The sequence below is a fragment of the Burkholderia sp. USMB20 genome (assembly GCF_000949135.2).
In the GTDB taxonomy this organism is placed as follows: Bacteria; Pseudomonadota; Gammaproteobacteria; order Burkholderiales; family Burkholderiaceae; genus Burkholderia.
In genome coordinates this window covers 171,294-401,979 of sequence record NZ_JTAN02000017.1, presented here as the reverse complement: position 1 = coordinate 401,979, position 230,686 = coordinate 171,294, and the positions used below count along the sequence as shown (strand labels likewise).

Below are 230,686 nucleotides of genomic sequence, written 5' to 3'. Positions count from 1 at the left end.
CGGCCTGGGTGCTCGATTGCGCCGAACGATGGGGCGACGATCATCCGCATACGCGCTGGATCGTCCGGCATGCGCTGCGCACGCTCGTGAAGCAGGGCGATGCGTGCGCGCTCGCGATACTCGGCGCCGAAAGCGCGCCGCGCATCGCCGTCGGCCCGTTCGGCGTGATGCCCGCGCAGGTGGCGCTCGGCGAGTCGATCGCGCTCGACTGCGAGCTGCATTCCACGGCCGACGTCGCGCAGCGGCTCGTCGTCGATTACCGGATCGCGTACGTGAAGCAAAATGGCGAGGCCTCGCCGAAGGTGTTCAAGCTGAAGGGGCTGATTCTCGAACCCGGCGAGCGCGTCACGCTGAGGCACAACCGGGCGATCCGCGATTTCACTACGCGCCGGCACTATGCGGGCCGGCACGAGGTCGAGCTGATCGTCAACGGCCAGGTCGTCGCGCAATCGTTCTTCGAGCTTGTCGTGTAAGTGGCCTTGCCCGGAGCGTATCGCGTCTGCTTTTTAGAGCCTATCGAGTGTTCGGGCGGGTGGCGCAAATTCCGGTTTGACGGGGCCGAATTGGAGAACCTTGCGGGTACTGGCTCATGGTGGAGGCACGATTCAAGGTCAAGTGCCTTACCGCGCAGGGTATCGGCGCGGCGCTCAGTCCGGCGCTGGGCGGCGTGCTCGCGCAGCACTTCGGTTATCCGACCGCATTCGTCGTGCCGGACGCCGTGTCGACGGGCTCGCTCGTGCTCTGGCTCGGCCATGCGCGCTCGCTGAGCGGCGTGTGCGGCAAGCCGGGCGATCTGTCGGCTACGTCGTCGTGAAGGTGCTTTCCCTCTTCATGCCATTCCCGGCCTGCCCGTGAATTCCGTTTCGCTTGCCTGGCTGATTGCCGCGTCGCCACGGCGGGTGTCGTCATGCGTCCGGGCGGCTGGCCCGGCGCGCATTCCGATCGATTCCAGGCCTGGCATTCTGTCGATGCGTGCGGTGCGATGGCCTGACGGCGCATCGCACCCGGACACGGGCTAGCAGCGGCATTGCATGGCGCTTCTAGCCCGTGTGCGAGATCGCATCAGAACAAATGCTGGATGCCCGCATAGACACCCGTCTGGCTATGCCCGGGTGTCGGATTGTCGTTGTAGCCGCCGCCGGCGATCGGGCCGCCGGCACCCGCCGCGTTCGACTCCAGACCGAAGTTCGCGTTCTTGCTGTTGCGAACGGTAGCAATCTGCATGTCGAAGAGCGTGCGCTTCGAGATGTTGTACGTGCCGCCAACCGTATAGATGTTGGCGTTGCCGCCGCCATGGTTCGCGTTGACGTGATAGACGGCACCGGTCAAGGCCGCAGCCGGCGTCGCCTGCCACGTGACGCCGCCCCAGACCTGCTGCGTCGACGTAATCCCGTTGTTGGCGGTCGGCGCGCCGTTCGCGTGCGAGGCCTGATAGGCCGCCTGCAGCTTGAACTGGCCGAGGAATACGTTCACGCCCGCGAAGTACTCCCGGGAATAGTTGAACACGTCCGAGAACTTGCCATTGACGTCGCGCGCCTCGTCGTAGATGCCGCGCACCTGGAAGTACGGATTCGTGTAGGTCAGTTGCAGGCCGTCGGCACGACCTTGTGCGGTCGTGCCGTTACCATTCCAGCTGGTGGCGTTCGACAGCGAATACTGGCCGTACACGTCGAAACCGTAGAAGCTCGGCGACTGGTACGAAATGTTGTTGCTCGTCTTGTTCCAGTTGCGCCCGCGCACGAGCGAACCGGACGACCAGGACGTCTGGCCGAGCGGATCGAAGTCCCACAATCCGTTCGAAATCGAGAGCTCGCGGCCGAGCAGCAGCGTGCCGTAAGCGTCGTTGGAAAAACCGACCGTTGCCCAGCGATCCCAAATGGACCCGGTGCCGCCGAGGCTGCCGTTCATCGCATTGAACGAGCCCTCGAGGTGGAAGACCGCCTTGTTTCCACCGCCGAGATCCTCGGAGCCCTTCAAGCCCCACAGGCTGGTGCCCCAGTCGCCGCTTTCGGCACGCCAGCGGCTCGTCGTGCCGCCGTTGCCGTTGGCAATGCCGCTCAGGTACTCGATGCCGGCGTCGAGGCGGCCGTAGAGCGTGACACTGCTTTGTGCGTGGGCGACGATGCCTGCGGACATCAACGTGGCGGCGAGTATTGCTTTTTTCATAATTGGCTCCAAACCTGTCAGAAAGAAAACGTGTGACTGCGGCACAACAGACCCGGTCAGTTTTTTATTGAATAAATTAAGGAAAACGAAATTATCTGTCGTGAAAAACGGATCGCGTATCAACAGGGAAAGTGAAATGTTCTTCGCTTGCGGCATGTCCAGCCAGGCAAACTGGACGAAAAGGTCTCCTTGGTCGGTATTGATGTGGGACGAAACTACGGGAGAGTCACGTAGTACAACTATTCATATATGAAATGCCGGACGGTCTGACGCTCATGAAGCCGGGCTTGCCCGGCGTCCCTTGCCGACGATCTGCAGCGCGATCGGTCCGATCCACGATGCACGCCTAACGTGCGGCGAGCACCTCGAATCGGTAGGCGATTTCAGTTGGCGTGTCAGGATTCAATGCAAGTGCCGTCCGGACCCCGCGGGAATTGATCGGATTGGGCGCGAGCGATGCCGCACGGCCAAGCTCGAATGCGCTCGCGACCGGCTCGATGCCCACGCAGAGGTTGCGGCCGTTCCACGGCGCATACGCACGTCCGCGGTTGCTGATCCACAACAGCAGCGACGGCAGCGCATCGGCATCCCAGGTCAGGCGATAGCGTGCGCCGGCGACGGCGTCGGTCATCGTGACGGAACCGTCGATTCCGCAGAGCTGCAGGATTTCTTCCGTGGGCTGCGCGAGCGGCAGCTGGTCGAATGCACCGAAGCTGCCCTCGCCGAGCGGTACGCGCTCGAGTGATTCGAACGTCGCGCCGGCCAGCGCGCTCGATACGCGCGGTTCTGGACCTGCCGGGTGCACCATGCCGAAACGGTACGTGCCGGGCTCGATTCGAAACGCGCCGGTGAGCGTCGGCAGCGCGAGATTCGGATGCAGACCGATGGGGCAGCGAGCCGACTTGCGTGCTTCGATACGGAGAACGATGTCGAAGGCAGCGCAAGCCGGATCGGCGCGCACGATGCGAGTCAGTCGTGCGATCGACGAGGTCTCGGGGTATTCGATTTCAATTTCGATCTCGTGCGCGGTTTGCCTCACGAGTGACCACACGCCGGTACAGCCGTAACCATGCTGAAGGTCGTCGCTGGTGTCGAGTGCGACGTCATCCGGGACGATCGGCGTTGCGGCGGCCTTCCGCCAGCCGGGGGGCAGTAGGTCGGGAGAGTAGGGAACACCGAATGGCACGCACGGGAATTCGCTTCGCATGACGCCCAGCAGCCCCGCGGGTTGCGGCTCGGCCTGGCCGAGCCACGGCGCTTCGTAAAACGGACGGATCGTGCGGCCGCCTTGCTGTAATGCAACGCCGCCGAGCATACCTCCTGCTGCATGGAGATCGAACGCGCCGTGCGCCCATTTGAGATGCCAGACTGTATCCATTGCTTCGTCAGGTGTAGTCGGAGAAAACGCTTCCACGATAGGAAGAGGCATGCCGGAGCGGATCAGTTCTCTTCCTCGCTCCAGCAGGTGCCGTATCTCGCCAGCAACGCGCTGGCCTGCGCAGGCCCCCAGTTTCCGGCCGAATAGGGTTTGGGCGCCGCTTTCAGGTCGAGAATCGGCGCGACCCAGCGCCATGCGGCTTCCTGTTCGTCGCGACGCACGAACAGCGCGAGCCGGCCGGCGATCACGTCGAGCAACAGGCGCTGATACGCCTCCATCCGGTCTTGCCGAAAGAAGCGGTCGAACGCGAGATCGAGGTAGACACCTTGCAAGGTCATGCCGAGCCCCGGCCGCTTCGCGAGCGTGCTCAGGCGAATCGATTCGTCCGGTTGCAGCTGGATCGTCAACCGGTTCGAGCCTGCCAGCAGCGCCGTCGGACCGAGCGTCGAATGCGGCGGGCGCTTGAACGTGACGACGATTTCAGCCACGCGTCGCGCCAGCCGCTTGCCGGTGCGCAGAAAGAACGGCACGCCGGCCCAGCGCCAGTTTTCGACCTCGGCCTTGAGCGCGACGAACGTCTCGGTCGGACTGTCGGCCCGGATCCCGGATTCGTCGAGGTAACCCGGTACCGACTCTCCGCGGACCACCCCCGCGCGATACTGTCCGCGCACGACGCTCTGATGCAAGGCTTCCTCGGTGAGCGGCTTGAGCGCGCGCAGCACGCGCAGCTTCTCGTCGCGCACGGCGTCGGCTTCCATCGACTGAGGCGGTTCCATGGCGACGATCGCAAGCAACTGCAGCAGATGGTTCTGCACCATGTCGCGCAGCGCGCCGGTCTGGTCGTAAAACCCGCCGCGCCCGCCGACGCCGAGTTCCTCGGCAACCGTGATCTGAATGTTGTCGATCCATTCACGGCGCCACAGAGGCTCGAACATCACGTTGGCGAACCGCAGCGCGAACAAGTTTTGCACGGCTTCCTTGCCGAGGTAATGATCGATCCGGTAGATCTGCTCTTCGGAAAAAATCTGGCCGACCGCATCGTTGATCGCCGTCGACGACGCGAGATCGTAGCCCAACGGTTTTTCGAGCACGATTCGCGAGGTCGGCGGAGCGAGCCCAGCCTGCGCGAGCGCGCGGCAAATCGGCACGAACAGCGATGGCCCGGTCGCCAGATAGAAGATCTGGCGCGACGACGCCGGCGAGAGCGCGTCGGCCAGACGCGAGAAGGCGCCGGCCTGGCTTGCGTCGAGCGCCACGTACGAGAGCCGTTCGCGGAAGCCGCGCCACGCGCTTTCGTCGAACCGGGCCTGCGTCAGATGCGGTCGCACCGACACGTCGACCCAGTCGAGGTAGCCGGCGGTATCGAGTTCGTTCTGCGCAACCGCGATGATGCGTCCCGCGGGGGCGAGCAGGCCATCGCGGTGAGCGGAGTAGAGCGCCGGCAGGATCTTGCGCATCGCGAGATCGCCGGTGCCGCCGAACAGCACGAATTCGAACGGAGCCTGGGTATCGGAGAACGGGAGGTGCGCATTCATGGCGTTTCGCTCGTGGCTGCGTTGGCCGATTCGATCAGCGCATGTACTTCGGCCGCCGTCGGCGCATAGGCGCCGGCGTGCGACGCGACGAGCGCCGCACAGGCGGCGGCGAATCGAAGATGTTCCGTCGCGGGCGCGTCCGGGCGCGTCAGCAGGCTCGCCATCCAGCTGCCGACGCACGCGTCGCCGCAGCCGACCGTGTCGGCGACCGTGACCTTGAAGCCCGGTTGAACGAGCGTTTCGTCACCGGCAAAGAGTTCCATGCCGGCCGCGCCGCGCGTGACGAGCACCGCAGCCTGCGGCGCCCACGCACGGATTTGCGCGAGTGCGGCTGCCTCGTCGAATTCCGGGAACAGGCCGGCGAGATCTTCGTCGGACACCTTGATGTAGTCCGAGAGACCGATCATCGTGCGCAAGGTGTCGCGGTACGACGGGTCGGCCATCGGCGCGCGAAAGTTGGGATCGAACGAAATCCGCTTGCCGGCGGCGCGCGCCGCGAGCGCAATGTCGATCAGACGCGAGGCGAGGGGCTCGCGCACCAGGCCGAGACAGCCGAAATGAATGATTTCGGCGGCGTCGAGCCAGTCCGAAGGCAACGCGGCGGGATCGAACGCGAGGTCGGCGCTATTCTCGCCGATGAAGAAATATTTCGGCGGCCGCGTCTCGACCACCATCGCAAGCAGCGGCGGGCGGTCGACCTGCTGCGTGAAGCGCATGTCGAGGCCGGCTTCGGCGCTCTTTCGCATGAGCTCGTCGCCGAATATGTCGGCGCTCACGGCACCGGCAAAGCCGGTCGGCGTGCCGAGGCGCGCGCCGACGCGCGCGACGTTCCAGCATGCGCCGCCGGCAACGCTGTGCCAGCGGTTCGTGTCGTCTCGAATGAAATCGGTCAGGGCTTCGCCGAAGATGACCAGTCGCGGTAGCTTCATGATGGGATTCGGGAGATCAGGCCGCAGCGTGGCGCCGCGTCTTGAAGCGGTTGATCAGTTGGTTGGTCGAGCCGTCGTGCGAGTGAATCTGCGCGGGGGTGAGTAACTCGCCTTCGATCGCGACCGCGAGCTTTTTGCCGAGTTCGACGCCCCATTGATCGAACGAATTGATCCGCCATACCACGCCTTGCACGAATACCTTGTGTTCGTACAACGCGATCAGCGCGCCGAGGGATGCCGGATCGAGCGTGTCCAGGCAGATCGTGTTCGTGGGCCGGTCGCCTTCGAAATTGCGATGCGGTTCGGTCGTCGAGCGCGATCCGTTCATCAAGGCCTCCGACTGCGCGAAACAGTTTGCGACGAGGACGGCATGGTGATGATCGAACGCGTGATGCGGCCGCATGCACACGATGAAGTCGGTCGGAATGATCGCGGTACCCTGGTGCAGGAGCTGGAAGAACGCGTGTTGCCCGTTCGTACCCGGTTCGCCCCAGATGACCGGGCCGGTCGCGTAATCGACGCGCTCGCCGCCGAGCGTCACCGATTTGCCGTTGCTTTCCATGTCGAGCTGCTGCAGGTACGCGGGCAACCGGTGCAGATAGTTGTCGTATGGCGCGATCAACTGGCTCGTCGTACCGAGGAAGTTCTGATGCCAGATGCCGATCAGGGCGAGCAGGACGGGCAGGTTGCAGGCAAGCGGTGCTTGCGCGAAGTGACGGTCCATCGCGTGCGCGCCGTCGAGCAGTTGCTCGAACGCGTCCATGCCGGCCATGATCGCGATCGGCAACCCGATGGCGGACCACAACGAGTAGCGTCCGCCCACCCAGTCCCAGAACGCGAACATGTTGTCGGTATCGATGCCGAATTCCGCAACGGCCGTGGCATTCGTCGACACGGCGACGAAGTGGCGGGCGATCGCCGCGTCCGGCGCGCCGCTGTCGAGCAGCCAGGCGCGGGCGGTATGGGCGTTCAGGAGCGTCTCACGGGTCGTGAACGTTTTCGACGACACGATGAACAGCGTCGTCTCCGGGTTCACGCGCTTGAGCACTTCGGCGATGTCGGCTGCGTCCACGTTCGACACGAAATGCACCGTCAACCGTTCGTGCGCGTAAGGCTTGAGCGCCTCGCACACCATCTTCGGCCCCAGGTCCGAGCCGCCGATGCCGATGTTGACGACGTCGGTGATCTCGCGACCCGTGTGGCCGCGCCACTCACCCGAGCGAACCGCGTGGGAGAAGCGCCGCATCCGGGCCAGCACGTCGCTGACCTGCCGCGACACGTCGACGTCGTCGACGATACGCGGCGCACCCGAACGGTCGCGCAGCGCGACGTGCAACACCGCGCGGTTCTCCGTGCGATTGATGCGCTCGCCGGCGAACATCGCGTTGCGATGCGCATCGACGCCCGCCTCCTGGGCGAGGGCGACCAGCAGGGCGATGGTTTCGTCGTCGACGGGGTTCTTCGAGTAATCGACGAAAAGCCCGGCCGCCTCGAGGCTGAAGCGCGATGCGCGTGCCGGGTCGCGGTCGAATCGTGCGCGAATCGAGACGCCGGACAACGCGTCCCGATGGCTGGCGAGCGCGCGCCACGCGCGCGTTTGGGTCAGTGAGGTCATGGTCGTGTCAGGCCTGGGATGCGTTGGGACGGGTCAGTGCGAGCTCCAGCCTTTGTAAGCCTTCACGTTGTCGCGCGTGACGAGCGTCGGCTCGATCAGGATCATCGGGTTGGCCGGCTTCTGGCCGTTCATGATCCCGTAGCCGACGTTGACGGCCTGCTGCGCCATCGCCCACGGATCCTGGCTCGACGACGCCTGCACGAGCGTGTTCGACTTCAGCGCGACTTCGATGTCGGGCGCGCCGTCGACCGACGTGATCACGATGTTCGGGCGGTTCAGCTGCTTCGCCGCGAGATCGCTGCCGATCGCCTGCGGGTCGTTGATCGTGAACACGCCGTCGAGCTTCGGAAAGCGCGTCAGGTAGCCCTGCATCGTATTCATCCCGCCTTCGCGCGAGCCCTTGCCGTCCTGGTCGCTCGACAGCAGCTTGATGCCCGGGTTCTTCGCGAGCACGGTCTTGCAGCCGTTCACGCGATCGATCACGGCCGACACCTGCGGGCCGTTCTCGATGATCACGTTACCCTTGCCGTTGAGTTTCTTCGCAAGGTAGTCGCATGCCAGCTCGCCGGCCTTCACGTTGTTGGTCTGCACGGTCGCGTTCGCGCCGGCCGCCGCGACGTCCACCGCGACGACCGTGATGCCCGCCGCCTGCGCCTTCTTTACCGCCGGCTCGATCGCCTTCGGATCGGTCGCGTTCAGCAGGATCATGTCGACGTGCGCGGAGATGAAGTTGTCGATCTGCGTGAACTGCTTGTTCAGGTCGTAGTCGGCCGAGACCGCGGTGACCTTCGCGTTCGGGTTGAGCTGTTTGGCACGCGCCTCGGCGCCTTTCACGATCGTGACGAAGTACGGGTTGCCGAGCGAGCCGACCGTGACGCCGATCGATTTCAGCGGCTTGTCGGCTGCGTGGGCGGCGGCGGCGCCGAAGGCGAGCGCGCAGGCGACGGCGGTCAGGGCGGCTTTTTGCTTGAACATGTCGTTGTGTCTCCGGAAGGTCCGTTGGCAGATGGGTGCAGGAGGACCTGCCTGCGCCCCGATGGTCGAGTGGTGAGGAATACGAATCAGGTGCGGGCCGAGTCGCGCTGGCGATAGCGGTCGAGCGCGACCGCGCCGATGATCACGAGCCCCTTGATGATGTATTGCCAGATGTCGGACACGCCGAGCAGCACGAGGCCGTTGGTCAGCACCGCGATGATTAGCGCGCCGATCAGCGTGCCGACGATCGAGCCGACGCCGCCGACGAAGCTCGTGCCGCCGAGGATCACCGCGGCGATCGCATCGAGTTCGTACGACTGGCCGAGCTGCAGGCCGTTGGCCGCATAGAGCCGCGCGGCCGACATCACCGCGCCGAGGCCGGCGAGCAGGCCCGACGCCGCATACACGAACAGCTGGATCGCGCGCACGTTGATGCCCGACAGCCGTGCGGCTTCCGGGTTGCCGCCGACCGAATAGATCCGCATGCCGAGCACCGTGCGGCGCAGGATGAACCACGACAGCGCGATCACCGCGCACGCGATCACGACGAGCCACGGCACGCCGAGGATCGTGCCGTTGCCGATGAACGCGAACGGCAGTTGCGGGTTGAAGACGGTCGTGTCGTTGCCGATCAGGCGGGCGACGCCGCGCACGGCCGTCATCGCGCCGAGCGTGACGATGAACGGCGGCAGGCGCAGGAACGAGATCAGGCCGCCGTTGATCGCGCCGAACACGAGGCCGACCGCGAGCGCGATCGGCACGCCGAGCCAGCCCCAGCCGGGGATGGTCGACGCGATGAGCGCGGCGACGGCCGATGCGGCGAGCACCGAGCCGACCGACAGGTCGATGCCGCCCGTCAGGATCACGAAGGTCATGCCGGCGGCGAGCACGATGTTGATCGACGCCTGCTGCGTGACGATCGACAGGTTCTGCAGCGTGAAGAAGCCGTCGGTCATGAAGCCGAAGCCGATGCAGAGCACCAGCAGCACCGGCAGCATGCCGGCGGTGCGCAGCAGCGACTGCATGCGCGCGCGATGATCGGCGCCGCGCATCAGCGGCGTACGGTTGGCGACCGGATGGGCCGTCGCGGACGCGAGGTTCCGCTGCTTGGTCGGGTTGATCATGTCGGTACCTTGAAGGAAGAAGGAAATGAAGGGGCCGTGGTCAGTGCGCGTCGGCGAGCTCGGCCTGCGAGCCGGTGGCGAGCGCGATGATCGCTTCCTGCGTGATGGGCGTGTGCGTGTGGCCGCCGAGTTCGCCGGCGATCTCGCCTTCGCGCATCACGAGCACGCGGTCGGCGACGCCGATGATCTCCGGCAGCTCGCTCGAGATCACGATCACGCCGACACCCGCGCGGGCCAGTTCGTTGATGATCCGGTAGATCTCGGATTTCGCGCCGATGTCGACGCCGCGCGTCGGCTCGTCGAGGATCAGCACGCGCGGCTTCGTCTCGAGCAGGCGCGACAGCAGCACTTTCTGCTGGTTGCCGCCCGACAGCGCGCCGACGTTGACGTTCGCGTTCGGCACGCGGATCGACAGCGACGCGATCGCGTCGCGCGCGCGCGTGGCGCCGCGCGCGAGATCGAGCGCGCCGAGCCGCGCATCGCGGTTGCACACCGAGATGTTGATGTTGTCGCGCACGCTCATGTCGAGGAACAGGCCCTGGCGCTTGCGGTCTTCCGTCAGATAGACGAGGCCCGCGTCGATCGCGTCGCGCGGCGAATGCGCGCCGAACGTGCGCTCGCCCAGCTTCACGTCGCCGCGCGTGCGCGGCTCCGCGCCGAAGATCAGCCGCGCGAGCTCGGTGCGGCCCGCGCCCACGAGCCCGGCGATGCCGAGCACCTCGCCCGCATGCAGGTCGAGGCTGCAGCCGCGCACGCGCTCGCCGTCGGCGATGTCGCGCACCGACAGCAGCAGGTGGCCGGGATCGTACGGCGCGTGTTCCTTCTTGTAGAAGCCGGAGATGTCGCGGCCGACCATCATCGCGACGAGCCGCTCGGCCGACAGCGACGCGCGCTCGAGCGTGCCGACGTACGAGCCGTCGCGCAGCACCGACACGCGGTCGGACAGTTCGTAGATTTCGGCCATCCGGTGGCTGATGTAGATGATCGCGAGACCTTCCTCGCGCAGCTGGCGGATCAGGCCGAACAGGTGCTCGGTTTCGCGCGACGACAGCGGCGTCGTCGGTTCGTCCATCACGAGGATGCGTGCGCGGGTATGCACGGCGCGCGCGATCTCGACGAGCTGCTGCTCGGCGATCGACAGCGTGCCGACCAGCGTGTCGGGGCCGAACGGCGCACCGAGGCGCGCGAGCACGTCCTGGCAGCCGCGCGCCATCGCCGCGCGGTCGATGGTGCCCCAGCGGCGGTTGCCGCGGCGCAGTTCGCGGCCGACGTAGATGTTTTCCGCGACGGTGAGGTTCGGCGCGAGGCACAGCTCCTGGTAGATCACGGCGACGCCGGCATCGCGCGCGGCGAGCGGGCCGTCGACGTCGATGCGCGCGCCGTCGATCAGGATCTCGCCGCCGGCGTCGGCGCGGTACGCGCCCGACAGGATCTTCATCAGCGTCGACTTGCCCGCGCCGTTCTCGCCCATCAGCGAATGGATCTCGCCCGGATAGACGGTCAGGCTGACGTTGTCGAGCGCGCGCACGGCCGGGAAGGTCTTGCTGATGCCGCGCATCTCGAGCAGCGGCCGGGGGGACTCAGAACGCGACATGGTTGACCTCCTGCGATTCGGTGCGGGCGCCCTTGAGGATGCCGGCCCGTGGAGAGAAGTTGAAGAACATCGGCAGTGTCGCGGCGCCGATCGCACCGGCGTCGGCGCCGAACGAGCCGCGCACGAGCGTCGGCGTGCCGCGCGCTTCCGGCGCGGTGGCGACGAGCGCCGCGCGCAGGCGGGTCGTCACCGCATCGAGCAGGCCGGCGTCGGTATCGGCGTCGAGCACGACCACTGGCGCATCGACGACGCACAGCACCGCACGCAATGCCGGCGCGAGCGCGTCGACACAGTCGTCGATCCATTCGTCGACCGCCGGCAGGCCACGCGCGATACAGGCCTCGAGATCGGCGCGGTTCTCGACCGTCTCGCCGTGATGGCGCAGATGACGCACGAGCGCGTGCAGCGATGCGCGGGCGAGCAGGATGTCCCACGGGCCGCGGGGCGGCGGCGCGGACGCCAGCCGGCTCGGTGGCACCGGAATCACGGCGATGTCGCCGGCATTGCCGGTCACGCCGCGCAGGCAGTCGCCGTCGATCGCGATGCCGCCGCCGATCGCGGGACCGATGAACAGGTACACGAAATCGTCGCACTGCCGGCCGTACCCGTAGAACAGTTCGGCGATCGCGGCCGCGTTGCCGTCGTTTTCGCCGAACACGGGCAGCGACAGCGTGCGCCCGAGGTCGCTCGCGAAGTCGACGTCTTCCCACGCGCGGAACGTGTCGGGTGCGAGGCCGAGTTCGCGCATCCACGCGCCGAGGTTGTACGGCTGGGCGACGCCGACGCCCGTCAGGCGCGCGCGCTCATGCGTGGGGAGCAGATCCTGCATCGCATCGATGTCGCGCCGCACGATGTCGAGCACGTCGGCGGGCGGTGGGAGCAGGCAGTCGTGGGAGCGGCGGCCGAGCACGTCGCCCGCGAAATTGACGAGCGCCGTCTCGATGCGCATCCGGTCGAGATGGACGCCGATGCCGAACGCGCCGCGCGGATCGAGGCGAATCAGCGACGCCGGCTGGCCGCGCTGGCCCTCGGTGCGGCCGGCGGATTCGATCAGCTTCGCGTCGGCGAGCGACGCGATGATGCCGCCGACCGCCGCGCTCGTCATGTTCGCGAGACGCGCGAGGTCGGCCTTCGACGCGCTGCCCACGCGGCGCAGCGTCTTCAGCAGCAGGCGCTCGTTGTAACGGCGCACGTTGGCCGAATTGCTGCCCTGACCGAAGTGCGGGCTTCGCATGGCGTCTCCTTCCATGTTGCGTCGAACGTCGACGCATTAAATAAATCATGTTGATTTATTTAACCGCATGAGCGCTGGCATGTCAGCCTAGGGAAATCCCGGTTTTGTTCCGGGACGAAGGAGGGGTCTGGGTTGTCGCGGGCGGGTGGCCACCGCGGCGTGCAGCGGGACCGGCGATGTCGAATTCGCGCGATGGATCGCGGCCGGCGCGCGCTCTCGGCGGATCGCCGGCCGGACTGTCTCGTCGCGCAAGCCGGGGGGCGATTTGTCCTGATGCGCAGGTGGCGAAGGAAGGATGGCGCGTCATGCGCGTCACCGGCGACGGTATTGGGCGCTGCGTGAACCTGGTATCGATTCGGCGCCGGAAATGAAAAAAGGCCGGCTAAAAGCCGACCTTTTTAGAAAACAGATGGTGCCCAGGAGAGGACTCGAAAAATATTGTTAAACGATTGATTTATAAGAAAAATGTCTATTAGTAAGTATTGCACCACACTCAATCGTGTACTCAGAATTAGTTTGCTTGAGTAGTTCTCTCTATTTGTTGCGCAAAAGCGACGTCCGATTGCAGAGAGCAGCGGTCGTCGCGGACGGCGGCTCTGTGAAGTGGCGGTCCGAGTGCGTCGTACTCGATCACGCGAGCATGGTCGAGAACTGACGGTGGGACGACTGGGCTATGGGAAGACGGGTCGTTGAAGGTTGTCGGATGACAAGGCCCCGTGACGCTTAGCGGTTACAGCTCAGCATCAGTCACCTACCGCTACCCACTAGTGGATGCGCCTGCATGTACCGCCGGCGCGCGTAAAGGGGCACTGGCCGGAGCTCTCTAATGGGATCCGATCATGGCATCGAGCGGTGGGGCAGGTCGGGGGAAGGTGTGTGGCATCAGCTCACAATCCGTCACTGAATTAAATGCTTCTAGAGAGCCTTTGAAAGGCATGCTGGAGCGGCCACGTTCGCTTTTCGAGGCCGGTAATTTGGAGATCCATAAGTTCTTATAAGACTGAGTGGTTCAACCATATCTCCGAATGTAAAGTTGGGCTTCGTTTATGGGGGCGCCGAACCTCTCCAGTGCTCGGTTTAATCTTCCGAATGTGCAAATTTTCTTAGGCCTTCGAGATCGAGAATTTGCACCGCCCCGTATTCGGCGAGGATTAGGCCGTCATCAGCCAACGTGCGAAGAGCCCGATTTGCGTTCTGACGCGAGAGCCCGGAGAGTCTACCAATCTCTTCCTGTGAGAAGCCCAATGTCATCGCGGTAGCAGGATGTAGCTGCCGATTGAAAAGTTCGGTCAAGCAAAACGCCACGCGGGCGGGCGCCTCGTGTATACGTAAGTTCTGAACCAGACCGATGTAGTAGCCGCATCGGGCGTTGAGTTGGTCAATCACATAACGGCTGAATGTATGGCTGTTCTCCAGGAGCGAGAAAAACGTCGCACGAGGTATGAAGGCGAGCCGGCTGTCACGAACCGCGGTGACGGAGTAGGCGCGAGGTTCGTCCTTCAGGACGCTGCCTTCCCCGAACCACGAGCCTGCCGGGATGCCCGCGAACGTGACGACACGGCCTTTTTTTGACGCGGTATCGACTTTGACGATGCCCTCAATTACGCCCAGCCAATGGTCCACGGCGTCGCCCCGGTGGCAAGCGATCGCACCGGGAGCGTAGGACCTGTCGAAGCAATCGCGCTTGACCATCTCCCTTTGGCCGTCAGTCAGATTGACGTACCAGGAGCAGCGGGCGAGAAATGCGTCGACGGTGATGCCCGCGGGGTTACCGCAACCGTTGTCATGTTTTCGGACGCCGAGATCTTCGCGGTTGCAGGGTCGTGCCATCTCCGCGGTCGGAGGCAGCGCTTCCCGCTTTGCGTCGATGGTTTGCATGCCACAAAGTTGGTTCATCGTTCGGAACAGTAGCGGGCCGTTGCGTGAGGACTCCTAACGTCACGAATCACATGCTGACAGGTCGGTGTGCCGTTCGGAAAATCCCGAGGTGCCAGTCGCTCCGTTAAATAGAATCGAAGTTCGCTTAAGAGTAGGTTCCGGCATACTCACTGTCAAGACGCGGGCGCTAGGTGTTTGTACCGGCGCATTGAGAACCCATGTCTGGATTTTTCGCGTAGGATTATTTTCAACGTACAGGGAGCCAACGGTCAGACGATTCAACGTTTGCGATCGTGGTGGTGCAGGGAGGCCGGCGGGATGCCTGCACGTGCCTCGGATGTGACGGTAAATGAAATGGAAATTCCAGTTAGTCCGGCGCGTGTTCGCGTCCGCTGTAGAGGCGCCGACAAGCATCCGTTAATCGTGAAGGCTGCACGCGATCTGGTTGCTGAAGTGGGGTTTCGCGACGCGCAAATGTCTGCAATCGCTCAAGTTGCCGGAATCGCGATTGGCACGCTGTACCGCTATTTCGCATCGAAGACGGATCTGATGGTCGAGGTGGTCAGGACGACGGCACAGCGTGAAGTCGATGTTGTCGCCGGCATCGCCATGCGTGACGGCACAGCGGCGGAGCGTCTCGGTGCCGCTGTCTGGACGTTCGCCAGCCGCGCGTTGCGGGGGCGGCGCCTGGCGTATTCACTGGTCGCCGAACCTGTCGAGCCCGATGTCGAGGCAATGCGCTTGACCTTTCACAGAGCGCTGGCGAGGGTATTCAAGACGATCATCGAGCAGGGGATGGCGAACGGGGAGTTCCCGACACAGGACGCAATGGCTTCGGCGGACTGCATTGTTGGGTGTCTGTTCGAAGGACTTGTCGTCCCGCTCACCGGCAGCGCCGCGCCCGATGCCGAGCAGGCCAGCGCCCACGTGACGGCTATCATCACGTTTTGTTTGCGTGGAGTGTCCGGCTCTCTGGCATTGCCAGTAACGGTTGCGTGATGGCGACATCGTCTGCAGGGTGGTGCGCGGTGCGTCGGCATCTCGCGCTGGGAGCCCGGTGCGGACTCCGGCTTCGGCTGCCCGCGCGGCACCTCCCGCGCCGGCGATCCTGCAACGTCGGCGCGTGAACGCGAGCCGCAATCTGCTTCGACCGGGCTCAGCGGGAAATGAGCCGCCTAGCTGCTGGCGGACGACGAGGCATCGACGCGCGTGGAGACCGCGTCCATGTCGTGCCGCGATACCGCGCTGCGGCGATGGTCGATCATCGTGACCGCGAGGGTACCCAGCACGCCGGCAATCGAGATCGCCAGGAAATTCTGTTCGAGAGGCAGGCGCATCGAGACCAACAAGCCGATCAGCACGGGCGCGGCAATCGCGCCAAGGCGACCGACACCGGACGCGAACCCGACGCCCGTCGACCGGATCACCGCAGGGTAAAACTCCCCGGCATACGCGTACGCCAGGAGCTGGGTGCCGAGCGTCGAGCCGCCGACCACGAACACGATCAGGAACAGCAGTTCGGTGGACCTGGTGTATCCCATCAACGCTAGCGAGACGGCTCCCGCGGCATAGAATGCCACCAGCACGTACTTGATGTTGTACTTGTCGCCAAGCCACCCTCCGCCGATCGCGCCTACGACCGCTCCGACGTTGAAGACGAGTACGAACGTCAATGCCGACCCGAGGCTGTAGCCCGACATTGCCATGAGTTTCGTCAGCCAGGAGCTCAGCGCGTACACCATGAAGAGACCCATGAAGAACGCAATCCAGATCATGACCGTGCTGAATCCTCGGCCATCGCGGAACAGGCTCGCCACGGGTGTGCTGCTCATTGCCTGCTGCGGCATGACGAAACGGTCGCCAGGTTGAAGCCGCACGTCCAGCGCGATCTTCCGGATAATCGCTTCAATTTTCACGGCACGATTTTTCCGTACCAGGAACGCGAGGGATTCGGGCATCGTCATCACGATGAAGGGGATGAGCAACACCGGTGTTCCCGCGAGAAAGAAGACCGATTGCCAGCCATTGGATTCGATCATCTGCTTGCCCGTTAGCGCGACAAGAATCCCGCCGATCGAATAGCCGGCAAACACGATCGTGACGAGGCGCGCCCGGATGGCTCGCGGTGCGAATTCGCCCATCTGCGCGGTGACGATCGGAAGGACGCCGCCGATTCCAAGGCCCGCCAGAAACCGCGTGATGCTGAATGAGACGGGATCGTGTGTAAGACCGGCCGCAGCGGTAAATGTGCTGAATAACCCGATGCATGCACAGATGGAAACCGGACGACCGATCTTGTCGGCCAGCGTGCCGAGGTATATGGCGCCGAACATCATGCCGAACAGTGCCGAACTCGCCATGAAGCCGGCCTTTGCCGCGTTGACGCCCATATCTTTCATGATCGACGGCAGCGCCGCGCCAACGACGGCGAGATCGTAGCCATCGAGAACGAGGATAAGGACACTCCAGAACAGGATCAAGCCGTGAAAGCGGGTGAATCTTGCACTTTGTACAACCTTTTGGACATCGATTTCGCTGCTCATTGTCTCCTCCATTTCCTTGTGGATATCGTGGTGCTGTAAGCGAGGACCGCTCTGTCGGCGGACTCAGGTGGCGTGATAGACGGTGAACGAGGACGAAGGCGCTCTGTCGGAGACAAGAGCGTTTTCGATACGGCTTTCGTCCGCGTAGCCCACGCTCATTCCGATCAGGAACATTTCGTCGGACTCGAGGCCCAGCTCCTTCTCGATGATCTTGTGATACTTCATGAAGGCGGCCTGCGGGCACGTGCTGATGCCGTAGGTGCGCGCGACGATCATGATGTTCTGCAAGAACATTCCGTAGTCGAGCAGGCTGCCCTGCTGCATCACGCGGTCGATGGTGAAGAACAGCCCGACGGGTGCATCGAAGAATTGGTAGTTGCGCCCGTGCTGTTCGCGCATCCTCGATTGATCTTCCTTCCGGATGCCGAGCAGCCAATATAGCGTCCATCCGAGCGCGCGTCGTCTGTCAATGTACGGGGATACCCACTCGTTTGGGTAGTAGTTCCACTCATCGGCATGCATGTCTGCCAGCGACGGATCGGCGTCGACTTTCTTGATCGCATTGCATACGCGGTCTCGCGCCGCTCCGGTGACGACGTGGACTTTCCACGGTTGAATGTTCACGCCGGTCGCCGCATAGCGTGCCACGTCAAGAATTGCCTTGATGGTTTCCTCGGGCACTGGCGTTGGCAGATAGGCTCTTACGCTGCGTCGCGTCGCGATTGCCCATTCAACGGCCGATCGGATCGACGAGAGTTCCTCCGGCGGTGCTGCAACTCGTTCCATCTACGACCTCGGGATCGAATCGTGCGAACTGCACTTCCACTCGGCCAGAGTAGCCATCTAAGCGGGACGCTAATGTCTTGCACAAGACAATCGGCGTCTTGCTTCGGTGAAATCCGCATGGTCGGCGGGAATGTCTCGGCGGGGACAATTCGAGCGCCGAACCTTCTCTAGACTGCTGTAGCAGATCAAGGACGGATACGTCCAGGGACGAGCATTCATAGACGGATGAGGAGACATGAGCGAAAAAATCTATGGAAAAGGGCTGGATCGCACGCAGGCCAATCACGTACCGCTCACACCGCTTCACTTTCTCGACAGATGCGCGGACCAGTATCCCGATCACACTGCCATAATTCATGGAGAATCGACTCAGTCGTGGCGAGAGACGGGGGCGCGATGTCGTCGTCTTGCCAGCGCGCTGGTCAAGCGCGGGATCACGCGTGGAGACACGGTATCCATCCTTGCGCCGAACACGCCGGCCATGGTCGAAGCGCATCACGGGGTGCCGTTGTCCGGGGCCGTTCTCAACGCGATCAACTGCAGGCTGGATGCAGATGGCGTCCGGTTCATCCTGCGTCATGGCGAATGCAAGGTCCTGCTGGTGGACCGCGAGTTTTCTTCGTTAGCGGCAAGTGCGCTTGAACAGCTCGAGAACAAACCGCTGATCATTGATATTGCCGATATCGAGGCGACGTGGGGAGATCGGATAGGGGAAATCGAGTACGAGGCGTTCCTGGCCGAAGGCGATCCCGATTTTTCCGGCGTCTGGCCATCGGACGAGTGGGATGCAATCGCCCTGAACTACACATCCGGTACGACTTCCGACCCCAAGGGTGTGGTCCCGAGCCACCGCGGCACGTATCTGATGAGCATGCTTCAACTGACGGATTGGGGCATGCCGCGTCGCCCGGTATACCTCTGGACGCTTCCGTTGTTTCACGCGAACGGGTGGTGCTTCGCATGGGCCGTCACGGCGGCGGCGGGCACGCATGTTTGCCTGCGAAAATTGACAGCCTCGAACATCTTCGAGGCCATTCGGCAGCACCGTGTCGACCACTTCTGCGCGGCACCCATCGTGCTCGCATCGTTGGCCAGTTCGTCCGAATCGGAGCGCGTACCGATGTCGCAAACGGTTCGAGTGCGAACGGCCGGTTCGCCTCCACCGGCTGCCGTACTGAAGGCGGTGTCGGAGATGGGCTTTGAAGTTGAGCACGTCTACGGCATCACCGAAGCATCGGGTACGCCCGTGAGTTGCTTCGTCGAGCCAGCCTGGAGCGGCCTGTCGTCGGACGACAAGGCGCGTCTCATGGCGAGACAGGGAAGTCGGGCGGCGGGCCTGGAGGAGCTCCGGGTCGCGGATCAGGGTAGCGGTGTGCCCGTGCCTTGGGACGGCAAGACGCAAGGCGAACTGCTGATTCGCGGCAATGTCGTGATGAAGGGATACCTCAAGAATGAGGCCGCTACGGCGGCTGCGTTCAGCGACGGGTGGTTCCATACGGGCGACGTCGCGGTGGTGCATCCGGATGGCTATATACAGATCACCGACCGCTCCAAAGACGTCATTATCTCGGGTGGAGAGAACATTTCTTCGGTCGAGGTCGAAGATGTTCTTCATCGGCATCCGGCAGTTCTGATCGCGGCTGTAGTCGCTCAGCCCGATGCCAAATGGGGTGAATCGCCGTGCGCCTTCATCGAGTTGAAGCCAGGCGCCTCGGTTCCGGACGAGGCCGAACTCATCCGCTTTTGCCGCGAACGGCTTGCCCATTACAAATGTCCCCTTCGCGTTGTCTACGGGGTACTGCCCAAGACCGGAACGGGAAAGATCCAGAAATTCCGGCTTCGGGAGTTGGTCGGAAGCCGGGAAGCCATTACGGCCTTATCGGGCGTGTAGTCCACGACAGCGTGCATTGCTGCAGCGGGCGGCATCGAGGACGGCTGCTTCCTCTGCGGAGGTTGCAGCGAACATGTTCGACACCATTCTTCGACTTTGACCCACGCCCATGAGAATCGACACCTCGGCGATTGAAATCGGGTACAGGTTTTCGCGCAGCCACGCCTGTAACGCCAGCGAGGCTCGAGCGTTTGCGCTCGCCTCCGGAGACGACAACCCCCTGCACCACCACGCGGCTTACGCGGCCACCACACGTTTTTGAAGACCGATTGCGAGCGCCACCTATACCGTCGCGTTGCTGATGGGACTCGCGGCGTCGCACTTTGCCCGAAGGGGAGAGGTGGTTGGCGTGCGCTTGTAGTTCGAATTATTGCTGCCGGTCTTTCCGGAGGAGCGAATCGATCTCGCGTGGGAAGTATCGGCAATTCGGCCGCACCGCAACGGCCGCTTGCTGGACCTCGACGGCTCCATCAAGAATGCGGCAGGGCAATCGTGCGTGCGCGCGACAGGCTCCGTGCTTGTTTCCCGCGCTGCCAGATGAGCCGGCCGGGCCTAAGTGGCATGCAACGCGCATGACGCGACAACATGGCGTGCGACACATCGGCCCATTTTCTGTTAGGTGTTTCCCCGAAAACGGCATGCGCCGCGTTTGAATGTCACTCGCGAGACAAATGCGCACGCACGAGGCAGGCAGCATGTCATTGCGTCCTCGACCGTGACGCGATGCCATTCCAATTAGGAGGAGACAAAGGTGAGAACGAAGCCAGGAAGTCCGGTGGTGGCAATCACGCTGGCCGCCATTGCATCGATGGGGATATCGGGTTGTGGTGGAAGTGACGACGCTCCTGCGACGCCGGTATCGCTGACAGCACAACAGGCTTGCGACGTGGTGAAGGGAAAGTCTGCTGGCGGCGCATCGGTAACCGATGCATCGATGGTGGCGGCGACAGGTGCTGATCCGGCATACTGCAAGGTATCGGCGCTGATCTCGCCTCAACTCGAGATGCAGGTGCAACTTCCTGACAACTGGAACGGGAAGCTGCTGTATGCGGGTGGTGGCGGTTACGATGGTTCGATTCAGAACTACCTGTGGAGCGGGCCGGAAGTCTTGAAAGCCGGGTACGCGATTGTTCAAAGCAACGGTGGCCACATCGGTACCTCTGCGGTGGATGCTTCGTTCGCTTCGGATCCATTTTTGGCATCCATGTTCGGCTCAGGTTCCGTTCCGACGGCTGCGGCCGCTGCGAAAGACATGCTGCATCTGATCTATGGCAAAGCGCCGGACCAGTCCTATTACGAAGGGTGTTCCAACGGTGGGCGTGAGGGATTGATGGCTATCCAGCGAAATCCTGATCTTTTCGACGGCGTGATCGTCCGCGCACCGGCATACGATTGGCCGGCATTCATGGGGGCGTTCAACCGCAATGCGAAGGCGGTCGCGGCACCAGGGGCGGCATTCACGACAGGGAAGATTTCCCTGCTGGCGAAAGCCATTCGCGACAAATGTGATGCGGCAGATGGGATCGTAGACGGGGTGGTTTCCAATCAATCTGCATGCAATTTCGACCCTTCAGTCCTTCGCTGCCCAAGCGGGACCGACGCCGGTGATTCATGCTTGTCGGACGCGCAGATTGCCGCGGCCAACACCTGGACGAGTACATCTAGTTTCGCCAACGGCACGTATACCTATCCTGGCTGGGCGCTGACGGGCAATGAAGACGACCCGGGCGGATGGTCGCAGTGGTTCACCGGCCCCACGGGCAACGGTAGCGGTTCGCTCCAGTCCCTTCTTCAGGATGCGACGGTGAAGTCGTATCTGACCAATGACGCCAACGCGAATTCACTTGCATACGACTGGAATTCGAACCCGGCAGCACTGTTCACCATGGCTGCGCTCAATAGCGCGACGAATGCCGACTTGAGTCCGTTCGTCAGCCATGGCGGGAAGCTGCTCCTTTGGCACGGCACTGCAGACATGGCTTTGAGTCACCGTGCAACAACAGCGTATTATCAGAAGCTGCAAGCTACGATGGGCGCATCGGCCGTCAGCGCGTTCGCTCGCTACTACCAGGCTCCAGGCGTTAATCACTGCTCGGGCGGCCCGGGTGCGGACTCCGCAAACCTGGTAGCTGCATTGGATCAGTGGGTGACGAAGGGCAAGGCACCCGGGAACCTCGTTGCATCGAAGTTGAACACGGACGGCAGCGTGGCGTTTACGCGACCCTTGTGCCAGTATCCGCAGTACCCGCGCTACACCGGGCCCGCCAATGACGCAAAGGCCGCGATGCTGGATACGAACTATACGTGTACTTCGCCATGAACGTGTCGCGTCAGGAACGTTAGGTCCTGTCCAATCATGGGTCGAGCCGAGAGGCTCGACCTTGATCCTGGATATCGACGCTCGATGTCGTGAATGCGGGACTTAGCGCTTGATCGAGGCAAGCTGCCGATCGAAATCGGTCGGATCGAAATAGTCGCGCCACACGGTGATCATGCCGTCTTCGATCGTGAGCGTTCCCATGACGGGCAGCACGATCGCGCCACCGCTGGTGTGAAAGAAGGTATCAACGCGTTCGCTAAGCACGACGTTGCCGGCCGCCGCAATATTGACTACCTCGAACTCGGCTCTGAAATCCTTGCCGAATCCGAAATCCACATGGAATTGACGCACGCCGTCGCGACCGATAATGGTCGGGAACGGGACGTTATCGTAAAGCACGTCTTCGGTCAGCATGGCCAAGCCGTCTTCCATACGGTCGGCGGTCCAATGTTCAAAGAAGGTTTCGGCGATTTCAATGGGGGTTTGGGTCATCGTTAGTCCATTGGGCGGTTAAAAGTGGTTAAAAGAGCCGAAGCATAGGCTACGGCGCCGTAGTCATTGAACGAAAAATGGTCTGCAGATAATTTGGATTGCAATACATATTGGAGTTGCATTCCGGAATGCTTGGCGTTAAGCGAGCCGGAATTTTTTCCGCAGGCTCGAATCGACGGGGCCCGCTGGCATGAAGCGCCGCAGTTTGCGTAAAAGCGATGCCTCGCCGGCCGGCGTATGCCGCATGCGCCACGCGCCGAGCGCCGCGTCGACGATGGTGGCGCCCACGCCATCAGGTTGCGGAGCGGCTTGGACGCTATTGACGACGGCGCGAGATGCGAGCTCGCGCTCGCGGTCGTAATCGGTGATCCTGCCGCCAGTCTGCGGCGCATTGACGTCCAGGTTGGTCCGTGTAAAGGACGGTTCGACCAATGTTGCGCGAATGCCGAACTGGCGCACCTCGTGATCCAGTGTTTCGGTCAAACCCTCAACCGCATGCTTGGATGCGGCATAGAGTCCCATGTATGGTGCTGGCAAAAAACCGAGCACCGAGCTGACATTGACGATCCGTCCGCTACGTTGTGCCCGCATGTGCGGCAACACAGCCTGCACCGTGCGCAGGATGCTGAACACATTGGTGTCGAACAATGCCGCGGCTTCGGACACCGACGTTTCCTCCACCGCGCCGATCAGGCTCGTGCCCGCATTGTTGACGAGCACGTCGATTCGGCCGGCTCGATCAACGATGGTGCGGATACCAGATTGAATGGAATCGTCGTCGCGAACGTCTATCTCGACCAGTTCGACACCGGCCAACGGTGCCGTTTTGGCAATACTGCGCACAGTACCGAACACCCGGCACCCGCGCTTGGCGAACTTCTCTGCAGTGGCGCGTCCGATACCCGACGACACGCCGGTCACGATGACAACGGTAGATCTCGACATGGTTGTTCCGGTTTGTATAGAGGCTGAGTGATGTTTCAATCGCGCGCGCCGACTGCGTGCTGCCGCGTCGCTTCGGCAAGTGCTGCCGGCTCATTTCGGTGCTGGCGCACACCTGCGGTGCGATCGGGTCGAATCTTGAACCAGATCGAATACATGGCCGGCAGGAATACCAACGTCAACACCGTTCCGGCGAACGTGCCGCCGATCAGGGTATAGGCGAGGGTGCCCCAGAACACCGAATGGGTCAGCGGAATGAACGCGAGAATCGCCGCCATGGCTGTCAGGATCACCGGGCGCGCACGCTGCACGGTCGCTTCGACGACCGCATGGAACGGATCGAGACCGGCCTGCTCGTTCTGATGGATCTGCCCGATCAGGATCAGCGTGTTGCGCATCAGGATCCCCGACAGCGCGATGAGGCCGACCAGCGCATTGATGCCGAACGGCTGCCCGAAAAGAATCAAAGTCGGGACGACGCCGATGAGGCCGAGCGGACTCGTCAGGAACACCATCACCATCGCGGAGATCGAGCGGACCTGAAAGATGATAATGATCAGCGTGACCGCCAGCATGATCGGGAACAGCGGCAACATCGCTTTCGTCGCCTTGCCCGATTCCTCGATGGAGCCGGCTTCCTCGATTCGGTAGCCGCTGGGGAGCTTCGCCATGATGGGCTGGAGCTGCTTCGTAATCGCATTCGAGACGTCCGGCGGCTGCAAACCGTCGGCGATGTCGCCGCGCACCGTGATCGTCGACACGCGATCGCGCCAGCGCATGACCGGCTCCTCCATGCGCACGTCGACCTTACCGACTTGCGACAGCGGAATGCGCTGTCCGTTGGCGCCGGCCAGCGTGAAGTCGCCGAGCCGCGCCGGGTCGAGGCGCGCATCGCCGGCCGAGCGCGCGATGACCTGCACGGTCCGAATGTCCTCGCGCACGGCGGTGATGGGCACGCCGGTGAGCAGGAACTGCAGTTGTTGCGCAACCGCGCTGGACGTCAACCCTACCGCCTGCAGACGGTCCTGTTGCAATGTGAAGTGTAGCGTCGGCACGCGTGTGCCCCAGTCGGCATTGACCGTGCGCATCATCGGGCTGCTCACCATCACGCGCTGAACCTCGGCCGCGATGTCGCGCAGCCTGTCGGGATCCGGCCCGGTGATCCGGTAGGCCACCGGAAACGGTGAATACGGGCCGAACACGAGTTGAGTGACACGCACGCGCGCCTCGGGCGCGAGACCGTCGGCGACGGCCCGTCGCAGTCGCGCCTTCAATGCATCACGTTCCTCCTGACTGTCAGTGCGGATCACGATTTTCGCGAACGACGGATCGGGCAGTTCAGGTCCCATCGCGAGGAAAAAGCGCGGCGCGCCTTGCCCGACGTAGGCGGTGACGACCCTCGCTTCCTTCTGTTTAGCCAGCCATGCCTCCACCTTTTCCGTAGCGGCGCTGGTTTGGGAGATCGACGTGCCGTAGGGCATCTGCACTTCGACAAGGACCTCGGGACGATCGGAGATCGGGAAAAACTGCTTCTTGACGATTGCCATGCCAAGAATGGCGAGCACGAACAGGCCGACGACCGACCCGGCGACCAGCCATTTGCGCGCGATCACGCGCGTCAGCAGCTGGCGGAAGCGGTTGTAGCGCGGCGTGTCGTAGATCGCGTCGTGACCGCCTTCGAACTTCTTGAAGTCCGGCAGCATCTTCACGCCGAGGTAGGGCGTGAAGACCACCGCGACGACCCACGACGCGACCAGCGCGATACCGACGATCCAGAACATGTTGCTGGTGTATTCGCCCGCGGTGGAGCGCGCGAAGCCGTTCGGCATGAAGCCGACAGCCGTCACCAGCGTGCCCGCCAGCATCGGCGCGGCAGTATGGCTCCACGCATACGCGGAGGCGGCCACGCGGCCGTAGCCTTCCTCCATCTTCACAACCATCATCTCGATCGCGATGATCGCGTCGTCGACGAGCAGACCGAGCGCGAGGATCAGCGAGCCGAGTGTGATGCGGTCGAAATTCTTGCCGGTCGCGGCCATCACGACGAACACCACCGCCAGCGTCAGCGGGACGGCCGCGGCAACGACGAGGCCCACGCGCCAGCCCATGCTGACGAAGCTCACCAGCATCACCACGAGCAGTGCGGCGAAGAACTTGACCATGAACTCGTCGACTGCCGAACTGATGTTCACGGCCTGGTCGGTGACCTTGGTCAGACTCATGCCCAGCGGCAACTCGCGATTGATCGCGCCGACTTCGCTGTCCAGCGCGCGGCCGAGATCGAGTCCGTTCCAGCCGTCGCGCATCACGATGCCGAGCAGCAGCGCGGGTTCGCCGTTGCTGCGGATCATGAACGTCGCTGGATCTTCATAGCCGCGCTCGACGGTGGCGATGTCCGACAGTTTCAGGGTTCGGCCCTGCGAAACGATCGGCGTGTCGCGGATCTTCTGCAACTTGTCGAATGCGCCGTCCAGACGAATGAAGATCTCCGGCCCGCGCGTCTCAACGGAACCGGCCGGCGTTAGCGCATTTTGTCCGTTGAGCGCGGCGAATACGTCCTGCGGACTGACGCCGAGCGTGGCGAGCCGATCGTGCGACAGTTGCACGTAGATGCGCTCGGCCTGCTCGCCGATGATGTTGACCTTCTTCACCCCAGGCACATGCAGCAGCCGCTGACGCAGCATTTCGGCATCGCGAACCAGCAGGCGCTGCGGTTCGCCCTTGGCCTTCAACGCGAACAGTGCGAAGGTGACGTCGGCATATTCGTCATTGACCATCGGCCCGATCACGCCTGCCGGTAGGTTGGCGGCCTCGTCGCCGATTTTTTTTCGCGCCTGATAGAACTGCTCCTGCACTTCCGACGGCGGCGTGCTGTCGAGCAGCGTCAGCGTCGTGAAGGCCAGGCCGGGGCGCGTATAGGTCTCGGTGCGGTCGTACCAGCGCAGCTCCTGCATGCGCTTTTCGATCTTTTCGGTTACCTGATCGTGCATTTCCTGAGCGGTGGCGCCCGGCCACGCGGTGATGATGGTCATCACCTTGATCGTGAATGCTGGGTCTTCGGCGCGGCCCAGCTTGAAGAACGAAAGGAGCCCGGCCAGCGAGATCAGGCAGATCAGGAACAGGGTGATGGCGCGCTCGCGTACAGCAAGCGCTGACAGATTGAATCGACCTTCGCTCACGGCCGTGCTCCTTCGCGCGCGACCGCGAGGGCCGGCGCAGACACGCGGACCGCTTCGCCGTCGCGCAGCAGTTGCGCACCGAGCGCAACGACCCGGTCGCCCGGCTTGAGTGCGCCGGACACGCGCGCGCTTTCGTCGTTCAGATGCTCGACCGTTACCGGCCGCCACGCGACTTTGGCGGGTTCGCCGCTGACGATCCATACGCCGGGCCCCTTGCCGGTGTCCAGCAGCGCGCCGATTGGCACCTGCAAGCCGTTTTGCACTGCCGCGCGCGCGTCGGGTATCTCGATCGTGACGGTTGCACCGAGCGGTGCATCGGCCAACGCACCCTGCAGCACATAACGCGCTTCGAAGGTGCGGGTACGGGCGTCTGCCGTATCGGAAAGCTGACGTAGTGTCGCGGCAACGCTCACGCCCTGCCTGCTGAACAGTGCGGCCTGCGCGACCGAGCCAATGGTCGGGCGCAGGGTTTCCGGCAGCTGGATCACAGCCTCCCGGCTGCCGGCGTGCGCGAGGCGCACCACGGGCTGTCCGGCGCTGACGACCTGGCCCGGTTCGGCCAGCGTTTCCATGACCACGCCGTCGCCGTCCGCGACGAGTTCCGCATAGCCGGTTGCATTGCGCGCGACATTCGCGTCGGCTTCGGCTGCGCTGAGCTGCGCCTTCGCGGCATCGGCCGCCGCCTTGACCTGGTCGTAGGCCGATGCCGATATCGCGCCGGTGCCGCGCAGGTCGCGGTAGCGCGTTTCGTCCTCGGCGGTCTGCCGCGCGCGAGCGCGTGCGGCGACCACGGCCTCGTCGCGTGCGCGCGCCGCGAGCTTCAGGTCGACGGGATCGATCCGCATCAGCGGCTGGCCGCGCCGGACGGTTTGTCCGGTATCGACGAGCCGCTCCATCACCTTGCCGGACACACGAAACCCGAGGTCGCTCTGTACGCGCGCGGCGACGGTGCCGGTAAACGTGCGGGACGCGGGAGCTGCCGCCTGCACGACAGCGATACGCACGAGCGGCGCCTCCGTGCGTGGATCGGACGGCGCTTTGCCGCTGCAAGCGACTAGCGCAATTGGCAGTACGGAAGCGACTGCGGAGAGAGCGAGGCGACGCCGAAACATGAGAGTCCCATTGATGAAATGACCGGGACTTTCATTCTGATGCAAGTGACTAGATTCGTCAACAGTCACATTCATGGGGACAAACTACGCAGCACCAGACTCGACAGCTGGGCGGGCGCGGCATCGGTCGTATCGAGGTTGTACTGCAGCAGCAGCGGATTCAGGTACGGCCGCATCACCAGGTAGATCGCCGTCGCGGTTTCGTCCAGCGGTGTCTTGCGCTCGAACTCGCCGCTTTGTCGGCCTTCCTGTAGCACGTCCTGCAGCAGCTTCTGCACGCGCGCCTCGTACGCCTGCACCGACTGCCAGTTGCCGGTGGCGGCCGACGCGGCGATGTCATAGAGCTTGCGGTCGCGGAAGAACAGTCGCAGGCTCGCTTCGGTGAAGACCTTGAACATCCGCCGCAGCTTTTCCGGTGGCAATTCCGCCTCGGCCATGGCCGTCTGAACCTCGGTTTCGATTGCGTATAGGCAGTTCGCGCAGATCATTTCGCCGATCGCCTGTTTCGATTCGAAGAACTTGTAGATATAGGCCTTCGAAAAGCCAATGGCCTTCGCGAGGTCGGATACGGTCGTCTTTTCGTAGCCGTAGAGGCTGAAGTGCTCGGTGGCTGCCGCAACGATCTGATCTCGTACGTCGTGGTCGGCCGGCCCGCGCGCCGGAATCTGGGACAGGGCGGTTTTTTTCATGGATTGCAAGTGGCAGAGGGTGGACAACTAGTGACTATTTGATATTATAGTCACAAATCGTGTTCCGTGGAAACTCATATGCTACTGAAACCTCTCCTTACTGCGGTTGTTGCTGCCACCCTGTCGGCGGGGTGTGCCGTCGGTCCCGACTATGTGCGGCCGGACGTGGCGATGCCACAGCAGTTCCAGGGCCAGCGTGCCATGGACCAGCGCCACGCCGTGGCCGAAGCCGACCTCGCGACGTGGTGGACCGGCTTCGGCGATCCGCGGCTGATGCAATACATCACGCTGGCGCTCGCGCAGAACCTTGATCTCGCGCAGGCCGCGGCGCGCGTCGCGCAAGCGCGCGCGGGGCTCGGTGCGGCGAATGCAGCGCTGCTGCCGTCGGGCAACGTGAGCGGCCAAGCGGCGCGGATCTACCAGTCGGTCGAAACGCCGTTGGGACGTGTGTTGAATTCGACACCCGGTTTTGATCGTCACGGCAACGACTACGAGGCCGACTTCAATGCGAGCTGGGAACTGGATGTGTTCGGCGGCTTGCGCCGTGGCCGCGAAGCGGCGCTTGCCGACTATCAGGCATCAGAAGCGGCGGCGGTTGCGACGCGGCTCGCCGTGGCTGCGCAAACCGCGGATACCTACATCACGATTCGCGGGCTGCAGGGTCGGCTAAAGGTCGCGCGGGACCAGGTGCGAACCGAGCAGGATCTGCTGTCGACCCTCAATCTGCAGTATGGAAAGGGGTTGGCGGCGGAGCTGCAGGTCAGGCAGGCCGAAGGCGCGCTCGCGCAGGTTCGCGCCACGGTGCCGGTGCTCGAAGCGGCGCTGGAAGCGGCGATGAATGCGCTCGACGTGATGCTCGGCTCGCAGCCGGGCACGCATCGCACGGAATTGGTCGCCGGTGGCGACGTGCCGGTTGCGCCCCGGATCGCGGCGACCGGCACCCCGGGCGAACTGCTCCGGCGCCGGCCCGACCTGATCGTCGCCGAGCGGCGTGTTGCGGCGTCGAACGCGCGCATCGGCGTGGCCATCGCCGAGTATTACCCGAAGTTCTCGCTGAGCGGATTGCTCGGCAGCGCGACGACGATGGGCGCGGGCAACCTGTTTGCTGGCGGCGCGAACCAGGCTGCCGGTGTGCTCGGCCTGCGTTGGCGCCTGTTCGACTTCGGCCGGATCAATGCGCAGATCGCGCAGGCGAAAGGGCAGGATGCCGAGATGCTGGCCGCGTACCGGCTCGCGGTGCTGCACGCGACCGAGGACGTCGAAAACGCGTTCTCGGCGCTCGTCAAACGCGACGAACAGGCGGCCGTGCTCGCCGACGGCGTTGTTTCGCTGGGCCGCGCGCGTGCCGCGTCGTTCGCGGCGTACGAGAAAGGGGTGGTCAGCCTGATCGAAGTGTTGCAGGCCGACGAAAGCCTGCTGCGCGCGTCCGACCAACGCGTGCAGGCGCAAACCGAATCCGCACGCGCGGCGGTGGCCGCATTCAAGGCGCTTGGCGGTGGCTGGCAACTTGGCGTGTCCGAAGCGGTCGCCGTTCGATAGCGACCGTACGCACCCAGTTGTCATCGTGACCCTGTTGAACCGTGTTCTTTGCGGAGACGAGTTCTTTGCTGCATGCGACCAAAACGAATGACCCGAACAGAAAGCCGCGAACGGACCCGTCAGCATCTCCTTGACGCAGCGGCGTTGTGTATAGCCGAGCAGGGGCTGATGGCGACGAGCGTGGAGGATATCGTCGCGCGGGTCGGCTACACCCGCGGCGCGTTCTACTCGAACTTCAGCAGCAAGCGCGAGCTATTTGTCGAATTGCTTCATGTCAAGCATCGCGAGATCCAGGAAAACCTGCAGACGCTACTGCAGGATGCCGCGGTGCCTTCCGGATCTATTCGACAGCAATTCGCGCTTCTACATGCGTGCCTCTATCCGAACAATGTCGACTACATCGTTTGGGCCGAGGCACGCCTGCAGGCGATTCGCGATGCGCAACTCCGGCGGCGTGTGAACACTATGTGCGTTGAAAGACACGACATAATCGTGCGCTTCGTCGATCGACTGTATGATTCTTGTAACACAAGAGTGGCGATTTCGGCGGCCGATCGCGCGCTTATCGTGGCTGCAGTCATGGATGTCCTGCCGTACTTTAGTCTGCCGACGGTCGACGAAATGCAGAATCCTTTCGTCGAAGCAATTTTAGGCGCCGTTTTTGGGAGCGCCATTGCCGATGGCCTTGACTGAACAGGCTTCGTCGACACATCGACCGCATGCAACGGACTTCCTCTGCGTCATGCGCCGGAGGAGCCGCACCGGCTCAATAGTTTCCTCGTTTTCCGACGAGGCCTGCGCCTTTTGGCATCTGATCGCGCGGCCTCAATCGCATCACCTTCATCTGACGAGAACACTGGCAAACCATAGACAGCGTTCTCGCGCTTTCTTTCACGATTGATGCAACAGAACGTGAATGATCGCGATGTGGTCGGCAGTATTGATCGGCACGCCTACGAAGAATGGAGCGGTGTCAGCGTGCGGGATCCACCGGGGTATACCCGAAGCCGGTTGATAAGCGTTTATGGTCATGGCAATGTCCCGCGTCGGATTTTGGATACTCCCTCCTGAGGGAAGCCTCCGCTCCTCAACCCGTGGCATGCTGGACCGCCACCGGCTGAACTTCATCTACTCGGTCTGCTGCGAAACAGGTAAACGCTACGCGACGTAGCAGTTTGAACTGCTCTATCGTCAAACCCAATGGTGCGCCAGATTTTCAACGCATGACGCGGACGGGTGGGGCTTGAGGGCGGAAAAGATGTTTCGGGTGGCCACCTTTCCCAGGAAAACACGTGCGCTCGAAGCGGCCGTCAGCCTCTATGCGCAGTGCCAACCGTTCCGGTGGAACGGCGTGCGCGTCCAAGACGCACTGGTCGACGAGGCATGCCCCAATAAGTTAATTGGCGCATGCTGATTAAATAGACGTCCCGGTGGCCTGGCACAACGGCCTTTGGATCCGAGGTGCGCGTCACATACGGGAAAATCCTGGCACCCCAGCATAAGCGCTGTACGGAAGAGCGATTTTTAAGAAGATCGTGCTGTGCGAGCCTGCTTCTCGATGCCATTTCAATACCACTGCAACAGATCACCGAAATAACATTGACGCGTCCCTGCGAACTTGACGCGGGAACGTGAGCGGTTGAATCGGACATCACTGAAGGGGGCAAAGTGCGTGTCTTTCCCCCGATGCATTGACTGGGAGAGGATGGTGGAAATTGTTGGATCGGAGATCGAACAAGTGGCCAAAACGGATCGGCCGGGAACTGGCGCACCGTTGTCGGGCGCACAAATGGTCGTGTCAGCGCTGCGACACGAAGGGGTCGACACCGTTTGGGGCTATCCGGGCGGAGCGGTATTGCCAGTCTACGATGCACTTCAGGAAAGTGACTGCATCACTCATCTGCTGGTGCGCCACGAGCAGGCGGCAGTGCACGCCGCAGACGGTTATGCACGTGCGACCGGGAAGGTAGGTGTCGCTTTGGTGACATCGGGGCCAGGCGTCACGAATGCGGTGACTGGCATTGCGACCGCATATTTCGACTCCATTCCGATTGTGGTGCTTTCCGGCAATGTACCGACGACCTCCATTGGAACAGACGCGTTTCAGGAGTGCGATACCGTCGGTATCACGCGATCCATCGTCAAGCACAACTTCCTCGTGCTGGACGTAGAGGAGTTGGCGGTTACGCTGAAGAAGGCATTCTATATCGCCCGTACCGGACGCCCTGGACCGGTGGTCGTGGATGTTCCAAAGGATGTCCTTCAGGCGAAGAGCAGATTTTCGTATCCCCAAACGGTGTCGCTGCGCTCCTATCGCCATCAAGCAGATGCACATGCAGGGCAGATACGTCGCGCTGCGGAAGCACTCGCGAATGCGCGCCGACCCTGTATATTTGTGGGCGGCGGCGCTGTAGCGTCTGAAGCAAGCGACGAGATCGGCGCGCTCGCGAAATGCCTCGATGCACCTGTCACCAGCACGCTTATGGCGCTTGGAAGCTTTCCTGGATCGGATTCGAGATGCCTTGGGATGCCCGGTATGCATGGCACCTTTGAGGCGAACATGGCGATGCAGCACTGCGACGTATTGATCGCGCTCGGCGCGCGATTCGACGATCGCGTGATTGGGAACCCCGAGGACTTTCAAGCCGATTCCAGAACGATAATCCATGTCGATATCGATCCGGCGACCATTGACAAGCGGGTTAGCGTTGAAATCCCGATCGTCGGCGACGTCAAGGCGGTAGCGCGTGGCATCCTTTCCCTGTTGAATGGTATTCAGATTGACTCGTCGAGCCGCGACAAGTGGTGGCGCGATATCGAAGTGTGGCGGGCCAAGCGCTGCCTTGCGTACTCGTATCACGATAACGTGATCAAGCCGCAGTTCGTAATCCAGAAGCTGTGGGAGGTTACAGCTGGCAACGCGTATGTCTGTTCGGACGTAGGGCAACATCAAATGTGGGCGGCTCAAATGTATGCGTTCAACAAGCCTCGCCATTGGATCAATTCCGGTGGGTTGGGAACGATGGGTGTCGGGCTGCCGTATGCGATGGGAGTGAAGCGGGCGTTTCCGCATGCAGATGTTGTGGCAGTCACGGGCGACGGCTCGATCCAGATGTGCATTCAGGAACTGTCTACGTGTAAGCAATACGACCTCGGGGTGAAGATCGTCTCGCTGAACAATGGTTACCTCGGCATGGTCAGACAGTTACAGCATGTTCACTATCATGACCGCTTTTCGCATTCGTATATGGATGCGCTGCCTGATTTTGTCGCGCTCGCCCGTGCCTACGGACACGTTGGCTTCCGCATTGAGCGACCATCCGACGTCGAACCGGTGCTGCGAGAGGCGATCTCGATGACCGACCGGACCGTTTTCATGGATTTTGCAATCGACGGCACGGAGAATGTCTGGCCGATGGTTCGGGCGGGATCAGGATTGACGGATATGTTGATGAGTTCGAGCGATATCGAGTACTAGTTCGATAGGCCCCGTACCCGAGCGAGGGAAGGGGAGGCCGGGATCCTTCTGGAAAATGCGGTTAATTTCTGGGGTGTATGAAGATGCAACTTGATGCGATCGACATTAGGATATTGAACGAATTGCAGAAGGATGCTCGGCTTTCCAATGTAGAGCTGGCTTCGCGCGTGAACTTATCCCCGTCCCCTTGCCTGGCTCGAGTCAAGGCCATGGAGCGCAGCGGGCTTATTCGTCAGCGGGTGACGTTGCTCTCGCCAGAAACTCTTGGACTCAATGTGAATGTATTTATTCACGTATCTCTCGAGAATCAAAGACGGGAGGGACTCGACGAATTTGAGCGTGCAGTCGTCGTTATACCTGGCGTGATGGAGTGCTATCTCATGACGGGTGATGCGGATTACCTTCTGCGCGTTCTTGTACGCGATACGCCGGCACTCGAGAAACTCATCGTGGACGAGCTTGCCCGTATCCCCAACGTTAAAAGCATTCGTTCAAGCTTCGCTTTGAAGCAAGTGATGTATTCGACCGCGATCCCCTTGGGTAACGGATGAGCAGGTCATCACCCTGGGCTCGCTTCGCACGTGGTCTTGCCCTACTTGAAGGCTGGAACAGCGTGTACCCACGTGTAGCGTGACAGCTTGTAAGCGACGTGTCGACGGTTCGGCAATTTGCCGCGGCGTCACGATCGAAAAGGTCGTGCCCGAGGTTCGTGAAGTACATTGAGCGACCCGACTGCGCCGGCAATTACGCGTGACCCGCGAGGCTTCGTCGAAATTGCGCCGAGCCTCTGCAATCATTCGGTAGCCGTTCGACGGAGTGAACAGAAGCCGGGCTCGATACAAGGCGAATGTCTCTCGATTGTTGCATTGGGGGCGCCGGCGTCGCGACTTCCCATGATCGAAACGCGCCGGACGTGGCGATCCTCTGCTTGTCGAGCAGTTCGCGGAACCATCTTCCGCAAGAAATCCCTAAGTGAGCACGATTCCAAGAGCCTTGCATGGGGCTGCATAGCATCATGCTTTGAAAGAGGTGCTGTGGATCAAGTCGGAATTGGACGTGTCCCGTCGTGCGAATGTGTTAGGTGAATCCAAACCTGATCTTATGTCATCGGCAGCTTGGTCAAACTAATTCACAGTATTGGCGGGGTCCGGGGCCTAACGCGGCGTAAATAACTGCAGAAAATCGCTATTTTGCGATGGATTCGATAAGTCGGGATATCTCCGTATGATGAATCTGTTGAAAATGGTGAGACGTCCTTGCGAGGTTCGCGGCATGTGCGATCCTCGTCAATCGACTGGATAAATGGATTGCATTATTTTGATTGATTCGAATATTAGGTGATTCCCGTTCTACTGCGCGTGTAAGTGAGAGTGCAATTTTGTGAACCGCAGTCACGCTTAAATGTGAAAATTTATAGATTGAAAAGGACTGCTATGTTTATCGGAGTTCCGAAAGAAACTCGCATGCATGAGACGCGCGTTGCCGCAACACCAGAGACTGTCAAGAAGCTCGTATCGCAAGGTCATCGGGTTGCAGTTCAGAGCGGCGCGGGCGAGGCGGCCAGCTACAACGACGAAGCATTTGCATGGGCAGGCGCGGAGCTCGTTGATGCAGACGTCGCACTTTCGGCCGAAATCGTCCTAAAGGTGCAGGCGCCGACCGAGATCGAACTGTCATTCCTCAAGCCGGGCGCTGTGCTCGTCGGCATGCTCGATCCCTTCTACGCGGACCACGCTATTCGTTTGGCTATCGAGGGCATTACAGCGTTCGCGCTCGAAGCCGCTCCTCGCACGACGCAGGCCCAAAGTCTTGACGTGCTGTCGTCCCAGGCCAATGTCGCGGGATACAAGGCGATACTTGTTGCGGCTAACTTGTACCAGCGCTTCATGCCAATGCTGATGACGGCCGCTGGTACGGTGAAAGCATCGCGTGTGTTGGTAGTTGGTGCCGGTGTCGCAGGCTTGCAGGCCATCGCAACGGCAAAGCGGCTCGGGGCAGTAGTGGAGGCGTCTGATGTGCGGCCGGCGGTAAAAGAGCAGGTCGAATCGCTCGGCGCAAAATTCCTGGACGTGCCGTACGAGACTGATGAGGAACGGGACGCCGCGCAAGGCGTTGGCGGATACGCGCAGTCGATGCCTGCATCGTGGCTGAACCGGCAGGCGGCGCTCGTGCACGAGCGTGCGAGGGAGGCCGACATCGTCATTTTGACGGCATTGATTCCCGGTCGACCGGCCCCGACGTTGCTACCCGTTGTCACGGTTGCGCAGATGAAGGCGGGCTCCGTGATTGTCGACTTGGCCGCGGGCCGCGGTCACGAGTTTGGCGGTAACCGCGGTGGTAACTGCCCACTTACCGAAGTGGATCGGATTGTGACCAAACATGGCGTCCATATCGTTGGATATACAAATCTCGCGTCAATGATTTCCGCCGATGCATCCGCTCTTTACGCCCGCAATGTACTCGAATTTCTCAAGCTCATCATCACGGATGAGGGAACCGTCAACATAGATACTTCGAATGAAATCGTCGCCGCAACGCTCCAGTGCCATGACGGAAAAACAACGAAAGCGGCTTAACCGGGAAATGCTTATGGATATCATCAATCCGATGGTTGTCAATGTGATCGTCTTCGTTCTGGCGATTTATGTAGGCTACCACGTTGTGTGGAACGTAACCCCGGCGCTGCATACGCCACTGATGGCGGTCACCAACGCTATCTCGGCGATTGTGATCGTCGGCGCGATGCTCGCCGCCGCATTGACGGTCTGCACGACCGGCAAGGTGTTCGGCGCGCTTGCGGTCGCGCTCGCAGCCATCAACGTGTCCGGTGGCTTCCTGGTAACGCGGCGTATGCTCGAAATGTTCCGTAAGAAAGAACCGAAGCGCGTCGAGGGTGCGAAGGAGGACGCGCGATGAGCATGAACGTCGTTACGCTTCTGTATCTTGTCGCGTCGGTATGCTTCATCCAAGCGCTGAAGGGGCTGTCGAACCCGAAGAGCGCGCGGCGTGGCAACGTGTTCGGGATGGTCGGTATGGCGATCGCGATCCTCACGACGCTCGCGCTGATCGTCAAACAGGCCGCCTCGCTCGGTGCGAACCAGCCGCTTGGGATCGGACTTGTGCTCGGCGCCCTGATGATCGGCGGCGCGATTGGCTTCGCGGTCGCCACACGCGTCGATATGACGAAGATGCCGGAACTCGTCGCGGCGATGCACTCGCTGATCGGGCTCACTGCGGTGTGCATTGCCTATGCGGTCGTGTCCGAGCCGGGCGCGTTCGGACTCGTGCCGCCGGGTGCGGCGTCACCGACCTTTATCCCGTTCGGCAACCGGATCGAGCTGTTTATCGGCACGTTCGTCGGCGCGATTACGTTCTCGGGTTCACTGATCGCATTCGGCAAACTGTCTGGCAAGTACAAGTTCCGGTTGTTCCAGGGAGCACCGTTCGTGTATGCAGGCCAGCATCTGGTGAACCTGCTACTCGCGCTCGTGATGCTCGGTTTCGGGGCGATCTTCTTCCTGACGCAATCGTGGCTGTCGTTCATCATCATGATGACGACCGCGTTCGCGCTCGGGGTTCTGATTATTGTCCCGATCGGCGGCGCGGATATGCCGGTGGTCGTGTCGATGCTGAACTCGTATTCGGGGTGGGCGGCAGCGGGAATCGGCTTCTCGCTGAACAACGCAATGCTGATCATCGCGGGGGCGCTGGTCGGCTCGTCGGGCACGATTCTGTCGTACATCATGTGCCGCGCGATGAATCGCTCGTTCTTCAACGTGATTCTTGGCGGGTTCGGCGGCGATGCGTCGGCCCATGGGCCGGTGGCTGGGAAGGAACAGCGCTCGGTGAAGTCGGGCTCAGCGGAGGACGCGTCGTTCATACTCGGGAACGCCCAGACGGTCGTGATCGTGCCGGGCTACGGGCTTGCGGTGGCACGTGCACAACACGCGCTGAAGGAGCTGACCGACAAGTTGGTCGAGAAGGGGATCGACGTGAAGTACGCGATTCACCCGGTCGCGGGGCGCATGCCGGGTCACATGAACGTGCTGCTCGCGGAGGCGGATGTACCGTACGAGATCGTGCACGAGATGGAAGATATCAACGGCGAGTTCGGACAGGTCGATGTGGTGCTGGTGCTCGGTGCGAACGACGTGGTGAATCCGGCGGCGAAGATCGATCCGCGGTCGCCGATTGCAGGGATGCCGATCATAGAGGCATACAAGGCGCGTACGGTGATCGTGAATAAGCGCTCGATGGCGGCGGGGTATGCGGGCCTCGACAATGACCTGTTCTACATGGACCGGACCATGATGGTCTTCGGGGACGCGAAGAAGGTGGTCGAGGACATGACCAAGGCGGTGGATTGACGATATGCGGAGTTGTGAGAAGGCGAGCCCATTCTCACGGGCGCGTTTTCGGACAAAGTCCACCTGCAATTGGCCAATCTCAGGGCAACGACGCATGGTGACCTGACTGGCCGCGCGAACATGTCGTCATCTTAGTGTGATGCATAGGAAGGGGCAGTATATGAAAACCAATGCGGCAGTAGCATGGAAGGCCGGCGCACCGCTTACGATCGAAGAAGTCGATCTTGAAGGACCGCGCGCGGGCGAAGTACTGATCGAGGTTAAGGCGACGGGCATCTGCCACACCGACTACTACACGCTGTCGGGCGCAGATCCGGAAGGGATCTTCCCGGCGATCCTCGGCCATGAAGGCGCGGGCGTGGTGGTCGACGTCGGCCCCGGCGTCGGCACCGTGCGCAAGGGCGACCACGTGATTCCGCTCTATACGCCCGAATGCCGCGAGTGCAAGTTCTGCCTGTCGCGCAAGACCAACCTGTGCCAGAAGATCCGCGCGACGCAGGGCAAGGGCCTGATGCCTGATGCGACGTCGCGCTTCTCGCTCGACGGCAAGCCGCTGTTCCACTACATGGGGACGTCGACGTTCTCGAACTACATCGTCGTGCCGGAAATCGCGGTGGCGAAAGTGCGCGAGGACGCGCCGTTCGACAAGATCTGCTATATCGGCTGCGGCGTGACAACGGGCGTCGGCGCGGTCGTGTACTCGGCGAAGGTCGAGGCCGGTGCGAACGTGGTCGTGTTCGGCCTCGGCGGGATCGGCCTGAACGTGATCCAGGGCGCGAAGATGGTCGGCGCGGACAAGATCATCGGTGTCGACATCAACCCGAAGCGCGTCGAGCTCGCGAAGAAGTTCGGGATGACGCACTTCATCAACCCGAACGAAGTCGAGAACGTCGTCGACCACATCGCGCAGCTGACCGACGGCGGCGCCGACTACTCGTTCGAGTGCGTCGGCAACGTGAAGCTGATGCGCCAGGCGCTCGAGTGCACGCACAAGGGCTGGGGCCAGTCGTTCATCATCGGCGTGGCCGCTGCGGGCGAGGAAATCAGCACGCGTCCGTTCCAGCTGGTGACGGGCCGCGAGTGGAAGGGCTCGGCGTTCGGCGGCGCACGCGGGCGCACCGACGTGCCGAAGATCGTCGACTGGTACATGGAAGGCAAGCTCAACATCGACGACCTGATCACGCACACGCTGCCGCTCGAGAAGATCAACGACGGTTTCGACCTGATGAAGAAGGGCGAGTCGATCCGCTCTGTCGTGCTGTACTGATCGCGAGACAACGACCATGCTCGAACTCGTTTCATCGCACGCGTGCCACGGCGGCGAGCAGCGCTTCTACCGGCATGAATCGTCGGTAATCGGCCTGCCGATGAAGTTCTCGGTGTACCTGCCGCCGCAGGCCGCGCACGGCCGCGTGCCAGCGCTGTTCTATCTCGCGGGGCTGACCTGCACCGAGGAGACGTTCGCGATCAAGGCCGGCGCGCAGCAATACGCGGCGCAGCATGGCATCGCGCTCGTCGCGCCCGATACGAGCCCGCGCGGCGCGGGCGTGCCGGGCGAGACCGACGCGTGGGATTTCGGCGTCGGCGCGGGCTTTTACGTCGATGCGACCGAAGCGCCGTGGTCGACGCATTACCGGATGGAGTCGTACGTGACGTGCGAACTGCGCGAGCTCGTCGCGGCCGAGCTGCCGATCGACGGCGCGCGGCTCGGCATCTTCGGCCACTCGATGGGCGGGCATGGGGCATTGACGCTCGCGTTGCGCCATCCGGGCCTGTACCGGTCGGTGTCGGCGTTCGCGCCGATCGCCGCGCCGACGCGCTGCCCGTGGGGCGATAAGGCGTTCTCCGGCTATCTCGGCGCCGATCGCGAGGCGTGGAAGGCGCACGACGCGAGCGAGCTGGTTGCGCGCACCGATGCGCCGAAGTTCGCGGACGGCATCCTGGTCGACCAGGGCCTCGCCGACCAATTCCTCGCGGACCAGCTGAACCCCGACGTGTTCGAAGCCGCGTGCGCGAAGGCGGGCCAGCCGCTGACGCTGCGCCGGCATCCGGGGTACGACCACGGCTACTACTTCATCTCAACGTTCATCGCAGATCACATCGCGCACCATGCCAAGGTGTTGATCGGGTGACGAAACGCACGGCGAGCCGCTGCCATATTATGCGGCGGCCGACGAAAGCGGTGGCGGTCGAGTCGCAGCGATAGACCAATTACCGCGTAGATTTCACTTTCAACTCGGAGATATCACAATGGCCGTATTTACTCATGTCACGCTGGGAACCAACGATCTCGAGCAGGCCCGGACTTTCTACGACAAAATTCTCGGCGAGATCGGTCTTAAGCGCCTTACCGACATTGACGACAAAGCGTCGATCTGGGGCGTGGACAAGCCTTCGTTCTTCGTCCTGAGTCCGGCGAACGGTCAACCTGCCACTGTCGGCAATGGCGTAACCGTGTCGTTCGAAGCGCCGAGTCGCGCCGCAATCGATGCGTTCCATCGTACGGCACTGGCTGCCGGTGCGAAGGATGAGGGGGCAGCCGGTCCGCGTGATTGGGCACCCAATGCATACGCCGCGTATGTTCGTGATCTCGATGGTAACAAGCTTGCTGTCTATTGCTTCAAGCCTGCTTGACATGCGAAGCGATTACCAGGCGTGAATCAACGAATCGCGCCTGAACGACTCGAGGGCCGTCGCAGGCCTTCGAGCATGCCGATTTTATGGCCACTTGCTAATGCGCTTGTGGCTCATACCGCATCAATGCCTTCGTAGAGTACCGCCTCATGGTGCTCTCGACGGCCAAATCGCTCGCGATAGGACATTGGCGTGACACCCAGCAATTTCTGGAAAGCTTTTCTCATCGTTTCGTAATTTCCGAACCCCGCATTTGCTGCGATGGTCTTGGCCGGAAAATCCCCATCCTCCAGCATACGCCGCGCGGCTTCGACACGCGCACGTTCGATGAACTGCGTCGGAGTCGTGCCGGTTTCGCGCTGAAAGCAGCGGTTGAAGTTGCGCACACTCATCGAAAGACGGGAGGCCATCTCTTCCGTCCGGACACGTCTTGTCAGATCGCCGAGCAGCCACTCCTGCAAATCCCGAATACCTGGATGAATGGTGATTTGGCTAGCGAGATGCGCGCTAAACTGCGATTGTCCACCCGGTCGTTTGAGATAGACGACCAGATCGCGCGCGACGTCGAGCGCGACGCCGGTGCCGAAGTCTTCCTCGACGAGCGTGAGGGCGAGGTCGATGCCCGCAGTCACGCCAGCGGAGGTCCAGAGCGGGCCTTCGCGAATGAAAATGCAGTCTGGTTCCACCTGAACCGCGGGATACCGCTCCTGAAGACATTGCGCGGACGCCCAGTGCGTCGTCGCCCGCTTACCATCTAGAAGACCGGCAGCGGCGAGAAAAAACGCTCCGGAACACAGCGCGGCAGTACGCTGCATTCGATGCCCCGAGGTTTCCAGCCATTCCACGATCTGTGGTGTGTCATCGACGGCTTGCTCGATCAGCTGTGTGCCTACAACGATCGCAGTATGTGGTAACGCCAGTGTGCTGAGCGCCTTCGAGGCCCGCAGCGATACACCAATGTCCGAGCAGATTTCACCGCACTGGGTCGCAACGATCTTGACGTCATAGCCGCCGCTGATTCCGCGGCGCGCCAAATGAAAATTTGCGTAGTTGAATACGCTCATCGGCCCGGTGACTTCAAGCACTTTGAAACCGGTATAGATGACGATATCGACGGTGATTAACATTCTTTTTCCTGCCGGGTACTGCGTATGGGGTTGCGCTTCATCCATTGGCGAGCGCACGCCATACGACCTTGATTCCCTGACGGATGGCAGAAAGTTGGGGGGCTTCGTCACCACTACGGCGAAGAAATAGGACTAGGCCGTCCGCATGTGCGGTCAGAAGCGCACTGCGGACGGCGCGTTCCTCAGTTGAGAGAAATGGACTCGCTTCATTGACGATCTGGTCGAACATCTGTCGAAACTGACCGTTGGTCGCGCTCACAAGTTCGGCGGCAAACGGTTCGTGTTCGGCGAGTGCCCAGACTTCGAGAACAAAGCCAGCAGCATCGGATTCGCCAAAGTCGTCGACGAAGCTATCGACAATCGCATCGAGACGTTGGTGCGGCGAAAGCAGTTTATTGCTAGCGACCATTCGGTACCGCCCCACATAGCGGCTGACGTACTCACGGATCGTTTCACGAAGGAGATGTTCTCGAGACGGAAAGTAGTGTTGCAGTGTACTTAGCAAGATCCCTGTCTCTGCGGCAACGCGGTTGACGCTGTATTTTGCATAGCCTTCAGACGTCAAAACATGCATTGATGCTTCGAGAATCTCCGGCACGCGACTGGCACGATTGCCGCGCTTCCTCGGTCGGGGTTTTTCGCGCGTGCCGGACATGTCTTCGGACGCGATCGTGATTTTATCCATGTGGTCGGTCCCTTAAAGCAGAGCAGGCTTCCAGTACTTCACAACCTCGCGACCGCAGTAGAGCGCGGCGTTGCAGCAGATGTTGACAGGCCGCGATTCGTTGGTCGGGGATGGCGAAGAAGCTCGACATGCAATGGATTATAGGTTGCTTGACCGTAATTTTATACGCGTTGCTACCTATATTTGCGGACGTGGCATAGGCATTTACCCTGAATTTAGCAATATTTGCATGGCGTTATAGGTTGGGCAACCTATAATCAAGAAACACTAAGCAGCAACGCGTCCCCGTGGCGAGAGTCCGGTAGCTGAACGCACACGCTGCAATGAAATGGCGGAAGCCTCTCGGAGACGATCATGACCCAGTGCATCAGCGAACGAGACTTCGAATTGGTGACGGATGCCTACGACAGTCTCAGGGCAGTCATTCTCGATGACGACGGCAATGAGGTGGCAACGGTGAATCGAGCCACATACACACACGATGAGGGCATGATCATCGCTCATACATTGTGTGCTGCTCCTGCGATGCTTCGCGCGCTGGAGCTGGCTTTGGAGGCATACAGCCCGAACTCACACCTCCTTGGTGTCGACTGCACGCACGCCCAATGCAGTGCTGCACGCGCAATGCGTGCGGCGATCAGTCTGGCTCTCTACGGTGATCGTGAAGAGCACCGGTCGGCACATCAATCGCTGCAACTGCGGCACAGTGCTTACACGTAGCCACACTGCTTCCTCGACATCGGCTCATCTGCGCCTCGGTGGAATATGCGGGCGGCGATCGCGCCAACATGCCCAGCGTCAGCTGCTATTACCGACCGTCCGCCATTCCGCATCGGGCGGTTTCTGTTTAGCAGCGGAAGACATGCATTGCCCTCGATACAACTTTTTAGTCAGGTTAGATGATGGATCACACAATGTTTCCAGTTCGAGTTGCCCGCAAGACGCGAGAAGCAGACGGTATTTTCAGTTTTGAGTTCGTGCACGTTGACGGCGATTGGCTGCCTGAATTTTCGGCCGGAGCTCACATCGACGTTCGAGTCGGTCACGGCCTGACACGCCAGTATTCGCTTTGCAACTGCCCGAGCGAACGGCATCGGTACGTGATTGCCGTGTTGAAGGAGCCGAACTCCCGCGGTGGCTCCGTCGCAATGCATGATCAGATAGCGGAGGGTGACGTAATTCAAATCAGCCAGCCTCGCAATCACTTTCCACTTTGCTCCGAGTCGAAGGACAGTCTCTTGTTGGCTGGCGGTATCGGAGTCACGCCCATTCTGAGCATGGCGGAGCAGCTCGCAAGCACCGGCGCACAATTCGAGATGCACTACTGTGCGAGATCACTGGAACGCACCGCGTTCGTCGACCGAATAAGGGGAAGCGCGTTCGGCGATCATGTCTGCTTCCATTTTGACGATGGCCCGCCAGATCAGAGGCTTGATCTTGCGGTCTTGCTTGGCAAACCAACCGAAGATCGGCACCTTTACGTGTGCGGCCCGAGAGGATTTCTCGATGCGGTGATTGAGACAGCGAAGGAGGCGGGCTGGACCGAATCCAACATCCATTTCGAATACTTCTCTGCCCCGGTGCAGGTAGCGGAGAATGACGGCGCGTTCGAGGTCCGGGTAGCGAGCAGCGGAAAGATCGTGCGAGTTACAGCGGATCAGACCGTCATATCTGCGCTCGCGGGAGCTGGCGTTGACGTGCCTGTTTCATGTGAATTGGGCGTATGTGGTACTTGTCTGACGCGCGTATTGGAGGGTGTGCCGGATCATCGGGATAGTTACTTGACGAACTTCGAAAGAGACTCAAATCATCAGTTCCTGCCATGTTGCTCGAGAGCGAAAACCCCTCTTCTGGTTTTGGACCTTTGATCGCGGCACGTCTCGACTCCCTGGTTGCGTGCGCTGGTCTGGTGCCACTGCAGCCAGCGGAGCAGGGGACTGCACGGCCGGTACATTTTTTTGCTGGGGCACGATAGGTAGTTCGCTGCGGTCGCCTGCCGTACGACAAGGCGAAGGTGCTAGAAAAAGTACTTAACCAGCCAAAGGAAGTTCCGGTTCACGATGGATCACCGGTTCGATGCGACGGCTGTCTCGGATGCCAATGGTGCGAATCGGAATCGCAGCTGCGATTGACATGGAGAATTCAGGCGCTTATAGCCGGGCTTGTGCAATCCACGGTGTTTGAATCATCTATTGGCCGCCCCAGTTGTTTGCACTTATGCAGCGTCGCGAGCCTGTATCGAGCAGTTTTGCCAGTTCCCTCTTTTGTAGACCGTCTGGAGCCGTCGGCGTCGCCCGTCGCAGCGTCGCCGGAAAAGACGTGCTTCCGTGCCGGAACGCAACCATGTCTCAATCCCAATAGTCGCACACCGACTGCTTGTATGAACTCAGTACGACGATGAAGGTGAGGAAAAGAAAAGCGATCCGGGGATGTCCGCGGGGTGACACATCAACCGGATCGCCAGCGAACGCGGCACAAGCCGCGCTAGTGTTAGAGAGCGGGCATGACAGGGTTCGCCGAGTGCTCAACCTCATGGCGATGTGAAATCAATGGGACGTTCTGCGGTTCCGGTTTGGCTTGCTCCTTGATCAGTGCAGCCAATACGCGTCGCGCGCGCATCGAGCCGCCATCGGCCGAAAACATTACCGGATTCATGTCGTCGATGTCACGATCGCCAAGTTGTTTCTGCTGCGCCTCGATCATCGGTTTGTCTTGCCCGTCGAATGCATGCTTGATGATTTCGCGCCATTGAGTGTCGCTCGCCGGATCGCCGACATTGTAGCTGCGCGTCACCCCCCAGAAATAATACGTCGTGGATTCGTCCTTCGGCGTCAGAATATCGGTACCGTATACAAAGATACCGTGCGTGCGCGGTGCTCCCAATTTGGTTACACCGACATCCAAGAGAAGGTGCGCGGGTGCGTCCCAGCGCATGTATGTCCATTGGTCGACATTCTCGCCAGCGACATGGTCCTTCCACAGCATCGCGTGTGCAGGCTGAATCTCGTCGTCGGGCATCCACTTGTTGGCATAGACTGTGGTGCCGCGCTGCACGACTTCCAACTTGGCCGTGTAGAGAGAAGGCATCGACAACAACCCTTCATGGACCGTGCCGGCATGCGAGAGGTCCATCAGGTTGTCGGTGATGAGCTTGTAATTCGCGTCGACTTCGAGCACTCCGCCCACGAATGCAAGCTCGCTATCGTCATGGCAGCTGAAATCAGGAATCGTGGATTCGTCCGCGTTGTCAGGATCGCCCATCCATACCCAGACCAGCTTGTGTCGTTCCACGGCGGGATAGCTGGGTACACCCATCTTGTCCGGCACCTTGCCGTCGCCATGCGGGATATGGACACACCGCCCGGCAGCATTGAATTCCAGTCCATGGTACGGGCACTGAACCTGGTCACCGATGAGCTTGCCCATGTTGAGCGGCGCGAATCGGTGCGGGCACACATTGCCCATCGCCACGGGAGTGCCGTCCTCGCGACGGTATAGCAGCACGGGCTGCTTGATGATCGTGCGAGTCAGCAGTTCACGCTTAACCTCGTCGGCCCAAGCTGCGGCATACCACGCTTCCTTCAAGAATTCCTTTGTCGACATTCCCCAATCTCCTTGATTCAATGCAAAAAGTCGTCATGGACGAAATCATGCTGGCTGGCACTCCACCGGAGTAGCCGGTGGTGGCGTGCTTCCATTGCTTTTCTAGTGTGTCGAGACACACCGTCCATCGTGAGCGCTATCTCAGACGAGCAGTGACACCATCGAAAGAACTTGCCCTCTTTTCTGATGCTGAGGACAGAGGCCGGCGCGTCACGTGTCAATATACGTCTGCACCTGATGTGAAGCTGTGCAATTCTTGCCCGCAACGGAAAAAAGTTGCGGCCGTCTTGGTGATAAACACGGTTCAATTCACCTTGCAGCGCTTACATAAAACGCGACGTTAGAAGTGGTGTTTCCTGCCGGGCGCGATGGTGGTGCGAAAGGGGCTGAGGAACGAAGGCGTTCGGCGGAGACGACGTGTTCCACACTAGTCCACGCCTAAGCAGGTCGAATGAATCGACATGAGTCGGGCGGGCCAATTCGAAAGCGATGTCGGCCTGTCGACAAGCACCATAGGTCTGCTGTGGTGCTACTCGGAGTTGGCTTTCGAGATTGACGGATACGGGGACACTCTAGTGCAGCTGGCGTCACTGCGAAACGCCGCAGTCCTCGCGCTCCGCGACGGCGCATCTGGACGGATAACACCATTCCCAATACCCGGCTATCGCTGGAAAAATCGGAAGGGTACCGGGTCTTTACCGATCCCGGATTCGCGCAATAAAAATCAAGAACAGCATGATTCGTCGAGCGGAGACCTTGCGCTCGATCAACACTGGCCGTGTTGGTTTCCTGTTAGCCATGTGAAGGGGGAGATACGAGAATGAAGAAGCATGTTGCACGGAAAGCAAGAGCAGGCCTGTTGTTTTGCGGTTTGAATCTCGGGGCGTCGGTCGCGCTTGCGAACAACGGCGCAGAACTCTCGGCAAACGGGCCGACGGCCGCCGGTATGGGGGGGGTGTCGATTGCGATCCCACAGGGTACAACGACCGCAGTCGACAACCCTGCTGGCATGTCCGAGGTTGGGAACCAGATTGACTTCTTCGCCGTCGCAGTCGCGGCAGCGGCGAACTCGACTTTCGTCTCACCTGAGAATCATCAGTTCTCCCGTTTTGTTTCGGTTGCTCCACAAATGGGCTTCAACTACCAGGTGGCTCCTAAGTGGACGTTCGGTGTTTCGGTGACAGGTGCGGGGTTGGCATCAAAATACGGCGAGGCTCCGCTTCCGGTTCCGGGGGCGAGTATCGCAAAGGCGAGTCTGCTGATCATTAACGCGGCGCCGACAGTGACCTACAAGCCTTTGCCGAATCTATCCGTCGGTGCGTCGCTTGTATTGGCGGTCATGCAGTTTCGCGCTAGTGGGTTGATCGCGCCGGGGCCGACGGGCCCAATCGCCATTCCGAGCCGTGGAAATTCCTATGCGACTGGTATCGGCGCCGGATTCGGCGTGCTTTGGACTCCGGTTCCGATGGTGAGCGTTGGCGCGTCGTACTATACGAAAACCAGGTTTACGCCTCTGAGCCACTACAAGGACGATATCCTGGCACCGAGTGGCGGCCACCTCGATATGCCTTCAAAGTATGGGGTCGGTATTGCGATCCGGCCGTTGCATGGTCTCACGCTCGGTGTCGACTACCTCAGAATTCTGTGGAGTGGGGCCGCAGGGGTTAATATGCCGGCGAGCTTCAATTGGCACGATCAAAATGTAGTTCGGCTTGGTGTCGCCTACGATATCAACGAGAAGTGGACGGTTCGAGCAGGCTACAGTTTTGCCAATTCATTTATCGACTCTGACCATACGTTGGCCAATTACTATGCGAACGGGATCACTGATCGATCAGTAACGGCTGGAGCTACGTACAACATCGATAAAAAGAACTCGGTAACTTTTGCGGTCGAATACGACATTCCAAGGACGGTTATCGGAACTGGGCCAAGCACCGGGACAAATATTTCCGCGAATTCCCAGTGGTACTCCATCGGGTACACGCATAAATTTTAACTTGATAAGCGGTTAGATCTATATTGGCCGAATAGACACACCAATCACGTGACCCATCTTGCGTGATTGGCGCGCCAATATTCCGTTATTGAGCTGCTCTCTGAGCAGCCTGCCATTTGGCTGTGTCGTAACAAGGCACGAGCATCAGACTTGCGAGTCCGAGCCGTACCGGTCCCCGGCGGGCACTATACGCATTGGCTCGACCGCCGTTCAATGTGCTTGGTCCGGGGCTGTCCAACGAGCGGTCGATTCAAAAATACAGTCGGCCGCCTCCGAAATGGGCAGCTCGAGACATCGACTCGGCAACGGACTACCTTTCCAGACGTCCCGGCGTCACTATGTCGGCTATCCCGCCTCATACATCCTCGGTGCGCTCCAACAAGTGATGCACGCATTGCGCATCTTGATCGGAACTGGAATTGCGCCTGTAACTCATGGTCTTCACGAACGATTCGGCCATGCCATTGCTCTGGGGCGAACGCTCAGGCGTGTTCAGCGGCTCAAGGCCCAGTTCCCGAGCGAAGCTGCGCGTGCGGTGGTCGATGGAGGCCGAGCCGTTGTCCGACAGCCATTCGATGGGCTGCGCTGCCTGCGTGGTGCCGAAGCGCTGCTCGACGGCTGCCAGCATCACGTCGCGCACTACATCACCGCTATGTCCGTCGGTCGTCGCCGCCCAGCTAATCGCTTCCCGGTCGCAGCAGTCCAGCGCGAACGTTACGCGCAACGGCGTGCCATCCTCGCACCGGAACTCAAAGCCATCGGAGCACCAGCGGGTGTTGCTGCGGTCCACCGCAACGCGACCGTCATGGCGCCGCTGTGTCTGCGCCCTCCGCCTCGGCGGGAGAACCTCGACATTGCAATGTGCAGGCGCTGGTAACTTGGCGCCGGTCACTCGTAGAGTTGACTTCGGGATGCTTGAGCCGTATGCAGGGAAACTTGCACGTACGGTTCTTAGGGGAGGCTGCGGCGGCGACGCCGTGGCCTTACCCTGGAGCAGCCCCCTGAATCTCCGGACACAGTCTCCCGCTTAAACTAACGGGTAGGGATAGGACTGTGTTTTTGACTAACACCAGGCAGGAAGTGATGGAAGTGTTGACGGGTCCGGAGCGTCGGCGGCGCTGGACGGCAGAACAAAAGCTGGCGATGGTGCGAGAGAGCTTCGAGCCGGGGAAGTCGGTTTCGATGGTTGCGCGCCAGCATGGCGTGAACCCGAACCAGTTGTTCCACTGGCGCAAGCTGTACCAGGACGGGAGCCTGTCAGCGGTCAAGGCCGGCGAAGAAGTTGTTGCGGCATCGGAATTGGCCGATGCGCTCAAGCAGATTCGCGAGCTGCGACGGATGCTCGGCAAAAAGACCATGGAGAACGAGATTCTTCGCGAAGCAGTCGAGTATGGCCGGGCAAAAAAATGGATAGCGCACTCGCCCTTGCTGCCGGAGGACGGCCAGTGAAGCTGGTCTGTGAAGTTCTCGGCGTGTCGCGCTCGAACGTATCGGCACGACTGTCGCGTCCGGCACATGGCGGGATGGACGTCAATCGAGGCAGACCGACGATGCGAGCGTGGTCGAGGAAATCCGGCGCGTCGTCGGCGATTTGCCCAGCTATGGATATCGTCGGGTCTGGGGCATGTTGCGCAACGAACGTGTTGCGCTTGGGCTGGTCCCGTTCAATGCAAAGCGCGTCTATCGTGGAGCAGCCCCCTGAAACACCGGACATAGCCTCTCACTTAAACTAGCGGGTAGGCATAAGACTGTGTTTTTGACTAACACCAGGCAGGAAGTGATGGAAGTGTTGACGGGCCCGGAGCGTCGGCGGCGCTGGACGGCGGAGCAGAAGCTGGCGATGGTTCGCGAGAGTTTCGAACCGGGGAAGTCGGTTTCGATGGTTGCGCGCCAGCACGGCGTGAACCCGAACCAGCTGTTCCACTGGCGCAAGCTGTACCAGGACGGGAGTCTGTCGGCGGTCAAGGCTGGAGAGGAAGTGGTCCCTGCATCAGAGCTGGCCGATGCCCTCAAGCAGATTCGTGAGCTGCAGCGGATGCTCGGCAAGAAGACCATGGAGAACGAGATTCTCCGCGAAGCAGTCGAGTATGGCCGAGCAAAAAAATGGATAGCGCACTCGCCCTCGCTGCCGGAGGACGACCAGTGAAACTGGTTTGTGAAGTTCTCGGCGTGTCGCGCTCGAACGTATCGGCACGACTGTCGCGTCCGGTGACGTGGCGCGATGGCCGTCAATCGCGGCAGACGGACGATGCGAGCGTGGTCGAGGAAATCCGCCGAGTCGTCGGCGATTTGCCCAGCTATGGCTATCGCCGGGTGTGGGGCTCGCTGCGCAATGAACGCATTGCTGCCGGACAGGTGCCGTTCAATGCGAAGCGCATCTATCGCATCATGCGCACTCACGGTCTGCTGATGCAACGGCGTCCAGCCCCGCCTCGGCCGCAACGTCGGCACGATGGCAAGGTGGCCGTCGCGCGCAGCAATCAGCGATGGTGCTCGGACGGCTTCGAGTTCCGCTGCGACAACGGCGAGCCGCTTCGAGTGACATTCGCGCTTGACTGCTGCGACCGCGAAGCGATGAGCTGGGCGGCTACGACGGCAGGTCACAGCGGCGACATCGTGCGCGACGTCATGCTGGCAGCAGTGGAAAATCGGTTTGGCAACGAGTTGCATACACCGTCCGAAATCGAGTGGCTGAGTGACAACGGTTCGGGCTATACGGCCGACGATACACGCCGGTTTGCAGCGGCCATCGGCCTGAAGCCATTGACCACGCCGGTGTGCAGCCCGCAAAGTAACGGGATGGCCGAGAGCTTCGTGAAGACAATGAAGCGCGACTACGTTGCCTTCATGCCAAAGCCGGACGCAGCGACTGCTGCACGCAACTTGGCCATCGCGTTCGAGCATTACAACGAGAAGCATCCCCATAGCGCGCTGAAGTACCGCTCGCCTCGCGAGTTCCGGCGCTCAATGGATTCAGCAACCTTAGTGTGACGCTGTGTCCGGGATTACAGGGTCAACTCCATATCGCGTCATGCGCACGCACGGGCTGCTGATGCAGCGCCGACCGATAACGCCCAGACCGCAACGCCGGCACGATGGCAAGGTGGCCGTGGCGCGCAGCAATCAGCGATGGTGCTCCGACGGCTTCGAGTTTCGCTGCGACAACGGCGAACCATTGCGCGTGACGTTTGCGCTGGACTGCTGCGACCGTGAGGCGATGAGCTGGGCGGCCACGACGGCCGGCCACAGCGGCGACATCGTGCGCGACGTGATGCTGGCTGCAGTGGAAAACCGGTTTGGCAATGAGCTGCATACGCCGTCCGAAATCGAGTGGCTGAGCGACAACGGTTCGGGCTACACGGCCGACGACACACGCCGGTTCGCACTCGCCATCGGTCTGAAGCCATTGACCACGCCAGTGTGTAGCCCGCAAAGTAACGGCATGGCCGAGAGCTTCGTGAAAACCATGAAGCGCGACTATGTCGCCTTCATGCCGAAGCCGGATGCAGCGACCGCTGCAAGCAACCTGGCCATTGCGTTCGAGCATTACAACGAGAAGCATCCCCATAGCGCGCTGAAATACCGCTCGCCTCGCGAGTTCCGGCGCTCGATGGACTCAGCAACCTTAGTGTGACGCTGTGTCCGGGATTGCAGGGTCAACTCCATACCCGCTCACAAGACTATCCCTTATTTTAAGAGAGTCCTCGTGTCCTCAGATACGTGGGGCCGCTCCAGAAACCTTCGGCAACCCACGTATGTCGACACGAACCGACGCGTCCGCAACATCTTGGCAGGATTGGACAATGGCTTGACTAACCGTAACGATCGACAAGCGTTGCGTTTAGTGATCAGGTGGAAATCCGTATCACGGCTTCAGTGAATCCATAACCGGACAGGCGAATAACCCGCTGGATGACGCGCCTTGGCTGAGGTTTGCGCAGCGATTCGCTCTCGTGACGTACGGGCAAACCAGCAGTTCCGCCAGCGCCGGATAATCGCCGACGCTCCTCGGTGTGTCGAGGAGGAGCCTGAGCTGTGATATCGGAATCCAGCTATGGCCTTGCAAGAGGGATTGGAGAATCTGGTGAAGCTTAGGCCATGAACTTCTCCCGCGTTCTACGCACCAGTTCGCGGGCCTATGAGCTTCACTTATGCCGCTCGTCGCCACCGTTTTGCACAGCAAGGGAGAGGTGGTAGACGTGGCGCTGCGCATCGTATCCGATTGGCGATGAATGAACGGAAGCCGACCGGATACGATACGTCTATCGAGACGATCGAGAGGGCATGCGCGCTGACGCTTTGATACCTTCGAATCAGCTACCATGCCCTCGCGAACGCGATGCACCTCGATACGGATCGAGCCGTCCTCGGTCGGGACTGTCTTGGCGCCCGTGCGATTGCGCTGGTTGGTTGCGGTGCTTGGCCTCGCACCGCCAGGCGGGTAGCCGAGATGGTGACTCATCTCGCCGCCCGGCGCCCGCTCAATCAGCGCCTTCTAAGGGGCAACGTCGCGGCATTGATCGCTTCAGCCGTCGTCGAACCGCTGCCGAATTGCTCAACTAACTAGGTGGGAATCGCCGGCAGGTCAACTGGTTTGGTTTTCGGTTTGCGAGGCATATAGTCTCCTTCGGAGCATCATATGCCTTGAACACGAAATTACAGGCAGGCCCGCAACCATCTCTACTGGAATCCGCGCTTCTAAAATGCGACCCGGTCAATTCCTTTAAGCTGGAGGATCTCACGTGCCTCATCTGGTGTCGCAATATCAAGGCCTAGGCCGTCGAGAATTTCACGCACCTTGAGCACTTGCTCTGCATTCGACTTTGCCAGTTTCCCCTTGCCAATCCACAGATTGTCTTCGAGGCCAACGCGTACATTGGCTCCCATCGAGGCGGCCATCGCCGCGATCTTCATTTGATTGGCTCCTGCACCAAGTACGGACCATCGATAGTCATTCCCGAACAGACGATCGGCCGTGCGCTTCATGTGCATCACGTCATCAGGATGTGTTCCGATACCTCCGAGAATACCAAAGACAGTCTGGATGAAGTACGGCGCTCTCACGAGCCCGCGCTCGGCAAGATGCGCGAGGTTGTACAGATGTGACGTGTCGTAACACTCGAACTCGTACCTCGTCCCGTTCGGCGACAGCTCCGTTAGCACGGTTTCCAAGTCGCCGAATGTATTGCGGAAAATCAAATCCTTGCTGCTTTCGAGATACGATTGTTCCCACTCGTGCTTAAAGGACTTGTAGCGCTTCAGCATGGGGTAAAGTGCGAAGTTCATCGAGCCGACGTTCATCGATGCCACTTCCGGCCTGAGCACCTTCGCGGGCATCATGCGCTCTTGAACTGTCATATACGGAGACCCACCCGTCGTGAGATTCAGCACTACATTGCTGCGCGCTTTGATCGCACGAACAAAGGGGAGAAATGCCTCCGGGCGTTGGTCGGGACGGCCTGTAATCGGATCGCGTGCATGCAAGTGGATGATGGCTGCGCCAGCTTCGGCAGCCGCAATGGACGACTCCGCGATTTCTTCCGCGGTTATCGGAAGATAGGGAGACATGGATGGAGTGTGGATCGCGCCGGTGACAGCGCAACTGATGATGACTTTGTCCTGGCGATACATGGCAGCATTCCCGATAATGACGGCGGTTGTTACAGGTCGAGGACCAGACGCGACGACTTGGACCGTGAGCAGCATGGCGTCATTTGGTCGTTCGCTTCATGTTCGTCGGACAACAGGAAAGTATCGCGATGATCGGGGGTACCAGACAGGACCCTGGTGACGCAGGTGCCGCAGACTCCCTGTTCGCACGACATGGATACATTGAAGCCATGTTCATTGAGCACGGCGGCGATACTCTTTCCTGGTGGGACGACCAGGACCGTCCCGGTGCTGGCAATTTCTACTTCGAATGACGTATCGTCATTATTTTGAATGGCTTCGTGCTTGAAGTACTCGTAGTGGAGCCGACCTTCTTCCCATCCCGTTTCACGAGCCGTATTGAGTACGGAATCCATGAAACCTTGTGGGCCACATACGTAGAGATGCGTATCGCGGCTGGCAGCGCCAAGGACGGCGGCAATATCCAGTTTCTGATCAATTGCGCCATCATCAAAATGATACTGCACCTTATCTGCCCACGCTGAATTCAAAGTCGCGTCGTAAAAGGCCATCCGATCCTTGCTGCGCGTGCAGTAGTGGAGGCTAAAAGGACGATTCTCACGATGCAGTTGATCAGACATGCAAAGCAACGGCGTCACGCCGATACCGCCAGCGAGAAGCAGGCTTTCGCCCGCTTCGGCATGCAATGGAAAGTGGCTTCGCGGCGTCGATATTTGAAGAATGTCACCATCCATCACATCATCGTGCATCGCCACGGAGCCGCCGCGGGAATGTGCATCGCGCAGAATTGCGACTACGTACCGTCCCGTGTCGTTGGCGGCATTGCAAAGCGAGTATTGGCGGATATAACCGCCGGGGATATGGATGTCGATATGTGCGCCTGGGACGAACGGGGGGAGGTCGGCGCCATCGAGAGCTACTAGCTCGAAACTGACGATATCTAGGGCCTCCACATTCTTTCGTGCCACACATACTGAAATCGTATCGTTTAAATCAATCATCGCTGGCTCACTGAACTGAAGCATGGCCGGATAGTCTGCCCACCATCCGCCGATTACTGTCTTGATAAACTTTTAACGAGAGAGTTTGTCCGTCGGTCGCGGATTGGATTCCGGATTCCATTGCACGACCACGTTGCTGGGGCCACGCATCGTGATATTGAGTGGCGCGTAAGTGAAGCGTTGATCCGGTTTAAGCCGAATTTCGGGGAGACGCATCGTCAACTCCTCAAGCATGATCTTCATCTCAAGCCGAGCGAGGGGAGCGCCATAACACGCATGCCATCCGAAGCCGAACGTCACATGGCGATTTGGTCCTTCGCGGTGAATGTTGAAAACCTCCCCGTCGTCGAACGTCGATTCATCGCGATTTGCCGCTGCGAAGTAGATGAGCACTTTGTCGTCGGGTTCGATGTCTGCACCTCCGACCGTAACCTTGTTCACTGCTCTACGTCGGTGCGAAATTACTGCCGGGGCGAAGCGAATACACTCTTCCACTGCATTTGGAATCAAGGAACGATTGCGACACAGATCGTTCCATGCATCGCGATGCTGCATCAACGTCAAGAACATGTTCGCCGCCGCGTTTACGGTGGTGTCATGGCCGGCAAACACAAAGTTCAAGGTCATTCGAGTGAGCTCGTCGTCCGTCCACAAGTTCTTTTCCTGTTGGCCGCGAATAGCTTCACTTACGACGTCATCGCCCAGATTGCCGCGAAGTTTTGCGATATGAGCCTTACAGTAGTGCCAGAATTCACCGAGCATGTCCGCCATATGGTTCTGGTCGCTTTCAGTTGGATGGCCCCAGCTGAAAAGGATCGTTGGTTCCGCCCATGCCTTAACGCGGTCGATGTCTTCTTGAGGGATGCCGAGAAAGTGCATCAGTACTACGGCCGGCACTTTGCTACTAAGCTGCTTGACAAGATCCGCTTCACCGTCTCGTACGAAATCGTCGACGCATTTCTTGACGGCATCGCGTACAAACGGTTCCAGTTCCTTCACCCGTTGGGGCGTCAGCGCTTTGGCCAACCACTTGCGGCGTTCGTCATGCTCGGGATTCACATCGTTGACCAGCGATCCCCCTCCGCCGCTGAACCCCGACCGCATGAAGTTCTCAATGGTTGACTGATAGAGGGGAACAATGGGTTCGAGCACCACGTCGGCGGAAAAATCCTTTGAGTTCCGAAGGATCGCTTTTGCATCGTCAAGCCGCGTCACGATCCAATACCCCAATCTCTCGTCGAAGAAGATTGGCTCGGTTTGACGCAGTTGCTTCAACGCCGAGAACGGATTGTCGAGAAAGTCCTGCTCAAAGGGCATGAAATTTTTCGCGGCCGCGGAAAAAGGGCAACGGGAAGCTGCGTTCGCCGGTGTAGTCATGATGTCTCCTTGTGCTTTGACATATTTGGGCTGAGTCAAGCGGCGCCCCACGGTCATATAGGCCAGCAGTTCAGTTTGGTGGTGATACTCGAGCGCCGATGCTAAGTCGATGCAACGGCATCCCTGCTCTGCCCAGCCACATGCTCGATCAATTCCGCGCATGTGGCCGGCAGGACACTGCCACGCCATGCTACGTGGTGGTCGGGCCGAACAAGCAAAATGGGAACGCCATAGATGCGGGATGCGTTGTCATCCTTGATACGCAGAATCTTGACCGGCACGCCCAGTTGACGTGATGCCGTTTCAATTCCGTTCGTTTCTGCGTCGTTGAGAACCAACAGCGTGAACCAGCGTCCGAGGTGGTCGTAGACTGCTGTTCCGTCCTCGAGGAAGACGTGAGGCAGTCGACTGCCAGGCCAGGTGGACGGTGTGTAGCTAAGCGGATCAAACGTCGGCGGAGTGCCGACTTCATGGCTCGTGATCGCCGATTCATAGCGATAGCCATGCTCTGCACCCCAGCCTTCGTTTTCTGCGTTCCCGAGTTCCAATATCCTCCGGCCCAACTCGGCTCGAAGGTTCGCGGCTTCGGCACCGGTGCCGGACAGATCTCCTGCGGCCGCATAGGCTTCCGCGATCTGTACACGCACGTCCAGATGCCGACGCGACGTCTGCAGTGACATTTCAGCTACAGGCCGACGCTCTTCCTCGTAGGAGTTCAGCAGCGCTTCGCCACCCCAGCCATTCACGGCTGCAGCCAATTTCCAGCCGAGGTTCGCGGCGTCGGCTACACCCGAATTCATGCCGTACCCACCGGTGGGCATCCACTGGTGACATGCATCACCTGCGATAAAGATACGATCTTTACGGTAACTCGTGGCAAGGAGAAAGTGCGCGTGCCAGGGGTTCGCGACCGTGATCTCATAGTCGAAGTCGGTGCCGACCCAGTCCCGCAGCACTGCATGAGGGTCGAGGTCTTCACCCGCAACATCGGGCGGGAGAAAAGCTTGTAAAGTCCACGTATCTGTATCGTTCTGCGCGATCAGGACACCACTTCCGGTTTGGATGTGCCAAGCGATTCCAAATCGTTGCAAGAGGTCGCGGGCGTTCGAGCGAAAGTGCACCATGTAGGCGTGAGCCGCATTGCTTGTGCCTTCCAATTGAATACCAAGATGACGACGGACCGTACTGTTCCCTCCGTCACACCCAACCAGATACTTAGAGCGAACCTTGCGTGTCTGTCCGGTGTCGCGGTTCTTCAGCAAGGAAGTGACGCCCTCGGCATCCTGTTCGAAGGACTCGACATTCCAGCCGAACCATGTTTCGACGTATTCACTATCGTCGGCTGCGGCTTTCAGGGCGGGTTCGATCACGATCTGGCTCACGCGCATCGGCGGCTCCAGCGTCAACGTACCATCATTGTGTTGTCGGCGAATCTCGCGACCTTCGTTGCTTGACGGGTAGGGAAAGCGGCACAGCTCATGATTGGCGAGATTGTCAACCCAGACGATGTCGAACGGGTTGTCCTCCGGTATGCCCACTGTGCGCAGCCGTTGGGCTAAACCGATACGACGGAACAGTTCCATGCTGCGACCGTTTGTCAGATCCATCTTGGGATGACGTGTAGTAGTCGGATTGCGTTCGGCCACAATACTGCGGACCCCCTGATGGGCCAGCTGGAGAGAGAGGGTGAGGCCAACTGGTCCACCGCCAGCAATGAGAACGGGAACTTCGAACATGGGTAGGTATCCTCTGCAACTCAATCAAACAATTTTAATTTCGATGTCGAAACCTCGCGGACCGGTGCGAGGGCGCTTCTTAAGCTCACATTCGGGCTCACCTGCATGGAAGCGACGAGCCAGTTCCGCAGGGTCGACGTCGACACCGATCGGGTTCTCGGCAAACTCGGTCGAATGGAAAAATTCTGTGGACTCCTCCAACGTTCCGAAATTCTCGACTTGCAGTTCAAGCTGATTGCCGTCGGGATCTCGGTAATAGAAGGAGGTGGTGGGCCCGTGGTTGGTGCACCAGACGGGCTCGATTCCCAATTGCTTGGCTCGCTCATAGTTCGCAATCAGATCGCCCAGCGTGGCGTAAGTGAACGCGACATGATGTACGCCGGCTACCCCTGCTCGCTGATCCTGAAGCCCGGAAATGTTCAACACCGCAAGCCGGTGGTGTTCATCGTCATAGGTAAGAAAGCTCAGGACATCGTTGGAAAATGTTGAATGAGCGCAGAGCAAGTCTTTGTAGTAGCTGACGACCTCATGGTAGCGAGATGTACGCAGGACGAAATGCGCGAGCTTGCTCGGAGGCGTTGGTTTTACCGTTTCGTGCATCGTTGTCTCCCTGAGCCGGCTTAACCGGCAGGTTGAGGAAAAGAGCCATACCGTCCAGCTAGCTTCAAGGCTCGAGCCCGGTGCTTGCGGTTCCGGAAACTCGTTCTTACTGGCGTCCGACTATTGGGCCGATCTGGCGTTGATTTTCGAGAAAGCATCTCGTGACCGTTCATTGGCTAGCCGAGCAGACCCGTTCTTGGTTGCCAGTATCGGTAGCGCAGGCCAGATCCACTTTACGAACGTTGCTGTATTGCGGATCGATTGTGGAAATATGTGATCGATAAGCCGTAGGTCGCGCCATTTCGGGTGCTGCGACTGGCTTCCCTGGTGGGCGGTGGCGAATAAGGGCAAGACGCATGCACTAGTGCTATCGATCGATGCAAGAGTCGGCCAAGCTTGCCTTTCAACAGCGCAATTGAGCGTCGCAACGGTCAAAAGGGGTTTTCCCGCATTTCGGCGCGGCATCAGGAGCCGTAAGCTCTAACAGGATGCACCAGTATTTTGGGCACCTGTCCTCGGCATGCGCCTCATACAAAAATCCCATGCGCCGGCGCGCTGACATCTGTATGTCGCGGCACCAAGGCGGCCGTGCGGACGCCTAGCCTGCGTTCAGACAGAATGAGGCGACACCATGTCGCCCGGTGACTGGAGACAAAGATGTTCACAATTTCGTTTGAGGAGAGAGCATCTACCTCCGTCGACGATTTCCGCTGGTGGCGCAGCATAGCGGATGCTGGTTCCACCGGAGCGGACACCATGGATGTACCCGTTTCCCCGTTGTTCGAGGGAAAATGGTGCTCGATCCATCGGGTCTCCATCGGCGAGACACCTCATTCGGCCAAATTTCGTCGTTCGCGGCATACGCTAATGATCTTTGACCGCGGAAGTTTTGTACACGGTGAGCGACGTATCGACAGCCTCCGGGTCGCTGCGACGGGGCCGCTCGACAAGGGTGTTGATTTTGCGCCTGCGAATTCCGAATTCCAGGCAATCGCCGGACCAGGCAGCAACATCGACTGCCTGATGGTGTCGGTCGACGAGGGGGCGTTGGATTCTTTTGTGGGGAGCGATCACGAACAGGTGCGATTGAATCCCTGCGTTAATCTTGGCGGTGATTTATTGCTACCGCTCACTGACAGGTTGCGCCAGCTTTGTCGAAGCGACACGCTATATCTGGACAGCATTTATCTCGAGGCTCTTGTCGGAATGCTTTTCCGAGAAGTCAAGCAAGCACAAAACGACAGCATCAGCCGATCGGTACGCTGTTCGGGCGGGCTTTCATCGCATGCACGCCGCATCATGCGCGATTTCCTCGCCGAAAATCTCGGTCAGAAGATCGATCTCGAGACATTGGCAGAGCAGGTAGGGCTCAGCCGGTTTCACTTTACCCGAGCATTCAAAACGACGTTTGGCATTCCACCGTATAAGTACCTCCTGGATCTCCGGATTCGAAAGGCTGCCGACCTCCTGAGATCTACGCAGACTCCGATTACGGCTATCGCGCTCGAAGTAGGGTTTTCGTGTTCGAGTGAATTCGCAAGAGCGTTTCGCCAAGCCATGAACTGCACTCCGCGGGAATTCCGACTGATCAATCGATAGATTTGCGGGATGCCCAGCCTCGTATATTGTCGACCGAGCCGCAACCTCGTTTTCAGTTGAAGAGGGGTTTTTAGGCGGTCGCCTATCTAAGTCAGCGGGCTCGATCGGCTTGCCGGATCAATCGCTTCGGAGCTCGCAGTACACGTGACGCTGCTAGCTAGGCACTATTGTTCACCCCGCGACGTCTTGCATTACTTGACTTCGAGGCGCGTTTCGTCGTTCTGCGGATTGCGCGCCTCGGATCGTCTAGGTATTGAAGACGATTGCGGACACTCTCTCCTGGATGCGCCAGCCGTCGGCCGTCGCGATATAGATGTCGCGATAGTCTGCGACAGTAATGGAGGGGGCGCCATTCTCGCTTCCTACGCGATGAAACAGCAACATACTCCCCGCTCCGGTGGCTATGCCATTACCGGGGGTGTCGATACGAATATTGGTACAGATATGGCGTGTAATCATATCGTCGGGACGGGCATGCATTGCGCGCAAAATCGCACTCCTGCCCCGCAGAGTCTCGCCTCGGCGCTCGAATGTGCCATCTTCCGTAAATAACGCAACGAATTTTTCATAGTCGCGCGAATCTGCGAAATGTGCAAAGTCCGCACTTAATCGCTTACAGAGCGTCTCACATGCCAGTGGTTCCAGGATGTCAATCATGTCTATTCATTCCTGTGGTGGAAGTTCAATGTGATGGTTTGCCATAGGAGTGCGTTAATTAATATGCTGATTGGTCAGATTGGCATGGGCTGCGTGCCATTGAGTCTGTTCGTCGGTGCGCAATTTATGTCGCCTCGATTCAATTGAATCATTTTTTCTGGGTCGACACATTGTCACTTTCCTTCGGGTACCACTTCGTTTTCGATGGCACCAATTCGATCGATCTCGACGCGCACGATATCCCCCGCTTGTAACCATTTTGGGGGCTTGGCACCTGCACCGACGCCGCCCGGCGTTCCAGTCAGAATGATGTCGCCGGGCTCCAGTGTCATCACCTGGGACAGGTGTTCGATCTGATCGGAGCAGTCGAAGATCAGATGTCCGGTGCTCGACTCCTGTCGCTTTTCCCCATTCACGAAGCAACGAATGCCCAAATTGTGCGGATCGCCCACTTCATCCGGCGTGACGATCCAAGGGCCGAAAGGGGCATGTGTGTCGAATGACTTGCCCAAAATGAACTGCGACGTGCGCAGTTGCCAGTCTCGCACGCTCACATCGTTTGCAGCACAGAATCCGAAGATGACATCGGCGGCCTGATCGCGGCCAACATGACGACATCGCTTCCCAATTACGAACGCTAGTTCGGCCTCGTAGTCGAGTGATGCGGAGCATTTCGGCAGCTCGATGGCGCCAAACGGTGCGGTCACTGCCGTTGGCATCTTTGCAAACCAAAGCTGATGTTTAGGTGTCGCCATGCCGGATTCCGCAACATGGTCCGAATAGTTCAATCCTATGCCCAGAATTTTCCCCGGTCGCTCGATTGGGGCGAGCAAGCGAACCGAGTCCATTGAAACATTGGCCCCGTGACTTTCCGCAAGAGCAGTAAGTTGCGGCTGATATTTGGACCATGCCGCAATTAGGTCGATCATCGTGCGTGGCGCATCAGGCAAGTGCATCGAGATGTCGATAATGCCGGTGTCGACGACTATGCCAAGCCGTGGTGCTTCTAGGGACGTTTGAAACGTTGCAAGCTTCATTGGAACGCAATCTCCATTCAAAGTTTTGAGAATCGCAGGGGGGAACCCAGCGATGCCGACTGCGGTGCCTCATCGTCTGCACGGGATCGCGTGACGATAATCCGAACGCCAAGTGAAACACGCGTATGCCGATGAGGAACATATCGCTCCTGTGAGCTGCGCCATAGCGTGCGATCGGTTATGCGTGCGTGGCCATTTTCCGGACGAACGAACTCTGAACGAGAGCTTGCGGTGTACGCCGGGCGGGAACGATGACCGCAGGCAAAGCGACGAGAGCCCAATTCTTGGGGTGTATGGTAGGTCAATCCGTCTCAAGCGCTTTATGAACTGTGCGGAACTATCGATTTCTTGCCGGAATTTGTCTATCGCGGTGGACGCTCGTTGCTCCTTCTAGCGCGAGCAGCAAACGGCTTTCCTGAGCGCATTCGGCTGCGACGGGTGCGCGTGAGGAGCATGAGTTGATCCACCGAGGGTTTTCGGCAAGAAATCCTCAAGTAAGCACGATTCCGTGAGATTGATGTAGTCGTTCGTAGCATCATGTGGCCACACGTTGGCGGGCGCCTTCGAAACGAAGGCTCGCCCCGACTACAAGCATTCAGCCCCCGCGAAGTTGCAGTCGTGTGCGACTTCATGGTTTCAATGACGCTTGGAACGCGTGGTCATCTATAGCCGATCACGCCGTACGCGAACACTGCAAGGTAAGCAGGAATCCTATGAATGATCATACTTTGAAAGCCGTCCAGTTCGAATCGACAGATGGCTTTGTTGCCGACGCCGATCCTCAGGAAACGCTCGAATGGTGCGACGCGTTACTTTCTCTGGTGAACGTTGAAGGTCCTGAGCGAGCGCGCTTCATTCTCGACAAACTGGCTGCAATTGCGCGCGATTCCGCCCTTGGCTGGCAGCCCGCACACGGGACGCCTTACGTGAATACGGTTTCTGTCGAGGATCAGCCGGCATTCCCCGGTGACTTGGCTATCGAGGATCGGCTCGGCTCGATCATGCGCTGGAATGCTCTTGCGATGGTGGTCCGCGCCAACCAGGCATACGGTGAACTTGGGGGACACATTGCCAGCTACGCAAGCGCGGCCGACCTCTTCGAGGTCGGCTTCAACCACTTCTTTCACGCCCGAACTGGAGCCTTTGGCGGTGATTTGATCTTCTACCAGCCGCACTCTGCTCCCGGAGTTTATGCTCGCGCGTTTATCGAAGGCCGTCTGGAGGAGGGCGATCTGGCGCATTACCGACAGGAGATCAGTGCACGTCGGGTTGGTGCAAAGGGTTTGTCTAGCTATCCGCACCCCTGGTTGATGCCCGACTTTTGGCAATTTCCGACCGGGTCGATGGGAATCGGGCCGATCAGCTCAATTTATCAAGCGCGCTTCATGCGCTATTTGCAGGACCGGGGCGTTCTGGATACGACGGGACGCACCGTATGGGGTGTGTTCGGCGACGGAGAGATGGACGAGCCGGAAAGTATGTCGGCACTTACGCTCGCGGCGCGGGAGGGACTCGATAACCTCGTGTGGGTTGTGAATTGCAATCTTCAGCGTCTCGATGGCCCGGTGCGCGGAAACGGCCGCATCATCGATGAACTGGAAGAACTCTTTCTCGGTGCCGGCTGGAACGTCATCAAACTCGTGTGGGGATCCGACTGGGACGGCCTGTTCGCGCGCGACAAGGACGGTGCGCTCGTGCAGGCGTTTGCGCAGACTGTGGATGGACAGTTGCAGACGTTCGCGGCCAAGAACGGACGCTATAACCGGGACCATTTCTTCGGCCAGAATCCGGACCTCGCCAAGCTCGCTCAAGGGTTGACCGACGAACAGATCGACCGCCTGAAGCGCGGCGGCCACGATCTCGTAAAAATCTACGCGGCCTATCACAAAGCTGTACATCACCGTGGGCAACCGACGGTGATTCTGGCGCACACGAAGAAGGGTTTTGGTATGGGCGATGCGGGGCAGGGCAAGATGACCACCCATCAGCAGAAGAAACTTGATAGGGAAGCCCTCATTGCCTTTCGTAATCGCTTCGAGTTGCCGATGTCCGACGAGCAAATCGAGTCGCTCAGCTTCTACAAGCCAGCGGAAGATAGCCAGGAGATGCAATATCTGCGTGCGAGGCGCGAGGCGCTTGGCGGCTACATGCCGACGCGGGGAACAGCGGCTTCACCACTGGCGGTGCCGGCGCGAGACGCGTATGCCGGTTTTGCCATTCAGGCCGACGGCAAGGAAATGTCCACCACGATGGCGTTTGTGCGGATGTTGAGCAATTTGCTGAAGGACAAATCACTCGGCCCAAGGATCGTGCCGATCGTCGCAGACGAGGCACGTACTTTCGGTATGGCAAACCTCTTCAAGCAGATTGGGATCTATTCTAGTGTCGGGCAGCGATATGAGCCGGAAGATATCGGCTCGATTCTGAGCTATCGCGAAGCACGGGACGGTCAGATCCTCGAGGAGGGCATCAGCGAAGCCGGGGCGGTGAGCTCCTGGGTGGCGGCAGCTACCAGCTATAGCGTGCACGGTACGGCAATGCTGCCGTTCTACATCTACTACTCGATGTTCGGTTTTCAGCGCATCGGTGATCTGATCTGGGCTGCGGCTGATCAGCGCGCACGTGGGTTCTTGCTCGGCGCAACCGCAGGACGGACGACGCTCGGCGGAGAGGGGTTGCAGCATCAGGACGGTAGTAGCCTCGTCGCTGCCTCGATGGTCCCCAACTGCAGGGCCTACGATCCATGCTTCGCGGGCGAGTTCGCCGTGGTTCTCGACTACGGCATGCGTCAGATGCTGGAGCATCAAGAAGATGTCTTCTACTACGTCACGCTCGTGAACGAGAACTACGCTCAACCGTCATTGCCGCCAGGCGTCGAGAATGACGTAATTCGCGGGCTGTACCGTTTCGGCGCCCAGGCGGCAACGCAACCAAGGGGACGGGTGCGCCTGATAGGATCCGGTGCGATCCTGCGCGAGGTCATCGCTGCAGCGGAATTGCTCGCGCAGGACTGGCAAGTGGATGCCGAGATTTGGAGTGCGACGAGCTTCAGCGAACTCGCGCGTGACGCGCGTGAAGTGGAACGCTGGAATCGTCTGCATCCTCAGGCCGAGATGCGGCGCAGTCACGTGGAAACTTGTCTGACTGGCGACGTGCCGGTGATTGCCGCCACCGACTATGTGCGCGCGTGGCCGCAATTGATCGGGACATACGTTGGTGCCCGCTTCACGGTGCTCGGTACGGACGGGTTCGGGCGAAGCGATACGCGATCCGAGCTTCGGAGTTTCTTCGAAGTTGACCGGCATCATATTGTGCTTGCGGCACTGCGATCGCTGATGCAAGAAGGGCGTCTCGACGCTGGATTGTGTGTTCAGGCGATCGAACGCTACGGCATCGCAACGGAAGTTGAGGCGCCTTGGGCGTGCTGATTTTCAGCGTATTTTGCATCTATTCAATACAGTTTCGTCTTGTTGCCCGGGCTCGTCAGCGCACGAATACGGGCAACGATACCGATCTGCTCGGAGTTCGCACATGGCGATGAAGGAAGTTTTCGCCCCAGACATCGGGGATTTCAAAGATGTCGAAATCATCGACCTGTTGATCAAGGCTGGCGACGTGATCGAGGAAGGCCAAAGCTTGGTCACGGTCGAGTCTGACAAGGCGTCGATAGAAATCCCCTCGTCTCACGCGGGTGTTGTTCAGGAGCTTTTCATCCAACTCGGCGACAAGATCAGCCAGGGATCACTGCTTCTATCACTGCGAGAAGCAGGTGCTCACGAAGTAGTGAACGGAACGGCGTCCACAACTATTTTGCCAACTGCTCCGGCGCCCGTTGCAATCTCGTCCGAGACGATTGAGAGTCTGGCACCCTCTGCCGAGCCGAACGCGACGCCCGCCACGCATGCGCGGATGGTCGTGCCTGGCGTCGTAACGCTTGCGTCGCCGAGCATTCGGAAGCTCGCTCGCGAACTCGGTGTGCAGTTGGAGAGCGTCACGGGTAGCGGCCCGAAGGGACGCATTTTGCGCGATGACGTGCATCACTACGTCAAAGGTGCAATGGTCAACCAGCCAAACGTTCCGACGTTGCCGCACGCGGAACCCGCTGGGCGTGGACTGACGGGGCTGCTTCCTTGGCCGGAGGTGGACTTTTCAAAGTTCGGCCCCATCGATCGGCGTGATCTTTCGCGTATCAAGAAAATTTCGGGCGCGAATCTGCATCGCAACTGGGTCATGATTCCGCATGTCACAAATCATGAGGAGGCGGATATCACGGACTTGGAAGCGTTCCGAACTCAAATCAACAAGGAAAACGCGACATCCGGTATCAAGGTTACGATGTTGGCCTTCTTGGTGAAAGCGTGTGTTGCGGCTCTGAGGAAATTTCCGGAGTTCAATGCAAGCTTGGACGGCGAGCAGATCGTTCTCAAACAGTATTATCACGTAGGTTTTGCCGCGGACACACCAAACGGTCTGGTTGTGCCGGTGATCAAGGACGCTGACAAGAAAGGGGTGCTGGCGATTGCCAAGGAAATGGGCGAGCTCGCGGTGAAGGCGCGTGAAGGAAAGCTAACGCCTCATGATATGACAGGTGGTTCCTTCTCGATCAGCTCGCTTGGTGGGATCGGCGGGACCAATTTCACGCCGATCATCAATGCACCAGAGGTTGCCATCCTGGGCCTGTGCCGCTCGAGCACGAAGCCCGTATGGGATGGAACGACGTTCGTACCTCGGTTGATTCTTCCGCTCTCGCTGAGCTGGGATCACCGTGTCATTGATGGCGCCGCGGCCGCCCGCTTCAATGCCTATCTCGCGCAGACCCTCACAGACATCCGGCGCACTATCCTGTAACGCCTTCGAGAGTTCGATGGCGGGCGAGTATTAGCGTGGTGGTAGTCGGTTGATCGTCCCTCTACGCAAGGCTGCCGCAACTGTTGAAATCTTGGGGTGAGACGAAGTCCCGCGTACCACGACGCAAGTTTCGCGTGTCGGCAAGTGAAGCTTGTTGCCCACGGATGGCATCAACAGGTTTCTCCAATCCTTACTATCCATGGCCGCCGTGACGCCTACCCCCATCCAGTCCATCCTGATCGCGAACCGCTCGGAAATCTCGATCCGCGTGATGCGTGCCGCCGCCGAACTGAACATGCGTACGGTGGCGGTGTATTCGAAGGAAGACCGCCTCGCGCTGCACCGCTTCAAGGCGGACGAGAGCTACCTGATCGGCGAAGGCAAGAAGCCGCTCGCCGCGTATCTCGACATCGACGACATCCTGCGCGTCGCGCGACAGGCTAAGGTCGACGCGATTCACCCCGGTTACGGCTTCCTGTGCGAGAACCCCGATTTCGCGCAGGCCGTGATCGACGCCGGCATTCGCTGGATCGGCCCGTCGCCGGACGTGATGCGCACGCTCGGCAACAAGGTGGCCGAGCGCAATGCGGCGATCGCCGCCGGCGTGCCCGTGATGCCCGCGACCGCGCCGCTGCCGGACGATCTCGATGCGTGCCGCGCGCTGGCCGCGGAAGTCGGCTATCCGCTGATGCTGAAGGCGAGCTGGGGCGGCGGCGGACGCGGCATGCGCGTACTGGAAAGTGATCAGGACCTCGAAACACTGCTGCCCGTCGCGCGCCGCGAGGCGTTGGCCGCGTTCGGCAACGACGAGGTGTACGTCGAGAAGCTCGTGCGCAATGCGCGGCACGTCGAGGTGCAGGTGCTCGGCGACCTGCACGGCACGGTCGTGCATCTGTACGAGCGCGATTGCACGGTGCAGCGGCGCAACCAGAAGGTCGTCGAACGCGCGCCGGCGCCGTATCTAGATCACGCCGGCCGGCAGGCGTTGTGCGAATCGGCGCTGCGCCTGATGCGCGCGGTCGGTTACACGCATGCGGGCACCGTCGAATTCCTGATGGACGCCGACACCGGCCAGTTCTACTTCATCGAGGTGAACCCTGTCCAGGTTCGGCCGAACTGATCTGCCGGCGTCCATAAGTGATTGAATTTTGATGACTATGTCGCGTCACTTGGTGCCTCGGCTAACGCATTGGCGCTTGTCTGCGCCTGGCTAAACTTGCAGCATCGGCGTAGGTTTATGTGATGTAGCGCAGAAAACCTACGCCGAGTATGCTTCTCTCGAGAAAACCTACGCCGAGGGAAGAATGCGGTTCGATGCACGTGTTGCGGCTAAACTGCTGAGTGGCGAGCACCTGACCTTTGAGGGGTTTCCGGGGTTACGCCTCCAGGCGTCGACGAGCCGCAAGTCGTGGACGTATCGTTACAAGTCGCCGGTCGACGGCCGCATGCGACAGGTAAAGCTCGGCGAATGACCGGCGATGGCGTTTGCCGCAGCGATCGCTGCGTGGGAAAAGAACCGTGTCGAACGCGATTCTGGTACTGAGCTTTCAGCACTCCGTCGAAAACGAGATAAATCGACTGTTCGTCCATCACCGACCGCCTACACAGTCGGACAGGTGTGCCGCGACTATCTTGAGGGGTATGTAGAAGTAAATCGGAAGACAAAGGGAGCGGTTGAGGTCGCACGTATGTTCAAGGCGATGTTGGGGCCTATTGCGGATGTGAGCGCAGCGGCTATCACACGTGCTCAGGCATTCGACTTATAGGCTGTTGCGAAATTAAGTTTTGGGTCTGTTAACTTTTCCGACTTGGTGTTAACTTTCTGTCTTGTTTTGCCCGACAGGAAGCGATGCCTAAGAGACGGTTTCAAAAATCTATGGTCACGCCCGTTTTTGCAACACTGATCTTTGATGATGTGGTTGGCTTGCCTAAATCTATCCGGCGTCGTTGTGGGGATTGCTCCCCGCGCCACGATGAGAGTCGCGCCTGACGGTCCTGAAAAGGCCCGCGGCCTTGAAGGCCAATTTTGTAGACAGGTTTTCCGTCAGGCCGGTGTGCCGTTCACGTCATCCAATTTCAGCAATCGCAAAACCAGGTGGGTAGACTGCGGTAAAACCCGATTCGGGAAGCGAGTGCTCAGGCTGGCATGGCGCCCGCTCCCGCATCAAAGGTCGTGTGGCGGGTTGCCAGCGCCCAAGCCGTCCGGGCAAACTTGTTTGCCAGGGCGCAGGCGACGACGTTCGAATGTCGTCGTGTCAGCATCGCCCTGACCCACTCGGCAAGTCGGCCAGTTTGTCGCTCAAGCCGTTGCATGTAAGCGCGGGCGCACTGCACCAGCAGGCGCCGGATGTTCTTGTCTCCTCGCTTGCTGATACCGAGCAGGTTGGCTCTGCCACCCGTACTGTACTGTCGCGGAACAAGTCCGACTGAAGCGGCAAAGTCGCGGCTGCAGCCATACTGCTTGCCATCGCCCATTTCTGCCGCCAGTACGCTGGCCGTGATCGGCCCCACACCGGGAATCGATAGCAATCGCTGCCCCAGATTGTCGTCGGCCAGCTGCCGGGAAATTTCCTTGTCGATTTCTGCGATTTGCCCGCTGAGGTACTTGAAGTGAGCGTGCAGCCGCTCAAGAATCGAAACCAAGGCAGGTGGTAGTGAATGTTCAGCGAGTACCGCTGGCAAACGGGTAATGACGGCCTGACCAACTGGCAAGCTGATACCGAATTCCAGCAGAAAGCCGTGTATCTGGTTGACGGTCTTCGTGCGGTCGCGGATCAGTGATTCCCTGACGCGATGCAGGGCGGAGAGCATTTGCTGCGATTCAGTCTTCGGCGTAACAAACCGCATAGACGGCCGTGAAGCCGCCTCGCAGATCGCTTCGGCATCCACGAAGTCGTTCTTGTTGCCTTTCACGAATGGGCGCACAAACTGCGGCGAGATCAGCCTGATCTGATGCCCGAAGCCTGCGAGCTTACGGGCCATGTGATGAGCACCTGCACATGCCTCCATGACGACTGTGCACGGATGGAACGTGGCGAAAAACTCAGCCAGTTGCTTACGGCTCATCTTCTTGCGGAACACGGCCTTGCCTCGTTGATCCTGACCGTGAAGATGAAACGAATGCTTGCCCAGATCAATCCCTACCAGCGTCACGCTCTGCATTGATGGTCTCCAGAAAGAAAAACACCCTACTAGCGTAACCCGCTCGTAGGGTGGGGGTGACCATCTCATTAGGCCCCGTGGGGCTGTTAACTTTCGCGGCGAGCTGTTAACCTCAGGCATCGGAACAACCGAGGCCGCGGAGATGGGCAAGCCGATCATCGACGACGAATTGTGGACACTGATCGAGCCGTTACTGCCGCCACCCAAGCCACGGCGCGAGAAGAACCCGGGCCGCCTGCCTGTTTCGAATCGCGCCGCGCTGACCGGCATCCTGTTCGTTCTCAAGACCGGACTACGCTGGCGCGACCTGCCGGCCGAGATGGGATGCGGCTCGGGCGTGACATGTTGGCGCCGGCTGCGCGATTGGCAAGCAGCCGGTGTCTGGGATCGTTTGCACGAGCTACTGCTCGCAAAGCTGCGCGCAGCGGACCAGATCGACTTCTCACGAGCCGCCGTCGATTCATCATCGATTCGCGCAGTTGGGGCAGGCCAAAAACTGGGCCAAACCCTACCGATCGCGCGCGACCCGGTTCCAAGCACCACATCGTCACCGACGTCAACGGTACGCCGCTCGCCGCGATCCTGACCGGCGCGAACGTCAACGACGTCACGCAATTGCTGCCGCTGATCGACGCGATTCCGCCGATCCGCGGATTGCGTGGCCACCCATTGCAGCGGCCGCGTGTGGTCTACGCGGATCGCGGTTACGACTCCGAGCTACATCGACGCGCGTTGCGCGATCGCGGTATCGAGCCGGTGATCGCCAAGCGCCGTACCGAACACGGCAGCGGCCTTGGCAAATATCGCTGGGTCGTCGAACGCACGCATGCCTGGCTGCATCACTTCCGTCGTCTCCGTATTCGTTTCGAGCGCCGTGCAGACATTCACGGCGCGTTCCTCAAACTCGGTTGCTGCCTGATCTGCTGGAATACCCTCCGGCGGGCCGATCAGTCTTTATGAAACCGTCTCTAAAGAACTGATAGACGACGAATTGTGGTCACTCATCGAACCGCAGCTACCTGCGCGAGCATCGCACAATCGCCAATATGCCGGTCGAAAGCCGACACCCGACCGAGCCGTTCTAACCGGCATCGTGTTCGTGCTGCGCTCGGGCATTGCGTGGAATCTGCTCCCACAAGAAATGGGATGCGGTTCGGGTACCGCCTGCTGGCGCCGACTCGTTGCGTGGCAAGAAGCAGGAGTCTGGCAACGCATCCACGAAACGTTGCTGGCCGAACTGCGTCGTCGTGGCGAAATCGATCTGTCTCGAGCGCTTGTGGACAGTTCGTCGATTCGCGCGATGCTGGCGGGAAAAAAACGGCCCGAATCCAACGGACCGGCGCAAGCTCGGCAGCAAACATCACCTCATCGTCGACGCGAAAGGTATCCCGCTCGCGGTCATCCTGAGCGAGGCGAACCGCCACGACGTCACCCAGCTTGATGCACTCGTCGATGCCATTCCACACATTCGAGGCAAGCGGGGACGCCCACTGCATAAACCTCAAATCGTTCAGGGTGATCGGGGCTACAGTTCGGAAGCACATCGACAGCGCTTGAGAAAGCGCGGCATCACGCCGATGCTTGCAAAGATTGGCTCGCCCCATGGCAGTGGTCTGGGCAAAACGCGTTGGCCCGTCGAGCGTTCGATTGCATGGCTTCACTCGTTTCGACGCCTGAAGATTCGCTACGAACGTTATGCCCATGTCCATGAAGCCTTTCTGTCCCTGGCTTACGCCTTGATTTGCTGGACGCGACTCAAGCCAACGTTTAACTAATTTCGCAACAGCTTCTAAGCGCGCCCCAGCTTTTTCCTACCTGAGCAAGAAGCGTTGAATTTTTTCGCTGGGCGTTTTCGGCAGCTCGGCCTCTGCTAGGCGTATGCCAGCAGCAGACGCGAGAGACGGTCGTCGCCGACGAATCCTGCATCGCTGTCTCCTGCTTCTTCCGCCGACCGAAAAAAAGCGCTTCTGCTACTTGCATCAGGCGTCGAACGTTGAACGCGCGTTATATTGGGTCCGTCTTTGGTGGACCTCCGGCTTGTGCACGAGCGTTCGCTCACTGCAGTGCAGCAGTCCGCCCAGCGTGGATCGACTCGCACTCGAGCTGATTGGTGACGGTAAGGTAGTTCAAGCGCTCTTCACCGAATGTCGCGCCGGAGACAATTCCGGGTTAATCCCTACCGGGTCTATTCACTTATGTCGAACGACTTTGTCGGCGGGTGCGTGTGAGCAGCCGACCCGAGCCACGAACAGCGCGAACCTGCGGCAGGCCGCCCAGATTCGCGATCCCAGCGACTATGTCAGCCACAAGGGCGAAGTGGCCGAGCACTGGCTCGGCGTCAGTGAAGGCATCATCAAGATCACCACCGTGTCGTCCTCCGGCAATTCCGTCACGTTTGCCGGCGTGTTGACCGGCGGCTGATTTGGCGAAGGCGTGGTTCTCAAGCATGAAGATCGCAAATACGAGGTGATGGCGCTGCGCCGCTCACCCATCGCCTTCGTGCCGCGCGAGACGTTCCAGTGACTACTCGCACGGCCTGCCTTGCACGCGCCTTCTGCGGATGCAATTGAACGAAAGTCTCGGCCAGTTCATCGTCGCAGTCGAATACGAGCGGCTGCTCGACATCGATTCGCGCGTCGCGCGCGGTGTCGTCGCTGTTCAACGAACACCCGTATCCCAGGATGGGTAGCACGCTGGAAATATCGCAGGAAGAGATCGCTGCTTGCCGGCATCTCCAGGCAGCGCGCCAACCAGGTGCTGAAGGTGCTCGAGCAGCAGGGGCTGGTGCGCGTGGATTACGGCGTGATCAAGGTGCTGGATCTGGTGGGCTGCGCCAGTACGGAGAATAGCCAGGCAGCCCAACATTCAATTGTCTGACGACGCGCAATGTCGCCCCATATCATCAGGAATACTTATCTGATCAACGAATAGAATTTCTCGGCGGCATGCTGACGATACCATCGTCTTGAATTTACCCCTTGCGGATCATGTGGATCAGTTCGATGCCGGCGAAGATGATGTGGGTACAACGGAAATTTTAACGCCCATCATCGGCCTGATGATACGCTTCATGGCACGGTAGTCTTGCTCGACGAGGTTTTTGAGGACCTTAATCGGTTTTTCTCGGACTATGTTGAGCGCTTCCAACGCGGCGCAGTTGGGTGGTGCGGACACGCTGTAATCCACGCCCACTGCCTCGAATCTTCAGAACGGTTTTCTCCTCGTGGAAATTTATGCGTTCGACTTTTAACTCCACATCGCCAGATTCAGCAGATAGTGGGTCGCCGATGCGTGATAGATGATATCGCCTCCGTTGGCACTGTCGAGATATGGCAACAGCATCGACGTTTGGGTTACACCGCATTGACGAGCGCCGAATTTAACCTGCTTAAGATCTACGGCGCGCGTCGCGATCGTGCGCTCAGCAACTCTATTGGTTGAGCGATAGGCGACGTTAACCATATGCGTTTCGATCGGGTATGCGCCACCAGCGTTTCCACCTGGTGGCGGCACATCCGTGTATCGCTTCCAGAAGGATGCGTTGAGCCCAGCGTCCTGGTCACTCAGTGATCCGCGTGCTCCTTCTTGACCGCGCCGCGATACGCGCGAGCGACGTCGGGTGCCGTCACTTAGAGCCGAGAATGGGTGAAAGAAAGTTAGTTGGCAACGGACTCAATCAGATGCTCGGACTCTCATTGCACAACCTGCCGACCTTCGCGCAAAATCCGCGCAGCCTCTTCGACGACGTCAAAGCTCAGTTCACAGTTATCGACGCCGTGACGCCCGTCGCCGCGAGGTCCGCGGGAGACGCCTCTCCATCCGCGATTTTGGCAACAGCATCGGCGATCACATCGGCATCGTGGGCGCCGTCACGCAGGATTTCCTCGGCCACCACACCAGCGATGCCGACCAGCTCTTTCCAGTTCGCGGAAAGGTCAGGAACGGAAAGCCCGGACGCCACAGCAATCGTTCGCATCAGTTCCGGACAGGTGCGAGGACGAAACTGCCCGAGCCAAGCCACTTCTTCCGGGTTCCCGCTGTGGTTTCTCCACACGACCGCGTCGCCAGCGCCACCAAAACGTTCGTAGACGATTTTGTGAGCTGCTTCATGGTAGGCAGACTTACGGACTTCTCGCGCAGTTATTTGTTCGTTGTTGAATTGAATCATGTCCGTGGGTGCGTCTGGTCCAGATACGCCAGGTATGTGTGAAGCGGCGGGCGATTTCCATCGCGGTCAGGGGGCGACGCGCAATCCATCTGACGCGATGATCGCTTTCTCGCGCGCAGCGAGCTGTGCACGTGCTGATCGCTGGTCATAACGCACAGGCTGCGGCCGACGCTGCGGCGAAGATCGCTGGCGTTTCGAAGGTGCTGCTGGCCGATGCGCCGCAACTTGAAGTGGGCCTTGCCGAGAACATCGAAGCGACGGTTCTGAGCATCGCCAAGAACTACTCGCACATCTTCGCGCCGGCAACGGCATCGGGCAAGAACGTCACGCCGCGTATTGCTGCTAAGCTGGACGTTGCGCAAATCAGCGGCGTCACCGCAGTGGTTTCACCCGACACGTTCGAGCGCCCGATCTATGCAGGCAACGCAATTGCTACGGTGCAGTCGGATGACTCGATCAAGGTCATCACGGTCCGCACGACCGCATTCGACGCAGTTGCGGCCGAAGGCGGCAGCGCAGCGGTCGAGAAGCTCGAAGCAGCGGCGGACAGCGGTCTGTCGCAGTTCGTCGGCCGCGAAGTCACGAAGCTCGACCGTCCGGAACTCACGAGCGCGAAGATCATCGTCTCGGGCGGCCGCGGTCTCGGCAGTGGCGAGAATTACACGAAGGTGCTCGAGCCGTTCGCCGACAAGCTCAACGCCGCACTGGGCGCCTCGCGCGCAGCAGTGGACGCCGGCTACGTGCCGAACAATTACCAGGTTGGCCGGACCGGTAAGATCGTCGCGCCGCAGCTCTACATCGCGGTGGGCATCTCGGGCGCGATCCAGCACCTAGCGGGCATGAAGGACTCGAAGGTGATCGTGGCGATTAACAAGGACGAGGAAGCGCCGATCTTCAGCGTGGCCGACTATGGACTCGTCGGCGATCTGTTCGCGATCGTACCTGACTTCGTTGATGCCGTTTGACTGCGCTCGAGTTGCAACCGGATAGATTGTGAATTCGCTGGAGTAGGCCGATGGTTGCACGGGAAAGATCGCTCCGCGACGTTGTCAATATGTGGCTCGGTGCCGATGTGGTAGGCCGGATTCGGATGACTCGTATTGTCCGCTCACGCCGCAAGCCGTGGCGTTGCGTTTGCGTTGAATCCGAGGGTGATCAACGTTGCTTGAAGATCATGTTCTTCCGCCACGACGACGGTTCTTGGTTCGTCTTTCCACCTGCAACCCGACGCCCCGCAATGGGGGGGCGGTGCGCGCCAAAAATCAGGAAATGACCGGCCAACAATGAACGCATGGGGTGCGGGGCGGTTGGACCGGCGGGCCTGTCCGCGGCGATCCGCCTGAAGCTCTTGCGCAGGAATAGGGCGTCGAGATCGGCGCATGCGTGCTGGAGAAGGACTCGGAGATCGGGGCGAAGGGCCTGTCGATCAGCGGCAGCATCGCCGAGTCCGCGGTGAGCCAGGTTGTTAACGACCGTATGGCACGAAACGACAGATATGCCGGAAAGACGAAGGGGCGCACTCGGGTTGCGGGAAATGCATCGAGCCACCGTCGGCCGGCAGGAAGCCGATGGAAACGACAACCCGTGCAACGATGTCGTACGCTATGAATCACTGATTAACTGTTTCTACCCGAGGTTTTTACGCTCTCGACTACGGCAGTGTCCCGTTGAAACGCGCGCTCGCGGATTGCGGCCAAATCGGCAGGCGGCGGATGCAGATCGAGCCGGCGTCCCGCCTTCACGATCTGGCTCGGCGTGTCGTGGCCGATCAGCGAAGGCAGGCGCTGCGACGCGGCAATGAGCGCGCCGAGATCGACGCCCGTGTCGTAGCCCATCAGTTCCAGCGCATGCACGATTTCCTCGCTGCAGACGTTACCGCTTGCGCCGGGCGCGTATGGACATCCGCCGATTCCGCCGAGAGACGCATCGAACCGGTCCGCGCCCGCATCGATCGCAGCCAGCACGTTCGCCAGGCCCATGCCGCGCGTGTTGTGGAAATGCAGCGTGAGTTCGGTCTTCGGCCAGCGCTCGACGAACTGCGCCGTGAGTCTTGCGACCTGCTGCGGGAACGCCATCCCCGTCGTATCGCACAGCGTGACACCGCGCGCGCCCGCTTCCTCGATGAAGCGTTGCGACCACGCGAGCACGGTCGCTTCGGGCACGTCGCCTTCCATTGGACAGCCGAACGCGCACGACAGCGAGATGTTGACGGGCAGGCCCGCTTCGCGTGCGATCGCGGCCACGTGTTTCAAACCGTTGAACGACTGGTCCTGCGTCATGCGCAGATTCGACAGGTTGTGGCTCTCGCTCGCCGACATCACGAGATTTAGTTCGTCCGCGCGCGCACTGATGGCCCGTTCGGCGCCGCGTACGTTTGGCACCAGCGCGGTATAGACGATGCCCGGCTTGCGCGTGATTTCGCGCAGCACGATTTCCGCGTCGCGCAACGCGGGAACCGCCTGCGGCGAGACGAACGCGGTGACTTCGATCTTCGCCATACCCGTGTTCGAGAGGGCGTCGATCATCGCAATCTTGTCCCGTGTTTCGACGAATGCGCTTTCGGCCTGGAAGCCGTCGCGCATCCCCACCTCTTGCATATGAATGCGCTGTTTTTCACCGTTCCAGATGTTCATGCAATCGCTCCTTTCTCGCGCAGTGCGGCAATCTGCGTATCGGTGAGACCGATTCCACGCAGCACGCTATCGGTGTCGTCCCCGAGCTTCGGCGCCGACGAGCGCACCGAGCCCGGCGTGCCCATCAGTTTCGGCACGATGCCGGGCACGTCGACTTCGTAGCCGTCGCGCGTGGGCTGGCGCAGGATCATGTCGCGAGCGCGGTAATGCGGGTCTTCGGCGATGTCCTTCGCGGTGTAGATCTTGCCGGCGGGCACGCGCGCTTCCGTTAGCATCGCGAGCACGTCTTCCGTCGCGCGCTGCGCGCTCCATGCTTCGATCGCCCGGTCCAGTTCGTCGACACGCGCGACGCGCCCCGCGTTGTTCGCGAGCGCGGGATCGTCAGCGAGGTCTTCGCGGCCGATCGAGGTCATCAGGCGTTTGAAAATGCTGTCGCCGTTGCCCGCGATCAGCACGTAGCCGTCGGCGCAGCGATACGCATTCGACGGCGCAATGCCCGGCAATGCGCTGCCGGCCGCTTCGCGCACCGCACCGAACGCGCTGTACTCAGGGATGAGGCTTTCCATCACGTTGAAGACGGCTTCGTGCAATGCGACGTCGATGACCTGTCCCTTGCCGCCGTTCGCGTCACGGTGATAGAGAGCGGTGAGCACGCCGATCACACCATGCAGCGCCGCGAGCGTATCGCCGATCGAAATGCCGCAGCGCACGGGCACGCGGCCGGGTTCGCCCGTCAGGTGACGCAGCCCGCCCATCGCTTCGCCGATCGAGCCGAACCCCGGCAGATCACGATACGGACCCGTCTGGCCGTATCCGGAGACGCGCAGCATGATGAGACCCGGATTGAGTTCCGCCAGTTGCGCGTAGCTCATGCCCCAGCCTTCGAGCGTGCCGGGACGGAAGTTTTCGATGAGCACATCGGCTTGGGCGATTAGCTTGCGCGCGATGTCCTGACCTTCGGAGCTGCGCAGATCGAGCGCGATTGAGCGCTTGTTGCGCGACTGCACTTGCCACCAGACAGATGTGCCGTCCTTCATCAGACGCCAGTTGCGCAGCGGGTCGCCCGCGCCGGGCGGCTCGATCTTGATGACGTCCGCGCCAAATTCGCCGAGTGTTTTGCCGGCGAACGGACCTGCGATCAGTTGGCCCATTTCGATCACACGCACGCCTTTGAGCGCGGCGGGCGAGGTCGAAAGAAAGGGTTGACCACTCATGATGAAAACTCCTGAAAAATGCGGTCGGCGCTCAAGCCCTGCTTCGGCCGTGCTTTCGCTATGCTTTGGCTGTACCTGGATCGATATTCAGTTGAAGAGCCACGGCTCGTTAGCACGCCGGATGCGTTCATATGCGCGGATCCGATCGGCTTGCTGCAAGGTCAGCGCAACATCGTCGAGTCCGTTGATGAGACGCCGCTTGCGTTCGGGCTCGATGTCGAAGCGGATCGCGTCGCCGCCGGCGGGGCGGAGGGTTTGCGCATCCAGATCGATTGAAAGACGCAGACCCGACGTGCGCTCGACGACATCGAATAGACCCTGCACGATGCTTTCGTCGAGCCGGATCGGCAGTAAGCCGTTCTTGAAACAGTTTCCATAGAAGATGTCGGCGAAGCTCGGCGCAATCAGCGCGCGGATGCCGAAGTCCGACAGCGCCCACGCCGCGTGCTCGCGGCTCGAACCGCAGCCGAAGTTGTCGCGCGTAAGCAGAATCTGCGCGCCTGCGTAGCGGGGTTGATTCAGCGCGAAATCGGGATTGGGCTTGCGCGTCGAGACATCCTGGCCCGGCTCGCCGTGGTCGAGATAGCGCCATTCGTCGAACAGATTCACGCCGAAGCCCGTGCGCTGCACCGACTTCATGAACTGCTTGGGGATGATCGCGTCGGTATCGACATTCAAGCGGTCGAGCGGCACGACGAGGGCTTCGAGTTGGGTGAAAGGCTGCATCAGAAGCCTCCGTGGGAAACGTCGACGAAGTGGCCCGCAATGGCGGCTGCGGCGGCCATCGCGGGACTGACGAGATGGCTGCGTCCGCCGGGCCCCTGGCGGCCCTCGAAATTGCGGTTCGATGTGGACGCGCAGCGCTCGCCCGGATGCAGGTGATCGTCGTTCATGCCGAGGCACATCGAGCAGCCGGGCTCGCGCCATTCGAAACCGGCCGCCATGAAAACGGTGTCGAGCCCTTCCGCCTCTGCTTGCGCTTTGACGAGTCCCGAGCCCGGCACCACGAGCGCCAGCTGTACGTTAGGCGCGACATGCTTGCCCTTCACGATCGCCGCAGCCGCGCGCAAGTCTTCGATGCGCGCGTTCGTGCACGATCCGATAAAAATCTTGTCGAGTGCGATCTGCTTCAACGGCGTGCCGGGCTCGAGTCCCATGTACTGCAGTGCGCGCGTCATGCCGGCGCGACGGACGGGATCGGTTTCATCGGATGGATTCGGAACGGTACCGTCAATCGAGACCACCATTTCGGGCGACGTGCCCCAGGTAACCATCGGGCGCAGGGTAGCGGCGTCGATATCGACGGTCGTGTCGAAGCGGGCGCCTTCGTCACTGACGAGCGTGCGCCAGTACGACACGGCGGCGTCCCAGTGCGATTCGCCGGGTGCAAAGGGGCGGCCTTTGACATAATCGATCGTGACGTCGTCGACGGCGATCAGGCCGACGCGCGCGCCTGCTTCGATCGCCATATTGCACAACGTCATGCGGCCTTCCATCGACAGCGCGCGAATCGTGCTGCCCGCGAATTCCATCGCGTAACCGGTGCCTCCTGCCGTGCCGATCTTGCCGATGATCGCGAGCACGAGGTCTTTGGCAGTCACGCCCGCGGGCAGCGCGCCCTCGACGCGCACCAGCATCGATTTCATCTTCTTCACCGACAGGCACTGCGTCGCCAGCACGTGCTCTACTTCCGACGTGCCTACGCCAAATGCCAGCGCCGCGAACGCGCCATGCGTACTCGTGTGGGAGTCGCCCGCGACCACCGTCATGCCTGGCAACGTCGCGCCCTGTTCAGGGCCGACGACGTGGATGATGCCCTGCTTCGGGCTGCGGATGCCGTATGACGTGATGCCGAATTCGGTGCAGTTCTTGTCGAGTTGCGCGACCTGGATGCGTGACAGCGGGTCCAAGATCGAGTCGATGCTGGCGCGCTCCGATGCGCGTGTGGGCACGTTGTGATCGACGACGGCAAGGACGGTCTCGGCACGCCAGGGTCTGCGTCCGGACAGGCGAATGGCCTCGAACGCCTGCGGGCTCGTCACCTCATAGACGAGATGACGGTCGACGTAGAGCAGCGTCGGGCCGTCCGGGGTCTCCGCCACGACGTGGCTTTGCCATAGCTTGTCGAACAGCGTGCACGGTGCACTGGATGACTGCATCGGGGTGTCTCCATCTGATTTGTGGCCGCTGGTGCCGCGAGTGACCGGCATGCGGCTGGTGGAGATCATTGTCCGCGCGACGGGGCGCGCTGAGAATGACATAGTGGGGAAGCGACCTTTCGCGAAACGCGAAAGCGGCGGGGAGGGTGACCAGCCCGCAAACCGAGCGTCAGCGGGTGGATACCTTGTTCGGTTTTGCATCTTCAGGCGCGGCATCGGCGCCAGCAGTGGGCGAAGACCCGATCAGATGATTGACGAGTCGGCGCGCGGGTTTCGGCAGCGCGTTGAGATCGCGCGCGCAGATCAGCAGTTCGCGGTGCGCCCATTCGTCGGACAGGCCAATCTTGTGTAGGCCCATCGAGCGCAGATGCGGGCGCACTGCCGCGTCGGGCAGCACGGCGATACCGAGCCCGGCAGCCACCATCAGGCACATCGCGTCGAAGCTGCGGACCTGGATGCGCAGTTTCAGCCTGCCGCCCGACAGACTTGTCGCGAGCTGGAGGCGCTTGGCCAGCGACGTGTTCTGCGCGAGGCTGACAAAATCGAACTCGAGCGCATTATCGAAAGAAGCCGACTTGCGTTGGGCGAGCGGATGCCCATTCGGCACGACAAGCACTAGCCTATCGCGGCGATAGAGCGTGGTCTGCAGACCGAGCGTCGGCATCTGGTCGGCCATGATGCCGAAGTCTGCGTGTCCGTCGATCACGGCGAGCGCGATCTGTTCGCTGTTCTGCTCTTCGAGTTCAATGCGAATTTCCGGGTTGGCGGCCGTGAACGCCGCGATATCCGATGGCAGGAACTGAGTGATCGCCGAGGTATTGGCCCACAGCCTGACAGCACCAACGACACCCGCTGCATAGTCGGAGAGATCGGCCGTCATCAGGTCAACGTCGTTGAGAATGCGCTGAGCGTGATGCTTAAGCGCTTCTCCCGCTGCCGTCAGCGTGATGCCGCGCGAGTGGCGCTCGAACAGTTCAGTACCGATTGACGATTCGAGGTCCGCAATGCGCTTGCTCGCGGCGCCGATCGCGAGATGGGCAAGCTCGGCGCCTTTGCTGATGCTCCCGCTGCGAACGACAAGCGCAAAGAGCGAAAGTGAAACAAGATCGAGACGATGCAGATTCATGCTGATGCTCCGACTGCGGTAGTGTATAGATTATGACGTAGTGGGGGCAGGGATAACATTGTCGGCAGGCGATGCTGAAGCTCGAGGGGGATGCTGATGACTTAAGCCCAACTCGCTGACATCTATAGGGACTACATCGATTGTCTGAACGGGCAGGACTGACCGGACCTCGATCAATTCATCTAAGATGACGTGATGTACGACGGTCATTGGATCGGGCAGCCGGGGCCGGTGGTCACTGGACAGTCGCGCCGCCCGATCGTTACGTCAGGGCGCGAAGGTTTCAAATATGGTTTTCCTTAACCACTCGTTGCCCGGATCACGGTGGTTTCTGGCATGCCAGAGAACGGTGATGGTGATATCGGGAATCTTGATCGGGCAGGGGGCGCTGACGAGGCCGAAAGGAGCGAGCGTACTCATGGCGTATGCATTGGGCACCACGGCGATCAGATCGGTCGTCTGCAGAATGTGTCCGACCGCAACGAAATGCGGTACCCGCAAGCGTACGTTCCGGCGTATCCCGGCCCGCTGAATAACGGTATCGACAATACCGTGTCCGGTGCCCTCGGCGACGATCGACACGTGCTCCGCGTCTGAAAACGTCTTGCTTGTCATGCCCGCACCTGCCAGCGGGTGCCCTTCGCGGAAAAGACAGACATATCTTTGACGGAACAGGCGGCGCTGATAAAAGCCACCCTTGAGGTCGGGTAGAAAGCCGATTGCGAGGTCTACCTGTCCATGCTCCATATCCGCGCGAAGCGTGTCGGACTGGTTCCGGACCGTGCTGATCGACACGCCTGGCGCGATCAGCGCGAGCTTTCGCATCAGGACCGGCAGGAACGAGATTTCACCGATGTCGGTCATTGCAACCGTGAATGCCCTTGTGCTCGATTTCGGATCGAAGATCGACGTCAGATTCAACGTATCGTGAATCGTCGCCAGTGCGTTGGCAATCGGTTCGGCGAGCGTCTCCGCGAAAGGCGTCGGCACCATTCCTTTCGATGTCCGCAGAAACAGTTCGTCGCCGAGGACTCTTCTCAGCCTCGCCAGAGCGTTGCTGATTGCCGGCTGAGACGTGCCGAGCGCGGTTGCTACGGAAGAGACGCGTCTCTGCCGCAATAACTCTTGAAAGACGACAAGCAGGTTGAGGTCTATGTCATGAAGTTCCATGCGGCCTCCGGGTCGTTGAAAGCATTATCAATTTCAGTGATTTTACGTATCAAGGAAATTCTATTGTATCGATAACGTGGGTCCATGCATCATGCGTCAAACACAGAACAGCATGGAGACACGGAAGTCATGAAAATTTCTGTCCTGCCGCTTGAGCGAGACATCGAGGTGACGAGTGGCGATAACCTGCTCGACGCGCTTCGGGCTCACGAGATTCCTATCTCGTACAGCTGCATGGCGGGCCGTTGCGGCACGTGTCGTTGTACCGTCGTCTCTGGCTCTGCTGTAACGCTCGGAGCAGATGCAACGGGCTCGAGGGTGAGCGGTGGCCAGTCTGTGCTCGCGTGTCAGGCGACGCTCGTAGAAGATTGCGTGATCGAAATTCCCGAGGTCGGTGAGATCGTGGTTTATCCGTCGAAGATCCTCAAGGCGACGGTCGTTGGGATAGAAGATCTGACGCACGACATCAAACGGGTTCGACTGGCGCTGTCAAAGCCGTTCGACTTTGCTCCTGGTCAATACGCGACGCTGCAGTTCACGCCGGAACACATCCGGCCTTATTCGATGGCGAACACGGCGAACGGCCAGGAAGTCGAATTTCACATCCGGCTGGTTCCTGGCGGTCGCGTGACGTCCTACGTCGCGGCTGATCTCAAGCCGGGCGATTCGGTGCGCCTTAGTGGGCCTCTGGGTACCGCATACCTGCGAAGAAAGTCCGAGGCCCCTGTTCTGTGCATCGCCGGAGGCACCGGATTGGCACCGATCCTGTCGATTCTTCGCGGCATGGCTGAGTCGCCGACGAACCGGCTAGTACATGTGTATTTCGGCGTTCGTTCCGAAGCGGACGTTTATGGAACGCATTGGCTGGAAGAGTTGCGCGAATGCTTGCCCGGCCTCCGTGTGCATGTCGTTCTGGCTTCCGCCGCGGGGCAGGTTCCGTATCGCACGGGCATGGTGACCGATGCCGTCGATGCGGACTGGAACGCGCTCGACGGGTGGCGCGCCTATGTTGCAGGCGCGCCGGCGTTGGTCGATGCCTCGTACGTGCTACTGCGGAGGAAGGGCGTCAATCCCGACCGGATACACGCCGACGCGTTCTACGCAAGTGAGCTTTGATCACGGATTTTCCCCAGTTTGCGGTACCAGAGGAGAGGTCATCATGAATGAGAGCCCTATCGACTTTATCCGGCCTGCCTGGAAAGGCGGCGATACAAGTCAGATTCCGTTTTGGGCTTATAGCCACGAAGAGGTCTACCGGAAGGAGCTCGAGCGTTTCTTCTACTCCGGTCACTGGTGCTACGTGGGTTTAGAAGCTGAAATTCCCAACGCTGGCGACTTCAAGCGCACGTCGATCGGCGAACGCTCGGTTATCGTGACGCGCTCGCAAGACGGCGAAGTTGCCGTGGTGGAAAACGTGTGTGCGCATCGTGGTGTGCGCTTCTGCCGCGACAAATTCGGCAATCGAAAAGATCTCACCTGCCCGTACCACCAGTGGAACTATGACCTCAAAGGCAATCTGATCGGTGTTCCGTTTCGGCGAGGTGTCAAGGCGGATGGAAAAGTCAACGGTGGTATGCCCGCTGACTTCGATCCGAAACGGCATGGTCTGACTAAGTTGAAAGTCGCGATTCGAAACGGCGTGATCTTCGCGTGCTTCGACGACGACGTTTCGCCACTCGAAGAATTCCTGGGGCCGTCCATCCTTGGCTTGTTCGACCGGGTATTCGACGGGCGGAAGCTGAAGATTCTCGGTTATAACCGGCAGCGGATCCCGGCCAACTGGAAGTTCATGCAGGAGAACATCAAGGATCCCTATCACGCCGGCCTCCTGCACACCTGGTTTCTTACGTTCGGCCTCTGGCGCGCAGACAGCAAGGCCGCGCTGAAGATGGACGAGAAATTCCGCCACGCGGCGATGATCGGCGTGCGCGGCGCAGCGGGAAAGAGTGAAGTGACAAACGGCGTGTCCAGCTTCAAGGAAGAGATGACGCTGAACGACGACCGCTTTCTCGACATCGTTCAAGAGCCGTGGTGGGGCGACCTGACCGTAGCCATGCTGACGATTTTTCCCAGCCTGATCATCCAGCAGCAAATCAACTCGGTGTCCACGCGTCAGATCGTGCCAAATGGCGTTGGGTCGTTTGACTTCGTGTGGACCCATTTCGGATTCGAGGAAGACAGCGAGGAAATGACGCGCCGGCGTTTGCGTCAGGCGAACCTCTTCGGACCAGCCGGGTTCGTGTCGGCCGACGATGGAGAGGTCATCGAGTTCTCTCAGGAAGGCGTGGAACAGAAGCCGTCCCATCGTGCCATCGCACAACTCGGCGGGCGCGAAATCGCCGACGCCGATCACAACGTCAGCGAGACACTGATTCGTGGAATGTATGAATATTGGCGCAAGGTGATGGAGATCTGAGATGCTCGACTTCGAGACCTATCAGCAACTTATTGGGCTTTACGCCGAGTATACAGCCGCCCTTGACAGTGGCGACTGGAACAGATGGCCGGAATTCTTTACCGATGAGTGCGTGTACAGGGTGCAGCCTCGCGAGAACTTTGACCGTGGTTTTCCTCTCGCGACGATGTCTTTCGAAAGCAAGGGAATGTTGAAAGACCGTGTGTATGGAATGACTGAAACGATCTTCCATGACCCGTACTACCAGCGGCATATTGTCGGAGCGCCGATCATTCGGGAGATCAACAGCCATTGTATCAAGACGGAAGCGAATTACGCAGTGTTTCGTACGAAGCAGGATGATTTGAGCAGCGTGTTCAGTGTGGGACGTTATATCGATATCATTCAACGAACCCCCGAAGGCCTGAAGTTTGAAAGCAAGATTTGCATTTTCGATAGCGAGATGGTCGCCAATTCGCTCATTTATCCGATTTGAGGTGCGTGATGGCAGGGACTTGGACGAAGGTGATCGAGTTGAAGGCAGTGTCTGCAGATGATGTAACCGCAGTCAATGCGGCAGGCCGTGAGATCGCAATCTACAGCGTCGATGGCGCGGTCTATGCGACTGACAACATCTGCACACACGGCCATGCAAGGCTATGCGATGGATTTCTCGATGGCCACGAGATCGAATGTCCATTGCATCAGGGCAAATTCGATGTGCGTAGTGGCAAGGCCATGTGCGCGCCGCTCACGGTGGATATTCAGACGTACCCCGTACGGGTCGAGGCAGGCGATGTCTATATCCAGTTGGAGGACGTTTGAGATTGCCGTAACTGACAATGGAAGTCGGGGAAAGAAGCGGATCCGTTAATTCGGATGACTATGTAAGTAATTCGGATGGAAACGGATACGGCGATCCATCCATCGTCGAGTGTGAGCAACTTCGCATATATCGCCGCCTCACGTAGCACAAGGAGCACGCCATGAGCGCACAGGCAGACAGCGCTATAAAGAATCTTGATGCAAACAACACGGTCACATACCGCGAACAACTCGCGGCACTCAACGTCGCCCCGCTGTGGGACGTCTTAAAGGGCCTGGTTCCGAATGAACCGCGTCCGAAAGCTCGGCCGCACGCCTGGCAATGGGCCGTGATGCGTGACCGGCTGATCGAGTCCGGCATGGTGGTGAGCGCGGAGGAAGCAGAGCGGCGCGTACTGATGCTGATGAATCCTGGTCTGGAAGGGCTGCCGAATGCGACCGATACGATTTATGCCGGCCTGCAGCTGATTCTTCCTGGTGAAATCGCGCGCGCGCACCGCCATACCCAGTCCGCCCTGCGCTTCGTGCTCGAGGGCGCGGGCGGTTACACGTCCGTCGATGGCGTTCGCACCGAAATGGTTAGAGGTGATTTCATCGTGACCCCCGCCTGGACGTGGCACGACCATGGCAATGACGGCGATGGGCCGGTCATGTGGCTCGACGGGCTGGATGTGCCGCTCGTGAGCTTCCTGCGCGCAGGATTCCGGGAGGAATATGAGGAGGCTAATCAGTTTCCCCGCACCGGCGGGTCCGACCAGGTATTTTCGCGTTACTCCGATGCACTGTTGCCGCTGGAGAACAAGCATACGGGGCCGACATCGCCGATCTTCAATTATCCGTATGCCCGCACACGCGAAGTCCTCGATCGGCTGGCGCGCTATTCCGACATTGACACCTGTCACGGCGTCAATGTTCGCTACGCCAATCCGCTGACCGGTGGATGGGCCATTCCGACCATCGCCGCCTCGATGCGCCTCATTCCGCGCGGATACACCACCGAGTTCTTCCAGTCGGTGGAGGGCACGGTCATCGTCGGCGTCGAAGGTTCGCCTTCGGTCGAAATCGAAGATGTCGGCCATTTCGATATCGCAGAGAACGACGTTTTCGTGGTGCCCGGATGGAGCCGCTGGCGCATGAGCGCCGGCACGGGCGGCGATGCCGTGATGTTCACCTATTCCGATCGCCCGGTCTACGAGAAGCTCGGCCTTTACCGCGAGAAGCGCGGTTGACCTCACTTTGACGCAGGATTAAGCCATGAAGATTTGCCGCTTTAACGATAACCGTATCGGAGTTGTACGTGGCGACAAGGTTTACGACATCACCCCTTTGTTCAAGTCCCTTGGTGAACCCGGCTGGCCTTATCCAGCTTACGACTGGATCATCGGGAACTTCGCCCGCATCGAGGACCAGATCAAAGGGTTTCTTGGCCGCGCGGATACTGTCAGTCTTTCGGCAGCGAAGCTGCTGGCACCGGTCGCAAACCCGGGCAAGATCATCGGGGCGCCGATTAATTATCGCGATCACATCGACGAGGCCAATGCGGATCAGCAGATCGCTCACGGCAAGACATTCACGACACTCGAACAATTCGGCTTGTTCATCAAGGCGCCGACTTCGCTGAACGGGCCTGAGGGTATCGTCGAGTTTCCTTTTCCGGAGCGCCGCACGGATCACGAGGTTGAACTCGGGGTGGTCATCGGCAGGCGGGCCAAGCGGGTCTCGCGCGAGAACGCGCTCGATTACGTGTTCGGTTATTGCGTCGCGCTGGACATGACGGTACGCGGCCCCGAGTTCGCGGGATTCCGAAAGTCGGCGGACACTTTCGCGGTCATCGGACCGTGGATCACGACCGCCGACGAGATCGAGGATCCCAATGCCCTGGATCTGGAGCTCACCGTCAATGGCGAGCCGCGTCAGAAATCCAATACCAAGTACCTGATCTACAACGTTCAGCATCTGATCGAATACGCGTCGGCGATGTACACGCTGCAGCCGGGCGACGTCATCATGACCGGGACGCCGGCGGGTGTCGGCCCGGTGACGCCCGGCGACGTTGTCAGAGGTCGCGTGGCAGGCCTCGGCGATCTGACGATCCGGATGGCACAGTCATGAGGCACTACGCACCTTCACAGGCGGACGTCAGCGCAATCGGTTTCGCCATCGCGGATCAAAGCAGTTAATTTGGGGCGACCCTGGTCGAGAAGCTCTGGCGGCGTCGCGTCGTGTATGAATTGGGCGATGGGCCCGCGTTGTGGTTATGTGGACCGACGCCTGATTTATTAGGAACGAGCCGCAGGCGTTCAAAAGCACGAGGCTGAGCGGGAGAAAGCCATGGCCTGCTCGGACGGTGCTTGACACCGCCGACCACCGAGCGTTCCCAGAAGATCGCCGACCCACTCTCGCGGATGCAAGTGGAACTATTGTCAAAGATATATTTATGTTGTCCTAAATATTAAATATTTCGAGGCCGGCCCGCTGGGGGCCATAACACATGGAGCATATGAATGCGTGAGTCTCAGCCTCTTTCGGATCTATCGTGCTTGCAGCCGTCTGGTGAGATCAGTGTGCGCGAGGCCGTGCTCAGACTACTGCGGGCGTTCCGCATGACCACGATCTTCGGCAACCCGGGTTCAACTGAATTGCCGATGCTTGGGGATTTCCCTGCGGACTTCCGCTACGTGCTCGGCCTGCAGGAATCCGTGGTGGTCGGCATGGCCGACGGATACGCGCAGGCCACCCGCAACGCCGCACTGGTCAATCTTCACTCGGCCGCAGGTGTGGGGCACGCGATGGGCAACATTTTTACCGCTTACAAGAACCGCACGCCGCTGGTTATCACCGCAGGCCAGCAGGCCCGTTCGATTCTCCCCTTCGAGCCGTTCCTGTTCTCGGCGCAGGCCACCGAATTGCCAAAGCCCTATGTTAAATGGAGTTGCGAACCGGCGCGGGCGCAAGACGTACCGGCTGCCATTGCGCGCGCATATTACATCGCTATGCAGCCGCCGTGCGGGCCGACCTTCGTGTCGATCCCGGTCGATGACTGGAATCAAATGACGGAACCAGTCGAGCCTCGCTCGGTGAGCTTGGCGTTGCGTCCCGATCCCGTAGCGCTAGACGTCGTAGGCACGGCGCTGGATCGTTGCGCGCGGCCGGTGTTCGTGGTGGGTGCCGCCGTCGATCGCGACGGTGCGTGGGATGAGACCGTTGCGCTTGCGGAGCGCCACAACGCGCTGGTGTGGGTCAGCCCGACGTCAGGACGTTGTAGTTTTCCGGAAAGCCACCCACTGTTCGCCGGTTTCTTGCCCGCCAGCCGCGAAGCGATCGTCGCGCGGCTGACAGGCTATGACCTCGTATTGTCGCTGGGCGCGCCGATTTTCACTTATCACGTCGAGGGCTTCGGTCCGCACATACCGGCCGGCGCGGACCTGTATCAGTTGACCGACGATCCCGACGTCGCCGCGTGGGCACCGGTCGGCACGTCGGTGGTGACCAGTTTGCGGCTCGGTCTGTCGGACCTGCTCACGCGACCCGCATCGAGGCCTCGTGCGGTGCCAGCGGGGCGCGCCTCGCCGCCGGCGGTGCCGGCCACCAGCCCCATTTCTGTTGCGTACCTGATGCAGACGCTGGCTACGGTGCGACCCGGAGACAGCATCGTGGTCGAGGAAGCGCCCAGCAGCCGGCCGTTCATGCAGGCGTATCTGCCGTTCGACCGCAGCGAGAGTTTCTACACCTGCAGCAGCGGCGGGCTGGGCCACGGTCTGCCTGCAGCCGTGGGCGTGGCTCTCGCCAAGGCACCTCGGCGTGTGATCGGATTGCTCGGCGACGGATCCAGCATGTACGCGATCCAGGCGCTGTGGTCGGCGGCGCAATTAAAGCTGCCGATCACCTTCGTGATCGTCAATAACCGGAAGTACGCGGCGCTGGAGGAATTTGCCTCGTTGTTCAAAATTACGCAGGCCGTCGGCACCCGCTTGCCCGGGATCGATTTCAGCGGACTCGCGCACAGCATGGGCTGTGCCGCGATGCAAGTCGAACAAGCGGAGCAACTGGAAGGGGCATTGCGGGCGGCGCTCGAAGCGCGGCTACCAACGCTCGTGGAAGTGTTCGTAGCTTGATCCCCAGCATCGCGGAACAAGCCAGCATCTGGCTGAATAAATGAATACACGAATGGAGACACGTATGGAGACCCGCAAGACATTCGATTTCGCGCGTGAGCTGTCCGAACAGGTCCGCACCCGATTCTTTATCGACGGACGTTGGGTCGATCCGATCGGTTTGCAACGCAACGAGTTGATCTCCTGCGTCACCGAAGAAGTGATGCTGGCGACGCCTGAGGCGTCTGAACGGGACGTCGACGCGGCGGTGAGTGCCGCGCGGCGAGCCTTCGACGAAGGTCCGTGGGCAAGCTTGCAGCCAGCCGAGCGCGGCGCCTATTTGAAACGCATCGCCGCGGAGATGCGCAAACGCCAGTCGTTATTCAGCCGGCTTTGGACGGCGCAGATCGGCGCACCGATCTCGTTTGCGACCTCGCTGACGCCGATGGCGATCGAGTTGTTCGACTATTACGGTGATTTGTCACTCAACTTTCCCTTCGAGGAAACGCGCAGGTCCGCCCGGGGCGCAGTTGCCCGCGTGCTGAATGAGCCGGTCGGCGTAATCGGCCTGATTACGCCGTGGAACGCGCCGTTGGTCCTGCTCGCTTACAAGGTTGCCGCGGCGTTGGCGGCCGGTTGCACGGTCGTCGCGAAGCCTTCCCCCGAAACACCGCTGGACGCGCAAGTGTTGGCTGAATGCATTGAGGCTGCGGGCGTCCCCGCTGGCGTGGTCAATCTAGTTCCCGGCGGGCGCGAGATCGGTGCCTATCTGATCAGCCGGCCAGAAATCGACAAAGTTAGCTTCACCGGCAGCACCGCCGCCGGCAAATCGATTGCCGCCGCCTGTACCCACCGACTGGCACGCGTGGACCTGGAACTTGGCGGCAAATCGGCCGCGATTGTGCTGGATGACGCCGACATCCCAACGGTATTGGATACCCTGATGCCATTTTCCATGCCGTTCAGCGGACAGATCTGTTTTTCCCTTACGCGCGTGCTGGTCTCAAAAAGGAAGCGCGACGCGTTCCTGGATGCCTATGTCGGCGCCGTGAAGGCGCTCAAGGTGGGTGACCCGGCCGATCCGCAGACTCAGATCGGGCCGCTGTCGATGCGACGCCAGATGGAACGCGTGCTTGGCTGTATCGAAAAAGGGCGCGCCGAAGGCGCCCGGATCCTCATCGGCGGAGGGCGCGTGGCCGGGTGCGAGCGGGGTTTCTTCGTGCAGCCCACGGTCTTCAGCGAGGTCTGCAACGACATGACTATCGCTCAGGAAGAAATTTTCGGGCCGGTGGTGTCGGTCATAGCCTACGAGGACGAAGCCGATGCGATTCGCATCGCCAACGATTCGCCTTACGGGCTGAGCGGCGCCGTCTTCAGCGCCGATGCCGAGAAGGCGTTTGACGTGGCGCGCCGCGTGCGCACTGGCAATGTGTCGGTCAACGGCCTGAGCGTAGATGTCGGCATCCCATTCGGGGGCTATAAGCAATCGGGCATCGGACGGCAGGGTGGCGTAGAAGGGTTGAAGGGCTATCTGGAATGCAAGTCCGTTTATCTGCCTTCGTGAGACGGCAATGGGCCGGCATCGGGGCGAGACGTCGATTAAGGCGAGCCCCTGTGCGCGGCCGCGCGTGATTGGGTGGAAATGAGGAGACAAACAAGTGGCAAATCAATCTGAAGCAGTCGCGCCGGCGGACCGCTTGGCAGTGGCATTCCGTGACAGCTCGCCGCACCGGCGCATGCTGCTGTCATGCTTTCTAGGCACTACCATCGAGTGGTACGACTTTCTCGCCTACGGGTTTCTCGCGCCGCTCGTATTCGACCGGCTGTTTTTTCCGAAGTTCGGATCGCTCACCGCCACCATAGCGGTGTTAGGCATCTTCGCGGTCGGCTTTGCGGCTCGTCCGCTCGGTGGCTTGTTCTTCGCCCACTTCGGCGACCGCATCGGACGAAAGCCAGTCATGGTGTCGACATTGATACTGGCCGGCGCGAGTACCACCGCGATCGGGTTCACGCCGACCTACTCACAAATTGGCGTGGCCGCGCCGTTGATCTTGACATGCCTGCGGTTCCTGCAAGGTTTCGCGCTCGGGGGGGAGTCGGCCGCGGGTCCGCTGCTAGCGATGGAAAGTGCCCCACAAGACAAGCGCGGCTTGTTCGCGGCCGTCGTGCAGAGCGGCGGGTCGGCGGGTGCCGTGCTTGGCGCGCTCGTGACCTTCGCTGTGGGATTGTTGCCTGACACGCAGTTGTCGTCGTGGGGATGGCGTGTGCCATTCCTGCTGAGCACGGTGATCTTCCTGGTCGGTTTCTATGTGCGGATGAAAGTCGAAGAATCACCCGTATTCACGTTGGCAATGACGCGCGCGAAACCGGAGCGTGTGCCGTTGCTCGGCGTACTTCGTCGCTGCAAGAAGTCTGCGTTGCTCGTGCTTTGCTGCGCGCTGGCGGAATCGTCGACGTTCTATTTCACATCTGTGTTCAGCCTGTCGTATGCCATCCAAACATTGCATCAAAGCCGTCACTTACTGCTGGCGGGTGTGGTGCTCGGGAACGCGATCGGGATTGCTACCAATCCTCTGTTCGGCGGATTGTCCGACAAGATCGGGCGCCGAGGCCTGATCGGCGGATCGTACACGCTGGCGGCCCTGTATGTACTGTTCCTGTTCTTCCCCTTGCTCCGCTCAACCGATCCCGTCCTGGTGGTGGTCGCACTGGCGATCCCCGGCGCATTGGTGACGCCGATGTCGCTTGGGGTGAGCGGAAGCTTTTACCCAGAGCTGTTCAAAGACGCGCGGCTGCGGCTCAGTGGCGTATCGCTGGGCAGGCAGTTCGGCACGATTCTCGGCGGCGGTTTGATGCCGATGATCGCCGCGTCGCTGTTAGCAATGAGCAGTGGCGACCTGCGCTGGGTCATGGCTTACTTCGTCGCGGTCTGCGTGATTGCGGTTGGCGCCGTGTTGGTGGCCGGGGAGACTGCGCGAAGCGAACTTGCCTAGGCCGGCAGAGCTTGTTGAGCATTCACTGGCCGTGACTGTTCCGACCAGAGCGGGCGCAGATGAAGCGAGCGCAGCCTTGCACGGCGACCGCGCCGCGCTTCAAGCGAATGTGATGAGAATTCGCGATATACCCGCTCACATCCTGGCGGTTGGACAGGCGCGATAGCTGAAAGGCCCGCCGTCACAGGGGGGCGGTCCTTTACTGCATCATGCCCGACGGGCGATTTAATAATTAGGAATGCAAATCAACTATGACGAAGTTAAAATATCTTCTCGTCGCGGTGCTATGCGTGAGCGGGTGCGGAGCCCAAGCCCAGAACGTCCAACTCTACGGCGTTCTTGACACAGGCGTCGAGTACCTGACGAACGTCGGTCCGAACGGCGCCAGCCTCACTCGCATGCCGACGCTCACAGGCGGCCTGCCGTCACGCTGGGGCTTGCGCGGCACGGAGGATCTAGGTGGCGGCCTGAAGGCGATTTTTACGCTCGAAAATGGCTTCTCATTGCCCGCCGGCACATTGGCGCAAAGCGGCCGTGAGTTCGGGCGCCAAGCTTTCGTCGGCCTGAGCAGCAACTGGGGCATGATCACGCTGGGGCGCCAGCAGAACATGACCTTCTATTCGATGCTCGATGCGGATGTCATCGGCCCGGCGGTTTTCTCGATGGTCGATTTCGATCCATACATCGCCAACGCGCGCACCGACAATACGATTTCGTATCGCGGCACTTTTTCCGGGCTAACGATCGGCGCGACCTATTCACTGGGCCGCGACGCGCTTGCCCCAGGCAACTGCAGCGGACAGGTGCCCGGTGACCCTGTAGCGTGCCGCGCCTGGACGGCAATGCTGAAGTACGACGCCTCCGCCTGGGGTACGGCGGTTGTCTATGACGAACAGCGCGGTGGCAGCAGCGGCGCCACCATGACCGTCGTGCCCGGCCGGCCTGGTGTGCCGTTCAGCCACTCGGGCGACAAGGACAAGCGCTACATCGTCGACGGCTATGTGAAAGTCGGCGGCGTGAAGCTCTCGGGCGGCTGGGTTGGGCGCCGTATCAGCGCGCAGGCGGCGTCATTGTCGACTAACCTATATTTCGGCGGCGCGAGCTATGTGTTCACCCCGACGTTCTCCGTCGACGCGCAGTATGTCGCCTTCCGGAACAAGTCCCAGAATGCCGACGGCAATCTGGTGGTGTTGCGCGGTAGCTACAATCTCTCGAAGAGCACCGTGCTGTACGCGATGGTCGCTCACATGAGCAACAAGGGCACTGGCACGTATTCGGTTTCCGATAGCTCGATCACGCCGGCCTCGCCGCCGGCCGGGCAGGGGCAGACCGGCGTGGCCGTAGGCATGCGGCACGGTTTCTAAGCGTCACCGAACGGCGGATCTCGTTCTCTGTAATGGGGTCCGCCAAGGTTACAAGATGAGGCAGTTTTTATTATCGCTTCCTTCTTCTTGACATCCCACAGGCATCTGCCCCGAAGTGCGAGACAGTTGAGTGCGATCCTCGTCCGATTCCTGCGGATTTCCCTCGACGTGATTTACCAATGGCGACTGGCCAATAGCGTTCCGGGCACCGCGCCTGAACCACCGGCAGCCGCCCCGAAAGGCGCTGCGAGGAAAAGCGCCGGAGACGGTTCCGCGTTGGTATGAACTCGTTAGGGAGCAGGCCCGCGATCAGTGCGATCCCGCGCCGCAGTCTGAACATTTGATGCGTCTTCAGCGACATACCCTTCGGACGCGGCGGGACATAGGCGTGGCCGAATTCCAGCTAACGTAGCATGCGCGGAGATTTATCACCCAACCGCGCATGACCTTCATCAGGTTCTTCCGGCCGCGCGGCACTCCGACGTAGAACACCTGCAGCAGTTCGTTCGAGCGCTCGGCGATCTGCTCCTGGTAGATCGCCCGCCGGACGCGTGCGCCCTGGATCCTGACGCGGGCTGTCGCCCTCAACCACATGCTGTAATTGCCTCTCCGGCTAACGGTGGAGGTTGCCATGGAAACGTATGTGGGTCTCGATGTCTCGCAGAAGGCGACAGCGGTATGCGTAGTGGACAGGGACGGCAGCGTGGTCTGGCGTGGAACTGTAGCTTCGAATCCTGATGCCATCGCCGACACTATCAAGCAGCAGGCTCCTGAAACCAAACGCGTTGGTATGGAAACGGGGCCGCTTGCGGTGTGGTTCTATCACGGGTTGCGCGAAAGGAATGTTCCTGTCGATTGCATTCATGCTCGCCATGTCCATGCCGCGCTCGCAACGCAGCTAAACAAGACCGATAGCAACGACGCTCATGGCATCGCACAACTCACGCGTAGTGGCTGGTATCGCGCGGTCGAAATCAAGAGTATTGCCAGCCATGAAGTCCGACTACTCCTCGGCGCGCGTAGCCAACTGATCAGTATGCGCACCAGCTTGTACAACCAGATCCGGGGTGTGCTCAAAACCTTCGGCGTTGTGCTGCCTCCAGGAACACGTAGCACTTTCGAGAGGCTCGTCGAAGAGCGTACGCCATCGACATCACTGATCCGCGGGGTGATCGGTATCCTGCTCGACAGTTGGAGGCATATTGACGGGCAAGTTCGCGAAACCGACCGCGCGCTCCAGCGAATTGCACGCGCAAGTGATGTCTGTCGACGCCTGATGACCGTTCCGGGCGTCGGCGTGACAACGGCAGTCGCATTTGCTGCTGCAGTCGACAATCCGGAACGATTCCGCCGCGTCGGCGACATTGGCCCGTATCTCGGGCTGACGCCAAAGAAGTATCAATCAGGCGAGGTGGACCACAACGGTGGAATATCCAAGACAGGCTGCAGACTCACCAGACACATGCTGTTCGAGGCGGCGTCGGCCTTGATACTGCGTCACAAGCGCGACTGCGCACTCCGACGCTGGGCGCAATCACTAATCCCCAGGATCGGCTTGCGCAAAGCGCTGGTCGCAACCGCGCGCAAACTCGCCACGCTATTACTCTCAATGTGGAGAAGCGGGAAGGAATTCAACCCGGGATAACCGAGTATCTGCGCTCGTAACTCGCTTCGCTTGTGCAAGTGTCGCACTGGTTCATTCAGGCTGATTACGTCGCCGCAACGATTCCTTGACGCGCTTTGCGGAAAAACCGCGGCAATCACATCGGAACGTTGTAGCGACCATCTAACGGCACGTTGTGGCGCGAAAGCGACCACGAAGACGACAAGGAAACGGCTGGTCTGAACCTCATCTAGGAGCAGGACCTATTGACAGTAATTAGACGACAAGCGTGTGTACCAGATTATGCGCGAGTACCAGTTGCTGGCGCACCGCCCCGGCGTGCGGCGAGACAAGCGGCGGCATGACCGTCGCGTTACCGTGGACCGCAGCAACACCGGCTGGTGTTCCGATGGCTTTGAGTTCCGCTGTGACGATGGCACGCCGCTGCGCGTGACGTTCGCACTAGATTGCTGCGACAGGGAAGCGATTAGCTGGGCTGTTACGACCGGCGGGCATAGCGGCGACGTGGTGCGCGACGTGATGCTGGCCGCCGTCGAGCAGCGCTTCGGTGCCACGCAGACGGCGCAACCCATCGAATGGCTGACGGACAACGGCTCAGCCTACATCGACCGTCGCACGCGTAGCTTCGCGCGAACTCGGCCTGGAGCCGCTGACCACGCCCGTACGCCGTTCGTGAAGACCATGAAGCACAATTACGTCGCCTATATGGACAAGACAAGCCCGACGCGCCAACGGCGCTCTCGCGTCTGGCCATTGCGTTTGAACATTACAATGAGCGCCACCCGCACAAAGCCCTGAAATACCGCTCGCCTCGCGAGTTCAGGCGAGCAGCGGCGTCATCAACCTAACGGTGTCCAAGTGTCCTGAGTTACAGGGACAACTCCAGCACGTAGGAGCTATGTTTGCGCATTGATGTCAACATCCCGAGTCTCTTTCATGAAAAGCAAGCCTATAAAGAAAGAGCTGATTCCAACAATGATCGGATATCGCAAGCCCGAATAGATATCACCGTTCGATGCAACGATGGCGAACGCGGTCGCCGGTAAAAATCCGCCGAACCATCCCATGCCGATGTGGTAGGGAAGCGACATGGCAGAATAGCGAATGCGGGTTGGGAACATCTCCACCAACGTTGCTGCTACAGGGGCGTAGGCCATCGCGCCGAGGCCCATCAAGATCGAGAGTAGCAGAATCGCCATCACGACATTGATCTGAGCAGGGTTGGCACGACTCGGATATCCGGCCGCATGGAGACGCGCATGAAGTGCCTGATGAAATGTGGCTCCCTTCGCCTTGGCGTCCGGAAGGGTGCCTTCATACGATTCGATCACCGCATCGCCGACCGTTATCCGCGCCGTCGAACCGGCTGGCAAGGTGACGTTTTTATAACTGATGCCGGCCTGTGACAGTGCGTTTTTCGCGATATCGCATGAGCTCGTGAACTTCGCTGTCCCGGTCGGGTTAAATTGCGTTGAGCATTCGGCTGTGTCGGCGTATACGGTTACCGGGGACCTCACGAGGGCAGCTTCCAGCGACGGATTGATGTAATGTGTTGTTGCCTTGAACAAGGGTATTAGCAGGACTGCGCCAAGCAGGCATCCCGCTAGGATTACTGGCTTCCTACCGATACGGTCGGACAGCTTACCAAAGGCGACATACAGAGGTGCGCTTACGACCAGCGCGCCACCGAAGAGCATGTTCGCCATTGCTCCGTCAACCTTGAGTGTCTGGGTAACGAAGAAGAAGGCATAGAACAGGCTTGTGAACCAAATCATCGCAACCCCGCTCAACATGCCGAAGAGAGAGACCAGCACAATCCGGAGGTTGGCCCGATTTCCGAATGCCTCGTGCAAGGGCATCTTGGAGCGAATCCCTTTGTGCTTCATTAACGCGAAGGCCGGCGACTCCTCCAGACGCAGTCTCATCCATACCGAGAACACAAGGAGAACGATCGAGGCGACAAATGGAATTCGCCATCCCCAGTCACTGAAGACTTGATCGCCAACTGCCCACCGCACAAAAAGTATGCCGAGAGCGCACAGGAGGAAACCAAGCCCAGCGCCCATCTGCATCCACGACGTCCATGCGCCGCGACGGTCCGGGGGAGCGTGTTCTGCAACGTAGGTGGCAGCCCCGCCGTACTCGCCGCCTAGCGCTAGCCCCTGCAACAACCGCATTGCGATGAAGATGAGTGGTGATGCAATGCCGATCGTTGGATAACCCGGGAGAATGCCGATTATGAAGGTAGCCAGTCCCATAACGACAATTGTCATGAGAAATGTGCCTTTTCGTCCGAATACGTCGCCAAGATGACCGAATAATAGCGCCCCAAAAGGACGTGCCACGAATCCTGCAGCAAAGCTCAGCAACGTAAAAAAGAACGCGGCAGTCGAATTGACACCGGCGAAGACACTTTTACTCAGAAAGGCGGCTAGCGTGGCAGCCAGAAAGAAGTCGTATGCCTCGAATATGGTTCCGAGTGTCGACGCCAAGATGATCCGTGAGCAAAATCGATCGGATCGAGTAGATGAAGCGTGTTCAAGGGTTGTTGCCATCGCGTGTCTCCTGGGGGTTGTCCGGCGCGTCGATGATGCAGCGTTTGCGACGGCTTTTTGGCTGCTGCCGGCCACGTCTTCACAATATCGGCGTGGCTTACAAAGCGGTTCGACGGATTATAGGAATGCCCTCGCATCGGAACCGTCCCCCCGGCGGGGGACAAACGGAAACCGGCCGAAGCGCCGGATCTACCTACCCGGAGATCCCTCACCTTCGGTGTCGCCAAGTGCCACAAGTGAGCCAGTAGCCCTGTTGAAAAAGATTTTCTGTGCTTTTTCGTATTCGACAATTGGGATACTGCGTATTGAAGTCGAGGACTGCGACACGATTAAAAGTTGGGTAATCAATACGCCGATCAGATGCTTGCACGTGTCAGGTCACTAGGCCGCGGAGGCGTCCCCTTTGGGGGGACTGCTGGGGTGTTCGCTTCCTCCTAAAGTAGACACATGAACCAAGCCTACGACATTCAGACCGAGTGGGTGCACCTGCAGTACGAGGAGCGCACCGTCTTCACCGAAACCTATGGATTCTCGGGTAACCAGGGGGCAGTAAATCTGGAGGGAATCCGTTTCCGTCCGCAAGGTCACCCCTCGGACACACTAATGGTGTTCATGCATCCGGCTTCGACGCTGCAGCTTTTGCCGGTTCCTCGTGCGATGGCCGCAACGGGCGCGCACGTGCTGTGCGCGGGCAGCCGCTACCAGCGCAATGACACGGCCCTCATCATGGAAAAGGTGCTGTTGGACCTCGGCGCGTACATCCGGCATGCCAAGGTGGTCTGGGGCTATAAGTATGTGGTGCTGGTCGGTTGGAGCGGAGGGGGGGCGCTGGCGGTGAGTTACCAGGCCGAAGCCGAAAACCCCGGCATCACGCACACGCCTGCGGGCGATCCCGTGGATGTGAAAGGTGCCGGGCTGATTCCGGCGGATGCGGTCATCTACCAGGCGGCACACCTGTCGCGAGCGCACCTGCTGGCGGAAGCCATCGATCCTTCGGTGCATGACGAGGCGAACCCGGATGACCGCGAGATTGAACTCGATATCTACGATCCGCGTAATCCCAACCAGCCGCCGTACTCGCAGGAGTACGTCGCACGCTACCGTGGCGCGCAGCTCGCGCGCATGCGGCGCATCACATCCTGGGCCAAGACCAAGCTGCAGGAACTGAAGGAGCGCGGCACGGGGGAGCTGGAGCGGCCGTTCATCGTGCATCGCACCCTGGCTGATCCGCGGTTCCTCGATTCGTCGCTCGATCCAAACGACCGCAAGCCGGGGTGGTGCTACATGGGCAATCCGGAGACGGTGAATACTGGTCCGGTGGGGCTCGCGCGCTTTACGACCTTGCGCTCATGGCTGTCGCAATGGTCGCTCGACGACTCCTGCGGCAATGGACTGGAGAATGCCAGGCGAATGCACGCGCCGCTCCTGGTGATCGAGAACAGTGCCGATGATGCGGTACCCCAGACGCACCCGAAGATGCTGTTTGAAGCCGCCGCGTCATCCGACAAGACGTTCCGGATCATCAAGGGCGCGACACATTACTACGCGGGCCAGCCGGAACTGCTGAAGGAAGCGACGACCTTGATCCGCGGCTGGCTCGTCGAGCGAAAGTTGCTGGAGGCCTGAGCGCTCAGGCCGGTTGGTGTGGGCTGCACAGTAGACTTAATTGCAACGTACTCGCGGTCGCTACGGATTTAAGGGTACTGTGATCTCTCTCTGGTCCGTGCACCGTCGTCGGGTTTGGTAGCGGCGTATTAGCTTCGTAACGCCTGCAGTGGCGTACCTGCGAAGGACGTGCGAGACGAAGGACGGCTGCACTCATTCAATGACATCCATCAATAGGAGGTTCTGACATGGCGGATATGACTGGCGTACTTCCCAAGCCACCCGGTTCATCACTTAGAATGTCAAAGCTTCCCAACCCCGGCCTGACGCCGATGATGCTCAATCATGCTGCGTGGGTCACGCCAGATGCCGCGGCAACAGCAGAATTCTACACGCGAATCATGGGGATGGACTTGGTCAGCACCGTGATCGAGGATACGAGTCCGTCTACCGGTTTGAAAATCCCATATTTTCACCTTTTCTTCCGGATGGCGGACGGCTCGACCCTGGCGTTCTTCGAAGCGCCCGGCGTCCCGCCGCCAGCGAAATCTTCCCATGTCGCCTACGATGTTTTCACCCACGTAGCGCTACAGGCTTCGGATCGCAATGAAGTCATGAGATGGTACGACTGGCTGAAGTCTAACGGCTTGGAGGTGCAGGGCCCCACAGACCACAAGGGTATGATCCTCAGTATCTACTTTACCGACCCAGCGGGTCTTCGTCTGGAAATCACTACGCCGCTTGACGAGAACTGGAACCGACATGACGCCAAGGCAAAGGCCGATCTCGACCTGTGGGTTGAAACGAAAAACAAAGCTTTGCAGGAGGGCCGCGACGTCGTGGCAGCGCTAACTGACCTTTGTATTGAAGTGCGAAAGCGCTATGAGCGTGTGGATGTTGGTCAATAGTGCCAAGACAAAGGAGTGGGTCGATGACTTTTCGAACATTGATTTGTTGTCTGGTCGATCGGCCGTAAACGTAACGTGGACCTCGGGTCACGCGAGGGCTCCGTCGGTGCAGTCTCGCGCGAAGTCGCGTGGCGATTGTCGAGCTCAACCGACGGAATCTGTTGACGGTCGCCGGTCTGAGGGCCGACCTGAAGATGCAGACGAGCGGCCTGCTGGAGGCGGGCGCTGAACACTGCAACGAGCTGTGCACGGCCTCCGTTCGGCGAGAATCGGTGATCGTTTCATCGCGACCGAGCCGATCTCTCACGGCTGCTGGGAAATTCGGCTCATAGTCAGCTCGCTAGAGCAGTGTGCTTCGGGCGACAGCCTCGTCACCTGCTCGTTCATGGCTCGATCCTCTCGAGAATGTGAGCCTCAAAAACGGGGCGGATCAGGCGCCCTCAAAAATGTAGAGGTGCGACTGCGCCGACTTGAACCTATATCCAATGATGGCTTGATAGCGTTCAGAGTGATAGAACTCCTCTGCGCGTTGAAGAGAATCGAATTCCAGAAGCACGACGCGTTTCACGTCCCTGCCACCTTCCTTGATGACCGGGGTGTCGCTCCCGGCCAGAAAGGTCGCGCCATATTGTTCCAAGACGGGATGCACCCGCGACATATACTCGTTGTAGAAATGCGCAGAATCAAACACGTCTAGTTCTGCGAACAGGTAACCTTTCTTCGTCGTCATTAGACACTCCTTCTATCCTAAAAAAATTATTCGCTAAAGCTGACCGAAACCTCGCCGAGCGAGCCGAAATCAGCGAACACGCGGTCTCCGGCATTCACTTCGAGAGGAATGAGGCATGCGCCTGTGGTAACAACCTGATCACGGTGCAATGTGATGCCAAGTGAGGATAGTTCATTGACCAGCCAGACGAGCGCAATCAGTGGATTGCCGAGCACAGAAGCTCCGCTGCCTTCACGAGCATAGCTGCGTTCCAGTCCGAAAACGTTACCGTGAACTGGGTGCTTCGAAAGGTCCGTCGTGCGCCAACTGTGCGGTGCCGCCGCACCGAGAACGAACTCATGCGCGCAAGCGTTATCGGCAATGATTTGCGCCTCGCCGGCCAATGTGAAATCGGCAAAGCGTGAGTCGGGAACTTCGATTGCAGGATGCAGGTCCGCGATCGCCGCCATCACTTCGGCGAGCGAATACGCGATCCGCCTTGGAAAGATGTCGAGAGCCATGCGGAAGGCAAATTCAGGCTCGGCCACAGCCATACGATTCTGTGCGAGCGACAGCTGTGATCCTGAAAGGTGCACACGCTCGCGCAGGAGGCGGCCTGCGATCGGACCATCCACATTAATGTGGCGTTGGCCCGCATGACTCGTGGCGGCGATCTTCCAGCCAAAGAGAGGGGCTGGGGAACGGGCCGCGATGACCGACTGCACATGATACCCCTCAGCACGCGTGAGGGGTCGGCATTCCTCAGGCAAGGATTCAATAACCGTTCCCTGCTGCCATGCGCCCCATAGGACATCTCCCGCTCGGGCAAGCGACTGTGTGCGATCCATCAAAGCGCCAGCACCAGCTTGCCAAAGTGCTCGCTGCGTCGCAACGTATCGAGGGCCCTTGCAGCGTCGTCGAAGGCAAAGCGGTGCGCAATCGGAACTCGTGGACCGCCATCGGCAAGCATTTGGCCAAGGTCCGCCAGCATCCGGGAGTTGATAGACCGTACTTGCTCCACGCTGCGCGTGCGAAACGTCACACCAATGTACTCAAGGCGGCGAAGTGCATGCAAGTTGAAGTCGAATGCTGCTGTCGCACCGCCCAGTCGGCCGACGTTGACAAGGCGCGCTTCGAGTGCGGCCGCGGCCATGCACTGGTTGAAGGCTGATCCGGACACGTTGTCAATGACGATGTCCGCGCCCTTGCCGTTCGTAGCATCGAGTACCTTCCGCGACCAGGCCTCCTGGCTGCTATCGATGGCGACATCGCAGTCGAAGTCCTTCAGATTGCCACGCCGCTCCGGATGACCGGAAGTTCCAAGAACAGGTCCGGCGCCAAGCATTTTGGCGATCTGCATTCCGATCAGACCCATCACCGAAGCAGCGCCTTGCATGAGGACGGCCTCACCAGGACGAAGCCTTCCGCGCGTCACTAGAGCGTCGTGCATCGTCTGGAGCCCGAGCATAGACGATGCTGCTGCAGCCCAATCCACGTCTTGCTTGGGTATCGGCACGGCACGGCCATAGTCGGTGACCACGTACTCGGCGTAAGCGGCTGGGCCGGTACCCATCACCCGATCGCCAACGCGGAACCCTTGGCATTTAGCACCCACTTCGACGACCTCACCAGACCACTCCATGCCGATGATTTGGTCATTCGGGTTGCCAAGCGTGTATAGGTCAATGCGATTTACGCCGATGGCACGCGAGCGAACGAGAATCTCGGTCGGAGTTGGATTGGGACGGGGTCTATCCACTAGCTTGGGCCCCTCTGAGGTTGCAATGATGGCTTTCATTGGCGTGTCCGAAATCGTTGAAAATGGGAACGGATTTTCGCGGCATCAATGGTTCAGGTGCCGATCCGATTAAAGTGTCTCGGTCGGTGCGTCATCACCGGGGAAAAACCTTTTGCTCCCGCGCGTATCGTTGCCGACGAGGGTGGCGGAAACGGCCTTCGGCCGTGTTCCTCCCGGCGAGGAAAGAAGCCTCTCTCCGATTCGATCGCTTCTTGGTTAGTCATTATCCATAGAGCAGCATGCGGTGTCGGTCCCCCGTGTGGGGGACTGACGTCGCATGCCCGATCATCGAGCGGTGCATGGTCCAAGCCTTTGGCGCGAGAAGGATTGTCCTTGTCAGGCACCAGATGTACTTGGGCAGTGTGCAGGCAATGGACGAGACGTTGACCATTTCCCGCTGCGACGATTCGTTGGTGGCGACGTTGATGCGGGTTGAAAACTCTCGCGGCAAACGCAGCCCCGTAGAACTCCTCGTCTTAAGAGCATCGCCTTTAGCCGCCATCGCAAGTTCCGTGAGCCTAAGTCAGTCGGCCCGTGCATGGCGTTGGGGATACGGAATCTACCGAGCCACATGTCTCGGCTGGTGCCGCGGCCCGGTCCCGCGACGGCATGGGCGTAGAAGGTTGGCCGACGAAGAGTGGCCGCTGCTACGTCGACGGACACAAAGGGCCTCGGGCGCCTGTCTCGATCGAGGCCAAGGGTACAAGCGTAGGTATTGCCCCGTGTCCACTTCAAGGGGACGTGACGCATGTCCGAGTGCGGGAGTAAGGTTGGCCCATCGGATTCGAACAGGGAGCGCAAGCATGCCTCGCTACACCGTCTCGCAATGCACAACGCTGCATCCGAATGCCAAGGCTCTGGGCAGCTTCGAGGCGTTCATTTCATGAAGCGTCGAACCTTTGGAGCCGCCCTGTCGGTGAAGATTTTCGCCTTCGAAGAGATTTCATCCAACAAGCAGCAGTTCCACGACTACTTAATTCGAAGATGCCTACGTCCATCGGACGTCATGGAGATGCAAGAATTGACGCCGCCGGCTGGCGAACAGAACGCGATTTGCGGTGGGCAGGCGGCGAGCAGAAGCAATTGCCATCGGTCGCTCCATAGTCCGAAAAGATCGATCGCAAACGAGATGTATGATCCGGCGAACCCTTGGCAGTACCGCATTCAGCCGATGCTCAGTGCTGGCACGCGGTCGCTTCTCGAATCTGACAGCGCTACACTTGGCGGCTTTGTCCGAATATGGGCATTTGCCCAGAGAGCAGTTGCGCGCGGAGGGCGATGCAGGCGGTCTGGCCGGCCTTTTTCCCCGGGTGCTCTTCGAGTGGCCTTATGCGATTGCGCGATATCTTCTGGCGTGAACGAAATCCATCCCAGCGGGCAAACCCCGCATCATTTCACCAATCGCAATTTCGAATACCGCGTGGCGCTAGCGGCTGGATGCTTCCGATGGGCCTCCTTGATGGCGCCAGTCGATGTCTCAAGGCGAGAGAATGGGGTGGTTCAACATCACTACCGGTATAGTGGCGCCACTGCTGCGATGGCGGTCGACGCCGACATCGTAGCGTCCGCTGCAGTTCTCCCCGAGTATCACTCTCCGGCCACTCCGGCAAAGCTGCCGTCTGAGTTGCCCCAGCCCTATGGTTCCTCGTGTGGCCGGGACATTTTCTTCTATCCACAACCGCATTGGCCCATCTTCCCCATTCCCGGCCGAAGCTTTCGTCGAGCTCGAATCACGGATATACCGGTTGCGCATGGTCCGCGAGCCAGCGGCGTGACAGGAAATCGATTGATCCTCGCCCCGTTAGTCCAGTCGATTGTCGACAGTTCGTCAGGGCCGCTCGTTTGGTTGCGAAGTCGACGCAGACCTACCAAAGATTATCTGATTCGAGATATCGAATAGGTTTCACGTTCACTATTCGAGCGCTACATGAGATTGTGAATATCTTCACCATTTTATGCATCCATGGTTTTGATAGGACCGGTGCGGCGAAAATTGTATTCCAGCCCAATACGACGTCGTCCTGATCTGTGTATGTGGAATGAGTCAGACAAACAACGAGGTGGCAAGCAATTTTCTGCATTTCAATCTTATATTGCGGATAAAGATCCACGAGAAGTAACACGTGTGTCGACTAAAAGGAGACGGAGATGAATGTAAAAGGAGATATGAAAAATGTCGGAGCCTCCCGGTGGACGCGTATTGGACTTTTGCTGTTCATTACCTATCTGATTGCCTACGCAGATAGGTCGAACATTGGGGTGGCGGCGCCACAAATGGCACATGATTTGAGCTTGGGTAGTACGGTCACGGGCGCCTTGTTATCCGCGTTTTTCTTGGGATATGTAGTCACCCAAATCCCCGGCGGCTGGCTCGCCAATAGATTCGGTCCAACGAAAGTGATTGCCGGCGCTATGGTGGTAACCGGAATAACTGCATGTCTAACGGGAGTAGTGCACGATTTGCGAGCTCTTATCGCTGTGCGTGTAGTAATGGGATTGGCTGAAGCCGCGATTTGGCCGGCGTTCTCCATCATGTTCGTACACTGGTATCCTGCGCGCGAACGTGCGCGCGGCATCTCCTTCGCGCAATATTCACTACCGCTCTCGTCGGTGATTATGGCGCCTCTGGCCGGCTGGATGATCGACGCGTTTCATTGGAGAGTAATGTTCATTCTGCAGGGCATCCCTGCGATCGTCGTCGGGTTGCTCGTCGTGGTGCTCCTTTCTGATGACCCGGTAAAGGATCGCTGGCTCGGCACAGCTGAACGAGACTACATCTTGAAAAATCGAGTGCGGGGAGTGGGTGCAGACGGTTCATTTTGTGATGTCCTCAAGCGGCCCACCGTTTGGCTGCTTTCGATTGTGGTGTTTTGCTGGATGATGGTGGTGTTCAGCTTCATGATGTGGATGCCAACCTTGATCAGAGAGCATTTCACCTCATCCGGCTTTGGTGTGGTCGGCTGGTTGACGGCACTTCCACCTCTGTTGGGCGCCGTCTCGATGTTCGTCAACTCCTGGTTGTCGGACCAGCCGTCAAACAGGTCGCGTGGCTGGTTCGTGGCAGTGCCGCTTGCCGCCGCAGGAATCGCCTTGATCGCGCAACACTATGTGAACAACTCCCTGATCTTGACAATATGCATGTTCTGTATCGCAGGAGCGGGATTGTACTCGGCAAATGGAACGTGGTGGGCGTGGGTGTTGAGCAATGTGCCGCGCAATCAGGTTGCTCCTTCAGTGGCGCTCATTAGCATGTTCGCAAGTTTCGGTGGTATGGTCGGACCATTCGCTGTCGGTTATTTCGCGCAAAACGGTAATCTGTCACATCATTTCTATATCCTTGGTTACGCGCTTTTCGTTGCGGTAGCGACGATCGGTGGCGTTATACTTACGCCGAGTCATCCACAGTATAGAAGTGCAGTGGAGGACTTCCCAGTACATTGAGCTGAGTCTTGACGTTGCGCAGATGGTTTCACCGTTGACAACCTTCACCCGCCGACTGCCGCATGAGATCTGTACGAGTAGTTGGTTGTCAGCGTCAAACCGTGCCCCGGGTCGGCTTAGTCGACCCGGGTATGAGTCGAAAAGCATGGACAGCTTAAAGCCGAAATGAAAATATGCATTTCAATAGCTGCGAGTATAATCGCAGAGGAACGTCCGAGATGATCAAGCCAGGATATTTATGATTCTCTAGCGGTTGGCCGTGTAGTCAGCCGGTATATACGTATAGGAGCTACCGTTGAATTTGACATGGCCAATGCCAGGAAAAGGAAGATGTGCGGCTGCTATCCAGTAACCTAGTGCGGCGGCTTCATGGAAAAAAGCCGTCCGTGAGGTGCGTCCCTCACATTGGTCAAAGTCGGAATCCATCGAATATTCGGGGTGAGCAAGCTGAAGCTGTGGTACATGCAGGAGGTCACCCCAAAGCATCAGTTTTTGATTTTTACTTTCGATCAGGTAGGCTGTATGGCCAGGTGAATGACCAGGTGCTGGAACTGCGCGAATTCCGGGCATGATCTCGTGCGATCCGACAAATGGTTTGATCTGACCGGTCGCCCTATACGCAGAAAATACCGTCCTAGCGGCCGAGAAATTTATCCGGTGAAGCCCGGTGGCCGCTGACTCGTTGGAAGTGTTCAAAAAGTAATCGAGATCTGCCTTAGCTACATGGACTTTAGCGTTTGGGAACTTCCGCGCTCCATCGATGATGAGACCGCCGAAATGATCGCCGTGGACATGGGTGAGTAAAACCATATCGATCTGTTCCGGCCGGTATCCCGCAGCACTCAGATTTTCGTGCAAGTGGCCCAGCGTCGGTCCATACAGCGTTCCCGCGCCGGCATCCACGATGATTAGCTTCGAACCCGCGTTGATAAGGAAGGCATTGACCGACATCTCCATCGGCAGTTTTGAAAAAACCGCCTCGAACGCTGCAGCGACTTCTCCCGGCTTGGGGCCGCAGAGATGCTGATCAACCGGCATATCGAGTGTGCCGTCGCTTAGTGCCGTGATCTCGAATTCACCCAGCCTCCAGCGGTAAAAGCCCGGCGCCTGGCCGTGCACGTCCAGCGCAGCGAAAACGAAACGTCTTTTGAGCCTTGTCGATATGTCTGCACCGAACGCCAGTAGGATCCGTCGGAGCAGGGAGGCGAGCTTTTTCATGTTTATATTCAGTTCGTTTCGACAAAAAGCGATCGGACCAAGGGAGCAAAACGTCGAACCATCAGTCCGGCGCAGGCGGTCGTCTGTCAGGAACTCTCCGCTCCCGAGTGAGAACGTCAAGTATCAGGCGAGTGTGAAAAATCGTGACGTCGGCCGCGTGCGACCCAGCCGCGTCACATTATCGTGTCGATGACGCCTCCATCAACGCGTACGGCCGCGCCCGTTGTGGCCGTTGCCTGCGGCGACGCAAGATACACGATCATGTTGGCTACTTCGTTGATGGTCGTTGCACGTTGAATGATCGAACTCGACCTATGCTTCTTAACGAAGTCCTTAGCTAGGTCCTCAATAGACCGCTCACTGTTTCCACGTTGACGTTCCAGCATCGACGTCACGCTTTCGGATAGCGTAGGGCCGGGAAGCACGGAATTCACGGTGACGCCAGTGCCAGCCATGCGTTTAGCGAGACCGCGAGCCAACGCGACGTCAGCCGTCTTGCTGACGCCGTAATGGATCATCTCCACGGGTATGTTGAAGGCAGATTCGGAGCCGAGAAAGATGAATCGGCCCCAGCCTTTCTCCTTCATTCCCGGAAGGTATGAACGGGCGAGCCGCACGCCGGCCATGACATTGACATTCCAATGCCTTGCCCAGGTCTCATCGTCGGTAACGAAGAAGTCGGACTGCTCGATGATGCCGAGATTGCTGACCACGATGTCTGCGGCAGGTACCGCGTCGACCAGTGTCTGGTGTCCTTCGATCGTGCCGAGCTCGGCGACGACACCGCGCACGGCCCCGCGGAGCTTGGTGACGGCGGCATCTACTTCGTCCTGGATACGGCCGTTTAAGACTACCGTTGCACCAGCGGCTGCCAATCCCTGAACGACACCGAAGCCGATGCCTGCAGTCGAACCAGTGACGAGGGCAATTTTTCCGGATAAGTTGATGATCATGACGCGCGTGTCTCGTCTAAGAAAGATTTTGCTGAACGGTGGCAGCTGATCGATGGGCGGCTTGCGTCAGTCTGACTTGATGAGGTCTGCCCCTTTTTCTCCAATCATCAGCACCGCTGGATTGATATTCCCCGATGTGATTGCTGGCATCGCCGATGCGTCGACCACGCGCAAACCATCGACTCCGCGCACTCGCAGCTTCTCGTCCAGCACAGCCATATCGTCGTTGCCCATCCGTGCCGTACCGGCATAATGAAAGCTCGTGTTGGCGTTCTCGCGAATAAAGGCAAGCAACCCCTCGTCGCTGGTCCCTAATGGGCCCGGCGCGAGTTCCTCAACGACATATTGGTTGAGCGGTGCAGTTTCACTGAGCCGCTTCGCCAGACGCATACCACGCATCAATGTGTCGACATCGTTCGACATCGATAGATGGTTGAATACGATCGATGGCGCTACTTTCGGGTCCGGAGACGTCAGCCGGACAAAGCCGCGGCTTCTGGGACGTGATGGGAACATTGCGATGCGGAATCCGGATTTCCTATCGAGACCCCAGCCGGTTTTATCGGGCAGGAAGGGCAGGAAGTGGACCAGCAGATCCGCTTCGTTCAGGCCGTCATGTGATCGAACATAGGCGATAGCTGACGAAGGCCCAATGGTGAGTGCTCCATTGCGGGGGCCAATGTAGTAATTGATCCCCGCCATCAATCGAGACAGCCAGTTGTTGACGGTGCGATTGAACGTAAACGGGCTGTTCGTGACGAAGGTGCGACCGGTCTGCACATGATCCATGAGATTTTCGCCAACGCCCTTTAGGTCGTGGACCACTGGCACGCCGTGCGCCTGTAGTAAAGCGGCCGGCCCGATTCCTGACGTCTGCAACAAATGGGGTGTGTGTAGCGTCCCTGCGCTAAGAATGACCTCGCGGGCGGCCCGGACCTGATACGCTTGTCCGTCTCGTTCATACGTCACGCCCGTAGCGCGCCGTCCGTCGAGCACGATCTTAACGACCAGAGCCTCTGTCATGATGTGCAGATTGGAACGTTTGCGATTGGGTTTGATGTACGCTTCCGCGGTCGAGGACCGACTGCCATTGCGTGTATCCAAGGGCGAGTAACCAACGCCGTCCTGCTTTGGACCGTTGAAGTCGTCATTGCGCGGCAGTCCTGAGTTCACGCAAGCTGCGATGAAGGCGTCCGCTAACGGCGTTTTCCATCGTGCCGTTTCAACGCCTGTTGGACCATTATCGCCATGGTACTCGTCGGCGCCAAGCGTCCAGCTTTCCAGCTTCTTGAAGTACTGCAGGACCTCGATATAGCTCCACCCCTTGGCGCCCATTCGGGCCCAATGGTCGTAATCGAAAGGCAATCCGCGGGTGAACACCAATCCGTTCACAGAACTGGAACCGCCGACGACTTTGCCGTGTGGCAACGGAAATCTGCGGCCGTTCAATCCGGGCTCCGGCCACGTCTCGTAATTCCAAATGAAGCGAGCGTCATTCAGAATCTTTGCGAAACCGATCGGCACCTTGGACCAGTAACTCGTGTCCTCGGGGCCAGCTTCGAGCAGCAGCACTTTTGTCGCAGGATCCTCTGTCAACCGCGTCGCTACGATTGCGCCGGCAGATCCAGCGCCGACGACGATATAGTCGTAACAGGCGTTGCCCTCGCTCATGACCGTCTCCTCGCACGGTCGCGTCTGGCGACCGCTTCGTTCCGGTATTGCGATGGAACGAGACTCGCGTTGTGCATAACAATAGGAGCGCGATCGCATGCCGCGTACCCGACGATGAGAGCGAAGGGTTTGGTACGGGCTTGGGCTCGAGCGGATGCCGCAGCTATTTCAGCGTCACCGGTTACGGTCTGCCGCCGTGTGGCCTGCATGATGTCCTCCTGCCGTTACATGGATGCTTCAAGCATTCGGTAAATCGGCGAAAGCCTTTTTCTGTATGTCGGCGGTAAGCCATATACATATGGGATTTATTTTCATGTTCACCATCCCTCCAATTGCTACGCGAAATAAACTGAATCTGCGACGATGCAATTTGCGGAGCAAACCGAGGGCCGCTCGATTCGCTCTACTAGCATGATGTAATTTTCGGTTCCGCCCAGCAGCTTCGATGTGGAACCGATGACAGTGATGTGGATGGTAATCGCCACTATCCGATCATTTGAATCTTGGGACAGCGGGCGCTCTTCTCGACGCGCGCTTCGTTGTGTTACGCGTATGTTCGACGGGGCGCGATTTCCCGCTGTCGATATGGCAGACAAGGTCGGTCAAGTGATCCGGCGAATGCAGAGGTACTCAATAGTTTACCGTTACCATGTCACCAACAAGCGCTGCAAAGCACGGAACGAGGTGTTAGGGGTATATGGAAAAGACTGATCCGGGACTAACTCGAGCTGCGGGATGCGCGAAGCCACGCGCTGCAGCATGACCTCCAGCTCCATGCGTGCCAGCGGTGCGCCCAAGCAAAAGTGGGCGCCGACACCGAATGCGACGTGCTGCATCACGTTGCGCCGTCCGGGCGCGAAGGTGTCTGGCTCGGGGAACTGTTGAGGGTCGTTATTTGCGGCAGCGAATGATAAGAGAAGGCGGTCACCAGCCGGAATGGTCACGCCATCAAGTACGACATCTTCCTTGGCTTGTCGGCGCCACGCCTGAACTGGCGGATCCATTCGAAAAGATTCTTCGATGACTTGGGCGAGCGGCTGTTTGCCCTGGCAGATTGCTTGCCAAAGCTTGCGGTCTTCCAGGACGGCCTTGAACATATTGATCGCAGCACTGGAGGTCGTTTCGTGGCCCGCGAATAACAGATTGAAGGCTATTGCGCCGATCTCGTGCATCGTTGCCTTGTGATCGTCGCCATCTCTCGCGCGCAAAAGGTCGCTGAGGTAATCGTCCTGTGGGGCTAGCGCTTTACGTTGCACCAAGTCATGAGCGTACCGGTAGTAGGCCACGGCTCCATTGGAGAGCTCGACCTGTTCGGCTTCAGTGGGGCGGCCCCAAGTCAGTACCACGCGACTCGAAGCCCATTCCTTGACCCGCCCAACGTCATCAGCTGGCACTCCCAGCAATTGGAACAGCACCAGTGCGGGTACGTCCCAAGTGAGGCCTGCGACAAGATCGGCGGGGGCTGTGCCAGCCAGCAACCGGTCGATATATGCGTCGACGGTCCGTTCCGTGAAAGGCCGCAGTGCTTGCAGCCGCTCACGCGTAAGCGGCGCCCCAAAGAACGTCCGATAGTGGGCATGCGATGGCGGGTCATTGTTGACCAGCATGGGCGGAACGTCGAAGCCGGAATCGGCGATGATGTTCCGTGCATGCGGGCACAAAGGCGTCAGTGGATCGGAGGCGATCTTGGCGGAGAACCGCTCGGTGTCGCGCAGAACGGCTTTGACGGTCTCGAATCGCGTTACCACCCACGAACCGATCGCCGGTGAAAAGAACACAGCCTCACTTGCCCTTAGTTCGGCCAGCGTTGGATACGGATCGCTTACGTAGCGGGGATCAAATGGATCAAAACGCTCGCTGGCAGGCGTGATTGGTCCTTGCGCCTGCGAGGACGCTTCCGTGGAAAGTGGGCGCATGAGATTTCCTTGTCCGACTCCATGTCGGTATGGGAGACAGCGTAGCCCTTCTCAAGTAATTCAGTCAGTCCCCCTCGGGCGGGACGATAGCCTGTCACAGCCCCATTGAGAATCGCCAGAGTCGCATCCAATTTGTAAAGAGCATTTCTCGCGTCCTGGTGAGCCATGCATCGAATCGATTGAGTAGCGATCGTGCACACTCGTGGTTCGGGTGAGCAAAGCAGCGCCTCGATCGTGCGTTGACGCGCTGCTGATAAATGACTTGACCTTCGTGCCGAGTTGCGACCACTGCAGGGAGCCTGCCCTCTTGTTTGGAAACACTCGGCGCTTTGTTAGTTTCCGGTGCGATTGAAGACTCGCTCCTTAGTTGTGTGTAGTTGCCACGAGCTAGGGCTGCGTGCTATTTCGGGTCTTTAGTGCCGGACGCGATCGACAACTCTATTGCACCCGCATCGAACGGCAGCACAAGGCTTCCGCAGTGACGAGATCGGGTGGTTGCTGGTGCCCAGGGGTTCGTTAATCAACAGCGCGGGCGGCGAAGCACCAAATTTCATTTGTAATTCGCCAGACCTCTAGAGGCAGCTTGAAGTTGGTCAGACGCCCGTTTACCGCGTTTACCGCGTTTACCGACGTCGACAAGGAATGACGGAGTATCCCTGTCCCCCTGCAGTGGTACAGCAGGTGAGGCCCGCTTGGCCCAAGATGAAGGGGATGTTCGCCGAAAACAGTGTTCGTTAGGTGGGCTACTGCGAACCTCCACGTTTGATAGAACGTCAGATGAGTTTGAAATTGATTCATAAAAACACAACGGATAAATTTGGAGACAGAAATGAGGAAGAGATTTTTTTGCTTCGGATCCGCGATGGTGATATCGGCCAGTTCATTCGCGCAAAGTGGCATTACTTTGTATGGAATTATATCGAATGGATTTGAGTATGTGAGTAATGAGGCTGGAAGCAGAAATGTAAAGATGTTCAGCGGCGCCCTAAACGACAGTCGGTTTGGCTTTAGGGTCGTCGAAGATCTAGGTAGTGGGCTCTCCGCAGTAGCGACACTCGAAAATGGATTCGATGTGAACAACGGGAAGTTGAAGCAGGGGGGGCTCTTGTTCGGTAGGCAAGCTTGGATAGGGCTGAATTCCAAGCGATTCGGCATGCTCGCTTTCGGACGTCAGTATGATGTGAATTGGGATTTTCTCACCTCACTGGTTCCGGCAGTGGCAGGAATCGGGCTCGGGGTCAATGTTGGCGATAACGATAATACTTTCGGAACGTTCAGGTACAACAACTCGATCAAGTATGTTAGCCCAACGTCAAATGGATTCAAGATAGAAGGCATGTATGCGTTTAGTAACAAAGCAGGAGATTTTTCACAGAATCGAGCTCTGAGCGCTGGCGTGGGATACGAAAATGGCCCTCTAAAAATCGCTGCAACGTTCCTGAACATCGATAAACCAGGGGCCGCTAACGCGAACGGCGCAGTGACGGGGGACTATTCCTTAGCACCATTTCAGCTGTTTCATGTCAGTCCACTGAGCAATACGGTTGGCGTCGACAGGCAGAAAGTTTTTGGTGCTGGAGCGGCGTACGGCTTAGGTCAACTGACATTGAGCGTTATGGCGTCTGACGTTCGCTACCGGTATCTGGACAAAACTTCCCTCCACTTAGATAACTATGATGGCACGCTTAGTTACCTGATTTCCCCGTATTTGATGTTGTCGGGAGGCTACCTGTACACCTGTGGAAAATACGGAGGCGTATCCTCGAATGCCAGCGTTCATTGGAATACGGGTCAGCTTAGCATTTCGTATTTCTTGTCGAAACGAACAACTCTTTTCGCTTATGGTGACATGATTTTAGCAAGTGGCCCCCGTTCCGTGGCAGTGATCTTTGGAAATGCACCGTCTAGCAGCAGTTCGCAGGCGATCGTGCTCGCCGGCATTCGGCATACATTTTAAGGCGTATAGCCCGGCGTTGAGAACAAGCGTGATGCTCAATGCGTTGTGAAGGCAGCGTCGCGTCGAACGGATGGTAGCCTGATCGCCGAGCGAATGAGTTCGCTCGGCAGTCAAGTCCGGTTGACCTGCTCCCCGCGTTTAGTACGGTGACGGTGTAGAGTCCGTTCCAGAGAGGAACGGCAATGAAAAAGCGATTCACCGAAGAGCAAATCATCGGCATCTTGAAGGAAGCCGAGGCTGGCCTGAAGCCGGCGGAGCTGTGCCGCAAGTACGGCATCTCGGAAGCGACCTACTACATATATGGACTGCTCCCAATAGCAAACGGAAGTTGACGGACACGGAAGTCGATTGCGTACATATATCCGGCGTCAGGGCAGAGCCCAGCGCCCAACTGGAATTCCGCGCGTGCAGGCCTCAACAACTGGAAGGCCTCGGGGGCCGTTATAAAAGTCAGGTTCCCTGCTCGCCGGATCGACCGGAGTGCCATTCGTCAATTCGTCAACGCATCGTTGGTGACATTGCTACACTGCTTTCTGATACGACTGGCCGGTTGCGAGCATCGACCAGATGACACGGGCCATCGTGTTCGCGATCGCGACAATGGCTCGGTTGGCGCCTCGTCTGGCTTGCGGAGCAAGAGCCCAGGCGTGCTTCTTGTCATGCTTGGTGGGTGCGGTTCGGAGCACCGCGCGGGCACCGTGTATGAGCAAGGTACGTAGATGTCGGTCGCCTCGCTTGCTGATGCCGAGCAGGTGCGTTCGGTCTCCGCTGGAGCTCTGACGGGGAACAAGGCCGAGCCAGGCCGCAAAGTGACGGCCGTTTCGGAAGCTTTGGGATCCGATACAGCGGCAACAATGGCTGTCGCTGTCCTGGGACCGACTCCTTCAATCTGCGCAATACGCTGGCAGGTCTCACTCGCTTTGAACACCGCATCGATACGCCTGTCGAATCCGGCGATGCGTTTGTCGAGCTCGCGCAACTGATCCATCAGATCGGCCAGCATCTCACGCGCGAGCGGCGTCAAAGCGTTCGACGTGTCGGCGACGACGGCCGGAATCTCCCGACGCGCGCGCGTAATCGATTGCGCGAATACGATGCCGCGTTCGGTGAGAATGCCGCGCATCTGACTCACAAGTCCAGTTCGATTGCTTACGAGGCGACTACGAGCACGGTGAAGGCTTTGCACATCCTGCTGCTCAACTGACTTGATCGGCACAAAGCGCATTGATGGTCGTTGCAACGCCTCACAGATCTACGGTTTTTTTTGCGCGCGATTGCGCGTTCGATGCTGCGGGGGTGGACCGAGATGCCGAGCTCGGATTCCAGTTGCTCGGCTAGCGCCCGGGCGTGAATCGCGCCATCGCCTTCGAGATGTCGTTCGACGAACGCCATCGCCTCGAAATTGAGCTTGTGCGCTCCCTTGGGCCCACGCTGCTTCGGAACGAGTCCTGCCAAGCCATCGCGAGCAAACGCGGCCTCGGCCTGATAGAAGGTTGCCCGAGCACATGCCGGCGGCGCACCGTGCCCACATGGAATGGACGCCAGGCCGGTTGTTGAACTGGGGTGCCTCGGTCGGTCCCGGCGCCGAAGCGATCGTCAAACATCTGTTGACCAACCGGCCCCATCCCGAGATGGGGTACCGCGCCTGTCTCGGACTCCTGTCGCTCTCACGCAAGTACGGCAAGGAACGGCTGGAAGCCGCCTGTCAGCGGGCGCTCGTGATCGGATCACCGACCCGTCGCTCCGTGCTGTCGATCCTCGAATCCGGCCTGGACCGACAGCCGATGCTCCCGATTCCGTCCACCGAATGGCATTCGCCCGATCACGAGAACGTGCGCGGGCCCGGGTATTACCACTGACCCAAGGAGGTCGCGATGTTGATGCAGCAAACCTTAACCCAGCTCAAGTCCCTGAAGCTCGACGGCATGGCCCGCGCGTTCGAGGAACAAGCGGCGTTGACCGCCAGCACCAGCCTATCGTTCGAAGAGCGTTTCGGCATGGTCGTCGAACGCGAGCTCGCCTGGCGCGATACTCGGCGGCTCGAACGGCTGCTGAAGTCTGCGAAACTCAAGAATCCTCAGGCCTGCATCGAGGACATCGAATACCGGCAGAGTCGCGGCATCGACAAGAGCGTCGTCGCCGCACTTGCTGGCTGCGACTGGATCCGTAATGCACAAAACCTCATCCTGACGGGACCGACCGGAGCAGGCAAGACGTGGATTGCGTGCGCGTTCGGTCAGCAGGCCTGCCGACAAGGCTTCTCCGTGATGTACGTTCGCGTTGCCCGGCTGTTCGAGGAATTGAAGATCGCGCACGGCGACGGCAGCTTCACGCGGCGGCTCGCGCAGCTCGCCAAGATGGACGTCCTCCTGCTCGACGACTGGGGCCTGCAGGACCTCGATCAGGGTGCCCGAAACGATCTGCTCGAAGTGCTCGACGATCGCGTTGGCACGCGCTCCACGATCATTACCAGCCAACTGCCATTGGAACACTGGCACGCCTGGCTGCAGGACCCGACGCTCGCCGACGCGATCCTCGACCGGCTCGTCCATCAGGCCCACAAGCTACCGTTGAAGGGCGAATCGATGCGGAAGACCAACGCCAAGCAGTCCTCCGCATCCTGATCGTGATCACCTTCGCTATAATCCATTGACCGCGCAACACCACCTTCCAAACTGATCACGTTCGCCGAAACGGCTGATCACCATCACCGAAATCCGCAGACAAGCGCATCTGGCGCCTGTACAGCAAAGCGGGGCTGAGCGTGCGCAAGCGGCGACGCAAGCGTATTGCGGCTGTCGAGCGCACGCCGCTGCCGTTACCAACAGGCCCGAATCAGAGCTGGTCGATGGGCTTCGTTTCTGACGGGTTGGCCTATGGTCGGCGGTTTCGATGCCTGAACGTGGTCGACGACTAAGCGCGAAATTCGACGCACCTAGTGTTTCTGTCTGAGACGGGTCACGCTTGCGTCCGCAACCACAACTTGCGGACGCAACCATGACTGAAGATGACTTGGCTTTTTTGCCACTGAAGGTGACGCATATAGATCGGGGCGGCAGGCGGGTGTTTGACGCGCAGGATAAGCGACGGCTGATCGAGGCATGCCGGCAGCCGGGAGTATCGATATCCGGCATGCCCTGAAGGCCTGCGTAAACGCGAACCAATTGCGCAAGTGGATTTGCGGACCCACACAGGCGAACGGAGCTGCGCTCGCCGAGCCGTCGGCGTTCGTGCCGGTCGTTTCGGTTGACGCCATGGCACCAGTGTTAGCTCGTATGAGATAGCTTTCTTCGCCGCGGGCAATATTTAATGTACAGCGTCGGACGAGGGAATTTTACAACGATGGTCCCGCCAGCGGCTCCATTGGGCCAAGTACCACGTCAACAGTTCGCGCTCGCTCCCAATCGCGAGGCGCTGGTATGCTCGCTTACGATAAGTCTTCACGGTCTCTTCGCTTACCGCGAGGTCCAGCGCTATTCCTACTGAGGACAAGCCGTACAGGATGCGTGCGCTGACCTCGGCTTCACGCCGGGGTAGGGTGCCGGTGGAGGCAATGCAACTTTCGATTTCCTCGAGGGCTGTTAGCGCTTGCGCTACGTTTGGCACGGGCTGAAACATGCTGGCATGCTTACCCAGCACAGCTAGCAGGAGTTCGGCCCACTGAGCTACCTTTTCGATTACTTCGCTTGCGAACGCCGCATGCGGGTCCGCGCGCACGATGCTCAGGCCAAAATCAGCATTAGCGCAATGGCCGCAGAGCAGAAGACGATCACGGACGTCCCAATAGAGGCCGGAGCGCATCGCGGAATAATCATCGTCGGTCAAATCGATGTGAATAAGGCCCGGTCGCTGAGCACCAAGATGGCGTTGCGCCTCCGTCATTGCGGGGTCGCGCTTCCACCAGCCTTGGTTGATGTAGCGCTCGACACGGTCGCGTACCGTCCGCTCTGGCTCGACGCAGCAGGCCGCAACTTCGCGCAGTTCATTTTTGCCAAAACGGAACGCCGCGAAGTGATCCGCGCCACAAAGTTCGTTGAGTAAGCGAGCGAGGGCAGGGCCGAAGCCATCCTCACCGAGGGCATCGACCAGCGTGGCGAATGCCATGGCCTCCGGGGCAGTACGAGCGGCATTCTCGCGAACGGTCATGATCGTCATCGCTTGCCTCCTGGAATTCGCTCCTGTTACGCCGACGCTCGGTTCCAATAGTCGTGGCGATTATTCGGTACGAAATCAGATTACGCTTATCGTAATCATCGAGACACTGGGAGATACCCTCTGGGGCTATCGCAGCAGTTCCCCGTTACCCGGTGCGGCTTATTTCAGAGCGCGCCCATTCCCTGGGAGATCAGTCGCGCCCGCATCCGGAGTGCCTGCGCAATCGGTCCGTCGAGTTCAACGTCGATGATTCCAGCTGGCCCCATTACCGTGATGACTCCAGCGAGGGCGCCCGCATGGTCTAGCACCGGCGCGGAGAGTCCATGCAGGCCTGGATTGAGATCGCCTCGCACCTGCGCCATGCCTTGTTCGTGCACCTGCTCAAAGAGCGCCTCCATTTGCTGCTTAGTGATTCGGGGCACGCTGGCGAGGCTGGCGCCGGGATGGGGTTTTCCTGCCAATTCCCGGCGAATGAAAGGGTCGGTGATGCTGCGGGGCATGTACGCTCCGAATACCCTACCGGTGGACGACGACAGTATCGGCATGACCGAGCCCGGCCGACAACTAACTATCAACACATCGTTGGTCTCTTCAAATCGGACGAAGGTCGGTCCAGCAGCCCCCCAAACTGCGAGGCCGACGGTATAACCGACCTCGTCGCGCAACTCGCCAAGCGCTTTTGCCGCCACGTTGACCACGTGCAGGTGGCGCAGCGCCGCAAGTCCCAGTCGGATAGCTAGAGGGCCCAGCCGGTATCCGCCGGAAGTGGGGTCGCGCTCGGCCAGGCCGCCTCGGCAGAAACTAACCAAATATCGATGCGCTTTGGGAGGCTGCATCCCGGCCCGCTCAGCCACCGTCTTCAACATGAGCGGCGGACCCATTTCGATCAGTGCGGAGAGCACACGTAACGCCGTGTCGACAGACTGGACGCCGCCGCCAGTTTCCTCGTCAACATTTTCTTCGGCCACCTTCTTACCCATGGGGACTCCATCGCCGCTGTGATTTCCGGGGACGTAGCCTAGCATGCCGCTTCCCCAACGGCTTACGGCGCAAGCAGGTTCCGCATTTCATCTCCCACGGCGCGGTAGGGTGCGACTGCGCGATTTCGGAGCGATATCGGTCGTCGGCGTAGCCAAATCCGTGAAGAGATCTGAGGTTGACCCGTTTCCGTGAACGGTTGGGCAGTTAAATTTTAAGCAGGTGGAACTCCTCCGTTTGACGCAGTGCTGCGAGTTGTCCACGGTCGGCCGGCGGGTCGCTTATCACGACCATGACGCTGGCCGGCGGTGGGCAACTCGCTTGGCGCGCATGTTCGGTTTTGTTCGTGGTGGATATGCTCGTAGACGCTCGGCGAGCGATAACCCAGGCTGCTGTGGCGCCGATGCGGGTTATACCAGCCTTCGATGAATGAGAAGATCGCGCGGCTAGCTTGCTCGCGGGTTTCGAATCGCGTGCGCGCGAGCAATTCACATTCGAGCGTGGCGAAGAACGACTCGCACATCGCGTTATCAAAGCAGTCGCCCACGGAGCCCATGGATGGGCGCACGCCGGCCTCGCGGCAGCGCCGCCCAAACGCGAGGGAGGTGTATTGGGCACCCTTGATCGGAATGGTGAATGACACCCTTGGCGTGACGTTGCGCCAGCGCCATGTCCAAGGCCTTGAGCATCAGCTCCGTGCGCAGGTGCTCACCCATCGCCCAGCCGACGATGCGGCGACTGAACACGTCCAACACCACGGCCTATAAGGACTTTCCTTTTTTGCAAGCTGGGGTTGATTCATCCATCCGTTCGATTCCCATGTCATTGGGACACATTCGGCATTCAGCGGCGAGACAGACTGCACACCTATAAGCGGCCTTGTTGGGCACCATCGTTGCCGGTGCCCGGGCCCGGATAGTAACCGCGCAGCAGGACTCCATCCAGATAACGGCGAATACATGCGATGTAGCGCCTGACTGTGGTTCGAGTTCGCCCGCTGCCGGTCTGACCTGTCGCTATCCTTGCTTTTGCGTCCTGGATTACCAAGTCACCCTTTACGGGTGACGCCCAGATTTACCCGTTCATGCTGTTGCCGTACCTCCTCCGTGGCTGGCCGGTTTTGAGGGAGTGGCGACATGCGAGGGGTCGAAGCGCTCGCCCCTTGCCAGAATCGCCCACAGGATGCGCGCGTGCTTGTTGGCGACGGCCACCAGCGTTCGATACCAGCCCACGCGTGCCTGGATCTGAACGATCCAGCGGGAGAGCCGGTCGGTTCGTCGATGGGCGCTCGTTACCGCGGAGCGCGCGCCCTGGAACAGCAGCGTGCGCAGATACGTGTTGCCCTGCTTCGTGATGCGACCCAGCCGGGTCTTGCCGCCGCTGCTCTTCTGTTTGGGCACCGTGCCAACCCAGGCGGCAAATTGCCGGCCGTTGTGGAACAGGCGAGCGTCGCCAATGGTGGCCACCGCGGCGGATGCGGTGAGCGGCCCGATGCCGATGACCGCCATGACGCGCTGCGCGTTGCTGTCGTGCTTTACGTGCGCGGCGACTTGCACGTCGCACCAGGCGATTTGCTGGTCGAGGGCCTGCAGGTGCTCCCAGCCTTGCAGCAGTGCAGTGCGCGCGACACCGTTCAGTTCAGTAGCCCCGCCCTCCAGTGCCTCGACGAAGTGGGCACGAAATGCGTCGATGCCTTGCGGCAGAAATGCGCCGAACTCGACCAGCTCACCGCGCAGCCGGTTGACGAGCGCGGTACGCTCCTCAACGAAACCGGCCCGCATCCGATGCAGCACCAGCACGTTTTGCTGGTCTGCCGTTTTGACGGCCACGAAGCGCATATGCGGCCGGCCCGCGGCCTCGCAGATGGCCTCAGCATCCAGCCTGTCGTTCTTCACGTGCTTACCGCCCTTGCGGTAGGGGGCGGCGAACTGCGGCGCGATCAGGCGCACTTCGTGGCCGAGTGCGCGCAGCTTGCGCGCCCAGTAGTGGGCTGTGCTGCACGCTTCCATTGCGACCAGGCACGGCGCGAGGTTGGCAAACCACTCGAGAAACTTCTGCCGTGAGATGGCTTTCATGACCACCACGCGTTCCATGCTGTCCACGCCGTGTACCTGAATCAGGTTCTTGGCCAGATCCACGCCGATACGAGTAATCTTGTCCATGACTTTCCCCTTCCCAGATGGGTTGCCTAGCACCAACCATCCTGGCATATCGCTATGCCACGAGATCGGGAAAGTCCTTACTAATTCAGATAGAGAAAGCCTGCGCGGGTCGGCACGAAGGTCGCGTCGGCGACCCACAGGCGATTCGGCTCATCGGCATTGAAATGCCGTTGCACCAAGTCCGGTGCGGCGCGTGCCCCGGCTTGTCGTTGTGTCGTGGTGATCCACTTGCGCCGGCTCACGCCACGCAGACCCGCGAGGCGCATCAGCCGTGCGACCCGTTTGCGCGCGACGTGGATGCCTTGCTCAGCAAGCTCCGCATGAACGCGAGGCATGCCGTAGGTGCCGCGTGAGCCGTCGTAGATGGCGCGGATGCGGGTCGCCAGATCGGCGTCACTACGGGAATGCGCCGATGGCGCTCGTTGGTGCCAAGCGTAGAAGCCGCTGGCAGAGACCCCCAGCAGCCGTGCCATCGTCGCAATAGGCCAGGTGGCCTGATTCGCTTTCATGAACTCGAACCCTTGTCGGGCAGCGTTCCGGTCTCCCTCGCGAACCAGGCCGCGGCTTTTGCCAGGATCTCGCGCTCAAGCTTGAGCTGACGGTTCTCACGGCGCAGGCGCGAGAGCTCTTCGTGTTCGGTCGAGGTCAAGCCGTCGTGTCGTGTACCGGCATCACGATCGGCCTGGGCAACCCAGCCGTAGATGGTCGGCGTGCTCGGGCCAAATTCCTTGGACAACTCTTCCGGGCGACGCCCGGCGTGTACCAAGTCCACGATCTGTTGCCGAAATTCCGGTGCATAGGGCGCTCGGTATTTGGACATGATCCGTACCTCCTCCTTGTCAGGATAGATCGTGTCCACGAAAGCGGGTCATCTCCAATCCTGCGACTTGTCAGGTGTTTGACCGGGCCTGTCGGGAGACCGGGAAGAGGACCATCGTGGCGTGCACGAAACGGGTCAACGTGATTCCGTCACCTACGGGAATTGTCTCTCAAAAGGGGGCTAGATGCGACGCGATGGCGCCGGGGGTGCCGCCCGCGCGCAGTGCTATTGAACCATGCCGGCAAGGAATTGTACCACCCACACGTCACCGCAGTGGGCGGCGGCGCTGACCCGATGAACACCTTGTTGATTTGCAACTCGCTGACGGGCTGGCCAGGCTCCAAACCCATATAAACCAAGGCGCGCTCCATGCCGCTTCGGCGGATCGGGTCGGTTTCACGAGATCCGGCAAGCATCCGTCGAGGGGCACAATCATCTCCGGTGAAGTGCCCCACGTGGCCATAGGCACGACTTGCGCAGCATTGACGGCTTCCGTGATGAGCATTCGCAAGTCCGTCAGTGCGGCGTCCCAAAGATCACCGACAGGCGCATATGGCCGGCCGCGGAGACAATTGATGGTCTTATCGTCAAAGGCGACAAGTCCTTCCGATTGCCGTTCGACGGGCGGTCAAGCCTTTTTTTCGTACCGTTTGCGGACGTCTTTGATCATTTCGATAAGCGCTTGGCCCACATCTCTTCCATCGGCCTTGGCTTTGGCTTTGCAGTCTTCCCACAGCTTGAGGTCGGCGTAGCCCTTCTCGGTGTGGCGATTCCAATGCGTGTCGAGCGGGGTTGTGATTTCCAGTCGAACGCCCGCCGGGTCGTGGAAGTAGATTGACAGGATCAAGCCCTTATGGTCGGTCGGGCCGATCACGTCCACTCCTTGCGACTTCAGCCACTCGTACCAGCGCATCACCTCGGCGCGATCCTTCGCTTGCAGCGCGATGTGATTGAACAGGTCGTAAGCGGGATGGCTTGCCTTTGCCGGGGCGGGCACGCCGGGCGCCTCAAAAAACGCCAGCGTAGAGCCGTCTCCCATGCGAAAGAAAATATGGAAGTAGGGAATGGCATCACCGGTGGACGGGATGCTATCGTCCAGCACCGTGCTCGCCAGCTCCATTCCCATGATGCGCGTGTAGAAATCAGTCGTCGCGGCGGCGTCGGGCGTCACCCATGCCGCGTGGTTCAACATCATCGGCGTCAGGCCCGGATTGGGTGTCAGGGCCGCGTTGGGTTTGGCGCCGCTAACTTCGGGGGCGGTGGTTTGCATGGGTAGATTCTCCTGTCGGTGCGATTTAGAGTTGCGGATCGGCGATGCGTACTGCGAGGCCGTCGAGCAGGTCGCTCATCGAGATCTGGCACGACAGCCTGCTGTTTGCTTCACGCGGCGCGGCGGTGAAGTCCAGCAGCTGGTTTTCGGTGTCGTCAGGCGCAGGCAGCAGGCCGGCGAACGAATCATCCACGATCACGTGGCATGTGGCACAGCTCATCGCGCCGCCGCAGTCGCCGACAATGCCTTTGATATCGTTACTGGTTGCGGCCATCATCAGGTTCTGCCCGATAGGTACTTCGACCTCGTTGCGTTCGCCGTTGGAATGGATGTAGATGACACGGGGCATGGTTTCGATGTCCTTCAGATGATACGGTGCAGGTTTTAATATCCCTCAAGGTCGCGTCGGTGTAAGTCCCCTTCCCGGGGACGTCGTTGGGAGAGAGGGGGGAAGTGCAGAACGCGCGGCTGCGAATGCTCGGCGGGCGAAGGAGTACTTGGCTTGCTAGAGCCGCAGAAAACCAACATGCCGACCAATGGCCGGAGGAACCCGGAGCACTATGGGGAATGGTCCGCTGAGCTCAATGTTCATCTCGCGCGAGATTGATCGTAATGGCCCAGTGCCGAGCCTGGTCGACGAGTGACTTGCGCAGGTCATTAGAACGACAACGCACACGTCCCCGGGAAGGGGACTGACGCCGCCGGAGCGTGTGATTAGATTCGGTTTAATCGAGCATTCCAAGGAACTACCGCATGACTTACGTTGCAGAAAGCCCCCGTGTTACGCGTGGCGCTTGCGACTCTGTCTCGCCCCATGAATCAAACTCCACCGGTCCCCTCGACGGATCCAAGGTCCTAGCAGGTTGCTGAAGTACCGGCGGCTTACGTCATCGCGGAAGGCCCTTGCTGCGTTGATATTGAGACCCTCACTTGCCCACTGGAGATCATGCGCGGCGCTGACACGTTCACCGAGAGCCTGTTTTCCTTGCGAAAGCTGGACGACTTCGTCCCGAAGTCGCATCCGTTGCGATCGATCCGCCTGATGGCGAACGAAGCGCTGGCGAAGATGGATCGACTGTTCGCCGGGATGTACGAAGCGGACATAAAGGGCGGGCGGCCGAGCATCGCGCCAGAGAAGCTATTGCGAGCCATGCTGATCCAGGTTCTCTACAGCATCCGCTCGGAGCGGCAACTGATGGAGCAGGTTCAATATAACCTGCTTTTTCGCTGGTTCATCGGCCTGGCAATGGATGACGAGGTGTGGGTGCCCACGGTCTTCACGAAGAATCGCGAGCGATTGATCAAGCACGATGCGATTATCGAATTCTTCAATGAAGTAGTGGTCATCGCTGGGAAGAAGGGTCTGCTCTCGGGCGAACACTTCAGCGTCGACGGCACGCTGATCCAGGCGTGGGCGGGGCACAAGAGCTTCGTGCGCAAGGACGATGACGATCAGGACAACGACGGCGGCAGCGCGGACGACTTTAAAGGCAGCAAGCGCAGCAACGAGACGCATCAGTCCAGGACCGATCCCGATGCGCGGCTCTATCGCAAAGGCAAGACGGCCAGCGAATTGCGGTACATGGGCCATACGCTGACCGATAACCGGCACGGCCTGGTGGTCAACGCGCGCGTGACGCACGCTGACGGGCATGCCGAGCGTGAAGCGGCCAAGATCCTGATCAACGACGCGCGGCAAGCGGTACAGGATGCGAGCGCGGAGATCACGCTGGGTGCGGACAAGGGTTACGACGCACAGGAGTTCATCGAGGCCTGCCACGAGATGAAGGTGACACCGCATGTAGCACAAAATACCTCGGGGCGGCGTTCGGCGGTGGCCGACACGATTGCCTCGAGCGTGGGCTACGCCATTTCTCAGCAAAAGCGCAAGCTGATCGAACAAGGCTTCGGCTGGGCGACGACCGTAGGGCGCATGCGCCAGGCGATGGTGCGCGGGTTGAAGAAGGTGGATCAGATGTTCGTTTTGAACATGGCCGCGTACAACCTCGTGCGCCTGCGATCCTTGGCACAAGTCCGTCCATCGTGAAAGTAAACACGGAAATGAGACCATGAATTGGCCTCAAAACGCTTACAAGGACGTTGAATTCGCATTGAAATCGCACAATGCGCAAATCTTGCGGCGAGAGCCGCGTAATTGGAGCGAGGCCGCTTCAGCTCGGGCGTATTTCAGCAGCCTGCTAGGTCGTGTTAACAATCAAAGCTTTGGCGCAAATGCGCAAGCGAGTTGCGCAAAGGCCATGAAGTTATTACGGGCGAGTTTGTCATAGCGAGTAGCGAGGCGTCGAAAATGTTTGATGCGACTGAAGAAGCGTTCGATAAGGTTGCGAGAACGATACAGCTCGGGATCGAAAGCGCGCGGATTGCGTCGATTGGCGCGTGGCGGGATCACGGCCTGGGCACCAGAAGCTTCGATCTGCTGGACGAACGCGTTGCTGTCGTAGCCCTTGTCAGCGATGACGGCTTGCGCCGCGAGATCGGCAATCAGTTCCGGGGCGCAGTCGATGTCGGCAACCTGGCCGGCGCTCAGTACGATGCGCAGCGGATTGCCCAGCGCGTCGACCGCGACATGCAGTTTCGTGCTCAATCCTCCCCGCGACCGCCCAAGTGCCTGCGGCCCCGCTTTTTTTGGGCGCCGGCTGAATGCTGGTGCGCCCGCACGATGGTCGAATCGCTGAACAATTGCTGCAAATCGGCTTCGCCTGCCAAGGCATGGGCCACACGTTCCCATACGCCCTTTCTGCTCCAGCGGGAAAAGCGCATGTACGTGCGCTCCCACCGACCGAATTCGCTGGGCAGGTCGCGCCACAGTGCGCCAGTACGAGCGATCCATAGCACCGCTTCGACAAACAGCCGATTGTCTGCCGCTGTGCGTCCCGGATCGCTTGCCTTGCCTGGCAACAGATGCTCGATCTTCGTCCATTGCGCGTTGCTCATCAGCCAGCGAACCATCCTGATCTCCCATAAAAATCAGGATGTAAACACAATTCATTGATTGTTAACAGCCTCTAGAAACGGACCAACTGATTGCTGTACCTTTTGCGGCCACGACGCGGGCTGGTTTTGGAGCCGACGTGATCAAGATTGAGCCTCCAGGTACAGGTGATTCGATTCGCAAGTGGCGCCTTCTAATAAGGCAACGCTGAACAAGTACCTGCTTTTCGAAAATGGCCACGTAGCGAAAGAGCGGCGCCTACGTTTGGCGGCAAGTACAGTTGCGCAACAGGCACTCCGTTGCGCTCGACTTGAAGAATCCGGACGCGGAGAAGATTGTGCGCAAGCTCGTGTGCGAGGACGACCATGACGGACCGGTGCAAGTAAGCAAGGCCGGGCCCGCATGGCAGCGGCGACCGGCGATGTCCGACCTGGAATTCCGCCCCCTGCAGTGCGATTTGCGTCGGATTGGACGCGAGGAAAAATGAATGTCTCATGCGGAGATTGCTTAGCCATGCAGAAAGTTGTCATACTCGGCGCTGGACACGCTGGTTTTCAATGCGCTTCGACCTTGCGCCAGCAAGGCTTTACCGGCGACTTGTGCCTTATCTCCGACGAAGGCAGATTGCCCTATCAGCGACCGCCTCTTTCCAAAAGTTACCTACTCGGAAAGACGTGCGCCGCCGATCTGGCTTTCCGCGGAGAAAGTTTTTTCAAGGAGAACAGACTGACCCTTATCCCGGGTGTTGCCGAAAAAATCGACCGAGAAGCGCAGCGCGTCACACTCAACAGCGGAGAATCTCTGCCATATGACCATCTCGTCATAGCGACCGGCTCGCGGCCACGAACATTGCCGGTGCCGGGGGCGGAACTTGCGGGCGTGCTGTCCCTGCAAACACTGGACGATGCCGATCGGCTCCTTGCAGCGCTTGCAGGCTGCAACAAGGCGGTCGTGATTGGCGCCGGTTTCATCGGACTTGAGTTCGCCGCTTCGGCGCGTCAGCTCGGCCATGCTGTCAGCGTGCTGGATATTGGCGAGCGACCAATGGCCCGGGTCTTGTCGCCCGAATGTGCAGCCGCATTTACTCGGGCGCATCGCTCCTTGGGTACGGAACTACTGTTCCGGACGGGCGTGGAACGGTTGGAAGGACGGGGTGGCAGGGTAGCGTCGGTCATCACGACCAGAGGAGAGCGGATTCCCGCAGACCTCGTAGTGGTCGGCATCGGCGCTGTGCCGAGGGTCGAGCTTGCGCTTCAGGCAGGTTTGCCGGTCGACAATGGGATTGTTGTTGACGCCACATTGCGGACCGCTGATCTGCAAGTATCTGCCATTGGGGATGTCGCATCCTTTCCAATGCGCGCTGATGGTCATCGTGTTCGACTCGAGTCGGTGCAGAACGCTGTCGATCAGGCGCGCGTAGTGGCGGCTCGCCTCGCGGGACGTACGCCAATCGAGTATCAGGCGGTGCCGTGGTTCTGGAGCGACCAAGGCGACTTGAAACTGCAAATCGCTGGGCTACGCGACGACCGTGACGAGCGCGTAGTGATCGGCGACACCACCGCCCGGAACTTCTCCATCCTGTGCATTTCGGACGGCGTGCTGCGAGCCGTGGAATCGGTTAACCGGCCGGCAGACCACATGTTGGCGAGAAGGCTTCTTGCCAAGCAAATCGGTCTTTCCCCAACTCTGGCGCGCGAGCCTGGATTCTCGCTGAAGAACTTGGGGTAGCAGCGCGCGGCGCGTTTACGTCGACGCACCCAGACTGCTGCAGTACTCGAACCCGCTTGAAACTAAGTGTGCCGTGATGATTGCTTGTCGAGCTGATTAAGGACACCCGTGCCGACGATGGCAAGGCTGATGGGCCGCTTTGTCAAGTACTCGGGTGTGGTTGATAGAAAGATGTATGTGCTTCTGCCGCGCGCGAACTCATCATCGCTGATATTTCGATGGGCAATGTCAACGCCGTGTATGAACTAGTCCATTGAACCAATGAAATTGCACCGATCTAAAGGTGCATGGGAAAAATGAATCTGAGTGAAGCCGAGCGCGAAGAATTGCTGTCGATGCAGCGCAGCCGAACGATGGCCGTTGGCCAAGTAAGGGGAGCGCGGTTGATCTTGTTGCTCGACGAAGGGGCCTCGCGCGGGGCGATCATGAACGAATTGCGATGCGATTCGCGTTTCATCACGACATGGCAAACCCGCTTCGGCAATGAACGTCTGGCGGGCTTGTACGGCAGGCACCCGGGTCGTGCGCCGCGCCGTGATCTGGCGCGTCTTGAGGCGCGAGTGCTCGACTACACGCTGCGACGCAAACCGGCCGACGGCTCGACGCACTGGAGTAGCTGCAAGTTGGCCGCGCAGTTGGGCGAGCCCTTCATGACGGTGCAACGTATCTGGCGCAAGCACGACATTCGTCTGCATCGTCTCGATACCCACATGGTGTCCAACGATCCCGACTTTGAGACCGAGGCTGCCGATGTGATCGGCCTGTATCTGAACCCGCCGCTGCACGCAGTGGTGTTCTGCGTGGACGAGAAAACGGCCATTCAGGCGTTTGATCGCAAAGACCGGATGTTGCCGCTCTCGCCCGGGCGCGCCGAAAGTCATGGCTTTGAATACAAGCGCAACGGCACCCTGAGCCTGTTTGCGGCATTGAATGTCGCCGGCCGACGAAGTGTTGGGCAAGACTGCCCCACGCCATACCAGTGCCCAGTTCGTCGCGTTCCTCACCGAGGTGGTAGCGACACAGCCAGCCAGAAAGGAGATTCACGTGATTTGCGACAACGTGAGCAGCCACAAAACCGACGCCGTTCAAACCTTTCTGGCTGACCGACCATTGGACCGAACATCACTCGTGCCCCAGAGTCGTGGCTATCTCCTCGCTAAACCTGTATGAATTGAAGGCCGTCGAGCTCACTAGCTAGTTTCTATAAAACGGAAAAGCATTTCGTGGCGACGGGGCACCAGGATGGATGGCGAGCGGAAATTGGGTTTCGGTTTTGCTATGGCTTTCTCGAACAAGCAATTCTGGTGCGTATTAATCGGTAGAGTCAGGTAGCCGGATAGTGGAAAGATCGATAGCTTGGGTGTTGCTGCCTGGCGGCGGGGTCCGGTGGGTGAAGCATTAGACGCGCTGAATAGTGGCGCTGAAAGAGGTCACGATGTTGAACATGCTGCAGTTAGAAACGTTTGCCGCCGTGGTTGAGCACCGACACTTCACGCGCGCCGCGGCCGCATTGAACATTTCACGCGGCGCGGCTTCGCGGAGGGTGAAGATCCTTGAGGAAAGCTTAGGAGCGCTACTGCTGAGCCGCGAGCCGCCTCTTACCCCAACAAAGGCCGGGGAAGACGTTCTGCGATATTTTATGTCAGTCCGTCTTCTGGAGGACGCGCTGCTTCGGCGCATCATGCCAGGCAGTATGGCGACGACAGCCATTGCCCTCGCTGTTAACGCCGATTCGCTCGCAACATGGTTCGAGCCTGTCGCACGACAACTTGCGCTCCAGCACGTGGCGCTTGAGATCGTCGTTGACGATCAGGATCATACGCTCCAGGCTCTGGCTCGCGGCGACGTTAAGGGATGCCTGTCGACTCAACGCAAGCCTGTTGAAGGTTTTCTTGCTGAACCGGTCGGGCAGATGCGATACCAATGCGTGGCCACTCCCCAGTTTGCTTTTCAGTACTTTCCTGGTGGCATTACTTTACCCGGTGCGCTCAAGGCCACGGCAGTCTTATTCGACAGAAAAGACATGTTGCACGATGCGTTTCTCGACTCGTGCTTCGGCGTGTCTGTGGGGAAGTATCTGAAGCATTATTTTCCGTCTCCAGCGGCGCTGCTCAATGCTATCCGTAGCAACCTGGGATATGGACTCGTGCCCTCGATGCAGGCTGAACCGCTGATTCATTGTGGAGAACTGGTTGCGCTCGCACCCAGACATGACTTGATGATCGACCTCTATTGGCATCACTGGGAGTCGGAGCCTGAGCCACTTGCGAGAATCAGTGCATTGGTTATCGATGCCGCGCGCAAGAGCTTGGTGCAGGCTCTCGGGAAGGAAGGCTACGCGTGAAGCGCCGGGATGACTGGCAGTGATCCGCCCAGGTTCCGTCAGGCGTCGTCGTCTACAGAAGCCCGCATGGCGCGATATCTAGGCGCGTACCCGCCTGATACCAAACATTATCTGCCAGGTAAGCAACATGCAGGAGGATGCAAGAAGGCCGGCCGGCAGCGGAAGCCAACCCGCGACATCGAAGATGCCAGTCCAATGGATGGCGGCAACAAGCAATGATACGCCAGCACCGGCGAGCAACATCATGGTTGCGCAGCGAGGAGGGACCTTCAGCCCGGTCTCGTGAAGGATGAATAGCAACCCGACGGCGGCGACGTAAACGACGTTCAGTGAAACGATGGTAGAGACGATCGCCTGCCCGTCGGCCGCAATCGCAGATCCAATGGCGATAATTAAAATGCGTCGGTAGTGGGCGCGGTGGCCACCGCCCTTCACCACTCCTTCCAGTGCGCATGCCATCGCTCGTGTGAGGGCGCTGCCCGAACCGAGCGCAGCGAGCAGGATGACGCCGATGCACAGCGGACCCAGCGGCCCGCCAGTTTGTAGGATTAGCGAAGGGATCGCGCTCGCACTGTCGTGCAGGCCGGACAGCCTTCCAGCATGTAGCGCTGCGACAACGGCTGCGGCCGGAAGAAATCCCGTGGCAGTGAGAAAGAGGCCCGCGAGCACGCAGCCGAGCCACGCGTCTCGCGGTCGGCGCGCTGCAATGACAAATTGTTGATAGTCCGAGCCGGTAATCACCAGAAACCCGACTGCAGCAATGGTCACCAGGGTCTCCGCTCGTGGAGTTCCGCGCACTTCGCTAGCAAAGGACGGCCATGCGTGCAGATACACGGGGAGGCCGTTCGACGCGACGAGGGCATGTACAAGGGCGATATTCGTCACTAACAGGCTGATTACAAAGACCGTCGCTGCCATGCCGAGTTCAAGAGAAGACATTATGAGCAAGCCGGCCGCAATGACTGCCAGCGCAGGCATTGCTGGGAGTCCCATAGCCACAAGGACCGCGATACCTCCGTGAATCTGGGCGGCAAGGACGCCAGACATCCAAACGAGCGACAGAAGCGCCACGAGCTTGCGGACCACTGTTCCATAGCGGTCGCCGAATACGTCCCAGATGAGTTCCCGTGTCCGCCACAGTGTCGGCGCCGCAAGCGCCAGCATGCCCAGTGCGGTGACGATCGCATAGAGACTACCTGCCATCCCGGCATGGACAGCCATCTCGCCCGAGCCCAGCAGGAACGCGACGCCATAGCTCGCGGAGACAAGTAGTGAACCGACACCAACGGCACCAAGCTTAAGCTGCGTCATTGTTTGCTCCCAAGGGCGTGATCCATTCGCGGACCACCGCATCAGGGCCGCGAAAATACGCGTGGCAGACTCTGGCCGTGCCGGCGAAGGCAGGCAATGCCAGCAGCTTCCTTTGCGCGCGAGCGAGGCGGTGATAGGGAATCGACGGAATCAGATGATGCGTGAGGTGGTAGCCGTTGTTGCGCGGATGAATGATCCAGCGCCATAGGCTGTGGGAAGAGATGTCGCGCGTGTAATGGAAGATCCCGCCCGGATGCAGGCCGAAGTGATCGCACAGCTCGCGAAACGTGGTGATCGCGTGAAAGATGGTGATTTTCGCCAGCATCCAGATGCCGAAGAAGAGTGCCGCCGTATGGATGCCCCATGCAAGCGTCACGGCGCCCAGTATGGCCGCCCACCATCCCACAACGCCGAGACCCTGCAACCAGCCGACTCGATGCAGATGCCCGAACGTTGAGCCGTGCCATGCGGCCGGCGTGAGCAGCACTCTGAGAAATGGTCGCCACCAGCTTTCGCCGGGATAGTGCTGAACGGCGATGTAGTCAGGGTCGCGCGTCGGATCGCCCAGCCACGCATGATGGCGTGCGTGAAGTTCGCGATAGAGAGTGAGGCTGTTAAAGAGCGCGGGCGCAACGAAAAGACGCGTCAGCGTGTCGTTGACGACGTTCGAGTGTGCGAGGTTGCGATGCGCGGCGTCGTGTAGCAGGTCACCGAGCGCACGTTGCCGGTTGCCAATCCATGCAACAGCCGCAGGCGCCGACCACAATCCAAAACGATGCAGGGTCAGCATGGCGGCGGCGATGGTCAACCAGTCGAACATAATGTCGATCACGACCTTGAAGACGTCGGGCGACGTCATGGCCTGGTGTAGTTCGCTCCATTCGGGAAATGACGAGCGGATGAGATCTTGGTCGTTCATTACGGCGCGATGATTCATGGGTGACCTCCCGATCTATGAATGATCGTGTGCCCGAGGCCGGAGGCGCAAAGTGCAGGCCGGCGGCAAAGCACGAAATGAGCTTTGATCTTACGAAACGTTCCGTCGCGCAGTGCCGTGTTCTACAAATTTGCACAACGTTGCGCTCTCGGAAGCAGCATGCACAACGGTCTCTCGACGCATTGAAATCAGACGGCGTTTAGATTGGGCGTGAGATGATCGGCATTTGGGTGCTCGGGGGATCGAATGTGTACGCGCTTGACGGTGGAAAGTGGGCCATGCGTACCGCCGAAAATCTGGCGCTGCGTGACATGGCCTATGCGTCGGGCAATCTCTTCGCGTTTCAGACGCGAGAGCAAGTGATGGTTAGGATGAAACGGATCAAGCGAGGATTGACGATTCCGGTATATTTGGGTCACGCATGTCTTGCTGCGATTCGCGACGATATCTGCTGAGCATGCGACTGTCGAAACTCATGCGATGCGGGTTCTGCGCGGACCGGGGATCGGATGAGACTGTCGGACTGCGGTGAGGAAGAATGGAGCCAAGAACGATGACGCTGTAGGCACGCATATCCGACAGACGAGGAGCGGACCGCGAAGCATCATCACTACACGTCATTGACGGACTGCTCCATCGAGATGCTGATCTGCAGCCGATGTACGTCTCGCGGAATGGTGAGTCGGATATTAACGGGCGTTTCATCCGAGGGCGCCGAAGTGCGCGAACGGTTACCACGCGTGCGCGGGATCTCTTCTTCGATCTCCCTACCCAGCCGTTCGAGTTCTTCCTGCAGGTCTTCCAGTCGTGCCATGACCGATCTCCACGACGAATGCACGATGTTGCCGATATAGACACCTGCGGCAAACCGGTAAGTCCGAAGATTAATCCCTCGTGGGTAGCCGTTGCGCGCTGTTCAACATTTTTATGCGTTGTCGACGTCAGCGAGACAGCCGCGTCAGGCGACCAATGCGCGAATCCTTGAGGATTTCGTCGGCGCTCTCTCCCAGTAGCTGACACTGCTCGTAGAGCAGCCCAATGAGCCGCGCTTTCTTCCTTGCATCGAGGGGCACCGGAAGGCGTTGCTCGACCCGCTCGACGGCTTCCATCACACTGTCCAGTGTTTTCTGATCAAGCCGGTACCGCACATCACGATCGAGAATCATGTGACCGTCGCCCGCCAGCAGCCATATGGGGTCCACCGAAAATCGCTCGTATAGCGCGCGCAGCAGTTCGACGGGGATCGTGCGCTCGCCACGCTCGTAATTCGCATAGGCACGTAGAGACAGCCCGAGCTGACGGGCCATCTTGTCCTGCGAAAGTTCGAGGTGCTCGCGCACCTGCGAAACGCGCTGATGATACGCCTCGGGATCCGCGGTGCTTGACATGTTTCTCTCACCTTCCTAGAGTGATTTCGTACCTTGATTATAGGTACGTTCGAGTAATGGACAAGCTTCGACGTGCCTGGACGAAAAGAGCCGTTGGCGGACAGGCGATGCTTCGACGTGTGGTGGAGGAAAAGTGACGAGCAGGCGCTTCTACACGCTGGAAGAAATCGCGCACGAGCTGCATATCGCACCGGCGACCGCACGTAATCGCCTGACGCTCGGGCTGCCGATGCCACCATCAATTCGTGTGGGGCGCCGTCGTCTTTTCCCGGTCGATGAGTATGAAAGATGGATCGCCTCACAACTGACCCACTCTGGCGGTAGCGAGGCCGCATTGGACACCACTGAGGACGCGGCCCGCGATCAACACGGACCGTCTCACGCCCCGACTTAGCTGCGCAACCTCTGTTTCATTCTCTGAATTTCCACTCAAGCGATGACGCTATACTGGATATCCCATCGTGCCGGTTGTTATCTCCTTCGTCTCCACCAAAGGCGGCGTCGGTAAGACGACCGTCGCCGCTAATCTTGGCGGCCTGCTCGCAGCCTTCGGCCTGAAGGTTCTCGCGATCGATGCAGATGTCCAACCGAGTCTAAGCAAGTTCTTTCCCGTCTATTACCGTTCATCGCAAGGTCTGACTGCCGTCGTGACTTCAGGCGGCAATCCTTCGGCCGACTGTATCAGTCGCACGATTTTCTCGAATCTCGATCTGATCTATTCCGATACGCCGGATGCTGCGCTACAGGCGTGGCTCAATCGCCGTGAGGATCGCCTGATGATCCTGCGCCGGGCGATGCGCAGCCCGCTCATGGAGCCTTATGACGTTGTGTTGATCGACACGCAAGGCGCGATCGGCGAACTGCAGAAGTCCGCGGCGATGGCGGCCGACGTGATGGTGTCGCCCGTCAAGCCAGATGCGCTGAGCGCTGGCGAATTCGCCACGGGCACGATTGCCATGCTCGGCGAACTTAACCGGCTTGCCGACTTCGGCGAATCATTCCGTTCGGGCGACTTGCTTACGCTGATCAATGCGCATGAACGCACCACCAATGCGAGGGCACTTGCAGCTGTATTGCGAGAGCGATTCACTGGTCATCCGAAGGTAAGGGTGCTCAGAACCGTCATTCCGTCTGCCGCCGCGTATGCGGCAGCTGCGACGGCGCGCGTTCCCGTCCACGACTTCGATCGCCGACGGCGGTTCGACAATTCGGCCTGGAACGTCATGCATCGCCTCGCGTGGGAACTGTTCCCGTCGCTTGCGAACGTCTATGCGGGGTCTCCGCGGCCCGCGATCGACTGCGCGGCGCCTGCTGACAGCGGACAGGGAGCAGTCGCATGAGCGCGCCGGGAGAGCCGGTCAGTGCAGCACGTGAGCGTCTCGCCGCGCAGCGCCTGGACGTGCTACCGCCGGGCGCGCGCACGCCAGATCCGCAGCTCACGTCGGTAATCCGACTCAAGATCACGGACGTGATGGCCTATGAACGCAATCCACGTCGCGCGTCGCATGAGCGCATCGTGGAGCTCAAGGAGTCGATCCGCACCAACGGCATCGAGCAGATCGTGACGGTGACCCGCCGTCCGGGCGCAACGCGCTACTTGGTAGCGAAGGGCGGCAATTCGCGCGTGACCGCGGCGACGGCCCTTTACGACGAAACGCGCGACGACCGCTTTCTCTACTATGACTTCTTCTATGTGCCGTATCCTGGCGAGGCGAAGCTGCTGGCCGCTCACCTCCGCGAGAACGACCAGCGCGCCGATCTGTGCTTCTGGGACAAGGCGAACGGTTATCTCGCGCTAAAGGCGGATCTTGAGGCCGAGCGGGGCGGGACGCTGTCGTTGCGCGAGTTCTCGCGGCTGCTCGAACAGGAAGGGGCACCCGTGAGCCACGTGCTGCTCGCGTTGTTCCAGTTCGCGGTCGACCGGCTGTCGGCACTCGGACCGGCCACGGTGTATCTGAGCCGCCGTGCGCTCGTCGATGTAATCCAGCCCGGCATCGGCATATTACTGCGCCTGACGCGCCGCCTGGGTCTTGACGACCGCTGGATGCAGGAGCGGGTGCTCGATCCGCAACTGACCGGCATTGCTGCCCGCTGCAGTCTCGACGATATCGGCATTGTGGCGCAGCACGCGCCGGAAAGGACTGTCCCATTCGACGCTGCACAGTTGGTGGACGGACTGCGACTACGCCTGGCGAGCGAGCTTGGCGTGCCGCGCGGCGCGCTCAACCGGATGTGTCATCTGCTCGAGCGGATGCCAGATGCCGCAGCCGACGACCTGCGTGAAGTAGGTGGCATGCCAGTGGCGCGACGTGAAACGTCATCCGTTGCATCTGCTCCAGAAACGAATAAAGCATCGACAACACGGAGTTCATCGGCCTCGTCGGATCAGGGCGCTGGTGACGATGTGCGAGCCGCGCAGGCCGCGAGCGGGGCTGTGTCAAACCCGACTGCTTTCGAGAAACAGCCTTCCGAAACGGGCACGGCGCCGGATGGCCTGCAACGGGCACCGGATGACGGGTCCATACTGATGGCTGGTGATATTCACGGGATGCGCATTCCGCAAACTGCGCCGCCGACGCAGGAAGGTGAGATCTTCCGGGAGACTGTGTTCGCTTTCGCACGGAACTGTGGTCTCGATGGGTGCGTGCGTGATGCGCCTGGATTGCCGTACGGGTTCTTGATCGAGCCGCCACCACCGGGCAGGGCGCGCTCTTCTCCCGACGCTGACGTGCAGCGTGATGAAGCTGCACTCACACGGTATCTCGGCTGGTGGTGGCTGGTCTGCCTGTCCCGGCAAAACACTGCAACAGGCCTCACACGCGTGCCCACCGATAGTCTCTTTGCGCACATGGCTCGCGATGATGAGGCGTGGAACCATACATGTGACGCGAGCGTCGGCGAGCCGTTACTCGCTGATCGCATGGACGTGATGTTCGACGTCATGCTGAATCCAGATCACCCAATCGGTCAGTGGTGGGGTGAGCTCATTCGCGTGGCGCGCGCCTTCCGCGCGGCCTATCCCGAACGGTTTGCGCTGACACGCTGGCCCGAACCCGGCGCTGACGAGCGGCTTCAGCGAGGGGGGCCATGATGGACAGGGCCTTCCTGCGTCTCGAAAGCGAGGCGCTCGAACGTTTCGTGCTGCTCGAGCTCATTGCCTTCGCTTGCACGACAAATCGGCGCGCCGTTGCAGGTATGGAGGATCGCGAAGTTTCATGTGAAACAGGTTCGATCGATACGACGTCACGGATAGACCGATTGCCAGACGGAGTTCGGCGTGTGCTCGGCGATGCCCGCTCGCCAGCGCTCGCGCGCGATCTACTCAGCGCCGGTGCATTGCGTGTCTTCGTGGACGCCGGCGCGTTGCAGCGTCGCTGCGAACTGATCGAACGGCAGTGGCGCGATCACGATCTGTTGCACGCGTTTGTCGAAAGGCAGGCGAGCATCCCGATGATCCGCGCGTTTTTCCGCACGGCGACGCGCGCAACGATCACGCAAATGCGGTCGGAACTGAATGTCGCCGCGCCGACGAAACCGCGCGCACTCTCGCTGTCCGAATTGGATGCACTGTTCGATGCGTGGGGCACGCTCAACGACATCGTCGATTTGCGCGAACGGTATCTGGCGCTGCATGAGCGATGTGATGGCCAATGGTCGCTCGCCACGCTTTTCGCCGCACTGAACGCGGACACCGGGGCCTACCGCCCAACTTCTTCCCATCAGGAGCCTCACTATGTACGACATGCGACTTGATCCGGAAGGCAATCTGCTTCCCGGCAAGACCTGGGAGGATTCGCCCGGACTGCCGCCTGCGGAGGCCGAAATGGTTCTCTCGATGCTCGATGTTCCGATCACGATCGACCGCTGCTTCGTCGAGATCTGCGGCGACCTCGCTGCGGCCGCAATGCTCACCGAACTGTCGACGCTTGAAAGCGATACGGGGCGCCAGCATGCCTGGCTTCTGGTCGCGCCCGATGAGCTCGAACGAAGACTGGCGCTCACTGAGCTGCAGCAGCGCGCCGCGCGGCGGGTACTCCGATCGAAAGGGCTGATCGCGCATAGACGGCGAAAGACGCTCCAGGCGGACGAGTTCCGCGTCCTATGGCCGGCCGTCGTCGCGCAACTTCAGCGCAAGGCGGAGGAACGAACGGCCCATATCGCCTGGCCGCCCGTACATCCGTGCCATCCGGACCAGCTCGAACGGCTGGAGGAGGTTGAATCATGATGCCTGGATGCCATCCCTATATCACTGAGTTCGAAGCGATGTGGGCGATGCTGAGGCCCTACCGGCCCATTGCTTTCGGAACACGGCTCGCCCGCATCACAGGGCATCCGAAGCAGGCGCTCCTGCTATCGCAGCTCGTGTACTGGACACGCCGCGGGCGTGATGTGGACGCCAACGGCGGGTGGGTCCACAAAACGCGCGAACACTGGCTGCTGGAGACGGGGCTGTCGCGTGAGGAGCAGGAAAATGCGCGGCGACGCCTGCGGAGCATGAAACTGCTGACGGAATGGCGCGGTGGCCAACCCGCGCGTATGCACTACCGGCTGGAGGTGGAAGCAATCTCGAATGCAGTTCAATTCACTTGCCCAATGGTCGCGCAGCTTCCATCGTCCATCGAAGCGATGCGGGTGGATCAGTTCGCGGGCGACGCCTTGCTTGGGCCGACTGTCGCGTACCGGCGCATTTTTGTCGACCTGGTCGGTAACGTGAACGCGGCATTGCTGCTCTCACGCATGGTGCAGCTGCAGCGCCGTGAGGCCGACCGGCAATGTACCTGGTTCACGCTCACGGCCGGCGAATGGCAGCGCACGCTCGGCCTGAACCGGCGCCAGCTCGAGAACGCGAGAGCGCGGCTCGTGCGCCAGGGGCTGATTCGTGAGCTCACGCGCCAGTGCACGGGGCGGCGCGTGTTCACCCAGCTCAACGCGGGCGAACTGAAGCGCCAGCTTGAACGCATTGTGTCGCGCGGTGATATGCGCGAGCGGCTCGCGACGCGCAAGCGCCTGCTCGCGCAGAGTCTGCGCGAAGAAGACGAGCGTGCCCCGGCAGCGACACCGTCGGCTGTTACCCCGGGTAACAGCTATCCGGGCAGCATTGCAGTTCATACTCCGCAGGTAATCGCACCGACGACCGAACGCCCAAAGTCGCCAACCGGAAGTGTCCGACTGGGTCTCGATGTGCCCGCGGCGCCCCTGTGGTCGGCGGGTTTGATCCATTACCGATGGCGGGAAACGTGCGTTGCAGACGCGCGCGTATACGGAAGGATTACATACCGGACTACAACGACCGGCGGCCCAGCGATCTTGCCCGGTGAGCAGCCGAATCCGGTTGTAGTGGGGATCGATTGTCCATTCTCGCAACGGCTCGCCACAGATGACATCGGGGCTCTCGTCTGGCCAGCGATGGTGGTCGAGAATGACCGCGCACTGATCGCCTTGCATCTTGCACGGATCCCTGCTATGGACCGGCAGACGCTGCTGGACGAGATGGCGGCAGGTCACCGCCACCAGCCGGTGCAACTGACCGTCGCGTACATCGCAGGTCTCGTGCGCCGCTATCTCGCGGGAGACTTTATCGCCACCAGGGCGCATCTCGAACGCGCGACGCGGAAGCGGGCAACGCAACGCGAGGGCGCGAGCGCGGATTCGCCAAGCGCGCATGACGCCAGCAACTTGCCAGTATCAACGCGCGAGACCGCCTGCCGGCATCTGGCGGCGATCCGCCATGCACTCCACGCACGCATGGCACATCAGCCGACGCGTCGATCGTCGAGCGAGTTGGTCAGTCAGGCGACCACCCATGTGTGACCGAATCCGTCACGCTTGTCGGGCACACCCGCATGCGAGCTCGTGATTGCCATTGCGCATTGCTGTTACCCGGGGTAACGGCAACCCGGCCAGTCGGCCGCCCATTACGCGCGTGTTACCCCGGGTAACACGACGAGCACGCCGTTAGTTGTCACTGAAAGTCTATCTTTGAGGAGCCTGACATGGAGCCATCGTCCAGCGCTATTGACCCATCTGCCGACGCCTTCGCACGCTCTTCGTCGTCGCCGTTTGCCGATGGCTATGACCTCGACGCAGAGCGAGTGATTCTCGCGCACCTCATTGTCGAGGGCGATCCTGATCCGGCTGATCCGCTGTTCGGGCGTTATCAGTTGCTTCTCGAACGCGAGGAGGCGCTGAATCACATGCGCGAGGCGCACGCATTGCGACAAGGCAGCGATCCGCTGGTACGCCCGCACGAGGCGCAGGCCATCAGCCGAATCGGCCAGCTCGGCAGCGACGGCGTGGACCGCATGCGGTTGCATACTCGGGATGCGATGCGGCTCTTTCTTGGTCGATCGATCGCACCCGGCGAGCAGGGCCATCCGATGGCAGGCGGTCGCCGCGTGGCCGCGTCCCTGCGCGCGCTGTGGGCGCTGTCGGGCAACGACAATCCGTACGCGGACTGGAAGCTCATCGAGATTGCGGATCGCATAAGCGGCATTCGGCACGCGAACGAACTCGAGCAGCAGCATGCGCGCCAGTTGCTACATGCCGCGCGCGAAAAAGGCCTCGAGTATTCGGTGCTGCAATCGCGCGAACCTGCACACGTCTCGCTCGAGTTCGGCTCGCCATACGGTTACATGATCGTCATGCTGCTTGTCGAGCTCGACTATCTGGTGCGACTCGTGCGTTCGGCGGTGTTGCGCGACCTGATGTCGTCGACAGAAGGCTTCCGGCGCATCGGCTCGGCCAAGCACCGGTGCCTGTCCGTGTTCCATTTCGCGGTGCACTGCCAGCGCGTGCTCACGCGCGCCGAACTGCTGCCGCTTTCGCGCGTCGACTTCCTGCCGAATGCAGATGCTGCCGCACGCGAACGTGTTGAAGCGGCGCGCTCGCTGCTCGGTGTCTTGCCCCGGGACGTCTTTACCGGCGCGCATGAGCCACGTCACAGCCGGCGGCGCGTGAGCCGCCTGTCGGATGCGGAACTGCGGCTGCTCGACAGTGTGCCGCTGTCCGGGGACGACGCGGTCGCGGAAGCTGCATCAGAAACGTTGGTGCAGTGATGCGAGGACTGCGGCAATGATCAACCGACCTTCGGATCTGGATCGACGTTCAAAGGCATTTAAGGGTAAGGGAAGCGGCGGCCTTGGGCCCGCGATGGCGTTACCTGTATCACGGATCGCGGGCGACGCCGGGATACGCGTGTTGCTGCGTTCATATGAGCACTGGCTCGAGGAGACGGTGACCGAAATGCAGACGCTGGCGCAAGAGAGCGCGAGCGCTGGGCTCGACGTGTCGATGCGCTGCGTACGGATCGCCCTGGCGAGTGGCGCGACGCGCCATCGCCTCGACTGGTTCGTCCGCGGCAAGCCTCATTCTGTTGCGTGGTCGCGCGCGAAGGGCTGTTTCAATGGTATTCCCGCGCCGCTACGAACCTATCTGACGCAGTGCCAAGTACGTGCGAAGGAGCTCAACGCGCTCGAATCGGTGTTCCGCTATGCCGCGAGTCAGCTCGCGATGTACCTGGAGCACGGCACGGTGAAAATTCGGCGCAGCGATGAGGCGTGAGACAGGTGCGGAGTTTCGTCCGCGTGTGATTGGCGGACATCGGGCTGACGCAGGGCACCCGAATAAAAGAAGCAGGAGTGGACAGCGCGTGCGATAGACAGGGGCAATCCTTGATGAACGGAGTCGGGAATGGGAATCTATGCAGAACTCGTTGGTAACGTGCTGGCATCGCCGACGATGAAACAGGTCAACACCGCCAGCGTCACGCGCCGCATTGTCGAACTACGCGTGATGTCCGCCAGTTACCGACGGCTTGAGGACGGCACGCTGGAGCAGCGCGACGGACGGACGTTCCCGGTCGACGTGACCATCTGGAACGAACGCCTCACCGAGCGAGTGCTTCAGCATATCCGGACCGGGGCAAGTGTCGTCGTGCGCGGCGACTTCTACGTCAGCCCCTGGATCAATCGCGACAACGAGGCGGACGCCGGCGCGCATATCGACGCGGAGTCCATTTCGCTGAACCTCGTGCGCATCGAACAGGTGGTGTATCGGCCGCGCCAGTCGCGCGAAGGTGAAGTTTCCGCCGGCCCATCACGGAGCGAGGGCGGGGGCGAGCAGGAGGGTTCGGCCAATGACGTATCGAATCCGTCTGAGTCGACCTCGGAGGGAGAGTCCCCTGCTGAGGACCCAGTGGATGACACGGCATCCCCAGGGCAAGCCGCGAGCCGGCGTTCGCGCCGGGCGGCGCGGGCGCAAGGCCAATGACTCGCAGCGGTACTCGCGCGCCAACCGACGAGTCGACAATACGTGACGGCGCCTGTCCCACCAGGCCGGACGTCGAAGAAGAGCGCATGTTACGGGCCCTCGTGTTTGAAGGCGCGGCGCTCGCACACCGCGGCCCCTACGTTGCATGCTTTCGTGGATGGCTCGTTCGAGTTTCGCGTGAGAGTTCCTTCGACGCCGGTTACGCAATGCGAGTTACTGCTGAAATTTGTTGCCGTCATGGTGGCCTGCTAGGGCGTATCAGTTTTCTTCTGAACGTTTGCGATGCCCGTGGAGTCACTCAGCGCGGGTGATACAAGGGCGCGGACCGGAGCGGGGGCTTCGAGGGGATCGCCTATCGCCTGGTCCCGCATGTTTCTCGTTTGTCGTGCCAATGACACGGAGTGCACAAAGGCTTGTCGGCGGCAACCGGCATCTTCCGACTGTATCTGCGTCGACGGTGCCCAGCAAGGCTTGCGCGCGTACCGGCTTCGCGATACGGTAACTGGTCTGGCTTTCGACGGCTGCCGTCCACGTACCCGACAGGAAAGCTGTCGGCCAGTCTTGATTACCGAAAGAGGAAGAGGTTAATGAATAAACAGGAACTGATTGATGCGGTGGCATCGGCTACCGGTTCGAGCAAATCCATCACCGGCGAGGCGATTGATGCCGTGATCGGTGCGATTACGAACGCGGTTGTGAAAGGCGACACGGTGCAACTGGTTGGCTTTGGCTCGTTCACTCAGGGCACGCGTGCCGCGCGCACCGGCCGCAATCCTGCGACGGGTGAGGAGATCAGCATCGCTGCGGCGAAGACCGTCAAGTTCACGGCAGGCAAGGCGTTCAAGGACGCGGTCAACGGTGGCCAGCGGTAGGCGCGCTGTCCCATAAGGGGCTACCTGAAACACGGCGGTTGCTTCGCCGCGCGTCGCTACCGGATATATGGCGTGAGCACCTTGCCGACAAATGCGGAAGTGGCGTGCTGCGCGAACTGTTCCTTAAGTCGCGCGTTGAGCGTATCGCTGGACGTGCCGTTCGCATGGGCCGCGTCGGTGAGCGCGGCGTGGGCATCAAGCACATCGGCCGCCTTGATCTCATACCCGGCGCCGGCGTCGATCCAGCGCAGCGCAGCCAAGCCGCAACTCATCGCGAACGCCGGCTGCCGCTGCGCAAACTCACGTGCAGCCCGTATCAGGGTGCGTGGATCGGTCGGGCTGATCTGGATGAGCGATATCGCGAGGTCGAAGAGTCCCGCGTCCTTCGCGGCAGCGAACCATTTGCCTTCCGAACCCGGCTCGCTGTCGATGAGGTCCTGCAGGATCGTAGCCTTTGACAGTCCGGGATACTTTTTCACGATTGCACGGAAGGTCGCGAGGTACGTCCCTGCGCGGTTAGCAGCGATCGCATACCGCTGGTAGGCTTCGACCGTCATGCCGCTGGCGAGCAGGATCGTCTCGCAGGTGAGGGCGATAGCACTTTCTGGTGTATGGGCATCACGCGACTGCTCGGCATAACGTAGCGCGTCTGCGGGCCGGCCGAGCGCCACGAGAGCCTTCACGCCCCATTGCCGGTACGCCCACCATGTCATGCGCGCGGAGTCGACGAGCGCAAGAAGTTCGTCGAACCGCAGCGCGACGTAAAGCGCACTCAGGCACGCGGTTGTGCCGACAAAATATCCACCCTGGCCGTCGGGGCCCATCACACGCGCCGTGATGGGCAGCAGCCTGTCCGCCCATGCGGCTGCCATATCCCGTGTCGCACAAAGTTCACCCCATGCGTCGGCAAGGCGCTCGATATACGGTATCTGGTCTTCCTGCAGTGCTTCGAAGAGACGTTCCAGCCACGCCTGTCTGGTCGGAAAATCCACGTTTGCGGCAGCAATCACGGGCACCAGTGCATCGATGGTCCGGTTGACTGCGGTGCCCATCGCACCGGACGAGCTGTCGACCTGTTCCAGTGCCGGAGACAGTCTCTCCACCAGCAACACCGCGCCGTCGGCGGCAAGGATGGCATCATTGCGCGCCGCTTGCCGGATCTCCGCAGCGGCTTCCTTCAGGCGCTGGATCGGCAACGCGGATTTCCAGCCGAAGGCGTTACGCCGGAAACGGGCGGCGAAGGTCCATCGATGTGGGTTCTTATGTGACATCGCGGGCTTTCAACGTTCAACGGGTTTTCATGTAGAGCCGATAGAGCGGATCGTGGAGCTCAAGCAGGTCGCGGCGGCTATCCATCAACTCGTGATGACGGCCTTCGCGCTCGAGCGCGAGCAGCCGAAGCACCAGTCTTACCGCACGCTCAGGCTCGGTGTCATGACCGGGTTGCGCCTGCTTCAGCAGTGGAGCGAGTCCGGTTTTCTGAATTAGCGCCCACGCGGGAAACCACGCCAGGTCTACGACATCGCCGCTTCCGTCAAACGACGCGTCGAATGCCCTGCGCAGGGTATCCAGCGAACTGTCCTTGAGACGCGAGAACAGGGTATCGAAACGCGTGGGCGCAAGCCAAGCGAGTTCGGCCAGAAGCGGCCAGGCGGCTTCGAGACAGTCGATTCGGTACCGGCATTCGGCCATCCACATCAGCGGCGCAGGAATGCGACGCCAGGATTCGATGCGCATGACGGCGGATTCCGCGGCTTTCCAGTTGCCCGCTTGCAGGTAGAGCGAGGCGGCGTGCGCATCGGGCTGACCCGCACGGAACGACAGACCCGCGGCGCGTTGCGCGAGTTCGTTCCACAAGGGCGCCAGCCATGCGATGGCGCCGCGCTCTCTCATCAGGTCACTCGCCGAGGGGTGGACGCGGGTCAGGAGCGTCTCGCGCTCGTACAGTGCGGCGCCGTGACTCCCGAAGGGTCTGCTGCAACGTGCTTCGAGGGCAGTCACGAGCGTGTCCAGTGCCACGAGCGCAACGTCGTCAGGGTATTCGTGCGCGAGGATCTGCAGCGCGTCGCGGGCGACTGCGGCATTGTGGTGTTGCAATGCTGACAGGACATCGTTGCGCAGCATCACATCACGGCTGTCGTCAAAAATATCGAGTTGCATGGGTGGTGCTCAGAAGAGCTGGTCGCCAGAATGTGCGAGGTTCGCCCACTTCACGACACTCCTTAACGGGCGGCCGTCTTCGAGGATGGACTCAATGACGGCGCGCTGGCCGCTCGCCTCGGCCACCACGCGTACCATCCTGTCCTGGTAGCGCATCAGCGCACCGATTGGTGGGCACACGGATCGCTTTCGTCTTCGGTCGGCTTTCGGCATCAGGACGGCTGGGGCGGAACGATGGACAATTATCCCACGCCTGTCTGCGGCAACAGTAGCTACCGGTTCACCGCACCCAGCAATGGCGTACCGGACAGGCGGGCGACGGCGGCGATGCCTTGGCGCTGGATGTGTGCGAGCGCGAGGTCGGAATCGAACCAGCCGTTGGACAGGTTGACGAGCACATCGGGCGATTGCAGCAGCACGCGCCAGTGCGGCCACCACAGCAGATCCTCATAGCAGATCGAGAAGGCCACGCGTTTGCCGGCGACCGTGATGTATGGTTGCATCAGGCCGCCGCGGATCGCACTAATGGACGCGCCGGGGCGCCATAGCGCCGCGGGCACCGGCTGGCGACTATCGATGCGCCCGTGGCTGGCGCCAACGATGACTGCGCTATCGGTGTACCGGAACGGCGTGGCGGACACGGTCAGGTCCATGCCGATGATCAGCGTTCGCTTCGCCGTAGCCAATGCCTGCATGTCGTCACGCCACCAGTAGTCCATCGCCGGGCGCCACAGCCCCATAATTTCCTCTGGCAGGACGATGACGGTGGCGCCTGCGGTGAACGCGCGTCGTGTGATGGCTTGAACCTGTTGCGTTCGAACGTTGAGCAACGCGTAGCTGGACTGATCGAACCGGCCCAACTGTGTGTCGAGTGCGACCCACCCGGACGGTACAGTTGGCGTGCTCACCACACTGTGCGCGACGGCGGACAGGATCACCAGCAGCGCTGTGACATATCTGACGGGAGATCCGTGTGAGATAGAGGCCACGCACGCGATGGCGGTCACACCGAGCATCAGGCCCGGCGCCTTCCAGCTAGGAAACAGGGTGCTGGCGACGTATGCCGGCGATAGCCAGCCGATGATGCCGAGTGGTGGTACGGTCACCAGCACGGTCGCGACAGCGGCGCACAAGGCGTAGCGTGCGGCGCCCGCATTCGGCTCCGGCTTGAGCACGGCCCACGGTGTCGCGAGCACGCACGCCTGCGCGATCCAGAACAGGAAGCCGAGCATAAGCGCTTCGGCTCGCGTCAGCTCCCCATAGCCGGAAAAGAAGCGCATACACACGAGGGGAATATCGCGCGCGCCAGCGAGGTAATAGCCCATCCAGATCGCGAGCGCCGACGCGCGTCCCCGTGCGCGCGACCATACGGCTGGCAGGAGCAACAGGAGCACCTGCCAGTGCCCCGGGTACCATGCGGATAGCGCCACGATCGCGCCGATGGCGGTCAACGTCGCACATGCAAGGCTGCGTGGGGGAGATCGAACAGGTGCCCGCGTCGGCGGAAGAAGTGGGGGCCGCGAAAACATGGGTCCGCAGGAATGCACAAGTTAGCGGCACGGTCGATGCCGGCCGCGCTTCCCCAGTGTTGCGCACGCTGCACTGTCGAGCATAGGACAACTTTTTCGTTCGCGCGACGTCGAGAGAAAAGGCACCGACACAAAAAAGGGCTCTTTGCGGAATGGCGAGGAACGCAGAGAGAAGCTGTCGGCGTTCGTTTAGGGTTGTTCTTCGTCTAGGGTTCAACGGCCGGGATCCGCCTTTCGATGTGGCGGGTGCGCTGACTCTTTCAAGCCTGGAACCGGTCGTTCGGAGGGCCATGCCGGCCACTGGAGATTAATTCGTTGGTCATCCGGTGGTCCTCGAACTTCGCCTTTTCGAAGCAAAGCGGATAATCGGCGCGAACGAGGTTCGCAGAAAATGCTTTCGAACTTGAAAGGTGGAGCCATGGAGAAACCGCGGGAAGAATCCCAAATTCTTGAGGACTTGGCCGCCCTAGCTGCATCGCCTGGATACGTTCATGCAGTCGCACGCATCTGTCATCGCGACAACGTCATCCCCATCGAGGGCAAGCTGAAGTCGTCCGACATGGACCGGTTGTTCAGTAGGGAGCGGCTGATTCGGACGGAAGTGACAACGCTAATAGGCTTGATGGCCAAGAAGCCGTTAGACCTATCTCCTTTGCCGTTTGATGTGATCGAGGGCTACGTCGAACGCACCGATGTCCTCATGCAGGAGCTTCACAACGCGATGTCCTACCCGATGTTCGCGGCTATGATCGAGGCGGTGAAGGGTGGGACCGAGCCGCCAGACCCGTGGCATGGCCCGGGGATGCGAGAGCCCATCTTCTATGGCACTGAGTCGGCCTACACCTTTCAGTACAGGGACCTTGTGCCCGAGAAGTACGGGGCCGATGACGACTGGATGCTCAAGGCCAAAGGCTTCACCTCCAGCCAAGCGAGGACCATCGCCAAGACGATGTGCGCGTTGATGGACGAAAAGGGGACGCGGCTCTTCGAGGACGCTAGAACTGCCAAGGCCCAGCCGGAGACCTGGCTGTCCGTGTTCGAGTTCTCGTTGGATGAAGTGGCGTTCCGCAGTAGAGTTGCGCAAGACGTCGCTGAAGCGTTCTTCCGCGCTTTCCTCTATACGGGAAACAATGCGGCGTTCGAAGAGGTAGGTGATTTCAATGAGGTCGCCGCCCGGCCGCTGCTTCCGACTGACCGCGGGACAGTGTTGCTTTTCTCGCACTACGCCATTTACGAAGCTCTGTATGAGTCTCCGTTCTTCTGGATGTGGGACGACAAACCCTATCGCCCGGCGGCCGCCAAGCACCGCGGCGCCTTCACCGAGCAGTTCGCTGCGCGCCGGCTAGCCGGGGTCTTCGGCCGCGAGCACGTCCATACGAATGTGAATCTGCATCGTGGCAAGGACATCGTGGGTGAGGTTGACGTTCTGGTCATTTACGCGGACCGACTCATCATCGTGCAGGCGAAGTCGAAGAAGCTGACCATCGCGGCGCGCAAGGGAAATGACAACCAGCTGAAGGCGGACTTCGCTGCCGCCATCCAAGATTCCTACGACCAGGGTTGGACTTGCGCCAACGAGATTCTCGCTGGTGGATGTCGCTTAGTGGACGACAAAGAAAAAGAAATCGACTTGCCCCCGAGCATCAAAGAGGTCTTCCTGTTCAGCCTCGTGTCAGAACACTATCCGGCTCTGGCCTTTCAGGCGAGCCAGTTCCTAAAATTCCAGACCACCGCTGTCATCCGACCTCCGTTCGTAATGGACGTGTTCCTTCTCGACACGCTGACGGAGATGCTGACGACACCGCTGCGACTCCTGAGCTATGTGAAGCTGCGTGTGAGCGTCTCGGACAAACTGATGAGCGGGCATGAGCTGACCGTGCTCGGTTACCACCTGAAGCAAAATCTCTGGCTGGATGAGGAGTACGACAGTGTCATCCTCGAGGACTCCATCGCGCAAGACCTAGACACGGCGATGCTGGTCCGCAGGGATAACCAGCCAGGGGACGCCACGCCGGTTGGCATTCTCACGAAGATGCGCGGAACGCGCTACGAGCGACTCGTCAAGGAGATCGAAACCAAGGCGGACCCGGCAACGCTAGAACTCGGGTTCCATCTGCTTTCGATGGACGAAGATTCGTGTATGAACGTCCATCGCGTGCTCGAGATCATCACGCGGCAGACTCAGCTCGACGGGAAGCGACACGACGTGACGCTTGCATCGAGCACACCACCGTGCGGGGTTAGTTTCCATTGCAATCCAATGCCGTCTCCCGAAGCGATTGCCGTGCTGGAGACCCACTGTGCCAAACGCAAGTACCGGCAACGTGCAGCGCAGTGGTTTGGAGTCTCCGTGGGCCCGAATGGCGAAATCCAGTTCGGCGTTACTTTGGACTTCCCGTGGGAAGCCTCCGATGAGATGGAGCGGCTCACAGCCGACATGAAGTCGGCATCTCAGGTGCGCGATGTTCTTCCCCAAGTAACTCGAAAAGTGCGCTCCACAAAACTCGGTCGGAACGAGCCGTGCCACTGCGGCAGTGGGCGCAAGTACAAGAAGTGCTGCTTAAGCTAATCCGGCGCGCCGGTCCGGCTGAACCAAAAAAAGGCGCCCGGTCCCGGAAGGGATCAGGCGCGTCGCTTTGAACGGGAGCGAAAAGGAAGGAGACCTTCAGGAGCGTGGGGCGACAGCGTTGATGTAGAGGTAACCGGTGTCGGCTTCGATCTGGAGATCGAAGCCTTCGGCGATCACGCGGTCGAAGAACGCATCGTCGCGATCGAGATACTCGACGAAATCATCGCCGCCGAATTCCGCCTGGGCGCGTTCCCACCAGTCGGCGAATGGCACCGTATCGGGATTGCATTCGACAGCCCACGCGATGATCCTGCTACGGCCGTTTTCTATTTCGCCTTTCTCCGACAGCATGTAGACGCCGTGATCCTTGACCAACACGATTCGACATTGCTGTGTGCGGGCTTCGGAGATGACGGGACGCAGATCAGCGGCCAGGAAGTGGATCATGATGAATTCCTCCATGAGGGATGGGGTGGGAGATGAGGTTCCCGGTTATTCCTGACTCACCAGTTGCCGCGCGAGCGCAACTTCGATGCTCTCTCCGCCCTGATTGAGGATGTCGAGACCGGACTCGGGCATGTCGCCGGAGGTGGACTGCGAGACGGCGATCTTCTGTCCCATCAGCTTAAGACACCGCATCTGCGCGGTCCCCTCGTACCCGAGAAAACGCACTGTGACGTCGAGCGTCTGACCAATACGCCAGCTGCGGCGTGCGGCCTGTTGCAACGTATAGACGTTGTAGCCCGACTGAAGAAAAGCAATCGTCGGGAATTCGAGCAGATCTAGCCCGGTCTTGACCAGCTCCGGGTTTGTGATGATGACCTCGGCGCCGCGTTCGAGCTGGTCCGCGATCCAGTCCTCGCGCTTTTCAGCAGGGACACTCGCACGGAGCACGGATGCCCTGACGCCCACTGCATCGAAGAGGTTCTTCAGCCGCACCGACGTATCGCGCGTGCCGGTATAGGTCGTGTAGACCAGCGTGCGCCGGCGATTCAGCCGTTCGCCGCGCACGAGACGCAGCAACGCTTCCTCCTTAGGACCGGGCTGGTCGTCGCGCAGCAATGCAGGCACGCTGGCGAGGATGCGCTTGGTGCGCGGATGACGTACGAGCTCGGGCCGAAAACAGCATTCCGGCCATGCAAGTAAAGCATTGAGCACCACACCGAGCAGGCTCTTGTCGCCGCAGCGTAAGGCAGCGCGCAGTTCCGATGTCAGCGTCGACTCGAGCGCACGATAGGCCGCCGCCATGTCGTCGGTCATTGCGACCGAGAGCAACGATTCGTCGTAGGGCGGCAAGACATTCTGGCCGATCTGCGAGAGCTTCAGGAAGGCGGTATACGGCACGACGTACCGCATGATGCCCTTGGGGCCAAAGCCCGGGCCTTTCACCGTCGAGACGCTCTTGCGGTCGCCCTTCGCGGTGCGGTGTGAACCTTCGTCGACCTGCCTGTGAATGTCGATGAGTACGCCATGCTCGCGCATGAACGCCATCGTTGCGGCCGCCATCGAGCCGTTGCTGTTGTAGTTGAAACCATCCTCGATCAGCATGGACGGATTGAGCCGATAGAGCAGGTGATAGAGGTCGTCGGCGTAGCCGCCCATCAGCGTGCCGGTGAGCAGCAGCGTTTTCGAGGCCTTGCGAGCCAGCACACCCATGGCCTGTCCCTGGGCGGAGTTCTCGTTCTTGTATTCGTGGCCTTCGTCCGCGATCAGCAGACCGAAGTAGCCCTGAGGAAGATAGCGTTTGACAAATTCAGAGGCCTGATAGCCGCCCTGTCCGAACGAGATTTCGGTATGGGCGAGCGCACGCTCCATGCGCTTGGCCTGCCGGTCCGAGAATACAAGCTCGCCGCCGTCGTCCATCAGATTGATGAACTCGTACAGATTATCCTGCAGCATGTCGGCCAGCATCGACTCGCCAAAGCGGGAAAGCAGCCGCTCGGCGGTCTTCTCGCCAACGGTCGGCATCTGCAACAGCGCGCCCTTCACCAATTCGCGCATCGTTCGCGTGCCCTGGCCTTTGGGCGCGAGGGTCCATAGCCGCTCACCGCAACCGCACGCCCGACGCTTTTCGTTGAGTGCGGGGCGGGCCAGAGTGGGCGTCAGTGGATTGCCGTCTTCATCGCAGACGAACTCGCCGCACGAGGGGCAACAGGCAAAGACGCGCGTGACTGCATCGGTCTCCATGTCAAGAGTGGCGACGCGGCGCGCAAAGGCGGGCTTCCAGTCGAAGCCCATGCGCATACGCACGCGACCGAGAATGAAAAATTCCGGCACCGTTGGCTTCGAATGCATGACACGCAGCTGAAGCAGCTTGCGCAGCGTGTCAGGGCCGTTGAGAATCCAGACGCGTGCACCCGGTACCGTCGTTTTGATTTCGCGTCGCCATTTGTAGACGAGATGCGGTGGCGCGATGACGAGCGTGCGCGGATAACCGGCGTGATGCAGCAGGACCGCGACGCCGATACCCATCAGCGTTTTTCCGGTGCCCATTTCTGCATTGATGACACCGCCTGGCACGTGCTGCGTGAGCAGCGTCGTGATCGCATGGATGACCTCGCGTTGCGCCGGAAACGGCTGGCGCGAAAGTGCATCCAGTAGCGCGTCCCAGCGTTGTGGACGCTGGCCATCATAGATTGACGGATTCTGCTGGCGGACAGCCTCCAGCAGTCCGGCACCGAAGTTCGCAATGAAGTCCGGCAGGGCAATCACGTCACGAGACTGATTGCCGCTCACCAGATCGTCACCGGGGGTGTTGCTATCGATGACAGCGAGTTGTAGATCTTCCATGATACGTCTCCATAAGACGCGGGTCGCACGTTCCCCTGGCGGGACGCGTGAGTCCCGCAGGTTGGGGGAAATGTCGGGGGCCGCAGGTGCGGCTCGTGCGGTCTGGATGAGTGCTACTGCGCGTCAGTCGAGCGTGAGCTTTGCTCTGCTGACGAATTCAGAGATCGCCTTCGCGAACGTGTCGGGGAGCGTGACCTGCGAAGCGTGGATGCGCCCGACAGGCGCATAAGGCGCGTCGCCGAGATGGGCGACGAGCTGACTGCCAAGTGCGTCGAGCACCGGCGTACGCCAATGCGGCAGCAGCGGTATTGGACTGAGCTGTTCGATCAGTGACCAGACGCGGGCCTGCAGGGACTCGTCGTCGTGCACCTGCGTTTCGCGATCGACCAATAGCCATGCCGAGCCTGCGGCTCTCGATGGGGTAAGGAGCGACTCGTCGTAAATCCAGGTATGGACGAGGTTGCCGAACAGGTTGTCTTTCGGCAGGCGACCGCTGTACTTGTCCAGCCGCCGAGGGTCACCGACGGGAACGGCCGCAACCGGCTGGCTGTTGTCGGGATCGAGCAGCGTGAGCTGCCGGATGCCGCCTTCCTGAATGCCCAGGTGTAGCGAGGCATACAGCTGCTGAACGGCGCCATCGCGTCCGAAGACGGAGACGAAGACGAGTTCGCCATTGGGTGCGCGCACGCAGGCGTCGACGAAGATGTCCTGCAATTCCTTGATGGGATACAGCATGGGGGTGCTCCAGTCTGAATGTCCGGCGCACCCACCGGGTGCGGACCCGGGCCGGTTGGGGAAAATTCCGAGGCTTCGCGAACGAAGCTGCAGCCGCGCAGACGAAGGCGCCGGAAGAAAGCTGCGGGTGGTGCAAAGGTGCCGCGTGACGGGCGACAACGGATCTGCGGCCGGCAGATCAGCGGAAATGAGGGCTGCGAATCACGCTTTCCCCGAACGCCGTATGGGACGTTCCGGGAAAGCGCCCCATTCGAGGGGCGCACAGGGATGTCCGGCAATGGACTCGCGAGTCAGCAGGCATCCAGCGTGCCCAGCAGTGCGCGGAGATCACGCGCCTGCCGGGCGGTGACCGTCATCGGCACCAGGGCATCGGGATGCCACGCTTCGATTGCCGCTGCGACCGGCAACCGTCTGTCGGCAAGCCGTGCGAACGCGAGCAGCCGATGCGCAGCGGCATGGAGTCTTACTGCGCGTACCGAGACATCGGCTGCTGGCCACGTTGCGACTGACGTGGCATCGAAGTTGAGGACCTGCCCGTCAAGCTCGTCGTAATCGTCGTAGAGCAGCGGCATGTCCGGCGTGTCGTCCCACAATGTCCCGGCGTCGAATGCCGCACGGGCGATGGCGCAAGCTGCGTCGGCGCTGGCAGCCCGAATGCCGACGACGACGCGGTGGGTATGGTCAAGGCTGTAGCCGACCATGAAGGCAGGCAGTGCCTGCCAGGTGAGGCTCATCTCATTCATGACATGGGTGTCCTGGAGGTGCGGTAACCCGTCCCTGCGGGGCGTGGCCCCGCGGGGTTGATGAAGGTGATCCGGGCTAGCGGATCGTGACGATCCGGCCCAGGTTCGGGCCGGGGGTGAAGTCGATGCCCGCGATCGTCGGAACGAACCGGTCCCGCATCAGGATCGTGGTCCGGATATCGCCCTTGTCGGTTTCCTCGATCTGGACTTCCTGTTCCTTCTGCTTGATGGTGTCGCCGCGGATCAGCAGGCGCGTACCGTCAGCACCAGTCACCACACCCGTGATCTGCCCGGCTGCGAGCGCGAGCGCAAGATGCCAGTCGGAAAGATCACGTAGCGGACGCCGCGGCGTGACAGCCTTCGTCGCGAACATCGTGGCGAATTGCGGCCACAGCGTGGCGTGTTGCAGGCGTTTCAGCTCGTGTTCGAGCTGCGGCGCATCGATCCGTGTCGACATGAAGGCGTATTCGCCGACCAGCGAAGGGATGCGGTACGGCACAGCGGTCCAGCTCACCGGCAGTTCGGGCGGCATTTCGCCTTCATGGATGCGCGCCAGGCGCGCGGCCAGTGCGGTGTCGACTCCATCTGCCCGGCGCTTGACGCCGAAAAGCACGAGCTGTTTGAACGTCTGGTCGGGCGCGAGGAACACCTCGACCTTTGTGAAGTTGCGGGCAATCATGGTGGCGAACTCGCGGTCCATCACGTAGTGCGGCACGATCAGGACCAGCACGCCGCCGAATGCGAGCCACGGGACCGTCTTGAGGTAGAAAATCTTCTCGAGACGATCCGGCTGATGCTCGCCCGTCTGCGCCTTGTCGGAGACAACATCGCCGTACGGTGGATTGAGGAACAGCAGTCCCATGCTGCGGGCCGTGATGAACATGTCGTGGACGTCGGTGTGCGCGACCGTATCGAGTACGTCCTTCGCGTGCCATGCACGCTCGCGATCGTACTCGACGCCAAACGCACGGGCCGCATCGGGCATCGTGGAGTGCGCAACAAGCGCAGCCCTAAGTTCCTGCAGCGCGACACCTTCGCCGCAGCAGGGATCGAGCAGCCGCACGGGGCGATCAGGATCGGACAGCGCGAGCGCCGGCATAACGCGCGCGAGCGTAACGGCGTCGGTCGGAAAGTACCCGTTCTTCACATAGTTTCTGGCGAGGCGGGGAAAGATCAGGGCCATACGATTCTCCTTTGCGTCACGGGTGTGCGGTCGCTGTGACGCCTTGGCACACCGTCGATGGATGGGAATCAGGCTTTCAGCCAGGTCTGGCTGGAGGCCTGGAAGGCGTAGCCAAATGCGCGAAGCTGGTCGCGCTGCTGGCGGAATACGCCGCGGTCGACGGTTGGATCGAGCTTCACCGGCTCCCCGGCGACGATCGCATCGGCCAGTTCGGTGCCGAACAGGTCGGGCAGATACAGCTCGCCGGAATCGTCGCCGGTTTGCGCGGACGCCGGCGTTTCGTCGGCATGCGCGGCGGCTGTGGCACCCGGTGTGCGCTCCTCGTCGACGGGGTCCGGCTCTGTCGAGGCGGGCTCGCGCCCGGTCTCGCTGAACGGTTCGTCGTTGTCGAGCTGCACATCGGCGAGCCTCGCGCGGATTTCGACGGTGACCTTGCCGTACCACACGTAGCTGTGCGGATAGATCTTGTCGATCAGAAAAGTGCCGGTGTAGGCGCCGGGCTCGAACTGTTCGAGCACCTTGTCCTTGACCTTGAACTCGCCGACGGACGTCGTGAGTTCCCCGACCTGGAACGGGCCGTTGCTGCCCTTGATGGTGCGCACGTCAAGCGTGCCGGAAAGCGAAATCATGATGCCTCCACGCAGTGAGGCGGGACCCTCCCTGGCGGGCATGGTGTCCCGCGGGTTAGGAAAGATCGTGCGGATAGACTGTCGCTGCGCGGTCGGTACAGGGCACAGCCGACACGCCGAACGAAACATTGCAGGTCTTGCTGGCAGGTTTTGTTGATAGGGCGATGCGCCACCGATACGGCGAGGCAACAGCCATCGCTCAATCCCGGAAGCTCATGAACGGAGGCTTCCGGCATGTCGGCCAGGGAGCGCGATGCGTCACCCGACGGCATGGATGCGTCAGCCCGCGCGTTGCGGACCGCACTCGTCGGCGGTGCGCTGCTCGACGATATGACGGAAGAGGCGAGGGGGAAACCTGAACAGCCGGCCGCCGCTTTCTACGATCCACGTGCGATGGTGTCGACTCACGACCACCGCCTCATTGATCGACAGACCGCTGAGCGTCAGCACATCGCCTGGCGCGAGCGAGCGTGAGCGGGCCGCATGCCAGGCGCGAACCTGCTCGCGCCACGCGGGCGCCGCGGGCGGGACCATGTGGAGATAGGCGAGGGGGCAGGAGTAATAAAGCGGTTCCATCTGCTCGCACATATCCTTGTATCCCCAGCCTGCACAGGTTTTGTCCCATGCGAGCAGGTCGCAGCCGATGAAACGCATCGGCGCTTCGCCGGAGCGACCGATTTCCCAGACGGTCCAGAGTACGTTGCCACTCGTGCAGTGACGAAGGCAGCGACGTGTGAAGCTGTCATGCTCCTCGTCGCGCGTCAGGCGAGCGATGAGTTGCGCGCGCGTCTGCCCATGACCAAACAGCCATCCCATAATGTACCTCGCAAGGTGAGACGAGGCATCGTTCCCGTGGCGGAGCGATGCCCCGCGGGGAAGCACCGTTGATACGGTGCAAGTGATGGAAGGAAGTGAAAACGGCGATCGTGATGCCGGGGTTACACGCGTCGCTGCGCGCGAAGATCGCGACCCATGGCGCTACGAACGGAGCTGATGATGAACACGGTCCAGTCGGCGAAGTACCGGCCATCGAAGACGATGGCCCCCGAGTTGAGCATGAGCTGGATCGGCATCGTGATCTTCCCGGCAGGAACCTCGCCATCCGGTCCGACGACGACGCCCATGTCCGGGAAGAAGCGCCGCCCCTCGGGCGGATCGAGGAATTCCAGCTTGAGGTCGCGGGCCTCGACGGTGTGGCAGTAACGCAGCCGGCCAATCAGTGGTCCGTCAAACCCGGTGACGAGTGGAGATCCAAGTGGATCGTCGCGCCCGTTGAAGAGTCCGAGATAGAGGCCGTCTGGAAGACCGACGCTCTGGCTCATAAAGCGCGGCAATGTGCGCCCGTCACGGCACTGGAAAACCTGCTGCGACGGACCGTCTTCATCGACGGGCCAGTTCGCGGCGTGCACGAGCATCTCTGAAGTTCGCGCATGGTGTTTCGTTTGCACACCTGGCCAGCAACACATTTCGATGTCGCTGGGCTTTCTGACGGACGGCCGGGAGGCGAGGCAGTTACAGCTTGACATGATTGTCTCCGTGAGCGCCGCGGAGACGCGCCCGTGCGGGCTGCGTTCCGCAGGGTGTAAGAGATAGGCAGGACGTCAGTCGATCGCCGCGAAGATCTCGCGGGCTTCCGGGTGAGATGGCACAAAGGCGAGCAGCTCGTGATACAGGTCCGTGAAGCGTGCTTCTTCCGTCGACCACGCCATGGCGTTCAACGCGAACAGCGTGGCAACAATGCCTGCGGCATCGCTGCTCATTTCGCCGTCGTATCCGTTGCCGTCGCAGGTGATGGGCAGCGGATCACTGAGGCGGGGTGCCATATAGAAGGCGCCATTGGACAGCTCGACGTAATCCCAGAATCCACCATGGTACGTTGCGCACAGTGACGACATGGCCGTATAGACCGCCACTTCGGCGCGGATCATGTGTTTGCCGAAGTAGCGCGGCAGGATTTCCATGCGGCGCTCATCAGGCACGATGGTGGCCGTGATGGCGCGTGTTTCGCTGGCTTGAGTCATGACGTTCTCCGAAAAGACGCGGCGAACGGCTACCCGGGCGGGGAAGCGCATCCCCGCGAGGGTTGGACAAGGTGAGGCCCGAAGGCGTGACAGGAGGTGATTCCGGAGCCCGCGTCACGTGACGCGGGAACAGCCGTGCAGACAGTGGCACCGGAAGTGGGCTGTAAAGGTGTCGCCTCGCATGGCGACGGACGGGCCTGCAAGCTGGCAGGCCAGCAGTGATACCGTCATGCGTCATTGGCCTTCATTGGCCGTGGCTGCCCATGAGAGGCGAATGACGCATGACGCCTGGCAGTTGCATCTGCCAGGCGTGTGTCTGGGCCGGAGCAATCGGTCCGGCACAAACGGCACGGCGTGACTGGGCCACCGTGAACCCAGTGTGGATTGGGGCCGGTGCCAGCTTTCCTGAGCGTTTCATGATTCGTCGCTCGGGAAAGCCGGCGGACCGGTCATGCGAGAAGCCCCCCGCGCGGGGCGGGGGACGAGGGATTGCCGTTTACTCGGCGGTGCTGGCGGCTCGACGGGTATTGGCGTTGCCGTGACGGCGCAGTGGCGGATAGCGATTGGTACGCGAGGCAGTGCGCTCAGTCAAAGCCGAAGCTTTGCGTGGTTCCAGTGCGTTGCGACCGCTGCCGGTCTCATCTACGCCGTCCATGTCGTGCTGATCACGACCGTCTGTCGACGGCACTTGTCCGTTGACCCGCTCCGGCGCCTGATCGTTTCCGGCGTCGGCGTCGGCGTCGTCGCGTTCTTCGCTTTCATCTCGATAGACCTCCTGGCCGTCGACCTTGATCCAGAAGAGCTTGAGCAGGCGTCCCTTGAGCACAGCGCCGGTTTCGCCAGCGCGGTTGCCGGTGCGCTCGAACGTCCGGATGTAGTGATCACCCGCGCGGAATGAAACGAGGACTTTCACATCGGGATCGTTCGCGTCGTCCATCACGGAGCGGACCGCTTCCCTGGCCTTTTCGCCGGCGACGATCAGGTCGAGCGGGAGATAGACGATGCCGTTCTCGACGTTCGGATCGCCGTGAAACGCGGAAATGGCGCATGCGAGGAAGGGTTTCGCCTTGCTGCGGCCATTGCCGCTGGCGGTCACATCGCGCACGCGCGACAGATACCCGAGGCCACGCAGATGAAGATCGAAATACTTGCGGGGTTCGACTGACTGATTCATGACGATTCTCCAGAACGAAAAAAGGGAATCGCCAGGGCCCGTGTCGGGGAATGGCAATTCCCCAGACGGGCAAGGAAGGGAGCTTCCGGTCAAACGACCTGCGGTGGTCCAGACAGTGGGACGAAGCGCAACCGCAAAAGGTGTCGCAAAGCGACGGTGCTGCAAAGGATGCTGGATGGGCTCCAGCGGGCAACTTCAATCGCGAATCATAGCCGGCGAAATCAAAAAATCAAGGTGATAACCGCACCATTTTTTTTCGTGCGAGACCGGTATAACGGGATTAATGTTGAGCTCATGACGCATCACGATATCTCACGATCTGTACATTGCCATTGCGGCCGATACTCTGTCATCACGATTGGCCACGGTGGCTTCGTGAACAGCCCCGAAAGAATGTGAGCCGTCACGCAAGCTCATCAAATTCGAGCATTGAAGCGGGTGAAATCCCGAGTGTGGCGGCCAGCACGCAGATGTTATAGAGGGCGATGTTGCGCTGGCCCCGCTCGATGCCGCCGATGTACGACCGGGCGAGGCCACTTTCGAGCGCCAGGCGCTCCTGCGACCAGCCGCGCGCCTTGCGAAGCGCAATCAGGCGTTTTCCAAACAGGGCAAGCGGGTCGTACTGCATCAATATCTCGAGCGGAAGGATATCGAAGCGTACGGATTTGACCTGTTTGAGACCACGCTCTATGATAGGACGCACTATGAGTGACAATTATTGCGTCGGTCACAATGGTGCTGTGAAAGCGACGTGGGCGCCGCTCGCAATCGTAGTTGCCGGTGTCCTGCCCGATTGACTTCTCTCCGACAGGAAACTCAGTGAGCCAACCGGTTTCTGATCTCGCAGAGCTGCTTGCGTCCATGCAGCCAGAACTGAATGAAGGTGCCTATGCCTTCTCGTCCGTGCAGGCGGATAGGGACGTGTCGCAGCTCGCGCCCCTGGCGACGTTTCGTGAGCGCGAAGGGCTGACCGTCATCATCGATGAGCCGACGGCCGTGCGCGAGGATCTGCCGGTGCTTTTCCGGGCAGCGTGGATCACGTTGACCGTGCACTCGGACCTGCAGGCAGTGGGGCTCACTGCTGCGGTGGCTGAGGCGCTGACGAAAGCCAGTATCAGTTGCAACGTCGTTGCTGCAGCCTTTCATGATCACATTTTTGTGCCCGTCGAGCGCGCAACGGATGCGCTTGCTCAATTGATGGATCTCCAGTCGCGGGCAGCACAGGGCGTGGCCGGTTAGCCGTACACGCGCTGGGAGGTCTTCCGTGGTCTCCGGCGGTCATGCGCCGCTGCGGCGCTGAACCGCCGCGAGAAATTCCTGGCGGAACGCGTCAAACAGCTGACCGGTCCGTTCAGCCGAATCGCCTCCGGGAATCCGCATGCGGCTTGCCATCATGTGCGTGAGTATCAGCGGTGACGGGTCGTCCGGCGCGAGAACGGCGAGGATCTGCGCGCTCACTTCCGGCGTAACGATATCTGCCATGTCCCGACCGAGGAGCGCTGCGCCACCGATGTCGGGGTCATGGTCGTGCTGTTCGATCAGATCGAAGCCATCGTCGGCGTACAGCCTTTCCAGGTTTCCCGCCTCGCCGTACCACGCGAGCAGAAAAAGCAGATCGCTCGCGTCCTTGCGATCGACGCCGTGACGGTCCTGCCAGGCAATGACCTTGAGCATCGCTTGGGCTGGTAGTGAAGCGACCGGCACGACGAGGTCGGCATCCATGCGCACCGGCACCGCCGTGCGCAACGCCTCTTCAAAGCCAGCCACGTTCATGCGGATCGCCTGATCCGGTGGCCAGGCGATCTCGCCGCTGTCGTCCGCGATGCGCCCGAATGGGACGACGTCCAGCCATGTCCTGACGCCTGTGGCCGGGACCCGGTAATGGAGGCGGTGCGTCGCGTTACCCCGCTGCTCGAAGTGACCTGACGCAAGCAGTTCCGCTCTGAGCGCCTCATGCCCGGCCCAGCTTTCGATGGAAATACCGATATCGACGTCTGCCGTGGCCCGTGTCGGTTCAATGTCGTGAACATGCGTGAGTAGCATGTCGCGCGCGCTTGCCCCGCCGACGAACCACGGGATGCTCCTGGCCGTGGCCGCGACTGCCACCTCCCGCAGAAGGGCGATCATTTCCAGTGGAAAGGCGCGATTGGGACGCGCATCAAGCGGGGAGATATTGTTCACGCAGTAACCTAGCCGTTTCGAGATTGCGCGAGTCGCCGCTCGCGACGAGATCGGCGTAGACGAGCAGGGGCGGTACAACGTTCGGGGGACTATCCGGCATCGATGCAAACCTGATCGGAGACTTCAGGAATTCGACGTTACCCTTGTGATCCGGCCGTAGTCGGGCCTTGGCGATCCATTCGCGCGGTACTTCGTCCGTGCAGTATACGGTGAAGAAGGCCGGTTTCAGGTATTCCGTGACGATGGCCGCCGCGGGCTCTCCGCCAAACCGGCATCGGTCGGGAAGCGCGGGGACATTTCGCCACCACTCGGGCATGTCCGTGCGGTACTGTCCGAGCTGAAGGGATCCACGCAGTAGCGTCGGATACAGGGTGGTCCATTCGTCGATCATGCGGCTGCAGTCCGTGAACTGCATGCCTTGTCCGCCCGGCAGCTCAATCAGATCGCGACGGGCGAGCATGCCACGTATTGCGTTCTGAACAGTTCCGTGGCTGACGCCAGCGACCTTTGCAATGTCGCGATAGCTCTGTTGCAGTAACGAAGGGACCGAGAGCAATGTGAGCGCCACCCGCAGTGTGGACTTCGTCCAGACCCGGTCGCTGCCCTGCGGGCTTATCTGCGGTCGTGGGCGCCCCGATACGAGGATCACGCTGTCGCCAAGAAGCACGCTCGCATTGCCGGCCAGGTCGAGCGCGTCGATGTCCATCTTCCGGCAGGCGTCGACGATATTTGGGGAGAGGTAAGTCGTCACAAGAAGGGGGCGATCGCTATTGTGGGGCGTGACCTGCGCGCGGATGGCGGCGAGCGTGCCGTAGCGGTCGACTGTCTGCTTGACGAGTGCCGGTCGTTTGAAGCGGTGGGCACCGATCAGGAACTCCAGTACCGCGTCCGCACTGGCCCCGGCGGGAGCACTGCGCGGTCTGACGGAGATGCCGGTCGCGTCGGCAAACGCGATCGCGGCAGCTTCCACGATGGCAGGCAGGTGCGGAGTGGCGGGGCGCATGACGGGGAAAGGTTGTCCAATTATCTCCATTGTACACGGAGCGTGGACGCGGCGAAATTTTGGACAGAGTGTCAGGTCGTCTAAAGATTTCCGGGTGTCCACGTTACGTAGACGCGAGAATTTTTTGGACAAAGCTGCCGGCAGTTGCCCGTTGGCAGCCGCTCGCCCCTGGCCTCTGCGGCTAACAGCATGGCGCACACCACGGCAGCTCACGGAGCTTCGTGCTCTCCAACGAGACCAGCATTGGACGTGATATGCCGTTTCCCACCGTAACACTACAGTATGGTGTAGGCTGCAACGCAATCATCTGATCAATAAACAAGAACTGCAGAAAACGAAACACGGCGCCAGTTAGCGTCGGCATCAACAAGAAATAGAAGGGCGGTTATGACCACATTTACTCCCGGGGTTTGGGGACGACTGTTTGGCGGCGGATCCCGCTGGAAACTGGTTCTCGGATCACCCCGCAGCGAAATTGTCGAAGTATCGGGACAACGACGCCAAGTCGTGACGGCTTCTCTTGAGAGCGCACGCATTGAAGCCCGCTGGTTGTGGGCTACCCTGACGTTTGACCATCAAGGGGAGCATATCCGGCTGGCCGGGTTGACCAGACGCCGGGCAGCAGAGGTCATTCATGTTGCCGCACGCGAGGAAACCGAGCGCAAGCTGGTCGCGGAGCGAGAACAAAAAAAGCGTCTCGAAGAGGATCGGCGGCGCGAGTACGGGGAACTGTTGCCGCATATCAAGGCGCTCGATGCGGCGACCACAAACCTGTTCGAACGAAATCGCTACGTTCGCGGCCACGACATCCGCTGCCTGCTCGATTCGGAAGCAGGGAACATCGCCAGGCTTCCCCGGTTCACGGAGTTGCTCAATATCTGGCCGTTCGATGATGCCCGGTATGACAAGGCGCGCAAGCGGATCGCGGACCTCGGCCGAATCGTCGATCCGCCTCATTCGGCTATCGCCGACTGGAACAGGGCGTTCGTCAAACGGGAAATGGCCGATCCGCAATGGGCGGACTTTTTCAGGCATGTAGAAAAATCCGAGCTGACGTCCGAGCAGCAGGAGGCCGTGGTCGTGTTCGAGGACCGCAATCTGCTGGTGGCGGCAGCCGGGTCGGGCAAGAGCTCTACCCTCGTTGCCAAGGTCGGCTACGCGATCAGGCGAGGCTACGCCGAAGCGGACGCAGTGTTAGCACTTGCCTTCAACGCGAAAGCTGCTGACGAAATCCGTGATCGTCTGGCCCAGCGGCTTCAGATACCAATCGCGGCCCAGACGTTCCACAGTCTAGGCAAGTCAATCGTCAGCGAGGTTCAGGGCAGAACAGCCCGTGTTGAAGTCGGCACCAGGCAGCTTGTCCTGAAAATCGTCGCCGACCTGAGAAACAACGACCGTCAGTTTCTCGGCAACTGGCTATTCTTCAAGGCGGTCCATTGGGAGCCTGGCCCGGAACAGGAGTTCGACAGTATCGAGGCGTACGAGGCCTATATCAAGAGCAAGGGCAGGCGAAGAAAGGACCGCGATCAATGGGGTATTCCGACGCTTCAGGGGGAGCCCGTACGGTCATTCGAAGAACTCGCGATCGCGAACTGGCTTTATGTTCACGGTGTTCGATACCGGTATGAGGCGCCATACGAGCACGATGTGACCTCTCATGGCTGGACGAAGTACGAACCGGATTTCGTCTATGAGCTTGCGGACGGCCGCAGGCTCTATCACGAACACTTTGCATTGCGCCAGGATGGAACGTCCCCTTTTGGTAGCGCCTATGTGAAATCGGCAGCCGGCAAGCGCAAGTTGCATGCTGATTGCGGGACCCGCCTCATTGAGACGACGAGTGCCCAGTTCAGGGATGGATCTGTATTTGCCCACCTGCGCCGTGAGCTGACATCCCACGGCGTGACGTTCGCGATGAAAGCCGAAGCGGAGCTGCAGGGCTGTCTGAAGGAGCGTAAGGACCTGGATCTTGTTACGCTCCTGCATTCGCTGATTTCGCACGCGAAAGAAAGTGGCTACGACGAGAACCATTTCTCAGTCCAGGCGGGCAAGCAGCACAATGTGGTGCGGGCACAGGCGTTTCTCGAGCTCCTGTTTCCCGTGTGGCGGGAATACGAGCGCCGTCTGCACCACGAACTAAGGTCAATTGACTTTGCCGACATGATTGGCCTGGCGGCCACGTACGTCGAAACCGGTCGTTATACCGACTCCCCATTCAAGGTGATTCTCGTCGACGAGTTTCAGGACATTTCTCCGGGGCGCGCGCGGCTGGTCAAGGCGCTTCTCGCGAGGCATCCGGATTCGGTACTTTTTGGGGTGGGCGACGACTGGCAGGCGATCAACCGGTTCGCCGGATCGGACCTTTCCATCATGCGTGAATTCGAGGCGCATTTCGGGAAGACGGAGACCCGTTTCCTCAGTACGACCTTCCGGAGCAACCAGGGTGTCAGCGACGTGGCGGCGCGCTTCGTCCGAAGAAACCCCGCGCAGATTCCCAAAGCGGTACAAGCGAGAAGCAAGGAGGATGTCGGGGTCGTACGGATCGTCGAATATGCCGACAAGGACTCGCTCATTGCCTGCATTGAAAACAAGCTGGCGGAACTTGCGACGCTTGCCGGCTCGCAAATGCGCGTCGTCACGGTACTGATTCTTGGCCGCTATCAGTATGAGACGACGGAAGTGGTCACCGAACAGGATATTGACCGATGGAACGATCAGTACAGCGCGCGGCTGCAGATCAGAAAAGTGGTCGACGAAAAAAAGAAGACGACGAAGCCGCTCGATACCGTGCATAAATCGAAAGGGCTTGAAGCGGATTTCGTGCTCGTGCATAGCTTGCAGGCAGGGTGGTACGCATTCCCATCGGAGATGGAAGATGACCCGCTTCTTGGACTGTCATTTGCAAACCGGGAGGCCTTCGAGTATGCAGAGGAGCGCAGATTGTTCTATGTCGCGCTGACCCGGGCCCGTGAACAGGTCACGCTTTTCCTCTCGTCGACCGAGCCGTCCCGATTTGTACTGGAACTGCTCGGGCCGGAATATGGTAAGGCGGTTGTGTTCGAGGGAAAGGACGAACAACCAGTCCGATGCAACGTCTGCAAGCAGGGATATATGGTACAGCGGCCGGGAAAAAATGGTCCCTTCTACGGATGCACGCGATATCCTTCGTTAAAGTGCCGCAACCAGATGACCCTGGCCCGAAGAGCGAGGATCGGGCAATCAGTGTAGATTCATGCCCGCATTGGCGTACGGTTTTTCTGTCCCGCGAGTGTGTCGGCACGTACGTCGGAGGACAAAACCCAGTTGGCCGTCGTCCGAAACGTCCCGCTTGTTCGGCGAGATACCGACAAGCCGGATTCATTGCGCTGCGGCGCCCGTATGAGTCGTACTGCGCGGTACGGCTGCACCAAAATGGGCACTATGGGGCGGCTCGCCGGACGAATCGCGCACCGCACGCGCCTCGGCAGCGCCGGCGCGAAACACCAGCGCGCGTTCCATCTGGTCGATGATGATGTAGGGTGGATCGGGCCGCCAGTGCAGCAGCACGAGGCCGCCTGGGGTGTCGGCGAGGATGGCTGGCACCCGCTTCGGTTCGGCGAACTGCAGATAGATCTTCTGGCCGTCATCGAACACCTGATACGGCCGGACGTCGGCCGCACCATCCAGACGCCAGTCAAAGTCGTACACCGGCGCTGTCGCGGCCGGCGGCTCGGCGCAGGCCGACTGCAGCACGCAGCCGACAACCAGCAGCGAGGCAGACAGTACGGCAGAGGCGGAATGTTTCATCGATTGCAGCTCCCGTCGGTGACATTGGGCGGCAACATCATGTCGCGTTGCGTGATGAACGTGATGCGCTGACCGGGCTCGAGCCGCAGCGTCGGCTGGATGTTCATGTTGCGTTGAAGGATGGTCTGCGTCGTCTGCGAGAGCGACTGGGCCGTCGCCGACGACAGATCGGCCGACGCACCGCCGTTGATGTTGATCGTGGTGCCGCTCGACTGGTTCTGGTTGTGACCGATCCACGCAGCCACGCCGGCAATCAGGAAAGTCGATCCGAAGATTTTGAAGAAGTGGTTGTTGACGTCGGCGCTCACGCCGGCCTCGCCATCGGGATCGTTGCCTGAGAGACCGTCGAGGCGCATCGAGGCGTGGCGAAAGATCATCCGTGTGGCGGCCATCAGCATCAGGTCCTGACCGATCGCCACGTCGTTGCTGGTCCGGCCGAGAATGCGCGTGCCTTTCGGAATTAGTTTGCAACTGCCATCAATACTGTCGTAGATGTCGCGATCAACCATCGCGCGGAAGGTGCCGGGCATGTCGCTTTTTGCGCCCTGCAGGATGACCGTGGGAATGGGCGTGCCGCCCATGACCATGTAGGGCGAGTCGATCGGTATGGGAACCAGCGGCTTTTCGTCGTCAGCCACGTTCGACTGCTGCTTCAGCCAGTCGGCGTTATGCCGGGCATTGGCGGTTGCGGCGCTTGTCGGCAGCGGCATCGTCGACCCGGTTGCCGGATCGCGTTCGGCATTTGCGTGCGCACTGGCCGTCGATTCGCCAGCGAGCCTCGTGAGGCTTTCCGCCATGCGATCGAGTGCTGGGCCGCTAGCGTTCTCGCCCGATGTCCGGCTGGTACTACTCGCCGTATCTTCATAGGCGACAAGCGACTGGCTCTGCATGGCTTCGATCTGTCGTTGCAGCGCGAGCCGGTCTGCATCAGTGGCAGATGCCGTCCGCCCCGGCGAGCGATACTCACGAGGCAGTGGGCCGGTATCATCACCCGGCGCGCCCTTCGGAATGCCGTCGAGCGGCGTGCCGCCCAGTGGCGCGCTTTCGGCCGATGCAGCACTTGCCGCGCGGGCCAGTGCGAGCGTGTGCTGATCTTCCAGGCGCTTGCGCAGTGCGTCTGCCGACGCCTTCGGCTGCCGCGCAGCGGCCTCGAGCTGTTCACGCTGCCGCCGCTCGGCAGCAGTCTCATGAGGGTGGGACAGCGCGCGCACGAGCACGATCGCGAGCAGCGCGGAGAAGAGGGCGATGACAAGCACTTTCGCGAGGTTGCGCCGGATGCGCGTGAGCCGCGGTGGCTCCGGCGTCAGGGGTGGCGGCCTGCGACCGTTGGGTTGCGGGGCGGCCATGATCAGGGCTTCCCGTAGATGTTCTTCATCTGCGCGGCGTCGCAGCCGAAAATCCCGCAACCTTTGCCCCGACCGTTGAAGATCCGCACTTCCTGCCTGCCGCGCTTGAGCAGCAGCCCGTAGGTCGCCGTCTGCTGCACTTCGTAGAAGTCGTTGCCAAGCGGAATGAAGTTCGCGATTTCGGCTTCGCCCTTTTCATCCATCAACAGGATCGCAGGAAGCTCCGCCTGATGCGGGAACTGGAGATACGTGAACCGTCCGTCGTCGAAAACGATGACAGGCGCGAACGGTGCACTGCCTTCGATGCGGTAATCGAAATTCGCGCGGTCGAGCATGATGTGAGGACTGCCAGGGGGCGAGTGTGACGATGATGATCCGCTGGCCGGCGCAACGTCGTCTTCATTGTGCCCGTCTGCATGCGGCACGTTGCCCGGGTATTCGATGCCGAACGGCGAGGCCTGACCGGACGAGGCTTTGGCATCCGTGTCGAGGTAATGCCAGGAAACCCGCTGATACGTCTTGCCATCATCGGACGAGCGCAAGTCCAGTTCATAGCGCCGGCGTGACGTGATGATGGTCGCGGCATTCTCGAGACCGGGTAAGCGTGCCTCGATGAACACGTCGCGCTTGGTGAGGGCCGTATGTTCCAGCCAGCGCTTGCCGGTGTCGGACAGATAGACCCCGACCACTTCCTCGTCTGGCGCAAAAACCAAATGCGTTTCCTGACTAGTCCGCACGAGGATCGGGTAAAGATAGTCCGGGTCGTAGTCGTAGACAACGAGCGACGTGGCGTCAGGCGACGCATACGGACCGTTGATTGGCTGACTCGGCGCAGAATGTCGCCGATTCCGCAGGGACGATGTCACTGGACCCGAGGTGCCGGTCTTCGTGTGCCTACTCACCACGGATGGCGCACCTGACGGCAGTGGCGACGATGGAACCGGTGAGGGCGCGGGCGATTGCCCGTATGCGGTCGCGATGTTCGCAGCACAGAGCATCGCAAGACACGTTGCGTACGCGATGACGTTCATGGATTCGCTCCGGGATTGACGCCAAGGTACGGCGTGATGCTGAAGTGAGTGATGCGCAGCCCGATCGGGTTGTCCTTTTCTTCGCCGGGCTTCAGCGTCTCGGGGGCAAGCAGGAAACTGATGGTGAGCAGCATCTGGCGGGGCGCCGCGGGCTTGCCGTTCACGCTTTCGATCAGCGTGAAGATCAGGTACGCGACCTGCCCGTCGGGCGAGAACGACGTCGAGTTTTCGACGAATTCGCGAGTGAGACCAGGTGTCTGTACGACGCGCTGGGCGACCGGATCGGTTACCGTGATGTAGGTTTCGAGCTCCCGTGTCGCCGCGCCCGACGTCCAACTGACGGCAGCGGGGATCTGTCGTGTGAGCGTGTCCTGGCTGTCCGCCTCGACTGTGAAAACGCGCGAAGCCCATTTGACGAGGAAATAGCGCTTGTTGGCCGCCGTGGCGGACCAGGTCTCGGCGTAGCGATCGGACACCCAAACGGCACCGGTTTTCTCATCATGTTCGACGAAATAGGGGCGCGGGCCGCTGTGCATGCTCTGGACGATCAGGGCGGCGCATTCGCCGGTGGCGATGAGTGCGAAGCCCAGCGCGACCTTGATCGCGAGCCGCTTTTCCCAGATTGGTTTCTGGAACGCCGCGAACCAGGCGGCGACCGCTTCTCCGGTATGGGGCGGGGCTCGGAGATCGGCGGCAGAGGCAGCACGTGGTGAAATCGATGGAGGCGGTTGCTTTTGCATCGGTCATGCCTCCGCGCGGGCCAGAGCCAGCGGTGCTACACTGGGACCCAGTTCACAAGCTGCGAGGGTGCAGCCATGGCCCGACTCAAAATCATCCTGCTGTATTTCGTATTGCCGGTTCTCGTGTTCGCGGCGTTCGTCCTTTACCAGGTCGGCGTGCAGCATTTCGGCGTCGCGATGATGCTCGCGGGCGCGGTGGTCTTTCTCGCGTGGGCAGCACTTGGTCGGACGCCAAGAGATAGGCAGCAGTCTCGCGAGGCCGACGAGCAACATCTCAAAGATGCCGATGCTTCCTGGAATGCGTACTACGCGAGCCATCAAAACGAAAGTCGGCATCACTAATCTCACTTCAATACGTTAGGCGTCAGCTTGTTCCCCATGACGCCTTTCCCAAAGCCGCGCAAGCCGCCGCCGGCGCCGCCTGAGACAAGCGATTTGGCGATATCCGGCACCTGCCACATCATGAAAGCCCCGACGCCGCAGACGAGTGCGAGCGCCAGCATCGCGAGGTAGTTCGTCGCGTAATACGCGTCGCTTTGCGTGCCGCTCTGTGCAGCAGCCTGTTGCACAAGTCCCTGAATGCCGGGCAACGCGCCACTCTCGACGATCGCCATCATCAGCCAGGCCACGACCTTGAACAGGCCCGCCGAGATCGTGAAGCGCAGCCATCCGTCGAACAGGAATTCGCCTGCCGGCAGTACATACCAGGGAATCAGCACGGGCCCCAGGCAGAACGCGATGTCGAGCAGGAACGAGCCGAACTGCACGACCACCACGAAGATCAGCGTCATCAGCACGATCGCGGCGATCGCGAGCGCCTTCGCAAGGAACGCGAGCAGGATCAATGGCAGGTTCTTTATGAGCGTCCAGATCGAACTCAGGCCGGCCGAGTCGGCGCCGTTATCGCTCGTCGCCCCGCACTCCTGATGTTCGCTGTTGGGAATGACGACGCCTTCGGGGGTGACGTCCGGTACTTCCTGACACACCTGCGCCGCCTGAGTGCGCACGCCCTGCATGATGGTCGACGCGGCATTGACGAGGGCGCGTAGGAGGTCGCCCGGATTGCCTTCGCCGCCCGAGACGCGTGAGGCCATCGTCTGCATGTTGTCGACGAAATAGCTGTGAACGGTGCCGCTCCAGGCCGTGAGCATCACGAGGATGACGGCGCACTTGATCAGATGTCGGAACAGGTTCGCGAAGAAGCCTGGGAAGTCGCCTTCAAGCAGCCACAGAAACACGTGCCACGTCGCCATGACCAGTCCCAGGGCTGCAAGCAGATCCTGGCCATCGGAGACAAACAGCGTCTGCAGGCTTGTTCCCTTTGCCTGCATGGCTGTGAACAGCGCGTTCAGTACCGAGATGACGTCGTTCATGACTCAGATTCCGCACATTGCGCAAGTGATCAACGCAGCACGCCTGCGACGCGCGCCAGTGCCAGCAGGGCAGCGAGCGGCAGGGCAATCCAGCCGGCCGCAAAGACCTGCGGGCTGTCGGTCTGTACGATAAGCAGGCCCGTTAGCAACGACAGACGCACGTTGCGCGTGATCCGCCGGTCGAACTTCCACTGCGCCGCGCGTTTTTCATCAGGTCGTTGGCGGCGCAGCCGGTAAGTACGGATTCCCGTCAGGACGACCCGCAGTTCGGCGGGAGTTCTGCAGAGCGAGCGGATCAGCCAGCGCAGTAGCACGGTCGGTCTCCCGGATCACTGGTCCTGCAGCAGGTCGAAATCCGGTGCGCCCTGCGTTGTCTGCTGTTCCTGCTGGTTGACCTGTCCCATCGCCGCGGCGCGGGCGGCGGCGAGCTGCGCCGCAATGCCCTGGGCCTGCGCCTGAGCGGCGCGGTCCTGCATCTGCTGCGCGACCTGTCGCTGCATGAGCGCGTGCAGGTCGACCATCTCGCCCGCGAGCACGTTGGACTGCTGGTTCAGCATCTGGAGGCCCTGCACGGTGCCCCCAACGTTCGGGATCTGCGACTGGATCTTTTGCAGGTTCTGCGCGCGGGCGGCCAGCGTGTCGAGGTTCTGCATGTCCTGGGTCAGCTGCTGCTGATAGATCCCACCGCGGGTCGAGGCGAGCGAGGTATAGGCGGACAACCATTGCGCGGGCGACATGCCGGTCGTGTTCATTTCCGCGAGGCTGCGTCCGAAAAGCCCATTCGTGGCCGAGGTGGCCTGCTGTAGCTGCGTAATGGCGGTGGACAGCGACTGGAAGCTGGCGATCTGCGTGCGGTACGGCGCAATCGTCTGGTCGATCAGGGACGCAGGTACCTGTTTCAGGTTCTGCACCATCGTCACGTACTGCTGCAGGCGCGTGATCTGCGCCTGGACATTCTGTTCGACCATCTGCGCCTGCTGTGCGACGGACGAGACGAGTTCAGCGTGGTTCATCAATTGCGTGATCTCGGTCGCACCGCCCGTCATCCCGCCTCCTGCCCACGCCGCGCTGGCGAGCAGCAGGCCGGCCGCGAGCGGTGCGCCGGCGCGGACCACGAGGACAACGACGCGGTTACGCATGATCGACCTCCGTTGCGAAATCCGGCGTCGCATCTCCCCGCGCCCGCGCGGCGGCCTCCTCGATGTAACGCGCTTTCCAGTCGGGACGGCCCGAATGCAGATGCCGGTCGAACAGGATCTGGGCGCTCAGCTCGGAGCGCAGGATCGCAATCGAAACCGGATCGAGGGGAATGGAAATCCGGCGTGATGCGCCGCCCTGTTCGGCGATGAAGTAGTCGCGTTTGGCGACGAGCTTCTGGATCGTACGGATCTGGCCGTCCGACAGTCCAAAGTCGCGCTGGTAGGCGGTCTTCGCGGACGGCGTGAAGTTCTCGACAGGCACGAACACGCGCACCAGCACGTTGTCGCGGATCTGCGGCCAGATCGGCGAGGACGATACCTGTTCGGGCGACTGGGCGTCCATCCACACGCAGCCGAGCTTCTTGCGCATCGTAACGATCCAGTTACCGATTTGCCGGGCAAAGCTTGCATCGTCGAGCAGGCTCCAGATCTCCGGGAGCATCACGAGCGTCGGGCCAATGATTCCCTGCGCGCGCCGTTGCTCGAGCGAATCCTGGATGCGATACGTGACGTACGAAAGGAAGGGGCGCGCGATCACGGGGCTCGCGAGAATCCGGTCGGTCGCCATCGACACCCAGTGTGAGTCGTCGAAGCTGTCCGTGACGTTGTCGAAGTAGTGCGCCTGCACGGCGGGTCCGATCCACATGGCCAGTTCGTCGGCGAGTGGCCCCGCGGGCAGCGACGCGTGAATCGTGCGCAGGCGCCAGAGCCTCCGGTCGGTGCGGCTACGCGTGGCGGCGAGTGCCTTTTCGAGCTCGCGACGATCGGCAGCGGTCACGCGATAGGTGCCGCGCTGCTGTACCAGCAGAATGATCCATTCGACGAGGAATTCGAGGTGCCGTGGATCGGCCAGCAGCACGAGCGGATTCATCTGCGCACGCTCGTCGGCGTGAACGCCGCTTGCCTCACTGAAGTCGCTAATCTCGCCCGTCTGGCTGTCGAACTGCATGTAGCGACCACCCTGCAGGATGGTCGGAATGCGCATCGACAGATCCTTGTCGAAGCCGTACAACCACGCGTTCGGATACTTGCGGAAGAGCGTCGCGCACAGCAGCATGAAGATCGTCTTGCCGAAGCCCGTGCGCCCGCACACCAGCATGTGACCGACGTCGCCGAGGAATCCCGTGAACCAGTAAGGCGTGCCAAACTCGGTCGGGAAGGCCGCGAGCGCGGGGCAGCGTACCCCGGTTTCCTTCGTCAGGTGCGCGTTGATGCGGTGGCCGTCCGAAACACCGCGAAGCGGCAGCAGCCGCGCCAGTGCTTCGGTATCAATGAACGACCAGCGTGCGCATTCGCGCCACATGCCGGGAATGGTCGTGGCGAAAGCGGACAGAGCGTGCAGTGTTTCGCGCACCGGCGTGAAATGGGCCGCGCGCAGTGCTTCCTCGACCGCCTGGTGGGTCGCCACGGCCTGGGCCCATGCGGTTTCCGCGACGCGCCCATCGTCGAACGGACTGGTCCCGAACGCCGGCGAGTACGAGAGCACGGACAGGTTGTAGTAGCCGTAGACCTCTTCGGCCATCTCGACCTTGCCTGCGCGGCGGTTCGCGTCGTCGGCCGCGGCCGACCGTGACTGGTTCTGGCGCGCGCCCGACAGGTCACCGCCGCGCAGGGTGGCCGCAAGCAGTGACCGGGTATCGAGCCGGCGTCCCTCGTGATAGCGGCGCACCCCGTCGATGAAGCGCATCGCGGCCGACGGCGTGGTGAGCCGGAAGCAGTGACTGATGGTCAGTTCCCCGGGCACCTTGAGCAGACCGTCGAGGCTGGTCGGCAGCACGCTGTCGGGCCAGAAGTCCCGGCGGGCCGGAATGCCCGCGGCGATCCCGAAGCGCTGCCGGCCGCCCGCATAAAAGTGCAGGTAATCGTGCCCGGGGCGGACCTCCGTGTCACACATCGCAACGTCGAGCGCCGGGATGTCGGGGACAGGGATGGTCTCAAGATGATCGGCGGGCGGCGCGGCGCACGCATGCATGAACGCGCCCAGTCGGTCGCCGGAGAGGCACCGGCAGTTCAGACGCTGATTGCCGGCGACGAAGCCGAACAGCGTGGTCTCGAATGTCTCGACGATTGCGGCGAGCTCCGACGCGGTGTACGCGAACAGGTACTGATCGGAGAACGTGCCGCGCACGGCCTGCAGCAGCGACCGCGTGATGGAAAGCCCGTCGTGCGTCATGCCATGTGTGACCTTGCCCGCGAAGCGGTCAATGCCGACGTCGGGCGCGAGCGTGAACGTCACATAGTGACGGTTCATATAGTTCGCACCCAACTCGAACGTTTCGCGTCGCGCGTCGTCAACCCGCTGTGAGACTGGATCGGGCATCGGTGTGCTGAGATACTGCGCACTGCGACGGCGGTGCACGGTCCACCATAGCGCGATGGGTCGACGCGCCATGTCGCGCAGCGACGTGACGAGGTTGTTCATCAATTCCAGGATGTGGCTGCCCGACAGTGCGTCCGCGTCCGGCCCGGCAAATTCGTAGGTCACCATCAGTGCAGAATCCTTGTTGACGACGAGCGAATTGCTGAACCGGAACAGCCACGGCACCAGCTCCGCGGTCGAGCGGCGATCGCCATCGGTTCGCCGGGCGATACGCGCGAGCGACTCGCTATCAAACGGTGAGCGTGCGAAGGCGGGCATCAGCACGGCAGGCCTCGCGCGAATCCTTTTGGGCGGGCGTTGACCTTCTGTCGCAACACCTGGCGCGGTTCGTAGTAGTCGCCCTGGAGGCTGTATTTCGTGTAGCAGCGGATCTGGTCCGGATCGCGACGCACGGCGAGCCATAGGACGGGGTGCGTGACCAGCACCGCGAGCAGCACCCACGCGTTGCGCATGCCCGCGGCAAACGTGATGACGATGGCCGCCTGCGCGATGCACCAGCGGCGGTCGATGCCAAGCAGCAGGAACTGTTCGAGCATCGTCTTGCGGATGCGGGCGGCGAGCGGATCGTCCGGTTCGCCGGCCAGGTCGCGATGATCGGGATTCCGTTCTTCCATCACATGATGCCCCTGGATGTGCCCGTCAGAGCGTGCCGGTGCAGGCGGCACCGTGGTTGAAGACCTGCGCCCAGAGCAGCGGCATGTTCAGGATCGCGAGTGTGCCGAGCACGCCGCGCAGCACATGGGTCTTGATGTTGCTGCGACCGTCGTCGAGCAGCCACAGCACGATCGAGCCGACCAGTGCCGAGAGCGACACGACCTCGAGCAGTTCGTTGTCGAGCACGTCCTGATAGACGGTGCAGAGCCCCCCGTTCCAGATGCCCGCGTGGGCCAGGACCGGGATCGAGCCGAGCCACAGCGCAACGAGGACACTTCGCATCGTCGGTGCATGCTGGCGGAGAAGGGCGCGCCACGCGCGGCGGACTTCCCCGACATGGCGGCCGATATGTCGACAGATACGGGAGACGATGCTCCGTGCAACGGCAATGCGGAGACGGATGACTTCATGCATGGACCAGCTCCTCTGCAATGGCGTCCGCTGCGGCGTAGCGGGAAAACAGGCACCGCGTGATGTAGCGGTCGTTCTCGACGCCGAGCACTTCACGGATCTCGACGGGGCCGCGCACGGCGCCCTGCCGTTCAGCGTGCACAAAAAAGCGGAAGGTCGAGGCGATCCGGTGGCGCAGATCGGTGATCGTCATGAGGCGTCCTTCATCGCTCATGCGGATGAGCGATTCGAGCCGCGCGGGTGCGGTATCGGCTGAGTCCGCATGAAACGAAACGATGGAGCCGGGGTGACCCGTGTTGAGCGCTTCCATGAGGTCGAAGGCTTCGGCGCCGCGTACCTCGCCGACGATGATCCGGTCGGGACGGATGCGCAGCGAAAAGCGCACGAGCTCGCGGATCATGATGCCGAGATTCGTCTCGAGTCCCACATGATTGGGCGTGTGGACCTGCAGTTCCGCCGTATCCTCGATCGTGACGATGCGCTCGTCCGGCGGCATGGCATCGATCATCGCGTTGAGCAGCGTTGTCTTGCCGGATGAGGTGCCGCCCGAGAAGGCGACATTGATCCGTTCGCGCATCACCCACTGGAAGAACTCGCGTAGCGCGGCACCGCCGCGAGAGAGGCGCGCGAGCAGCGCCGCGTCCCGACGACGGGTAAAAGGTGACCGTGTGGCCGGCAACACGTCGAAGGCGCCGTTGCGTTCATAGTCAGCCAGGCCAATGCGGCGACGCGCATGCCTGCGGATCGACAGCATGTCGCCGTGAATGGCAACCGGATGGCGGGCTGCCGCGATGCGTAGGGCAGGCAGCCGTGCGTCAAGCAGCGGTGTCTGCGCCTTCGCGTTGACGTTGGCGAGGATCGTGATCGCGCGATCGAGCGCGTCCGGGTCCAGGTGGCATCCAGCGACGAACGAGATAACGCCGTTGCGCTCGACGAAGATCGTGTCGGCGCGGTTGACCATGATCTCCTGTACGTCGGCGTCGGCGAGCATGGATTGCAGTGGGCCGAGGTAGTCGTTGAGCACCGCGATCGCGTAATCGTAAGTGAGCCGGCTCATTGCCCGTTCTCCCATCCGATGGGTTCGAAAAGCTGGGCAATGAAGTCCGGTTTCGCTGGTCGAGCCTCCACGACTTCCGGTTGTTCGCTCACGGTCGCTTGGGGCACTTGTAGTTCGCGGTATACGCGCCGCGCATAGGCAATGCGTTTTTCGTGCGCGCCCGCGTTGTATGCGCCGATGGCATCCCACGTGAGTCCGAGACGACGGATGTTTTGCGACAGGATCCACACACCGACATAGGCGTTGGTGCAGCGGTTGTAGAGGCCCGCGCGCGAGACGCCAAAGCGCGAGAGTGCCGTGAGCCAGCGGCTGTTGATCTGCATCAGTCCGATGTCGGTGGTGCCGTCGCCGTTCAGATGGATGACGCCGGCACGCTGACCGGACTCCACGGTGGCAATCGCGCGTACCAGCCGGACATTGACGTGATGAAAACGCGCGGCATCGTCCAGGCAGTCGGCGCGGACCGTTTGGGTCACTACAACGAGCAATGCACACAAAGACATCGTCCAGACACGCTTCACGTCGACCTCATCCGGTTGGGGGTGCCATCAGAAAAAGAACCTGCCGGGAGCGGGGAGCAGCCCGGCAGGTCAACAGCGCGCGTCAGTCCAGGGGGGAGGACTGACGGCTTCACTGTAGGCAGCGCAGGTGCGCAGATGGCTGGAATGCCTGCACGGAAACGATGGCGCTCGTGCGGTCATCTGTGACTGAGCGTGACCGCGCCAGTTGAAGCACGGGTGCTGTCCAGGGCGCGACAAAGGCGTCGGGGAAGGCCGGAAACGCAAGGGGAATAAAGGGCGCCGTAAAGGGAAGGGCCCAATCCAAAGGCCGCGGGTGATGCTGGGATGAGTCGCATCACCCGCTCAAAGGCGCAAACGCCGAAGGGCAAAAAAGGGCGTGGAGCATGGGAGAAGAAACGCAGCGGTGCTTGCCGCAGAAGGCTGGGAAGGATCAGGGAGCGGTCCTCGAATCGCAGCCGTCCGTCAGGCAGCATGACTGCGCGGCGCGGCACGTTCTCGTGCAGCCATTTGCGGCAGGCGCTGCGGGCCAGTGCGTACGGTTGAACCATGCGACGCGTTGAGTCGCGCGCCTCATGACCGAGCCAATCTCGTCTTCCCGCTCTGCCGGAAACCCTACATGGCCTTAGCCAATGCCCTTAACTGGTTGAAGTTGCCACGATCGTCGATGGTGCAGGCGACGCGGCCGATGCCACCGGCTGCGCCGCCCGTCACACGCGGCGTGCCGCCTTCGTCGCAGTATCTGCCGGTACTGGGATACCGCGAGCTGATTCGGCGAACATGCGTCGAGGGGATGGTCCGCCGTATCTCCAGCAGTTTCGGGCTGTCGCCTGAGAGCGAGCAGCGCGACCTCGAACCGTTGCTGCAGCGGCTCGCGGAATTCGTGCAGCTTCTGCCCGCGTCCGAATCGCATCATCACGCGCAACCGGGCGGCCTGCTGATCCATCTGCTTGAAGTGGCGCGCTATGCGCTGCATGTGCGCGAAGGATACCGGTTGCCGCTCGGGGCGAGCCCGGAAGACCAGATGCGGCATGGCGCGCGGTGCAGTTACGCGGTGCTGGTCGCTGCGCTGCTGCATGACATCGGCAAGCCGCTCGCGGATCTGAAGGTCGATCTGGCCACCGGCCACGAGGTGCGGCCCTGGATGCCGATGGCCGGCAGCATGAACGAGCAGGGTGGCGAATGGTATCGCGTGGATTTCCCGGCGCCCGGCGAGCGGGATTACGGCGCCCATTCGCGACTCGCCATCGTGCTGCTGCAGCGCCTCGTGCCGGCAGCTTCGTTGAGCTGGCTGGCGCAGTACCCCCCGGTGCTGCAGGAACTGGCGGCATACCTGTCCGGCGATGGCGGTGGGAAAGACAGCGCGAAAGATGGTGCAAAAAATTGCGCACTGGCGAAGATCGTGGGCGACGCGGATCGCCGCTCCGTCGCGGAAAACCTGCTTGCCGGCCCACGTACGCGGTTTTCAACGGCGCGTGCCGTCCCGCTGATCGAGCGCCTGATGGAAGGACTGCGGCGGCTGCTCGCCGAGGGCGGTGTGCCGCTCAACCGCGCCGGCGCGACGGGCTATTGCGATGGCGAATCGCTCTGGTGCGTGGCCAAAACGCTGGCCGAGGCCGTGCGCCATTACCTTGCTTCGAATGAGGAACAACAGCGCGGCGCGGCAGGCATCCCGACGGACAACAACCGGCTCTTCGATACGTGGCAGGAGTACGGCGCGCTGGTGCCCACGCCAGAAGGTGGTGCGATCTGGACGATCGCGGTCGCGATAGGCACCTGGACGCAGACGTTCACCGTCCTGCGCTTTCCGCTCAGACGGCTCTATGCGGATCCCGCCCGCTATCCGCGTTCGCTTCCGGCAGGCTCCATTCAGGTTATCGAGTCGGGCACTGGGCCGAAGCCGACGGAGGAACCAGCCGGCAACGCTGATGGCGGTGCAACGCCCATGCCAGCAGAGACTGCTCCGCGAGCGCCGTCGCAGGTGGCGGAAGTCGCGACGACGGTGGCGGTTGGACAAAGCGCCGAGGCGCCAGACTCAGCGGCGTCACCCGCGCGCGAAGAGCTGGATCGGCCGGATTGCCGGGATCGTCATGACGCGGACGATAACTCGCCTGGATTGCAGGCGAGGGCCGCGTTCGAAGCCGATTCCATCGACGAGGGCGAGCCCGCATATTTGCCGGACACCGAGAGCGCCGCGGTGCTGGATGACGAAGTGGCCGTCGGTCACGGCCAACCTAGGGATGATGGGCCCGTAGCGGATCAGGTGAGTGCGCCGGTGCGTCCGCGCGAGAAGGCGCGGGTCCCGTCGCGATCCATTGCCACCCGCGCGGGTGCGCGGCAGCCGCGGCCCAATGCGGAACGGTTCATGGCCTGGGTGCAGGAGGGGGTGGCCAATGGCGGATTGCCTTACAACGAATCGATGGCCCGCGTGCATTTCGTGCCGGAGGGCATGCTGCTGGTGACGCCCGCAATCTTCCGCGATTTCGCACAAGCCCATCGGGAGGCGATCGAGCAGACGCCGGCTGAAGATGGCCGCACGCCCGAGCCATGGAAGCAGGTCCAGCGCGATTTCCAGAAATCCGGCTATCCGGTCACAGCGGATGGCGATGGCGCGGGGCGCTCCTATCTGATCCACTACAACATCAAGGGCGCCGGCGGCCGTCAGTTGTCCGTGATGCTCGTGCCCGAGCCGGAGCGGTTCTTCAATCCCGTGCCGCCGCCGAACGCGATGATCCAGTCGAAGCAGAAGGCCGTCGTGGTGGAAGACGCGGCCCCGGTGCAAGACTGAACCGGGAACGCGGACGGCGGAGATGGCGTATCCGGTCGAGAACCTTTTCCGCAAACCGGCCGAGCTGCTGTCCTGCGTTGCTGCGCTCGTTGCGACCGGAATCCTCTGGTCCCATCCGGCGCTCTTCCTCATCACGCCCGCCACGGGCGGCGTCACGACGCTTGCCCTGCTGTCACTCGCCTGGACTCGCGGGCGACAGGCATGGCGGCTGATCCGCTTCCAGCGCAACCTGCGGCGTCTGCCGCAATATGTCATTCCCGCGGCTGACATTCCGTGCTCCGCGAAGGAGGTATTTCTCGGGCGGGGCTTTCGGTGGAGTGTCATTCACACGCAGCGCCTGTATCAGGCCCGGTTTCCCGAAAACCGCCGGCTGCTGGCCCGCAATGACCTGTACGACCGGGCGCGGGATCATGAGCGGCAGCGTCCCGGCAGCCGCATCGCGCGCGTGACGAGTCGCGAAGCATGGTGGAATCCTGTCGCGCCGCTGCCGCCGGTCGGAGGCGACCCTGCGCTGCATGGTGTCGAGCCGGACGAGCGCGATATCTGGTTCGACATTGGCGAGCGTGTGGGGCACATGGCGGTGCTGGGCACGACGCGCGTGGGCAAGACGCGGCTGTGCGAGGTGCTGGTTGCCCAGGACATCCGGCGCGGCGACATCGTGATCGTGTTCGATCCGAAGGGCGACGTTGACCTGTTGCTTCGCATGTACGCCGAAGCGAAACGTTGCGGACGGGAAGGCGAGTTCACGTTCTTCCATCTCGGCTATCCCGACCGGTCGGCGCGCTACAGCCCGATCGGCACCTACTCGCGGATTACGGAGGTCGCCACGCGCATCGCAGGCAACCTGCCGAAGGAGGGCCAGTCAGCCGCATTCCGGGATTTCGTCTGGCGCTTCGTGAACGTGATGGCGCGGGCGATGAGTGCGCTCGGCATCCGTCCCACCTACGAGATGATCTACCAGAACGCGGTGAATATCGACGGGCTCGCGTTGCGGTACTTCCGGTTCTGGCTCGATCGCGATCACGCGGGATGGGAGGAGGGGCTCGAACCCCTGGACAAGGAAGAGGCGAAGCAGGCGATGCGCCTGCAGCGCAATCAGGAAGTCCTGCAGGTGGCCAATCTCATCCGTCAGCAGGGCTGGACGGATCCGATTGCCAACGGCCTGCTGTCGGTGATCAGCAATGAGCGCTCGTACTTCGACAAGCTCGTCTCGTCGCTCTATCCGCTCCTGGAAAAGCTCACCACAGGAAGGACCTCAGAGCTGTTGTCACCCGACTACGACGATCCACACGATCCGCGCCAGGTGTTCGACTGGAACCGGGTCATGGACCGTGGCGGCATCGTGTACGTCGGACTGGATGCGCTGTCCGACTTCGAGGTCGCGGGCGTGGTCGGCAACGCGATGTTCGCCGATCTGACATCGACCGCGGGCCGCATCTACAAGTATGGGCACGGCTACGGACAAAGCACGGCAGGCAGCCACCGGCGCGTGTCGATCCACGCGGACGAGTTCAACGAACTGGTCGGCGACGAATTCGTACCGATGGTGAACAAGGGGGGCGGGGCGGGTTATCAGGTCACGGCCTACACGCAGACGAGCGCCGATCTCGAGGCGAAGATCGGCTCGCGCGCGAAGGCCGAGCAGATCTTCGGCAACTTCAACACGCTCGTGATGCTGCGCGTGAAGTATGTGACGACCGCGAAGATCCTGACCGACCAGCTCCCGATGGTCGACGTGAAATCACTGACGCTTGTGTCGTCGGCGACGGACGCCGTGCGCCGCGGTGAGGGTGTGCATTTCACGGCGCAGACGCACGACCAGGTTTCAGTGCGAGAGGTGCCAATGCTACAGGCGGCCGACCTGACGCAGTTGCCCAAGGGCCAGGCGTTCGCGCTCGTTGAGGGCGGCCAGCTTGTGAAGGTCCGGCTGCCGCTGCTCGATGCGCATGACCCCGTCATGCTGCCCGGGCTCGACGACGTGGTGGCGGACATGCGTTCCCGCTATACGTCTTATGTCCAGGCCGTATCGGCTTTCGATGAATCGGGCGGTGTGGCGCCCGACGCCATCGGTGGCGCGGTGGGCAGTTTCATGCCGGTTGGAGGGAACGTCATCGGTGCTTCGCAATCCACCACCGAACCGTGGGCTGTGGAAGGCAAGGGCGCGGGATTCTGACGCGATGGAGTGAGCATGGCAGCGAAGACGCGTGATGGAAACGCCGATGGCGTGAAGTCGTTTTTCTGGGTCGTCGATCTGGCGATTCACGTTGCGCTCTGGCTGCTGCTGGCAAGCATACTTTCGGTCCTGGCGGATCTGCTGGCCGCACATTTCCTGTGGCGCGACGATCCGGTGGGCGGGGTGCAGGCGCTCCTGCGTTATTACCTGAACGGAACAACCGATCCCGGCCTCGCTGCGAGGGCCGCGGACTTCGCCTACTGGACCTGGTTCGGCTGGACCGGCGTCGACGCGTCGGCGCGGGCATGGCAGGCTGGCGTGCTGCCGGCACAGGGACTCGGATCGTATCTCCAGCCTGCGTTTTCAGGGGGGACGCGCGAGGGGCTTGTTGTCGCGATGTACGGCCTCAAGCTCTTCGGGGTTCGCATGGCGATGCTCGCCATGACGGTGCCGCAGTTCGTCCTCGCGATTGCCGTCGCGCTGGTTGACGGACTGGTCGCGCGAGATGTGAGACGCGCGTTGGGCGGGCATGAATCCGCGACCCGCTATCACCACGTAAAACATCTGCTGATGTTCGGCGTCATCCCGCTGACTGCGATCGTCTGGCTGGTCGCGCCGGTACGGCTGCCGGTCTGGCTGCTTTTCTGGCCGGTGTCGATAATGATCGTGATCGCCGTATGGAACATGGCGAAGTACTTCAAGAAGTACACGTAGACCGCAATTTGTCGTCCTATACTTCCGCCATGAAAAAAGAGAATGGACAGGTCATTCGCCGACGCGTAGTGGTTCGGCGCTCGCCCGTGCATGGGCGTGGTGTCTTCGCATTACGGATACTCGAAGCCGGCGAGCGGATTTTTGAATACAAGGGCGAGCGGATCGCGTGGACGGCGGCCATCAGGGAGCATGGAAGTAATGGCATAGCGGGCCACACGTATTTCTTTGGTCTCTCCGACGGACGCGTAATCGACGGCGGGCGTGGTGGAAACAGCGCGCGCTGGCTCAATCATGCGTGTACGGCCAATTGCGAGGCGGTTGAGATCGAAGACCGCGTATTTATTCACGCGTCGACCGCGATTGGACCCGGCGAGGAACTCTTTCTCGATTACCAGTTGGCCGTCGACGATCCGACGGACGAAGAGACGAGACTAAGCTACGTCTGCCGGTGTGGGACGCGAGGATGCCGCGGCACGATGCTGGGTGTCGGCGCGTCGTGACGCTCGGTGGACGATCAGCGGCCCGATGGTAGCACTGGCGCTGACCGCTCTCGCGTCGCAGTGCGGGCAGCGAGCCATGCTTCCAGTTCCGACTCGCGCCAGCCTGTTGCACGTTCTCCGATGCGGATAGGGCGCGGGAATTCGCCGCGGCTGATCATCGCATAGATGGTGGCACGGCAAAGGCCGATCTTTTTCACGACTTCCTTCATGCGCATTACCTGGTCCATTTTGCACGGCTCCGCATTGCACTGGCCAGGTCCGATTATCCCCGGAGTCTGGTCCGTGGCAATGGATTCGCAAAAGATGCACCGTGACGCGACAAACGGTGCGGTGACATCAGCGCATGTATAGGCTACCAAAAAAGACACGCGACGGTTACACTTGGTTACGCTTTTCTCCGCGAGCCGAGCGGCCCAAGTTCGTGGATGCTCGATAGCGCGCCACTGGGGTGCTGCCGCTATTTTCGCGAGCTAACCGGCGCAAGAGAAGGCCCACGCACAAAGTGACACCGAACGAACCCGAACCAATTGACGACTTGATGACATATGACGCGCGGTGGGACGCAGTCGTTACCTTGTTAGCGGTGGGTGAGATCGTCGAATGAGATTGCCGGACGTCGCAAAGAAGGTGATTGTCCGGTACCAAAGGAAAAACCGCATGAGCTACGGGATATTTGGAGAAAGTCTTCGCGTACAGAAGCCGGTCAAACATAAGGTGTTTCTCAGCTACCACCATAGGCGAGACCAACGGTACTATGACGCATTCTCGCAGGCGTTCCACGACACCTATGACGTAATCTACGACAACTCACTTGAGCGTGAGGTAGATAGCGACGACGTCGATTACGTTATGCGACGGATCCGGGAAAACTATATAACTGGAAGCTCTTGCACGATTGTTCTTGTCGGTGCCGAGACATGGGGCCGCAAGTATGTGGACTGGGAGATCAAGGCGACGCTCGACAAGGAGCACGGCTTGATTGGGGTTCGCCTGCCGACTGCGGCTCGCGATCCCAAGGATAACAAAGTCATTGTTCCCGGCAGGCTGCACGACAACATCCAGTCTGGCTTTGCGGTATGGCGCAGCTGGGAAGACATTACCGCCAGCCCGGGACAACTCGAACGCCTTGTTGCGGATGCGAAGTCTCGTAGCTGTAAGCTGATCGTCAATACGCGCGACCGCAGATTGCGCAACGCCTGAGAAGCACCATGATCGATTCGACTCGGCCGTTCCTCGTGGTCTATGTCGTCTGGCATCCCGGGTTTACTGACGGTCCCGAGATTGCGGAGATGTTGCGGAAGCATTTCCGCCGCAAGCTATATGAGAATGTAGCGGGCGGCACGGGTTTGAGCGTGATTTACCGTTCAACCAACGCTCCCGGGGCCGACGAACCTTTGCCGATTGACCTAGCCGAAGCTGAGGCGACCGCTGTCGTGGTGATGGCCAACTCGACGTTGACAGCAGATGCGGCTTGGTCCAATTACATTCGGGAGCTAGTCGATCGAACTGAGGCTGCAGGCCTTGGCTCCCGTGTTTTCCCTATTTCCTTTGAGCGAGCGGCACTCAACAATCTAGGGCTGGAAGAACAGGCGCTGCGCTGGGATCGTTGGAGCGGCTCCAATGACGATCGTCGGCAGCGACTGATCAGTGAGCTTACCTACGAATTTTGCCGGATGCTGCGCCACTATCTGGAGCATCTAAAACATCCTGCCAAGGAAGACGATGAACTTGAGGCTTACCTTAAGAAAGTGCAAGTTTTCCTCAGCCACTCCAAGCATGACGGCGATGGAGAGAGGATTGCGCACTTAATTCGTGACCGGCTTCACAGTGGTCATGGTCTTTCAAGCTTTTTCGACGTCCACGATATTCCGGCTGGCCTTCGATTTCATAAAGTCTTGCTCCAGCAGGTGCGGGTGAGCGCTATGGTAGCCATCCACACCGACTCGTACTCGTCTCGAGAGTGGTGTCGTCGCGAGATCATAGAAGCAAAGCGTTGGAACGTACCTCTAGTCGTCGCCAACAGTATTACCGATCTCGATGAACGCGGCTTTCCTTACATGGGAAATGTTCCTGTGGTTCGGTTGGAGCCTCACGGTGTGGATCGTATCGACTCCGTCATTGGCCGATTGCTTGACGAGGTTCTAAAGGATTTTTTATGGCGCTGCAAGGTGGAACTCGCTAGTGTTAGAGCCGATTCGTCGGTCGTATTTGTGCCTCGCCCGCCGGAACTCATCACACTCGCCAGCCTACCATCCGCCATTGACGCGCCTGCTCCGGTGATCGTGTACCCGGATCCACCGCTTAGCGCCGAAGAAGAAAGACTGTTCGCGGATGTTGCCCCTCGTGTACAGTTGCGCAGCCTGACCGAGTGGCTCGCGGGAGCGGTCAGATGAACTATCAAGAAGTCCTTCATTGTCACTCAATCGCTATATCGACCTCAGAAAGCCCGGATATGCCGGCGTTAGGGTTGAGCGAAGAGCATTTGCGCGATGCCATGGCCGAGATTGCTCGGCACATGCTTGCGTTGGGCGCAAAGCTCGTTTATGGGGGCGATCTACGTCAGTACGGATTCAGCGAGTTGTTATTCGAGCTTGTGGCTCGGCACCGCCGGGATACGAGTGGTGGGGACGATCAAATCGGTGTTACCAATTATCTGGCTTGGCCAGTGCATATTGCTAAGCCGTTCGGCGATCTGCAAGCATTTGCTGCTGACCTTGAAGGGGCGGCTGAACTCGTTTGCCTCACACTGGACGGTGCCCGGCTGTCGGTGGATGAACGTCAGCACCTTCTGCAGTGTGCGCCAACCGACGTGGAGTGGTCGCAGGGACTTACGTCCATGCGTCGGACAATGCTCTCAGAGACGCACGCCAGAATTGTCTTGGGCGGACGGGTGGATCAGTACAGAGGCGCCATGCCCGGTATCGCCGAAGAAGCATTGCTGTCGATGCAAAAAGGGCAGCCCCTGTTTCTCCTGGGCGGCTTCGGCGGGTGTGCGCGCGACATCGCGGAAAGCGTCGGACTGATTGCGCCTTGGACAGGATCGCGGCCGGCATGGCCTGGTCGGGCCGCCTTCAAGGTCTTCCGAGACGTCGATCTTCACAACGGTCTTACGCAGGAAGAGAACACTATTCTTGCCTGTACGCCACACGTCGATCAAGCCATCCTTCTTATCATTCGCGGGTTGCTCAATGTTGCGACCACCAAGGATGGCTCATAGCTTGTATTGCCATGGCATATCTTACGGAACAGGAAGTTCGAGCGCGTGCGGAACGCGTCACTCGACGTCTTCAGAAATCTGCGGGGCGCATACTCTCGGAAGCGACAGCCGCATTGGCCGATGAACGGTTCGATGTGTTTCTCAGCCATTCTTCGGCAGAGCCGGAGGATATTTTGCTCGGCGTCGTGGCTTTGCTTGAGGATAGAGGACTCTCAGTCTACGTCGACAAGTACAGCGATCCTCATCTTTCTCCCGAAAGGGTAACGCGAGAGACTGCGGAGATCCTGCGATATCGGATGCGATGCTCGAATACGCTTCTTTACGTCCACAGTCAGTACTCGAAGAAATCCCGTTGGATGCCATGGGAGCTTGGTTTCTTTGACGGCCTTAAGGGATCTGTTGGGATCATCCCGATAACTCGGAACCAGGAAGAGGCATTCAAAGGCGAAGAGTATCTCAACCTGTACCCGCACGTGGATATAGAGACAAGCCGGGAGACAAAAAAGCGCGAGCTGTGGATTACCGAGGCCGCCGATACATACGCGAGTCTTGCAAGATGGGCGAAAGGCACGGCGAAAATCCGTAAAAGAGTAAACTAGAAGAGAGCCTGTTGAAGTTGACGATCAATGGCAAATCGATCATGCCGAGGGATCTTGAGAAAGAGATAATGCGGACTGCCGCTGCCAAGATCGCGACTAGCATGCGGGAAAAGTTAGGATCGATTCGGCATCCGGAGACGGGAGAGTTTCCTTCCGTGGTAGTTGAGGGAGATGATCTCCGGGATATGGCGTTTCGGATAGAAGGGTCGCCGGCGCTGCTACAGATAGTTCGGGACAGGATGAGCCCGGAGGAGTTGAACAGCATGACGTTTGTTGATTCAGATGCTGGCACTGGTCCGCGCGCTTTTCTCAGCTATGGATGGGAAGATCGGCATCTGGCCAGCAAAATCGCTGAGTGTTTACAGGCGAACGGGATTGAAACATGGTGGGCGGAGTGGGAGATTCGGGCCGGCGATAGCATCAGACGCAAGATCGATGAAGGCCTGGAGAATTGCACGCATTTCCTTGTTCTCCTGACACCGGCGTCAATAACCCGCCCGTGGGTGAACGAGGAAATCGACGGAGGCTTCATACGCAAGCTCGGTGACAAGAGCCGGTTCATACCGCTGCGACATGGACTGGGAGCGACGGCCCTTCCTCCTTTGATGGCCGGAATGCTTTCGCCCGAAATCGGCGCGGACGGGACGGGAATGCTCCAACTCGTCCACGATATCCACGGAGTGAGCAGGAAACCGGAGCGTGGACCCGCGCCGGCGGCTGTTAGTGCGCCTCGTAGTGGGTACACAAGTGCGGCGACAGCCGTGGCGGGCTTATTCGTTACGGCTAGCAAAAATGGACAATTCGCCGATCCTCAATTGAAGATCGACGAGATCGCAGAACGTACAGGCCTGTCGCCTGAGGATTTGGCTGACGCGCTTTACGAGATCCGACATCGCGTGCAGACCAGATTCGACTTTGTAGTACCCAAAAGCACGCTGTATTCTGAGTTCGATCGCTACTGGCAGCCTTGGGATCCGGCTCTTGATGCTGTGCGGCTAGCCGTCGACCTTGTCAATGATTCGGAGATGCCGACAACGCCTTTGGAGATCGCACAGAGGTACGGCTGGACTGCGCGACGTCTCAATCCCGCGATTGCTTATCTGCAGGAGCGGGATGCGATTCGCGTCTTCCAAGCATTAGCCTCGGGGCCGTTCATTACCCTTCAGGTCAGTAAGACCGATGCGACACGGCGATTTGTGAAGAGTCGATCGTGACAGGGCTAGCGAGAGGGCAGGCATGGTCGAGCTAAAACATCAATCGATGTCATTGATTGGTTTTGCGGTCTCAGTTTCAACGCCTCATTGGAAAATTCGTGTAGCACCTAAAAGCAAAGTGTTTTGAACAGCCCAAACCGTATCTGTGCATAGTGGGTGTGTTAAATCAATTCTGTCATTCTGCTCGACGGTAATGTCGAGATTTAAAATTGCGATGCAGGCGTGAACCAGGAAAATCTTTTAAAGAGAAAATACATCGGGGCAACACAATGAAGATATTTGTTATTGGTGGGCCAGCCGATCGCGGAGTCGATTCATCGGAGCAGGGGAGGAGCAAACTCTGTCGGTCTATAGGACGAAGCTTAGCAAACGCTGGTCATGCCCTGATACTGTGCAGTCCTTTCCCAAATACCGCGGACGTTGAGGTGTTGCATGGTGCTGCATCGGCCGCACGTGGACGTTCAATCGAGGTCGAGTTTCACTTCCCCGACGACGCCAAGGTAAGACAGAGTATAGAAAATGTCGTTGGTCAATTGAAGTTAGAAAACGTGCATAGAATTCCGCACGCACCTTGGCAAAGCGATACAGAAGATGGCCGCCGGTACGCATGGCTTTTGTCTCAGTTGCGAGCGCTTGATTCCAGCAACGTGACGATTGCTATCGGGGGGCACGTTGACGGCTCCGCTAATATGCTGCTCCAGGTCGCCGATGGAAAGCGAAAGCATGTTCTACCCTTTCCCGTGCTCGGAGGTGCTGCAAAATTATCATACGAGCGTCGTCGGTACGAATTGGAAGACAAGCTGGGCCTCAATTTCATAAAGTTGCAAGACCACGACGTCGAGGATTCTCTTGAATCGATGATCAATGCGTTTGCCGTAGGCAGAGACTCCGTGCTCGACGCTCCGAGCAACGAGAAGATTTTCATTAGTTATCCGAGGGCGCGGCAGGCGGAAGCCGATCATGTTGAAACTCTTCTCCGGCGCCGGAATATCACAGTGTTCCGCGATGAAAGCGATTTCGGGGCGGGACACTCGGTCGTTGAACGAATTCGCGAGGCCGTCTTCGAAGCGACGGTTTTCATCGCATTGTGGTCGGCCGAATATGCGTGTAGTCCTTGGTGCTTCGATGAGTTTGAGTTGGCGCTCGATAGGCATAGCCAAGAAAAAATGGATCTTTGGATAATTCGAACAGACGAGACTCGCATTGTGCCTACTAGGGCGCGTGATCTTATTTACCACACCGCATTAACAAGGCAGGATCTGGAAAGTCGAGTTATTGCGCTGATTGATGGGCGCATAAGATGATTCGATGGAAGGGTTGTTATCTAATCAACTTTCGGATCGGATTTGGTCGACGTCTCCGATAAAGAAAATTTACAATCCAAAAGGTGCGCCAAACTGATGAAATCATGAGCATTATTTTCTGGCGAGCGCGAGGAAGTTGAGTGTGCTTGGGCAGGTTGATTGTCGCTGATACCGATATTGACAGTGGAGGGGGTATGGATAAGCCGGCGCAGACGAAGAATGTTTTTATAAGCCATGTACACGAAGACGATGATGGGCTTGGCAAGCTAAAGGCGTTGCTGGCTGAAAATGGGATGAATATTAGAGATTATTCAATAAATTCTAGTAACCCAAATAATGCCAAATCAGAAGATTATATAAAGTCGGAGATCTTGGCGCCACGTATCAGGGACTGCAGTACGCTGATTGTGTATATCACCCCGCAGACCAAGGACAGTCATTACGTAAATTGGGAAATCGAGTATGCTCAGAAGGAAGGGAAAACGATAATTGGCGTCTGGGCACGTGGCGAAAAGGGATGCGAGATTCCACAGGCGCTGGCGGACTACGCGGATTCCATGGTCGTCGGCTGGCACGGCGAAAGTATTATAAAGGCCATAAATGGTCAGGGCGAGAGTTGGGAAGATTTTGAAGGTAAGCCGTCAACTCATCGAGATATCAAGAGATATAGCTGTTAAATAAAATGACTCTATTCTCCTATGTGGTCGCGCGCGACTATGGATTTGCGCCGAATCCTTTTGGCCAATGTTGTACGCTTGCGACTTGTAAACCCGATGTCAGACGCTTTGCGCAAGTTGGGGATTGGGTTGTCGGAACCGGAAGTGCATCAAACAATCGTGCGGGCTACCTTGTGTATGCAATGCAGGTGTCGGAAACGATGACCTTTGACGGGTATTGGAATGATCCCCGGTTTCAGTATAAAAGGCCAAGCCTGGAGGGAAGTGCGAAGGTTGCATTCGGAGACAACATATATCATCGCGTTGATGGTGGTTGGGCACAAGCAGACTCACATCACAGTTACGAGGAGGGCGTCCCGAACATTAGAAACATACGTAATGACACACGCGTCGATCGGGTACTGATCGGTCGGATCTTCGCATACTGGGGTGGAAATGGCCCGCTGATTCCGGCGAACCTGAGAAGCTACGAAGGCCATGATCTATGCATTGGTCGTGGATACAAGCGGTATTTTCCTGCCGGAATGGAAGCGTGCTTTGTGGAGTGGTTTTCGTCGCTCGGCGCTACCGGGTATCTCGGGCGGCCGATTGATTGGTGAGGTTCGATATGAACGGAATCGTTGACGGTTGTAGATCGATACTTCTTCAGGACTATCTTGATGCAATACGGCCAACTGATCGCTTATCAGAGGACGACTTACGCCCGGTTCTCATGGGACTTTTTGGTGAGGTGGGGAGTATCATGGCACCCGCTAAGAAGTTGCACAGGGAACGAGAAGCCTATAAGGGCTATGAAGCGGCGGTCGAAGAGGAATTCGGCGACGCGCTTTGGTATTTTGCTGCGCTAGCTCGCCGCCTCGACGTCAGTTTGCCTATGATTCTGTCAAACGCAACGCGCAACAGTGGATATACGATGACGGTCGCCGCTAGCGACGTTGCAACTAGCCCTATAGTTCATATTTCGTCGGCCTTGGCACTTCGAAATCTCGATGACGCACTCCTTGATCTGGGCCATTCGGCAGCAGCCCTGCTTGCATTGCGCGAAAACGTATCCAATGGAGAGCACCTTCTTCAAAATTTTGCTGGATCGTATCTTCACGCTCTTCAGGCTGCAAACATCACGTTTTCGAGGGTGCTTCACCGCAACCTAACCAAGGCCTCTGGGCGCTTTCTGATGCCCGACATCTCAACTCTTCCGACGTTTGACGATACGTTCGACGAAGAGGAGCGACTGCCCGCTCATTTCGAAATAGTCATCAAACAGCGCAGAAATGGGCAGAGTTGCTTGCAATGGAACGGCGTATTCATCGGTGATCCCCTTACCGACAACATTGAGGACCGGGATGGGTATCGCTTCCACGACGTCTTCCACTTCGCCCACGCAGCAATACTGCACTGGTCGCCCACGTTTCGCGCCTTAATCAAGCACAAGCGCAAAAGCGTTAGCTCGATTGATGAAGCACAGGATGGTGGGAGGGCAATAGTCGTGGAGGAGGGCTTGACTGCGTGGCTCTATTCGAGGGCCAAATCGCTCGACTTTTTCGAAGGTCAAACTGGAGTGTCGTTCGATTTGCTGAAGACTATCGGGGAGTTTGTACGAGGTTACGAGGTCGAGGCATGTCCGCTGAAATTGTGGGAAGATGCCATCCTGCAAGGCTACGCAGTCTTCCGGAAGGTCGTGACTTCCAGCGGTGGGGTTGTTATCGGTGATCGCGCATCGCGGAAGCTTACTTTTCGTCGGCTGGATGAAATCGATTGAATGCAAACCAGTTTATCAAGGGTCTTGAGACCCTGACGTTTCCGGATACTTTCAATCCGTACGCACATCGTTGTCCCGTGCATGACCGAGTAGACGCCCCGATCATGCGGCGTCGGATGCTGCTGGCAATTCTCAAGGCAGCGACTCGCTCCGAGATTGACTCGATATGGATAGGCCGGGACCTCGGATATCGCGGTGGACGGCGAACCGGTCTCGCGTTGACCGATGATGTCTATATGCAGGCGCATACCCAGCGCTGGGGTGTTAATGCACTGCGACCAACATACGGACAACCGGTTGCGGAAAGAACTGCTGCGGTAATTTGGGGATTGCTCTCACAGATCGGAGATCCAATTTTCCTGTGGAACGTATTTCCGCTACATCCGCATGAGCCATCGAAGCCTTTCAGCAATCGTAGCCATAGTGCGGCAGAGCGAAGAGGCGGAGAGGATGTCCTGGCGGAGTTGATAGATCTATTGAAACCCAGACGGCTCGTCGCAATAGGCAATGACGCCGCAGCGACCGCCAGAAAGCTTTCACGTAACTCGAACGTCGAGCAGGTTCGTCATCCGAGTTACGGTGGGCAGTCCCAATTCCTGGAAACAATGCGCTGTCTTTATGGGCTCGCACCTGTAACGGGGCAACTGGGGATGTTCTAACCTGCCGAAGTACTAGCGCGGGCAGGAAGAAGATCGCTCTCAGACAACATCTCTTCGCCGATTCCACCAAACCAAGCTGCCATAGGTACGATCGGGTCATCGAAGTGCTTTCCGGTGATGGCTTCGAGGAAAAGCTTATCACCTACGTGTTCCCCAAGCGATCTGTACGCCTCGAACTGCGCTTCCGTAAAGAACTGATTAGCCGTGGGGTGATGCGGGAATTCGGGTTCGTCCAGTCTATAGCGTCGGATGAACTCTCCCTCGTTTCCGGTCAGCGACAACTTAACATAGAGCAAGTATCCCACCTCGGCCTTTTCTTCGCGCGACGCGGGGTACAGCACTCGGCAAAACTCGAAATGAGATCGGCTTAATCCATCATCTGTTAATCGCAAATTATCGAGATCAATGTCGATCTTGGTATTAAGATCTATCGCGGCCAGTCGCTGTAACGTAGCCAAGGCATTGAACGTCATCGATGGATCGTGCTCGCCGTCTATTGCGACAATATACTTGCAGCGACGCCTCAGGAGCTCATAGACGCCGAGATTTTCGATGTGACCACCATCAGTAATATTGAGAAATCGACTGCGTTCACTGGCGGTAGAAAACATCTCCCTGAATAGATAACCAACCCCCGGCGCGTCGACCGCGGCGACTTTCCGTAATCGATTTGGTCTTCGGAGCCAATAGCCGAGTCGAATGTTGAATAAAGCCATCCAGAACGACATATATGGCTTGGTCGTCAGGCCCATCAGCGGAGACGCCGCAGCCCCGGAGATGGCCATTGCGCTGCTCAGATCGAGGCTTCGATCACACTTTTCCCAATCTGTTGTTGGTTGATATCCTGTTAGTGGGCTGCCGCAGTAACTTTGGCTGAACAGAAAAAAATCGGTGCGGCGTCCTTGCATCGCGCTGCTCTTTGACCCCGGCACGTTCAGCGCTGCATTGATTAAGTGGTAGGGGCCTTTAGCGCTTACGCTCATCGCGGAAAGTTTAAGCTTCACAGCGACCTCAAAGGAATTGTCTGGCCGCGCACGCTGGGTGCCAGTGTCTTCTGCTTTTTCTTGCCCCATCTTTGACCGCCTACCTGCGTAGTCTCGCACCCATTCGCTAAGCTTTTGGAACTGAAGCGCGAGAAAGGAAGAAGATGTGAGATGAGCGGCAGGACGAATGACAAATTCAGTCGCAAGTTTACGCCGATAGAAGTCGTGCAGCGAGGTAAAATTGACGTTTAGGCTTATCAGCGTGATCGCAATTAGCGCGGCGATCCACTCAGGATGACTTTCTCGTTCGGACGACCAGAAGGAGAGCGAGGACGGATCGTGCAGGTGAGCAAATACGAGAAGCTCGATATCTAGCAGCATCACGGGTGCAGCAAGCCCAGCAATTACTCCGAGCAATTTTGTGGCACGTGGAAGCTTTTGTCCGGCCGCAACTATTAGTATTGCTGCAATAATAGGAAGTGCACCGATCGCAGATAATATCGCAGCCCCAAAATAATCGCGAATTCGTGATTGCGTTGCAAAAATGTCAACCCACGTATGCAGGTATCCCAACACGCGCCAAGCCAAGAGAAATACTAGCGTCAGGCCAACGATCGATAAACCATTTCGGGCCATTGGTTTCATTCGAACGCTGACGCGCGCCAAGGCTAGCAAGCTCACGGCTATGCTAATTAAAAGGCTTGGAATTACCAGTCCGTGATTAACCGGGGACAGAAACTTATCAATCCAAGGCCTAAAGTGATTTTCGATGATACCAATGAGCGCTGGCATCGCCATTAATGCCATCCAGTTGACGACTATGCCAAAGAACTGCGCAGCGCCTAGGCCTATACGTTCGAGTAAAGATGCTTGGAGATAGCGGCTGTGGTGCCGAATGTGCCGAAGCGCGGCTGCTTCGCCCCCGTCCCGGCGAAAAGGCAATTGATCTGGCTTTAGTCCAATCTGGTCAATCGGAACGTCTGTAGAAGTGCCAGGAATATGTGATACGAAGGACGTTATGAAAGAGCCGAGATAGCCCCCGCCTGATACGGTGGAGAGATAGTCGAACTGTGGTAGCAAGCCTCGCCGAGCCAACGAAACTAGGACCCCGAGCGAGAACGTAGCCGCCCGAATGCCGCCGCCAGATAAAGCAAGTCCGCTGGCGGACGGGTCGTGAGGTTCAGGAGCATAAGGGGTGCCATAATAATCGCGTCGAGCCACGATTGCTTGGCGTTCCGCGTCGTTCAATCTGGTAGCGTCGTTTTCATCTAGACCACCATGGACGAGGGAAATCTTTGAGAAGACTGGTCGAGACATTTCTTCGCGTACTAGCCGGCGACCGTAGTCCAGAGCAGGTAGCTCTGGCAAGTCGTTGCGGTCACACATCACGAGCAATAGGCTATCGAAGTCCTTCAGAACCACCTGTAGCCGGCGTAGTTCTGAGCGGAATTCGTCAGTGGAGTCTAACGCCATGAGAGCGCCGCTCTCATTTCGAGGATGCCATCTCGCAGTGAAGGGGCGCACGTGATAGTTGAGGACGAACCACGCGACGGTGTGGAAATGCCCAGCCTCTGGATATTTGTCCGAAATCGAGCGTGTCTTGTCGAACAGCTGATGAAGACTATGTAGTGCCGACGCCTCTATCCCGTCTTGGTAAGTCAACGAATGAGTCGCTATTCGAGATATCAGCTGTGTATGGAGTTCTGACGCTGCACCTTTGTCTTCTTCATTCGGGCTCCATTTGAATGCATTCCATTCAGATGAACTTCCGAAGATGTGCTCATACTTCGATAGGTACTGGGACCAGGTCGTAGTGTTCGACATGTTTATTTTCTGTTTTCGATGGGTAGCGCGATGTATCACGTCCAACACTGCTTGTTTCTGTGTGCGACTATTGCTTTTGTTCGAGCTGCCCTTCACTTTGAGGCAAAAGGCTCTCAGCCGGCGGACTGCTAACTGGCGCGGCGGTCACTCGGCGCGAAGACATACTATGGCTTCCAATCCATCGCACTTTCGTAGCATAGCATCTGCGAATTGCCGAACGTCACATCGAATTCCGCCGTAGAACCTTATAGCTTGCAGTGACGTTAGCTATGTCTGTGTTCCGCCGCGGCGCATCCGTAGAAGGCGTCGCCCGGGACGGTCAAGACCGATGCACTAGCCTGGGACGAGCCTTATCGACTGCTCGGTACGTGCACATTCAGCGTTGGATCAAGCTGCTATGCCCGGCTCCAGGCTTTCGACAATCGGTCGCGGAGGGACGACATTGACCCTGCAACAAAGAGCTTCTTGCTGATCACTTTCGATTCCTGTCTTGAGCGCGTCAAGGTAATCGGCGTACCACTGAATCATTGCTTGGCGTTGGACCAGATACCTAGCGTGGTTGTAGTCACCGGCGGTCCCTTCTTCAAGATGGGCTAGCTGCGTTTCGACGTGGTCCTTCACCCAGCCGTGCTCGCGAAGGAGGGTGCTCGCGGTATGGCGTGTGCCGTGCCCTACCATACGGCCCTTATAGCCAATCTTGGAAAATACGAGGTTGATGGTGTTCTCGCTGATGACCTCATGCTTCGTGCCGATACCCGGGAACACGTACCGGTGACGGCCAGTCAGCTTCTTGAGCTCCCTAAGCGCCTTCACGAGTTGCGATGGAAGCGGCGTGACGTGGCTACGCCGCATCTTCATCTTTTCGGCGGAGATCGTCCAGAGCGCCTCGTCGAGATCGACCTCGATCCATTCAGCGTATCGGACCATACCCGGCCGGCTTGCCGTCCAGATGGTCATCCAAGCAGCGACGTAGGCGATGAGGCGGCTCGACGATTTCTCAAGCGCGCGCAGGAAGTCAGGCAGTTCCGGTTCGAGGAGGTGAGGATAGGGTTTTGCCTTCGGAGCGGCTTTCGCAATGACCTTGAGTTCCGAGGCCGGGTTGAATTCGCACTTTCCGCGTGCAATGGCCTGACTGAAAATCTCGCGCAGCCAGCCGCGGGCCTTTTTCGAGACGTTGAGGGCGTCGCGCTTTTCGAAACGTTCCTGGACGCGGGCGCAGTCGGCGCGCGTGATGTTTACTAGCTTGATCGAACCGAGCTCGGGCAGGATGTCCTTGTCGAGGTACGTCCGAATCTTGTCCAGCGTCGAGGCGGCCCGACCCGCATCCTGTTTGCTCTTGTACCAGAGCTCCGCGGCTGCCCTGAACGTGCCGTCGTCGCCGGTATCCGCCCGCTGGCGGTCTATCCGTCGTTTCGCGCGCGGATCGGCGCCATCGGCGACGAGTGCACGGTATGCCGCTGCCTGCTGCCTCGCTTTCTGAAGCGTCACGTCCGGGAAGCGTCCCAGCGAGATGCGCGGTTGCTTGCCGTGCAGGCGATAGCGGAAATGCCAGAACTTGTTGCCCTCTGGTGTCACCCAGAGGACCAGGCCGTCGCCATCGGCGACACCGTAGGGCTTCGGCCGGGGGCGGGCCGCTTCGACTTCGCGAACGGTGAGAGGCATGGTGAGTACATTGCGGGATCTCGAACTTTCAATGTACTCAAAAACGTACTCGTCTGCACGTGGCTTGCCGTGTTCTGGTTTGGACGGCAATAAACAAAAAACCCCGAAAATTCAATGATTTACGGGGTCTTCTGGACTTCTCTGTACTACGCTATACAGCCTTGTGGTGCCCAGGAGAGGACTCGAACCTCCACGATGTTGCCACCGCTAGGACCTGAACCTAGTGCGTCTACCAATTCCGCCACCTGGGCACGTTTCGCTTGCTGCGATGCGAAGACCGCTATTCTAGCGTGTCTGGAGCATCTGTCAACACAATTTTTCGATCGCGATCAAAATTATCGCGCGTTGCAGGTTCCGGGCATCAGGCGCCGATCGGCTCAGCACGCTTTGCCGCGAAATTCCAGCGCAGCGCTTCACCCGTGTCGACGCGGGCGGGCAGCAAACCGGCCGCGAGGAACGTATCGGCGATCTTCTGCTGTTCACCGAAGTTCTGCGTGGCCACGGTGCGCACGAGATAGCTGCGTCGCGCGTTCGCGCGCTCGATCGTCTTCGCGTCGAGTCCCCAGATCGAGGCGAGGGTATTGGCGGCCTCCTGCTGATGTTCGCGGAGCCAGGTGCCGGCTTGCGACAACTGGTCGAACACGATCTGGATGACGTCGGGGCGCGCGGCGGCAAAGCTGCTCGACGCAAGGTAATAGCGTTGGTACGACGCAAGCCCGTCGCCGTCGGCCAGAATCCGCACGTCGGGATTCGCGTCGACCGATGCGACATACGGGTCCCAGGTGATCCATGCATCGACGCTGCCGCGCTCGAACGCCGCGCGGCCGTCGGCCGGCGTCAGGTAGTGGATTGCGGCGTCGGCGGGGGTGAGCTTTGCGCGCGCGAGTGCGGCAAGCAGCAGGTAGTGGCTGCCGGCTGCCTTCGTGACGGCGATGCGCTTGCCCTTGAGATCGGCGAGCGTGCGCAGCGCGCTGTCGCGCTTGACGATGATGGCCTGCGCTTTCGGTGACGGCGCTTCCTGCGCGACGTATACGAAGCGCGCATGCGCGGCCTGCGCGAAGACGGGAACGGTGTCGGCCACGTCGGCACTGAAATCGACCGCGCCGACGTTGAGCGCTTCGGTCAGCGGCAAGCCGCTCGCGAATTCATGCCACGACACGCGCAGGCCGAGCGTCGCAAGCGACTGCTCCAGCGTGCCGCGCGTCTTGAGCAGCGTAATGAGCGTCGACGATTTCTGGTATCCGATGCGCAACGTGGAGGGCGCGTTCTCGGCGTGCGTCCGGATGCCGGCGACGCTCAGGCCGGCGGCCAGCATCGCGCGCGCGAACGCGCGGCGGTTCATCGACGTCATGGGGTGGTTCCTCGTCGGGTTCGTTGAAAGCGAGGCGGCTAACGTACCAACGGGGAGGGCAATCGATAACCGATTAATTCTGCTATCGATCGGAGTGGCGGGCATATGGCGCGGCACAGTACGCGCAATGTGCGGCCGGAAATGAAAAAAGGCCGGCTAGAAGCCGACCTTTTCAAAAAACAGATGGTGCCCAGGAGAGGACTCGGTCACACGAGCGCGACCCCGGCTGCGCTTGCAAGCGCAGCCTTTCGAGTCCTCGCGCAAAGCGCGCAGGCGCTTTGCTTCCTGGGCCTGAAAAAGAAAAAGGCCGGCAGAAGCCGACCTTTTTTAAATAAGTGGTGCCCAGGAGAGGACTCGAACCTCCACGATGTTGCCACCGCTAGGACCTGAACCTAGTGCGTCTACCAATTCCGCCACCTGGGCACGTTTTGCAGTAGCTGCTTGCTGCAAAGAAGCGAAATTATAGCGCCCCAATTAATCGTGTCAACACTTTTTTGCGATGCACCGCAAACCGGTCGCCGCGGCGCCTGCACGCGGCATTCGCGTCATTTGGCGGCACAGGCGGGTGATAGAATGATCCGCCGCCGTCACTATAGAACTGTCTGACGGACACTTCTATGTTGATGCCGTGCACCATCAGTCAACGCAACGAGAACAATCATCGACAAACCCTTGAGCAAATATCCGTACCCCATTCCGAGCCGTGAAGAAATTCTCGGCGTGCTGCGTACGAGCGACGCGCCGCTGGCAGCCAACGACATCGCCGAAGCGCTGTCGATCAAGCGTCAGGAGCGCGAGGGGTTCTTCCGGCGTGTCGCCGCGATGGAACGCGACGGCCAGATCCGCCTCGACAAGCGCGGCCACTACCAGCTCACCCATCCGTCGAACTTCGTTGCCGGCCGCGTGCAGGGCCATCGCGACGGCTACGGGTTCGTGATCCGCGACGACGGCCAGGACGACCTGTTCCTGCCGAACGGCGAAATGCAGAAGGTCATGCACAACGACCGCGTGCTCGCGCGGATCGTCGGCTACGATCGCCGCGGTCGCCCGGAAGGGCACGTCGTCGAAGTCACCGAGCGCGCGAACAAGCGCGTGATCGGCCGCCTGCTCAACGAGAACGGCGCGCTGATCGTCGCCCCCGAAGACAAGCGCATCGGCCACGACATCCTGATCACGCAGAACGTGAAGAAGGCGAAGGTCGGGCAGGTCGTCGTCGTCGAACTGACCGACTTCCCGAGCCGCCATTCGCAGCCGCTCGGCCGCGTCGTCGAAGTGCTCGGCGACATCGACGATCCGGGCATGGAAATCGAGATCGCCGTGCGCAAGTACGGCGTGCCGCACGAATTCAGCCAGCCGGCGCTCGACGAAGCCGCCGCGCTGCCGGACAAGGTACGGCCGACCGACCTGCGCTTCCGCGTCGACCTGCGCGACGTGCCGCTCGTGACGATCGACGGCGAGGATGCCCGCGACTTCGACGATGCCGTCTACTGCGAGCCGACCAAGGTCGGCCGCGGCGACGGCTTCCGCCTGATCGTCGCGATCGCCGACGTGTCGCACTACGTGCAGCCGGGCAGCGGGCTCGATGCCGACGCGCTCGAGCGCAGTACGTCGGTCTACTTCCCGCGCCGCGTGATCCCGATGCTGCCGGAGAAGCTGTCGAACGGCCTCTGTTCGCTGAACCCGCAGGTCGATCGCTGCGTGCTCGCATGCGACATGGTGATTACCGCGCGCGGCGAGATCAAGGCGTACCAGTTCTATCCGGCCGTGATCCATTCGGCCGCGCGCCTCACGTACACCGAAGTCGCGGCCGTGCTGTCGAACACGAAGGGGCCGGAGGCCGCGCGCCGCGCGGACCTGCTGCCGCACCTGCAGGATCTGTACGGCGTCTACAAGGCGCTGTTCGCCGCACGCCAGAAGCGCGGCGCGATCGACTTCGACACGACCGAGACCTACATCGTCTGCAACTCGCAAGGCAAGATCGAGCAGATCGTCCCGCGTCAGCGCAACGATGCGCACAAGCTGATCGAGGAATGCATGCTGGCCGCGAACGTGTGCGCGGCCGATTTCCTGAAGCGCCACAAGCACCCGGGCCTGTACCGCGTGCACGCGGGGCCGACGCCGGAGAAGCTCGAGAACCTGCGCGCGTTCCTGCGCGGGATGGGCCTCTCGCTCGGCGGCGGCGACAAGCCGCATGCGAGCGACTACGCGGCGCTGATGGCGCAGATCCGCGACCGGCCCGACGCGCAGATGCTGCAGCCGATGCTGCTGCGCTCGATGCAGCAGGCCGTCTACAGCCCGGACAACATCGGTCACTTCGGTCTCGCGTACGAGGCGTACGCGCACTTCACGAGCCCGATCCGCCGCTATCCCGACCTGCTCACGCACCGCGCGATCTACGCGATCCTGTCCGGCAAGAAGTACGTGCCGAAGGCGCCGGACGGCTTCGAGCTGAACACCGCGCTGTCGCCGCGCGCCCGCGCGATGCAGCAGGCCGACGACGAAGCGCGCGGCCGTTCGCGCTCGAACACGGCGATCTGGGAAGAACTCGGCCTGCACTGCTCGGCGAACGAGCGCCGTGCCGACGAAGCGTCGCGCGACGTCGAGGCCTGGCTCAAGTGCTACTTCATGCGCGACAAGCTCGGCGAGGAGTACGGCGGGATGGTGAACGGCGTCACGTCGTTCGGCATCTTCGTGCAGCTCGATACGCTGTTCATCGAAGGGCTCGTGCACGTCACGGAACTCGGCTCGGACTACTTCCAGTACGACGAGATCAAGAACGAGCTGCGCGGCGAGCGCACGGGCATCCGTTATCGCCTGTCGGATCGCGTGCGCGTGCAGGTGAGCCGCGTCGATCTCGACGCACGCAAGATCGACTTCCGCCTCGTGCGCGACACGCCGGTGAAGGCGCCGCGTCCGGCACCGGCGCCGGCTGTCGCCGGCAACGGTAACGATCGCGGCGGCCCGCGCGTGCGCGCGTTGCCGCCGGTGGAGGACGCCGCGCCGCGCCGCAAGAAGGCGGCCAGCGCACCGACCGTTGCGGTGAAGGAGGCGCGCGCCGCGCGTGCCGCGAAGAAGAAGGGCGGTGCGGCGGCGAAGACGGCCGCGAAGAAGGTGCACGCCCGCAAGAAGTATTGAGCGTTCGGGGCGGCGCACGCGCACGCCCTTGCAGTATCGAGAGACGCCGCGCTTGACCGGTCACCGGCCGGCAACGCGGCGCTTTCCTTTTCCATGGATCGCGGCTGCGCATGTCGCGCGGCCGCACGTTTGATCGAAGGTTGTTCCAGTCATGTCTCGTCTGAAGGTTCTTTACGGTTTTCATGCGGTGACCGCACGTTTGCGGCACGATGCGTCGACGGTTGCGGAGGTGCTGTACGACCAGACGCGCCGCGACCGCCGCATGCAGGACTTCCTGCACGCCGCGAAGGAAGCGGGCGTGCGGCTGATTGCGGCCGATGAAACCCGCCTGTGGGGCCTCGCGCATACCGAGCGCCACCAGGGCGTCGTGGCGCGCGTCGAGGATGTTCCGCTCGCACAGAACCTGTCCGAGCTGCTCGACGGCATCCAGGGCCCGGCGCTGCTGCTGGTACTCGACGGCGTCACCGATCCGCACAACCTCGGCGCATGCCTGCGTGTCGCCGATTCGGCCGGCGCGCATGCGGTGATCGCGCCGCGCGACCGCGCGGTCGGCCTGAACGCGACCGCGGCGAAGGTCGCGAGCGGCGCGGCCGACACGGTGCCGTACATCACGGTCACGAACCTCGCCCGCGCGCTGCGCGAGCTGAAGGACGCGGGCGTGTGGGTCATCGGTACGTCGGACGAGGCGTCGGGCACGCTGTACGACACGAAGCTCGACGGTCCCGTCGCCATCGTGATGGGTGCGGAAGGCGAAGGCATGCGCCGGCTCACGCGCGACACCTGCGACGAAGTGATGAGCATCCCGATGGCCGGCAGCGTGGAAAGCCTGAACGTGTCGGTCGCGAGCGGCGTGTGCCTGTATGAAGCGGTGCGGCAGCGGCGCGTGAAGGGCTGATACACGGGCTGACGCGCGCGGTCTCGCGCGCTGCGCGGGCCGTCACGACCCGCACGACGCGTGCCGCGACTGCGCGCGGCACGCGCCTCCCGGAACTCGCGAACATGACCCTGTTTCGCCTCGGCGCATCGTGCGCCATCCTCGGCCTGCTGGCCGCCTGCACGTCGCCGTCACTGGTCGGGCGCGGCACTTACTACGCCGACACGAGCTTGCACGCACGCGGCGCCGATTCGCGGATCCGCTTTCTCGTGATGCATTACACCGAAAGCGACGAAGCGAAATCGCTGCGCACGCTGACGGGCGATTCGGTCAGCGCGCACTACGTCGTGCCGCCGCAACCGCGCATCGAACGCGGGATGCCGGTGGTCTACCAGCTCGTGCCCGAATCGGAACGCGCATGGCAGGCGGGCATCAGCGAATGGCAGGGCACGACCGAGCTCAACGCAGCGTCGATCGGCATCGAGAACGTGAATCGCGGCCCGCTCGATCCGCAAAACCGCACGTGGCAGCCGTATCCGCCCGAACAGGTCGATGCGCTGATCCGTCTGTCGAAAGATGTCGTCGCGCGCTACCGGATTCCGCCGACGCGCGTGGTCGGGCACAGCGACATCGCGCCGCAACGCAAGATCGATCCGGGGCCGCTGTTCCCGTGGCATGCGCTCGCGCAAGCCGGTGTCGGCGCGTGGCCGGACGATGCGACCGTGGCCGCCCGGCTCGGCGGCCGCGATCCGCACGCGCTCGTCGACGTGCGCGAACTGCAGCTGAAGCTCGCGCGCTACGGCTACGACGTGCCGGCCGACGGCGTGCTCGACACCCGCACGCGACGCGTATTCGCGGCGTTCCAGATGCATTTCCGGCCGGCCGACTATGCGGGCGATCCGGACGCCGAAACCGATGCGATCGCGCAGGCGCTGCTCGACAAGTATTTCTCCGCCACGCCGCCGGCGGGCGACGCATCCGCCACCGGCGCGCCGTGATCGCCGGCGTGCCCGGCGCTGATCGCAGCGCCGGCACCCCACCGAAAATGCCCGGGTCGTCTCCCGAGTCCGGTAAACTGGCGGTTTTCCGCAATCCCGCTGTATTCCCACCCCCATGACTCAAGACGAACTCAAACGCCTGGTCGGCCAGGCGGCCGCCGATTATGTGATCCAGAACGTGCCGGAAGGCGCCGTGATCGGCGTCGGCACCGGCTCGACCGCCAACTGCTTCATCGACGCGCTCGCGGCCGTCAAGTCGCGCTATCGCGGCGCCGTGTCGAGCTCCATCGCGACGACCGAACGCCTGAAATCGCACGGCATCAAGGTGTTCGACCTGAACGAGGTCGAATCGCTGCAGGTGTACGTCGACGGTGCCGACGAGATCGACGCAAGCGGTGCAATGATCAAGGGCGGCGGCGGCGCATTGACGCGCGAAAAGATCGTCGCGTCGGTGGCCGATACGTTCGTCTGCATCGCGGACGGCAGCAAGCGCGTGCCGGTGCTCGGTGCATTCCCGCTGCCGATCGAGGTCGTGCCGATGGCACGCACGGCGATCGGCCGGCGCGTGACCGCGCTGGGCGGCGTGCCGGTGCTGCGCGTGACGAAGGACGGCGCGCCGTACATCACCGACAACGGCAACGAGATCATCGACGTCAAGGGGTTGCAAATCACCGATCCGCGCGGTTTCGAGGCGCAGGTCAACGCATGGCCGGGCGTCGTGACGGTCGGCCTGTTCGCCGCGCGCGGCGCGAATCTGTGCCTGCTCGGCACGGCAAACGGCGTTGAAACGATCGTTTATCCCGATTAATCGAAACTGAATGAGAAGCAGTCCGTAATGGCATCCGGATGCCGTAATGGATTGCATGTTCAAAGTTCGTGGAAAGCCCGGCCCGGCAAGCGCAGCGCGCTTTCCGGGCTTTTTTTGAAGCCTTATAAATCAACCGCATCAAAAAGAGGGATAACCCTGTCAGGTGTTTACCAGATAGCGAAATATCCCCGAACTCATCAACTTATAGATCATAAGAACAGTCGTAACCAGGGCCGGCGGAACTGCGGAGCAGGTGTTCGCAAATCGACGCACGGGGAGGTGTCATGGAGCAGGGCAAAGACCGGTCACTGGTCGCCAAAGTGATGGATGGGCTTGTCGCAGGTATCGTCGAGGACAAGTACGGCGGCATTCTGCCGCCGCAGGATGTGCTGTCGAAAGAGTTCGACGTGAGTCGCACGGTGATGCGCGAAGCATTGTCGATGTTGCTCGCGCGCGACATGCTCGACGTGCGTCCGAAAGTCGGTACGCGCGTTCGGCCGATGCGCGACTGGCGCATGATCGATGAAGACGTGGTGAGCTGGCGGTTTCGTGCGAAGCCGGATCCGCAGTTCATGCGCGACGTCATCGAATTCCGGATGCTGATCGAACCGCGCGCGACCGCGCAGGCGGCGGTCCGTGCGACGGCGGCCGACATCGCGGGCATCCGCGAGGCGTTCGAAGCGTTCAAGGTGTTGCAACCGGGCGACCCCGGTTACGACACGGCGGACGAACTGCTGCACACGCGAATCGTCCAGGCGAGCGGCAACCAGTTCTTCCAGCAGATGGCGGCGATCGTGCGCGGCGCTGTGCGGCTCGTGAATCCGCGCGTCGCGCAGAAGGACGGTGCGCACGACATTGCGGTGAAGGCGCATGCGCGCGTCGTCGATGCGATCGAACGCCGCGATCCGCGCGAAGCCGAGGCGGCGTCGCTCGCCCTGATCGATTTCAGCGCCGACGAGATCTCGCGCGATTTCTCCGTCGACGTGCCGGTGCGCGCCTGAATCGGCGCGCGTCGCTTATCCCTGTGCCGGCGAGCCGTTTATCATGACGGCCGGCCGGCAGCGTGCCGGCCACCGTCATACGACCGACACGGAAGATCCGGATGAACGAATTCGACAACCGCCCGGTGCGCTTCGGCATCGTCGGCGCAGGCAGCATCGCACGCCGTTTCGCGCAAAGCCTCGCGCACGTGCCGGATGCCACGCTCGCCGGCGTGTGGGCGCGCCGCGCCGATGCGGCAACCGCTTTCTGCGACAGCTGCGGCGGCACGCCTGCCGCCAGCCTCGACGCGCTCCTCGCGAGCGACATCGACGCGATCTATATCGCGACCCTCCACGACAGTCACGCGCACTACGCGCAAGCGGCGCTCGCCGCCGGCAAGGCCGTGCTGTGCGAAAAACCCGCGACGCTGAACGCGACGCAGCTCGATGCCGTGCTGGATGCGGCACGCACGGCCGGCCGGCTCTTCATGGAAGCGATGAAGCCGCCGTTCTTTCCGTTGTATCGTCGGTTGCGCGCGCATCTGCATGACGATCCGATCGGCGAGATTCGGCTCGTGCGCGCGGGCTGCGCGTCGTCGTCGGTGCCGGACGATCATTCCGTCTATCGGCTCGACCGCGCCGGCGGCGCGCTGCTCGACATCGGGATCTACGAAGCGTTTCTCGCGGTCGACTGGCTCGGCGCGGCAGTCGACGTGCAGACGCTCGGCCGCATCGGCGCGACGGGCGTCGACGTGTTCGCGAGCCTGAACAGCCGCCACGCGAACGGCGGCATCGCGCAGCTCTTTTGCGGGCTCGACGTGATGGGGCGCGGCGATGCGCTGATCGCCGCGGCAGGCGGGCACGTGACGATTCACGAGAAGTGGTGGAACCCCGCGCGGGCGACGATCCGCTATGCGGACGGGCGCACGGTCGAACTCGACGCGCCGGTCGACGGCGGCGGCCTGAACTACGAGACCGCGCATTTCTGCGACCTGCTGCGCGCGGGCGAACTCGAGAGCCCGATCATGACGCACGACCATTCGCGGCGCATGATCGCGATGACCGATGCGGCACGCGCGGCGCTCGGCGTGCGCTATTCGGGCGAGTAGGCGGGAAGGACGGGAAGGCGGGAGCCGGGCGCGCATCCGCGGCCCGGCGGGAGAGGCGACGTGCTCAGTGCCGCGCGGGCAGCGACAGGCGCTTTTCGTACCAGCGCTGGACCCATTCGAGGATCTGGCACAGCACCCAGTAGATCGCGGCGGCGGCCAGATACAGCGGCAACGGCTGGTAGGTCGCCGCGATCACTTCCTGCGCGCTGCGCAGCAGTTCGGTCACGGTGATGACGGACACGAGCGACGTGTCCTTGATCAGGCTGATCAGGCTGTTAGACAGGCTCGGCACCGCGATGCGCAGCGCCTGCGGGCCGATCACGTAGCGCAGCGTCTGCCCCCACGACAGCCCGAGGCTGTAGGCGGCCAGCCATTGGCCGCGCGCGATCCCGTTGATCGCGCCGCGCATGCTTTCGGACATGTAAGCGGCGACGTTCGCGGAGAGCGCGATCACGCCGGCCGGCGTCGGGTCGAGCGAGATGCCGAGGCTCGGCAGTCCGTAATAGATGACGAAGATCTGCACGAGCAGCGGCGTGCCGCGCATCAGGCTCACGTAGGCGCGCGCGAGCCCAGCGAGCGCGTTGACCCAGATGCGTTCGAAGCCGTCGAGCGGTTCGCTTTGCCGGATGCCCATCATCGCGAGCACGACGGCGCCGAGCAGGCCGAACACCATCGACAGCACGGCGAACTTGACGGTCAGTACGGCACCCTGGGCGAGCACCGGCAGCGATTGGACGAGCAGGGACGTTGTCGACATGGAATACGAATCGAATGCGTGCGCGAAAGCGCAATCATAAACCGGACCGATAAAACAAAGGGCGGCATCGTTTCGGATGCCGCCCTTTCCGGCCCGCCGTCAGGCGGGAAGCAGAGGCGTGCTTACTTGACCGGCTTCGTCACGTCGATGCCGAACCACTTGTCCGAGATCTTCGTGAACGTGCCGTCGGCCTCGAGTTGCGCCATCGCGTCGTCGATCGCCTTCTGGAACTTCGGGTTGCCCTTCTTGAACGGGATGCCCGACGGATTCGCCGAGCCGACGTTCGCGCCCGGGCGCAGCGGCAGTTGCGAGTTCTTCGTCAGGTACGCGAGCATCAGGCGGTCGTTGAGTGCCGCGTCGAGACGGCCGGCCGCGAGGTCGCGCAGGTACTCGGGCGCGCCCGGGTACGTCTTCACGTCGATGCCGGGCACCGACTTCGCCATGTCCATGTAGTTCGTGCCGAGCGCGACGCCGAGCTTCTTGCCCTTCAGGTCGTCGAGCGACTTGAACTGGCGCGTGTCGTCCTTGCGCTGGATCAGCTGGGCGGACGAATAGGTGTACGCGGGCGAGAAGTCGAGCGTTTCCTTGCGCTTGTCGGTGATGCCGACCTGGTTCGCGATCACGTCGAACTTGCCGGCCTGCAGGCCCGCGATGATGCCGCTCCATTCGGTCGTGACGAACTCGGCCTTTACGCCGAGCTTCGCGGCGACGGCATTCGCGATGTCGACGTCGAAGCCGACGAGTTCGCCTTGCGGGTTCTTCGAGTTGAACGGCGGGAACGTGCCTTCGAGGCCGACGCGCAGCGTGCCGCGTTGTTTCACCTGGTCGAGGAGGTCGGCCGCCTGCGCGGTGGCGGCGGCGAACGACGTACCGATCAGGCCGGCGACCAGCAGCTTCTTCAGCAGCGAAATTTTCATCGTGTGAGCTTCCTTGCCCCAACGGGGCGCTTGATTCTGACTGTGGGGTCGATCATAGCAAAAATACAATCGACCGTTAAATATCGTTTGTTTATGGCTATATTACGCGGCGCGTTCGCGCGCGATCGCCTTCACGCACTCGGCGACGAGCGCGGGGCCGCGATAGATGAAGCCCGTGTACAGCTGGACGAGCGACGCGCCGGCCGCGAGCTTCGCGCGCGCGTCCTCGCCCGAGAAGATGCCGCCGACGCCGATGATCGGCACCGCGCTGCCGACTTCCGCATGCAGCTTGCGGATCACTTCGTTGGACGCATCGAACACCGGACGGCCCGACAGGCCGCCGGCTTCGTCCGCGTGCGGCAGGCCTTGCACGGCCGCACGCGACAGCGTCGTGTTGGTGGCGATGACCGCCTCGATCTTGTGGCGCAGCAGCGTGTCGGCGATTTCCTTGACCTGTTCGTCGTCGAGATCGGGCGCGATCTTCAGCGCGAGCGGCACGAGCTTGCCGTGCAGGTCGGCGAGGCGTTGCTGCTTGTCCTTCAGCGCGGCGAGCAGCGCGTCGAGTTCGCCCGCGCCCTGCAGCTGGCGCAGGTTCTTCGTGTTCGGCGACGAAATGTTGATCGTCACGTAGCTTGCGAACGGATACACGCGCTCGAGGCAGTAGAGATAGTCTTCCGCGGCGCGTTCGATCGGCGTGTCGGCGTTCTTGCCGATGTTCAGGCCGAGGATGCCGCGATAGCGGGCCGCCTGGACGTTCTTCACGAACTGATCGACGCCGTGGTTGTTGAAGCCCATCCGGTTGATCAGCGCTTCCGCCTGCGGCAGGCGGAACATCCGCGGGCGCGGATTGCCCGGCTGCGGGCGCGGCGTGACCGTGCCGACCTCGATGAAGCCGAAGCCGAGCGCCGCGAGGCCGTCGATGGCCGCACCGTCCTTGTCGAGGCCGGCGGCGAGGCCGACCGGGTTGCGGAACGTGAGCCCCATCACGGTGCGCGGCGCATCGGGCACGCGGGCCGACAGCGCGCAGGCGAGGCCCGTGCGGCCGGCCGCGCCGAGCGCGCGCAGCGTGAGGTGGTGAGCGTCTTCCGCATCCATCTTGAACAGGGATGCGCGGGCCAGCGGATAGAGGGAACTGAACACGGGAATTGGGCGGACGGCCGGAATGAATGACAACCCGCTATTTTACCGGGAGTTGCGCGGCAGGGGCGGGCTTCGCTTCGCATGCGCGGCCGGTGGCACCGCTTGTGCCGCGCGGCAACGCGTGCAAGGGCCGCAAGGTGCCCGTTGCAGGCGCGCCGCCGCGCCGCGGGATGGCCCGTCAGCCCGACCCGGAATGTCCGCCCGGCAGCGGCGCGCGGGCGAGTGCCGCGTCGACCGGCGGCAGGTCGATGCGATCCGGATCGAGTATTTTCCAGCGGCCGTCGAGCAACCCTTCGAGCGGATGGAAGTTGGCCTTGTAGGCCATCTTCGGGCTCTCGCGGATCCAGTAGCCGAGATACACGTACGGCAGGCCGAGGCTCTTCGCCTGCTCGATCTGCCACAGGATGTTGTACGTGCCGTAGCTCGTGTGCTGCTCGTCCGGCTCGAAGAACGTATAGACCGACGACAGTCCGTCGCCGAGGATGTCGATCATGCTGACCATGCGCAGCTTGCCGGGCTCGCCGCCCGGCGCGTCGAGGTCGCGGAATTCGACGAGGCGCGAATTGATCCGGCTCTGCAGCAGGAACTGCTCGTACTGGTCGCGGCTGTCGCGATCCATGCCGCCGCCCGCGTGGCGCGCCGACTGGTAGCGCATGTAGAGCGCGTAGTGCTCCTCGTCGTAGTGCAGCGGCGAGACCGTCGCGACGAGCGCGCGGTGCCGCTTCCACATCCGGCGCTGGGTGCGCGACGGCGTGAACGCGCCGACCGGCACGCGCACCGGCACGCAGGCACGGCAGCCGTCGCAGTACGGGCGATAGGTGAACACGCCCGAGCGCCGGAAGCCGGCCTTCACGAGTTCGGTATAGATGTCGGAATTGATCAGGTGGCTCGGCGTCGCGACTTGCGAGCGCGCGACGCGGCCGTCCAGATAGCTGCACGGATAGGGCGCCGTTGCATAGAATTGCAGCGCCGAAAGCGGTGAAAGCGGCAGCTCAGTCGGGTGAGTCATGGGCAGCTCTCGATGCAGGGAGGGAGTGCCGCGCTAGCGCTCGATCCCGGAGGGGGCGGCCGGTTCGGCAGGGCTCGTCAGCATGGCGAGCACACGCTTGTCGAACTGCCACGGAATCGGCGGTTCGGCTACCGCGCGGCGCACGTGAGCGACAAAGGCCTTGCGTGCGATCTCGCGGCCACCGAGCGACGCTAGATGCGACGTATTCTGCTGGCAGTCTATCATCTCCAGCCCCTGCTCGCGAAGGTGGGCGACGAGCGTCGCGAGCGCGATCTTCGACGCATCGGTGACATCCGCATACATCGATTCGCCGAAAAACATCCGCCCGAACGCGACGCCGTAGAGCCCGCCCACGCGTCGCCCGTCGTGCCACGCCTCGATGCTGTGCGCGTTGCCGGAACGGTAGAGCGACGAATACGCGTCGATGATCTCGGCCGTGATCCAGGTACCGCGCTGCCCGCGGCGCGGCGCTTGCGCACATGCGCGCATCACGCCCGGAAAGTCATGGTCGACGCGCACTTCCCACGCGGGGTCGCGCAGCACGCGCTTGAGCGTCTTGCGCAGCGACGGGGACACCTTGAATTCGGCCGGCGCGAGGATCATCCGCGGGTCGGGGCTCCACCACAGCACGGGCTGGCCGTCCGAATACCACGGGAAGATGCCGCGCAGGTAGGCCTCGATCAGGCGGGACGGCAGCAGGTCGGCGCTCGCGGCGAGCAGCCCCGGCGCGCCGGTCGCGGGGCCGAGCGCGCGTTCGACGGGCGGGAACGGATCGTCCGGGCCGAGCCAGGGGACCATGGGGTGCCGGGCTCAGCCGTTGCGCAGCGAGCGGAAGATATCGCCGGTATGGACGCCGTAGTCGCCGGCGGCGCGATCGGCGAAGAAGAAGCGCAGCGTCTGGCTGACGGTCGGGAACGCGATCTCGTCCCACGGGATGTCGGCTTCGTCGAACAGCTTGACCTCGAGGCTTTCCTCGCCGGCCTCGTAAGCCGGATCGACGAGCCGCGCCAGATAGAACAGATGGACCTGGTGCACGTGCGGCACGTTGAGCAGCGTGAACAGGTTCTGAACCTCGACGCGTGCGCCGGCTTCCTCGAGCGTTTCGCGCGCGGCGGCCTCGGCCGTCGTCTCGCCCATTTCCATGAAGCCTGCCGGCAGCGTCCAGAAACCGTAGCGCGGTTCGATCGCGCGGCGGCACAGCAGCACCTGATCGCCCCAGACCGGCACCGTGCCGACCACGTTGCGCGGATTCTGGTAATGGATCGTGCCGCAGTGATCGCAAATGAAGCGCTCGCGGTTGTCGCCCGGAGGAATGCGCGCGATGACTTCGTGACCGCAGACGGAGCAGAATTTCATGTCGAGTGGAAGGGACGAGGTGATGCGAGTGTATCACCGGGGCGGGGCATTCTCGAACGCGAGCGCATGTGCGCGGCGTGCGGCGCGAAGCGCAACGTGCGAGGCGCGCAATCGCGCGCCGGAAAACAAAAAGCCCGGCGTGGAGCCGGGCTTTTTGCATGAATCGGGACGTTGGTTGCGGGGGTAGGATTTGAACCTACGACCTTCGGGTTATGAGCCCGACGAGCTGCCAGACTGCTCCACCCCGCGTCCGTCGAAGAAATGAATTATATGGACTAACCCGAATGCTTGCAAGCACTTTCTGACAATCGCGTTTCAGTCGCCGGCGGGACGCCGGCAGGGCCGGTACGGCAGGCGCGTGCGCTAGAATCGAGCGGTTTGCTTGTGTCGTTCACGCCTGCAGCGGCGTCGCGCGCGATCGCGTCGGTGCCGTTGCAACACTCACTACTGCATCGACGGATTCATGGACATCGCTCACGATCTGCAATCGATCGGCGCGCAGGAACAGGCGCTCGTGTTTCCCCATTTCGACCCGGCTCGCGCCTGGGCGCTCGGCAACCGGATGCATGCGCTCGCGACGTCGCGCGGCCATGCGATCGCGATCGACATCGTCACGTTCGGCCAGCCGCTGTTCTATGCGGCGCTCGCCGGCGCGACGCCCGACAACGCCGACTGGGTACGCCGCAAGCGCAACGTCGTCGCGCACTTCCGCCGCAGTTCGTATGCAATCGGCCTGCGCATGCAGCAGGCCGGCGCCACGCTCGCCGACAAGCACGGGCTGCCGATCTCCGACTATTCGCCGCACGGCGGCGCGTTTCCGCTGACCGTCGCGGGGGCCGGCGTGATCGGCTCGATCACCGCATCGGGGCTGCCGCAGCGCGCGGATCACGAGTTCGTCGTCGAAGCCCTGTGCGCCGAGCTCGGGCAGGACTATGCCGTGCTGGCACTTGCAAGGAGCTGAGCGATGCAGATTCCGGGTTACGCATGGCTCGCGATCGCGATCGTCGCGGAAGTGGTCGGCACGTCCGCGCTGCGCGCGGCGGACGGCTTCACGCGCTTCTGGCCGTCGGCGCTCGTCGTGGCCGGTTACGGCATCGCGTTCTACTGTCTGTCGCTCACGCTGCGCACGATGCCCGTCGGCATCATCTATGCGGTGTGGTCGGGGGCCGGCATCGTGCTGATCACGCTCGTCGCGATGCTGCTCTATCGCCAGGTGCCGGACCTGCCGGCCGTGATCGGCCTCGGGCTGATCGTCTCGGGCGTCGTGGTGCTGAACCTGTTCTCGAAGATGCAGGCGCACTGAGCGTGCGCCCGCGATACGCCGGATGGCTCACATGACCGATTCCACTGTCGCTTCCGCCGAAGCCGCCCAGCCCGACGTGCGCGCGTACGTCGCGAACCGCGTCGGCTATCTCGAACTGAACCGGCCGAAGGCGCTGAATGCGCTGTCGGTGGGGATGATCCGACTGATGCAGCAAGCGCTCGATGCATGGCGCGACGACGCGGAGGTGGCGGCTGTCGTCGTGCACAGCCCGCATCCGCGCGCGTTCTGCGCGGGCGGCGACGTGCGCTTCTTCCACGCTGCGTGGCAGCGCGGCGATCGCGATGCAGTCGACACGTTCTTCATCGAGGAATACACGCTCAACCATACGATCTTCACCTATCCGAAACCGTACATCGCGTTGATGCACGGCGTCGTGATGGGCGGCGGCATGGGCATTTCGCAGGCGGCGCGGCATACGGGCGGCCTGCGTGTGGTCACCGATTCGACGAAGATGGCGATGCCCGAAACGCGCATCGGCCTGTTCCCGGACGTCGGGATGAGCTGGTTCCTCGCGCGCACGCCGGGCGCGCTCGGCCGCTATCTCGCGGTGACCGGCGCGACGCTCGACGCGGCCGGCGCACTGTATGCGCAGCTCGCCGACGTGTACCTGCCCGACGCCGCGCTGCCGGCGCTGCTCGATACGCTGCACGGCGCGCGGATCGACAGCGGCGCGCAGGCCGTCGCGTGCGTGGCCGACGCGGCTGCCGCGCACAAGGTCGTGCCGACGCCCGACACGTCGGCGCTGGCCGACGCGCGCGCCGGGATCGACCGGCATTTCGCGCAGCCCGATATCGGCGCGATCCTGGCGTCGCTCGACGCCGAGCAGGATTGCGCCGCAGTCGACGGATGGGTCGAGAAGGCGACCCACGCGATGCGCAGCCAGCTGTCGCCGCTGTCGATGGCCGTGTCGCTCGAAGTCGTCGAGCGCGCGCGCGGCGCGACGATGGCCGATTGCCTGCGGCGCGATCTCGACCTCACGCGTTCGACGTTCGCGCACGGCGACGTGATCGAAGGCGTGCGCGCGCTGATCGTCGACAAGGATCAACAGCCGGTCTGGCGTTTCAAGTCGACGGCCGATATCGACCGGGCCGACGTGCTCGCGATGTTCGACAGCCCGTGGACGCCCGACACGCATCCGCTGCGCAACCTGAAGGACTGACGCGCGCGGTATCGAAGCGAAAAGCAAAAAGGCCGCTTGCATGTGCAGGCGGCCTTTGCGTTTGCGGATGCCGATCCGGCTCGGCGGCAGGGCCGGGGCCTCGCCGCAAGCCGCGCGTCATTCGTCGCCGGCGTCGTCCGACATGAACGCGCGCATGAACACCAGCGCACCGAAACCCCACACCGCGTTTGCCGCGAAACCGGCGGCGAGCACCGGCATCATGTTGCCCGACGGCCAGATCCCGCGCAGCGGATCGATCGCGAACACGCGGGCGGCCGTCAGCACGATGCCGCCGAACACCAGCGCGCCGATCCACGGCGCTTCGCGCTCCGGCGACACGCGCAGCAGCCACGCCATCGGGATCGCGCAGCACGCGCTGATCAGCGCGTTCGCGACAAATTCAGGAATGCCGAGCGGCGCGAACGGTTGCGTGGAGAACCCGGCTGCGGCGATCAGGTCGGCCGTATGCAGCAGCGCGAGCGTCGCTTCGCGAAAGAAGAGGGCGGCCAGGAAGCCGGACAGGAACGGCAGGATGACTTTCTGCATCGATGAGCGTATTGCAGGCGCGGCCGGCCGGGGCCGGCCGCGCGAAGTTGTTCGGATAGGTGCGTCATTATAGGGCCCGGCCGATACGATATTCGCTGGAGCGTCGTGCTAATCACGAAAGCGGAAAACCTAAGCTCAAAAAAATCGTTCCAAAGCCCTGCACCGATCCATAGACTGATTTCCCAGAAACAGCCGTGCAATCGCGTACTCGTCCGCGGCACGGCCTGACCGGCGAGCCATCCCGATTCGAATGCACACCATGCATGCGTCGCTGATTCGCGACGCGAGCAGGGCTTCGTTTTATCCAGATTCCGGCAAGGACAGTCAAGCAGGAGCAGCAGATGAATGTTTTCTGGTTTATTCCCACGCACGGCGACAGCCGTTATCTCGGCACCGCCGAAGGCGCGCGCGCCGCGGATTACGATTATTTCAAGCAGATCGCCGTCGCGGCCGACACGCTCGGCTACGAAGGCGTGCTGCTGCCGACCGGCCGTTCCTGCGAGGATGCGTGGGTCGTTGCGTCGAGCCTGATTCCGGCGACGCAGCGTCTGAAGTTCCTGGTCGCCGTGCGTCCCGGCATCGCATCGCCCGGTCTCGCGGCGCGGATGGCCGCGACGTTCGACCGCCTGTCGGGCGGCCGCCTGCTGATCAACGTCGTGACGGGCGGCGATGCCGCCGAACTCGAAGGCGACGGGCTGTTCGCGGATCACGATACGCGCTACGAAATCACCGACGACTTCCTGAACATCTGGCGCGGACTGCTGTCCGCCTCGCACGATAACGGCGGCTTCGACTACATCGGCAAGCACCTTCAGTCGAAGGGCGGCAAGGCGCTGTATCCGCCCGTGCAGCGCCCGCATCCGCCGCTGTGGTTCGGCGGATCGTCGCCGGCCGCGCACGCGATCGCCGCGGATCACATCGACACCTACCTGACCTGGGGCGAGCCGCCCGAGGCCGTCGCGAAGAAGATCGCCGACATCCGCGCCCGCGCCGAGGCGCGCGGCCGCAAGATCAAGTTCGGCATCCGCCTGCACGTGATCGTGCGCGAGACCGAGGACGAGGCGTGGCGCGATGCCGACCGCCTGATCAGCCGTCTCGACGACGAGACGATCGCCCGCGCGCAGCAGGCATTCGCGAACATGGATTCGGAAGGCCAGCGCCGGATGGCCGCGCTGCACGGCGGCAAGCGCGGCGGCCGCGAGGCGCTCGAGGTGTATCCGAACCTGTGGGCCGGTGTCGGTCTCGTGCGCGGCGGCGCGGGTACCGCGCTCGTCGGCAACCCCGAGCAGGTCGCGGAACGCATGCGCGAATACGCGGATCTCGGCATCGAGACGTTCATCCTGTCCGGCTATCCGCACCTCGAGGAGTCGTACCGCTTCGCCGAGCTCGTGTTCCCGCTGATCAAGGGCAAGGGCGCGGCGCGTCCGTCCGGCCCGCTGTCGGGGCCGTTCGGCGAGATCGTCGGCAACAACTACCTGCCGAAGGCGAGCCAGAGCTGAACGAAGGAGGCCTGCGATGACAACGAAAACGTCGACGACGGGTGCCGCCGTGGCCGCCCGCGCCTGGCGCGGCATCGCGCCGTGGCTCGTGCCGCTCGCGCTGCTGGCCGCATGGGAGGTCGGCGCGCGCGTCGGCTGGCTGTCGACCCGCGTGCTGCCCGAGCCGCTGGCGGTCGTGCGTGCCGCGTGGTCGCTCGTGACGTCGGGCGAGATGTGGGCGAACGTGAAGGTCAGTACCTGGCGCGCGCTGTTCGGCTTCGCGATCGGCGGCGGCGTGGGTCTCGCGCTCGGGCTCGCGACCGGCCTGTCGAAAGCGGCGGAGGTCGCGCTCGATTCGACGATCCAGATGATCCGCAACATCCCCGCGCTCGCGATGATTCCGCTCGTGATCCTGTGGTTCGGCATCGACGAGAAGGCGAAGCTGTTCCTCGTTTCGCTCGGCGTGTTCTTCCCGGTTTACATCAATACGTATCACGGGATCCGCTCGGTCGACGCGAACCTGATCGAGATGGCGAAGAGCTATGGCGTGCGCGGTTTCGCGCTGTATCGCGACGTGATCCTGCCCGGCGCATTGCCTTCGATTCTCGTCGGCGTGCGCTTCGCGCTCGGGCTGATGTGGGTGATGCTGATCGTCGCGGAAACGATCTCCGCGCAATCGGGCATCGGCTACATGACGATGAACGCGCGCGAATTCCTGCAAACCGATGTGGTGGTGGTCGGCATCCTGCTGTATGCGGTGCTCGGCAAGCTGGCCGATGTGCTGGCGAAATGGATCGAGCGCGTGACGCTGCGCTGGCACCCCGCTTATCAATCAGGAGCAAAGGCATGAATGCGACGACTTCGGCGGCCGCCTACGGCCCGCTCGCCGGCGCAGACCTCGAGGCCGAACTGGTACAGGCACGCGTGACGGACGACGACGCACGCGATGCGGCGATTCTCGATCGTGACGGCGGTGCATCCGTCGTTCCGCTCGCGCGGCGGCGCGCGGGCAGCCCGGCAGCCGACGACGCGGTGACGCTGTCGGGCGTCAGCAAGCGCTTCGGCACGCGCACCGTGCTCGACAACGTCGAACTCGGCATCGCGCGCGGCAGCTTCGTCGCGATCGTCGGCCGCAGCGGCTGCGGAAAATCCACGCTGCTGCGTCTCGTCGCGGGGCTCGAGGCGCCGAGCAGCGGTGCGCTCGTGACGCGCGGCGAGGGTGGCGGCACGCTCGACACCCGGATCATGTACCAGGATGCGCGACTGCTGCCGTGGAAGACCGTGCTGCAGAACGTGATGCTGGGCCTGGGCCGCGGGGCACGCGATCAGGCGCGCGCGGTGCTCGACGAAGTCGGGCTGCTCGAGCGCGCGAATGACTGGCCCGCCCAGTTGTCGGGCGGCCAGCGGCAGCGCGTCGCGCTCGCCCGCGCGCTCGTGCACCGGCCGCAATTGCTGCTGCTCGACGAGCCGCTCGGTGCGCTCGACGCGCTGACCCGCATCGAGATGCATGCGCTGATCGAGCGCTTGTGGCGCGAGCATCGGTTCACCGCGCTGCTCGTCACGCACGACGTGCAGGAAGCCGTCGCGCTCGGCGACCGGATCCTGCTGATCGAGCAAGGGCGCGTCGCCCTCGATCAGTCCGTTCCGCTCGACCGGCCGCGTGCGCGCGCGTCGGCCGCATTCGCGGCGCTGGAAGACCGTGTGCTGCAACGCGTACTCGCCGGCGGGCCGGGCGCGGGCGAGCAGGGTGCGGTGCCTGAGGTGGAGCACGTACGACCGGTCGGGCAGATTCGCTGGGCCGTTTAAATCCGGGCGGCACCGGCCGCCCGTTCTCAGACTTTTTTCTTCGGAGCGATCAACCCGATGAGCATCACTGCAATCAACGTGCGTAACCAGTTCAAAGGCAAGGTGAAGGAGATCATTCGCGGGCCCGTGGTGTCCGAGGTCGACGTCGAGACGCCGTTCGGCATCGTCACGTCGGTGATCACGACGCGTTCGGTCGACGAACTCGAACTGAAGGTCGGCGCGGAAGTCGTCGCGCTCGTGAAATCCACCGAGGTGTCGATCGCGCGCCTTTGAGCGCGTTTCCGGTGCAGGGCGCCGCGGGCGGGCCGTCTGGCCGTTCGCGGCGCCCTTGTTTCATGGTCGAGCGTTTGCCTCGGTATTCGGCGTCAGGACGAAGTGCTAGGATGGAACGACACCGACGCCGGAGGCCAACGCATGACCCCCATCCTTTCTCCCGAAGCCATCGTGGCGCTGAAGTGGATCGACCAGTTCGGCGACAGCCGGCCGGTCCCTGCCGCGTTCGACGACGTCGTCTATGCGTTGCTGAACGAAGGGCTGATCTATCAGGCGGCGGCCGACCGTGTCGACCTGACCGCCGATGGCAAATCCGTTTTGTCCAACGAATACGATTGAGCGCACGGCGCCGGCCGCCGCGGCGGCCTGGCGCCGTGTCGCCACGGAGCGAGCGATGGAACCGAGAGGCAGCGATCTCGGCGATTTCAGCGAGCCGTACCGCGGCTACGAGATCGAGGTGAAGACCGAGCAGGTGTGGGACGGCGAGCATGCGCACTACCGCGTGCTGCAGGGCTCGGCCGTGCGGATCGACTGGCGGCTCGTGAAAGTCGACGGGATGCTGCTGACCGAACGGCGCGTGATCGAGCGCGTACTTGACGAGGCGCGGCGGGCCGTCGACGCCGAACTGGGCGACGGCGGGCCGGTCTAGGCAGGCTGCCGGGCCGGCCTGGTCGCGTTGCGGTAAAATGTCGGGTTGTTTCCCGCGCCGCTTGCTGCCCCGAATTCCATGTCCGTACCGTCCTCGCTTCCTCCCCGCCGCGTTTCCGTGGCGCCCATGCTCGACTGGACCGACCGTCATTGCCGGTCGTTCCATCGCACGCTGACGCGCGACACGTGGCTGTATACGGAAATGATCACGACGGGCGCGCTGCTGTTCGGCGACGCCCAGCGGCATCTCGCGTTCACGCCGAACGAATCGCCGGTCGCGCTGCAACTGGGCGGCAGCGAACGGGACGATCTCGCGCGCGCCGCGAAACTCGGCGAGCAGTGGGGCTACGACGAGATCAACCTGAATTGCGGCTGTCCGTCCGAGCGCGTGCAGCGCGGTGCGTTCGGCGCGTGCCTGATGAACGAGCCGCAACTCGTTGCCGACTGCGTGAAGGCGATGCGCGATGCGGTGTCGGTGCCGGTCACGGTCAAGCACCGGATCGGTGTCGACGCGGTCGAGGATTATGCGTTCGTGCGGGACTTCGTCGGCACGGTGGCGGAGGCCGGCTGCGAAACGTTCGTGGTGCACGCGCGCAATGCGATCCTGAAGGGGCTGTCGCCGAAGGAGAACCGCGAGATCCCGCCGCTCAAGTACGACTATGCGTATCAACTGAAGCGCGATTTCCCGTCGCTGGAGATCGTGATCAACGGCGGGATCAAGACGCTCGACGAAGTCGCGCAGCATCTCGAGCACGTGGACGGCGTGATGCTCGGCCGCGAGGCTTATCACAACCCGTATGTGCTCGCGGGTGTCGATGCGCGCTTCTACGGCTCGACTGCGGCGGTGCCGACGCGCGAAGAGGCCGAGGCGAAACTGATCGAATACTGCGCGGCGGAACTGAAGCGCGGCACGTATCTCGGCGCGATCGTGCGGCATGCTCTCGGGCTCTATCGTGGCGTCGCGGGTGCGCGCGGCTGGCGTCGTGTGCTGTCCGACAACAAGAAGCTCGCGCGCGGCGATCTGGCCGTGTTCGACGAGGCGCGCACGCATCTGAACGACGCCGAAGAAATTTTTGAAAAAAATGCTTTGCAAGACGGAAAAGTCTTCGTATAATCTTGTTCTTCGCTGCTGAACACGAAACGAAACAGCGAAGAAACAAAGCAGTATCAGTGGTGGCTGTAGCTCAGTTGGTAGAGTCCAGGATTGTGATTCCTGTTGTCGTGGGTTCGAGTCCCATCAGCCACCCCAACAAATTCAAGCACTTAGCCCAGTCATTGCGACTGGGCTTTTTGCTTTCTGGCGTCCGTGTAGGCACCATGTAGGCATTTCCGGTCAATTCGGATGAGCGCCCCCCTCGGCCTGGCTCTCCCATCCCTGTCGTTGCGCGTGCACCCATGAGCAGTCGACGTTGTGGAGCAATATGCGGCTCTTTCACATTTCCAGCCATCAATTCAAGGTCGGCAACGTCGGACAGTTTCGCGTGCCCGCATGACTCTTCTCTAACGTCGGAGAGTTCGCCCATGCTATCGACGCAACCCGCTCGCCATCCGCTACCATCCCCGTAAAACACGAATGACGCGAAGGGGCCAACATGGGCGGCTGGACTCGTATTTGGGTGGTCTTGACGGTGGCAGCGGGCGCGTTGGCTGGCTGGGTGTACGTGGACAACGTCCGCTACGCTGAGCAGCGCGCCAATACCGATTACGAGAACGCGCTCAACCTCTACGACAATTGCCGGCGTGAATCAGTCGCTCCAAAGGCCGCACCGGCAGACAGTTCACCGTTTGACGAATACCTCGCGCAGCAACCAGCAGGCGCGAATCAGGTTGACCCGTTTGCAGGACTCTGCGCGGGCACCGATGGGCCTCGGGAGCAGTTTGCTCAGAAACAGGCTCAACAGCGCGCCGATGCGGTAGCAACGGCAAAGCGTGCCGCCTTTGGGGCGTCGGTTTCGATAGTTGGCTGGGTGAGCGGAACAGTCGGCGCGCTCTTCCTCGCGGTCGGATGGGTTCGCCGCGGGTTCCGCAACAAGAAGCAGGGCTGACCGATACGCCCCAGCGTGCGGCATTCATCTGGCGCGCACCGGCCTCATTCTCTCCATCGTCAGCAAGACGCGGATTCACTTGCACGCGAGGCGCGCTCGCGGCAGAGAGGTGGACCCGAAAGCCCACCGCTCCATCGGTCAACTTTTGGCGCCGATGAAAATGAAGCCATTCGTTCTCGACGAATTGACACCTGCCGCGATTAGCTGCGTACCGGAGACCACGGCCTCAAATCCAAGCGACGTGCCCGCGCCTAGCTGACACGAAGCGTCATTGAACGTGACGGTGCCATCGAACACGGCCTTCCCGGTGGCGCGCGGCGCGACCGAGCCGCTGAACGTGCAGGTTCCACTGGTCCCCGTGAAAGAGCCGGACGACGTGACGGTCAAGCTCGTGGCGACGGTTGTGCCACTGGAGTGTCCTGACCAGGTGCCGACGGCCTGTGAGAGCGTGGCGGGCGTGTCATACGCCGTGTTGTAGTTGCCGCTGAACGTCACCGAGTTGTTCGATTCGCTGACCGTGCCGTTGATGGACTGCTTCGTAGTGACGGAGCCGGTAATGGAGGCGGGAATTACACCAACGCCAATCGCAAAGTCCAACGATGACTTATCGGTGATTGTGTTGCCGCTTGTCGAGAAGGTGCCTTCGAACATCCCGTCCACAACGCCGTTGGTCGAATACACTGCGAAATATTGCCCCGTTTCGAGCACGAGAGCGGAGACGTTCCGGCCGTTGCTTGTGGTTCCCTGCCAGAAGCCCTGCGAGTCCTGATTCTGGACCGGCGCGGACGTGCTGCCACTTCCTCCGCCATCGCCACCGCCGCACGCTGCCAAAAAGGTAGTCACGGCCACCCCAATCGCGGTTCTGATTTTCATAGCGTCCCCATTTTTAATTAACTGCCAGAGCGGCAGTAATTCATACTAGGAAAAAACTAGAAAATCAGATGCTGGAATCTGCGGGTTCTGCAAGAAAACACAAGCCTGGGTCTCACGCGCACGCGCGCGTATCGCTTCGCGAATTCGGGTAGCAGCGGGTAGCTTCCCGTAGCGGGCCGTAAGTTCGGCGCCAATTTCAGCCATTTCCTTTTGGCGCTGCCACGGTATCGACCGGTTTTTTACCGATAACTTACCGTGGCCGTCCATGCGCCTCGCGCGCGCACGCGCGTATTGGTCCGAATACTCGAGGCCTTTTTATGGACTCAAGAAATGCATGCCCCTCGCGCGCGCACGTATTGGTCCGAGAATGATTCCGTCCCGTCGTGCCAACCAGATGATTCTGCAAGCATTTTGCAGGCTGACTCTGTCTGGCGTTTGATTTCCTTTGATTGATTTCAAAGCATTCGCTGTTTGGCTGTTTTTTGGCTGTTACCAGCTAAACGCGCCGCCTGTTTTTCGGCTGTTGAAGCAGACAGCGCGCCGCCTGTTTTTGGTCTGTTCTCAGTCAAGGCAATCGGGCCATCTTCCCGCCCTATTAGGCGGAGGGCAATATCGTGAAGCTGTCGGTATGGCCGCTTCGTATCAGGTTCGCGGGTGCCGATGATGCTACCCATTGCGTTGCGCTGAATTTGGGCATGACAACGCTGACGCCCGTCGTGTTGTTGATGGCCATTATGTTCCCGGACCAATATGCCGATGCAGCCGAAGTCGTCAGAACCGTGTGCGGCGTTGCGTCCTGTACCAGCGAAACCAGAGCAATGTCAAAAAACGGTGTCGATGCCGGGAAATTCACGAAGACGAGAGATCCGCTGCCTTGACCCGTCAAGGCTCCATCGAAGCGTCCGGTCTTGCCGAACAAATCGCTGAAGCTGACCGGTGCGCCGCTCTTACCGGCCAGCGCGAGCACCCCTGAATCGAGCAGCGAGAGCGGCAAGGTGCGGCCAAGTTCGGTTGCGATTTGCGACATGGACATCGGGGGCGATGCGGGGAGCGTCATCAGAGTTCTCCTTACTATCGTGTAAGCGCGAAAAGCGCTCGGGTTTTCACTATTTCTCTCTACTTTAGAGGCGGTGTTACAGGTCATCCTGCATGTCGTCAGGCCCGTTGCCATACATCTGCTTCGCCTGGTCGGCGCCGTTCGCCGGTCGGCGGCCGGTACGCTCGGTTCCGTTACCGTCGCCCTGCACGGCGGCGCGCTTGCGCTTCACGTGATAGGCGGTCAGCACCGCGTGCGCCACCATGTCGAGCGCCGGCTTTGCGTTACCGTGCTTGTCGGTCCATACCTTCGGCGTCAGGGAACCGGCCAGTGCCACGGAATCGCCGTCATTGAGCGCGAGTAGGGCAGATTGCGCGTCGTCCGCGAACGCAATCACGTTCACGAACAGCGCTTCGCCGTCGCCCACGGCAGCGCGCACCTTGGCGGTCACAAACTGCGTGCCGCTTTGACCCGTCCGGCTTGCCGCCGTCCCGTACAGCTTCCCACTTACCAGACCGTCAATCATCTTTCACCTCCAGTAGGCAGCTATCGTCGCCCAAGTTATCGATACACGTCCGCGCTAGTGCGGATCCTTCGCGGTTTTGATTCCCGAAATGTCCCGTTTTGTCCCGTTTCGGGAGTTTCTGGGTCCCGTTTTCTCCCGCTCCGTATATATAGATACGGGCGGGAACGGGACGGACTCCGGGATGGGCGGGAAGGTGGGTTACTTGCGCCATAGCCAGCCGTCCTTGGAGCCATAGATTCCGTTCGCTACAAGGCCGGTCACGGCCGCCCTGGCACGCTCGTTTCGCTTTCGTGGCTCGCAGGTCAGGCTTGACGCCACCAACCGGACAGCCGCCTCGATTTCGATGCAAGGGTGCGTCGGTGGCGCGTCGCCTTTACCGAAGTCCTGGGACTGGCGCAGAGGTTCGGCGAGGGCGTCTAATGCGATGCGCTGGTTGCCACCTTGCGGAAGCTTCACGCGCGCTACCTCCTTGGTGCTCTCGTCGGGCTCGACAACGCACGAGGTAACCGGTTCGCCGTGCTCGTCGTCGCCCAGTTCCACCACGCGCAGAGCGAACGCATTGCGCCCACCGTCGGCGTCGTCCTTGCTCTTGGCAACGCTCCATTCCCGGCGCCCGTCATTGCGTGAAACCTCGATGGCGGCGTCGAGCGCGGCATACAGGCTGCTATGACCGCGGAGCCCCTTCGTGCCATCCTTGCCGGTGTGATGGACGAGCAGCACCACGCCGCCGAGCCGGCGCTGCGCTTCCTTGCACGCCTCAATGAGATGACCCATGTCGACGCTGGAGTTCTCGTCAGTGCCTGGCGCTGCACGGTTCAGCGTGTCGATGACGAGCAGCCCGTCGCGGCCACCCGCCGACAGTACCGCCGCGCACAGGTCGGCAACGTCTTCGGACTGCCGCAGGTCGAGCGGCTGAGTGACGAACCGGAGGCGCCCCGGCAGATTGAGTTGCTTGCGGATGCTCCATGCCTTCGCCCGCTTGCCAAGGCCGGCTTCGCCTTCGAGACATACGTAGGTAACGGGAACTGCGCTCGAGCGCCGCCCGAACCAATCAGCGCCCGCCGCGACAGCCGCGCAGAGGTCGAGCACCAGAAATGATTTCCCGGAACCCGACGGGCCATAGACGGCAGCGAACCCAGAGGCGGGCAATACGCCCTGAACCAGCCAGCGAAGCGGCGGCGCGGTGAGCAAGTCGTCGGCCGATTGGAGCCGATACCGCATCGGCGGTGTCTTGGCGGCGCGGAGAAGATCCGCCAGTGCGTCGATGCCGTGCTCGGCCTCGTAGTCGTTCGCGTCATAGTTCGCCGGCTTGTCGGAGGGCATTTCGACCCACGCGCCGGTAAGTTCGCGTGCGATGGCTTCGGCGTCCGCCTCTTTGCCGCGGTCCGGCACGATGACGATGCGCGCCGCCGGAAACCGCTTGTGCAGCACCTTCGCGATGGGGCGAGTGCGGCCAGAGCCGAACGTAACCATCGCGGCGGCGTGGTAGTCGGCCTTGGCGCAAGCCCATGCTTGGCCGATGCCCTCACATACGTATAGCGTTCCATCCGGTGTAATGTCGCCGACCATGAACAAGCCATCGTTGAACGACGCGCCTGGTGCGTTGAGCTTCTTCCCGGCACCCGGCGGCGGAACGAATTGGACCGTGCAGAGCATGCCGTCGAACGAGCGAACCGGCACCGCCAGCCAGCCGGCGACGCGTTGGCCGCCTATGGTGAGCGTGTCGTCTTTCGGTACCACGCGTAGGCCGTCCGGCGTGCCGCGTTTCGCAACGATGTAGGGATGGTCGGCGCTTGCGGCCGGATAGCTGTCGAACGTCGCGGCCAGGTCGGTGCGCGGCTTCCGGGGCGTGTCGACGTTCGTCGGCTTCGCGACCGGTACGCGCGCCGCCGGCGTGACGTTGCGCGGGTGCATATCACGCCAGCCGGCATCCATCGCCATTCTGAACAGCGTTGCCGGACCAATACCGCCATCCTGCTTAAAGCTCTTCCAGGCGGACTTTGCGTCACGTTCGCCAGCGAAATTGGCGCCGGTCGCTGACCACTCGAGGAAATCAGCCTCGGACAGGCCGGCTGCCTTCGCTGCCATGCCGGCGCTCACCCACTCACTGCGCGGGCACCCGGCATCGAGCGAGAACAGGGCGTCACGTGCGCGCGCGGCGTCGTGACCATTCATCATGCGGCACCTCGCATGTCACGCCGTGCATTGATGCGAGCGGCCAGGGCTTTCACCTCGTCGGCATTCGCACGTCGCTTGCTGACGGCGGCTTGCACCCGGTCAATCCATCCACGTGCGCCAGCGGCAAACGCGGCCTCACGGGATTCGTCACTGAGCCAGTAGCGCGTTACCCACGAGATGCGGCCGTCGTTCGTGCCGTCTGCAATTTCACGGCGTTCGATGGTCCAACCGTATTTGCCTTCAAGGTAATGTACCCATGCGGCGGCTCTCGTTGTCGATTGGCGAAACACGGCCTCCATACCTGTCAGTGCATTGCCTTCCAGCAGTTCAGCCAGAAACGACGCTGTGACGGTATTGACGCGTGTAGGCAGGGCTCCGTTAGAATTGCGATGTTCGTTCGCGCTCGATTCGGCTTTGCTGGATTGGGCGTTTTTCTTTTCCATTTACGCCTCCGCGCGCATCAGCCGCTCGACCGCATCCACCGGCCACGCGAGAAAGCGATTCGGCAGTTTGACAGGTCTCACGCCGTGATAGGAGCCGGTCTCCATATAGCGCTTGCGGATGCTCTGCGGGCGCAGAGACAGCGCCGACGCGAGTTCTTCGGTCGTGATGAATTGGCGGGCCGCTGGCGCCGCCGTAACTTGCTGCGTGGTCATGTGTATCACCTTCCCGCCGGGTGGCGTTGAATTGAGGTGATACGGATTTTTTGGCGTGTCTTTGCGTTATCCGATAGGCGCGCGCCTTAGCGCGCCTTGGCGCGCATTAGCGAGTGTTCGCGCGCCTCAGGCGGTCGGTGAGGTTCTTCTTTGTGAAGAATTTGACGGTCCCATTATCGTCCCACTTGACGCCCTCGGCCTCGGCATAGCCCAGCAACGGAGCCGGCCGGTTGTTCTCCTGCGCCAATTTCGAGAGCGCCGCCCAAACCGAATGGGTATCGCTCGGGTTTGCCGCCAAGGACTTTGCCTTATCGATGACTGCCTTAAGCGGATTGCTGCGCGTTCCAAGGGAGTGTTTCGTGGAGTTGACAGCACGCGCGCTGTTAAATCGGCTATCTAGTTCTTCTTGCAATGTCGGTGGCGCCTCAACTGGAAAGCGATAAGTCACCCGCCATTCGGGATGCGCGTCGAGCAGCTTATTGACGTCGGCGACGTTCACACGGTCATAGAACGTGCGGAGATTCTTCGGAACCGCATAGGGCAGGAAGTCCCCGAGGTCGCGAGGGTTCTTCAATGGCAGCGCGCCGCCCCTGATTTCGGTCACGAGCGTGGACTCCCAGCGCGCCGCCTCGGTGCGTGTCTCCTTGGAGAGGATCCCGACCACATCATCAATCAGGCGCCGGCCCGCGGCTTCCATCTCGGCCTGCTCGTGATTTGCCTGCGCGGTTGGGCTCAGGCGCATTGGTATCCTCTCGCGCGCCAACCACTCATCGATGCTGTACTCGTTCAGCAGCATCTCACCATCTTTTCGCCGCTCGTTCGGAACTAACTCGTCTTTCTGCATGGCGTCTTCCATGCGCGCAATCAGCGAGGTCTTCAGCGCGTACTCGGCGATGTAATCGTTCGGGTGAGCCAACTTGGCAAGAATGTCCGCAGCGTCCGCGACCGTATAGCGGCGAACGGAGTGACACAAGGAAGCCAGCACCCTTTGTGCGTCGTCGGCAGAAAGCGACCAGGCAGCCGGGGAAGCTGAAATCTCATGGACTTCTGGCGCTTCGGCTTCGATAGGACCGTGCAAAGCGATTTGTTTGGCTCGAGCCATTTCGGCCATCTGCGGGATAACGCCGGGAATGCCTTCCGGAGGCCATCCCCGTACATGCAAGGCGATTTCGATTGTGCGGCGCAGTCCGTCCCGCTCGTCAAGGCCGTGAGCGTGATTGATGCCTTGGTCGGCACGCTGTACTGCAATCATCCACGCCAGGTCTTCAACAGTGATTCGCTCTGCGGGTAGGCCTACGCCCTCCGCCGCATGGGCGTCCTCGGCTTTACGAACGAGCCATGCGTCATTCGCGAACGCAACGAACGACTCACGCTCAAAGTACAAGTTGCTGAATGGCTCGAACCGCTCGCGCACTGGGATGCCGGATGGCATAGGCAGCATGTCACGCCCGCGCGGTTGCAGTACGCCCTGACGCGCCGCCCCTTCGACGGACTGGCGCAATACTTCGGCGCTTGCCTCGCGGATGGCGTCGTTCTCTTCGGGAGCCAGGTCGGGACCGTCCTGGTATTTCGCGCGGACGAGCGCTTCAATGTATTTCTCACAGTCGATGGCCGGCGCATCACCATCCTCCAGAGAAAAATTCCGCCACCGGTTGTCACGGGTATCAACCCGGTCCGCAGCATGCGGCCCTTGGCGCGGCTCGCCTATCTCTGGAATGGGTAGCTCTGCAATACTCAGCAGTTCAGGCGGCAAGTCCGGCCACTCTTTGCACTGGCTCGCCCAAAACACAAATTCAAATCGCCTGATTTCCCCATTTCGCACCCTCAGGTGTTCGGACTTTGCCTTGATGGCACCTTGCAACTCGCGCAACCATTGCGCGTAGCGCGTGCGCTTATGTTCGGGAACAGGCTGGTCCGGGTCGATGTCCAGCGACAGGCAGATTGCCTGTTCGGGCGTCCAGAACTCCATGTCCGGGTCTGCCCAGTGGGGCCAATTCGGTTTTGCCATCCGCACACCTTCACGTGCGAACCTTCAATTTGGGAGCCCCTGCCAGGCCGGTGAAGGTGTCCGGCTCTTCGCTCCGTCGAGCTAGGCAGGAGCAAACCACGATGCTACAGCCAACGCACCATCAATAGCGGTCGTCGTTCGCCGCAGCTTGCACATCGAACCGTCGCATCTGCCACCCGCGGATCTGCACCAGCGCTCGTGCCCATTGCGCCGGGGAGAGGACGCGCCAGCCTGGTTCGGGGCGGGGCCACAAGCGCTTCACGCGGAAAGCCATGATGTCCGACCAGTTGGGGTTCGCTGGATTTGCCGCGTCGGATGGTGTGTATAGCGCGACATAGGCAGGTACGTCGGCAAGCTGCGCCAGATGCTGTATCACTCCGGCCGGTTTCTCCTGCCCGATGTCGCGAGCCACTTCAACCAATGCCAATGGAATCTTGGCGCCGTTGTCGTACTCCGTGAACAGCACCGAATCGAGGTCAACCATCGTCAGCGATTCGGCTTGGGTCGCCTGCAAATATCGGCGAATCGAAGGAGCGCGGTGCCATGCGCCATATGCACGGTCGCGCGTTTCGTATTGTTCGAGCCTCATGGTCGGCCCCTTGGCAAGTTACTGGGCGCGCGCAATGCACGCGAGAAGCATAGTCAACCGCGTATCACGGCCGCCCCGGCAGTTTTATTTCGCACAGGATGTCCGAGATTTTGATGATGTGCTGCGCTACGGCACAAAGGTCCTCGTAAAGCTTTTGAGGTCCTGCGTTGACTTCGCATTGCGGCTTCCGGTGGTTCTCGTTCGCCACAAGACGTAAAACCGGAGCGAGGGGTTGACCGGCAATCGGACGCGTACGCCGCCGGCCCTTCGCCCGGTGAACGGTTGGAAGCTGAGCGACGTCGGCGGGGCGCGACGTAGAATTGAGCTTAGCCATGATACGGACCTCCCTGATAGGTCGTGTTATGGTCAGGCGGCGCGAAGTGTTCCAGCACCCGCGCCGCCGCTTTGCCTGATACCGTCAGGCCGCGGTAATTGCCTTTAGTCCCGGCCTCTCCGGTTCCGGCGTGAATTCAACGCCGGCTTCATCGAGGATCCACGCCTCCAGCTTGTCGTGCCACATGCGCAGCAGGTCCAGTGGGCGCACGTTGTAGTGACGTTCCGCAATGGCAGACGGCTTGTGACCCATGATTTGCGCTTTGATGCCAGACGGGACTTCCGTCCATTCGGCAAGGCTCGAAAACGACCGCCGCAGTCCGTGCAGAGTCACCGGCGCGATGCCGGCAATCTCGCAAACACGATGCAGCGCGCGATTCGGCGATGCGAGCCGGCCATCACCTGAAGTCTTGCTGGCGAATACCCAGTCTGACGGTTGCCACGTTTCGCCTTTCGCCTCAAGGCTACGCATCTGCCGGACGTTCGGCGGCGTGTCGTTGATGCGCTTCAGCTCGAGCAGCACACTGGCGAAATATGGCGTCAGGGGGATAACCCGACCCGTCTCAGTTTCCACTTTGTCTTTCAGTTGCAGGCTGCGCCACCGGAAATCCACGTCATCCCAGCGCAATTCGGCCAGTTCCTCGCGGCGCGCGCCCGTCAGCAGCAGGCCAATCAAATACGCCTCCATGACTGGGTTGCTGAGCTGGCGGACAGCACCGAACCAAGCGGCCAGTTGCTCGCGCTGAATGGAATCGGTCTTGGCGGCCTGCTTTGGCAGGGCATCTTTCGAAAGGCGAGTGGCAACGGCCTGCGGGTCGATGAGCCCCCGATATTCGGCCCTCGACTCGCACCACGTTGCGAAGATGCGCAGCAGGTTGAAGGCCAGCCTGACACGAGCTGGACGTTGGGTGGCTTCATCCGCCAGCCATTCGCCCATGCGCTCGGCGCTCAGGTCCGATAGCTTCAGTGGCATCAGCGCTGCGAGCGGGCCCGGTTCGGTTAGTCCCTTGCCGCGCTTCTTCGGCTGACCGCCAGCGCTGGCGAGCGTTACATGGTCGCGGTAATGCAACTCGCTCCACTTCGGGCGGCGAGCCTCGATATACACCTTCCAGGCTTCCGCCAACGTTACGTCCTTGCGGCGAGCCTCCACCTTTCGGGCCTCATGGGCGGCGCGCTGCTCGGCTACCTGCTCGCGCGGGTCTTTCCCGTCATCGATTACCGTTTTCAGGCGTGCTGCCTCAGTACGGGCCTTGCCAAGCGTCCATGCACGTGAGTCGCCGATGGTGATGCGAACTGTCTTGCCGAACAGGCGGGATTCGTAGATGTATGAACGCGCGCCCGCGGGCGTCACGCGCAGGCCGAGCCCTGGAGCCTTCGCGTCCCAGTAAATCGTCTGCGTCTTGCCTGGCACTGCTTCGAACGAGGCTACGCGCTCCGCAGTGAAATTGACCTTTGCCATTACCTGTTCCTGTTGGGGCCAAATCTATGTAGGCACCGTGTAGGCAAAGTATAGGTCAATCAATCAACGTAGTTCAACAGGAATATGTAGGCAATTTTCGCTGGATAGCCCGAAAAGTCTAGGATTCAGTGAATCTCGTAAATCTAGGTCAACATCAGGGAATCTCGTCTTAAGAGGATTGTGATTCCTGTTGTCGTGGGTTCGAGTCCCATCAGCCACCCCAAAATTCTCAAACAAAACAGGCGCTTCGGCGCCTGTTTTGTTTTGTGCGGAAAATTCGATGCGAGTGCATCGATTCGAGCCGCGCCATTTCCAGAGCGTTCTGCTCGCCATTCATCCATTTCGCGTCAGCCGACGAAAGCCGTTTCGATATTGAGACTGCGCGCCGAGTCACGTCACTCGCGCGTGGCCGATCCATCAAGCGGCCGCTGCTCATGAGCCCGCGAAGCGAAGCGGCGACCGGCTTCGCTCATCGTCTCGCAGATTGGCGGATTAAACCAATGACTTGGCACGAGCCGCCAATGCTTAATAGTCTTACATTCATGTAATGTATCGATTCCTCGTGCCCTTAGCTTTGCAGGGCCGTTCGGTCCCGACGCCCCGGAAGGCGTCGGGACATTTTTTTTGGCGGCGCTGCTGTCGAGGAACTGGAGAAAGCGGCAGGCGTCACGGTGAACTACGCGATTACCACGGCATGACGCGCACTGCCGCCCGCGATTCCCTATGCAACCCGCCGCTGAAACGTCGCGATTGCTACACTTTCCCTGCCTCCATCGCACAACGAGAGCGACCCTCGCATGCCGGAAAACCGCACCATCACGCTGCGCAACGCGACACCACACGACGCGGAACACATCGCTCGCTTGCACACGCTGAGCTGGCAGAA

The 230,686-nt window shown here is 60.7% G+C and carries 200 protein-coding genes, 4 tRNA genes and 14 pseudogenes (2 of these 218 only partly in view); 104 read left to right on the top strand and 114 right to left on the bottom strand.

The features are described 5' to 3' along the window. Nucleotides 1–473, top strand: the 3' end of a protein-coding gene (locus PL79_RS22045) for a DNA alkylation repair protein (RefSeq protein ID WP_328592068.1). The gene continues 853 nt to the left of window position 1, outside the view; only the last 473 of its 1,326 coding nucleotides appear in the window; the start codon falls outside the window, past its left edge; it ends in the stop codon at nt 471–473. A gap of 146 nt (nt 474–619) precedes the next feature. After that, nucleotides 620–814, top strand: a pseudogene (locus PL79_RS22040) (MFS transporter); the annotation flags it as partial. 248 nt (nt 815–1,062) lie between these two features. Here the strand turns inward: PL79_RS22040 and PL79_RS22035 are convergent. The 10 genes from PL79_RS22035 to PL79_RS21990 form a co-directional block, all read right to left on the bottom strand. Then, nucleotides 1,063–2,166, bottom strand: a complete 1,104-nt coding sequence (locus tag PL79_RS22035) for a porin (protein WP_044848738.1) — start codon at nt 2,164–2,166, stop codon at nt 1,063–1,065. Nucleotides 2,167–2,512: 346 nt separating this feature from the next. After that, the gene (locus tag PL79_RS22030) at nt 2,513–3,544 is read right to left on the bottom strand and encodes a hypothetical protein (protein ID WP_082088751.1); all 1,032 of its coding nucleotides are present in this window, start codon (nt 3,542–3,544) and stop codon (nt 2,513–2,515) included. 62 nt (nt 3,545–3,606) lie between these two features. After that, entirely contained in the window at nt 3,607–5,079 is a 1,473-nt protein-coding gene (zwf, locus tag PL79_RS22025; RefSeq protein ID WP_044848736.1) for a glucose-6-phosphate dehydrogenase, read from the bottom strand. Further along, the gene (locus PL79_RS22020; RefSeq protein ID WP_044848735.1) at nt 5,076–6,008 is read right to left on the bottom strand and encodes a carbohydrate kinase family protein; all 933 of its coding nucleotides are present in this window, start codon (nt 6,006–6,008) and stop codon (nt 5,076–5,078) included. Before PL79_RS22020 ends, zwf begins: the two co-directional genes overlap by 4 nt. Nucleotides 6,009–6,024: 16 nt before the next feature. Beyond that, complete coding sequence (gene pgi / locus PL79_RS22015) at nt 6,025–7,623, bottom strand: glucose-6-phosphate isomerase (protein ID WP_044848734.1); 1,599 nt, start codon at nt 7,621–7,623, stop codon at nt 6,025–6,027. A gap of 33 nt (nt 7,624–7,656) precedes the next feature. After that, on the bottom strand, nt 7,657–8,598 hold the full coding sequence (locus PL79_RS22010; protein ID WP_044848733.1) for an ABC transporter substrate-binding protein: 942 nt from the start codon (nt 8,596–8,598) through the stop codon (nt 7,657–7,659). 86 nt (nt 8,599–8,684) lie between these two features. Further along, nucleotides 8,685–9,722, bottom strand: a complete 1,038-nt coding sequence (locus PL79_RS22005) for an ABC transporter permease subunit (RefSeq protein ID WP_044848732.1) — start codon at nt 9,720–9,722, stop codon at nt 8,685–8,687. A gap of 40 nt (nt 9,723–9,762) precedes the next feature. Beyond that, complete coding sequence (locus tag PL79_RS22000; protein WP_124572231.1) at nt 9,763–11,316, bottom strand: sugar ABC transporter ATP-binding protein; 1,554 nt, start codon at nt 11,314–11,316, stop codon at nt 9,763–9,765. Then, nucleotides 11,303–12,550, bottom strand: a complete 1,248-nt coding sequence (locus tag PL79_RS21995) for an ROK family transcriptional regulator (protein ID WP_044846997.1) — start codon at nt 12,548–12,550, stop codon at nt 11,303–11,305. The genes PL79_RS22000 and PL79_RS21995 overlap by 14 nt, the downstream gene beginning before the upstream one ends. Nucleotides 12,551–13,627: 1,077 nt before the next feature. After that, nucleotides 13,628–14,428 carry a Crp/Fnr family transcriptional regulator gene (locus PL79_RS21990; protein ID WP_235879311.1) on the bottom strand — a complete coding sequence of 267 codons (801 nt, stop codon included), beginning with the start codon at nt 14,426–14,428 and terminating at the stop codon, nt 13,628–13,630. 318 nt (nt 14,429–14,746) lie between these two features. On the opposite strand from PL79_RS21990, the gene PL79_RS21985 reads away from it, so the two are divergent. Beyond that, the gene (locus PL79_RS21985; RefSeq protein ID WP_235879310.1) at nt 14,747–15,427 is read left to right on the top strand and encodes a TetR/AcrR family transcriptional regulator; all 681 of its coding nucleotides are present in this window, start codon (nt 14,747–14,749) and stop codon (nt 15,425–15,427) included. Between the two features lie 176 nt (nt 15,428–15,603). On the opposite strand, the gene PL79_RS21980 is transcribed toward PL79_RS21985, so the two are convergent. Next, the gene (locus tag PL79_RS21980; protein ID WP_044847050.1) at nt 15,604–16,971 is read right to left on the bottom strand and encodes an MFS transporter; all 1,368 of its coding nucleotides are present in this window, start codon (nt 16,969–16,971) and stop codon (nt 15,604–15,606) included. 63 nt (nt 16,972–17,034) lie between these two features. Next, nucleotides 17,035–17,757: a nitroreductase gene (locus PL79_RS21975; protein ID WP_044846999.1), complete on the bottom strand. Its 723-nt coding sequence runs from the start codon at nt 17,755–17,757 to the stop codon at nt 17,035–17,037. Nucleotides 17,758–17,992: 235 nt separating this feature from the next. On the opposite strand from PL79_RS21975, the gene PL79_RS21970 reads away from it, so the two are divergent. Further along, the gene (locus PL79_RS21970; protein ID WP_044847000.1) at nt 17,993–19,648 is read left to right on the top strand and encodes an AMP-binding protein; all 1,656 of its coding nucleotides are present in this window, start codon (nt 17,993–17,995) and stop codon (nt 19,646–19,648) included. 778 nt (nt 19,649–20,426) lie between these two features. Then, a complete protein-coding gene (locus PL79_RS21960; protein ID WP_235879309.1) occupies nt 20,427–21,968 on the top strand; it encodes a tannase/feruloyl esterase family alpha/beta hydrolase in 1,542 nt (513 codons plus the stop codon). A 102-nt stretch (nt 21,969–22,070) separates the two neighbouring features. On the opposite strand, the gene PL79_RS21955 is transcribed toward PL79_RS21960, so the two are convergent. The 5 genes from PL79_RS21955 to PL79_RS21935 all read right to left on the bottom strand — a co-directional run bounded on the left by PL79_RS21955 (nt 22,071) and on the right by PL79_RS21935 (nt 28,382). After that, complete coding sequence (locus tag PL79_RS21955; protein ID WP_044847002.1) at nt 22,071–22,460, bottom strand: limonene-1,2-epoxide hydrolase family protein; 390 nt, start codon at nt 22,458–22,460, stop codon at nt 22,071–22,073. A 138-nt stretch (nt 22,461–22,598) separates the two neighbouring features. Continuing rightward, nucleotides 22,599–23,405 carry an oxidoreductase gene (locus tag PL79_RS21950; RefSeq protein WP_044847003.1) on the bottom strand — a complete coding sequence of 269 codons (807 nt, stop codon included), beginning with the start codon at nt 23,403–23,405 and terminating at the stop codon, nt 22,599–22,601. A gap of 35 nt (nt 23,406–23,440) precedes the next feature. Next, nucleotides 23,441–26,581 carry an efflux RND transporter permease subunit gene (locus tag PL79_RS21945; protein WP_044847004.1) on the bottom strand — a complete coding sequence of 1,047 codons (3,141 nt, stop codon included), beginning with the start codon at nt 26,579–26,581 and terminating at the stop codon, nt 23,441–23,443. After that, a complete protein-coding gene (locus PL79_RS21940; RefSeq protein ID WP_044847005.1) occupies nt 26,578–27,693 on the bottom strand; it encodes an efflux RND transporter periplasmic adaptor subunit in 1,116 nt (371 codons plus the stop codon). The genes PL79_RS21945 and PL79_RS21940 overlap by 4 nt, the downstream gene beginning before the upstream one ends. A 71-nt stretch (nt 27,694–27,764) precedes the next feature. Further along, nucleotides 27,765–28,382, bottom strand: a complete 618-nt coding sequence (locus PL79_RS21935) for a TetR/AcrR family transcriptional regulator (protein WP_044847006.1) — start codon at nt 28,380–28,382, stop codon at nt 27,765–27,767. A gap of 78 nt (nt 28,383–28,460) precedes the next feature. On the opposite strand from PL79_RS21935, the gene PL79_RS21930 reads away from it, so the two are divergent. The 10 genes from PL79_RS21930 to PL79_RS21885 all read left to right on the top strand — a co-directional run bounded on the left by PL79_RS21930 (nt 28,461) and on the right by PL79_RS21885 (nt 40,400). Beyond that, nucleotides 28,461–29,921, top strand: a complete 1,461-nt coding sequence (locus tag PL79_RS21930) for an efflux transporter outer membrane subunit (protein WP_044847007.1) — start codon at nt 28,461–28,463, stop codon at nt 29,919–29,921. Nucleotides 29,922–30,008: 87 nt separating this feature from the next. Continuing rightward, complete coding sequence (locus PL79_RS21925) at nt 30,009–30,614, top strand: TetR/AcrR family transcriptional regulator (protein WP_052664744.1); 606 nt, start codon at nt 30,009–30,011, stop codon at nt 30,612–30,614. A gap of 1,012 nt (nt 30,615–31,626) precedes the next feature. Continuing rightward, nucleotides 31,627–33,399 carry a biosynthetic-type acetolactate synthase large subunit gene (gene ilvB / locus PL79_RS21920; protein WP_044847009.1) on the top strand — a complete coding sequence of 591 codons (1,773 nt, stop codon included), beginning with the start codon at nt 31,627–31,629 and terminating at the stop codon, nt 33,397–33,399. A 77-nt stretch (nt 33,400–33,476) separates the two neighbouring features. After that, a complete protein-coding gene (locus PL79_RS21915) occupies nt 33,477–33,950 on the top strand; it encodes an Lrp/AsnC family transcriptional regulator (protein WP_044847010.1) in 474 nt (157 codons plus the stop codon). Nucleotides 33,951–34,832: 882 nt separating this feature from the next. Next, on the top strand, nt 34,833–35,975 hold the full coding sequence (locus PL79_RS21910) for a Re/Si-specific NAD(P)(+) transhydrogenase subunit alpha (RefSeq protein ID WP_044847011.1): 1,143 nt from the start codon (nt 34,833–34,835) through the stop codon (nt 35,973–35,975). Between the two features lie 13 nt (nt 35,976–35,988). Then, the gene (locus PL79_RS21905; protein WP_044847012.1) at nt 35,989–36,315 is read left to right on the top strand and encodes an NAD(P) transhydrogenase subunit alpha; all 327 of its coding nucleotides are present in this window, start codon (nt 35,989–35,991) and stop codon (nt 36,313–36,315) included. Then, a complete protein-coding gene (locus PL79_RS21900; RefSeq protein WP_044847013.1) occupies nt 36,312–37,766 on the top strand; it encodes an NAD(P)(+) transhydrogenase (Re/Si-specific) subunit beta in 1,455 nt (484 codons plus the stop codon). The genes PL79_RS21905 and PL79_RS21900 overlap by 4 nt, the downstream gene beginning before the upstream one ends. Nucleotides 37,767–37,926: 160 nt before the next feature. Then, nucleotides 37,927–39,033: an S-(hydroxymethyl)glutathione dehydrogenase/class III alcohol dehydrogenase gene (locus tag PL79_RS21895; protein ID WP_044847014.1), complete on the top strand. Its 1,107-nt coding sequence runs from the start codon at nt 37,927–37,929 to the stop codon at nt 39,031–39,033. Nucleotides 39,034–39,049: 16 nt separating this feature from the next. Then, a complete protein-coding gene (gene fghA, locus PL79_RS21890) occupies nt 39,050–39,898 on the top strand; it encodes an S-formylglutathione hydrolase (RefSeq protein ID WP_044847015.1) in 849 nt (282 codons plus the stop codon). A 118-nt stretch (nt 39,899–40,016) separates the two neighbouring features. Continuing rightward, nucleotides 40,017–40,400, top strand: coding sequence for a VOC family protein (locus PL79_RS21885; RefSeq protein ID WP_082088652.1), 384 nt, complete (start codon nt 40,017–40,019; stop codon nt 40,398–40,400). 113 nt (nt 40,401–40,513) lie between these two features. Here PL79_RS21885 and PL79_RS21880 read toward each other — a convergent pair whose 3' ends face one another. After that, on the bottom strand, nt 40,514–41,527 hold the full coding sequence (locus PL79_RS21880) for a GlxA family transcriptional regulator (RefSeq protein WP_044847017.1): 1,014 nt from the start codon (nt 41,525–41,527) through the stop codon (nt 40,514–40,516). 37 nt (nt 41,528–41,564) lie between these two features. Next, nucleotides 41,565–42,212 carry a TetR/AcrR family transcriptional regulator gene (locus PL79_RS21875; protein WP_082088653.1) on the bottom strand — a complete coding sequence of 216 codons (648 nt, stop codon included), beginning with the start codon at nt 42,210–42,212 and terminating at the stop codon, nt 41,565–41,567. Between the two features lie 354 nt (nt 42,213–42,566). Here PL79_RS21875 and PL79_RS21870 point away from each other — a divergent pair, with 354 nt between their 5' ends. After that, complete coding sequence (locus tag PL79_RS21870) at nt 42,567–42,932, top strand: hypothetical protein (protein WP_044847019.1); 366 nt, start codon at nt 42,567–42,569, stop codon at nt 42,930–42,932. A 182-nt stretch (nt 42,933–43,114) separates the two neighbouring features. After that, nucleotides 43,115–44,080 (top strand): PDR/VanB family oxidoreductase, encoded by a 966-nt coding sequence (locus PL79_RS21865; protein ID WP_082088665.1) that lies wholly within the window; start codon nt 43,115–43,117, stop codon nt 44,078–44,080. A 622-nt stretch (nt 44,081–44,702) separates the two neighbouring features. On the opposite strand, the gene PL79_RS21860 is transcribed toward PL79_RS21865, so the two are convergent. Continuing rightward, nucleotides 44,703–45,815, bottom strand: a complete 1,113-nt coding sequence (locus PL79_RS21860) for an aromatic ring-hydroxylating dioxygenase subunit alpha (RefSeq protein WP_044847020.1) — start codon at nt 45,813–45,815, stop codon at nt 44,703–44,705. An 820-nt stretch (nt 45,816–46,635) separates the two neighbouring features. Between PL79_RS21860 and PL79_RS21855 the strand changes: the two genes are divergently transcribed. After that, the gene (locus tag PL79_RS21855) at nt 46,636–47,814 is read left to right on the top strand and encodes an OmpP1/FadL family transporter (RefSeq protein WP_082088654.1); all 1,179 of its coding nucleotides are present in this window, start codon (nt 46,636–46,638) and stop codon (nt 47,812–47,814) included. A 433-nt stretch (nt 47,815–48,247) separates the two neighbouring features. On the opposite strand, the pseudogene PL79_RS21850 reads toward PL79_RS21855, so the two are convergent. After that, nucleotides 48,248–48,652, bottom strand: a pseudogene (locus PL79_RS21850) (DDE-type integrase/transposase/recombinase); the annotation flags it as partial. A gap of 245 nt (nt 48,653–48,897) precedes the next feature. Here PL79_RS21850 and PL79_RS21845 point away from each other — a divergent pair. The 3 genes and pseudogenes from PL79_RS21845 to PL79_RS21835 all read left to right on the top strand — a co-directional run. Then, a pseudogene (locus PL79_RS21845) lies at nt 48,898–49,501 on the top strand (transposase); the annotation flags it as partial. Nucleotides 49,502–49,594: 93 nt separating this feature from the next. After that, nucleotides 49,595–50,805 (top strand): IS3 family transposase gene (locus tag PL79_RS21840; protein ID WP_135801118.1). Its coding sequence is split into 2 segments (ribosomal slippage): nt 49,595–49,910 and nt 49,910–50,805, totalling 1,212 coding nucleotides; the frame shifts between segments, so codons are not numbered across the junction. 31 nt (nt 50,806–50,836) lie between these two features. Further along, nucleotides 50,837–51,448, top strand: a pseudogene (locus tag PL79_RS21835) (DDE-type integrase/transposase/recombinase); the annotation flags it as partial. Nucleotides 51,449–52,102: 654 nt separating this feature from the next. Here PL79_RS21835 and PL79_RS21830 read toward each other — a convergent pair. The 6 genes and pseudogenes from PL79_RS21830 to PL79_RS21805 all read right to left on the bottom strand — a co-directional run. Beyond that, nucleotides 52,103–52,431: pseudogene (locus tag PL79_RS21830) on the bottom strand (transposase); the annotation flags it as partial. A gap of 81 nt (nt 52,432–52,512) precedes the next feature. Continuing rightward, nucleotides 52,513–53,445 carry a 3-keto-5-aminohexanoate cleavage protein gene (locus PL79_RS21825; RefSeq protein ID WP_044847024.1) on the bottom strand — a complete coding sequence of 311 codons (933 nt, stop codon included), beginning with the start codon at nt 53,443–53,445 and terminating at the stop codon, nt 52,513–52,515. A 29-nt stretch (nt 53,446–53,474) separates the two neighbouring features. Continuing rightward, nucleotides 53,475–54,470 (bottom strand): PDR/VanB family oxidoreductase, encoded by a 996-nt coding sequence (locus PL79_RS21820; protein WP_235879308.1) that lies wholly within the window; start codon nt 54,468–54,470, stop codon nt 53,475–53,477. Nucleotides 54,471–54,518: 48 nt separating this feature from the next. Continuing rightward, entirely contained in the window at nt 54,519–55,823 is a 1,305-nt protein-coding gene (locus PL79_RS21815) for a cytochrome P450 (RefSeq protein WP_044847051.1), read from the bottom strand. A gap of 101 nt (nt 55,824–55,924) precedes the next feature. Next, a complete protein-coding gene (locus PL79_RS21810) occupies nt 55,925–57,559 on the bottom strand; it encodes an FAD-dependent monooxygenase (RefSeq protein WP_044847028.1) in 1,635 nt (544 codons plus the stop codon). A 24-nt stretch (nt 57,560–57,583) separates the two neighbouring features. Then, nucleotides 57,584–58,159 (bottom strand): VOC family protein, encoded by a 576-nt coding sequence (locus tag PL79_RS21805; RefSeq protein WP_082088656.1) that lies wholly within the window; start codon nt 58,157–58,159, stop codon nt 57,584–57,586. A 657-nt stretch (nt 58,160–58,816) separates the two neighbouring features. On the opposite strand from PL79_RS21805, the gene PL79_RS21800 reads away from it, so the two are divergent. Continuing rightward, nucleotides 58,817–59,758: a helix-turn-helix transcriptional regulator gene (locus PL79_RS21800; protein ID WP_082088657.1), complete on the top strand. Its 942-nt coding sequence runs from the start codon at nt 58,817–58,819 to the stop codon at nt 59,756–59,758. Between the two features lie 246 nt (nt 59,759–60,004). Here the strand turns inward: PL79_RS21800 and PL79_RS21795 are convergent, their stop codons facing one another. Continuing rightward, a complete protein-coding gene (locus PL79_RS21795) occupies nt 60,005–60,415 on the bottom strand; it encodes a nuclear transport factor 2 family protein (RefSeq protein ID WP_052664750.1) in 411 nt (136 codons plus the stop codon). A 173-nt stretch (nt 60,416–60,588) separates the two neighbouring features. After that, on the bottom strand, nt 60,589–61,452 hold the full coding sequence (locus tag PL79_RS21790; RefSeq protein WP_044847030.1) for a fumarylacetoacetate hydrolase family protein: 864 nt from the start codon (nt 61,450–61,452) through the stop codon (nt 60,589–60,591). 713 nt (nt 61,453–62,165) lie between these two features. On the opposite strand from PL79_RS21790, the gene mdeB reads away from it, so the two are divergent. The 4 genes and pseudogenes from mdeB to PL79_RS37215 form a co-directional block, all read left to right on the top strand. Continuing rightward, nucleotides 62,166–64,880 carry an alpha-ketoglutarate dehydrogenase gene (gene mdeB, locus PL79_RS21785; protein ID WP_082088658.1) on the top strand — a complete coding sequence of 905 codons (2,715 nt, stop codon included), beginning with the start codon at nt 62,166–62,168 and terminating at the stop codon, nt 64,878–64,880. Nucleotides 64,881–64,983: 103 nt separating this feature from the next. Continuing rightward, the gene (gene aceF / locus PL79_RS21780) at nt 64,984–66,300 is read left to right on the top strand and encodes a dihydrolipoyllysine-residue acetyltransferase (protein WP_052664752.1); all 1,317 of its coding nucleotides are present in this window, start codon (nt 64,984–64,986) and stop codon (nt 66,298–66,300) included. Between the two features lie 199 nt (nt 66,301–66,499). After that, nucleotides 66,500–67,399: pseudogene (locus PL79_RS21775) on the top strand (ATP-binding protein); the annotation flags it as partial. Nucleotides 67,400–67,604: 205 nt separating this feature from the next. Continuing rightward, nucleotides 67,605–68,063: pseudogene (locus PL79_RS37215) on the top strand (tyrosine-type recombinase/integrase); the annotation flags it as partial. Between the two features lie 373 nt (nt 68,064–68,436). Here the strand turns inward: PL79_RS37215 and PL79_RS21765 are convergent. Continuing rightward, nucleotides 68,437–69,462, bottom strand: a complete 1,026-nt coding sequence (locus PL79_RS21765; RefSeq protein WP_044847056.1) for an IS110 family transposase — start codon at nt 69,460–69,462, stop codon at nt 68,437–68,439. A 142-nt stretch (nt 69,463–69,604) separates the two neighbouring features. Between PL79_RS21765 and PL79_RS21760 the strand changes: the two genes are divergently transcribed. The 5 genes from PL79_RS21760 to PL79_RS36905 all read left to right on the top strand — a co-directional run bounded on the left by PL79_RS21760 (nt 69,605) and on the right by PL79_RS36905 (nt 72,339). Beyond that, nucleotides 69,605–70,422 (top strand): IS5-like element IS402 family transposase gene (locus PL79_RS21760; protein ID WP_135801117.1). Its coding sequence is split into 2 segments (ribosomal slippage): nt 69,605–69,953 and nt 69,953–70,422, totalling 819 coding nucleotides; the frame shifts between segments, so codons are not numbered across the junction. Continuing rightward, nucleotides 70,409–71,237 (top strand): IS5 family transposase gene (locus tag PL79_RS21755; protein WP_135801116.1). Its coding sequence is split into 2 segments (ribosomal slippage): nt 70,409–70,776 and nt 70,775–71,237, totalling 831 coding nucleotides; the frame shifts between segments, so codons are not numbered across the junction. The genes PL79_RS21760 and PL79_RS21755 overlap by 14 nt, the downstream gene beginning before the upstream one ends. A 307-nt stretch (nt 71,238–71,544) precedes the next feature. After that, nucleotides 71,545–71,883: a hypothetical protein gene (locus tag PL79_RS36695; RefSeq protein ID WP_235879307.1), complete on the top strand. Its 339-nt coding sequence runs from the start codon at nt 71,545–71,547 to the stop codon at nt 71,881–71,883. A 139-nt stretch (nt 71,884–72,022) separates the two neighbouring features. After that, nucleotides 72,023–72,151: a hypothetical protein gene (locus tag PL79_RS36910; protein ID WP_268906933.1), complete on the top strand. Its 129-nt coding sequence runs from the start codon at nt 72,023–72,025 to the stop codon at nt 72,149–72,151. Nucleotides 72,152–72,216: 65 nt separating this feature from the next. Then, on the top strand, nt 72,217–72,339 hold the full coding sequence (locus PL79_RS36905; RefSeq protein WP_268906932.1) for a hypothetical protein: 123 nt from the start codon (nt 72,217–72,219) through the stop codon (nt 72,337–72,339). Nucleotides 72,340–72,433: 94 nt separating this feature from the next. Here the strand turns inward: PL79_RS36905 and PL79_RS21745 are convergent. The 3 genes and pseudogenes from PL79_RS21745 to PL79_RS21735 form a co-directional block, all read right to left on the bottom strand. After that, a pseudogene (locus tag PL79_RS21745) lies at nt 72,434–72,660 on the bottom strand (IS6 family transposase); the annotation flags it as partial. Nucleotides 72,661–72,708: 48 nt separating this feature from the next. Beyond that, nucleotides 72,709–72,924, bottom strand: a complete 216-nt coding sequence (locus PL79_RS21740) for a hypothetical protein (RefSeq protein WP_135801115.1) — start codon at nt 72,922–72,924, stop codon at nt 72,709–72,711. A 292-nt stretch (nt 72,925–73,216) separates the two neighbouring features. Then, a complete protein-coding gene (locus PL79_RS21735; RefSeq protein WP_235879306.1) occupies nt 73,217–73,630 on the bottom strand; it encodes a hypothetical protein in 414 nt (137 codons plus the stop codon). Between the two features lie 125 nt (nt 73,631–73,755). Here PL79_RS21735 and PL79_RS21730 point away from each other — a divergent pair, with 125 nt between their 5' ends. Beyond that, nucleotides 73,756–74,595, top strand: a complete 840-nt coding sequence (locus tag PL79_RS21730) for an electron transfer flavoprotein subunit alpha/FixB family protein (RefSeq protein ID WP_082088659.1) — start codon at nt 73,756–73,758, stop codon at nt 74,593–74,595. A gap of 651 nt (nt 74,596–75,246) precedes the next feature. Here PL79_RS21730 and PL79_RS21720 read toward each other — a convergent pair. The 6 genes from PL79_RS21720 to PL79_RS21695 form a co-directional block, all read right to left on the bottom strand. Beyond that, on the bottom strand, nt 75,247–76,263 hold the full coding sequence (locus tag PL79_RS21720; RefSeq protein WP_044847032.1) for a hydroxymethylglutaryl-CoA lyase: 1,017 nt from the start codon (nt 76,261–76,263) through the stop codon (nt 75,247–75,249). Continuing rightward, the gene (locus PL79_RS21715) at nt 76,260–77,477 is read right to left on the bottom strand and encodes a CaiB/BaiF CoA transferase family protein (protein WP_044847033.1); all 1,218 of its coding nucleotides are present in this window, start codon (nt 77,475–77,477) and stop codon (nt 76,260–76,262) included. Before PL79_RS21715 ends, PL79_RS21720 begins: the two co-directional genes overlap by 4 nt. Nucleotides 77,478–77,564: 87 nt before the next feature. Then, a complete protein-coding gene (gene leuD, locus PL79_RS21710; protein WP_044847034.1) occupies nt 77,565–78,203 on the bottom strand; it encodes a 3-isopropylmalate dehydratase small subunit in 639 nt (212 codons plus the stop codon). Continuing rightward, nucleotides 78,203–79,636, bottom strand: coding sequence for a 3-isopropylmalate dehydratase large subunit (leuC, locus tag PL79_RS21705; protein ID WP_044847035.1), 1,434 nt, complete (start codon nt 79,634–79,636; stop codon nt 78,203–78,205). The genes leuD and leuC overlap by 1 nt, the downstream gene beginning before the upstream one ends. Before the next feature lie 169 nt (nt 79,637–79,805). Beyond that, nucleotides 79,806–80,762: a LysR substrate-binding domain-containing protein gene (locus tag PL79_RS21700; protein WP_044847036.1), complete on the bottom strand. Its 957-nt coding sequence runs from the start codon at nt 80,760–80,762 to the stop codon at nt 79,806–79,808. A gap of 267 nt (nt 80,763–81,029) precedes the next feature. Continuing rightward, on the bottom strand, nt 81,030–81,932 hold the full coding sequence (locus PL79_RS21695; protein WP_044847037.1) for a LysR family transcriptional regulator: 903 nt from the start codon (nt 81,930–81,932) through the stop codon (nt 81,030–81,032). A gap of 129 nt (nt 81,933–82,061) precedes the next feature. Between PL79_RS21695 and PL79_RS21690 the strand changes: the two genes are divergently transcribed. The 12 genes and pseudogenes from PL79_RS21690 to PL79_RS21635 all read left to right on the top strand — a co-directional run. Continuing rightward, nucleotides 82,062–83,048: a 2Fe-2S iron-sulfur cluster-binding protein gene (locus PL79_RS21690; protein ID WP_044847058.1), complete on the top strand. Its 987-nt coding sequence runs from the start codon at nt 82,062–82,064 to the stop codon at nt 83,046–83,048. Nucleotides 83,049–83,091: 43 nt separating this feature from the next. Then, nucleotides 83,092–84,348, top strand: a complete 1,257-nt coding sequence (locus PL79_RS21685) for an aromatic ring-hydroxylating dioxygenase subunit alpha (protein WP_044847038.1) — start codon at nt 83,092–83,094, stop codon at nt 84,346–84,348. A gap of 1 nt (nt 84,349) precedes the next feature. Continuing rightward, nucleotides 84,350–84,823 (top strand): aromatic-ring-hydroxylating dioxygenase subunit beta, encoded by a 474-nt coding sequence (locus tag PL79_RS21680; RefSeq protein WP_044847039.1) that lies wholly within the window; start codon nt 84,350–84,352, stop codon nt 84,821–84,823. Between the two features lie 8 nt (nt 84,824–84,831). Beyond that, nucleotides 84,832–85,152 carry a non-heme iron oxygenase ferredoxin subunit gene (locus tag PL79_RS21675; RefSeq protein WP_044847040.1) on the top strand — a complete coding sequence of 107 codons (321 nt, stop codon included), beginning with the start codon at nt 84,832–84,834 and terminating at the stop codon, nt 85,150–85,152. Nucleotides 85,153–85,313: 161 nt separating this feature from the next. Beyond that, on the top strand, nt 85,314–86,381 hold the full coding sequence (locus PL79_RS21670; protein ID WP_044847041.1) for a cupin domain-containing protein: 1,068 nt from the start codon (nt 85,314–85,316) through the stop codon (nt 86,379–86,381). A 25-nt stretch (nt 86,382–86,406) separates the two neighbouring features. Continuing rightward, the gene (locus PL79_RS21665) at nt 86,407–87,264 is read left to right on the top strand and encodes a fumarylacetoacetate hydrolase family protein (protein ID WP_044847042.1); all 858 of its coding nucleotides are present in this window, start codon (nt 86,407–86,409) and stop codon (nt 87,262–87,264) included. 392 nt (nt 87,265–87,656) lie between these two features. Next, on the top strand, nt 87,657–89,267 hold the full coding sequence (mdlC, locus tag PL79_RS21660) for a benzoylformate decarboxylase (RefSeq protein WP_044847043.1): 1,611 nt from the start codon (nt 87,657–87,659) through the stop codon (nt 89,265–89,267). Between the two features lie 64 nt (nt 89,268–89,331). Next, entirely contained in the window at nt 89,332–90,810 is a 1,479-nt protein-coding gene (locus tag PL79_RS21655; RefSeq protein WP_082088661.1) for an aldehyde dehydrogenase, read from the top strand. 94 nt (nt 90,811–90,904) lie between these two features. Next, nucleotides 90,905–92,239 (top strand): MFS transporter, encoded by a 1,335-nt coding sequence (locus tag PL79_RS21650; RefSeq protein ID WP_135801114.1) that lies wholly within the window; start codon nt 90,905–90,907, stop codon nt 92,237–92,239. Nucleotides 92,240–92,490: 251 nt separating this feature from the next. Continuing rightward, on the top strand, nt 92,491–93,603 hold the full coding sequence (locus PL79_RS21645; RefSeq protein WP_044847045.1) for a porin: 1,113 nt from the start codon (nt 92,491–92,493) through the stop codon (nt 93,601–93,603). Between the two features lie 631 nt (nt 93,604–94,234). Beyond that, on the top strand, nt 94,235–95,248 hold the full coding sequence (locus PL79_RS21640) for an IS110 family transposase (RefSeq protein ID WP_044847047.1): 1,014 nt from the start codon (nt 94,235–94,237) through the stop codon (nt 95,246–95,248). A gap of 243 nt (nt 95,249–95,491) precedes the next feature. After that, nucleotides 95,492–96,075 (top strand): annotated as a pseudogene (locus PL79_RS21635) (DDE-type integrase/transposase/recombinase); the annotation flags it as partial. A 48-nt stretch (nt 96,076–96,123) separates the two neighbouring features. On the opposite strand, the gene PL79_RS21630 reads toward PL79_RS21635, so the two are convergent. Further along, complete coding sequence (locus PL79_RS21630; RefSeq protein ID WP_044847048.1) at nt 96,124–97,782, bottom strand: MFS transporter; 1,659 nt, start codon at nt 97,780–97,782, stop codon at nt 96,124–96,126. A 447-nt stretch (nt 97,783–98,229) separates the two neighbouring features. Here PL79_RS21630 and PL79_RS21625 point away from each other — a divergent pair, with 447 nt between their 5' ends. Together PL79_RS21625 and PL79_RS21620 are read left to right on the top strand one after the other, a co-directional pair. Then, nucleotides 98,230–99,408: an alpha/beta hydrolase family protein gene (locus PL79_RS21625; RefSeq protein WP_044845153.1), complete on the top strand. Its 1,179-nt coding sequence runs from the start codon at nt 98,230–98,232 to the stop codon at nt 99,406–99,408. Between the two features lie 227 nt (nt 99,409–99,635). Then, on the top strand, nt 99,636–100,295 hold the full coding sequence (locus PL79_RS21620; RefSeq protein ID WP_235879304.1) for a VOC family protein: 660 nt from the start codon (nt 99,636–99,638) through the stop codon (nt 100,293–100,295). Nucleotides 100,296–100,725: 430 nt separating this feature from the next. Here PL79_RS21620 and PL79_RS21615 read toward each other — a convergent pair whose 3' ends face one another. From PL79_RS21615 to PL79_RS21605, 3 genes are read right to left on the bottom strand one after another with little or no spacing between them, the layout of a single operon-like run. Then, complete coding sequence (locus tag PL79_RS21615) at nt 100,726–101,025, bottom strand: DUF1330 domain-containing protein (RefSeq protein WP_044845151.1); 300 nt, start codon at nt 101,023–101,025, stop codon at nt 100,726–100,728. Between the two features lie 26 nt (nt 101,026–101,051). Next, complete coding sequence (locus PL79_RS21610; protein WP_135801113.1) at nt 101,052–101,852, bottom strand: 2-keto-4-pentenoate hydratase; 801 nt, start codon at nt 101,850–101,852, stop codon at nt 101,052–101,054. Further along, nucleotides 101,852–102,802 (bottom strand): quinone oxidoreductase family protein, encoded by a 951-nt coding sequence (locus tag PL79_RS21605; RefSeq protein ID WP_044845149.1) that lies wholly within the window; start codon nt 102,800–102,802, stop codon nt 101,852–101,854. The genes PL79_RS21610 and PL79_RS21605 overlap by 1 nt, the downstream gene beginning before the upstream one ends. A gap of 2,148 nt (nt 102,803–104,950) precedes the next feature. Between PL79_RS21605 and PL79_RS21600 the strand changes: the two genes are divergently transcribed. Continuing rightward, nucleotides 104,951–106,243, top strand: coding sequence for an MFS transporter (locus tag PL79_RS21600; protein ID WP_044845148.1), 1,293 nt, complete (start codon nt 104,951–104,953; stop codon nt 106,241–106,243). 246 nt (nt 106,244–106,489) lie between these two features. Here PL79_RS21600 and PL79_RS21595 read toward each other — a convergent pair whose 3' ends face one another. The 4 genes from PL79_RS21595 to PL79_RS21580 all read right to left on the bottom strand — a co-directional run bounded on the left by PL79_RS21595 (nt 106,490) and on the right by PL79_RS21580 (nt 112,001). Then, nucleotides 106,490–107,461, bottom strand: a complete 972-nt coding sequence (locus tag PL79_RS21595) for an MBL fold metallo-hydrolase (protein ID WP_082088519.1) — start codon at nt 107,459–107,461, stop codon at nt 106,490–106,492. A 173-nt stretch (nt 107,462–107,634) separates the two neighbouring features. Next, entirely contained in the window at nt 107,635–108,414 is a 780-nt protein-coding gene (locus PL79_RS21590; protein ID WP_044845147.1) for an SDR family NAD(P)-dependent oxidoreductase, read from the bottom strand. A 66-nt stretch (nt 108,415–108,480) separates the two neighbouring features. After that, complete coding sequence (locus PL79_RS21585) at nt 108,481–110,085, bottom strand: GMC family oxidoreductase (RefSeq protein WP_044845146.1); 1,605 nt, start codon at nt 110,083–110,085, stop codon at nt 108,481–108,483. Nucleotides 110,086–110,729: 644 nt separating this feature from the next. Then, on the bottom strand, nt 110,730–112,001 hold the full coding sequence (locus PL79_RS21580) for a cytochrome P450 (protein ID WP_044845145.1): 1,272 nt from the start codon (nt 111,999–112,001) through the stop codon (nt 110,730–110,732). 829 nt (nt 112,002–112,830) lie between these two features. Between PL79_RS21580 and PL79_RS21575 the strand changes: the two genes are divergently transcribed. Further along, nucleotides 112,831–113,958, top strand: a complete 1,128-nt coding sequence (locus PL79_RS21575) for a porin (RefSeq protein WP_235879303.1) — start codon at nt 112,831–112,833, stop codon at nt 113,956–113,958. Between the two features lie 182 nt (nt 113,959–114,140). Then, nucleotides 114,141–114,254, top strand: a pseudogene (locus tag PL79_RS21570) (transposase); the annotation flags it as partial. 194 nt (nt 114,255–114,448) lie between these two features. Here PL79_RS21570 and PL79_RS37210 read toward each other — a convergent pair. Then, complete coding sequence (locus tag PL79_RS37210; protein WP_442861565.1) at nt 114,449–115,081, bottom strand: hypothetical protein; 633 nt, start codon at nt 115,079–115,081, stop codon at nt 114,449–114,451. 370 nt (nt 115,082–115,451) lie between these two features. On the opposite strand from PL79_RS37210, the pseudogene PL79_RS21555 reads away from it, so the two are divergent. The 3 genes and pseudogenes from PL79_RS21555 to PL79_RS37050 all read left to right on the top strand — a co-directional run. Continuing rightward, nucleotides 115,452–115,817: pseudogene (locus PL79_RS21555) on the top strand (IS21 family transposase); the annotation flags it as partial. Between the two features lie 15 nt (nt 115,818–115,832). Next, the gene (istB, locus tag PL79_RS21550) at nt 115,833–116,582 is read left to right on the top strand and encodes an IS21-like element ISBmu3 family helper ATPase IstB (RefSeq protein ID WP_006400877.1); all 750 of its coding nucleotides are present in this window, start codon (nt 115,833–115,835) and stop codon (nt 116,580–116,582) included. A 373-nt stretch (nt 116,583–116,955) separates the two neighbouring features. Continuing rightward, nucleotides 116,956–117,099: a hypothetical protein gene (locus tag PL79_RS37050; protein ID WP_193759864.1), complete on the top strand. Its 144-nt coding sequence runs from the start codon at nt 116,956–116,958 to the stop codon at nt 117,097–117,099. A gap of 165 nt (nt 117,100–117,264) precedes the next feature. Here the strand turns inward: PL79_RS37050 and PL79_RS21540 are convergent, their stop codons facing one another. The 8 genes and pseudogenes from PL79_RS21540 to PL79_RS21500 form a co-directional block, all read right to left on the bottom strand. Then, nucleotides 117,265–118,113 (bottom strand): helix-turn-helix transcriptional regulator, encoded by an 849-nt coding sequence (locus tag PL79_RS21540; RefSeq protein ID WP_082088518.1) that lies wholly within the window; start codon nt 118,111–118,113, stop codon nt 117,265–117,267. A gap of 164 nt (nt 118,114–118,277) precedes the next feature. Next, nucleotides 118,278–119,093, bottom strand: a complete 816-nt coding sequence (locus PL79_RS21535; protein ID WP_044845140.1) for an IclR family transcriptional regulator — start codon at nt 119,091–119,093, stop codon at nt 118,278–118,280. 356 nt (nt 119,094–119,449) lie between these two features. Continuing rightward, nucleotides 119,450–119,852, bottom strand: a pseudogene (locus tag PL79_RS21530) (IS3 family transposase); the annotation flags it as partial. A 321-nt stretch (nt 119,853–120,173) separates the two neighbouring features. Further along, nucleotides 120,174–121,253 (bottom strand): IS110 family transposase, encoded by a 1,080-nt coding sequence (locus PL79_RS21520; protein ID WP_044845138.1) that lies wholly within the window; start codon nt 121,251–121,253, stop codon nt 120,174–120,176. A gap of 80 nt (nt 121,254–121,333) precedes the next feature. After that, a complete protein-coding gene (locus PL79_RS21515) occupies nt 121,334–121,762 on the bottom strand; it encodes an IS3 family transposase (protein WP_052664655.1) in 429 nt (142 codons plus the stop codon). Next, complete coding sequence (locus tag PL79_RS21510) at nt 121,759–122,112, bottom strand: transposase (protein WP_135801111.1); 354 nt, start codon at nt 122,110–122,112, stop codon at nt 121,759–121,761. Before PL79_RS21510 ends, PL79_RS21515 begins: the two co-directional genes overlap by 4 nt. A 589-nt stretch (nt 122,113–122,701) precedes the next feature. Next, a complete protein-coding gene (locus PL79_RS21505; protein ID WP_235879302.1) occupies nt 122,702–123,343 on the bottom strand; it encodes a VOC family protein in 642 nt (213 codons plus the stop codon). 25 nt (nt 123,344–123,368) lie between these two features. Then, nucleotides 123,369–123,692, bottom strand: a complete 324-nt coding sequence (locus PL79_RS21500; RefSeq protein ID WP_044845137.1) for a 2Fe-2S iron-sulfur cluster-binding protein — start codon at nt 123,690–123,692, stop codon at nt 123,369–123,371. A gap of 597 nt (nt 123,693–124,289) precedes the next feature. Between PL79_RS21500 and PL79_RS21495 the strand changes: the two genes are divergently transcribed. After that, entirely contained in the window at nt 124,290–125,390 is a 1,101-nt protein-coding gene (locus PL79_RS21495) for an IS5 family transposase (protein WP_044845136.1), read from the top strand. A gap of 168 nt (nt 125,391–125,558) precedes the next feature. On the opposite strand, the gene PL79_RS21490 is transcribed toward PL79_RS21495, so the two are convergent. Next, a protein-coding gene (locus PL79_RS21490) for an IS5 family transposase (RefSeq protein WP_135801110.1) occupies nt 125,559–126,313 on the bottom strand; the annotation gives its coding sequence in 2 pieces (ribosomal slippage) (nt 125,559–125,992 and nt 125,992–126,313; 756 coding nt in all). A gap of 68 nt (nt 126,314–126,381) precedes the next feature. Here PL79_RS21490 and PL79_RS37205 point away from each other — a divergent pair. From PL79_RS37205 to PL79_RS21470, 4 genes and pseudogenes are all read left to right on the top strand, one after another. Then, a pseudogene (locus tag PL79_RS37205) lies at nt 126,382–126,507 on the top strand (CoA transferase); the annotation flags it as partial. Nucleotides 126,508–126,809: 302 nt separating this feature from the next. Then, on the top strand, nt 126,810–128,024 hold the full coding sequence (locus PL79_RS21480) for an NAD(P)/FAD-dependent oxidoreductase (protein WP_235879301.1): 1,215 nt from the start codon (nt 126,810–126,812) through the stop codon (nt 128,022–128,024). A 287-nt stretch (nt 128,025–128,311) separates the two neighbouring features. Further along, a pseudogene (locus PL79_RS21475) lies at nt 128,312–129,134 on the top strand (IS630 family transposase); the annotation flags it as partial. 325 nt (nt 129,135–129,459) lie between these two features. Further along, on the top strand, nt 129,460–130,368 hold the full coding sequence (locus PL79_RS21470; RefSeq protein WP_044845164.1) for an HTH-type transcriptional regulator ArgP: 909 nt from the start codon (nt 129,460–129,462) through the stop codon (nt 130,366–130,368). 78 nt (nt 130,369–130,446) lie between these two features. On the opposite strand, the gene PL79_RS21465 is transcribed toward PL79_RS21470, so the two are convergent. Together PL79_RS21465 and PL79_RS21460 are read right to left on the bottom strand one after the other, a co-directional pair. Continuing rightward, the gene (locus PL79_RS21465) at nt 130,447–131,679 is read right to left on the bottom strand and encodes a sodium:solute symporter (protein WP_044845133.1); all 1,233 of its coding nucleotides are present in this window, start codon (nt 131,677–131,679) and stop codon (nt 130,447–130,449) included. Continuing rightward, complete coding sequence (locus PL79_RS21460) at nt 131,666–132,616, bottom strand: fatty acid desaturase family protein (protein ID WP_044845132.1); 951 nt, start codon at nt 132,614–132,616, stop codon at nt 131,666–131,668. Before PL79_RS21460 ends, PL79_RS21465 begins: the two co-directional genes overlap by 14 nt. Before the next feature lie 278 nt (nt 132,617–132,894). Between PL79_RS21460 and PL79_RS36210 the strand changes: the two genes are divergently transcribed. Beyond that, nucleotides 132,895–133,071, top strand: a complete 177-nt coding sequence (locus PL79_RS36210) for a hypothetical protein (RefSeq protein ID WP_193759862.1) — start codon at nt 132,895–132,897, stop codon at nt 133,069–133,071. Nucleotides 133,072–133,226: 155 nt separating this feature from the next. Here the strand turns inward: PL79_RS36210 and PL79_RS21455 are convergent, their stop codons facing one another. Together PL79_RS21455 and PL79_RS21450 are read right to left on the bottom strand one after the other, a co-directional pair. Further along, nucleotides 133,227–133,430 (bottom strand): hypothetical protein, encoded by a 204-nt coding sequence (locus PL79_RS21455; RefSeq protein WP_044845130.1) that lies wholly within the window; start codon nt 133,428–133,430, stop codon nt 133,227–133,229. A gap of 127 nt (nt 133,431–133,557) precedes the next feature. Then, nucleotides 133,558–134,004: a helix-turn-helix domain-containing protein gene (locus tag PL79_RS21450; protein ID WP_044845129.1), complete on the bottom strand. Its 447-nt coding sequence runs from the start codon at nt 134,002–134,004 to the stop codon at nt 133,558–133,560. A gap of 461 nt (nt 134,005–134,465) precedes the next feature. On the opposite strand from PL79_RS21450, the gene PL79_RS21440 reads away from it, so the two are divergent. The 9 genes from PL79_RS21440 (at nt 134,466) to PL79_RS21395 (ending at nt 143,144) form a co-directional block, all read left to right on the top strand. Beyond that, nucleotides 134,466–135,344, top strand: a complete 879-nt coding sequence (locus tag PL79_RS21440; protein WP_044845128.1) for a ParA family protein — start codon at nt 134,466–134,468, stop codon at nt 135,342–135,344. After that, nucleotides 135,341–137,095, top strand: coding sequence for a ParB N-terminal domain-containing protein (locus PL79_RS21435; RefSeq protein WP_044845127.1), 1,755 nt, complete (start codon nt 135,341–135,343; stop codon nt 137,093–137,095). Before PL79_RS21440 ends, PL79_RS21435 begins: the two co-directional genes overlap by 4 nt. After that, nucleotides 137,092–137,757: a hypothetical protein gene (locus PL79_RS21430; protein WP_235879300.1), complete on the top strand. Its 666-nt coding sequence runs from the start codon at nt 137,092–137,094 to the stop codon at nt 137,755–137,757. Before PL79_RS21435 ends, PL79_RS21430 begins: the two co-directional genes overlap by 4 nt. Then, nucleotides 137,738–138,229 (top strand): hypothetical protein, encoded by a 492-nt coding sequence (locus PL79_RS21425; protein WP_044845126.1) that lies wholly within the window; start codon nt 137,738–137,740, stop codon nt 138,227–138,229. The genes PL79_RS21430 and PL79_RS21425 overlap by 20 nt, the downstream gene beginning before the upstream one ends. Further along, nucleotides 138,226–139,815: a hypothetical protein gene (locus PL79_RS21420; protein ID WP_044845125.1), complete on the top strand. Its 1,590-nt coding sequence runs from the start codon at nt 138,226–138,228 to the stop codon at nt 139,813–139,815. Before PL79_RS21425 ends, PL79_RS21420 begins: the two co-directional genes overlap by 4 nt. Nucleotides 139,816–139,997: 182 nt before the next feature. Next, complete coding sequence (locus PL79_RS21415; RefSeq protein ID WP_044845124.1) at nt 139,998–141,059, top strand: PFL_4669 family integrating conjugative element protein; 1,062 nt, start codon at nt 139,998–140,000, stop codon at nt 141,057–141,059. Nucleotides 141,060–141,075: 16 nt separating this feature from the next. After that, a complete protein-coding gene (locus PL79_RS21410; protein ID WP_044845123.1) occupies nt 141,076–141,564 on the top strand; it encodes a hypothetical protein in 489 nt (162 codons plus the stop codon). A gap of 129 nt (nt 141,565–141,693) precedes the next feature. Beyond that, entirely contained in the window at nt 141,694–142,272 is a 579-nt protein-coding gene (locus tag PL79_RS21405; RefSeq protein ID WP_044845122.1) for a single-stranded DNA-binding protein, read from the top strand. Nucleotides 142,273–142,859: 587 nt separating this feature from the next. After that, entirely contained in the window at nt 142,860–143,144 is a 285-nt protein-coding gene (locus PL79_RS21395) for an HU family DNA-binding protein (protein WP_044845121.1), read from the top strand. A gap of 56 nt (nt 143,145–143,200) precedes the next feature. On the opposite strand, the gene PL79_RS21390 is transcribed toward PL79_RS21395, so the two are convergent. The 4 genes from PL79_RS21390 to PL79_RS21380 form a co-directional block, all read right to left on the bottom strand. Beyond that, nucleotides 143,201–144,415 (bottom strand): hypothetical protein, encoded by a 1,215-nt coding sequence (locus tag PL79_RS21390; RefSeq protein WP_044845120.1) that lies wholly within the window; start codon nt 144,413–144,415, stop codon nt 143,201–143,203. Nucleotides 144,416–144,431: 16 nt separating this feature from the next. Further along, nucleotides 144,432–145,304, bottom strand: coding sequence for a hypothetical protein (locus PL79_RS21385; protein ID WP_044845119.1), 873 nt, complete (start codon nt 145,302–145,304; stop codon nt 144,432–144,434). Nucleotides 145,305–145,313: 9 nt separating this feature from the next. Then, nucleotides 145,314–145,460 (bottom strand): hypothetical protein, encoded by a 147-nt coding sequence (locus tag PL79_RS36205; protein ID WP_193759861.1) that lies wholly within the window; start codon nt 145,458–145,460, stop codon nt 145,314–145,316. A gap of 116 nt (nt 145,461–145,576) precedes the next feature. Continuing rightward, on the bottom strand, nt 145,577–146,755 hold the full coding sequence (locus tag PL79_RS21380) for a conjugal transfer protein TraB (RefSeq protein ID WP_235879299.1): 1,179 nt from the start codon (nt 146,753–146,755) through the stop codon (nt 145,577–145,579). Nucleotides 146,756–147,224: 469 nt separating this feature from the next. On the opposite strand from PL79_RS21380, the gene PL79_RS36675 reads away from it, so the two are divergent. Further along, nucleotides 147,225–149,402, top strand: coding sequence for a nuclease-related domain-containing protein (locus PL79_RS36675; RefSeq protein WP_235879298.1), 2,178 nt, complete (start codon nt 147,225–147,227; stop codon nt 149,400–149,402). Between the two features lie 96 nt (nt 149,403–149,498). Here PL79_RS36675 and PL79_RS21370 read toward each other — a convergent pair whose 3' ends face one another. The 11 genes from PL79_RS21370 to PL79_RS21320 all read right to left on the bottom strand — a co-directional run bounded on the left by PL79_RS21370 (nt 149,499) and on the right by PL79_RS21320 (nt 159,305). After that, nucleotides 149,499–149,849 (bottom strand): DUF3085 domain-containing protein, encoded by a 351-nt coding sequence (locus PL79_RS21370; RefSeq protein ID WP_082088521.1) that lies wholly within the window; start codon nt 149,847–149,849, stop codon nt 149,499–149,501. Between the two features lie 45 nt (nt 149,850–149,894). Beyond that, entirely contained in the window at nt 149,895–152,192 is a 2,298-nt protein-coding gene (locus PL79_RS21365; RefSeq protein ID WP_044845116.1) for an SNF2-related protein, read from the bottom strand. A 123-nt stretch (nt 152,193–152,315) separates the two neighbouring features. After that, a complete protein-coding gene (locus tag PL79_RS21360) occupies nt 152,316–152,927 on the bottom strand; it encodes a hypothetical protein (protein ID WP_044845115.1) in 612 nt (203 codons plus the stop codon). 290 nt (nt 152,928–153,217) lie between these two features. Beyond that, nucleotides 153,218–153,670, bottom strand: a complete 453-nt coding sequence (locus PL79_RS21355) for a hypothetical protein (RefSeq protein WP_044845114.1) — start codon at nt 153,668–153,670, stop codon at nt 153,218–153,220. Nucleotides 153,671–153,746: 76 nt separating this feature from the next. Beyond that, entirely contained in the window at nt 153,747–154,853 is a 1,107-nt protein-coding gene (locus tag PL79_RS21350) for a DUF6094 domain-containing protein (protein ID WP_044845113.1), read from the bottom strand. 68 nt (nt 154,854–154,921) lie between these two features. Next, complete coding sequence (locus PL79_RS21345; RefSeq protein ID WP_044845112.1) at nt 154,922–155,482, bottom strand: DUF3275 family protein; 561 nt, start codon at nt 155,480–155,482, stop codon at nt 154,922–154,924. Nucleotides 155,483–155,761: 279 nt separating this feature from the next. Next, a complete protein-coding gene (locus PL79_RS21340; protein WP_044845111.1) occupies nt 155,762–156,298 on the bottom strand; it encodes a hypothetical protein in 537 nt (178 codons plus the stop codon). A gap of 122 nt (nt 156,299–156,420) precedes the next feature. Continuing rightward, nucleotides 156,421–156,897 (bottom strand): hypothetical protein, encoded by a 477-nt coding sequence (locus PL79_RS21335; protein ID WP_235879297.1) that lies wholly within the window; start codon nt 156,895–156,897, stop codon nt 156,421–156,423. 186 nt (nt 156,898–157,083) lie between these two features. Beyond that, nucleotides 157,084–157,503: an antirestriction protein gene (locus PL79_RS21330; protein ID WP_044845161.1), complete on the bottom strand. Its 420-nt coding sequence runs from the start codon at nt 157,501–157,503 to the stop codon at nt 157,084–157,086. A 496-nt stretch (nt 157,504–157,999) separates the two neighbouring features. Then, nucleotides 158,000–158,677, bottom strand: coding sequence for a DUF3577 domain-containing protein (locus PL79_RS21325; protein WP_044845109.1), 678 nt, complete (start codon nt 158,675–158,677; stop codon nt 158,000–158,002). 403 nt (nt 158,678–159,080) lie between these two features. After that, entirely contained in the window at nt 159,081–159,305 is a 225-nt protein-coding gene (locus tag PL79_RS21320; RefSeq protein WP_013588624.1) for a helix-turn-helix domain-containing protein, read from the bottom strand. A gap of 191 nt (nt 159,306–159,496) precedes the next feature. On the opposite strand from PL79_RS21320, the gene PL79_RS21315 reads away from it, so the two are divergent. Continuing rightward, nucleotides 159,497–159,916 (top strand): ACT domain-containing protein, encoded by a 420-nt coding sequence (locus tag PL79_RS21315; RefSeq protein ID WP_044845108.1) that lies wholly within the window; start codon nt 159,497–159,499, stop codon nt 159,914–159,916. Nucleotides 159,917–159,955: 39 nt separating this feature from the next. Here PL79_RS21315 and PL79_RS21310 read toward each other — a convergent pair whose 3' ends face one another. Beyond that, nucleotides 159,956–160,804, bottom strand: coding sequence for a nucleotidyl transferase AbiEii/AbiGii toxin family protein (locus PL79_RS21310; RefSeq protein ID WP_052664654.1), 849 nt, complete (start codon nt 160,802–160,804; stop codon nt 159,956–159,958). A 31-nt stretch (nt 160,805–160,835) separates the two neighbouring features. After that, entirely contained in the window at nt 160,836–161,861 is a 1,026-nt protein-coding gene (locus tag PL79_RS21305) for a type IV toxin-antitoxin system AbiEi family antitoxin (protein WP_044845160.1), read from the bottom strand. A gap of 387 nt (nt 161,862–162,248) precedes the next feature. Between PL79_RS21305 and PL79_RS21300 the strand changes: the two genes are divergently transcribed. Further along, entirely contained in the window at nt 162,249–165,089 is a 2,841-nt protein-coding gene (locus tag PL79_RS21300; RefSeq protein ID WP_082088513.1) for a UvrD-helicase domain-containing protein, read from the top strand. A gap of 129 nt (nt 165,090–165,218) precedes the next feature. On the opposite strand, the gene PL79_RS21295 is transcribed toward PL79_RS21300, so the two are convergent. The 4 genes from PL79_RS21295 to PL79_RS21280 are packed head-to-tail and all read right to left on the bottom strand — an operon-like array spanning nt 165,219 to nt 168,764. Further along, entirely contained in the window at nt 165,219–165,647 is a 429-nt protein-coding gene (locus tag PL79_RS21295; RefSeq protein ID WP_044845105.1) for a TrbG/VirB9 family P-type conjugative transfer protein, read from the bottom strand. Then, the gene (locus PL79_RS21290; RefSeq protein WP_044845104.1) at nt 165,644–166,993 is read right to left on the bottom strand and encodes a TrbI/VirB10 family protein; all 1,350 of its coding nucleotides are present in this window, start codon (nt 166,991–166,993) and stop codon (nt 165,644–165,646) included. The genes PL79_RS21295 and PL79_RS21290 overlap by 4 nt, the downstream gene beginning before the upstream one ends. Nucleotides 166,994–166,995: 2 nt before the next feature. Continuing rightward, complete coding sequence (locus PL79_RS21285; protein WP_044845103.1) at nt 166,996–168,024, bottom strand: TrbG/VirB9 family P-type conjugative transfer protein; 1,029 nt, start codon at nt 168,022–168,024, stop codon at nt 166,996–166,998. Next, nucleotides 168,021–168,764 carry a VirB8/TrbF family protein gene (locus PL79_RS21280; RefSeq protein WP_044845102.1) on the bottom strand — a complete coding sequence of 248 codons (744 nt, stop codon included), beginning with the start codon at nt 168,762–168,764 and terminating at the stop codon, nt 168,021–168,023. The genes PL79_RS21285 and PL79_RS21280 overlap by 4 nt, the downstream gene beginning before the upstream one ends. A gap of 75 nt (nt 168,765–168,839) precedes the next feature. Between PL79_RS21280 and PL79_RS21275 the strand changes: the two genes are divergently transcribed. Next, a complete protein-coding gene (locus PL79_RS21275; protein WP_044845101.1) occupies nt 168,840–169,106 on the top strand; it encodes a hypothetical protein in 267 nt (88 codons plus the stop codon). Nucleotides 169,107–169,108: 2 nt separating this feature from the next. Here PL79_RS21275 and PL79_RS21270 read toward each other — a convergent pair whose 3' ends face one another. The 8 genes from PL79_RS21270 to PL79_RS21235 form a co-directional block, all read right to left on the bottom strand. Further along, nucleotides 169,109–170,137 (bottom strand): type IV secretion system protein, encoded by a 1,029-nt coding sequence (locus PL79_RS21270; protein ID WP_044845100.1) that lies wholly within the window; start codon nt 170,135–170,137, stop codon nt 169,109–169,111. Nucleotides 170,138–170,166: 29 nt separating this feature from the next. Beyond that, complete coding sequence (locus tag PL79_RS21265) at nt 170,167–170,451, bottom strand: hypothetical protein (protein WP_044845099.1); 285 nt, start codon at nt 170,449–170,451, stop codon at nt 170,167–170,169. 15 nt (nt 170,452–170,466) lie between these two features. Then, the gene (locus PL79_RS21260) at nt 170,467–171,276 is read right to left on the bottom strand and encodes a conjugal transfer protein TrbJ (RefSeq protein ID WP_235879296.1); all 810 of its coding nucleotides are present in this window, start codon (nt 171,274–171,276) and stop codon (nt 170,467–170,469) included. After that, nucleotides 171,269–173,974, bottom strand: coding sequence for a VirB4 family type IV secretion system protein (locus PL79_RS21255; protein ID WP_044845158.1), 2,706 nt, complete (start codon nt 173,972–173,974; stop codon nt 171,269–171,271). Before PL79_RS21255 ends, PL79_RS21260 begins: the two co-directional genes overlap by 8 nt. Then, complete coding sequence (locus PL79_RS21250; protein ID WP_235879295.1) at nt 173,974–174,330, bottom strand: VirB3 family type IV secretion system protein; 357 nt, start codon at nt 174,328–174,330, stop codon at nt 173,974–173,976. Before PL79_RS21250 ends, PL79_RS21255 begins: the two co-directional genes overlap by 1 nt. Before the next feature lie 25 nt (nt 174,331–174,355). Continuing rightward, entirely contained in the window at nt 174,356–174,652 is a 297-nt protein-coding gene (locus PL79_RS21245; protein ID WP_135801109.1) for a hypothetical protein, read from the bottom strand. Nucleotides 174,653–174,776: 124 nt separating this feature from the next. After that, nucleotides 174,777–175,838: a CpaF family protein gene (locus PL79_RS21240; RefSeq protein ID WP_044845097.1), complete on the bottom strand. Its 1,062-nt coding sequence runs from the start codon at nt 175,836–175,838 to the stop codon at nt 174,777–174,779. After that, nucleotides 175,835–176,359, bottom strand: a complete 525-nt coding sequence (locus tag PL79_RS21235; RefSeq protein ID WP_052664652.1) for a lytic transglycosylase domain-containing protein — start codon at nt 176,357–176,359, stop codon at nt 175,835–175,837. Before PL79_RS21235 ends, PL79_RS21240 begins: the two co-directional genes overlap by 4 nt. 616 nt (nt 176,360–176,975) lie before the next feature. Between PL79_RS21235 and mobH the strand changes: the two genes are divergently transcribed. Genes mobH through PL79_RS21215 form a run of 4 tightly spaced genes read left to right on the top strand, consistent with a single transcriptional unit; the run spans nt 176,976 to nt 182,531 of the window. Further along, complete coding sequence (gene mobH, locus PL79_RS21230) at nt 176,976–179,144, top strand: MobH family relaxase (protein ID WP_044845095.1); 2,169 nt, start codon at nt 176,976–176,978, stop codon at nt 179,142–179,144. Between the two features lie 22 nt (nt 179,145–179,166). Beyond that, nucleotides 179,167–181,317, top strand: a complete 2,151-nt coding sequence (traD, locus tag PL79_RS21225) for a type IV conjugative transfer system coupling protein TraD (RefSeq protein WP_044845094.1) — start codon at nt 179,167–179,169, stop codon at nt 181,315–181,317. A gap of 15 nt (nt 181,318–181,332) precedes the next feature. Further along, nucleotides 181,333–182,031, top strand: coding sequence for a DUF4400 domain-containing protein (locus PL79_RS21220; RefSeq protein WP_044845093.1), 699 nt, complete (start codon nt 181,333–181,335; stop codon nt 182,029–182,031). Between the two features lie 29 nt (nt 182,032–182,060). Then, nucleotides 182,061–182,531, top strand: coding sequence for an SET domain-containing protein (locus tag PL79_RS21215; RefSeq protein WP_044845092.1), 471 nt, complete (start codon nt 182,061–182,063; stop codon nt 182,529–182,531). A gap of 14 nt (nt 182,532–182,545) precedes the next feature. Here the strand turns inward: PL79_RS21215 and PL79_RS21210 are convergent, their stop codons facing one another. Then, the gene (locus tag PL79_RS21210; RefSeq protein WP_044845091.1) at nt 182,546–182,758 is read right to left on the bottom strand and encodes a helix-turn-helix transcriptional regulator; all 213 of its coding nucleotides are present in this window, start codon (nt 182,756–182,758) and stop codon (nt 182,546–182,548) included. A 430-nt stretch (nt 182,759–183,188) separates the two neighbouring features. Between PL79_RS21210 and PL79_RS21205 the strand changes: the two genes are divergently transcribed. The 10 genes from PL79_RS21205 (at nt 183,189) to PL79_RS37045 (ending at nt 191,960) form a co-directional block, all read left to right on the top strand. Further along, a complete protein-coding gene (locus PL79_RS21205; RefSeq protein WP_044845156.1) occupies nt 183,189–183,731 on the top strand; it encodes a TIR domain-containing protein in 543 nt (180 codons plus the stop codon). 8 nt (nt 183,732–183,739) lie between these two features. Further along, nucleotides 183,740–184,924, top strand: a complete 1,185-nt coding sequence (locus PL79_RS21200; RefSeq protein ID WP_082088511.1) for a toll/interleukin-1 receptor domain-containing protein — start codon at nt 183,740–183,742, stop codon at nt 184,922–184,924. Further along, nucleotides 184,921–185,748 (top strand): hypothetical protein, encoded by an 828-nt coding sequence (locus tag PL79_RS21195; protein WP_044845090.1) that lies wholly within the window; start codon nt 184,921–184,923, stop codon nt 185,746–185,748. The genes PL79_RS21200 and PL79_RS21195 overlap by 4 nt, the downstream gene beginning before the upstream one ends. A gap of 11 nt (nt 185,749–185,759) precedes the next feature. Continuing rightward, on the top strand, nt 185,760–186,347 hold the full coding sequence (locus PL79_RS21190) for a TIR domain-containing protein (RefSeq protein ID WP_044845089.1): 588 nt from the start codon (nt 185,760–185,762) through the stop codon (nt 186,345–186,347). Between the two features lie 11 nt (nt 186,348–186,358). After that, nucleotides 186,359–187,561, top strand: a complete 1,203-nt coding sequence (locus PL79_RS21185) for a toll/interleukin-1 receptor domain-containing protein (RefSeq protein ID WP_207671178.1) — start codon at nt 186,359–186,361, stop codon at nt 187,559–187,561. Nucleotides 187,562–187,986: 425 nt separating this feature from the next. After that, complete coding sequence (locus PL79_RS21180) at nt 187,987–188,865, top strand: toll/interleukin-1 receptor domain-containing protein (protein ID WP_193759860.1); 879 nt, start codon at nt 187,987–187,989, stop codon at nt 188,863–188,865. A gap of 194 nt (nt 188,866–189,059) precedes the next feature. Beyond that, entirely contained in the window at nt 189,060–189,542 is a 483-nt protein-coding gene (locus tag PL79_RS21175) for a TIR domain-containing protein (protein WP_082088509.1), read from the top strand. A 5-nt stretch (nt 189,543–189,547) separates the two neighbouring features. After that, nucleotides 189,548–190,141: a hypothetical protein gene (locus PL79_RS21170; RefSeq protein WP_082088508.1), complete on the top strand. Its 594-nt coding sequence runs from the start codon at nt 189,548–189,550 to the stop codon at nt 190,139–190,141. A gap of 143 nt (nt 190,142–190,284) precedes the next feature. Beyond that, a complete protein-coding gene (locus PL79_RS21165) occupies nt 190,285–191,301 on the top strand; it encodes a pyrophosphatase (RefSeq protein WP_235879294.1) in 1,017 nt (338 codons plus the stop codon). Between the two features lie 104 nt (nt 191,302–191,405). After that, entirely contained in the window at nt 191,406–191,960 is a 555-nt protein-coding gene (locus PL79_RS37045; RefSeq protein WP_328592070.1) for a uracil-DNA glycosylase, read from the top strand. On the opposite strand, the gene PL79_RS36670 is transcribed toward PL79_RS37045, so the two are convergent. The 5 genes from PL79_RS36670 to PL79_RS21135 form a co-directional block, all read right to left on the bottom strand. Beyond that, on the bottom strand, nt 191,957–194,767 hold the full coding sequence (locus tag PL79_RS36670) for a patatin-like phospholipase family protein (RefSeq protein ID WP_135801108.1): 2,811 nt from the start codon (nt 194,765–194,767) through the stop codon (nt 191,957–191,959). The genes PL79_RS37045 and PL79_RS36670 overlap by 4 nt on opposite strands. A 387-nt stretch (nt 194,768–195,154) precedes the next feature. After that, nucleotides 195,155–196,429: a tyrosine-type recombinase/integrase gene (locus PL79_RS21150; RefSeq protein ID WP_044845084.1), complete on the bottom strand. Its 1,275-nt coding sequence runs from the start codon at nt 196,427–196,429 to the stop codon at nt 195,155–195,157. Nucleotides 196,430–196,593: 164 nt separating this feature from the next. After that, a tRNA-Leu gene (locus PL79_RS21145) sits at nt 196,594–196,680 on the bottom strand. 110 nt (nt 196,681–196,790) lie between these two features. Then, the gene (locus tag PL79_RS21140; protein WP_044845083.1) at nt 196,791–197,780 is read right to left on the bottom strand and encodes an aliphatic sulfonate ABC transporter substrate-binding protein; all 990 of its coding nucleotides are present in this window, start codon (nt 197,778–197,780) and stop codon (nt 196,791–196,793) included. 336 nt (nt 197,781–198,116) lie between these two features. Next, nucleotides 198,117–198,203, bottom strand: a tRNA-Leu gene (locus PL79_RS21135). A 249-nt stretch (nt 198,204–198,452) separates the two neighbouring features. Here PL79_RS21135 and rnr point away from each other — a divergent pair. From rnr to PL79_RS21105, 6 genes are all read left to right on the top strand, one after another. Continuing rightward, a complete protein-coding gene (gene rnr / locus PL79_RS21130; RefSeq protein WP_044845082.1) occupies nt 198,453–200,915 on the top strand; it encodes a ribonuclease R in 2,463 nt (820 codons plus the stop codon). A 151-nt stretch (nt 200,916–201,066) separates the two neighbouring features. Then, nucleotides 201,067–201,810: a 23S rRNA (guanosine(2251)-2'-O)-methyltransferase RlmB gene (gene rlmB / locus PL79_RS21125; protein ID WP_044845081.1), complete on the top strand. Its 744-nt coding sequence runs from the start codon at nt 201,067–201,069 to the stop codon at nt 201,808–201,810. Nucleotides 201,811–201,914: 104 nt separating this feature from the next. Continuing rightward, entirely contained in the window at nt 201,915–202,787 is an 873-nt protein-coding gene (locus tag PL79_RS21120; protein WP_044845080.1) for an N-acetylmuramoyl-L-alanine amidase, read from the top strand. Nucleotides 202,788–202,902: 115 nt separating this feature from the next. Continuing rightward, nucleotides 202,903–203,595 carry a ribose-5-phosphate isomerase RpiA gene (rpiA, locus tag PL79_RS21115; protein ID WP_044845079.1) on the top strand — a complete coding sequence of 231 codons (693 nt, stop codon included), beginning with the start codon at nt 202,903–202,905 and terminating at the stop codon, nt 203,593–203,595. A 284-nt stretch (nt 203,596–203,879) separates the two neighbouring features. Then, complete coding sequence (locus PL79_RS21110; RefSeq protein WP_044845078.1) at nt 203,880–204,596, top strand: FadR/GntR family transcriptional regulator; 717 nt, start codon at nt 203,880–203,882, stop codon at nt 204,594–204,596. 101 nt (nt 204,597–204,697) lie between these two features. Beyond that, nucleotides 204,698–205,684, top strand: a complete 987-nt coding sequence (locus PL79_RS21105; protein WP_044845077.1) for a Gfo/Idh/MocA family protein — start codon at nt 204,698–204,700, stop codon at nt 205,682–205,684. Between the two features lie 64 nt (nt 205,685–205,748). On the opposite strand, the gene PL79_RS21100 is transcribed toward PL79_RS21105, so the two are convergent. The 7 genes from PL79_RS21100 to PL79_RS21070 all read right to left on the bottom strand — a co-directional run bounded on the left by PL79_RS21100 (nt 205,749) and on the right by PL79_RS21070 (nt 211,112). Next, nucleotides 205,749–206,441: an amino acid ABC transporter permease gene (locus PL79_RS21100; RefSeq protein ID WP_044845076.1), complete on the bottom strand. Its 693-nt coding sequence runs from the start codon at nt 206,439–206,441 to the stop codon at nt 205,749–205,751. A gap of 122 nt (nt 206,442–206,563) precedes the next feature. Further along, on the bottom strand, nt 206,564–207,358 hold the full coding sequence (locus PL79_RS21095) for a cystine ABC transporter substrate-binding protein (protein WP_044845075.1): 795 nt from the start codon (nt 207,356–207,358) through the stop codon (nt 206,564–206,566). 102 nt (nt 207,359–207,460) lie between these two features. Next, nucleotides 207,461–208,498, bottom strand: coding sequence for a quinone-dependent dihydroorotate dehydrogenase (locus PL79_RS21090; protein ID WP_044845074.1), 1,038 nt, complete (start codon nt 208,496–208,498; stop codon nt 207,461–207,463). A 178-nt stretch (nt 208,499–208,676) separates the two neighbouring features. Then, complete coding sequence (locus PL79_RS21085) at nt 208,677–209,507, bottom strand: arginyltransferase (protein ID WP_044845073.1); 831 nt, start codon at nt 209,505–209,507, stop codon at nt 208,677–208,679. 33 nt (nt 209,508–209,540) lie between these two features. Continuing rightward, nucleotides 209,541–210,305: a leucyl/phenylalanyl-tRNA--protein transferase gene (gene aat, locus PL79_RS21080; protein ID WP_044845072.1), complete on the bottom strand. Its 765-nt coding sequence runs from the start codon at nt 210,303–210,305 to the stop codon at nt 209,541–209,543. Nucleotides 210,306–210,317: 12 nt separating this feature from the next. After that, complete coding sequence (locus tag PL79_RS21075) at nt 210,318–210,863, bottom strand: NUDIX hydrolase (protein WP_040144100.1); 546 nt, start codon at nt 210,861–210,863, stop codon at nt 210,318–210,320. 172 nt (nt 210,864–211,035) lie between these two features. After that, nucleotides 211,036–211,112: transfer RNA gene (locus PL79_RS21070), tRNA-Met, on the bottom strand. A 214-nt stretch (nt 211,113–211,326) separates the two neighbouring features. Between PL79_RS21070 and PL79_RS21065 the strand changes: the two genes are divergently transcribed. The 3 genes from PL79_RS21065 to PL79_RS21055 are packed head-to-tail and all read left to right on the top strand — an operon-like array spanning nt 211,327 to nt 213,346. Then, nucleotides 211,327–211,824, top strand: coding sequence for a heme-degrading domain-containing protein (locus tag PL79_RS21065; protein ID WP_044845071.1), 498 nt, complete (start codon nt 211,327–211,329; stop codon nt 211,822–211,824). Nucleotides 211,825–211,827: 3 nt separating this feature from the next. Next, nucleotides 211,828–212,166: a DMT family transporter gene (locus PL79_RS21060; RefSeq protein ID WP_044845070.1), complete on the top strand. Its 339-nt coding sequence runs from the start codon at nt 211,828–211,830 to the stop codon at nt 212,164–212,166. 31 nt (nt 212,167–212,197) lie between these two features. Beyond that, complete coding sequence (locus PL79_RS21055) at nt 212,198–213,346, top strand: enoyl-CoA hydratase/isomerase family protein (protein ID WP_044845069.1); 1,149 nt, start codon at nt 212,198–212,200, stop codon at nt 213,344–213,346. Nucleotides 213,347–213,463: 117 nt separating this feature from the next. Here the strand turns inward: PL79_RS21055 and PL79_RS21050 are convergent, their stop codons facing one another. Continuing rightward, the gene (locus PL79_RS21050) at nt 213,464–213,892 is read right to left on the bottom strand and encodes a hypothetical protein (RefSeq protein ID WP_044845068.1); all 429 of its coding nucleotides are present in this window, start codon (nt 213,890–213,892) and stop codon (nt 213,464–213,466) included. Between the two features lie 341 nt (nt 213,893–214,233). Between PL79_RS21050 and ssuD the strand changes: the two genes are divergently transcribed. From ssuD to PL79_RS21005, 9 genes are all read left to right on the top strand, one after another. Continuing rightward, complete coding sequence (ssuD, locus tag PL79_RS21045) at nt 214,234–215,391, top strand: FMNH2-dependent alkanesulfonate monooxygenase (RefSeq protein ID WP_044845067.1); 1,158 nt, start codon at nt 214,234–214,236, stop codon at nt 215,389–215,391. Nucleotides 215,392–215,407: 16 nt separating this feature from the next. Next, a complete protein-coding gene (gene ssuC, locus PL79_RS21040; RefSeq protein WP_044845066.1) occupies nt 215,408–216,220 on the top strand; it encodes an aliphatic sulfonate ABC transporter permease SsuC in 813 nt (270 codons plus the stop codon). After that, complete coding sequence (locus PL79_RS21035) at nt 216,217–217,176, top strand: ATP-binding cassette domain-containing protein (RefSeq protein ID WP_044845065.1); 960 nt, start codon at nt 216,217–216,219, stop codon at nt 217,174–217,176. Before ssuC ends, PL79_RS21035 begins: the two co-directional genes overlap by 4 nt. A gap of 57 nt (nt 217,177–217,233) precedes the next feature. Next, a complete protein-coding gene (locus tag PL79_RS21030) occupies nt 217,234–217,449 on the top strand; it encodes a TOBE domain-containing protein (protein ID WP_006400187.1) in 216 nt (71 codons plus the stop codon). Nucleotides 217,450–217,590: 141 nt separating this feature from the next. Next, on the top strand, nt 217,591–217,788 hold the full coding sequence (locus PL79_RS21025; RefSeq protein ID WP_044845064.1) for a hypothetical protein: 198 nt from the start codon (nt 217,591–217,593) through the stop codon (nt 217,786–217,788). Nucleotides 217,789–217,843: 55 nt separating this feature from the next. Further along, nucleotides 217,844–218,098 carry a hypothetical protein gene (locus PL79_RS21020; protein WP_044845063.1) on the top strand — a complete coding sequence of 85 codons (255 nt, stop codon included), beginning with the start codon at nt 217,844–217,846 and terminating at the stop codon, nt 218,096–218,098. 126 nt (nt 218,099–218,224) lie between these two features. Further along, nucleotides 218,225–219,211, top strand: a complete 987-nt coding sequence (dusA, locus tag PL79_RS21015; RefSeq protein ID WP_044845062.1) for a tRNA dihydrouridine(20/20a) synthase DusA — start codon at nt 218,225–218,227, stop codon at nt 219,209–219,211. A gap of 59 nt (nt 219,212–219,270) precedes the next feature. After that, nucleotides 219,271–219,346: transfer RNA gene (locus PL79_RS21010), tRNA-His, on the top strand. Nucleotides 219,347–219,689: 343 nt separating this feature from the next. Beyond that, entirely contained in the window at nt 219,690–220,142 is a 453-nt protein-coding gene (locus PL79_RS21005; RefSeq protein WP_044845061.1) for a hypothetical protein, read from the top strand. Nucleotides 220,143–220,280: 138 nt separating this feature from the next. Here PL79_RS21005 and PL79_RS21000 read toward each other — a convergent pair whose 3' ends face one another. From PL79_RS21000 to PL79_RS20955, 10 genes are all read right to left on the bottom strand, one after another. After that, on the bottom strand, nt 220,281–221,015 hold the full coding sequence (locus PL79_RS21000) for a hypothetical protein (RefSeq protein WP_044845060.1): 735 nt from the start codon (nt 221,013–221,015) through the stop codon (nt 220,281–220,283). A gap of 595 nt (nt 221,016–221,610) precedes the next feature. Then, nucleotides 221,611–222,072 (bottom strand): hypothetical protein, encoded by a 462-nt coding sequence (locus tag PL79_RS20995; RefSeq protein ID WP_135801106.1) that lies wholly within the window; start codon nt 222,070–222,072, stop codon nt 221,611–221,613. Between the two features lie 76 nt (nt 222,073–222,148). Further along, nucleotides 222,149–222,577, bottom strand: a complete 429-nt coding sequence (locus PL79_RS20990) for a single-stranded DNA-binding protein (protein ID WP_044845058.1) — start codon at nt 222,575–222,577, stop codon at nt 222,149–222,151. A 198-nt stretch (nt 222,578–222,775) separates the two neighbouring features. After that, entirely contained in the window at nt 222,776–224,755 is a 1,980-nt protein-coding gene (locus PL79_RS20985; protein ID WP_044845057.1) for an AAA family ATPase, read from the bottom strand. After that, a complete protein-coding gene (locus PL79_RS20980) occupies nt 224,752–225,198 on the bottom strand; it encodes a hypothetical protein (protein WP_082088505.1) in 447 nt (148 codons plus the stop codon). The genes PL79_RS20985 and PL79_RS20980 overlap by 4 nt, the downstream gene beginning before the upstream one ends. Next, entirely contained in the window at nt 225,199–225,411 is a 213-nt protein-coding gene (locus PL79_RS20975; RefSeq protein ID WP_044845056.1) for a hypothetical protein, read from the bottom strand. It lies immediately after the preceding gene. Between the two features lie 106 nt (nt 225,412–225,517). Then, on the bottom strand, nt 225,518–227,380 hold the full coding sequence (locus PL79_RS20970) for a hypothetical protein (protein WP_052664648.1): 1,863 nt from the start codon (nt 227,378–227,380) through the stop codon (nt 225,518–225,520). A gap of 160 nt (nt 227,381–227,540) precedes the next feature. Beyond that, nucleotides 227,541–228,008 (bottom strand): hypothetical protein, encoded by a 468-nt coding sequence (locus tag PL79_RS20965; protein ID WP_044845055.1) that lies wholly within the window; start codon nt 228,006–228,008, stop codon nt 227,541–227,543. 64 nt (nt 228,009–228,072) lie between these two features. Further along, complete coding sequence (locus PL79_RS20960; protein WP_135801105.1) at nt 228,073–228,342, bottom strand: hypothetical protein; 270 nt, start codon at nt 228,340–228,342, stop codon at nt 228,073–228,075. An 84-nt stretch (nt 228,343–228,426) separates the two neighbouring features. Continuing rightward, a complete protein-coding gene (locus tag PL79_RS20955; protein WP_044845053.1) occupies nt 228,427–229,800 on the bottom strand; it encodes a tyrosine-type recombinase/integrase in 1,374 nt (457 codons plus the stop codon). 797 nt (nt 229,801–230,597) lie between these two features. Here PL79_RS20955 and PL79_RS20950 point away from each other — a divergent pair. Continuing rightward, a protein-coding gene (locus PL79_RS20950) for a GNAT family N-acetyltransferase (RefSeq protein ID WP_044845052.1) crosses the window boundary here: on the top strand, nt 230,598–230,686 show its start. It continues 472 nt past the right edge of the window; only the first 89 of its 561 coding nucleotides appear in the window; it begins with the start codon at nt 230,598–230,600; the stop codon falls past the right edge of the window.

What these genes read in the sequence shown, in the direction of transcription:
- PL79_RS21110 (WP_044845078.1), top strand. Translation starts at nt 203,880, where the DNA reads ATGGAGCAGGGCAAAGACCGGTCACTGGTCGCCAAAGTGATGGATGGG.
- mdlC (WP_044847043.1), top strand. Translation starts at nt 87,657, where the DNA reads ATGCGTGAGTCTCAGCCTCTTTCGGATCTATCGTGCTTGCAGCCGTCT.
- PL79_RS21855 (WP_082088654.1), top strand. Translation starts at nt 46,636, where the DNA reads ATGAAGAAGCATGTTGCACGGAAAGCAAGAGCAGGCCTGTTGTTTTGC.
- PL79_RS21150 (WP_044845084.1), bottom strand. Translation starts at nt 196,429, where the DNA reads ATGCCTCTCACCGTTCGCGAAGTCGAAGCGGCCCGCCCCCGGCCGAAG.
- istB (WP_006400877.1), top strand. Translation starts at nt 115,833, where the DNA reads ATGTTGATGCAGCAAACCTTAACCCAGCTCAAGTCCCTGAAGCTCGAC.
- PL79_RS21395 (WP_044845121.1), top strand. Translation starts at nt 142,860, where the DNA reads ATGAATAAACAGGAACTGATTGATGCGGTGGCATCGGCTACCGGTTCG.
- PL79_RS37210 (WP_442861565.1), bottom strand. Translation starts at nt 115,081, where the DNA reads ATGCGCGGCATTCTCACCGAACGCGGCATCGTATTCGCGCAATCGATT.
- PL79_RS21500 (WP_044845137.1), bottom strand. Translation starts at nt 123,692, where the DNA reads ATGCCCCGTGTCATCTACATCCATTCCAACGGCGAACGCAACGAGGTC.
- PL79_RS21690 (WP_044847058.1), top strand. Translation starts at nt 82,062, where the DNA reads ATGAAAATTTCTGTCCTGCCGCTTGAGCGAGACATCGAGGTGACGAGT.
- PL79_RS21495 (WP_044845136.1), top strand. Translation starts at nt 124,290, where the DNA reads ATGCGCGGCGCTGACACGTTCACCGAGAGCCTGTTTTCCTTGCGAAAG.
- PL79_RS21325 (WP_044845109.1), bottom strand. Translation starts at nt 158,677, where the DNA reads ATGAATCAGTCAGTCGAACCCCGCAAGTATTTCGATCTTCATCTGCGT.
- PL79_RS21355 (WP_044845114.1), bottom strand. Translation starts at nt 153,670, where the DNA reads ATGAATGAGATGAGCCTCACCTGGCAGGCACTGCCTGCCTTCATGGTC.
- PL79_RS21975 (WP_044846999.1), bottom strand. Translation starts at nt 17,757, where the DNA reads ATGGAACGAGTTGCAGCACCGCCGGAGGAACTCTCGTCGATCCGATCG.
- PL79_RS21895 (WP_044847014.1), top strand. Translation starts at nt 37,927, where the DNA reads ATGAAAACCAATGCGGCAGTAGCATGGAAGGCCGGCGCACCGCTTACG.
- PL79_RS21455 (WP_044845130.1), bottom strand. Translation starts at nt 133,430, where the DNA reads ATGGCACGACTGGAAGACCTGCAGGAAGAACTCGAACGGCTGGGTAGG.
- PL79_RS21865 (WP_082088665.1), top strand. Translation starts at nt 43,115, where the DNA reads ATGGATCACACAATGTTTCCAGTTCGAGTTGCCCGCAAGACGCGAGAA.
- PL79_RS21005 (WP_044845061.1), top strand. Translation starts at nt 219,690, where the DNA reads ATGGGCGGCTGGACTCGTATTTGGGTGGTCTTGACGGTGGCAGCGGGC.
- PL79_RS20970 (WP_052664648.1), bottom strand. Translation starts at nt 227,380, where the DNA reads ATGGAGTTCTGGACGCCCGAACAGGCAATCTGCCTGTCGCTGGACATC.
- PL79_RS21250 (WP_235879295.1), bottom strand. Translation starts at nt 174,330, where the DNA reads ATGGAAGAACGGAATCCCGATCATCGCGACCTGGCCGGCGAACCGGAC.
- rlmB (WP_044845081.1), top strand. Translation starts at nt 201,067, where the DNA reads ATGTCTCGTCTGAAGGTTCTTTACGGTTTTCATGCGGTGACCGCACGT.
- PL79_RS36670 (WP_135801108.1), bottom strand. Translation starts at nt 194,767, where the DNA reads ATGTCGAACACTACGACCTGGTCCCAGTACCTATCGAAGTATGAGCAC.
- PL79_RS21195 (WP_044845090.1), top strand. Translation starts at nt 184,921, where the DNA reads ATGAACTATCAAGAAGTCCTTCATTGTCACTCAATCGCTATATCGACC.
- PL79_RS21055 (WP_044845069.1), top strand. Translation starts at nt 212,198, where the DNA reads ATGACCGATTCCACTGTCGCTTCCGCCGAAGCCGCCCAGCCCGACGTG.
- PL79_RS21685 (WP_044847038.1), top strand. Translation starts at nt 83,092, where the DNA reads ATGAATGAGAGCCCTATCGACTTTATCCGGCCTGCCTGGAAAGGCGGC.
- PL79_RS21985 (WP_235879310.1), top strand. Translation starts at nt 14,747, where the DNA reads ATGCCTGCACGTGCCTCGGATGTGACGGTAAATGAAATGGAAATTCCA.
- PL79_RS21200 (WP_082088511.1), top strand. Translation starts at nt 183,740, where the DNA reads ATGATCGATTCGACTCGGCCGTTCCTCGTGGTCTATGTCGTCTGGCAT.
- PL79_RS21085 (WP_044845073.1), bottom strand. Translation starts at nt 209,507, where the DNA reads ATGACTCACCCGACTGAGCTGCCGCTTTCACCGCTTTCGGCGCTGCAA.
- rpiA (WP_044845079.1), top strand. Translation starts at nt 202,903, where the DNA reads ATGACTCAAGACGAACTCAAACGCCTGGTCGGCCAGGCGGCCGCCGAT.
- PL79_RS21925 (WP_052664744.1), top strand. Translation starts at nt 30,009, where the DNA reads ATGACCCGAACAGAAAGCCGCGAACGGACCCGTCAGCATCTCCTTGAC.
- PL79_RS21930 (WP_044847007.1), top strand. Translation starts at nt 28,461, where the DNA reads ATGCTACTGAAACCTCTCCTTACTGCGGTTGTTGCTGCCACCCTGTCG.
- PL79_RS21885 (WP_082088652.1), top strand. Translation starts at nt 40,017, where the DNA reads ATGGCCGTATTTACTCATGTCACGCTGGGAACCAACGATCTCGAGCAG.
- PL79_RS21670 (WP_044847041.1), top strand. Translation starts at nt 85,314, where the DNA reads ATGAGCGCACAGGCAGACAGCGCTATAAAGAATCTTGATGCAAACAAC.
- PL79_RS21340 (WP_044845111.1), bottom strand. Translation starts at nt 156,298, where the DNA reads ATGGGATGGCTGTTTGGTCATGGGCAGACGCGCGCGCAACTCATCGCT.
- PL79_RS21645 (WP_044847045.1), top strand. Translation starts at nt 92,491, where the DNA reads ATGACGAAGTTAAAATATCTTCTCGTCGCGGTGCTATGCGTGAGCGGG.
- PL79_RS21540 (WP_082088518.1), bottom strand. Translation starts at nt 118,113, where the DNA reads ATGACGATCATGACCGTTCGCGAGAATGCCGCTCGTACTGCCCCGGAG.
- PL79_RS21285 (WP_044845103.1), bottom strand. Translation starts at nt 168,024, where the DNA reads ATGAACGTCATCGCGTACGCAACGTGTCTTGCGATGCTCTGTGCTGCG.
- PL79_RS21295 (WP_044845105.1), bottom strand. Translation starts at nt 165,647, where the DNA reads ATGAAACATTCCGCCTCTGCCGTACTGTCTGCCTCGCTGCTGGTTGTC.
- ilvB (WP_044847009.1), top strand. Translation starts at nt 31,627, where the DNA reads ATGGTGGAAATTGTTGGATCGGAGATCGAACAAGTGGCCAAAACGGAT.
- PL79_RS21020 (WP_044845063.1), top strand. Translation starts at nt 217,844, where the DNA reads ATGGAACCGAGAGGCAGCGATCTCGGCGATTTCAGCGAGCCGTACCGC.
- PL79_RS21210 (WP_044845091.1), bottom strand. Translation starts at nt 182,758, where the DNA reads ATGGACCAGGTAATGCGCATGAAGGAAGTCGTGAAAAAGATCGGCCTT.
- zwf (WP_044848736.1), bottom strand. Translation starts at nt 5,079, where the DNA reads ATGAATGCGCACCTCCCGTTCTCCGATACCCAGGCTCCGTTCGAATTC.
- PL79_RS21600 (WP_044845148.1), top strand. Translation starts at nt 104,951, where the DNA reads ATGAATGTAAAAGGAGATATGAAAAATGTCGGAGCCTCCCGGTGGACG.
- PL79_RS21275 (WP_044845101.1), top strand. Translation starts at nt 168,840, where the DNA reads ATGGCCCGACTCAAAATCATCCTGCTGTATTTCGTATTGCCGGTTCTC.
- PL79_RS21515 (WP_052664655.1), bottom strand. Translation starts at nt 121,762, where the DNA reads ATGAAAGCGAATCAGGCCACCTGGCCTATTGCGACGATGGCACGGCTG.
- PL79_RS21815 (WP_044847051.1), bottom strand. Translation starts at nt 55,823, where the DNA reads ATGACTACACCGGCGAACGCAGCTTCCCGTTGCCCTTTTTCCGCGGCC.
- PL79_RS21030 (WP_006400187.1), top strand. Translation starts at nt 217,234, where the DNA reads ATGAGCATCACTGCAATCAACGTGCGTAACCAGTTCAAAGGCAAGGTG.
- PL79_RS37050 (WP_193759864.1), top strand. Translation starts at nt 116,956, where the DNA reads ATGACTGAAGATGACTTGGCTTTTTTGCCACTGAAGGTGACGCATATA.
- PL79_RS20960 (WP_135801105.1), bottom strand. Translation starts at nt 228,342, where the DNA reads ATGGCTAAGCTCAATTCTACGTCGCGCCCCGCCGACGTCGCTCAGCTT.
- PL79_RS21940 (WP_044847005.1), bottom strand. Translation starts at nt 27,693, where the DNA reads ATGTTTCGGCGTCGCCTCGCTCTCTCCGCAGTCGCTTCCGTACTGCCA.
- PL79_RS21425 (WP_044845126.1), top strand. Translation starts at nt 137,738, where the DNA reads ATGTACGACATGCGACTTGATCCGGAAGGCAATCTGCTTCCCGGCAAG.
- PL79_RS20995 (WP_135801106.1), bottom strand. Translation starts at nt 222,072, where the DNA reads ATGACGCTCCCCGCATCGCCCCCGATGTCCATGTCGCAAATCGCAACC.
- PL79_RS21095 (WP_044845075.1), bottom strand. Translation starts at nt 207,358, where the DNA reads ATGAAAATTTCGCTGCTGAAGAAGCTGCTGGTCGCCGGCCTGATCGGT.
- PL79_RS21100 (WP_044845076.1), bottom strand. Translation starts at nt 206,441, where the DNA reads ATGTCGACAACGTCCCTGCTCGTCCAATCGCTGCCGGTGCTCGCCCAG.
- PL79_RS21615 (WP_044845151.1), bottom strand. Translation starts at nt 101,025, where the DNA reads ATGACGACGAAGAAAGGTTACCTGTTCGCAGAACTAGACGTGTTTGAT.
- PL79_RS21435 (WP_044845127.1), top strand. Translation starts at nt 135,341, where the DNA reads ATGAGCGCGCCGGGAGAGCCGGTCAGTGCAGCACGTGAGCGTCTCGCC.
- PL79_RS21605 (WP_044845149.1), bottom strand. Translation starts at nt 102,802, where the DNA reads ATGAAAGCCATCATTGCAACCTCAGAGGGGCCCAAGCTAGTGGATAGA.
- PL79_RS21240 (WP_044845097.1), bottom strand. Translation starts at nt 175,838, where the DNA reads ATGAGCCGGCTCACTTACGATTACGCGATCGCGGTGCTCAACGACTAC.
- PL79_RS21880 (WP_044847017.1), bottom strand. Translation starts at nt 41,527, where the DNA reads ATGTTAATCACCGTCGATATCGTCATCTATACCGGTTTCAAAGTGCTT.
- PL79_RS21430 (WP_235879300.1), top strand. Translation starts at nt 137,092, where the DNA reads ATGATGGACAGGGCCTTCCTGCGTCTCGAAAGCGAGGCGCTCGAACGT.
- PL79_RS22035 (WP_044848738.1), bottom strand. Translation starts at nt 2,166, where the DNA reads ATGAAAAAAGCAATACTCGCCGCCACGTTGATGTCCGCAGGCATCGTC.
- PL79_RS21910 (WP_044847011.1), top strand. Translation starts at nt 34,833, where the DNA reads ATGTTTATCGGAGTTCCGAAAGAAACTCGCATGCATGAGACGCGCGTT.
- PL79_RS21630 (WP_044847048.1), bottom strand. Translation starts at nt 97,782, where the DNA reads ATGGCAACAACCCTTGAACACGCTTCATCTACTCGATCCGATCGATTT.
- traD (WP_044845094.1), top strand. Translation starts at nt 179,167, where the DNA reads ATGGCGTATCCGGTCGAGAACCTTTTCCGCAAACCGGCCGAGCTGCTG.
- PL79_RS21165 (WP_235879294.1), top strand. Translation starts at nt 190,285, where the DNA reads ATGGCACCCGCTAAGAAGTTGCACAGGGAACGAGAAGCCTATAAGGGC.
- fghA (WP_044847015.1), top strand. Translation starts at nt 39,050, where the DNA reads ATGCTCGAACTCGTTTCATCGCACGCGTGCCACGGCGGCGAGCAGCGC.
- PL79_RS21800 (WP_082088657.1), top strand. Translation starts at nt 58,817, where the DNA reads ATGTTCACAATTTCGTTTGAGGAGAGAGCATCTACCTCCGTCGACGAT.
- PL79_RS21405 (WP_044845122.1), top strand. Translation starts at nt 141,694, where the DNA reads ATGGGAATCTATGCAGAACTCGTTGGTAACGTGCTGGCATCGCCGACG.
- PL79_RS21065 (WP_044845071.1), top strand. Translation starts at nt 211,327, where the DNA reads ATGGACATCGCTCACGATCTGCAATCGATCGGCGCGCAGGAACAGGCG.
- mdeB (WP_082088658.1), top strand. Translation starts at nt 62,166, where the DNA reads ATGAATGATCATACTTTGAAAGCCGTCCAGTTCGAATCGACAGATGGC.
- PL79_RS21765 (WP_044847056.1), bottom strand. Translation starts at nt 69,462, where the DNA reads ATGCAGAGCGTGACGCTGGTAGGGATTGATCTGGGCAAGCATTCGTTT.
- pgi (WP_044848734.1), bottom strand. Translation starts at nt 7,623, where the DNA reads ATGACCTCACTGACCCAAACGCGCGCGTGGCGCGCGCTCGCCAGCCAT.
- PL79_RS21255 (WP_044845158.1), bottom strand. Translation starts at nt 173,974, where the DNA reads ATGCCCGCCTTCGCACGCTCACCGTTTGATAGCGAGTCGCTCGCGCGT.
- PL79_RS21025 (WP_044845064.1), top strand. Translation starts at nt 217,591, where the DNA reads ATGACCCCCATCCTTTCTCCCGAAGCCATCGTGGCGCTGAAGTGGATC.
- PL79_RS21955 (WP_044847002.1), bottom strand. Translation starts at nt 22,460, where the DNA reads ATGACCCAAACCCCCATTGAAATCGCCGAAACCTTCTTTGAACATTGG.
- PL79_RS21205 (WP_044845156.1), top strand. Translation starts at nt 183,189, where the DNA reads ATGAGCTACGGGATATTTGGAGAAAGTCTTCGCGTACAGAAGCCGGTC.
- PL79_RS22030 (WP_082088751.1), bottom strand. Translation starts at nt 3,544, where the DNA reads ATGGATACAGTCTGGCATCTCAAATGGGCGCACGGCGCGTTCGATCTC.
- PL79_RS20975 (WP_044845056.1), bottom strand. Translation starts at nt 225,411, where the DNA reads ATGACCACGCAGCAAGTTACGGCGGCGCCAGCGGCCCGCCAATTCATC.
- PL79_RS21170 (WP_082088508.1), top strand. Translation starts at nt 189,548, where the DNA reads ATGACTCTATTCTCCTATGTGGTCGCGCGCGACTATGGATTTGCGCCG.
- PL79_RS21360 (WP_044845115.1), bottom strand. Translation starts at nt 152,927, where the DNA reads ATGCTGTATCCCATCAAGGAATTGCAGGACATCTTCGTCGACGCCTGC.
- PL79_RS21410 (WP_044845123.1), top strand. Translation starts at nt 141,076, where the DNA reads ATGATCAACCGACCTTCGGATCTGGATCGACGTTCAAAGGCATTTAAG.
- PL79_RS21575 (WP_235879303.1), top strand. Translation starts at nt 112,831, where the DNA reads ATGAGGAAGAGATTTTTTTGCTTCGGATCCGCGATGGTGATATCGGCC.
- PL79_RS21270 (WP_044845100.1), bottom strand. Translation starts at nt 170,137, where the DNA reads ATGAACGACGTCATCTCGGTACTGAACGCGCTGTTCACAGCCATGCAG.
- leuD (WP_044847034.1), bottom strand. Translation starts at nt 78,203, where the DNA reads ATGCAGCCTTTCACCCAACTCGAAGCCCTCGTCGTGCCGCTCGACCGC.
- PL79_RS21790 (WP_044847030.1), bottom strand. Translation starts at nt 61,452, where the DNA reads ATGAAGCTTGCAACGTTTCAAACGTCCCTAGAAGCACCACGGCTTGGC.
- PL79_RS22020 (WP_044848735.1), bottom strand. Translation starts at nt 6,008, where the DNA reads ATGAAGCTACCGCGACTGGTCATCTTCGGCGAAGCCCTGACCGATTTC.
- PL79_RS21520 (WP_044845138.1), bottom strand. Translation starts at nt 121,253, where the DNA reads ATGGACAAGATTACTCGTATCGGCGTGGATCTGGCCAAGAACCTGATT.
- PL79_RS21900 (WP_044847013.1), top strand. Translation starts at nt 36,312, where the DNA reads ATGAGCATGAACGTCGTTACGCTTCTGTATCTTGTCGCGTCGGTATGC.
- PL79_RS22010 (WP_044848733.1), bottom strand. Translation starts at nt 8,598, where the DNA reads ATGTTCAAGCAAAAAGCCGCCCTGACCGCCGTCGCCTGCGCGCTCGCC.
- PL79_RS21000 (WP_044845060.1), bottom strand. Translation starts at nt 221,015, where the DNA reads ATGAAAATCAGAACCGCGATTGGGGTGGCCGTGACTACCTTTTTGGCA.
- PL79_RS21585 (WP_044845146.1), bottom strand. Translation starts at nt 110,085, where the DNA reads ATGAGCGAGGGCAACGCCTGTTACGACTATATCGTCGTCGGCGCTGGA.
- PL79_RS21580 (WP_044845145.1), bottom strand. Translation starts at nt 112,001, where the DNA reads ATGCGCCCACTTTCCACGGAAGCGTCCTCGCAGGCGCAAGGACCAATC.
- PL79_RS21415 (WP_044845124.1), top strand. Translation starts at nt 139,998, where the DNA reads ATGGAGCCATCGTCCAGCGCTATTGACCCATCTGCCGACGCCTTCGCA.
- PL79_RS21875 (WP_082088653.1), bottom strand. Translation starts at nt 42,212, where the DNA reads ATGGATAAAATCACGATCGCGTCCGAAGACATGTCCGGCACGCGCGAA.
- PL79_RS21370 (WP_082088521.1), bottom strand. Translation starts at nt 149,849, where the DNA reads ATGATCCACTTCCTGGCCGCTGATCTGCGTCCCGTCATCTCCGAAGCC.
- PL79_RS21810 (WP_044847028.1), bottom strand. Translation starts at nt 57,559, where the DNA reads ATGTTCGAAGTTCCCGTTCTCATTGCTGGCGGTGGACCAGTTGGCCTC.
- aat (WP_044845072.1), bottom strand. Translation starts at nt 210,305, where the DNA reads ATGGTCCCCTGGCTCGGCCCGGACGATCCGTTCCCGCCCGTCGAACGC.
- PL79_RS21700 (WP_044847036.1), bottom strand. Translation starts at nt 80,762, where the DNA reads ATGAATCTGCATCGTCTCGATCTTGTTTCACTTTCGCTCTTTGCGCTT.
- PL79_RS21385 (WP_044845119.1), bottom strand. Translation starts at nt 145,304, where the DNA reads ATGCAACTCGATATTTTTGACGACAGCCGTGATGTGATGCTGCGCAAC.
- PL79_RS21330 (WP_044845161.1), bottom strand. Translation starts at nt 157,503, where the DNA reads ATGACTCAAGCCAGCGAAACACGCGCCATCACGGCCACCATCGTGCCT.
- PL79_RS21640 (WP_044847047.1), top strand. Translation starts at nt 94,235, where the DNA reads ATGGAAACGTATGTGGGTCTCGATGTCTCGCAGAAGGCGACAGCGGTA.
- PL79_RS21625 (WP_044845153.1), top strand. Translation starts at nt 98,230, where the DNA reads ATGAACCAAGCCTACGACATTCAGACCGAGTGGGTGCACCTGCAGTAC.
- ssuC (WP_044845066.1), top strand. Translation starts at nt 215,408, where the DNA reads ATGACAACGAAAACGTCGACGACGGGTGCCGCCGTGGCCGCCCGCGCC.
- PL79_RS21715 (WP_044847033.1), bottom strand. Translation starts at nt 77,477, where the DNA reads ATGAGTGGTCAACCCTTTCTTTCGACCTCGCCCGCCGCGCTCAAAGGC.
- PL79_RS21470 (WP_044845164.1), top strand. Translation starts at nt 129,460, where the DNA reads ATGTTGAACATGCTGCAGTTAGAAACGTTTGCCGCCGTGGTTGAGCAC.
- PL79_RS21995 (WP_044846997.1), bottom strand. Translation starts at nt 12,550, where the DNA reads ATGCGAAGCCCGCACTTCGGTCAGGGCAGCAATTCGGCCAACGTGCGC.
- PL79_RS21980 (WP_044847050.1), bottom strand. Translation starts at nt 16,971, where the DNA reads ATGAGCAGCGAAATCGATGTCCAAAAGGTTGTACAAAGTGCAAGATTC.
- PL79_RS21935 (WP_044847006.1), bottom strand. Translation starts at nt 28,382, where the DNA reads ATGAAAAAAACCGCCCTGTCCCAGATTCCGGCGCGCGGGCCGGCCGAC.
- PL79_RS22005 (WP_044848732.1), bottom strand. Translation starts at nt 9,722, where the DNA reads ATGATCAACCCGACCAAGCAGCGGAACCTCGCGTCCGCGACGGCCCAT.
- PL79_RS21420 (WP_044845125.1), top strand. Translation starts at nt 138,226, where the DNA reads ATGATGCCTGGATGCCATCCCTATATCACTGAGTTCGAAGCGATGTGG.
- PL79_RS21680 (WP_044847039.1), top strand. Translation starts at nt 84,350, where the DNA reads ATGCTCGACTTCGAGACCTATCAGCAACTTATTGGGCTTTACGCCGAG.
- PL79_RS20980 (WP_082088505.1), bottom strand. Translation starts at nt 225,198, where the DNA reads ATGGAAAAGAAAAACGCCCAATCCAGCAAAGCCGAATCGAGCGCGAAC.
- PL79_RS36910 (WP_268906933.1), top strand. Translation starts at nt 72,023, where the DNA reads ATGCAATTGAACGAAAGTCTCGGCCAGTTCATCGTCGCAGTCGAATAC.
- PL79_RS21610 (WP_135801113.1), bottom strand. Translation starts at nt 101,852, where the DNA reads ATGGATCGCACACAGTCGCTTGCCCGAGCGGGAGATGTCCTATGGGGC.
- PL79_RS21260 (WP_235879296.1), bottom strand. Translation starts at nt 171,276, where the DNA reads ATGCGTAACCGCGTCGTTGTCCTCGTGGTCCGCGCCGGCGCACCGCTC.
- PL79_RS20965 (WP_044845055.1), bottom strand. Translation starts at nt 228,008, where the DNA reads ATGAGGCTCGAACAATACGAAACGCGCGACCGTGCATATGGCGCATGG.
- PL79_RS21190 (WP_044845089.1), top strand. Translation starts at nt 185,760, where the DNA reads ATGGCATATCTTACGGAACAGGAAGTTCGAGCGCGTGCGGAACGCGTC.
- PL79_RS21320 (WP_013588624.1), bottom strand. Translation starts at nt 159,305, where the DNA reads ATGCAGTACGACCCGCTTGCCCTGTTTGGAAAACGCCTGATTGCGCTT.
- dusA (WP_044845062.1), top strand. Translation starts at nt 218,225, where the DNA reads ATGCTCGACTGGACCGACCGTCATTGCCGGTCGTTCCATCGCACGCTG.
- PL79_RS21105 (WP_044845077.1), top strand. Translation starts at nt 204,698, where the DNA reads ATGAACGAATTCGACAACCGCCCGGTGCGCTTCGGCATCGTCGGCGCA.
- PL79_RS21740 (WP_135801115.1), bottom strand. Translation starts at nt 72,924, where the DNA reads ATGGTTAACGTCGCCTATCGCTCAACCAATAGAGTTGCTGAGCGCACG.
- PL79_RS21860 (WP_044847020.1), bottom strand. Translation starts at nt 45,815, where the DNA reads ATGTCGACAAAGGAATTCTTGAAGGAAGCGTGGTATGCCGCAGCTTGG.
- PL79_RS20985 (WP_044845057.1), bottom strand. Translation starts at nt 224,755, where the DNA reads ATGATGAATGGTCACGACGCCGCGCGCGCACGTGACGCCCTGTTCTCG.
- PL79_RS21590 (WP_044845147.1), bottom strand. Translation starts at nt 108,414, where the DNA reads ATGATCATCAACTTATCCGGAAAAATTGCCCTCGTCACTGGTTCGACT.
- PL79_RS21825 (WP_044847024.1), bottom strand. Translation starts at nt 53,445, where the DNA reads ATGTATCGCCAGGACAAAGTCATCATCAGTTGCGCTGTCACCGGCGCG.
- PL79_RS36210 (WP_193759862.1), top strand. Translation starts at nt 132,895, where the DNA reads ATGCGTACCGCCGAAAATCTGGCGCTGCGTGACATGGCCTATGCGTCG.
- PL79_RS21060 (WP_044845070.1), top strand. Translation starts at nt 211,828, where the DNA reads ATGCAGATTCCGGGTTACGCATGGCTCGCGATCGCGATCGTCGCGGAA.
- PL79_RS37045 (WP_328592070.1), top strand. Translation starts at nt 191,406, where the DNA reads ATGCGGCGTCGGATGCTGCTGGCAATTCTCAAGGCAGCGACTCGCTCC.
- PL79_RS21735 (WP_235879306.1), bottom strand. Translation starts at nt 73,630, where the DNA reads ATGATTCAATTCAACAACGAACAAATAACTGCGCGAGAAGTCCGTAAG.
- PL79_RS21915 (WP_044847010.1), top strand. Translation starts at nt 33,477, where the DNA reads ATGAAGATGCAACTTGATGCGATCGACATTAGGATATTGAACGAATTG.
- PL79_RS21695 (WP_044847037.1), bottom strand. Translation starts at nt 81,932, where the DNA reads ATGGAACTTCATGACATAGACCTCAACCTGCTTGTCGTCTTTCAAGAG.
- PL79_RS21345 (WP_044845112.1), bottom strand. Translation starts at nt 155,482, where the DNA reads ATGATTTCGCTTTCCGGCACGCTTGACGTGCGCACCATCAAGGGCAGC.
- PL79_RS21950 (WP_044847003.1), bottom strand. Translation starts at nt 23,405, where the DNA reads ATGTCGAGATCTACCGTTGTCATCGTGACCGGCGTGTCGTCGGGTATC.
- ssuD (WP_044845067.1), top strand. Translation starts at nt 214,234, where the DNA reads ATGAATGTTTTCTGGTTTATTCCCACGCACGGCGACAGCCGTTATCTC.
- PL79_RS21805 (WP_082088656.1), bottom strand. Translation starts at nt 58,159, where the DNA reads ATGCACGAAACGGTAAAACCAACGCCTCCGAGCAAGCTCGCGCATTTC.
- PL79_RS20955 (WP_044845053.1), bottom strand. Translation starts at nt 229,800, where the DNA reads ATGGCAAAGGTCAATTTCACTGCGGAGCGCGTAGCCTCGTTCGAAGCA.
- PL79_RS21050 (WP_044845068.1), bottom strand. Translation starts at nt 213,892, where the DNA reads ATGCAGAAAGTCATCCTGCCGTTCCTGTCCGGCTTCCTGGCCGCCCTC.
- PL79_RS21350 (WP_044845113.1), bottom strand. Translation starts at nt 154,853, where the DNA reads ATGGCCCTGATCTTTCCCCGCCTCGCCAGAAACTATGTGAAGAACGGG.
- PL79_RS21480 (WP_235879301.1), top strand. Translation starts at nt 126,810, where the DNA reads ATGCAGAAAGTTGTCATACTCGGCGCTGGACACGCTGGTTTTCAATGC.
- PL79_RS21300 (WP_082088513.1), top strand. Translation starts at nt 162,249, where the DNA reads ATGACCACATTTACTCCCGGGGTTTGGGGACGACTGTTTGGCGGCGGA.
- PL79_RS21305 (WP_044845160.1), bottom strand. Translation starts at nt 161,861, where the DNA reads ATGCGCCCCGCCACTCCGCACCTGCCTGCCATCGTGGAAGCTGCCGCG.
- PL79_RS21245 (WP_135801109.1), bottom strand. Translation starts at nt 174,652, where the DNA reads ATGCGAAGTGTCCTCGTTGCGCTGTGGCTCGGCTCGATCCCGGTCCTG.
- PL79_RS21465 (WP_044845133.1), bottom strand. Translation starts at nt 131,679, where the DNA reads ATGACGCAGCTTAAGCTTGGTGCCGTTGGTGTCGGTTCACTACTTGTC.
- mobH (WP_044845095.1), top strand. Translation starts at nt 176,976, where the DNA reads ATGGCCTTAGCCAATGCCCTTAACTGGTTGAAGTTGCCACGATCGTCG.
- PL79_RS21655 (WP_082088661.1), top strand. Translation starts at nt 89,332, where the DNA reads ATGGAGACCCGCAAGACATTCGATTTCGCGCGTGAGCTGTCCGAACAG.
- PL79_RS21120 (WP_044845080.1), top strand. Translation starts at nt 201,915, where the DNA reads ATGACCCTGTTTCGCCTCGGCGCATCGTGCGCCATCCTCGGCCTGCTG.
- PL79_RS22000 (WP_124572231.1), bottom strand. Translation starts at nt 11,316, where the DNA reads ATGTCGCGTTCTGAGTCCCCCCGGCCGCTGCTCGAGATGCGCGGCATC.
- PL79_RS21905 (WP_044847012.1), top strand. Translation starts at nt 35,989, where the DNA reads ATGGATATCATCAATCCGATGGTTGTCAATGTGATCGTCTTCGTTCTG.
- PL79_RS21535 (WP_044845140.1), bottom strand. Translation starts at nt 119,093, where the DNA reads ATGGGTAAGAAGGTGGCCGAAGAAAATGTTGACGAGGAAACTGGCGGC.
- PL79_RS21365 (WP_044845116.1), bottom strand. Translation starts at nt 152,192, where the DNA reads ATGGAAGATCTACAACTCGCTGTCATCGATAGCAACACCCCCGGTGAC.
- leuC (WP_044847035.1), bottom strand. Translation starts at nt 79,636, where the DNA reads ATGCAGTCATCCAGTGCACCGTGCACGCTGTTCGACAAGCTATGGCAA.
- PL79_RS21675 (WP_044847040.1), top strand. Translation starts at nt 84,832, where the DNA reads ATGGCAGGGACTTGGACGAAGGTGATCGAGTTGAAGGCAGTGTCTGCA.
- PL79_RS36675 (WP_235879298.1), top strand. Translation starts at nt 147,225, where the DNA reads ATGCTTTCGAACTTGAAAGGTGGAGCCATGGAGAAACCGCGGGAAGAA.
- aceF (WP_052664752.1), top strand. Translation starts at nt 64,984, where the DNA reads ATGGCGATGAAGGAAGTTTTCGCCCCAGACATCGGGGATTTCAAAGAT.
- PL79_RS21220 (WP_044845093.1), top strand. Translation starts at nt 181,333, where the DNA reads ATGGCAGCGAAGACGCGTGATGGAAACGCCGATGGCGTGAAGTCGTTT.
- PL79_RS21970 (WP_044847000.1), top strand. Translation starts at nt 17,993, where the DNA reads ATGAGCGAAAAAATCTATGGAAAAGGGCTGGATCGCACGCAGGCCAAT.
- PL79_RS21175 (WP_082088509.1), top strand. Translation starts at nt 189,060, where the DNA reads ATGGATAAGCCGGCGCAGACGAAGAATGTTTTTATAAGCCATGTACAC.
- PL79_RS21665 (WP_044847042.1), top strand. Translation starts at nt 86,407, where the DNA reads ATGAAGATTTGCCGCTTTAACGATAACCGTATCGGAGTTGTACGTGGC.
- PL79_RS21720 (WP_044847032.1), bottom strand. Translation starts at nt 76,263, where the DNA reads ATGAACATCTGGAACGGTGAAAAACAGCGCATTCATATGCAAGAGGTG.
- PL79_RS21450 (WP_044845129.1), bottom strand. Translation starts at nt 134,004, where the DNA reads ATGTCAAGCACCGCGGATCCCGAGGCGTATCATCAGCGCGTTTCGCAG.
- PL79_RS21335 (WP_235879297.1), bottom strand. Translation starts at nt 156,897, where the DNA reads ATGCTCGTGCACGCCGCGAACTGGCCCGTCGATGAAGACGGTCCGTCG.
- PL79_RS21390 (WP_044845120.1), bottom strand. Translation starts at nt 144,415, where the DNA reads ATGTCACATAAGAACCCACATCGATGGACCTTCGCCGCCCGTTTCCGG.
- PL79_RS21505 (WP_235879302.1), bottom strand. Translation starts at nt 123,343, where the DNA reads ATGCAAACCACCGCCCCCGAAGTTAGCGGCGCCAAACCCAACGCGGCC.
- PL79_RS21620 (WP_235879304.1), top strand. Translation starts at nt 99,636, where the DNA reads ATGGCGGATATGACTGGCGTACTTCCCAAGCCACCCGGTTCATCACTT.
- PL79_RS21290 (WP_044845104.1), bottom strand. Translation starts at nt 166,993, where the DNA reads ATGGCCGCCCCGCAACCCAACGGTCGCAGGCCGCCACCCCTGACGCCG.
- PL79_RS20990 (WP_044845058.1), bottom strand. Translation starts at nt 222,577, where the DNA reads ATGATTGACGGTCTGGTAAGTGGGAAGCTGTACGGGACGGCGGCAAGC.
- PL79_RS21870 (WP_044847019.1), top strand. Translation starts at nt 42,567, where the DNA reads ATGACCCAGTGCATCAGCGAACGAGACTTCGAATTGGTGACGGATGCC.
- PL79_RS36205 (WP_193759861.1), bottom strand. Translation starts at nt 145,460, where the DNA reads ATGCGCTACCAGGACAGGATGGTACGCGTGGTGGCCGAGGCGAGCGGC.
- PL79_RS21595 (WP_082088519.1), bottom strand. Translation starts at nt 107,461, where the DNA reads ATGAAAAAGCTCGCCTCCCTGCTCCGACGGATCCTACTGGCGTTCGGT.
- PL79_RS21035 (WP_044845065.1), top strand. Translation starts at nt 216,217, where the DNA reads ATGAATGCGACGACTTCGGCGGCCGCCTACGGCCCGCTCGCCGGCGCA.
- PL79_RS21310 (WP_052664654.1), bottom strand. Translation starts at nt 160,804, where the DNA reads ATGATCGCCCTTCTGCGGGAGGTGGCAGTCGCGGCCACGGCCAGGAGC.
- PL79_RS21820 (WP_235879308.1), bottom strand. Translation starts at nt 54,470, where the DNA reads ATGCTTCAGTTCAGTGAGCCAGCGATGATTGATTTAAACGATACGATT.
- PL79_RS21460 (WP_044845132.1), bottom strand. Translation starts at nt 132,616, where the DNA reads ATGAATCATCGCGCCGTAATGAACGACCAAGATCTCATCCGCTCGTCA.
- PL79_RS21795 (WP_052664750.1), bottom strand. Translation starts at nt 60,415, where the DNA reads ATGATTGACATCCTGGAACCACTGGCATGTGAGACGCTCTGTAAGCGA.
- PL79_RS21075 (WP_040144100.1), bottom strand. Translation starts at nt 210,863, where the DNA reads ATGAAATTCTGCTCCGTCTGCGGTCACGAAGTCATCGCGCGCATTCCT.
- PL79_RS21140 (WP_044845083.1), bottom strand. Translation starts at nt 197,780, where the DNA reads ATGACGTCGATGAACCGCCGCGCGTTCGCGCGCGCGATGCTGGCCGCC.
- PL79_RS21215 (WP_044845092.1), top strand. Translation starts at nt 182,061, where the DNA reads ATGAAAAAAGAGAATGGACAGGTCATTCGCCGACGCGTAGTGGTTCGG.
- PL79_RS21990 (WP_235879311.1), bottom strand. Translation starts at nt 14,428, where the DNA reads ATGCAAACCATCGACGCAAAGCGGGAAGCGCTGCCTCCGACCGCGGAG.
- PL79_RS21280 (WP_044845102.1), bottom strand. Translation starts at nt 168,764, where the DNA reads ATGCAAAAGCAACCGCCTCCATCGATTTCACCACGTGCTGCCTCTGCC.